Genomic DNA, 230,686 nt, shown 5'->3' on the forward strand with positions numbered 1-230,686 from the left:
GCCGTCTGGACTTGCGCTACTTCCAAGGTTAATCCCAACATTTATTTCTCTAAAAAGCACCGCACATAGTACGGTGCTTTTTTTATGATAGGATGAATTCCATATTTAATTGATATCACAACACTGCTATGAATCAGCTTGTGTTTTTACCGGGTGCATCAGGCAGCCAAGCTTTCTGGCAGCCCTTGTTGGCTCATTTAAAAACAGGTCAATCTACAAAAATATTGGCATATCCGGGCTTCGATGGGGTAGAACCAAATTCAACTATTCAAAATCTTCATGATCTGCAGGAACTCATCACAGAGCAGATTGAGGATGATTCGATTCTGGTTGCCCAGTCCATGGGGGGAGTTCTTGCAGTTGGGCTTGCCCTCGAACATCCAGAGAAAGTCAAAGGACTGGTTTTATTGGCAACTTCTGGTGGTGTGGATCTATCACAGTTCAGTTGTGCTGACTGGCGGATAGATTATCGCGAGCAGTTTAAAGATGTCCCTGATTGGTTTTTACAAGATCAAACCGTATTTGGCCTGAAACAGTTAAGCAGTCTTGAGATTCCTATTCTATTGATCTGGGGTGACCAAGACTCTTTAAGTACCGTTCAGGTGGGGAAATGCTTAAAGCAAAATTTTAAACATGCAAATTTGCATATAATTCAAGGTGGGGATCATTTCTTTGCGGCGACTCATCCAGTACAGACCGCAGAACTGATTGAAGCCTGGCTGGAGTCAATTGAATGGAGCAAGTAATAAACCTTTCTGCAAAAGACTTGCTCGAAATCTGGCTCAAAGAACGTGAGATCCAGAACCAGTCTAAACATACCTTACAGGCCTATGAACGTGATGTGGCTGATTTTCTGGAATTCTGCGCAGTACAACAACTTGCACTCAATGATGTGGAAGCCACAGATTTACGTCAATTTCTGGCTGAAAAAGTCGAGCAGCACGGATTAAGTTCGAGTAGCTTGCAACGGATGCTCTCTTCGATTCGCCAGTTCATGAAATGGGCAGAGCAGGCGCAGTATCTGGCATTTAATCCGACTGATGATTTTCAGTTGAAACGTCAATCACGTCCTTTGCCGGGTATGGTCGATATCGAAACTGTGAACCAGATTCTGGACCAGCCGGCTCCAGAAACCGAAGCGCAGCAACAAATGTGGTTGAGAGACAAGGCAATTCTGGAATTACTCTATTCCAGTGGTTTGCGACTGGCAGAAATTCAGAGCTTAAGAATCAAGGATGTTGATTTTAATCGTCAGCTCCTGCGGATTACCGGTAAAGGCAATAAAACCCGGGTGGTGCCTTTTGGTTCAAAAGCAAAAGACAGTCTGATGGAATGGCTAAAAATTTATCCGCGCTGGAATGGTGATTTTGTACCTGACGCGAATGTATTTATCACCCAAAAAGGCAATCCGCTCGGTGCACGGCAAATTGAAAACCGGGTCAAGTTTCAGGCGCAGCGTGCAGGGGTTAATGTTGACCTGCATCCGCATTTATTGCGGCATTGTTTTGCCAGTCATATGCTGTCAAATAGCGGTGACCTTCGAGCCGTTCAGGAAATGTTGGGGCATAGTAATTTGAGTACTACACAAATTTATACTCATATTGATTTTGATCGTTTGGCACAGATTTATGATCAGGCGCATCCGCGGGCACAGCATAAAGAATAGGTAAAATATAAAATTTTCATCCGCTTGTCGGATGATGAGGATTCATGGCACAAAACTTTCATGTATCATGCTCAAAATATGACCTGAACAGACTGTTGGAAAGATATTTCACTATTGTCTTATTTTTCAAATGGCTGTTTTCGGATATAAGTATAAATAGTAATCAATTTTTAAAAGAAAATCAGCGATCTCGATACTGGAATTTTTATGGACACAGCAATTATCCCGGATATACAACAAAAGTATGCGCAGTTAAGCCCAGCCCAAAAAGATATGTTTGCGGGTTATGGTTTACGCCAGATTAAACATTTTGTTGAGATTAGCTTGCCCACTATCGAAGCCGTTCTTCCTGAAGGAGCAATTGTGCAGGGGATTAATGCGGAAGGGAAAATGCAGGCTTATAATCCTGAGACAGGTCAGTATTATCTATGGATTTCTGATCTGCAATGGCAGACTACGCAGCGTGCCAGTAAAGCTGTTGACCTAAAAGAAGATGCGCTCGAAATCTGGAATATTTTCGATCTGAAATCTTATGAACTGATTGAACTGAGTCATGTGCATCGTGACTTTTTACAAGTTTAATGTATATGGAGGATGACTAAGGTCATCCTTTTTTATTGCTAAAATATTTTACAAGTCATCCAGCGGTAACTGAAAACTTTGCTTGATGATCTGGCTGGGTAAATCTGTTTTGACACTGGTAATACCATTTTTCTTGGTCAAATGTGTGGACTGGAATTTACGGTAACTTTCCAGATCAGGCACCACAACTTTTAACATCGCATCACATTCACCCAGAATGATATAACACTCCATCACTTGCGGTAGTTCCTTCATCGCTTCAATAAAGGTATCAATCGTCTCTGCATCCTGACCCACCAGCCAGATCCGTGAAAAGAGAATCAACTGAAAACCAATTTTCTGTGAATCAACGATGGTGGTGTAATTCTGGATTACGCCCGCATCTTCAAGCAATTTTACCCGACGCAGACAGGAAGAAGGGGATAGTCCAATTTCCCGCGCCAGATCGTTATTCTGAATACGGCCATTGGCTTGCAAGTGATGAATGATATTTTTATCAATTCGATCAAGTTTTACTCGCACAGACTTGGAAGATATTTTCATAAATTAGAATATAATTTGAAAAATAATACTTATTATAAAATAAATTGAAAGCCTATTTTGTAAAAATTCGCAGATACTAATTCCACTTTCCGAAGATTTAAAGGAAAAGGAAATGTCTGTATTTGCACTTTTTGCACTAACCGTGCTTCCCCTGATTTTTACACCTGGACCAGATATGCTGTTTATCTTGTCTCAAGTGATGGGTAAAAATGCAAAAGCAGGCATGATGGCAACCATCGGGATCTGTTCAGGCTATCTGGTACATTCCATTTTGGTAGCATTAGGAATCGCAGCCATTATCGTGTCTTTTCCGGTATTGTTTGAAGCAATTCGCTGGTTGGGTATTGCTTATTTGCTCTATCTGGCTTGTAGCCTGTTGAAATCAGTATTTAGCAAAAACTCAATGAAAATTGAGAAAAAGACCACTGCTAATCCGGTGAAAAAGGGCTTCTTTACGGCCTTACTTAATCCCAAAGGCATGCTGATCTATTTTGCAATCTTGCCGCAGTTTATCGATAAAAGTGGAAATACGGTGAGCCAAGGCCTGATTCTGTCTTTTATTTTTATCGGCATGATTTTCATAGTCTACTGCGCTCTCAGCATCTTGTTCAGCAGAATCACCCGCAACACACAAATTGATGAGCGTAAACAAAAATGGGTGGATGGCACCTCAGGTGGTTTACTTGCCCTTGCCGCAAGCTGGTTAATTATTAATTAAGCAATGGCGTATTTTAAAAAAGCATACTGTTCCCGGTATGCTTTTTTTATATTTATAGATTGATGACAACCCGATTTTTAGACCTGCCCAACAAAATAAAGCGGAGTAAATTGAGCAGATATGCAGAATAAATCCTGATTAATTTTGCTTTATGTCCAAACTGACCAAAGCGGTCATTTTTAAATATAAGTCATTTTCCACAAATCCAAGGACGGATTTGTGCATTTAATAAGCAAAAATCAAAAGTTCTGATGTGTTTCATCAAATAAAAACATAATAAAAATCAAAGGTTAAATTTTATTAAATATTGATAAAATTCATTGTAATAAATCGATACGGATTAATTGTGAACGCATCGTTCAAGGAAAATTACGCATTTTTACAGCTCTTTGCTGAATTGTGACTTGACCGAAATGCCGTGCACATTGCAAGATAGGGCACCTAAAAAAATTTAAGTGAAGAGTTATTATAACTTTTCTCAACATTTACATTTGCTAAAACAGCCGAGGATTACATGAAGGCTCTTGTTGCTGTAAAACGTGTGGTTGATGCCAACGTTAAGGTTCGCGTTAAGCCGGACAACAGTGGTGTTGACTTAACAAACGTTAAAATGTCAATTAACCCATTCTGTGAAATCGCGGTGGAAGAAGCGGTTCGTTTAAAAGAAAAAGGAACTGTTTCAGAAATCGTTGTTGTTTCTATTGGTCCTAAAGAAGCTCAAGAACAAATCCGTTCTGCAATGGCGCTTGGTGCTGACCGCGGTATTCTGGTTGAAGCTGATGACAGCCAACTGGGTGCGCTAGAAGTTGCTAAAATTCTAAAAGGCGTTGTTGAAGCTGAACAACCACAATTGATCCTTCTTGGTAAACAAGCAATTGATGACGACTCTAACCAGGTTGGTCAGATGCTTGGTGCACTTTTAGGTGCAGGTCAAGGTACATTCGCTTCAGAAGTTAAAGTTGAAGGCGACAAAGTACAAGTGACTCGTGAAATCGACGGTGGTCTACAAACTGTTGAATTATCACTTCCAGCGATCGTAACTACTGACTTACGTTTGAACGAGCCACGTTATGCAGCTCTTCCAAACATCATGAAAGCGCGTAAAAAACCGCTTGATACTAAGTCACCTGCAGATTTCGGTGTAACTACTACAACTAAACTGAAAACAGTAAAAGTTGAATCTCCTGCAGAGCGTAAAGCTGGCGTACAAGTGAAGTCTGTAGACGAGCTTGTAGAAAAATTGAAAAACGAAGCGAAAGTGATCTAATACAGAAGGATAAAAATCATGAGTATTTTAGTAATCGCTGAGCACGACAACAAAGCACTTAATGCTGCTACTTTAAACGTTGTTGCTGCGGCGCAAAAAATCGGTGGTGATATCACTGTATTGGTTGCTGGTTCTGGCGCTCAAGCAGTTGCTGATCAGGCAGCTAAAGTTGCGGGCGTAAGCAAAGTTTTACTTGCTGACGACGCTGCTTATGCAAATCAACTGGCTGAAAATGTAGCGAAACTGGTTGCAGAATTAGGTAAAGGCTATAGCCATATCCTTGCTGCTTCTACTACAACTGGCAAAAACATTTTGCCACGCGCTGCTGCACTTCTTGATGTCAGCATGATCACAGACATCATCGCTGTTGATTCTGCAAATACATTCAAGCGTCCGATCTATGCAGGTAACGCGATTGCAACTGTTGAATCTTCTGAATCAGTAATCGTTGCAACTGTTCGTGGTACTGCATTTGATGCGGTTGCTGCTGAAGGTGGTTCTGCTGCGGTTGAAGCTGCTGCTTCTACTGGTGATGCTGGTATTTCTAAGTTCATTAATGAAGAAATCGTTAAATCTGAACGTCCTGAATTGACGGCTGCTCGTATCGTCGTTTCTGGTGGTCGTGGTGTTGGTTCTGGTGAGAACTACCACAAAATCCTTGATCCACTAGCTGACAAACTTGGCGCTGCTCAGGGTGCTTCACGTGCTGCAGTTGATGCTGGTTTCGTTCCTAACGATATGCAGGTTGGTCAAACTGGTAAGATCGTTGCACCTGACCTGTACATCGCTGTAGGTATCTCTGGTGCGATTCAGCACTTGGCAGGTATGAAAGAGTCTAAAGTGATCGTTGCGATCAACAAAGATGAAGAAGCTCCAATTAATGCAGTAGCAGACTACTGGTTAGTAGGTGACCTGAACACTGTAATTCCTGAATTGGTTTCTAAAATCTAATTCCTGAATCAGGTTCGAAAAACGCCTCTTGTCTTTGTACTAAGAGGCGTTTTTTATTGTCTATTTTTTTCTAAAATATAATTTATTTTCATAGGTATATGAAATAAATTAAAATGATAAAAAATTAAATAAGATAATAAATGTCAGCCTTACAGCTACCTGAAAAAAATATGATTTTTAATGATCCTTTATTTCAGCGTATTTTTATTCTGATTATTGGTTTGATCATCTTTCTCCTAAGTTTAGGAGGCTTGGTCTATTGCATCCAGTCAAGTCTATCTTTTGGTTTAGTCGCTTTCTTTTTAATATGTGGCTGTTTTGCTTATGTCGGGATGCTATTTATGTTGGCAGCATTCGCTGATACTGAAATACTTAATCGAAGGACCGGTTGGCTATTTGAGGGACCTTCAGCTGATCCCATTGGGCTGGTGATATATATCTTATTTATAATTACTGTTGGATTAGTCATTGGCGTCATTGCGCTGATTTTAACGTTTTTGATTAGATTGGTGCTGCGGTATCAGAAGTATTAAAGCAGTTGGGGTTAAAAATTTACCTATGAAAACCTAAGTTTTTTAGGATCATACATAGATATGCCCTAGGACTGATTCATCAACAAAGATAAATAAGCATCCATTCACTGAATCGCTGATGACGGGTCGAGTTATTGAATAAGTATTTTTAATGCTGCTCAGAAAAAATACAAAATCAGTTTTCTGGCTGGAAAATACTTTGCAGTCAGATCATGACTATTTCATTTGGGTGAAAAGTGATAAAATTCGACTTTGCTTTTCCTCCTGCTTTGAATCATGTTCTTTTCCAAAACTAGCCGTCTCCTGTCAATGAGCTTTCTGCTTATTGCTCTCTATCTGAGTATCTGTATTCATACTGCCTGGAATGCACCACTTGAAGTGACGCGGTACTTATTTAGTGAATCAGGCGCTTTTGAGGTGCTTAGTCCGTGGTTATGGTATTTGCTTGCACTTTTGTGTCTGCTCAATATTGAAATCAAGCTAAATACCCGAATTTTTATGGCAGTAGCCGCAATTCTGCTGGGAATGCGGGAAATGGATTTTCATAAGCGTGTGTTTGAAGTCAGTTTCATTAAAACCAATTTCTATCGCAGTGCTGAAATTCCCATGATGGATAAAGTGCTTGGATTTATCTTGTTGTCAGGCATCGCTTTTGTTTTCATTGTACTGTTGAAAAAGTTAATCACTACTGTACGTACGGCTAAAAACACCTGGAACACAGCATACTTTTTTGTCTTTTTGACGATTGCCTGTGGTGGGATTAGTAAAGTACTAGACCGTACGACATCAACACTTAGTGAAGAGTTTAGTATAAAACTGCTGCCCCAAACACAAGTCATGATTATGACTATTGAAGAAGGGGTAGAGATGCTGCTGCCGATCTTGCTGATTGTGGCAGTATTGAATTACCGAAAAGTATCTAATTAAGATCACTTTTAGCCAATTCTAAGCCCAAAAAAGATGCTCAAATTTTTGCAGCATCTTTTTTTTACGCCTGTTGATTTTATAATTTTTTCGTCGTTAAAAATAACAGGAAAATGATCACTAAAATGAAGATAATTAACAAGGTTAAGCTCAATATTTCGACACAAAAATACAAGTGTTTATGCTATAATTTAGGGCTGTATTTTAGTTTTTAACTCTGTCGTTTGAGTTAATTATTTTGCAAGTTTTACGACATATAAATGCAAGCCAAATTTGGCTTGTAGAATAAGGAGTATGCATGAGCGTATCGGAAATTAGACCGATTGCCATTGAGGATGAACTCAAGCACTCGTATTTAGACTATGCAATGAGCGTGATTGTGTCACGTGCCTTGCCAGATGTACGAGATGGTCTAAAACCTGTTCATCGTCGTGTGCTTTTCGCAATGCACGAATTGGGCAATGACTACAACAAAGCTTACAAGAAGTCTGCCCGTGTTGTAGGTGATGTCATCGGTAAATATCACCCACATGGTGATTCTGCTGTTTATGAAACCATTGTCCGTATGGCTCAGGACTTTAGTCTGCGTTACCAACTGGTTGATGGTCAAGGGAACTTTGGTTCAATCGACGGCGATAGCGCTGCGGCAATGCGTTATACCGAAGTTCGTATGCGTAAGCTGACCCATGAGTTATTGGCTGATCTGGAAAAAGATACAGTTGACTGGGAAGATAACTACGACGGTTCTGAGCGTATTCCGCAAGTTATGCCAACCCGTATTCCAAACCTGTTGGTGAATGGTGCGGCCGGTATCGCAGTTGGTATGGCGACCAATATGGCGCCACACAACATGACTGAAGTGGTGAATGCATGTCTGGCTTATGCAGATAATCCTAATATCAGCATCGAAGGTCTGATGGAATACATTTCCGGTCCAGATTTCCCGACAGGTGGCATTATTTACGGTAAATCAGGTATCGTGGATGCCTATCGTACCGGTAAAGGCCGTTTGCATATTCGTGGTAAATATCACTTTGAAGAAGATGCTAAATCTGGCCGTACTACGATTGTCTTCACTGAAATTCCTTATCAGGTCAACAAAGCGAAAACGATTGAACGTATTGCCGAGCTGGTCAAAGAGAAAAAACTTGAAGGCATTTCTGAACTTCGTGATGAATCTGACAAGGAAGGGATGCGTATTGCGATTGACCTAAAGCGTGGTGAAAATGCTGAAGTCATCGTCAATAACCTGTTCCAGAATACGCAGTTAGAAAACTCTTTCAGCATTAATATGGTTTGCCTGGACAATGGCCAGCCGAAATTGATGAACTTGAAAGACATCATCGCTGCGTTTATTCGTCACCGTCAAGAAGTCGTGACACGTCGTACCATGTATGAACTGCGCAAAGCACGTGAACGTGGTCATATTTTAGAAGGTTTAACCGTTGCTCTGGCAAATATTGATGCCATCATCGAAACCATCAAAACTTCTGCCAACCCGGCTGAAGCGCGTGAGCGTTTGCAAGCAGGTGAGTGGGCAGCAGGCGGTGTGGCAGCCTTGCTCGAAAAAGCGGGTGCTGTTTCTGTACGTCCGGACGAAATTGAAGGCGAAGATCCAGAGCGTCCATTTGGTATTGATGGTGATGTGTATCGCTTATCTCCGACTCAAGTCAACGCGATCATGGAACTGCGTTTGCACCGTTTGACCGGTCTTGAGCAGGATAAACTTCAAGCTGAATATTCTGAAATCTTAGGTCAAATTGCTGAATACACAGCCATCTTAAATGACTTCAACTTATTGATGAACGTGATTAAAGAAGAGCTAGCACTAATTCTTCAGCAATATGGCGATGCGCGTAAAACAGATATCGTTGAATCACGTATCGACTTCTCTCGTGAAGATTTGATTCCTGAAGAACAGATGGTTCTGACCGTTTCAAAAACTGGTTATGCGAAAACTCAACCATTATCTGATTATGCTGCTCAGCGTCGTGGTGGTCGTGGTAAGTCTGCAACCAGCATGAAAGAAGATGATTACATCCAGCATATGGTGGTGACATCGAATCATGCCACTGTGCTTTGCTTTACCAATGTCGGTAAGGTTTACCGTCTGAAAGTTTACGAAGTGCCACAAGCTTCGCGTGGTGCCAAAGGTCGTCCAATGGTGAACTTGTTGCCGCTAGATGACAATGAAACCATTACTGCAATCTTGCCAGTGATTGACGCACCGAAGAAATTCAAAGAACGTCTGGCTGATTTCAAAGTATTTGTAAAAACCAATGCTGCACAGCTACAAACCAATGAAGTGATCAATAGTCACTTTGCGGCACTAGAAGCTGCGCTTGCTGAATCTGAAGATGGCGCAGATGATATTTCTGATGCACTGCGTGTTCAATTGAAAGAATTGGGCTTAGCGCTTTCAACCACTGATCTTGATGATGACATCATCAATGACTTTGCTCAGCAGGCTGAAGCTGTTCGTAAAAACTTCTATGTGTTTATGGCGACTGAGTACGGTACGATTAAACGTGTTGAACTGGAACAATTCTCGAACGTTCGTTCAAATGGTTTACGTGCGATTGAACTGAATGGCGATGACACCTTAATTGGTGTTGCGATTACTGATGGTGAACAGCAAATCATGTTGTTCTCGAACGAAGGTAAAGCAATTCGTTTCGCAGAGACTGACGTACGTTCAATGGGTCGTTCAGCTAAAGGTGTACGCGGTATGCGCGTGACCATCGGTGCTTCTCAGGTTGAAGATGCAGAAGATGCAGATATTGAATCTGATGATGAAGATGCAACTGAAGCTAACTTCATTAGCCGTATCGTATCTCTAGTGGTTGTACCTGAAACCGGTGAAGTGCTGTGTGCTTCTGCAAATGGTTATGGTAAACGTACCCCGGTAGATGACTTCCCAACTAAGAAACGTGGCGGTAAGGGCGTAATTGCGATTAAGACCTCAGAACGTAACGGTGAGCTGGTCGGTGCAGTTGCGATTGACGCATCTAAAGAACTGATGCTAATTTCTGATGGCGGCACTCTGGTTCGTACCCGTGCTTCTGAAGTGGCACAGACTGGCCGTAATGCACAAGGTGTTCGTCTGATCCGTCTGGCTGAAGATGAAAAACTGGTCGGTGTGGAAGCGATTGAAGCAGTTGAAGATGAGTTGGAAATATTGGAAGATATTGAAAATACTGAATCTGCAGCTGATGATGTGACTGATGCACAAGCAGCTGAAAAAGATGATGACAATACAGTAGAGGAATAAGTTCTGCTACTGATGAAAAAGGGCGCTTCGGCGTCCTTTTTTACACATCGGCTAAAGAGAGATAAATAATGAAAACCAGATTGATACTTTTGACAGCAGCTATTGCACTTAGTGGCTGTAATAATGCAATGGATAACATGCCCGATCCAAGTCCTGAACAGGAAAAGGTAGCACAGGTGGCTTATGAAGATTTACGTGATGGAAAATATGACGAGTTTTTAGCTCAGCTTGAGCCGAAGTTGCAGGCAGAATTTCAAAATAATGAAAAAATCATGAAGCGTTTTTCACGTTCAATTCCGCAAGGTGAATATAAGTCCAAGACTATCATGAGAAAGAACTTCGAAGAAAATAATGGCAAACCGAGTGAATACAAGGTGAGTTATGAAATTGCCTATCCAAAAAATCTGGTTCAGTATGATGTGAGTTTTGACCAGCCGAATGGCAGTACTAAAATCCGCAACTTTAATATTCAGGTATTTGGCGAATAATTTTCGATGTGAGTAGACTGAGTAAATCCAGAGTTAAGAACGTGGGCGTAGCCGATAATACCCTAAGCTTATACAAATGGTGCCGATCACCAATAGATAAGCAAGCTTTCCTAGCACCATATAAGTAGGCACGCCCATCTGATTGAGTTGAATAAACATCTGCACGATTTGGGTCGAAGGTAAGGCTTGCCCAATGAGTTGGACCCAGACTGGCATAGCAGCATGGGGCCAGGCGACTCCTGACAGCATGAATAGCGGAATCGAGGTAAAAACAATGATATGGCCGGCTCGTTCTGGCATGTCCAGAAAACTGGCGAACAGCACTGTGATACCGATCATGCAGAATACAAAGACAGGTACAGCAAGCAGCATGCCCCAAAAATTTCCGCCACGGGGATAATCAAAATACCAGAAAGTAAAACCAAACAGATAGTAACAGCCCAGACAGCCAATGGTCAGAATCGCCAAACTGATGCCACTTAAGGTGGTCAGATTAATCACCTGTCTACTTTCCCGATACAACGCAATCAACATACTCAGGCCTAGAAAAATAGTCTGATGAATAATCAATGGCGCAACAGCCGGAAACACATAGCTGCCATAGCCAGAGAGTGTATTAAATAATGGAATCTGGTGAATGGATAGTGCAGGAGAGAAGTGTGAAATCTCGCTAAAGCGTTCCGCATATTCGCTTAAGGTATTTTCTACTGAAGAGACCAAGCCTAAACCAATCTGCTTGGTAATTAAAAAGTTAGCAGCACTTAAGTACAGTCCAATCCCGCCATTTTCACCATGCCGGATAGATTGAGAAAGATTATCTGGTAATAATAAAATCCCGTCAGCTTTTTGAGTTTCCACCCAATATTTGGCTTCAGCAAAATTTCCAGTCACCGCCTTGATTTGTACATTGGGGCTTTGGCTGACATGACTGATAATGGTATTGGTTAAAGCACTTTGCTCTTCGTCGACAATAATAATCGGCAAGGCTTCTGCCTGTTCTGCCTTATATGCGGTCGGATAAAAAAAACTGTAAAACAGAACCGATAAAATCAGCGTGGTAAAAATACTGGTATTGCTAATAATGTCTTTAAAAGTTTGGCAATAAGCGTTCCAGAGTGATTTCATGCTGACACTCCTTTGGCTGTTTTTTTGAGAAAGACATAGGCCAACACAGCATAAAGTACGACATAAATGATAAGTACGAACATCGGTTGCAATGAAAGATAGAACGGACTACCAATCACCCATTGTTCAGTCTGTAACTTGGCATAGGGTGTATAGGGAATAATATTGGCCCAGAACTGGGTAAATAGTGGAGCATTATTAAGGGGCAAAGTCACCCCAGCAAAACTGAGCGATGAACCACCATAGACTGCTAGTAGACCAAAAGATTTAGTCAGGTCCTGAGTGGCCAGAACCACCGCACTGCTAATAAAGGCATAAGCACTATAGAACAGTATTTGAGCCAGAAGAATTAGCCATAATGACCCGGCAATAAACCAGCCACGAATTTCGACCAGCCAAAACATCCAAGCCCAGGTCCAGCAACAAAAGATTGCTACATAAACCAGATTTTTAGACAGCAGTGCCGACCACAAGTTTTTTTGGGCAATCCAATGACTAACAGTATGTCGTTTAATTTCCTGACCCACAGCAAAAGCTACACAGCAACATAACAGCAAGTGCAAAATTGCCGGCACCATGTAAGGTTCCAGATAAAATTCATAATTCAGCTGCGGATTATACAGTGGGGAAATTTTAATATTCGGTGTAGGTGCTTCCAGATAGGGGAGCGTGTTACCTAGATACTGCTTACCAGTAAATTCAGCCAGAGCCTGTAAGGTACTGAGTAGCATGGCTGAAGAAATGGTATTACCGATACTAAAATAACTCTGATTAAAAGCAATACTAATTTCAGCATCCTGAGCTTTGACCAGTCGTTGCTCGGCTCCGGCAGGAATATGAATATAGCCCCAGATTTTATTTTCGTTTAATAGCTTTTCGATTTCGACCGTTTGATCAGAAATGGTATGCACTTGTAGGGTATGATTCAAAGATAAATGATCATAAATCTTGCTGCTCAGGCTACTTTGATCCTGATCAATAATGGCGACTGGTAGATGATCCGGTTTGCCTTTGGCAAACATGCTGCCAAGTAAAATCAGAATACAGGCAGGGGCGAGTAGGACCAGAGCCAGATCCCATTTCTCTCTACATAAATAGCGTATTTCACGCTGAATACCCGCCCAGAATCCAGAAGCCATTTATTTCGGCTCTTTCAATTTAAACAGCACGCTCATGCCGACTTTTAACTCAGGCATTTCAGTGACTGGCACAAGATGAACTTTAAAACTGCGGACATCATAACCACCGGTTTGGCGCGTAGTTTTAATGGTGGCAAATTCACCTTCAGCACTAATATTTTTCACTTTAAAAGTGGCTGATTGATTCAGTGCCGGAATAAAACCTTCAAGCTGTTGCTGTTTACCTAAAGCGGCATATTGGTCTTCACGAATATTCAGGCTGATCCAGCGTTCTGCCGAGATCAGGCTGACCACTGGCACTGCGGTTGCCACCAGTTCAGTGGCATTGCCATAGGTTTTGGAGACGGTACCATCAATCGGTGCCAGTAATTCAGTTTCAGCTTCTAATGCGTTGGCTTCAGCGACTGCTGCACGGGCTATATCGACCTGAGCATCTGCTGAACTTTTCTGTTCTGGTGTACTGCCGCGTTTAGCCCGAACATATTGCTGATAAGCGGCTTCTGTCATTTGCGACGCAGATTGTGAAGCTGCAAACAGTTCATCTCGGCGCTGGCGGGAAATGACGCCTTCCTTAAATAGATTGGCTCCACGTTGATAGGAAGTTTTAGCGAGTTGCTCCTGTGCTTTTAGTGACTGCCAATTGGCATACAGAGAAGCGATATTTTCTTCCTGAGAACCACGTTCTGCGGTGGACTGAAGTGCTAATGCAGACTGTAAAGTGGCTAAAGCCTGCTGCTTTTTCGCCTCAATTTCAGGACTATGCAATTTTACCAGCGCCTGGCCTTTCTTGACGTTATCGCCTTCCTGTACATAAATCTTTTCAATCCGGCTTGGAACTTTAGTGGCCATTTGAACGGTTTCTGCCTCAACCCGGCCTTGTAGCTCGATTTCTTTGGGTTGATAGGTTTTCCATAGGCCAAACCCAATCAAAGCAAGAATCACTGGAATTAAAGCTAAAAGCAGATATTTTTTGCGCGATTTTTTTTCTGTGCTTTCAGGATTATCTGGCTCTGATTCACTGTAATTGATTTCTGAAGCCGGTTCATCAACAGGATGTTCTGGCTTTTGCTCATCTGTCATGTCTGGCTCCATTAACGAATATAGTGGGTATTGGCATGTTGCATGTAATTTGGAAATTCAACAATTGAGCCATGGCTCTGTAATAAGGTCGCAAGAGACATCACATATTTAAAAGCATTTAATGCCATTTCTGCTTTTAAACTGCTGAGCATGTTTTGGGCATCGATGACCTGGGTCGCTGTCCCGAAATCTTCCTTAAAGGATAATTCCTGAATACGCAGATTTTCCTGAGCTGCTTTCAGGTTCTGCTGAAGTAGAGCATCACTTTGCTGGGCGCTGACTGCTTCACTAAATGATTTATAAATCAGGTTTTCAATCTCCTGCTGGGTACGCGCCGTCATGAGTTCAGCGGCATAGCGTTTTAGTTCAGCAGCCTGAATATTCTTGTTTTTATCAATACCTGAGAACAGGTTATAGCGTGCTGCAACCCCTACAATCCAGTTTTGATGTTGATCTAGACTATATTCACCAAACGCAAAAACATTTGGCTTTTTAGCGGCCTGCTGGGCTTTGACATTGGCTTTGGCCAGCTCGGTATCCATCTGCATTTTTTTGATCAGGGGAGAGTTCTGGCTAAAACTGCTGAGCAGAATATTCACATTTTGTGGTTCAGCACGATTCACAAACAAAGGTGTGCTTAGCTCGGTGATATTGCTATCCAGCAACAGGTTATTCAGCTGAAATAGGGCAGCATTTAGATTGGCTTGGGCATTTTGTTGTGCGCGTTCAGCATTATTGCGTGCCACTTCAAACTGCATGCGTTGACCTTTACTGATAAAACCCTGCTGTTCCAGCTTCAAAGCATTACGATAATGTTGCTGCATGGCATTTGAATTAAAAAGTGCCGCATCCAGTAACTGTTTTTGTAGTTGAACATTAAAATAGGACTGAATCAGCTCAAAACGCTGCGTGTCCTGTTGCTGCTGATTACTAAGTTCGCTACGTCCTGACTGAATATTGGCAATTTCTTTGGCGCTACGGGTGAGGCCTCCGGTATATAGTGGCATCATCACGGAAACAGTGGGACGAATCACCTGATCTTCAAGGACGACATTAGACGTATCCGGAATCAGGCCAACTCCGCTATGAATAGTATTATTAAGTCCTTCACGCAGTGGATCGGTAATACCTGCGGGTAAATCCACACCATTACTGGCCTCCCACTCATTAAGCCGGCCATTCACGCCTTGGGAGAGTGAATTTTCCAGATTATTTTTAAACTGCTTTAATGGAATATCGACTTCACTGTGAAAGGCATAGGCACGAACATTCAGGTCAACACGAGGCAGACCAATGCCTTTCACAGCTTCGGCCTCAAGTTTAGAAGCTTGCTCCAGACTTTGAAAAGCCTGGCTACTATAGGAACGTTGCAACAATTGTTGTTCTGCATCCTGAAAGCTGATGGTTTGTGCATAAGCAAAACTGCCATACATCATGGATGCAAGCACAGTCAGACCCCAGCAGACACATTGTTTATTTTTCTTCATATTCATAAAGTGGTAATGTAAAAGTCACATTAATTCAGTCTAAGCTGCATTATAAATCAATTGCTTGCAGTGCAGGGGTGGGTTAAGTTGTAGTATTGTTGTAATTTGAAACAATTCACTTCTCAAGTTTCAAGCTGATAGTTCTATGTCACTCTAAAACTTGAGCCGAGTTTAAATTCATTTTTCAATTATTTTATATTAGCGGCCGATTCAACATCTTCTAAGCATTGGATGAGATTGAATATTTTTAGCTGTACAATTTCTCATAAATGAAATCACCGAGTTAGAACAAAAAAATCAAAGATATTCAAATTATCCCTCGAATCTAGATTGGTTTTTTGACTCTATCTTCATTCTTGGATAGAAATAATTTTGTGCAAGCGGCGTCCAGATATGGTTAAATGCCATCATTTTATTGTGTTTCACTCTGAAAGGAAAAATCATGCGCGCGTACAACTTCTGTGCTGGTCCTGCTGCATTACCTACTGCCGTACTTGAAAAGGCTCAAGCTGAAATGCTTGACTGGCAGGGCAAAGGTCTTTCGATCATGGAAATGAGCCACCGTAGTGCAGACTATGTTGCAGTTGCGGAAAAGGCAGAAGCAGACCTTCGCAAACTCATGAATATTCCTGAGAACTATAAAGTACTGTTCTTGCAGGGTGGTGCATCTTTGCAATTCTCGGCAATTCCATTGAACTTGCTGGGTAAAAACAACAAAGCTGACTATATCCGTACCGGTATCTGGTCTGAAAAAGCATTGAAAGAAGCTAAACGCTATGGCGATATCAATGTGGTTGAAGCAGGCATTAAAACTGAAGATGGTAAATTAGCGATTGCTGATCAAAGCACCTGGAATCTTTCTGATGATGCCGCTTATGTGCATTATGCAGATAACGAAACTATTGGCGGTCTGCAATTTGCCCATGTGCCAGAAACTGATAAGCCACTCGTATGTGATTTCTCTTCAAGCATTCTGTCTGCACCGATTGATGTTTCTAAATTCGGTCTGATCTATGCCGGTGCGCAAAAGAATATTGGCCCTGCAGGTTTAACACTGGTTATTATCCGTGAAGATCTGCTTGATCAGGCTAAACCTGAAATTCCAAGCATCCTGAAATATGCAGATCAAGCGAAAAATGGTTCGATGGTCAACACACCATCAACTTATGCATGGTATCTATCTGGTCTGGTATTTGAATGGTTACTGGAACAGGGCGGTGTAGACGCGATTCATAAAGTGAACCTGCAAAAAGCTGAATTGCTTTATGGCTATATCGATTCTAGCGACTTCTATGCAAATCCGATTGCCAAAGAAAACCGTTCAATCATGAATGTTCCATTTACCTTGGCAAATCCTGAACTTGAAAAACAGTTCCTGAAAGAAGCAAAAGAAAACCATTTGCTTAACCTTGCCGGCCACCGTTCAGTAGGCGGTATGCGTGCCAGCATTTACAATGCCGTACCGTTAGAAGGTGTACAGGCATTGGTAAACTTCATGGATGACTTTGCTAAACGCAATGCTTAATTCCTGAGGATTAAAAAACCCGGCAATTGGCCGGGTTTTTTATCATTTAATTCGGGTTAAAAAACAAAGCTATGTAAGATATAGCCGCAAATGAGCATACCTAATACGAAAAATAGGCATGACATCATATCAAGCTGATAACGCGAGCCAAGATGATGCTCAACCTGCTGTAAATTTTCTTCTTGAACGATTTTCATAGATATTTATTATCCGATCTATTTATCGTAAATGATTATTTGTTGATCGTATTTTTACCATAAAAAATTGATTAAATAAAGTCCATTCTTAACTAAACTTCATAAAGTCTTAATTTTATTTAAATAACTGGCTTCAATATATTGAGAAATAACAGACTATTATATTAAGTCATTATTTTTACGATGTTTTTAAAATGATTATTCAGTTTAAGATAACATTGAAAATGAATTCATTTGAATTTAAATCTGTGGATAAATCTATTTTTAATGAATTCAAAATCCATTAATTCTGATTTTAATTGTGGATAAAAAATAATCAGAATTGAGAGAATATCGCAGTAAAATAAATAAAAAACAGGAGACTCATATAAAAATATGAGTCTCCGATCTGGATATTCAGCTTAAGCTGCTTTTCGATAGATATTGGCCTGAATCCACAGATTGCCCCGAATATATTGACCAATCTGGAAATCTTTATGCTTGTCATTGCGGGTGGCTACACGGATCAAGGTAGCCGGCTGGCCTTCATCATGAATCAGGGTGACATCATAGAGCATGTAGTCCTGATCCATGAATTGCATTGAAGTTTTACCGACAATATTGCCCTGGAACCAGGCTTCATCTTCCTGACCCATGGTCTCACCATAGAGATAAGCGACCATTTTGGAGAAATCGACCGTTACCGGTTCTTTGTCTTCTTCAGATTTCGGCTCCCAGGCATCGATCTGTTCCTGTAAATTATCCGGTGCAACACCATTATTTTCCGCAAGAATTGCATTCAGGGCACGGTGATGTTTGATAGAGGCAGGATCATCCACGACTAAATGTTCATGGTCAGTCACCACTTCCAGTTCATAAGCCCAGGCATTTAAGTTGACGATATAAGACTGGTCTTTTTCATAATGCGACCGATTGACGCTGTACAGCGTATCAAAGGCATAGATGATATTGTTGGCACCCAGATTGAGACGCAACACAGCTTGGGTGTCGGATTTACAAGAAATAATCCGGTCAATCGTGGCTTTCACCTGGTAGGGACTGTCAAAACCCGGAAATGCGGTTTTCACAGCCTGTGGCTTGTTATTTTCTACGGCAATCACTTGGCTTAATTGTACCGCAGCTTTGCTCGGTCCCTGAATCAGCCAGGTGGTTTCATCCATATCGCATTCTTGTGTACACAAGCCCATCGGCATTACAGGTGCATCAAGGGCTTTGCCTAACCATTGGGGAACATCTGTGCCTGGGTTTTCAGTAAGCAAGGTCCAATGTTCGACATGACTACCGAAATTCTGATCATCAATAGTGATGATCTCTGGGCTATTCTGTTTTTTCATATGCACAATTGATCTTGGATGACTTATGTATAGTTAATCGAGGGTCATTGCGATTTTTCAAGTCACTCGAATGAATTTAAAAATTAAAATGCAAATCATGTGAAGTCAAATTTTTTTAGATTGTGGATAGCTGACTCATTTAATACGGCTGAGCTGAGTATTTAAATATCAGGATATTCAGAGAAAGAGCGGTTTTAGGCATCAACCTGTATCCTCTGATTTGCTACACTAGTCCAAATTTCTCCCTTATGGAAAGCTGTGTGTTGCCATTCAAACTTTGGGTCGATGCAGATGCATTACCTCGTATTCTGAAAGATGTGATTATTCGTGCCTCCGATCGTTACCAGCTTGAAGTCACTTTTGTGGCCAATCAGCCGGTAGGAATTACACCGTCGATTCGCATCAATTCTATTCAGGTCATGAGCGGAGCAGATGCGGCGGATCAGGAAATTGTCGACCGTATGAAAGAGCATGACATTGTGGTGACGCAGGATATTCCTTTGGCTGCTCAAGTCATCGAGAAGGGCGGTATCGCGATTCACCCGCGTGGTGAAATCTATACAGTGGCGAACGTCAAAGCACGTCTGCATTTACGTGATTTTATGGATACCTTGCGTGGTGCTGGTGTACAAACTGGTGGCCCACCGCCGATTTCTGAACGCGATAAACGTGAGTTTTCCAGCTCTCTAGATCAAACCATTCAAAAACAGAAACGCAAAACTGCGATTAAATAAAAACGAGATCAAGTATGCCCCCAAAAAGTAACCTGATGTTGACCTATGCCTTGCTGGTTTTCATCTGGTCCACCACACCACTGGCGATTGTGTGGAGTGTGGAAGATTTGCATCCGATGTGGGCATTGGCGATACGCTTCTTTTTGGCCTTGCCTCTGGCCTTAGGAATGTTGTGGTTATTTAAAACCAGATTACCGCTTGATCGTGTTTCTCTGCATAGTTACTTGGCGGGTGCTTGCAGTTTTATCGGCTCGCAAATTTTTACTTACTGGTCTACGGATTATTTAAGCTCTGGTATTATTGCCTTAATGTTCGGCTTGGCACCCTTAATTTCAGGCCTGATTGGGCGTTTTGTTTTTCAGATGCAGCTTTCCCTGAATCAATGGCTGGGGATGGGAATTGCTTTAACCGGACTTTCGGTGGTCTGTCTAGGCGATGCAGATCAGCATATACAGCCAATTGGAATTGTGATCGCTCTGGTTGGGGTATTAGTTTATTGCGTATCCATGTTCTGGGTGAAGAAAATTAATGCACCAATTGATCCTATGGCACAGGCGGCCGGTTCGATTGGCTTGTCAGTCGTTTTTTCTCTGGGTATGTTGCCATTTATCTGGCAATACGCACCCACTGCTATGCCACATGCCAAGTCCTTATTTGGTCTGGTATATGCGGTAATTATGGCTTCGCTGATTGCGATGTTCTGTTATTTCAAGCTGGTACAGAAAATTAAACCGACGACTTTGTCTTTAACCACAGTCCTGACACCAATGCTGGCCTTGCTGGTAGGTGTATTATTGAATAATGAAAAATTGCCACTCATTGCTTTGGTGGGTGTAGTAATTTTATTGTTCGGCTTAGTGGTTTATTTTGCTAAAGAAATTAAGGCGAGCTATAAAGCCCGCCTTTAATAAAAAGATAGATGCCAGTCTTAAGCAAAGCTGGCTTTCACACATTCGCCCAGTTTGACGCGATCCTGAGGGTGCAGGGTAATGAAATAAGCACCCGTACGATATTTCCCGTTTTCTTCTGCACGACTGTAGGCCACCTGAGCGGTTGCCGCGATGTGGAAGAAGTTTTCCGGGTGACTTAAAGTCACATGCAGATAGGTGCCTTCGCTAATCGGCTGATCACTAAAGAAGCTAAAACCGGTCTCTGAAAAGTTCACATGTTCCGGTACAGGTAACATGCTTTGTACAATTGCGTCATACAAAGAACCGGTAATAAGGTTTAATTTTTGGTTGAATAAGGATAAGATTCGAGCAATTTGTTGATCTTTTTCAGATAATTGTTCTAATTCGTAGTTAACAGCATGATCAAATTGATCTAGCTCTGCAAGTAGTAGAAAATAGCGGGGCAATACGAAATTAGCATCGTAAGGATCATTCAAGGCAACATCATCGGAAATAATCTGATAATTGATTCGTAAAGCAGCATCGATTCGAGACATGACTCGTCTTTCAGTGAATCCGTTTGGATGCTGTACATTTTCCATAATTTATTACCTCGGACTAGATGGTTATGTTCAAACCAATCTCGCTGTATATAGGGTTGAAATATACTCGCGCACGGCGTAGTAACCACTTCATTTCTTTTATCGCATTGGTCTCAATGATCGGTCTCACGCTCGGTGTAGCAGTCCTCATTACAGTTTTGTCTGTGATGAATGGTTTTGACCGAGAGTTGAAAAATCGTGTCTTGGGGATGGTTCCTCAAGCCACTGTTTCTTCGACGCAAATTCTAACAAATTGGCCTGAACTTGCAAAGCAGATTGAACGGCATGAACACGTTCAAGGTGTGGCTCCGTTTACCCAGTTACAGGGGATGCTGACGGCTCAAGGGCAAGTTGCCGGAATTATGGTCAGCGGGATTGAACCAAAGTATGAGAAGAAAGTTTCGATCATCCAGAACCATATGGTCGAGGGTAGTATTGATAACCTGAAAAAAGGTGAATTTGGGATTGTTTTAGGCAAGCAAATGGCAGATGCCATGGGCGTAGGCTTGAACGACAATATTACCTTGGTTCTGCCCGAAGCGACGCCTTCACCAGCAGGGGTCGTACCTCGTTTTAAACGCTTTAAAGTGGTCGGGATCTTCAGTATTGGTGCAGAAGTTGATTCGATGATGGGTTATATTGCTCTGAATGATGCTTCAACCTTGTTACGTCTGCCAGATGGTGCGCAGGGCGTGCGTATGAAGCTGGATGACATTTTTGCTGCCCCTCAGGTTTCTCAAGAAATTGTGCGTGATTTACCGGGCAACTTCTATGCCTCTGACTGGACTTATACTCATGGTAATCTGTTCAGCGCAATCCAGATGGAAAAAGCAATGGTCAGCTTATTGCTATTCCTGATTGTTCTGGTCGCAGCATTTAATATCGTATCTTCGCTGGTGATGGTGGTCACAGATAAAAAATCCGACATCGCAATTTTACGTACTTTGGGTGCTTCACCTGCCACGATTACCCGAATTTTTATAGTTCAAGGTACTGTGATTGGCGTAATCGGTACCTGTGCGGGTGCCATTCTCGGGATTATTGCAGCCACTAGTATTAGTAGTTTTATTGGCTGGTTAAACAATTCACTTGGCCTGAATATGTTTGATGCTTACTTCATCAACTATTTACCTTCTTATCTGCGCTGGCAGGATGTGGTCGTGATTGTAGGTCTGTCACTTGCTTTAAGTTTCCTGGCCACTATTTATCCAGCATTCCGTGCTGCTAAAATTCAACCGGCGGAGGCATTGCGTTATGAGTAATCTGGTTCTGGATGCCCAAAATATCGAGAAATCTTTTACAGATGGAAAATCTACGGTTGATGTGATCAAAGGGATTTCATTGCAGGTAAAGGCCGGGGAATTTGTTTCTATTGTCGGTTCAAGTGGTTCCGGTAAAAGTACCTTATTACATATTCTGGGAGGATTGGATCGTCCTTCTGCCGGACAAGTGATGGTCAATGGCCGCCGTTTTGACAATTTATCTGAAGCAGAACGTGGCTATGTCCGTAATGAAAATTTGGGCTTTGTATATCAATTCCACCATTTATTGCCAGAGTTTACTGCACTAGAAAATGTCGCGATGCCTTTAATGCTGCGTAAAAACGTCAAGTTTAAAGAGGCTAAACAGCAGGCAGAATACTTACTGGAGCGTGTTGGATTAACCCATCGTTTAACCCATCAACCGGGCGAACTCTCTGGTGGTGAGCGTCAGCGTGTAGCACTGGCTCGTGCCGTGGTGACCAAGCCGAAGTTAATGATGGCAGATGAGCCAACAGGTAACTTGGACCGTAAAACAGCCGATAAAATCTTTGAGTTGCTGACTGAATTACGTAGTGAGTTCAATATGGCCATGTTAATTGTGACCCATGATGAGCAATTGGCACATTCGGCAGACCGGATTCTACATATGCGTGATGGTCTATGGATGAATGACTAATTGTAGGAATAATCCTCTTTAATTGAAGCTCACCTCGGTGGGCTTTATTATTGCCTGCACATAATAATAAAAAAGAAAATCTTCATGTTGCAATGGCTGTGTTTGGGCTGGATTTTAGGCCTTGCCTGTATGGGAAAATCTTTTCTGAATATTGAGTTGAATTCAATCATAGTGATATTTCTTGCTGTGCTCTGTTATTTCTGTTGTTCTAAGCTCAATGCGATTCTAAAAAATTCCTTATATAAAGGATCGCTAGTAGGCATCTGCATTCTAATCGGGATATTTCTGGGACATGGTTATGCCAATCAACAGCTTAGCCAACGGCTATTGAATGTCGAGCATGAAGTACAGCAAAAAGACATTATTGTTTATATTAAACGCTTGAATAAACTCGGTGATCAATCTATCCAGCAGCCTCTGGAAGTATTAAATTTCGATGGACGCACCGTAACCTGGATGGGTTTTCTATCTGTAAAACCTCCGAATACTTCACAACTATCAGTGAATCATGAAAATTTAAATACGCTTGAACTGGGGCATTATTATCGGTTGCAAGGGCAGGTACGTCCTAATCACAGTTATGCAACACCCGGTGCTTTTGATGTGGAAAAGTGGGCACTGCAACAGAATGTGATGGCAGGTTTCCGGATCAAACAGATAGAGCAACTTGATTCAGCTAATGTTTCTACACTGGGGCATAGTCAGTATATTCGAGAGCAAAGAGCTTTAACTCAGCAATTTTTACTTTGGGTAGAACAGAAACGGCTGGAATTAAGAGAGTTCATAGCAAGGCAACCTGTACAAAATAAAGGTTTGCTTCTGGCTTTGCTCACTGGAGATGAAAGCTTTTTAAATCCCGCAACTGAGCAGCAATTTCGACGTATGGGCATGAGTCACTTATTGGCGATTTCTGGCCCACATGTGCTGATCTTTGCCCTGATGGTCTGTGCCATGCTTCGGCTACTCGTCGCACGAAGTATGCCTCAGCTTTATCTAAGATGGCCACGCCAGTATTTTCTGGCCTTGCCTTTTCTGTTTTGTGTGGTGCTGTACTGTGCCTTTGTGGGTTTTGAAATCCCGGCAATCCGCACTCTGCTGATCTGTATGATTGGTGTCATCCTCATGCTGCTTCGACAAAATCTACAGGCTTTAAAACTTCTGATTCTGAGCGCCGCCTTACTGTTATTCATTGATCCTTTTAGTATCTTGTCCGCGGCTTTCTGGCTGTCCTATGGGGCCTGTTTTGTATTGCTCAGAATTTATCAGACCATTCAACAGCGACCATCCGATCAAAATCAGACAGCAATACAAAAACTGTATTTTGCGGCTAAAGTGCTGGTGGAATCACAGTGGAAAATCTTTCTCGCTTTATTTCCTTTAATGATGCTGTTTTTTAAACAGATTGCCTGGATCACGCCGTTCAGTAATCTGGTTGCAATTCCTTGGATTGGTTTGCTGATTGTACCGATCGATATTTTGGCAGCAATTCTATTTTTTATCGCTGAACCGGTCTCAAGCATGTTATTTCAGCTTAATGATCTGTTGCTGAATATCCTGTTAGGATTCTTAAATTTGCTAGATCACTGGTTTAAACCACAGTTAATCCCAGTTGCAATGAATCTCTGGATGATTGAGCTATCTATCCTATCTTTGCTGATTTTATTCTTACCACGAGGCGTATTACCAAAATCCTGGATAGCTGTCGCGGCGGTACCAATTTGTATTCCTCAATTCTATCATCCGCCATTTCAGCTTTCGGTGCTGGACGTCGGGCAAGGGCAGGCGATATTCTTTCGTTATGGAACTCATAACATGATGATCGATATGGGCGGTTATTATGATGAGGAAAAATTTAGTATTGGAAAGCAGCTGATCCTGCCATTTCTGTCGGTACAAGGTGTGTCTCAACTAGAGCAGGTGATCTTAACGCATCTGGATCAGGACCATAGCGGTGCTTATCACAGCATTAAAGACCAGCTCAAGATTAAGAATATCTATGCCAATGAAGTGACCGAAACTGTAGCTTCTTCAAACTTTCAATTATGTTATCAGGGACAGCAGTGGCAATGGCAGAATGATCTGCAGATTAAGGTCATTGCACCAAAATTAGAACAATTAAATACCGCTAATTTCAATAAAAATGACCTGTCTTGCGTGGTGTATTTGCAGCTCAAAGATGTCTGGCCTTATCAGAATTTTCTGCTGATGGGTGATGCAGGTTGGCAGACTGAATATCAGTTACTCAAAGACTACCCTGATTTAAAAGTGGATGTTTTGGTATTAGGCCATCATGGCAGTCAGCATAGTTCAGCTTATCAATTTTTGCAGCATTATCGTCCTAAACTGGCGATTGCGTCTGCGGGAAAATTTAATCGTTATGGGCATCCAAGTCAGTTGACTCAACAGCGGCTCAAAGAATTGAAAATTCCTTTATTGACTACAGCAGAGCATGGCAGCCTGCATTTTCATCAGCAAGGAACTCAAATCATTCTAGAAACTGAAAGAAGTCGCTGGAAATGGTTACAAAAACAAAATCTAAATGACTGATTCTAGAGATGGTTCGATAGGAGCCGGATTAGAAGTTCTTAACTGGTTCACTTTGGACAAAGCTTGGTCATGATCAAGCTTATAAATATTTCCCAGATCTTCGTGAGCTCTAAAGCGTTTATAGCTCCAGTGATAATGTTCAGGATGACGCTGAATCAGGTTCTCAATCGTGTTGATGATGATGCCTGTACCCTGATTGGCATCTCCCTGATAAATTTCTTCATCTATGGCTTCGATATGAATATCAAAGCCAGCACCCTCATTACGCAGGGCATAAAGAAACAGCGCACGGGCTTTGGTTTTCTGGATCAGCTTGGCACTCAGGTTGCTGGTGGCCAAAGGAACGCCAAAGTAAGGAATATATTCACCGCCAACGTTAGGTGTATGATCCGGCAGAATGACAGTCGTGCCACCTTGCTTCAAGGCCTTGAAAATCTGTCTTACGCCAGACTCATCTGTCGGCACCAGATTGGCCTGTTCGCGGCTACGAGCTGCACGGACAAATTGATCCGCTGCCTGATTTTTTACAGGTTTATACATAATGGTCATTGAAGTGAATTGTGCAACATAGGCATTCATAATTTCCCAAGTGCCAAAGTGCGGCACAATCAATACCAGACCTTTATTTTGTGCCAAGGCATCATGCAGTAAATCTTCGCCTATAACTTTATGCACTCTCTCAATATTTTTCTGATTACTCGAACCCCAAATACTGAAAAATTCGAAATACGACATCAGTTCATTGCGAATCGCGGCACGGGTAATCCGTTCTCTTTTCTGTGTCGACAGTTCAGACAAACTGATCTCAAGGTTCAGGCGAATTACATCAGAAGTTTTAGAAACTTTAAAAATATTAACGATTAAAGCAAGAATACGCGCAATCCATCGGGAAACTGAAAGCGGTTGGCGGCTAATATATTTGAGTAAACCGTAAGCTGAATTCTTTGAGCTGCGTTCAGTCATTGAGTTGTAATATTGATAAAATAAAAAAGAATAGCACTTATTATAGGCGAAAACGGTTTCTTTAGACAGAATTACCCTTTTCGGTGTATATAATGGGTTCAATATAAATTAATTTATTGGATTATTTATGTCCGATTGGCCACCAAAACCTGAAAATCAAATACAAAATACGCAACAACCAGTTCAACCGACTGGCCCAGAATGGAAACTGCTGGAGAAAGCAGTTTTAGCTTCAGTAGAAGAGCAACGACGGGCACGTCGCTGGGGGATCTTCTTCAAATTTCTAACCTTTGCTTATCTGCTGGTTGTCATTCTTGCGCTAGGTAAAGGCTGTAGCATGAGTGCTTCTGATCCAAGTGCAGGCGCAGGTGCACACATTGCTGTGGTTGATATTATTGGCACGATTGCCGCAGACAAGCAAAGCGTAAACAGTAGCAATACCATCAAATCACTCAAAAAAGCCTTTGAAAACAAGCAAAGTAAGGCTGTCGTTTTAAATATTAATTCACCGGGTGGTTCACCAGTCCAGTCAGATGAAATCTGGCAGGAAATACAGTATCTGAAAAAACAGCATCCTGAGAAAAAACTCTATGCCGTGATTGGTGATACAGGGGCTTCTGGTGCTTACTATATTGCATCCGCTGCAGATGAAATCATTGTCAATCCATCGAGTCTGGTCGGTTCAATCGGTGTGATCATGCCGAATTATGGTGTGAATAACCTGCTACAAAAACTTGGTGTTGAAGACCGCACCATGACTTCAGGTGAAAATAAAGCCTTGCTGTCAATGACACAGCCAGTTGATCCTGCACAAAAAGCGCATGTACAGGGTGTGCTGGATAATGTGCATGGTCACTTTATTAATGCTGTAAAGCAGGGGCGTGGAGCTAAATTAAAATCGAATGATCCTGCTATTTTCTCAGGTCTGTTCTGGACCGGTGAACAAGCGGTGAAATTGGGTATTGCAGACCGTATTGGTAGTTTAAATACTTTGAAGCGCGAACTAAAAACTGAAAAAGCACTTAACTACACCATTGAATATAGCCCATTTGAGTCAGTACTGGGTCGTATGGGCTCATCGATTGGTGAAGGAATTGCAACTTCAGTGGCACAAAAACTTCAGTCAGAAAATAAAACGACCTTACAATGAAACCATTGATTCATTTTGCGCACGCCAATGGCGTGCCATCTAAAGTCTATCAAAAGCTGTTTGAAGGACTGCAAGATGATTACGATATTATCTATGTGCCGTTATTAGGGCCTGATAAGCGTTATCCGATTGATAATCACTGGAAAAGTCTGACTCAGCAGGTGATTGATAGTATCGTGCGCCAGTCTCATGGACGTCCGGTGATTGGTTTGGGGCATTCATTAGGTTCAGTCCTGAGTTTTCAGGCCTCCTTACAGCGTCCGGAACTTTTTTCGCAAATGATTATGCTTGATCCACCAATGATCATGGGCAAAGAAGCCTTGGCGTTGCATATTGCAAAAACTTTGCGCTTAAAAGCACTGGACCAGATGTCACCTGCAGGTTTGTCGAAACGCCGTCGTGATCATTGGGAGTCTCGGGAACAGGCAGCTGAACTGCTGCGACCGAAAGGCTTTTATCAGGATTTTGATGCAGATTGCTTCCAGGCTTATATTGACTATGCCTTAAAGGATGATCCGGTTCGAGGTGGAGTTGAACTCACCATTCCTAAAATGGATGAAGTGAATATCTTTAGAACCAATCCATCACTATGGTGGTTACCTCAGGCTAAACCAAAAGTACCAGTACATCTGGTGGTTGCCAAGAAAGGTCCATTTTTGGCGCGCAGATTTCCGCAGCAAGTGCAAAAGAAATTTGGCATTCCATTTACAGTGGTAGATGGTGGGCATATGTTCCCATTGGAGCAGCCTGAGCAAGTCGCGAGTCTGGTCAAACAACTGATTCAGCAACAGTCTGCTTAAAGTTCATCCCATCTAAAGAAGTAAAAAAACGCATCCTCGGATGCGTTTTTTTATATTTGGACTTTTAGAATTTGCAGAATTGAACAGGTTCTTGCATTTTTGCATTATGGTACAACACACCTTGTTCAGTATGCTGAATTGTCCCATTACAGATCCATTCTACCACTTGTGGGTAAATCAGATGTTCCAGTACATGTACCCGCTGAGCTAAAGTGTGAGTCGTATCTTGATGCGATACTTTTAACACACCCTGTGCTAAGGCTTGGCCGGCATCCAGTTCTGGAGTGACATAATGCACTGTGCAACCATGCAGAACATCACCGGTATTCAGGACGCGCTGATGGGTATGCATGCCTTTGTAATGTGGCAAAAGAGAAGGGTGAATATTCAGCATTTTCCCTTCCCAGGCTTTCACAAATTTTTCACTTAAAATTCGCATAAAGCCCGCAAGTACCACTAGATCAACATCCCAGTCCAGAAGCTGCTGATGCATGACATCATCAAAAGCTTCCCGGCTTGGATATTGTTTATGTTCAATGACTGCAGTTGGAATTCCTGCTTTATGAGCGCGCTCTAAAGCAAATGCTTCAGGCTTGTTGGAAAGCACCCCGACAATTTTCCCTGACAGATTGGCATCAATCAGGGCTTGCAGGTTCGATCCACTGCCTGAAACAAGTACAGCAATTTTAATCATGCGAAATTACGCGAAGATCACACGAATTTTTTCGTCTGCCCCTTCAACAGATTCAGCATTATCTGCAATGTGACCCATGGTCCATGCTTTTTCGCCCAAACCGTTGAGTAACTCTACAGTTTTGTCTGCTTCTGCTGCATCAACAACAAGAACCATACCTACGCCACAGTTAAAGGTACGATACATTTCAAACTGTTCTACACCACCTTCGCGTTGAAGAAGTTTGAACAGCTCAGGCCATTCCCAAGAAGATTCATTTACGACTGCTTGAGCACCGTTTGGTAATACGCGAGGCAGGTTGCCTGGTAAACCGCCACCAGTGATATGTGCCATCGCATGTACATCAACCTGTTTTAGCAGTTCAAGAATCGATTTCACATAAATGCGTGTTGGTTCCATTGCAACATCTGCAAGTGGACGACCATCAACGATTTGATTCAGGTCAACATTTTTAACTTCAAGAATTTTACGAAGCAACGAATAACCGTTTGAATGTGCACCAGAAGATGCAACACCAATAAGTACATCACCCGCTTTTACTTTAGAGCCATCAATAATTTTGCTTTGCTCAACTACACCGACACAGAAGCCTGCAAGATCGTAATCTTCACCTTCGTACATGCCTGGCATTTCAGCAGTTTCACCACCAACCAGTGCACAGCCAGCAAGTTCACAGCCAGCACCGATTCCTGTTACGACATTTGCAGCTACGTCCACATTTAGGTGACCAGTCGCATAATAGTCCAGGAAGAAGAGTGGTTCAGCACCACAAACGAGAAGGTCGTTCACACACATTGCAACCAGATCTTGACCAATGGTGTCATGACGGTTCAAATTCAGTGCCAGACGTAATTTTGTACCAACACCATCTGTGCCTGATACGAGAACAGGTTCTTCATAACCTTTAGGGATTTTACAAAGGGCGCCGAAACCGCCTAATCCGCCCATTACTTCAGGACGTTTAGTACGCTTAGCGACGGACTTGATTCGGTCGACTAACGCGTCTCCCGCTTCAATATCGACACCTGCATCTTTGTAGCTTAAACCAGTGTTTGGGGTAGAAGTTGAGTTGCTCATAATGAAGTCTCCGCATTCGCGCGGGGGATTATAACCTGAATATGCAAAACTCTTATGGTATTTATGCCCTAAAATGCTATCTTTATTAAAATATTTTACTTTTTATAACGATTAATAGAGAGAAGGCGAAACTTTATGGTAGATCGCACATTGCGTCGCGTGTTTATCCTAGCTGGGATAGCTTTGTTGTTGTGGCTTCTATATTTACTAAAACCCGTTGTAATTCCATTTGTTGCAGCGTTTTTAATGGCTTATCTGTTCAGCCCGCTGGTAGATAAACTGCACGATATCGGTCTGCCGCGTTGGCTCTCTATTAGTATCGTTTTTACTGGAATCGGGATCGTTATGATCCTGGCAATCTGGTATCTGGTGCCGTTGATCTGGCAGCAGCTGATTTATGCGCGTGACAATATACCTGCGGTCATTGGCTGGATTAATTCAACCTTTTTACCGTGGCTGTCGAATACCTTCAATGTCGTTGAAATGGAAATTGATACCACACAGATTTCTGATGTGGTCATGGACTATGTGCAAACCAATTATAGTGCTGACAGTATTCAGGCCTTCCTGCTACGCCTTGCACAATCTGGAATTAACTTCTTGCAGATTGGCGGTACGATTGTCCTGATTCCAATTATTGCATTCTATTTCCTGCTGGATTGGGATCGTATGCTGGAAAGCTTACGTCGCCTAATTCCACGTCCTTATGAACAAAGTACATTAAGAATCGTCGGTGAATGTCACAGTGTACTTGGGGCCTTTGTGAAAGGACAATTTCTGGTGATGATTCTGCTGGGAATCGTTTATGCGATTGGTTTGCAATTGATTGGTCTTGAAGTTGGTCTGATTATTGGCATGGTGGCAGGTCTGGCCAGTATTATTCCTTATCTGGGATTTGCGGTCGGGATCATTGCAGCGGTCATTGCGACCTTCCTGCAATTCGGGATTGACTGGTGGCAACTGGTTCTGGTGGGTGTCGTGTTTATGGTCGGTCAGGCGGTAGAAGGCTATGTATTACAGCCATTCCTGCTCGGCGATAAAATAGGTTTATCTCCAGTTGCTGTGGTTTTTGCGGTATTGGCGGGCGCACAACTGGCTGGCTTCCTGGGAATGCTGATTGCTCTCCCAGTTGCAGCGGTAATTGTGGTTCTGCTCAGACATGCACGTGAATATTATGAATGCACATCATTTTATGGAAATCAGGCAGTCGTCATGAATGATCCGGTTACAGGTTCCATAAGCGTAGAAACTTCAGACTTAGATGTTGATATTGAAATGAAAAAGTCAGAAGCAAAACCACTGCAAGAGGGAGAGAAATCAAGTAAGATGGATGTACCTCTTCATAAAGACTCATAAGGCCATCAGAATCATATGCGTCAATTGCAGCTAGATATAGAACCTCAACTCGATGCTCGAATTAGTGATTTTTCGGGTCCGGGATGGGGGCATGTAATTGATGCAGTCCGACAGCTGCATGCAGGCCTAATCAGCCGCTTTTATGTGTATGGCGGAGCTGGAACAGGTAAAAGTCACTTACTCTCTGCCATCTGTGATTCTTATCTGGAAATCGGCAAAACCGCTATACAGGTGTCTTTGCTGGAACTTCTGGATGCACCCACTGAAGCGATTACTTCGCTGGACCGGTTTGACTTGATCGCATTGGATGACATTGAAGCCATTAGTGGGGTTCCGCATTGGCAACGCGCCGTTTTTCACTTGATTAATTATAATGATGAGGGCGGTGGTCAGCTGGTATTTTCCTCCCGTTTTGCGCCCATTGAATTAAAGCTTGAATTACCTGATTTGCAGTCCCGACTCACGCAGGCAGTCAGTGTCCGTGTCCCAAATGGCAGTCTTTATGCGGACCGATTTGCCTTAGTATCCTCGGTATTGGACCGACGCGGTATTCATCTTGATCCACAGATTTTTGATTATTTGCTGAATCACGGACCACATCAAACTTCCGTGCTTCTACAAACATTAGAACAGATTATTCAATTACTTAAAGGCGAAAAGCTGAAGGTCAGCAATGCTAACCTGCGGCAGATTTATGCATTAATTGATGAATATCGTTAAATTATAAAACATCTTGAGTAATTACTCAGTCTATGCGAAAGTAAGGCAAAATAATTCGCTGTTGCAAGGAAGATGCAACTTTAGAAGAAAAAGAAAGAAATAAAAAATTAAGGAGAAGGGTATGCTCAAGAAGAGCATAGGCATGGCTTTGCTATGTATGGCGGGGCAGGCATATAGTGCAGAAATTATTGTAACTACCACAGAAGATATTGAAAAAGATGACAAGGAATGTTCACTTCGAGAAGCTGTTGAATATGTGAATCGTGGCCTGGCTAAAGAAGGTTATATGGGCTGTGGTGGCGAAAATGCTATTGGCACCATTATCTTAAAAGAAAAAACGACCTATGTTCTGAATAAACATATCCCGATCAAGAAATCAGTGACGATTAAATCTATCGCAGAAGTAGATGGTGAATTTAGTAGTACCGATAAGGTAATGGGGTTATATAACGCTCATATTCAAATGAAAGGGACAGATAATCTCTTCCGTATTAGCAATGATGAAGAGCTGATTCAAGTCAATTTAAAAGAACTCGACCTTGAAGGTTGCGGTAAAAGCAGCTGTGCCGAACAAGGTGGCCTAATTCATAATAAAGGTAAATTGATAATTGATTACAGCCGCTTATACAAGGGGGCTGCGAGTCAAGGTGGCGCCATTTATAATGTGGGGAAATTTGGCCAGAATCTGATTGCTTTTGCCGAAATAAAAACCAGCCTGATTGAAAATAATCAGGCGCAACAGGGTGGCATACTCTATAGCCAGCTTCCATACTTTCTGGTTTATCAAAGCGTTTTAAAGAATAACCAGACGCTTAATAATAATGCTACCAATATTTATACAGCAGGCCAAGTCGATAATCCTGCCGATATTCAATCCATTAATGCTGAAGTCCTAAGCAGTACCCTGTTAAAAAATAAGGGAGCACTGATCAATGTGATTGATGGGGTGGGAATCAACAACCTGACTATAGTGGATAATACAGGTACAGCACTACGTATTAATGCTCCGAATGGTAAAGCCTATGTGGCGAACAGTATTATTTTAAGAAATGGTACGCAGGATTGTCAGATTGAAACTACGGATAAAAGTACGATTCACAATAACCTGGTAACAGCATCTTGTGGTACAGGTGATGCTGCGTATCCAAACCAGATCTGGACAGGTACTCGCTTGTTTGCAGAGGCTTCAGATCAAAGTGAAGGTGTCTGTCTAAATTTAAAACAAAATAGCGATGCTATTCTATGTCCTTATAGCGTTCCTAAAGATCAGTTTTTGGGCTATCTACGTCCTCGGATCCTGTTGAATTATAATCAGGTCAGTGATTCACCGATTGTAAATAGAGGGACTAGCTACAATAGCAGCAATCCTTCAGTCAGCTGTGAGGCGGCAGACCAACGCGGTGTAGACCGTTTACTGGATAACTTATTTTGTGATCGTGGCGCGATTGAAATTACAGTTCCAACATCTACCAGTCTGGTTGGACAGGATCTTCTAAAAGGAGAGACTGCAAAGTTTTCAATTGAATCTGTTTTAGGAGATAGTGATTTAATTCCTAAAGAACAATGCAATAACATTATTGGAGAGAATCCAAAGGGTGAGCCTTGGCAAGATGGCTGCTTACAGGTTATCCAAACTAAAACTGTTTCCAAGGGCAAAACAGTCATTGATATTGATGGGAATGTGGTTTATACCCCGGATTCACAATGGCATGGTGCTGACATTTTTGAAATTCAGGTAGTTACTTCATCTACACGATTTAATAAGTCTAAACCTTATCTGGTTTTAAGTACCCAGATTGTACAGGAACCTAAAAATGAAATGAAAGACAAGTCTGTGAAGACCTCGGGTGGGGCATGGGGGATCGCTGGCTTAATGGGCTTGATAGGGTTGATCGGCCTACGTCGCAGATTAAAAGATTAAGGAAAAATCATGAAAAATTATAAAAAAGGACTGCTTGCAGCCATGATTTTATCTGCCATGAGTTTAATGGCAGCCGAAGATAAAACCATATATGTCACTACATTTGCTGACGAGGATGGGGAAAATACCAGTGCCTGTTCCTTGCGTGAAGCCATTAAGACAGCCAAGCTGGATAAATCCTATGGAGGGTGTAATGTTGGCCGTACATTGCGTAATGACGGTTCCGCTCCAGATGTCATCCAGCTTGAAGCTGGGGAATATAAACTCAATAGTGAAATTATTGTTGAATCCCATGTCAATATTTTGGGAAAATCACCCTTCAATTATACTCAAAGAAGTCCTATTACCTTTTTATATCCAACACGTGAGGCTTTAACCACCACCCTTTCAGGCCAAGGGAAAACCCGCTTATTTAATACGGTCGCTAGCCAAGCCAGCATGGTGGTAAATGGTGTCATCCTGAAAGATGGTTATGCTGCAAAAACCAGTCTGGATAAAGGTAATGGTGGAACATTTTATGTCGCTGGCCCTCTAAGCCTCGTGAATAGTGAAATTGTAAATTCACGAGCGGCTGCAGAAGGCGGAGCAATTTATGCAGTGGCGATGAATAATGAAAAAATTATCAAGATTCAGGATTCCTTAATTCATCAGAATAAAGCAGCTACATATGGCAGTGTCTTGGCCATGGATTGTGTGGGGAATCTGGGCAGTACAGAGACAAAGCTAGAAATTAGCGCAAGCAGTATTGTCAAAAATGGTTCTACTGATACGGCCAGTATTCTGGACTTTTGTGGTTATGCCAAAGCGGATATTAGTAACTCTACAATTGCAAAAAATACGACCAGTGCCACAGGTCATATTTTCCGAATGGCCAATGAAATTAGCCGTCCATTAAGTTCTTTCTTCACTTTTAGTGCCATTAATAACACGATTGTCGAGAATACTGCTCGCTCTACCATCTTTTATGACAATACTGGTAATTCGAGTCTGGCTTATAACGTGTTGGCCTTTAACCAGGGCCTATCTTGTGAATATGCCTTAAATGGTGGAAATCCAAGTAAAGAACAGGATGTAGACTTATTTACTGCTTATAATGCGATTCATACAAGTGGTTCCTCACGCTGTGTATTACCTGAACTGGCAGAAAACAGTGTTTCAACGAATATTGATGTATCCAGTAATCAGATCACAGATCTGTTAACTCCTTATATCGAACCTTCTGTAAATAACCGTTATTTAGGCATGTATTATCCAATTGATCGACAATCAAATACGGATCTGGTCAATATCGGTACAGAAAGTTGTGAAGAAATTGATCAGCGTGGAATTGAGCGGTTAACTAAGGCAACATTGTTATTTAATCCGGACGCAAAAAATTCCTGTGAAATTGGGTCGGTCGAAATCCGGAACTTAACTGCAGCAGATATTTCTGGTCTAAAAAATAGTTCTTTAACAGAGTTGCTGGATTATTATCAGGAAAATATTGGTGATATTAATTCTATTCTGGCCGATAAGAATACAAAACCTGAGGAAATACAGGGCTTAAAGGAAGAGCTAAAAGAATATGAGGATCTTTTAAAATATACCAAGCAATACCAGAAATATCGTGCCATATACGTTAATCCATTTAGTTTGGTCATGCCTCAAGAAACTTTAAATAATACTCAAGTACAAGCTAAAGCATTAAATTCACAAAATTATGAAATTACAGTGCAATCTTTAGGTGTAGGGTCTTTATCTGGATCAGGCAGTTCATTAATTGTTCAAGGTGCGCCTAATGATCCAAATTTAAAATGTGAATGGAAGCCTGATTTAAACCGTATCATGATGTATCGTACTGATGGCAAAGTAACAAGTCTCTCGGATACGGAGTATTGTCGTTATACAATTAAAGACAAGCAGACTAGTGCCAGCAGTACAGGTATTTTGCAGGGCGCATTTGTAAATATTAAGCCGATTGTAAAAAATGACGAATATAGAATTAGCGCAGAAAACAATCTGACTGTGACTGTGAATCCATTAGAGAATGACAGTGATGATGGCGATGGTCCACGGATGAATGGCAAGGCCGCTTTCTATCGTGATAAAGATGGTCGTGAGATTCCAATTCGTATTGTCAAGCTTCCTGCCGGAGTAAACCTTTCTGCAGAGCGAGAAGGACCATGCCCAGGGAATTTTGCCGGTGAAACCTGTTATGGTGGAAAATTGACCTTTAGTGTGAAAAACACTTTTAGTCAGTCAGATTATGATATGCAGTATCATGTTTTTGATGCAGATGAGTTGATGTCAGATACAGCAAGAATTAACTTAAAAAATACGGCTAAAAATACCAATACATCATCAAGTGGTGGTGGTTCATTTGGAATTTGGGGATTGTTCGGATTATTAGGTCTGGCAGGATATCGCCGAGTTAGAAAGTAATTGCAGCATGAAAAAAAAGCCTCCAGATGGAGGCTTTTTATTTAACTAAAATTAATGAGTTTTAGGTTGAGTGAGTTGCTGGTATTTCTGGATATATTCTTCACGGATCGCCAGTCGTTCTTCTGGCGTTGCTTTTTGCATTCGTGCACCTAACTCCTTACGTTCCTGGCTGCTCATCATTTGCCAGGTTTCACGCATACGCTGCTTTTCAGCTTCAGGAAGCTGAGTGAACCAGTCCATGCGTTGCTGTAAATTAATACGCTGTTGTTCAGGCATCTCTTTTAAAGACTGATAACGTTTGATTAATGCCAGTTGCTCGGAATCAGAAAGTGTATCCCAGGTTTCGTTGACCTGCGTATTGGCATCTTTGGAAAAAATCCAAAAACGTTCAAATCCCGCAAAGCTAGTTTGCAGGAAGCTGAATGCGCAAAATGCAATTGCTAATCTTTTAGCTGCCATGTGGAACTTTGTCCTCACCTAAAACCATTAACATTTCCAGATCTTCAAGCATCTGTGGGGAGAGTTTGGGGGTGGATACTGCCTGAGTCTGAGGTTCGTTATGGCTGACAATATTCGGTAGCACTACCACACCAGCAATCGCAGCAGCCAAAGCAAAGCCAGACATTTTTAGAAATGCAAAGCGTGAATGTTGTGCGTCCTGAATGTGCTCCAGCACATGATTCATCACCACCGGTTTATCTTTGTGGTGCTGTGCCAGTCCATCAAGTTTGGAAGTTACTTGCTTTAAGAAATCATCTTGCTTCATTCGGATGATCCTCCCAGATATGGATTTAAGTGTGCTAGAGAGGCACGTAGACCTTGAATAGCACGGTGATAATGGGTTTTCACACTGCCTTCTGTACAGTTCATAATTTGCGCTGTAGTTTGAGTATCAAAGCCTTCCCAGGCTCTGAGCATAAATGCTTGCTGCTGACGCACAGGTAATTTGGCAATCGCCTCCTGAATTTCTTCAGCAGTCACTGCCTGATCCAGAAATTCTAAAGGTGAGGGCGTAGATTCATCTACAAGATTGTCAAATTCAACTTCGTCGTCATCGAGGCTGACTTTTTTGAAAAAGGAAAATGGCTGGTTGCGACGTGCTTCTTTACGACGCCAATCCTGTAATTTGTTATTCAGAATCGTATAGAACAGGGGATACCACTCTTCAGTGCTTTTCTCTGCATAAGATTTATGTAGAGAAATAAAAGCTTCCTGAACCAGATCCATTGCGATCCCATGTTGTCCTTGAGTCGCACTTTCCATCATCACCAAAGCACGCCCAGTCACATCCTGCATGAAATTTTTCAGGCGAGACTCAGCCGTACTCTTTAGAATACTCGCATCTTGTGACTGCAACGGTTTCGGTGCTAAATCCATAGAGATGGAAAATCCTGTCATTGGATACCCACCATTATTCCCAAGTTCATGTGCATATAACGTTGGGAATAACGATTTGGTTGACAATAAAACTTATTATTTTTGTAGTGTAATCTATTTTATAAATACACTGACTGGAATTAAAACAATGTAACCTAAATACCGTATTAGATACGTTGACGCACCATCTCAAAGAAACAGATAGAGCCTGCAATTGCAACATTCAGGGATTCCTGTCCACCTGGCTGTGGAATAGTCACCGCTTCGGCATGTTGCAGTGCATAGTCAGATACGCCTTGACCTTCATTGCCCAGAATCCAGACGCAAGCTTTACGCAAGTCCTTGCTATACAGGCTGCTAGAACGATGTGAGCTGGTAACATATACCGGAATCTTGAATTGCGGTAAAAGGTCTTCTAGTGCAATATTTTCAAAAGTTTGCAAAGAAAAATGCGCGCCCATACCTGCACGTAATACGCGTGGTGACCAAAGAGACGCTGAACCCTTGGTACAAATGACTTGATCAATACCGGCAGCTGCTGCTGAACGTAGCAAGGTGCCGACATTGCCGGGATCCTGCACATTTTCAAGGATCAGGGTATCAGCCGTAAAATCAAGTGCCTGGCTTGAGCTTGGAATATCGACAATCGCCATACAGGCAATCGAAGTGCCTAAGGTACTCAGGTCCTTATAAAGCGATTCACCAATGACAAAGACCGCACCGGTATATTTGTTTAAAATAATGTCAAAATCAGGATGCGCTAAAGCATGTTCAGTCGTGAAGATCGAATTGATTTTCTTGTTTTCATGTAACCATGCAAGACACAGGTGCGTGCCTTCAAGCACAGTTTGTCCTTGTTTTTTTCGATAAGAATTCTGTTCAATTAAACCGCGTAAGTGTTTAATTTTAGGATTGTCTTTGGATTCAAGGAAGATGGTTGGCATAAGAAGAAAGTCCACGGCAGTCAATCAAGGATCAACTGCCGTTTAAAAATTAGTGGTGGTAGCTGGTCACAAGCTCAACTTCATTTTTTGAACCAATGATGACAGGAACACGTTGATGCAGATTTGTAGGTTCGATTTCAAGAATGCGGACACGACCAGTCGTTGATGCACCGCCAGCCTGTTCCATCAGCATACTCATTGGATTGGCTTCATACATTAAACGTAAACGACCTGCTTTAGTTGGGTCTTTCAAGTCGTACGGGTACATGAAGATCCCGCTACGGCACAGAATACGGTGAATATCGCCAACCATACAAGCGACCCAGCGCATATTGAAATCTTTGGCGCGAGGACCTGTTTTACCTGCTAGCAACTCATCGATATAGCGCTGTACAGGCGCTTCCCAGTGACGCTGATTCGATGCATTGATTGCATATTCTTTAGTATCAGCAGCCACCTGAATCGCTTCAGAAGTCAGCAGGAATTCTTGAGTTTCAGGATCGAAAGTAAAGAAAACAACACCAGCACCCACAGTAAGTGCCATCATGGTTGATGGGCCATACAGCACATAACCAGCAGCAACCTGATTGACACCAGCCTGCATAAAGTCTTCTGCCTGAGTTACACTATTTTTTGCAGGAAGAATCGAAAAGATGGTACCCACACACATGTTGATATCAATATTGCTTGAACCATCAAGTGGATCGAACAATACTAGATATTGACCATTTTCCTGGGCTGAAGTGAATTCATCCAGTTCTTCAGACGCTAAACCGCCTACATGTGGATGTACTTTTAATGCATCAATCAGATAATCATTAGAAATCACGTCCAGTTTCTTTTGCTCTTCGCCTTGAACATTTTCATGCTGAGCACTACCTAATACACCCGCTAGAGCACCTTTTTGCAGGAGTTGGTCAATACGCTTGCAGGTATTTCCAATTGTTTCAATCACTTGTGCAAGTTCAGGTGTGAGGTTCCCGCTTTGTTGTTGTAGGAATTGGGATAAGGTGCGGTATGACATAAGGGAAAAACTCCAAGACTTATAATCGGGGGAAAAAGATCAAAACGATATACGGCTATATTTTAGATGAGAACGTTCGAAAAGGACAATTAAACTGAATTATTTGTTGTGATTTTGCCCTTGCAACTCCTGTGGAAAGTGCTATGTTGAATCAAAGGAAAAAATGATCATAGGAGCACAGAGATGACAACATTAAAGTTTGATGCGACTCCAACGCCGAGCGAAGCGATTAATCTCGATGAAATTTCTGAAGACAAGATGAAAGAAGCGTGGAAAGATTACGAAGTAAAACCTGAATACAAAAAATTCAATAAACACGACATGATTGAATCCATGCAAACTGCAGAAGAAGGTGAAGGCAAAGAATAATCTTATTCTTTGATCTTTCAAATATCTTCCTAATAAAAAAGCACTCAATTGAGTGCTTTTTTATGAATGATGCATTATTTAAATGATCACTTATTTTAGTAGTGGTGGAACAGCTTCGTAGTTGATTTCTACACGGCGGTTTTCTTTCCACGCACTTTCATCATGGCCAGGATTAACTGGCATTTCTTTACCATAGCTCACTGCTTCAAGTTGGCCTGCATTTACACCAGAAGTGATCAGGAAACTTTCTACTGCTTTGGCACGACGTTCACCAAGTGCCATGTTGTATTCACGTGTACCGCGTTCATCTGTATGACCTGTTAAGGCTACACGAGAATTGGCATTTGCCATCAGGAACTGGGCATGTGCTTGTAGAGTACGGATATCGTCATTGCTCAGTTCACTGCTGTCATAGTCAAAGTGAACCACGCGTTTAGCTAAATAAGCCTTATTTTCTGCAGTTACACCTTTAGCAGATGCACCGGCCATATTTTGGGCGCTTAGAGCTGCATCTTCACTTAGACCTTCAGTGCTTACAGTAGTGGTGCCACTGGTGTCCAAGTTGCCAGTTTGGACTTCAGCTGCTGGTTTACGGCTGGCACAACCAGTCATTACGACTGCAGCTGCAAGTAAAGGAAGTGCAAATAATTTTACTTTGTTCATTCTTCATCTCCATGAAGGTTGATTATGGGGTAAAGCATTTATAAATATTGAACTATTATTTTGGTGCCCAAGCAGGTTCACGGACTTCACCTGTTTCACTTGGCAGATTCATGCGGAACCGGCCATCAAGAGACATGATGGATAACAATCCACGGTTACCTTCGCGAGTGGCATAGACCACCATCTGACCATTTGGCGAGAAGCTAGGTGATTCATCCAGGCTGGTTGGCGTCAGGATATTGGTCACACCTGAGCTAATATCCTGTACAGCCACTTTATAGTTACTGCCACTTGGACGATGAACCAATGCAAGTTTCTTACCATCTGCACTTAAGGTCGCGCGGGCATTAAATGCGCCACGGAAAGTCAGACGTTTGGTACTTTCATTATTGAAATCATAGCGGTAAATCTGCGGAGAACCACCACGATCTGAAGTAAAGATAAATGATTTTCCATCCGGCGCATAACGTGCTTCTGTATCAATTGCGCTATCGTTGGTCATGCGTTTTAATTGGCGTGTTTCCAGATTCATCTGATAGATTTCCGGATTACCATGCATAGACGCCGTAAATAGCATGCTCTTACCATCTGGAGAGACGCTTGGCGCACCGTTTAAACCACGGAAGCTGGCCAGCTTTTCACGCTGACCAGTCGCCAGATCCTGTACATAAATGGCCGGACGTTTGGTTTCAAAAGATACATATGCAATTTTTTTTGCATCTGGTGTCCAGGCAGGTGACAGGATTGGATCACGCGAAGTCAAAATGGTCTTTGGCTGTTCACCATCCGTATCGGCAATCTGTAAGGTATAACGCTGATCAGGCGTTGCCGGGTTACGTAACACATAAGCAATACGGCCGGTGAAATCTCCCGGAATACCGGTTAATGCCTGATAGATCGCATCACTGATCATATGGGCTGCCTGACGGGTACGTGATGCAGGAACAGTCAGCAACTCATTCAATAAGTATTGACGTTTTTCGACATCATACAATTGATACTGAATGCTATAAGACCCATCCGGATTGGTCTTGGATGAACCGGTTACCACATAGGGTACGCCTGCAGCTGCCCATGCTTCAGCATTTGGCGAATTTAGTTGTGCTGTAGCAGGTAAATTCTTCGAGGCACTGGCGAATTTTCCAGAACGATTCAGGTCATTTTCCACCACCGGATAAATACTCTGATCCTGGCTAAAAGGCACAATGGCAATTTTAGGAGCAGCTTCAGGAGCTTTGGTAATTTCCAGATGCAGTTGGGCCTGAGACTGGGTCGCAGTGACCGCACCCAAAGTGGTCATGATTGCAAGGCAGAGTAGGTGTTTGCGTGTCTTTTCCATCATTCGTTATTTACTCAAATCAACGGAGTTATTTATAAGTGATTGGGCTACATCATCGCATGGATTTATGCGAAATAGACCACGAATTTATCATCAAACTGTTATATCACTATGGGGAGTGATTATTATTTAATCTGTTTCAATTGAAGTTTAACTCAAAAAAACAGCCATAACACTTTTTCTTTATTATGGCTGTTTTTCATTAATGAGCTGTAAAGGTTGAAGTAAAACTTCGTGCTTCACGGCGTGCATCCCGATCTGAAGGCATTGGATAAGGTGCAGCAGCACGTACTGCCGCTTCTACACTGGCTTTCATATCTGGATCACTGGCACTCACCACCACAGAAACTACAGAACCACTATCGCTCAAAGTGACCCGAGCAGTCGCTTTCTGGCCTGAAGAGCCCACAGGGGTATCCCATGCACGTCTGATTTTATTTTCGAAATCACGTTTTGCAGTAGAGGCAATTCGCTTAGATTCCGCTTTTTTCTGTGCAGCTTCTTCAGCAGCCTGTTTGGCTGCAGAGGCTTTGGCATCAGCTTCTGCCTTGGCTTTCGCATCTGCATCCGCTTTGGCCTTCGCAGCCGCATCAGCTTTACGTTTAGCTTCGGCCTCTGCTTTAGCTTTCGCCGCAGCGTCAGCTTTATGCTTGGCATCAGCATCCGCTTTGGCCTTCGCAGCGGCATCAGCTTTACGTTTAACTTCGGCCTCTGCTTTAGCTTTCGCCGCAGCGTCAGCTTTGTGCTTGGCATCTGCTTCCGCTTTAGCCTTCGCAGCCGCGTCAGCTTTACGTTTAGCTTCAGCCTCTGCTTTGGCTTTTGCCGCAGCGTCAGCTTTATGTTTAGCATCCGCCTCTGCTTTAGCTTTTGCTGCCGCATCGGCTTTACGTTTAGCTTCGGCATCTGCCTTGGCTTTTGCAGCAGCATCCGCTTTTGCCTTGGCTTGAGCCTCTGCTTTTTGCTTGGCGGCTAAATCAGCCTTTTTCTGCGCTTCAAGTTTGGCTTTTTGCGCAGCATCGGCTTTACGCTGTGCTTCTACTTCAGCCTTACGCGCTGCTTCAGCTTCGGCTTTAGATTTTTGTGCAGCCTCTGCTTTGGCTTTGGCAGCAGCCTGTTTTGCCTGGTCAGCAGCTTCAGCACGTTTTGCTGCTTCGGCTGCTTGCTGGGCGGCTTTGGCTTGAGCAAGCTCTGCTGCTTTTGCTTCTTGCTGAGCTTTTTGAATATCGATCTGTGGGGGTGCCGGTGCAGCTGCTGTTGGCACTATAGGTGCAGGCTCTACACTGGGTTCAGCAGTTTGGGTAATTTCTTCTGCAATATTTTCATGTGCAGTTTCTTCAAATTCGGTTTCTTCACGAGTCACCGGCTTGAGGTCTTCAGGTTTAATTAAGACCGTTTTAATCTGTTTTGGCGGTTCAGGTGGCTTACTCATCCCCAGAAAAAGCAGGCCCACCAAAGCAACTGCATGGATTCCTAGCGTAAACCCAATCGCAATTGCTTTCTTCTGAAACGGTGGTTTCTGATAATTTTTCATACTTTATTCTAATGGCTTGGTCAGTAAACCCACTTGGGACAAACCCGCATCCTGCAGGCTTGACATTAAGGCCATCACATCGCCATAAGGGCGGGTGGTATGACCATTGATCACGACATTGAGGACCTTGTTTTCACTTTCCGCAGTGCTTTGCGCTTCTATCAAAGTCTGCGTCAAAGCCTCTAGGGTGACAGGACCTGTGGTCTGATTTTTATATTCCAGAAAATAAGTACCATCTTCTTTTAAAGTGACGATCGTAGGCGCATCTTTGGATTCGATCGGTAAGCCATTGGCCTGCGGCAAATCGACCTTGATGCCACTGGTAATCATTGGGGCAGTCACCATGAAAATGACCAGAAGTACCAGCATCACATCGATGTAGGGCACCACATTCATGTCACTTTTCAGTGGTTTTTTAATGCGCTCGAAGCGTCCTGAACGTTGAATGGCCATTAGTCATTGTCCTGCGTAGCGCCCACAGATTGACGTTGCAGCAGCGCCACCATTTCTTCAGCGAATAGGGCACGGTCAGAGTACAGTGCTTCACCTTTAGATGTGAAATGGTTAAAGGCTAAAACCGCAGGAATTGCAGCAAATAAACCAATCGCCGTTGCAATCAGGGCCTCTGCAATACCAGGTGCGACAGTGGCCAAAGTGACCTGATCCACATCTGCCAGACCAATAAAGGCATTCATGATGCCCCAGACGGTACCAAACAGACCGACATAAGGAGCGACTGAACCAATACTGGCCAGCGCACCCAAGCCTTGTTCCAGATGTCCCTGATCACGACTTAAACCTACCCGCAGAATACGTTCGGTTCCTTCAATTGACTGGGCAGTTGGAGCATGGCGTTTTTTAAGTTTAAGGAACTCGCCCAGACCCTGATAGAAGATATCTTCCAGACCAGTACGTTTGGAATTGAGCTGGGCATTGTTATAAAGCGTCTTGAGTTCGGCACCTGACCAGAAAATTTTCTGGAAATGATCGTCGTCAGCCTGAGCCTTTTTATAGCTCATGGTTAACTTAGCAATCAGGTACCAGCTGTACAACGAGGCTAACAGGAGAGAAAGCATCACCAGTTGTACGACAGGGCTTGCTTGTAAAATAAGATCTGAGACTTGAAGAGATGATTCTAACTGAGTTGCCATAGCTGTTACGTGTGCCAAATAATTTTTTTAGTCTTGTTCCAATTCTTTTTGAATTAGTTCGCGGATTTCATCCGGGAGTCGACGTGGTCGCATCTCTGCACTGATACATGCCAACTCAACCTCACCTGATGCAAGCATGATTTCACCACGATAAATATTTTGTTGCAATACAAATGATGAAGCTTTACATGAAATGACACGTGCAGTCACGGTAATCAGGTCATCCATGAGGATTGGACGCATATATTTGACATTAATTTTGTGCACAACAAAGTTATAGTCGGACTGATGCCAGTAGTGACTCACTCCGGAAGCACGTAACCATTCAGTACGGGTACGTTCCATATAGCGAATATGGTTAGCGTGGTAGACAATGCCACCCGCATCAGTATCTTCAATATAGACGCGGATATTGAATTCAAAGTGATTCGCCATAGTTTTGTTCCATGCAGATTTTACGAAATTATTGCTTGTTTTTAGAGGCTGGAGCAGGCTTAGAATTTGCCTTATTCATTCCAAAAGTCAAGCAATTTAGCGCGTCAAAGTTTAGCACTGTGAGCTTTGAGACCAATGGCACAAGATGTCAAATCTGGATGGAGTAGGGGCTAAGCCAGTACGGAACGGCCAATTGCTTATTAATACGGCGAAGTAAAAGCATGAATGAGACCAGTCACTCATGCTGGAGGAACTAAGAATCAGCTTTTGTTATTTTGCTTCCAGCTCATTTGTACCTGATTGGCTACTTTCGGATAATCCAGTATAAAACGGACATGACTTTCTACGCCGGTTTTTAAAGTCGCATCATCGACTATAAAATTCGGGTTATGGTTTGGTGCTGCTTTGGCTGGGTCCTGATCGGCTGGCGTTGCACCGACGAAGACAAACAATGATGGCATCAGCTTGCCATAATACGCGAAGTCTTCACTGGCACTAGCATTGTTATCAAGTAGATGCAGTTTATTTTCACCATTCACTTTAACCAGAGTCGGACGCATCAACTCGGTCAAGGTTTTATCATTGGTGGTAACAGGCGCATAGGGTGCAATTTCTACTTTGACTTTGACATCATTGGCTGCGGCATTGTGTTCCAGCATTTTCGGCAAGTCTTTTAAAATGCCTTGACGCACATCTTCACTATTAGAACGAATCGTACCGACCATATTCACCTGATTAGGAATCACGTTTCCAGTGGTACCCCCCTGAATACTCCCAATACTGACTACGCCCATACCTTTGGTCAGATCTGCTTTACGGCTTACCAGACTTTGTAAATTATTAATCATCTGTGCAGAAGCATAGATGGGATCGCGACCTGCCCAAGGCATTGAACCGTGTACCTGATGGCCATCTACCTGTATACGTAAATGATCCGCGCTATTGAGAATCGCACCATCTTTATAGAAAATATTGCCACTTGGCATGCCAGCCATCACATGCATCCCGAAAATGACTTCAGGCTGAGGATTCTTGAGTGCACCATCGGCAAGCATTTTACGTGAGCCGATCTGATCGCCTTGGCTAAAGTTATCAATATCTGCACCGCCTTCTTCAGCAGGCTGGAATACAAACACCACGGTTCCGGCAATCTTATCTTTATTAGCAGCGAGCACTTTGGCGGCACCTAGTAGCATTGCAGTATGCGCATCATGACCGCAGGCATGCATCACATAAGTTGCCTTACCTTGATAAATGCCTTTCTGCTTGCTGGCAAAAGGTACGGTTGCCGTTTCCTGAATCGGCAAGGCATCCATATCTGCACGTAATGCCATGACTGGGCCAGGTTTTGCACCCTTTAGAACGCCGATCACGCCTGTTTTGGCATAACCTTTACGTACTTCAATACCATAGGACTTTAATTCTTTTTGTACTAATTCCGAGGTTTTGAATTCCATATTGCCCAGTTCAGGATACTGGTGAATATGCTGGCGCAGTTTGATGGTATGCGCTTCGGCTGCTTTAACTGAATCATCTACCCAATCTGCTAAAGCCAGCTGACTACAGAATAGAAGAGGGAGACAAAGTGAAAGCGTCTTATGCATGTTCATATCAGGGAGAACCTTAAAAATCTGAATAGAGTTAAAGTGATGCCTGAGCATTACATAATGCACTACATTTGACCAAAACCCTCTGAGTATGGGTTTCATACCTTTTTGGTATATTCATTTTTAGTACTTGCTGATAAAGGGAATTTTATAGAGGAAAACATTGTAAAATTATGTAATTATAAGATTTGATAGTTTATTTTATTTAAAAAATTCAAACGAATAAGGAATTGCTGAAGAGAATTTATATCTAATTTAAAAAAACTCTCATTATGTAAGTTTCAACTATTTCTCTAAGTTAAATACTATTTTGGCATTAAAGTTGCTTTGATTATTTCATAATTATTATTGATAGAATTTTAAAAGAAATAGCCTAAGTATTTGTTTGAAGGGCAATAATTATATAGCTAAATAAACTACTTAATAATAAAGATTTAAGTTTGTGCTTTTGGAGCTAATTGATTGCAGTAGTCAATTAGCTCTTTTTCTTTATGATAAAAAATGGCTAAGCCAAAAGAATTTTATCTTTACTTTGGCTCAGGCGGCGTCATGCCAAATTGTAAATAAGCCATATTGGTCGCAATACGACCGCGCGCAGTACGCATCACATAACCTTGCTGAATCAGATAAGGCTCAATCACATCTTCCAGAGTACCTGAATCTTCTGCCATTGCTGCTGCCAAAGCTTCTACACCCGCCGGGCCACCATCAAAGCGTTCTAGCAACATCGACAGGTAACGACGGTCAAGCGTATCCAGGCCATCTTTATCCACGTTCAACATATCTAATGCGCGTTGAGCCATTTCCTGAGTGACTTCACCCGTGCCTTTGACTTGAGCATAGTCACGTACACGACGTAATAAACGGTTGGCAATACGCGGTGTACCACGTGCACGACGTGCAATTTCTTTCGCACCATCTTCGGTCATTGGAACATCCATCAGACTGGCAGAACGTTTCACAATATGAGTCAGATCATCAACCGAATAGAATTCCAGACGCTGCACAATCCCGAAACGGTCGCGTAGTGGAGAGGTGAGTAGACCAGCACGTGTCGTTGCAGCGACCAAAGTAAATGGTGGTAAGTCCAATTTAATCGAACGGGCAGCAGGACCTTCACCAATCATGATATCCAGCTGGTAGTCTTCCATTGCTGGATAAAGGATTTCTTCAATCACGGGTGACAGACGGTGAATCTCGTCAATAAACAGAACATCACCTTCTTCAAGATTGGTCAGCATTGCCGCCAGATCGCCCGCACGTTCTAATACTGGACCGGAAGTCGATTTCAGGTTACCCCCCATTTCACGGGCAATAATATTCGCTAACGTCGTTTTACCTAGACCTGGAGGTCCAAAGATCAAAGTATGATCGAGAGCTTCAGCACGACCACGTGCGGCGCCAATAAAGATTTCCATTTGCTCACGCACCACGGGCTGACCGATATAGTCATCGAGGGAAGTCGGGCGGATGGCACGATCAAAATGATCTTCGGGTTTTTCAGAACCACTGATGAGACGGTCTTGCATATCTTTTGAGTCAATCTCTATGGTTTATTTGAGGTGAATAAAGTCATAGCCTCAAAATGCATTAAAAATTCAGATGCCATTGTGAAGGCATTACCTTACTTTTGACAGGGCAAAAGTAACAAAACCCTTTGCAGAAATAATGGCACATCCTATGCCATATTTCTGGGGCAGCATCCATGCTGCCTCCTGCTATTTGTTTTTCGATGAGGTTTATATAGGTCTTAACGGTTCATCGACTTTAATGCAGCACGGATAATGTCGCTGGCTTCAGTAAACTCACCTTTGGCTGCATTCACCAGTTTTTGTGCCTCAGCCGGTTTATAACCTAAGGACTGTAGTGCAGCTTCAGCTTCAGCTACAGCTGAATTACCCATAAACTGAATTTGTGGAGCTGTCGAATTGCTTGGAGCAGTGCCCGCAGACATGGCTTTAAAGCGGTCGCGCAGTTCAATCATCAAACGTTCAGCCGTTTTCTTGCCGACACCGGGGACTTTAACCAAGGTATTTACATCTTCATTTTCAACAGTATGGATCAGCATCTCCACACTTAAAGTTGAAAGAATGCCGAGTGCCATTTTCGGGCCAACGCCGTTCACTTTTAATAAAGTGCGGAAAATGGTTTTTTCCTGAGCATTTAAAAAACCATACAGTAATTGTGCATCTTCACGTACAGCCAGATGCGTCCACAAGGTAATTTTCTGGCCTTTTTGCAACTGGCAAAAAGTGGTGAGTGGTGTATCAATTTCATAACCCACACCATTCACATTTAATAATACAGTCGGTGCTTCCAGCGCCAGCACTTCACCAATCAGACATCCAATCATCTTTTATCATTACTCAATTCAGTTTTGCAGCATAGTAGTCAGCATTTTCAGGAAAGGCAAAATCTCCTTCTGCAAAACAGGTGATTTTGCTGCAATAAGCATCTAATCCAGCAAGATGTTTTATAACAATCCGGCTTTATTGCCTTGCAATTCCTGTGACAGGTTATAAGCCTGATGGTCCGAGAATTTCGAGATAATATCCAGCACCTGCATGATATTGTCATAATGGCTGTCTTTAAAATTCGCTCCTGAACGTTGCAGAATCGACATTAAACGTTGTTCCTTAAAGCTCAGGTTTTTATGCGGTGTAGTCAGGGGAATAAAGGCATCCAGAATATTTTGCAGACTTTGATGGGCAATGATCTCTAGACCTGCTTTCTGCGGATGTTCAAATATCTTGTCACGTGCCAGTTCTTTGGCACGATTAATACCACTTTCAATATCTGAGGAACAATACTGTAGTAAGGTGCCTTGTAACTGGCCAGACAGAATCTGGTCATGATGGCGTGCAAAAGCAGTCGTCACTTCATTCACTAGACGTTTCATCACACGGCCACGCAGGGCAGCAATTTTCTGTTGCCAGGTCGTGTCAGGCATACCAATCTCGGAAGGCGTGCCATAATCTCCGAGCAGATTTAAAAATACCGGTTCCACTTCAGCATAGCTGAGCATGTTCAAGCTGATGCCATCTTCTAGGTCAATCAGGGCATAGCAGATATCATCCGCTGCTTCGAGTAAATAGGTCAGTGGGTGACGACAATATTGATACTCACCGAGCTGGATCAGTCCAAGCTCTTCCGCGATCTGCTTTAAAATCTCTTTTTCTGCCTGATAGCAGCCAAACTTGGCGCGGCTACTGGCAGGCAAATCTACCTGCGATGCCATAGTTTTTGACAGCCACGGATATTTTAAATAAGCACCCAAAGTGGCATAGGTCAGGCGCATGCCACCATCATTTGGATGATAGTCAATCTTGGTTAGAAGCCGCAGGCCTTGGGCATTGCCTTCAAACTGGCGGACATCTGCTTCCTGTTCAGGGCTTAAATCTTTTAAGAAGTCAGTATGTGATACATCATCAAACCATTCCCGGATCGCATATTCACCGGCATGGCCAAAAGGCGGGTTACCAATATCATGGGCCAGACAAGCGGCTTGAATAATTGCACCCACATCAGCGGGAGACACCCAAGGTGGAAGCTGATCTTTAATTTTCTCTGCGGCCAACATCCCTAGCGAGCGGCCAATACAGGAGACTTCCAGTGAATGCGTCAGGCGCGTATGAATACCATCGTGCTGGGTTAAAGGATGCACCTGGGTTTTACGGTTGAGCTGCCGGAAGCTCTGGGAAAAAATAATACGGTCATAATCTTTGTGGAACGGGCTACGGGCCAGTTCTGTACTCTGCTTTTTACTACCAATCCGAACTGTCGAAAGCAGTTCCAACCAACGCATTTGAGTCATTTATCATTATTCAGTTCTCTACTTTCTGCATCATGCCAAAAAAGAGCGTAAAGCACTAGGGCAGTGCGACATGAATTGTCATGCTGCATATTGTTATTTCAGTCAGCTGGAAAAGACTGAAAATTAAAAATCAAAATCATTAAATGAACGATAAAAAAGCAGGCTCAATGGCCTGCTTTTTGTTTAAAGCGAAGAATCAGATTAGCTCTTCGCCATTTTTCTTGGCCTGTTGTGTGTCTTTATAGACATTCAGGCAAATCGTGAACAAGACCAGGCTTGCCACCAATGGCCAAAAAAGTACATATAGGGTCAATAATTGACTTGTCATCTGAAATCTCCTTATTTACTTTTCTCAGATAGCTGGTGAAATTCAATCACCATCTTGTTGATTTGCTTAAAATCAAATTTTTCTTTGCTGTAGAGTAGCGTCAACACAGTACATACCAACGCACTACTGCCATAAGCTGTCAGTGAGCTTAACAAGGTGCCGTATTCACGCAGGAAGCCGATGGTCCATGGCATGAAACCAATACTGGCCAATATGCCAACGACCAGACCCACTTTTTTACCGAAGAAACCAAAGGTCATCAGACCCAGCACCACACCAATACCCAAGGTCGCAACGAGTTCAAAGCCAAGTGCGATCAATCCCTGAATCGGAAGCCATTCAAAACGTACTATCAGAAAGCTGAAAAATGCGAGGCCCACTGACCAGTTAAAGGCCCGGGCATTCACCTTGTCCCAATACAGGCTGACAATCACCGGGAACACAATAGAGCCCCAAAGTGCACCCACAAAAATCAGCATCGATAAAATGTCAAACTTCAAGGTGGCAATCACAATTCCCAGCATGGTGGCAACGATCATGGTCATACGGCCAATAAATAGCATTTTCTTTGGATCAGGACGGTTTTTCGCAATCTGTTTGCCATAAATGTCTGTCATGACAATCGCAGACAGGGCAGACAGATCCGAGTCAGCGGTAGAAGACAGGGCTCCAATCACCATGATGAATAACAGCGCGACCATAAATGGAGAAAGATAAGTCGCTGCCATTTGCGGAATCAGGTTATTCAGGTTGTCATCAATAGGTTGAATACCTGCAAATAGTGCCAATAACCCCAGCATGCCTAGACCAATGACAATTGCAGCATAACCAATGGTTGCAGTGATAAAACTTGGTTTGATCAGGTCTTCACGGACTGCAAACAGGCGCTGGGCAATGGTCTGATTACCAATCGCGTAGGCCAATACGGCAACAAAAAACGGTGCACCTTGTTCCAGAAAGGCTGTTTTAGAGAAAAAATCCAGCTGTTCTGGTTGCAGGTTATGAATCCCGCTTTGAAACAGGGAGGATCCGCCTAAGGTAAAGAACAAGGTTGGAATAATGATCACAGCCGCGACAATCATTGCCACCAGCTGACCGAAATCGGTAAAGACCGAGGAACGGAACCCCGACCAAAGGGTATAGGACAGCACACCGATGCCGGTAATCAGCACGCCATGGATAAAGCTTAAAGGAGATAAAATCTCAACCAGTGCCCCAGCGGCGGTAAAGTTCACCATCAGGCTGATTACGCTACCCACAATATTGGAACCCGCCAGAATCATCTGGCTTTGATTGCCATGCCGGGCATGCATGATTTCTGCCAGAGTATGTGCATTAGGCGCCAGTTCACGAAAGCGCTTGCCAAAGGGATAGATAAATAAAATCATCAGCGCACCCCATAAACCATAGTGGAGGGCACCGGAAACGCCGTATGTATATCCGGATGAAGCTGCTGCATAAAATGATGCGGCCCAAATCCAGGTGGCGGTCATACTGGCCGCAGACATTCCAAATCCGATGGAGCCATTCGAGACCATGTAGCCATCAACATTTTCATTTTTCTGTTTAATACGTAACGATAGTAAAAAAGTGATGCCATAGAAAAGCACCATCAATAGTACAGTTGCTGTACTAGTGAATTGAAACATACATACTCCTTAAGCGGGTCACCTTTTGTTTTTGAAAATTAAATCATTGGTGACAGATTAAGGCTCTAAAATAGACAGAGCAGTGAAGCTATAGAACATCAAAAATTAGTGTCCGAATATAGAATTTATATTCATCTCTACAGCAGAAAGGAAAAACCATTGCCAGGCCCAGAATTTAGACAATTTCTCAGCAATTCGGCTAGAGCTTAACATAAAATCATCAAATTTACTGATGAAGTGTCTATTTGGTAAGATTCTTAGCTGATATAGACGTGTGGGCCTGTTATTCTATTAGTTGAATAAAAAAGAAAATTTTCTATATTTTTCAGCAATTACAAATATTTATTTTAAACTTTTCGAGTTAAATAAAACCTGAGAATACGGCTTAAATAAAAAAGGTAACAAAATTTTATTATTAATCATTTCTTCATTATTTTTTTATATAAACCTCATAATTCCTGGTAAATTTCCTCATAAATATAAGTGGTATTTTGCTATTTATATTGTGTTTTTTACACATAATAGAGCTCATGAATAAATGATGGAATTTCAAAATATTGGATATGGTGGGGATTTTGTCGATATATTTTTTGGTCTTTTAGATGAGTAAATTTCGCTTAATTATGATCTGAGAAGATAAAAATCAAATATAAAAAAATAAAAGGCCCAAATAAGAAACTTTATTTTTATTCTTTTAGAAGGTGAGAATAGATGTCCAGTTTTTCCCCCGCAGATGATGTCAGATTAAAATACCACTCAGTATTAATTATTCTTTCATAGAGGGGAGTAATTTGCCTCTGTTACTGTAATGGCGGAGATCAGCGGAGAACTGTTCCTTGTAGTACAGAAAACGGCAGAAGACCTTTAACCAGTTTTCTAATCTTAGAAGTCAAAGTTAAGAGTCAATCAAAAGAATCAAAAACAGTCTGCAAAAAATACGACTTCATTAAATCTTGTAATCAAGTATTTCATTTTGGCCTAAATAGGAGTTTTGGCAGGTCATGACAATAAAACCTGAATTTGATTTTGTCCCGATTGTTGTTGAAAAATAATACAATTTTTATGCAGAAAATTATTCTGAAGCGGTTTTGATTTTTCTTGAAAAAAATGTGTTAACCTGTGCGACTACATTCAATTTTCCTAACTGAAAATGAACGGAATATTTTAAAAGTCCAGGATATTTCAGGCGTAGTTTTCTGATTTGGCATCTAGCCGATTTCCTTATTTCACAGTAGAATATGCGCTCTCTCAAGTCACATTGTGGCATGGTCGCTCGATCATCCCGTGGAGCCAAAATCAGCATGTTTATCGTTGCCGGTGCACCTGCACATTCTTCTTTTAAGAAAGCTCAACTACTCACACGTTTATCGTCAATTAGTTCTGTTCAATCACTAGAAAGTCAATTTGTTTATCTTTTTGACCAAGCGCTCAACGAGCAACAACAGCAATCCGCTTTACAGCTTCTCAACGATGGTCAATCATTTGAACTGCACCAGGCTGCAAGTGATGAAATCCAGATTCTGGTGACACCGCGTGTCGGCACGATTTCACCGTGGTCATCAAAGGCAACTGATATTTTTGCCAACTGTAATACACCGGTTCATCGTTTAGAACGCGGTGTTTTGTTTACTTTGAAGGGCGAAAAAGAACTTTCTAAAGAAGCATTACAGATCTTGCATGACCGCATGACTGAAAGTGTTTTCAATGCGATTGAAGATGCTGCAGTGTTGTTTACTGAAACTGCACCAAAACCTTTGAACTCGATTGATATCCTGGGTCAAGGTAAAGAGGCACTGGTAAAAGCCAATAATGAATTCGGTTTTGCGCTGTCTGAACAGGAAATTGATTACCTGACAGAAGCATTTACCAAACTGGGTCGTAACCCGAACGACATCGAACTGATGATGTTTGCTCAGGCAAACTCAGAGCACTGCCGTCATAAAATCTTCGGTTCTGAATGGACGATTGATGGTGAAGTTCAACCATTGTCATTGTTCCAGATGATCAAAAATACCTATAAAGAATCACCAACAGACGTATTGTCGGCTTATAAAGACAACGCATCGGTGATTGTTGGTTTTGATACGCAACGTTTCTATCCAACTCAAGAAGATAACGGTCAACACGTTTATAAATACAAAAGCCAGGCCGCTCACATCTTGATGAAAGTGGAAACTCACAACCACCCAACAGCGATTGCACCATTTGCCGGTGCTGCGACAGGTTCAGGCGGTGAGATTCGTGACGAAGGCGCGACTGGTCGTGGTGGTAAACCGAAAGCTGGTTTAACGGGTTTCACCGTATCTAACCTGAATATTCCTGGCTTCGAACAGCCTTGGGAAGAAAACTATGGCAAACCTTCACGTATGGCATCTCCACTTCAAATCATGATTGAAGGTCCATTAGGCGGCGCAGCGTTTAACAACGAATTTGGTCGTCCAGCGCTGACGGGTTATTTCCGTACCTTCGAACAAAACGTCAATGGCGAAGTGAAAGGCTTCCATAAGCCAATCATGATCGCGGGTGGTTACGGTAACATTCGTCCGGACCACGTTGAAAAAGATGCGATTCAACCAGGTGACTTACTGATCGTGCTTGGTGGTCCAGCCATGCTGATCGGTCTTGGTGGCGGTGCAGCATCTTCTGTAGACAGCGGTAAACTGGGTGAAAACCTGGATTTCGCTTCTGTACAACGTGAAAACCCGGAAATGGAACGTCGTTGTCAGGAAGTGATTGATACTTGCTGGCGCATGGAAGATGAGAACCCGATCGTTTCTGTACATGACGTCGGTGCGGGTGGTATCTCGAATGCGATGCCTGAGCTGGTAAATGACCATGAACTGGGTGCGGTGCTGGATCTTCGTAAGATTCCATCACTTGAGCCAGGCATGTCGCCAATGGAAATCTGGTCAAATGAAGCGCAAGAGCGTTATGTGCTTGCGATCCGTCCAGAATCTCTACCGTTATTCGAATCGATCTGTGCGCGTGAACGTTGTCCGTTTGCAGTACTCGGTGAAGCGACTGAAGCGCGTCACTTAACCGTTGAAGATCCATTGTTCGGCAACAAGCCAGTGGATATGCCAATGCAAGTGATGCTTGGTGGTACACCACGTATGAGCCGTTCATATGAAACTGCTCCGCGTAAAGGCGATGACTTTGATGCGTCTAAAGTGACTGATCTGAAAGATGCGATTTATCGCGTGATCAAGAACCCGACTGTGGCTTCTAAATCATTCCTGATCACCATTGGTGACCGTTCGATCACCGGTATGGTGGCACGTGATCAAATGGTCGGCCCATGGCAGGTTCCTGTAGCAGATGCTGCGGTAACGACTACCAGCCTTGTCGGTTACACGGGCGAAGCAATGGCAATGGGGGAACGTCCACCAGTTGCATTGTTAAACCCAGCGGCTTCTGCACGTTTATCAGTTGCTGAATCGATCTCGAACATCATGTCTGCGAAGATTGATCAGATCAGCGACATCAAACTGTCTGCAAACTGGATGGCGGCGGCTGGTCAACCGGGCGAAGACCAAGCCTTGTTTGAAGGCGTAAAAGCCATTGGTATGGAAATGTGTCCAGCACTGGGCATTGCAATTCCAGTTGGTAAAGACTCATTGTCAATGCGTACCACCTGGAATGACGAAGGCGAAGACAAGTCCGTAACTTCTCCGATGTCAGGCGTGATCACTGCATTTGCACCTGTAACTGATGTTCGTAAGACATTAACCCCTGAGCTGAAAAATATTGAATCTGTACTGGTTCGTATTGATCTGTCTAAAGGCCAGTTCCGTCTCGGTGGTTCAATCCTGGCTCAGGTATACAAAGCCATCGGTTCTGTAACTCCAGATGTCGATAGCTTCGAAGATTTCAAAGCATTCTTTGCACTGATTCAAGACTGGAACAACCGTGGTCTGATCAAGGCTTACCATGACATCGGTGATGGTGGTTTACTGGCAACTGTTGCAGAAATGATGTTTGCTGCACGTCTAGGTGTGGCGCTAGAAGATCAATCAGTTGAAGCATTATTTGCTGAAGAAATCGGTGCAGTTCTGCAAATCGCGAAAGCAGATTGGGATGCATTACAAGCAGAAATCGCTACTTCTACTCTGAAAGATGCGATCTCTGTAGTGGGTACAGTGAACAACTCTGACCAGTTATCTGTAAATGGTCTGGTACTGGAACGTGCTGACCTGCAAGTAGCTTGGACTGAAGTTTCTCATCAAATCCAGCGTCTGCGTGACAACGTAGAAACTGCAGATCAAGAATTTGCGTTGGTTACTGATAAATCACACAAAGGTTTGATTGCTCAACCGACATTTGATCTGAACGAGCAAATCGAAGCGCCGTACATCAATTCACGTCGTCCAAATATGGCGATTTTGCGTGAACAGGGTGTGAATGGTCATGTAGAAATGGCAGCAGCATTCGATAAAGTCGGCTTCAATACAGTTGACGTACACATGAGTGACTTGCTTGCTGGCCGTATCAGCCTGGATGACTTCGAAGGTCTGGTCACATGTGGTGGCTTCTCTTACGGTGACGTATTGGGTGCAGGTGGTGGCTGGGCGAAATCAGTATTGTTCAATCAGCAACTTCGTGACCAGTTCGAGAAATTCTTTAACCGTCAGGAGACCTTCTCTCTAGGGATCTGTAATGGTTGTCAGATGCTGTCACAATTAGCTCCACTGATTCCAGGTGCAGATGCTTGGCCTCGTTTCCATCGTAACAAATCAGAAGTATTTGAAGCACGTAGCGTCAATGTTCGTGTAGAGAAATCTCACTCTGTATTATTAGAAGGCATGGAAGGTTCAATTCTTCCAATCGCTGTGGCACATGGTGAAGGTCGCGTAGTAGCATCGGCTGAAAACATTGCTGCATTGAATGCCAATAATCAGGTGATTATGCGTTATGTGGATAGCCAGGGTAATGCGACTGAGCAATATCCATTGAACCCGAATGGTTCGCCTGAAGGGATTTCTGGTGTAACTTCGAAAGATGGTCGTGCGACTATCTTGATGCCACACCCTGAGCGTAACTTCCGTGCGATCCAGCACTCTTGGAAACCAGAAGACTGGGATCAGGACGGTGCATGGTTACGCATGTTCCGTAATGCTCGCAAATTTATTGGTTAATCTGATTTAGTTTCAAAAAAGGGTCGCAGCAGCGGCCCTTTTTTATAATTTGAACTTATGGGAAATTAGTAAAACTAGAAAAATCATTTACTTTTGTTTAGACTAGCTTCATCAATTGCCACCAGTGGGTGGCTTTTTGCTTTTTAAGCAGTTTGAAACATTTATTTAATTTTCTCCCGCTGAACTGGTTTAGATTTTGCTTTTATATCTGCATAGAAGTGATATTGTGTAAATAATGCACAATATTTATGCACTTTAAAGGAAAGATGGTATAGATCAGTTCAGTATCAACACTCAAGAATGAGGTGGTGACATGGCTAAGACGCTCAGAATAATGGATAGAACAGAATTACGTCAGAAAGGTTGGTGGTTATTTGGTTTTGTTGTTGGCCTACAGGTACTGTTCTTGGTAGGCAGTTATTTGCTACAGAGTTCTTGATCAACAGATTTAAAAAAGCCACCGAAAGGTGGCTTTTTTATTGCTAAACAGTGGGTTGAATCTGCTTTAACGTTACCTTCAGCGTATTTTAATAAACAAAAGCATTATTAATACTATCCTGATAACACCAAGTGATATAACCAACCGGCCTAACCAGAATTACACAGATTCATGAATTTCAGACTTGCCATTCTAGGGTTTATAACATCATGAGAAGCAATCTGAATCACCTCCAGATATGGCAAGTTCAGCGATTCTGCTGCCTGTTTCCAACTTTAATCTGAGCTCAATGTCGAATACTGCGTCATGCAAGACACTATGTGTATACCTGAAACAGGTATAAATGTAGGAGGGGAAAAGTCTGGCCATGCATAGAAAGTAGATATATGAGTATTCGTATAAGCTATTGATCTATTAATATTTTCAATACGTTGGCCTAAATCGTATGATAAGCACCTGTTTTTTGAAGTGAGCAATCTATGGAACTTCGACATTTACGCTATTTTATTACCGTGGCGCAGGAGCAGAGTTTCACTAGGGCTGCTGAAAAGCTGTTTACGGCTCAACCTTCTTTAAGTCAGCAGATTAAAGATCTGGAGCAGGAAGTTGGCGTTAACCTGTTTGAGCGTTCTTCACGAAAAATACAGTTAACCGATGAAGGTAAGGCCTTTTTAATCTATGCAGAAAAAGCTCTAGAAAATGCCAAATTGGCCGTTGCGTCAGCACGACAGGTGGCCCAGCAGAAAAATAACCAGATTCATATTGGTTTTCTGAATGTTGCCGAACTAAAAGTCATGCCACATATTTTGGCCAAGTTGAAAAAGACCATGCCAGATCTGAAAATTCATCTGCATAGCCTGTTCTGTCTGGAACAGCTTCAACGTCTAAAAAATGCTGAACTAGATCTAAGTATTACCCGTTTTCAGCTGGATCATCCAGATTTTGAAAACATCCATTTGTTGACAGAACAAATTCACGTGGTTGCAGCCAAGCATTTGTACCCAACCGATCGAATACTGAAATTACAGGAACTGAAAAATCATACAATTATTATGTGTGATCAGAATGCATCACCCATATTTTATGAAAGACTCAATGCCTTGATGTCCTTTGATCAGCTAAAGCACGATCAAGTGCTGTGGGCGACCAATGTGCTACAGCATATTAACCTGATCAATATGGGTATGGGTTTTAGTTTTGCTCCCGATTATTTATTACGTTTCCTGAATGATGAAGTGAAAGTGATCCAGACAGATCGACCTTTACCTCAAGTCGAACTATATGCAACATTTAACAAGAACTCTCAAAATCCAGCATTGAATATTATTACCGAAGCTCTTAACAATACGGTAAATGCTTGAAAAACTTGTAGGGATATATGCTTAAACTGATTTATTACGTACCAGATGAAAACCTAGAGGAAACCAAGAAAGCCGTCTTTGCAGCAGGTGCGGGTGGTATTGGGGAGTATACCGATTGTGCCTGGCAAATTCTGGGAACTGGACAATTTAAGCCACAGCAAGGCGCAGATCCTCATATTGGGGAAATTGGCCAGCTAGAAAAAGTGGAAGAATGGCGGGTCGAAATTCTTGTGCCTGATGAAAAGGCGGTTGAAGTGGCTAAGGCTCTAAAAGAAAGTCATCCTTATGAAGAACCGGCATTTGAATTTATCCAGCTTTTAGATATAAAAGTTTAAATTTTAGAAGTGATATAAACCGACGGTGCATTGGTGTTAATGTGCCGTCTATCTATATATAAAAACACCCAATCTGCTTTTATTATTATAAAATTCGTCAGAACAACTCAAATAAAAGAATAAAACAAGGAATATAACAATGCAGTTGCCAAAACCGCTGAGCAGCATGTTCAAAAATACGCTGAATAAATCTATTCAATACGGCGCAGAAATCCTACATAACCGTATTCCATATTCCCATGATAATCCTTATCTGGATGGTATTTTTGCACCGCAGCGGCAGGAGCATTTTTCAACTCAATTGAAGGTAGAAGGGCAAATCCCGAAAGAATTAGATGGCGCCTTGATGCGAATTGGCCCGAACCCCATTACAGTGAAAAATCCAAAAATTTATCACTGGTTTACCGGTGATGGGATGATTCATGCGTTACGGCTTAAAGAAGGTGAAGCACACTGGTACAAAAGCCAATATGTAGGTGCGGATAGTGTACAGAAGAAATTACATCGCTCAGTGATTCCGGGGAAAAGTCGTGGTGTAGCTGATCCAGTAAATACCAATATCATCAATTTTGCTGGGAAAATCTGGGCATTGGTCGAAGCGGGTGCTTATCCAATCGAAGTGAATAGTGAACTGGAATCTAAGCGCCATCATCTGTTTGAGAATGATGATCTAGACTTGCCATTTACTGCACATCCACATATTGATCCGGATACCGGCGATATTCATGCGGTTTGTTATGATGGGCTAACCCATAATAAAGTCTTTTATCTGCATATCGATGTACAGGGCAAACTGAAAAATCATGTTGAAATTCCAGTCAAACATGGTCCGATGGTACATGACTGTGCGATTACCGAATCTCAGGTCTTAATTTTGGACTTAAATGTAAATTTCTCGGTGCAGAGTGCCTTAAAAGGTTCGCTGCTGCCATATCAATGGAACCCGAAACATCAGGCACGTATTGGTCTGTTATCTTTTGGTGGAAGTGCTCAGGATATACGCTGGTACAACATCGATCCCTGTTTTATTTTTCATACCATGAATGCTTATGATCTGGATACAGGGAATGTGGTCATGGATGCAGTGGTACATTCCAAAGCAATGGTGCATTCGATTCAGGGCCCAATTGAAGATCAGGATCTTCGATTAGAACGATTTGTCTTCGAAAAAGGAACAGGGAAAGTGAAGCGGACAATCTTATCGGATGTTAAACAGGAATTCCCACGCATTAATGAAGCTTATACCGGACGGCCTTATCGTTATGCTTATAGCATTTCCTTTGGCGAATTTGATGATCCTTACCATGTCAGCAGTAATAGCCTGTTGGGGCATGATTTAGAAACTACGACCATAGAAAGTTATTCATTTGGAGAAAATTGGGTCACAGGTGAGGCTATATTTGTCGAAAAAGAGGGTGCACAAGCTGAAAATGATGGTTGGCTCATGTCTTATGTGCATGCTTTAGATTGTGGCCCTTCGAAAGTTGTGATTTTGGATGCACAGCATATTAAGGATGGGCCAATTGCCACAATTTATTTGCCTGTACGAGTACCGGTTGGTTTTCATTGTAATTGGATTGATTATCGGGAGTTAAAAGTAATATAAAATTATATTTAGGAAAAATTTTAGTTTATTTAAGTCCGTTTGAAATCAAACGGACTTGACTAGATGCTTAAATAAATCTTCAATTCCACTTTTCTTGATATTTCTCAACCCAATACAGTTTGGTTTCTATACTGTAATTACCATCAGGATGAAGGGAAATGATGTAGTGGATATTTTTACCTCAACTTCGATTGCCTTTTCCTTCGGGAACTTGATATTTGTATTTTTCCACTTCTTTAGGGGGAGTAAGTACAATTTTTTTCCATGCTGTAATTGGGATTTTTGATATTCTTTCCTGTTGTGCTGCCATTATAGCCAATCTTTTTTTTGCTGCTGCTTCTCCTTGAGCGTAACGTAATTCTTCAGGAATACCATATCCTTTTTTATTTGCTCTTCATAAGTCAACCAAGGCACATATTCAATAATAATTTGTTGAGGAACATACCCTTCAGGAGATATCTTACAGCTACTATAAGTTGTAATATATTTTTGCTTTTTTATTAAATCTGGAGTCATTGTTAAATTTCTACACTCGGGCCAATTGTTTTTATATATAAATTTTCCTGTCTCATAATGTATAGCGTAACTAATACTATTTTTCATCATTGATGAGCATCCTGTAGCTAACATTATTATATTTATAAGTATGCTCGTTTTAATAAGTTTGACCATTATAAACGCCTGTCTTAGGTGTAAAGGTTAATGCTATTCCGTAGTTAGTTTTAATTTGGTTGAGATAATTGATGATTGAAAAAATTTTTGTTTTAAGTAATTCTTTATAAGAATAAAATCATTATGAAATACTTGCATGAGGAAACTATAAAATTATTATTTAGATTTTTCTAATATACTTAATTAAGCGACATCCATGTCATCAAATATTAATTAAATTAATATTATTAAATCCTTTAAATACTACTTTTAAACTTAAACCTTCTGAATAAACAACTCACGATCAAAACGATACTGCGGGAAGAACACACCATCTTTGGCACGTTCACCAGCACCAATCACCATCACTGGATATTGCTGATCATTCAGATCTAGAAGTTCACGAACCATTGGTTCATCAAAGCCTTCCATCATACAGCTATCAAAACCATAAGCACGTAAAGCCAGTACTAGGTTTTCACAGGCTAATGCTGTGGTTTTACTTGCCCATAGCTTGGCATCGGCAGGACTAAATGCAGAAACAGGCATTTGCTTGTCTAAGGTACGAGCTACTTTGAAAGCAACTTTCTTAAAGTTACCAAAGGCATTCAAATAACCAGTCTTGTAGTTGTAGGGAATGTACTTATAGTACTTTTTAATGGCTGGTGGAGCCTCAGGAAATGGAAACTCGCTGATATTCAGTTTAGCCATTTCATCTACACGGTCAGTACGTGCTACACAGATAATCAGTTCCGAAGCTGTTTTAGCAGCAAGCTGGCTCATACATGCTTTAACCAGACGTTTTTTCTTGGAGGGGTTCTGCACCACATAAAAAGTCCACGGCTGCAGGTTTGAGGAGTTCGGCGCCAGCAAGGCTAAATCCAGACAGGCATCCAGTACTTCAGTAGGAATTGGCTTCTTGGTAAATTTACGCACTGAACGGCGGCTTTCGATGACCTTGCGGAAATTATCTACATCAATATCCTGAGGAGCAGGTTCGTAGTAACGTTTCTTTTCAGGATTTGAACTATCGGTTGTTTGAGAAGTCGTTTGGGAGTTTTCATTAGTCATAAGCTAGATTCTTTCAAAAAAATAAAAGATTGAGGCAGTCTAAACTGCCTCAATTAAAAGATAAGTTTCAGAATTAGTTGAATTGTGTGAAATCAGGTTTCCGTTTTTGCATAAACGCCTGAACGGCTTCCGTCATTTCAGGTGAACCGACACGCTTCATAAATATCTCAGCTTCATCATCAATACAGTCAATAATTTCAGCCAGATCATGCTTCATCAGTGCTTTGGTTTGTTTAATAGAAGCCAGCGGTAAAGCGGCAAGAGTTTTTGCCTGTTTTTCAGCAGCAGCATAGACATCTTCTTCAATGCTATTTACCAGACCTGCACCCAATGCTTTTTCACTATTAAATCGCTGTGCAGTAAGCAGTAACTCAGCCGCTTTATGATAGCCAGCTTGTTGTACGAGCAGCTTGCTTGAAGCGCCTTCAGGCGACAGGCCAAGGCTAACAAATGGAATCTGGAACAGGGCAGTATTGTCACTATAAACCAGATCAGCATGCAGCAGAATCGTTACCCCGATCCCAATCGCAACGCCACGAACGGCAGCAATTAAAGGCTTGGAAAATTTTGCAGCGGACTTCAACAGCACAAAAGGAGGAGTATCGCCAGCCTTAGCTTGCAGAGGCGTCTGAATAAACTTCATGAAGTCCTGCATGTCATTGCCGGCACTAAAGTCTGCGTCTTGACCACGTAGAATCACGACACGCACACTACTATCCTGATCTGCTTCATCCAGTGCCTGTGCGATCCATAGATATAGTTCGCCGTAAAGCGCATTTTTTGCCTCAGGGCGGTGAATGGCTAAGGTCAGTACGCCATTGTCTAAATTCGCATTTAAATGCTGATGCGGTTGTTGAATACAGCTCAGTGTCATCGTACTATCCTTGCTTTATTAATATGAATTTATTGGCGCTTATTATGTCGCAAAAAATTCCCTGCGGCATAACTGATGCGTTCATAAAAGTAAGATGTGCTATGAAGTATAAATTTGATTACCTGGTGTTTATTGGTCGTTTTCAACCTTTCCATCTGGCCCATATGCAAACGATTAAAATTGCCTTGCAGCAGAGCCAACAGGTGATTCTGGCATTAGGCTCGGCACAGCAAGAACGCAATATTAAAAATCCATTTCTGGCCACTGAACGTGAAGAAATGATCCTGTCGAACTTTTCTGAAGCAGATCAGAAGCGTATTAAATTTGTCCATGTCATTGATGTCTATAATGATGAAAAATGGCAAAAACTGGTGAAATCGCTGGTGTCTGAAGTAGTTGAACCAGAAGCAAAAGTTGGTCTGATTGGACACTTTAAAGATGAATCTTCTTATTATTTAAGTTTGTTCCCGGAGTGGGAAATGGTGGAACTCGATAGCTTGGTCGGTGCAATTTCAGCGACTCCTTTACGTGAAGCGTATTATCGCGGTGAAGTAGTGGAATCAGCTTTTCCTTTAGGCACTAGTGAGTTTTTACATAAATTTAAAAATAATGAGATTTTTCAACAATTGGTCAACAAGTTTGAACTAAATGATAAAACAAATCTGGGCTAAAACCGTTTTAAGGTAGTGAGTTCATTTGATTGTTAAGGATGAACACAATGAATCTATTCCTGAAAAATATAGCCTATGCGGGTGCTCTATCTGCTATGTGTATATCGGCTGCGTATGCTAAAAGCTGGACATTGACGCCTCAAAGTAGTGTCGGCTTTAGCATTAACTCCTTGGGTTTGAATGTGGTAAAGGGAAATTTTCAAGAGTTCAAGGCAACCATGCAGTTTGATCCTGATCAGCCACAACAGTCATCGACTGAGTTCACTATGCAGGTGGATAGCCTGGAAGTTTCTAAACCTAGCCTTAAAAATATGATTATGGGTGAGGACCTGTTTCATGCATCGCGCTATAAAACGGTCAATTTCAAAAGTACCCAGTTTAAGCCAAATGGTACGAATCGCTATCAGGTCATGGGTCAACTCACTCTAAGAGGGGTTACTCGACCAGTGGTATTCGATACCACGCTGACACCGAACAAGGGTAATCCTAATCTACTCGATGTGAAATCCACCACGGTAATTAATCGCTCAGATTTTGGGATGAAGAAGGCCACTGCAGGCGTAGGTGAAAAGGTTAATATTCATTTAATGGGGCAGTGGAAAACCCAATAATGTGATATTCAATTTCTGTGAATTCGGCAGGACATATAGAACTGTTTATTGAATTGGACTATTCATGCACTGTTCTGCTTGCTCCAGAATGACTTTGGTTAACTGTTTTAGAGCGGGAGACTGCTGTTTCCAGTGATGCCAATATAAAGGTACATCACAACTGCATTCAGGCAGTATTTCGATCAGTGTCCCATTTTGAATCCGGTCCGCAATTTGATAGTCTGGCACTAAACCGTATCCTAATCCAGAAAAAATAGCATCAGCAAAGGCGGTTGAGGAGGGGATATAGTGAAAAGGAAAACATTGCTGGTTTAAGCCAAATTGAGTTAACAGTAGATGGCTATGTAAATGATCCTGATCATTGTAAATCACAGCGGGTGCCTTACGCAGTGATTCCCGGTGAATGCCTTGTTTAAACCAGGAATGCACAAAGGCAGGTGTTGCGACCATTCTATAATGCATCTGTCCAATAAAATGAGCCTTACAGCCCGGCATGGCTTCAATTTCACTGCTAATACATGCATTGACTTGGCCCTGCTCCAGAAGCTTATGAGTTTCACTTTGAACAGCAACCTGAAGATTCAACATGATTTTTTCTACAAGCAGGGTAGTGTTCAGACAGGGAAATAACCAGGTTGCGAGTGAATCTGCATTTACCGCAATATGAATCGAGCTAAATTCTGCTTTATTTTGACCATTTAATTGCTGGATCAATTGCTGCTGCAACAGGCGTTGATGCTGCAAATAATTCAGTAAGGTTTGCCCGGCATTGGTCACTTTACAAGGACGCTCACGTAGCACCAGAACTTGCCCCAAATCTCTTTCCAGATTTTGCACTCTTAAAGTGACTGCTGAAGCCGTTATATTTAATACTTTTGCGGCAGCATCAAAACTTTGGGTTTCTGCAACAGCCAGAAAAGCATCACAGTTTTTAGAATTAAGTGGCATAGCTTACCTAAATAAAATTTAGTCTGAATGATATTTTCTTAATTATATTTAATTGAAAAGAATAACATAGATAATGATCTCCATCTTTATAATTCCATGATATTCCAATGTTAAATGCATATATACAAGGTCTGGCAGTAGGCTTTAGCCTGATTATTGCCATTGGTGCACAAAATGCTTTTGTATTGAAACAGGGCTTGAAACAGCAGTATGTCTTTGCGATCTGTATGTGTTGTGCCTTATCTGATGCGATTTTAATTTTTGCCGGTGTTTTGGGATTTTCACAATTAATGCTGGTTAATCCACACTGGATCAACATGGCAAAATATCTGGGTGCGACTTTTCTGGTGATCTATGGGGCTCAGCATTTTTATCAGGCCTGGAAAAATGAGCAGCGTCTGGACACTGATCAAAAAGATGTGCCTTCTTTATATAAGGTTTTGCTGATTTGTTTGATGCTGACCTGGCTCAATCCGCATGTTTATCTGGATGCACTGGTCTTGATTGGTTCCATCTCCACCCAATATTCCAATGCACAGATACAATTTGCCTTAGGAGCGATTAGTGCGTCCTTTGTATTCTTTTTTGGACTGGGCTATGCAGCACGTTATTTGCAACCTATTTTTCAGCGACCACAAGCCTGGAAAATACTGGATGTACTCATTGGCTGTGTAATGTGGTCAATTGCAGTTTCTTTAGTGAACTAAATTATTCTTTGCAGCAACTCTAAAGAAAAAGGCATGATATTTCTGATCATGCCTTTTTTGATTTTATGAAAGACCTTAAGCAGCCTGTAAAGCTTTCAAATCTTCTAAAACCTGTTCAGCATGGCCAGCAGCTTTTACCTTGCGGTATTCTTTGACCAGCTTGCCATTATGGAAAATGAAGGTAGAGCGCTCAATGCCCATTACTTTCTTGCCATACATATTCTTTTCTTTAATGACATCAAAATGTTTACATAACACTTCTTCTTTATCACTGATCAGATTGATGGTCAGATTCTGTTTTTCAGTGAAGTTCTGATGCGCTTTAACCGAATCACGTGATACGCCCAGAATAGTCGTATTGAGCGCATCAAACTGATCTTTTAAACAAGAAAAACCGACTGCCTGAGTAGTACAGCCAGGTGTCGAATCTTTAGGATAAAAATAGATAATTAACCATTCTGCATTTAATTGGGCTAGATTAATTTCACCTGTAGTGGTAGGAAAAGTGTGCTCAAGTAAGCTGATCTCAGACATGATCTCTCCAATTTTTCTAAATTTTTTCAAAAAAATAAGCCACATTATAGTGGCTTATCCTAGAAAAACATCCGTCAGGATTATTTCTTTTGAGCGGCTTTATTGGCTTCTGCAGCAAGTGAATTTAATTTACCTGCGAGCTGTGGGCCTACACAAGACTGCACGTTCTGGCTTTGTTTTTTAACAAAGTCTAAAGTAGCAGGGTTTTTCTTCTGGTTAATGGTGCTTTGAATCTGCCATTTTTGGGCTTGAGTCAATTTACCTTCCGCATCTACTTCACATGTACAAAGCTTGTTCACATCAGACTGAGTCAGTTTTTTGTACTTCACTGCCTGTTTGTATGGAATAGCACAGGCTTTAATTAAACCGTCACGTACATTTGAACTGCTTCCAGCATTTTTCATGGCAGTTGTGTATTCTTTTTTCATCGCCTCAAATTCTGCTTTTGCCTTAGCTTGATCATTATTTGCAAAAGATGCAGTTGAAAATAGGGCAGACAAAGAGAGTAGGCTAGTCGCAAGTAATTTGGCTTTAATATTCATAATATGGATTTATAACCTTGATCGATTTTAAAGGTAATAACGTGTCGGGTCTTCAACACCTGCATCAGCAAAACCTTGCTTGCGTAAACGACAACTGTCACATGTTCCACACGCACGTCCTTGGTCATCTGCTTGGTAGCAAGATACCGTTTGACTGTAGTCTACGCCATGTTCTAGGCCTAAGCGAATGATATTTGCTTTGGATAAATGTAACAAAGGTGTTTCAAATTTCAGGGCCTGACCTTCGATACCAACCTTGGTTGCAAGGCGTGCCATGTTGGCAAAAGCTTCGATAAATTCCGGGCGGCAGTCTGGATAACCTGAATAATCCACCGCATTAATACCGATCACAATTGCCTCGGCACCGAACACCTCTGCAGCGGCCAAAGCATAAGATAAGAAGATGGTATTTCGTGCAGGCACATAGGTTACCGGGATACCTTCCTGCAATTGATCCGGTACCTCAATGCTATGATCAGTAAGGGCTGAGCCGCCCAGGTTACCTAAATCAATATTGATGACACGATGTTCTACACCCGAGCGTTGAGCCAGCGCACGAGCTGCATCAAGTTCTGTAGTGGAACGTTGGCCATACATAAAACTCAGTGCGATACATTCATAGCGTGCCTGCGCCCAAGCCAGACAGGTTGTTGAATCTAATCCGCCAGATAACAATACAATGGCACGAGGGCGCATAACAAATACTCCAATATAGTAAATTTACAAAAATTAACGACCAGTTTCATCATTCCATAACAACTTGTGCAGCTGCAGCTGGAAACGAACAGGGAGATGGTCTTCTAAAATCCATTGAGCCAGATCACGTGCCAATTGTGGCAAGCGCGCAGCTCCTTTTTCAACTGCAAATGCAGGGGAGAACCAGACCGTACTGACTTTTTCATTCAACTGGTACTGTTCTACCTGCTGTTTTGACCATTCATAATCTTCACGATTACAGATCACAAACTTAATCTGGTCATGCTGAGTTAAATGATCCAGATTTGTAAGCAAATTTCGTGCAACTTCACCTGAAGTTGGTGTTTTTAAATCCAGAACTTTGGATACCCGTGCATCCACTTTAGAAACATCTAACGCACCGCTGGTTTCTAAAGAGACTTCACAGCCTAAATCTGCAAGTCGTTGCATCAGAGGTAGGGCGTTCGGTTGAGCCAATGGTTCACCACCGGTCACACAGACATAAGGCGTTTCAAAATCAAGCGTGGTCTGGATGATGTCATCTAAAGATTTGCGTTCGCCTCCTTCAAAAGAATACGTAGTATCACAATAGGTACAGCGCAGCGGACATCCGGTTAAGCGGATAAATACGGTCGGTAAACCTGCAGTATTGGCTTCACCTTGTAATGAATAGAAGATCTCCGTAATGCGTAAGCCCGCAGACGGATCAGAAACTGGAATTGCGGAAGATCGAAGCGTATTCATAACAACATTAACCACTGAAAAATAAATAACAATGTATAAAAATAAAAATCCCTACGATCATTGCTGACCGTAGAGACGAGGAGCGGTTGAAGCTCCGGGGAACACAAATGTGTCCTCTAGGTTAAGACATCTTAGTCTTCGCGAAGCAGATCGTTCAGGCTAGTTTTAGCACGAGTTTTCGCATCTACTTTTTTCACGATTACAGCTGCATATAAGCTGTATTTACCGCATTTAGATGGCAGGCTGCCTGATACCACAACAGAACCAGCAGGTACGCGGCCATAATGGATTTCGCCAGTTTCACGGTCATAAATCTTGGTAGATTGACCAATGAATACGCCCATTGAAATGACAGAACCTTCTTCAACGATTACGCCTTCAACGATTTCAGAACGTGCACCGATGAAACAGTTGTCTTCAATAATAGTTGGGTTAGCTTGAAGCGGTTCAAGAACACCACCGATCCCTACACCACCAGACAAGTGAACATTTTTACCAATTTGAGCACATGAACCTACAGTTGCCCAAGTATCGACCATTGTACCTTCATCTACATAAGCACCGATGTTCACATAAGAAGGCATCAGTACCACGTTTTTCGCCTGGAAAGAACCTTTACGCGCTACCGCCGGAGGAACAACACGTACGCCAGCAGCTTTAAACTGCTCGTCAGTCCAGTCAGAGAATTTAGTATCTACTTTGTCGTAGAAGCGAAGATCACAAGCTTCCATTGGTTTGTTATCGTTTAATTTAAATGATAACAATACCGCTTTCTTAATCCATTGATGAACAACCCATTCACCTTCGATTTTTTCAGCAACACGTAAAGTACCATTGTCCAGGCCAGCAATTACTTCCTCAACTGCTTGACGGATTTCAGCAGGACAGTCTGCTGCTGTGAAATTCGCACGGTCTTCAAACGCTTGTTCAATGATTGTTGAAAGCTGAGACATGATCTTCCTTCCAGAAAAAAATTTCCGATATTTTACACTATATTGCTCTAAAAAGATGGAAAACTAGGAAGGGTGCTGAATTAAATTCGCAAGTAAAGTGATTAGTATCCTTTTCGTATTTTAGATATGTACAAACATTGTTTAAAAAAGGCTTATCATTCAACAAGAAAAATTAATATGTATCAAAAAATAACAAAAGCTCAGCAAAACACGAATAAAAAATATTCATTGGCTCCTTTATATTGAGCTCATCACAAATAACTAATGATGAAAAAAAAGTTCTTTTGAGGAGAGAAATAATGAAAGCTTTATATCAACTTTTAGCAGTATCCGTTCTAGCTGCCACAGCTGGATCTGTCATGGCTGCTGATGAAACAATCGTAACAGATGAAGGCGTAGCTGAATTCTCTTTCTTTAAACCTGCAGCTGTTCGTGCTGAAGTCGGTACTACCGGTTACGGTGGCGCGATCTCTTGGAATGCTAACCCTTATGTAGGTGTTACTCTAGGTTATAATGGTGGTGATATTTCATGGTCAGATGATTTATCAATCAACGGTTCTAAATATGACCTGGATATGGATAATAACCTGACTTACTTGAACGCTGAGATTCGTCCTTGGGCGAACTGGTTCTATATGGCTGCCGGTGTAGCATATATTGATAATGACTATGATATCGATCGTCGAGTAGATCCAGAGCGTGGTTTTACAGTAAATGGCCGAGATTTTACAGCTGGTGCAGATGGGGTGCGACTGAATGGTCAATTATCCTACAAAAATAATATTGCACCGTATGTAGGTATTGGTTTCTCTCCAGCAATCACTAACCGTTGGGGTGTATTTGGCGAGCTAGGTGCATACTATAATGGTAACCCACGCGTTAATTTAGTAAGTGAAGGAACTGTAGAAGCGCGTCAAGCTGAATTTGAACAAGCTGTAAGAGATGAAGAACGTGAAATTCGTGAAGATAATAAATACGAATGGCTTCCAGTAGCAAAACTGGGTGTAAGCTTCCGCTTCTAAATCATAGCTACTAAACCTAATAAAAAAACGAGCTTCGGCTCGTTTTTTTATTTATTAAAAGCTATTGAAAATGATAGCCCAACTTCATACCGACCACCCAAACATCGTTATCATCTACTGCGGATAAGCCTACGAACTGGGGTATAGCAGCGTTTGTATCTGTTTTAGGCTTCTGGAATTTTAAATAATACAGTCCTGTAGCAATATCCCAGTGTTTTTGAAAATTCTGAAACCAGTGTTTTTGAAAATTCTGAAACCAGTGTTTTTGAAAATTCTGAAAATAGCCCAAACTGACTCCCCAATAGCCGTCACTCGGATTCAAGGTAGAAGCTGGATTTCCCGTACCTGAGTCCCATAAGATTTCAAAAGAATTAATCATAGAAGAAGGCCATTGATGGGTGATTCCAAATTTAGCCGACCATTGATCCTCCTGATAATCGATCATCTTGATATCTTTTACTTCAGGAAATTCCAAGGCGGCATAATCAATCACTGCACTGAATTTTGGTGGTTGAATGACAAAATCTTGCCAATTTACCCAGCGTAAACTCGCGTAAAAAATATTCTGAGAGGGAAGTCCGGTCTGAATATCTAAATTAATAGACTGCGGTGTTTGTACTTTCGTAAAGTTTGACGTAGGTATACCGACTGCAATTGATTCTGTGGTTTCCAGTTGATGGTTTATGGCTGAACGATAAGTCAGCGAACTTCTAAAGAAATACTCAGGAATTTGATAGCTCATTCCAGCGAGCCAACCCCAAGCAGCATTTTGTTCAAGCTGAACGTGATAACCATTAAAGACTGAAAAAGATTCACCTACCAAACTTAAATTACCTTCTAAGGCCTGATAACTTAGTCCTGCATAGAGATTCCAGTTTGGATCAGGCTGATATCCAAGAATGGAAGTCAGATTATGACTATCAAACTCAATATCGGCTGCTTCAATATCTGTAGGTTCACCTGCAAAAACTGGACTATGTTGATATGCAACATCGACATAGAAGGGCTGATCGTAAATAAACCCCAGGAGATCTAAGGATGAAGCTGTAGTTTTAATGCAGCATTAATAACCAGCTGATTATTCGCAAGCTGACCCGTAGAAAAATCCTGAATACCTAATTGCTCTAATATTTCGGTAGGCTGTACTTGACCGCTGACATTGGGGTTTGTCCAGGCAAATGACACTTCGGCATAATGTTCCTTTTCAAAAAAGGACTGGATAGTTTGATTAGATTGCTCAAAAGCTGCTGCAAAACTTGTCCCAGAAAAAATCAGTCCACATCCCAAGAGGGAAAATCTGTAGCTCATCATTAATATAATTTATTGAATTATACTGTAATTATGCTTGATTTTTAATGAAATAATCTACTGTTAAAATTAAAAAAAGAGGCAATACGCCTCTTCAATTTAGAAAGCATAATCCATATTATTCATCTGGATAAGCCACTTTTTTAAGTGCCTTGATGTCCGCATCTGGTGAGCATAAAGAAATAAACTCATAACCATAACCACGTAATAAGTGACCTTTACGTACGGCGATCCAGGTAGTATTTACTCCGAAAATATCGGTTTTAATCTGTTTCAGACGATAGTCACGTTCTGGATCATAAGCCAGATCATTGACAATGCCGACACCCATGTTGAGCTCGACATAAGTTTTAATCACATCGGCATCCAGAGCTGACATTACAATATCAACATCTACACCGGCTTCTTCAAAGGCTGAGTCGATTTTAGAACGACCTGTAAAACCACCGTGATAAGTAATAATCGGATAGCCAGCGAGGTCTTCAATACGTACCTGTTCTTTGCTATTCAACGGGTGATTTTGCGGCGTAATAATACTGTGCTGCCAGTTATAATAAGGCACACTCGCCAGATTTTCTTCAGTCGTTAAGGCTTCAGTCGCAATCCCGATATCTGCTTCACCCTGAAGAAGCATTTCGGTAATTTCCATTGGACTGGCTTGTTGCAAAATCAGATGAACTTTCGGAAATTCTTTTTTGAACTGATTCACGATTGGCGGTAATACATAACGTGCTTGGGTATGCGTCGTTGCAATCGTTAATGTACCTTCATCGACCTTGTTAAAGTCATCTGCAAGACGTTTGATATTGTCTGCATCAACCAGCATACGCTCTACAATGCCAAGAAGTGCCTGGCCTGGTTCAGTTAATCCTAATAAGCGTTTACCTTTACGGATAAATAGCTGTACACCAAGCTCATCTTCCAAGTCTTTAATATGCTTACTGACACCTGACTGCGAAGTGTAAAGCGCGGCTGAGGCTTCAGTTAAGTTAAAATTCTGTCTAACAGTTTCTCGAATAATTCTTAGTTGTTGGAAATTCATAATTCTTTACCCTATAAGAGGATGGGCATTTAAAAGCCCCATCTTCCAGTCTTACGCGACCTGGTTTTCAAATAAATGCAGATTTAATGCACTCAACCAAACAGTTTGATCCGGACGGAATTGATGAGCACGGGCTTCTTCTGGTGTCAGTGAAATTTCAATCAGATTGCCTTGGCGGTCATTCAGTTCCGCAACGACTTTTCCTGCAATCCAGAGTTCACGAATAAATGTGGCCTGAATCGCATTCTCTTGTGGTTGTGCATGAATACGCAGTTCATCCGGGCGAGCAAACACAATGACATTACCCTGAGCTGCCTGTTTAGCGGCATCGAACTGGATACGGTCTTCACCTAGCTGAAGTATGCCGCCATTGTTCTGACCTTCGAAACGGTTGGCTTGTCCCAGGAAGTCAAACACAAATGGTGTTTTCGGTGTTTCATACACTTCACGTGGTGAACCGATCTGTTCTACATTACCTTTGTTCATCACCACGATCTGATCGGCAACTTCTAAGGCTTCTTCCTGATCGTGAGTTACGAAAATTGAAGTAATGTGCAGTTCATCATGCAGGGTACGTAACCAGCGGCGCAGTTCTTTACGGACTTTGGCATCTAGTGCACCGAACGGTTCATCCAGTAACAGTACACGTGGCTCAACGGCTAGTGCACGAGCTAAAGCAATACGCTGACGCTGACCACCAGAAAGCTGAGCCGGGTAACGGTCTGCTAGGAAACCTAACTGAACCAGATCAAGCAAACGGGTCACACGTTTTTTAATTTCTGCTTCCGATGGACGAGTAGAGCGTGGACGGACACGCAGACCAAAGGCCACGTTATCAAATACAGTCATGTGACGGAACAGGGCATAGTGCTGGAATACAAAACCCACTTCACGTTCACGTACGTGGACATTGGTTGCATCCTGGCCTTCCAGAATCACCTGACCACCGTCAGCAGATTCCAGACCAGCAATGATACGAAGCAGAGTCGTTTTACCGCAGCCTGAAGGACCGAGCAGGGCAACCAGCTGACCATCCGGGAAATCCAGAGAAATGTTTTTTAGTGCATGGAATGCACCAAAGTGTTTTTCAATATTTTTAACTTGAATACTCATGTGGGCATTCCTTAAGAAACTGTTGAATCATCATTACGTTTGTCTTGTTTTTCCTGGCGCAGTTCAACCCAGGTTTTCAGAACCAGAGTCACAATTGCGAGGAGAGCCAGGAGCGATGACACGGCAAACGCAGCACTAAAGGTATATTCGTTATATAGAATTTCGACGTGTAGCGGCAAAGTGTTGGTTTCACCACGAATATGGCCAGAAACCACTGATACTGCACCGAACTCACCCATGGCGCGGGCATTACACAGGATTACGCCGTAAATCAGACCCCATTTGATATTTGGCAGGGTCACTTTCCAGAAGGTTTGCCAGCCAGATGCACCGAGCACAATCGCAGCTTCTTCTTCTTCAGTACCTTGCGCTTCCATTAAAGGGATCAGCTCACGTGCTACAAAAGGCACGGTAATAAATACAGTTGCTAAAACAATCGCAGGAACGGCGTAAAGGATCTTGATGTCATTATCCATCAACCAGCCACCCATCCAGCCTTGAGTACCGAAAATCAGTACCAGCATCAAACCTGCAATAACAGGTGATACCGAGAAAGGCATATCGATAATGGTGGTCAAAATTGATTTACCCGGGAAGTTAAACTTCGCCACTGACCAGGCTGCAGCTACGCCGAATACTACATTCATCGGTACCGCGATCACAGCCGTTAGCAAGGTCAGTTTGACCGCAGATAAAGTATCTGGATGAACAAGGGCTTGCGTATATACGCCAACGCCTTGTTTAAACGCTTCAACAAAGACCAGAGCTAAAGGCAGAATCAGGCAGCTTAAAAAAAAGATCAGTGCAATCGCAATCAGGGTATAACGTACCCAGGTCGGCTCACGAGTCGCATCGCGGGATTGTAATTTTTCAGCCAGCGCATTGCTGTTGGTATTTAAACTCATCGTGCAGTTCTCCCGGTACGACGGCTCGCCCAAGCTTGCAATAAGTTAATCAGGAAGAGCATTACAAAGGAAATGAGCAGCATCACTACAGCAATTGTGGTCGCACCGGCATAGTCATATTCTTCCAGACGGGAAATGATCATTAAGGGTGCAATTTCAGTTTCAAAGGGCTGATTACCGGCAATGAAAATGACCGAGCCATATTCACCGACACCACGTGCAAAGGCCAATGCAAAACCTGTGATCAGTGCTGGCAGCAGAATTGGGAAAATGACTTTGGTGACGATCTGGAAACGGTTTGCACCAAGTGCAGATGCCGCTTCTTCCAGTTCGGTTTCTAAATCAGAGAGAACCGGCTGTACCGTACGGACCACAAAAGGAATACCGATAAAGATCAAAGCCAAGGTAATACCGATCGGGGTATAAGCTACCTTGATGCCGATTGGATCTAAATACTGACCAATCCAGCCAGTCGGTGCATATAAAGAAGTCAGAGCAATACCGGCAACTGCGGTTGGCAGGGCAAAAGGCAGATCGACCAGTGCATCGACAATACGTTTGCCCGGAAAGCTATAACGCACCAGACACCATGCCAGTAACAGGCCAAAAACTACATTAATCAAAGCAGCAATAATGGCTGAACTAAAGCTTAGCTGTAATGATTTCAAGATACGTTCAGAGCTCAGAATTTCCCATAAGCCTTCCCAGCCAATGCCGAGTGATTTAATAAAAACGGCAGATAGCGGGATCAGAACGATTAATGACAAATACGCTAGGGTAAAGCCTAGAGAAAGACCAAATCCTGGCAGCACTCGGGATCGCTGCGACATGATTACTCCTCAAAAGAGAGAATGCTGGTTAAAGTTAACCAGCGAAAATTAGAAAATAGAATCGGCACAAGCATAATTTGCAGGGACTAAAATGCAAATTTAAAATAATACTTGCTCTCATCAACTTTGCTGATATGGTGCATAGCCTTTTCTGAAATTAAATATTGTTCAATTTCAGGGAAAGGACCAAAACCGGAAGCAACATTGACATGACCTACAGCTCCCAGATTAATCGGTTTGATTTTCCAGGCTTTCGCCAGAACCTGAGCATCTTCAAAACTTAGCCATGGATCATTTTCACTGATCAACAAAGTCGTTGGAGCCTGAATCTTGAGCTGCTGAAAATAGGCGCTGTAATCTGTCTGGCTATCACGGGCAAAACCATTTTCCCCAAAACGTGCCGGATTGGCAGGTGCAACCAGAACCAGATTTTTGACTTTAGTATTCAGTTCAGGATGCTGGGCCAGTGCTGCCACGCTGGTCAAACAGCCAAAGCTATGTGCCACAATTTGTACATCATCTGGAATGGCTTGCAGAGTTTTAACAAATTCTGCGACCCATACATCCAGTACCGGATGATTCCAGTCTTTTTGCTGCACACGGGAGCAACGCATGAGCCGGTGTTGCAGGCAGGTTTGCCAGTGATTGTATTCACTGCCACCTACACCGGGAACAATAAGCGTATGAGTCATGTCGATGCTCCTGTATGAAATCAGCTTAAATTATTTTTTTGCGCTGTTAGCTTTAACGATCTGGTCAAAAACACCACCATTTTCAAAGTGGGCTTTCTGTACTTTATCCCAGCCACCAAACTCCTGATCAATAGTTACCAGTTTTAATGGCTTAAAGACTTGGTTGTATTTCGCCAGCACTTTTTCATTACGTGGGCGATAGAAGTTACGTGCTGAGATTTCCTGACCCAGTGGTGAATACAAGAAGTTCAGATAACCTTGAGCCAGGTATTTGTTGCCTTTTTTATTAGCATTCTTTTCAACAATCGCCACGGGTGGCTCAGCCAGAATTGATAGGGAAGGAGTCACAATTTCAAACTTGCCCGGTTGTTCACGAAGGGCTAAATGTGCTTCATTTTCCCAAGCCAGTAGTACGTCACCGATGCCACGTTCAGCAAAAGTGGTGGTTGAACCACGCGCACCTGAATCAAGTACTTTGGTTTGTTTATAGATTTTACGAACAAATTCTTGTGCAGTTTTGTCGTTACCACCCGGTAAGTGTTTGGCATATGCCCAAGCTGCTAAATAGTTCCAGCGTGCACCGCCTGAAGTTTTAGGATTTGGTGTGATAATCGCTACACCTGGTTTTACCAGATCACCCCAATCCTTGATACCCTTTGGATTGCCTTTACGTACCAGGAATACGATGGTAGAAGTATATGGTGTCGAGTTTTGTGGTAATTTTTTCTGCCAGTCTGAAGGTAACAGTTTGGCTTTTTCGACCAGTACATCAATGTCAGCGGCTAATGCCAAAGTTACGACATCGGCATCCAAACCATCAATCACGGCACGTGCCTGTTTACCTGAACCACCATGTGACTGTTTGAAGTTGATGCTTTGGCCAGTACGGCTTTTCCAGTATTTACCAAATTCTTTGTTGACGTCTTCATAGAGTTCACGCGTCGGATCATAAGAGACATTCAGAAAGTCGCGTGCTGCAGCAGAAAATGAAGTTGCTGAAATAACAGCCGCCAGAACCCCTAGTTTTAGTTTTGTTGAAATGCTCATGTGAACCTCAAACTCTTACACGTTTTGTAACATGAGTGCAGAATAAACCTATTCTTTATGCATAAAAAATAATTAAAAATGAATTTTATATGAAAATATAAGATAAGTGGTTTGGTAAGTCTCTGATATGACAATGGCCTTATTCAATAAGGCCATTGTTTGAATTCTTTCTTATCAAGATTTTGAACTATTGGCTTTTACAATCTGGTCAAAGATACCGCCATTGGCAAAGTGTTTTTTCTGTACCTTGTCCCAGCCACCAAACTCTTTATCAATGGTCACCAGCTTCAGCGATTTAAAGACATTACTGTATTGTTTTAATACTGCCGCATTACGTGGGCGATAGAAATTCTTTGCAGCAACCGTTTGACCCGCAGGTGAGTACAGGTAGTTCAAATAAGCTTTAGCCAGATTTTCATTACCGTCCTTTTTAGCATTCTTTTCAACGATTGCTACTGGTGGTTCAGCCAGAATCGACAAAGAAGGGGTAATGATTTCGAACTTGCCTGGCTGTTCACGAATGGCTAAATGTGCTTCATTTTCCCAAGCCAGCAATACATCACCGATCCCACGTTCAGCAAAAGTGGTGGTTGAACCACGTGCACCTGAGTCGAGTACTTTAGTTTGCTTGTAGATCTGGCGAACAAATTCTTGAGCTTTAGTATCATTACCGCTTGGTTGGTGTTTCGCCCAAGTCCACGCTGCCAAATAGTTCCAGCGCGCGCCACCAGAAGTTTTTGGGTTTGGTGTAATGATTTCTACGCCCGGTTTCACCAAATCGCCCCAGTCTTTAATGCCTTTAGGATTACCTTTTTTCACCAGGAAAACGATGGTTGAGGTATAAGGTGTCTAGTTTTGTGGGAATTTTTTCTGCCAGTCTTTTGGTAGCAGGCCGCGTGCTGCAATCTCATCGATATCTGCAGCTAGAGCCAAAGTCACGACGTCCGCATTCAGACCATCAATGACAGCACGTGCCTGTTTGCCTGAACCGCCATGTGACTGTTTAAAGTTCACATCTTGGCCAGTAGATTTTTTCCAGTAAGCACTGAATTCTTTATTAAAGTTATCGTACAATTCGCGAGTTGGGTCATAAGACACGTTCAGGAAGTCTTTTGCAGATACGCTAAAAGCGGTTGCCGAAATCAGTGCTGCCAATACCCCAATTTTTAATTTACGGATGTTCATATTTGCCTCAAATGTTTCTTTGTTTTGTTGGATGGGGCAAGAATAGCTGGAGATTTTTTGCATAAAAAATAATTAAAAACGAATTTTATGTGAGTAAAACAGATATATAGGCAGAGCTTATATTTCATCGCTCTATCCGTCACCAGAGAGGCCTTAAAAGCATGCTGTATTTAAAAAATGCTCAACCCGTCAAAGATATAGATGTGCTGGATCGTGCCTTTCATTATGGAGATGGCTGCTTTACTACCGCGCGCATCCGTCGAAACCGGATCGAGTTAGCAGACCGTCATCTAGCCCGTTTAAGAATGAGCCAGCAAAAATTAAGTTTGCAGGCTAATCTGGACCTGATTGAAAAAAGTTTGCAAGCGTTACTGAAATCAGAAGCTGAATTGAACGGAACCTTAAAGATTGTACTGAGTCGTGGTATAGGACAGCGTGGTTATAGCCTGCCAGACCATCCGGCAGATCTTTGGGTGTTCTATTATCCGAAAACTGTACAGGACTTCAGTTATGAGCATATTCAGGCGGGTGTATTGCAACAGGCCATTGGCCTCAGTATGCCGAATCTGGTGGGGCTGAAAACCTTAAACCGTCTGGAACAGGTTTTGCTTAAACAGGAAGCGGATCAGCATGGCTGGCCGGAAGCACTGGTAACTGATGTGCAGGGTACAATTGTTGAAGGGGTGAGCAGTAATTGCTTCATTCGTATAAACAATACATGGATTACACCAGAACTTCGTTATAATGGCGTCTTCGGTGTAATGCGTGCAGAAATTTTGCAACGTATGCAGGATCAGGGCATTATCTGTCAGCAGCGTGATGTGGAAATGGATGAAATTCCTCATATCGACAGCCTGTTTTTCTGCAATGCGCTCAGTCCGATGAAAATTGCCACTCAATTTGAGCAGCGTGCTTTAAATGTAGATGCTTGTATTGAACTTTTTAACCGTCTTCGATTGAATCAGATGCCTTATTAATATGTCAGCTTCCAAGTCTAAAACCAAAAAGAAAAATAATGCCAAACGCCCTGGTTTCATGAAAGGGATAGTTCTATTTCTAATCGGGATACTCCTGGTTCTAGGGTTGATCCTGAAAGCTAGCCTATGGAAAGATTATCCTGTAGAAGGTCAAAAACAGTTACTGGCAATTAGTAACGGTGAAACCTATTCTGGATTTATTGATCGGCTCGCCAAAGAAAATCATGTCAGCTTTCCGATTATTTTAAAACTGTATCAGCGCATCATGATTCATGACACCATGAAGGCGGGTGTCTATGAAATTCCTCAAGGTATGAGCATCCGTGCAGTACTGGACATGATTTCCAATGCAGAAAATGCTCAGATGAACCGGATCTTGGTCATCGAAGGCACGACTTTTAAACAGCTGATTGATGCCTTAAAGAAAGATGATCTGGTGACTAAAGAAGTGGTGAATTTGCCAACCGATCAATTGCTCAAAGAACTCAATATTCCATTTAATCATCCTGAAGGTCTGTTCGCTCCAGATACCTATTTCTTTGCCAAAGGCGAAACGGATCGCAAGATTCTGACTGATCTTTATCAGCGCCAGATGAAGTCTCTGGATCAGGCTTGGGAAAAACGTGCTTCAGATCTGCCATATCAGAATAAATATGAAGCGCTGATCATGGCATCGATCATTGAAAAAGAAACCAGTCTGGATAGCGAGTTACAACAGGTATCTGGTGTATTTGTGCGCCGTTTGAAAATCGGCATGCGCCTACAGACAGATCCAACCGTAATTTATGGTATGGGTGAGAATTACAAAGGGAATATCACCCGTCAGGATCTACGCAATCCAACACCTTATAACACCTATACCATGGCTGGCTTGCCACCGACACCGATTGCCTTGCCAAGCAAGAAAGCCATTGAAGCAGCGATGCATCCGGACAATTCACAAAATATTTATTTTGTTGCAACGGGTAATGGTGGGCATAAATTCAGCAGTAGTCTGCAAGACCACAATAGAGCAGTACAAGAGTATCTCTCTGTTTTACGTTCAAAAAATAAGGAATGAGCATGTTTATCAGCTTTGAAGGCACTGAGGGTGTAGGGAAAACCACACTCATTCGTCGTATCTATGATGATTTTATTGCTCAAGGTAAAGAGGTCGTGTTGACCCGCGAGCCGGGTGGCACACCAATGGCAGAACAGATTCGTTCGCTGTTATTGGCCGTAAACCACGAAGAAGCGATGTGCCATGATACAGAGTTATTGTTGATGTATGCGGCACGTGCCCAGCATCTGGCACAAGTGATTTTACCCGCTTTAAATGCTGGAAAAATTGTCTTATGTGATCGCTTTAGTGATGCCAGTTTTGCCTATCAATGTGCAGGACGTGGACTCAGTGAAGACAAGCTGAATCTGTTAAATCAAAATTTTGTGGAACGTATGCCGGATATTACGTTCTGGCTGGATGCACCGATTGAACTGGGTATGAATCGCGCTCGTGCCCGAGGTGCTCTGGATCGGTTTGAGCAAGAGAAAGTTACTTTCTTTGAGAAAGTTCGCGCCGGGTATGCCACGCTATGCCAGCGTCATCCAGAGCGGATTAAACGTCTGGATGCGACTCAAACACCGGATCAGGTGTTTGAACAGGCGCTGTCTTATTTAAAATAATTTTATTCTAAAGACATTTTTGGCATACTTTTCTCTAGTTATTTCAAGGAAGAATCTTCTATATTGGAATAAATCAGGAAGATAAAACATGATGAAAAGTACAAGAGAAGAAATCATCCAGTTTTTACAGCAGGAATTTCCGCAGAGCCTGGAAAAGTGCCAGATCGAGGCTGTAGTGCCTCAGGGCGCAACCGTGCTGTATCGCGTGAGTGAGCAGGAATTACGTCCCGGCGGCACAGTGTCTGGACCCACCATGATGACCTTGGCTGATCTCGCTTTATATATCGCGATCCTTGGTGAGATTGGACTGGTTGGTCTGGCAGTGACCACGAACTTGAATATTAATTTTCTGCGTAAACCTTCAGGCGGAGTCGATCTGCGAGGGGAAAGTAAATTGATGAAAGTGGGGAAGGCACTCATTGTGGGAGAAGTCTGGATTTATTCGATTGATCAGGAAGAGCCGGTTGCCCATGTGACAGCGACCTATTCGGTTCCACCACGTAAAGAACACGTGCATTCCTTAAAATGCTGATTAACTCATACAAATCATATGCTTTATTTAAATCCTGATTATTCTAAAAACTTAAAAAATCAGGGCCAAAGAAAAGGCAGATAACATTTAAAAATATTATCTGCCTTATTTATATCTTTAAGCATTCACCAAAGGAGTTTCTACTTCAAAACTTGGTGGAATCAGTACAGTTTTGCGTAGCTCAGGCAGTAATTCTGGATAATCCAGGGTGAAATGCAGGCCACGGGATTCCTTACGTTGCATGGCACAACGCACGATCATCTCTGAAACGAGTACCAGATTACGCAGCTCGATCAGGTTTTTGCTCACCTGATAATCCTGATAGTACTCGGTAATTTCTTTCTTCAACATCTCAATCCGGTGCAGGGCACGTTCCAGGCGTTTAGTGGTACGCACAATACCGACATAGTTCCACATGGTCTGACGCAGCTCGTCCCAGTTTTGCAAAATAACTACATCTTCATCAGGATTAGTGACCTGAGAATCATCCCATTCTGGTACCTCAGGGAGTGCTTGATCTGCCTTGAAATTTTCCTGAATATGTTTGGCAGCACTCATGCCATATACAAAACATTCTAAAAGTGAGTTACTGGCCATGCGGTTAGCACCGTGCAAGCCAGTATAAGAAGTTTCACCAATGGCATAGAGTCCGGCAATATCGGTTTGGCTATTTTCATCTACGACCACACCACCACAGGTATAATGCGCAGCAGGAACCACAGGAATCATTTCCTTAGTGATGTCGATGCCAAGCTCTAGCAGACGTGCATAAAGGGTCGGGAAATGTTCCTTGATGAAGCTTTCATCTTTATGGGTAATGTCCAGCCAGACATGACGAATGCCCAGACGTTTAATCTCATAGTCAATTGCACGCGCCACAATATCACGTGGTGCCAGTTCTGCTCGTTCATCAAAGCGCAGCATAAAGCGCTCGCCATCAGGAAGGCGTAAATACGCACCTTCACCACGCATAGCTTCTGTGATCAGGAATGAACGGGCTTGCGGATGATATAAACAGGTCGGATGGAACTGGTTGAATTCCATATTCGCAACCCGGCAACCGGCACGATAAGCCATCGCAATTCCATCACCGGTCGCGATATCTGGATTGGAAGTATAAAGATAGGCTTTCATCGCACCGCCACAAGCCAGGGCAGTAAAAGGGGCTAGAAAGGTATGGACTTGTGCACTTGCTTCATTGAGTGCATATAAACCTAAAGCGCGATTTTCACTATCTAGGCCCAGTTTTTGTGAGCAGATCAGGTCAATCGCAATGTAATTTTCAAAGATGGTAATATTTTCTTTTTCCTGAGCGCGCTGTACCAACGTGGTAGAAATGGCACGCCCAGTCGCATCAGCTGCGTGAATGATTCGGCGCTGTGAATGGCCGCCTTCACGGGTCAAATGTAATTGTTCCTGCTCATCCAGGGTGAATTGGACGCCGTGTTTCAGCAGAAAATCCACCGAAGGCTTACCACCTTCCACCGTCTGCTTCACCGCATCCATTTCACACAGATGTACACCTGCAATCATGGTGTCATCAATATGCTGTTCAATCGAGTCTGTCTCATCCAGTACTGCTGCAACGCCGCCTTGTGCATAATAGGTACTGGCATCGGTCAGGGTAGATTTGGCAAGAACTGCAATATTAAAATGTTCAGGCAAAGAAAGTGCTAGACTTAGGCCGGCACCACCACTGCCCACAATGATCACGTCAAAATGATGGGTAAGGGGAAAATTAGACATGTCCATCAGCTAATTGAAAAAAGTCCGGTAATCAGAGCGCTTTTTTGTAAAAAAGGCAAGCGTTTAAGTGCTCATTTATTGATGAAAAAAATTAATAAAAGCTTTAACTTAATGCTTTACAAAAATTAAAGGTTGCCAACATTCAAGCTTTCGAACATATTGTTACTTAAAATATATGAAGTTTGTGATAAAACCTATTTACATAAATTTATCAACAATTTGGGTGAATAATTTATATGAAAATTCTGGATTTTAAAAAAGGATTATTTGCAGCGACTGTTACTATGAGTGCTGCTCAGTTACAGGCAGTAACACCCGTCGATTTTTCTAACCTGGTTGATCAGGTCAGTCCGGCAGTTGTCAGTGTGAGTGTTGTCAAGAAAATGAGCGAAGAAGAGCTCTTGCAACAACAGGTTCCTGAAATTTTACGCCGTTTCTTTGGTAATCAGGTGATTATTCCGCAGCCACGTGTACCGCAGGAAAAAACCGGATATGGGAGTGCCTTCTTTATTAGTAAGGATGGCTATCTGCTGACCAACCACCACGTAGTTGAAGATGCGTCTAAAGTGACAATTACCTTGAATGATCGTCGGGAAATTGATGCGACAGTCGTGGGAAGCGACGAGCGTACCGACGTCGCTTTGTTGAAAGTCAATGGTTCAGGTTTCCCGGAACTGCGTACTGGTGATGTTGATAAATTACGTGTAGGTGAACCCGTATTAGCAATCGGTTCACCTTTTGGTTTTGACTACTCCGCTTCTGCCGGGATTGTCAGTGCCAAGATGCGTAATATGATGGGCGAAACCGCAGTCCCATTTATTCAGACTGATGTGGCCCTGAATCCAGGTAACTCGGGTGGACCGCTATTTAACCAGCGCGGTGAAGTGGTTGGGGTGAACTCACGAATCTTCAGTGGTACTGGCGGTTATATGGGCCTGTCATTTTCGATTCCCATTGATGTCGCTATGGAAGTGGCTGACCAGCTGAAACGTGATGGTAAAGTGACCCGTTCTTATCTGGGTGTAAGCCTGCAAGATATCGACCGTACTTTGGCTGAATCTTATAAATTATCTAAGCCAGAAGGTTCTTTAATTACCCAGGTGGCACCAAACTCGCCAGCGGCTAAAGCGGGTCTACAAGCCGGTGACGTGATTTTAAAATACAATGGTACTGATATTTCACGCACTAGTCAGTTGCTGAACTATTTGAACCGTTCTGCACCTAAACAGCAGATCCAGTTAGAAGTATTACGTGATGATAAACGTCGTAGTATCAATGCAACACTCACGACTGCACCAGATGAAACGCCAGCCAAAGCAGGTAACCAGGCTCAGCCAAATAAAGGTCCGGTATTAGGCGTTACTATTCGTGAATTAAGCCCGGCTGAAAAAGAGCGTTTAGAGATTAAGGGTGGTGTAGTGATTCAGGACGTCCGTAGAGACGGAATCGCAGCTCAGGCACGGATTATGCCCAATGATGTCGTGACTCAAATCAATGGTAAAGCAATCTTGAACAGTAACCAGTTTGTGAAAGCTGTGGCAGATCTAAAAAAAGGCAGTGTTGCCCGTGTCGGTCTGATTCGTCAGGGTCAACGTGCCATTGTCGGGATGCGCATTTCATAAAATAAATGAATCTTCAATAAAAGACCGCTTGTATAGGCGGTTTTTTATTCTTCGCAATTTACCCGAGGCATAATTTCTGTAGAATCTGTACATAGAAAAAATTGCGATAAAGGATTAGAGAAAAGTGACCGGTATTTTTGACCAAGTTTTGAAGGTACAACCTGAACATATTGATCGTCTAGGACATGTGAATAACGTAGTTTATGTGCAGTGGATGCAGGATGTGGCCTCAGCGCATATCGAGCAATTAGGACTCGGTTTAAATGAGTATCTGCAACTTAAACATGCCATGGTTGCAGTTGAACATCATGTCCAGTATCGCAAGGCGGCATTTGAAGGGGATGAGCTGATTCTACGAACTTGGTTAAGTGATCTAAATGCCTTGTATTCATTCAGACAGTATGCATTTTATCGTCCGCAGGATCAGAATGTCCTATTTACCGGTAGCACGCAGTGGGCCTGTATCGAAATTGCGTCGGGTCGACCGAAGCGTATGTCGCCAAGTTTTACCCAAGCTTATCAGCCTCTCTCAGACAGTATTAACCCTTATGATTTTTCTACTTTATATTTGAGTGAAGAAGCAAAGGTGATAAGAGAAGAATCAATCTAATAAGGTGATGATATCGAGATTGAATAGAGGGGAGCTACCAAATAGGAAGCAGCCCATTTAACAAGCTGTTTTCTTGGATAAAAGCTGAGGAAAAGAAAAATAAGAAAAAACTGGTCATGTGCTTAAGACAGCTAAGAGAGAAGAAAGATAATTCTTTTTCTGTATCTCCATTCTGCTATAATCCTCGGCAATTTCTATTCGGCTTTTGTTATGCAATGACTTTTTAAATTGCATGGCGCGTTTTTTTCTCAAGGTAGCCCATGGCGCAAGCTAAAAAATCTGTTGATATTAAAAACATTCGTAACTTCTCGATTATTGCGCATATTGACCACGGTAAATCGACTCTGGCGGATCGGTTCATTCAAACTTGTGGTGGTTTGCAGGATCGTGAAATGCAGGCACAGGTACTCGATTCCATGGAGCTTGAACGCGAACGTGGGATTACTATTAAAGCCACTTCTGTGACCTTGAACTATAAGCATCCTAATGGTCAGGAATATCAGTTGAACTTCATTGATACGCCGGGACACGTGGATTTCTCTTATGAAGTGTCGCGCTCTCTTGCTGCGTGTGAAGGTGCACTGTTGGTGGTAGATGCTGCCCAGGGGGTAGAAGCCCAGTCTGTAGCAAACTGCTATACTGCGATTGAACAGGGGCTTGAAGTTCTTCCTGTACTGAACAAGATTGATTTACCGCAGGCCGAGCCTGAACGTGTAATTCAGGAAATTGAAGATATTATTGGTATCGAAGCGACTGAAGCACCGACCTGTTCAGCAAAAACCGGTCTAGGTATTGAAAGTGTATTAGAAACCTTGGTAGATACGATTCCGGCTCCTACAGGTGATCGTGATGCACCGCTACAAGCACTGATTGTGGACTCGTGGTTCGATAATTACCTGGGCGTAGTATCTCTGGTTCGTGTGAAACAGGGTCGTGTTCGCAAGGGCGACAAGATGCTGGTGAAATCGACTGGTCAGACACATATCATCACTTCAGTCGGTATTTTTAATCCGAAGCATACTGAAACCGATATCCTTGAAGCGGGTGAAGTTGGTTTCGTGATTGCCGGTATTAAAGACATTTTTGGTGCACCAGTGGGTGATACCATTACACTGGCAACTACTCCAGAAGTTCCAACATTACCTGGTTTCAAAAAAGTAAAACCACAGGTATATGCAGGCTTGTTTCCAATTGATTCCAGTGATTTTGAACCTTTCCGTGAAGCATTGCATAAACTGCAAATTAATGACTCTGCGCTGTTCTTTGAACCAGAAAGTTCTGATGCTCTAGGCTTCGGTTTCCGCTGTGGCTTCTTAGGTATGCTGCACATGGAGATCGTACAAGAGCGTTTAGAACGTGAATACGATCTGGATCTGATTTCTTCAGCACCAACAGTAATTTATGAAGCAGTGATGAAGAATGGCAATACCATTTACATCGACAGCCCGTCAAAAATGCCAGATGGTTCAACTGTTGAAGACCTGCGTGAACCAATTGCAGAATGTCATATCCTCGTGCCACAGGAATACCTGGGTAATGTCATGACCCTATGTATTGAGCGCCGTGGCGTACAAAAAGACATGAAGTTCATGGCGAATCAGGTATCTGTTACTTTTGAAATTCCAATGGCCGAAGTGGTGATGGATTTCTTTGATAAATTGAAATCTTGTTCACGCGGTTTTGCGTCACTAGATTACAACTTTGTGCGTTTTGAAAGTTCATCACTGGTGAAAGTGGATGTCCTGATCAATGGTGAAAAAGTCGATGCTTTAGCAATGATCTGCCACCGTCAGGATGCACGTCATCGTGGGATCGCACTGGTTGAAAAAATGAAAGATCTAATTCCTCGTCAGATGTTTGATGTGGCAATTCAGGCGGCCATTGGTGCGCAAATTATTGCCCGTTCTACCGTAAAAGCAATGCGTAAAAACGTATTGGCAAAATGTTATGGTGGTGACGTATCACGTAAGAAGAAACTTCTTGCAAAACAGAAAGAAGGTAAGAAACGTATGAAACAGGTGGGTAGTGTTGAAATTCCACAAGAAGCGTTCTTAGCTGTACTGAAAGTCGAACGCTAATACTATAAGGATAATAAGCCCATGGATTTTGATTTTAATTTGATTCTTGTTCCTGCGACCTTATTTTTCGTCGCGGTCTGGTTGCTGGATAAGTTTGTTCTGAAACAACGACAGACCAAAGGCAAGGGCAATGAAAACTTCATTATTACCTGGGCTTATGATTTCTGGCCGGTTTTGGCCGTCGTTTTAGTATTGCGTTCTTTCCTGTACGAACCTTTCAATATTCCATCAGACTCCATGGTTCCAACACTGGAAACCGGTGATTTTATCCTGGTCAATAAATTTGACTATGGTGTGAAATTACCAATTGTAAATACAAAAATTCTGGATACAGGTAGCCCGGAACGTGGTGATGTCGTGGTCTTCCGCTATCCGCCACAACCAACGATTAGCTATATCAAACGTGTAATTGGTTTGCCAGGTGATCATATTGTTTATGATCATGGCCAGTTAACCATTAATGGTGAGAAAGTAGCAAAAGTTCCAGTAGAATTCAGCCGTGAAAAAGATCGCCTGGATACGCCAAATTCGATTTATCATAAAGAAACCATTGGCGAACATACTTTCACTATGCGTGAACTGGAAGGAGTAAATGTAGCTCGTCAGGCTCCATTCCTTAACTATATAGAAAATGGTAAGTTTTCAACTGAAAATGGTTTATATTGGGAAGTGAAAGTTCCAGAAGGTCATTACTTTGCGATGGGGGATAATCGCGATCAAAGTGCTGACAGTCGTTTCTGGGGCTTTGTTCCGGAAGAAAACTTAACAGGTCGCGCATTCTATATCTGGATGCATAAAGAACCTGGCTTTAAACTGCCATCGTTTAGTCGAAACGGAATAATCGATTAATTATTTCAGTCAGGAAAATAAAAAATGAAACATCAACAAGGTGCTTCGTATATTGGAATTTTATTTGCAATCGTGGGGTTTGCTTTTCTTGCCAAAGTGGCGATTGCAGTTTGGGGGCCATACTTTGATGATCGTATGGTGGACAATCAGATTGAGGAACTTTTAAAGAGTTCTCCGGCAAATATTGCACCAGAAAAATTTCGTCAGCAGATGGGTCAGCGTTTAGAAATGAACAATATTCGCGATCTGAAGTTTGATGAAATTGCCAAGGTAACCAACACTGATGGTTTACAGGTGCACAAGAATTATGAAATTCGCAAGAATTTTATAATGAATATCGATTTAGTGATGAAGTTTGAGAAAGATTTTGATCAAAGCACAGTCAAAACTAAATGATGAGCGTCTTGCCAAACGGATCGGCTATCAGTTTAAACAAGCTGATCTGTTAAAACTGGCATTGACCCATCGTTCAGTCAGTCATAAACACAACTATGAACGCCTAGAATTTCTAGGCGATTCTCTTTTAGGGATGATCATAGCCAATTATCTCTTTACTGCTTACCCGCAGGAAAACGAGGGCCGTCTGACGCGTATGCGTGCGACTCTTGTCCGACAGGAAGCGTTAGGGAAAATTGCCAATGATCTAAAATTGAGTCAGAACCTGATTCTCAGTACGGGTGAGCTGAAATCGGGTGGTCATCATCGTGAGTCTATACTTGCGGATACGGTCGAAGCCATTATTGGTGCGATCTATGTGGATTGCGGTGATCTCACTGTACTACAGGCGATTGTGCTAAAATGGTACGAACCGTATTTAGACAATATAGAACCAACTGACCAGCTGAAAGACCCTAAATCACGCCTACAGGAATATTTACAAGCACGTAAAAAACCTCTCCCAGTTTACGAGGTTGTAGATATTCAGGGTGATGCCCCGAACCAGCATTTCAAAGTGGAATGCCAGGTAGAAGGCTTACCGGTCATGGCCGGTGAAGGTTCAAGCCGACGATTCGCTGAACAGGCGGTTGCGGCAGATATTTTAAAACATTTGGAGCATAAGTCTTAATGACTACTCATTCCGATCACATTGATGCTGATCACGAGTCGCAAAGCGACAGCAATGACTTGATTAGTCAATTTTTCAGTGCACAGGGTACTGAAATTCCTTCTGATTATCGCAGCGGTTTCGTGGCGATTGTCGGACGCCCAAACGTGGGTAAATCAACCTTGATGAACCACTTACTGGGCCAGAAACTTTCGATTACTTCACGTAAGCCACAAACCACACGTCATAAAATCGTAGGGATTGATTCACGTGAAAAATCTCAGGCAGTATTTGTTGATACACCGGGGATGCATAAGAAAGAAGTGCGTGCCATCAATAAAATGATGAATCGAGCTGCGCACTCTGCATTGCGTGACGTGAACCTGGTGCTGTTTGTAGTTGATGCACAAAAATGGACCCAGAACGATGAGCTTGTTCTGGAGAAATTAAAAAATGCGGATATGCCAGTCATTCTGGTGATCAACAAGCTGGACACGTTCGAGAACAAGAATGAGGCCTTACCGCTGATTCGTGAACGTGCCAAACTGATGAACTTTGCTGAAATCGTACCGGTGTCTGCACTTCGTGGTGCCAACCTCGAACACTTACGCGATACGATTGCCAAGTACCTGCCATTCCAGCCACCGCTATATTCACTGGATCAGCTTACCGATCGTTCAGAGCGTTTCCTGGCCTCTGAAATTATCCGTGAAAAGATCATGCGTCAGTTAGGTGAAGAACTACCATACGATTTAACTGTTCAGATCGAATCTTTCAAAACTGAAGAGCCGACCCTGAACGAAAAAACAGGTCGTATGAAGCCGGCATGTACTTATATTGATGCGACTATTTTCGTTGATCGTGCTGGCCAGAAAGCCATTGTGATTGGTGAAAAAGGCTCCAAGCTGAAAAAAATCGGTATGGATGCTCGTGTCGACATGGAAAAAATGTTCGAGCAGAAAATCATGCTAACGCTTTGGGTGAAAGTCAAAGGCGGCTGGTCTGATGATGAGCGGGCACTGAAAAGTCTAGGTTATAGCGACATTTAAATTGGACGGGAACGGATCATGATGAAATTTCTGGCAGTCATTGCATGTGTTTTATTTTTGCAGGGCTGTATTCATAAAGTAGTGACCGTTCCTGCCAAAGTTGCCTATAAAACCACAAAGTACGCGGTCAAAGGGACCGCGGCTGTTGTGGGTGCCGCCATTCCTGATGGGGATGATGAAGAAGAAGAGAAAAAATCAAAAAAGAATAAAGACTAAAGAAGCAGCCTATGCGTAATGAAGTGCTGCATGGATACCTGATTCATCATCGTAAATATCGCGATCGCAGTCATATTGTGCATTTATTTACCCAGGAATATGGCCGTATCGATGGGATATTAAGACAAAATCCACCACCCCAATATCAACCCATCAGCTTGCTAGCCTCAGGCAAATCTGAACTGAAAAACTTCACCAAATTAGAAATTGTTAATCAGCCGATCTTTTTTTTCGGCGATGCCTTTTTTTCTGGCTTTTATCTGAATGAAATCCTGTTGCGTTTATGTCCGCTTGAAGTGCAAATGCCGCTGACCTTTGCCAAATATGGCGAAACATTGAATGCCTTGCAAAAACTCTCCGATCAAGAAAATCCCAATACTTATTTAAAACAGGTTTTACGCCAGTTTGAACATATCTTATTAGAAGAACTTGGCTATGAACTGGATTTTTCGGTCGATGCCAATCAGGCACAGATCAATCCCTTGCAACATTACTATTTTCAGTTGAATGAAGGTTTTATGCCTTCGGCTAAAGCCTTGCGCTCAACCATGTCAGGTCAGCAGATTTTAACAATGCAGCACTATGAAAATGGTAGGGATTTTAATCCAGAACAGTTACAATTACTGACGAAGCTATATCGACAGGTGATCACTGCTTTACTCGGTGACCGACCACTGAAAAGTCGACAATTGTGGATCCAAAATTCTCAATCTCAATCGTAGTTAGGAAAATATTATGGCTGCATTACTTGGTGTCAATATTGACCATGTCGCAACTTTAAGACAAGCACGTGGTACGACGTACCCAGACCCAGTCAATGCTGCATTGATCTGTGAGCAGGCCGGTGCAGAGGGAATTACCCTGCATTTGCGTGAAGACCGCCGACATATTCAGGATGAAGATGTACGTCGTATGCGTCCGGTATTAACTACCCATATGAATCTGGAAATGGCCGTAACTGATGAAATGGTTGCGATTGCTAAAGAAATCCAGCCACAGCATGTCTGCTTTGTGCCAGAAAAGCGTCAGGAAGTGACAACTGAAGGTGGTCTGGATGTCGTTGGTCATTTTGAAGATGTGAAAAAAGCCACTCAGGAATTATCTGCGATTGGCTGTGACGTGTCGCTATTTATTGATGCAGATATTGCCCAGATTGATGCGGCAGTGGCGTGTGGTGCACCTACAATTGAGCTTCATACAGGTGCTTATGCCGATGCAGCAACGCCTGAAGCACAGCAGGTTGAACTAGAGCGTATTATCAAAGGGGCAGAGTATGCAGCATCTAAAGGTTTGGTGGTCAATGCAGGTCATGGTCTGAACCTGGATAATGTCACTCCAATTGCTGCGATCCCTCAAATTCATGAATTAAATATTGGTCACTCGATTATTGCTGATGCAGTTTTTGTTGGACTGGCGCAAGCGGTTCAACAAATGAAAGCTGTAATTAAAGCTGCGCGTTAAGATTGCGAAACATATGTCAAATATTGATTATGATGAACTGATGAAGCCTGTCATTGGCTTCTTAGGTTGTGAAACACCAAAAGCATGGCTCGATGAGGCATTACAGAATCTGGAGATCCTGATGCAGGATCATGCCAACTGTGAGAAGAAAGCAGCCAGTACAGCAATGAACCTGATGTTCCGCTATAGCTTCTTCGTAGATTTACAGGTGAAACTGGCGCAACTGGTACGTGAAGAAATGCTGCACTATGAGCAAGTGCTGGAATTCATGAATAAGCGTGGCCAGCAATGGGTTGGACTCAGTGCAGGGCGTTATGCGGGTGGTTTGCGTAAGGAAATCCGGACCTATGAGCCAGAGGCGCTGATTGATGTGCTGGTGATTGGTGCTTTTGTAGAAGCACGTTCTTGTGAGCGTTTCTATGCGCTTGCACCGCTGGTAGATGAAGAACTAGGGCGTTACTACCGTTATCTACTAAAATCTGAATCTCGCCATTATGAGGACTATTTAGCCTTGGCAATGGATGTAGCAAAAGAAGCGAAGCTGAAAAATCCGCAAGAAGATATTCAGAGTCGTATTGAACATATCCGTGAAGTGGAAAAGAACCTGATTCTCAGTCCAGATGAAATATTTCGTTTCCATAGTGGTGTGCCTGCAAAAGCAGCTTAAGAAGCTACTTAATTAAGACATCAAAAAAGATCCTCCAAATTGGGGGATTTTTTTATAAATATAAAGAATCTGTAGCTAACTTATTTATTAAAAGAATTTAAAATAGCCTAAGCAATATAGAATTTAATCTGATGTTTATTACAGTAAGAGTGGAGAAATTAGTATCATGCAAGATAGTAAACGGTGCTATCAACTAAAAATAAGTATGTATAAACACATTTGATTAAATGAAAATATAAGCCAATCTAACTAGGTAAATAAAAGGGCAAGGTGAGAATATATAAGAGAAAAAAGAATTGAATCATTTTATAAATGAAATTTCAGGCAATAAAAAAGCCCGCTTTAATGCTGCGGGCTTTCTTGAATTTGGCTCTCCCACCTGGGCTCGAACCAGGGACCTGCGGATTAACAGTCCGTCGCTCTACCGACTGAGCTATGGGAGAATCTGAATGCGATTATAGAGAGATTTTACCAAGGGTCAAGCAAAAACTGTCATATTTATTACAAATTGCACTTATCTGATTTTAATTTAAACGATTGCATTAAATTCTTAAAAAATGCTTGTCAGAACAAATTTCACTTGTTAGATTGAAAACATAAAGTCGTTTGACCAAATGGTCAAACAGTGTGGATTTAAACCTACTTGCCAGCACAAAAATGGCTAAACCGGAGAAAGCGAATGAATACGCTCACTATCCCTCAAATCTTCTCTCAGCTGCCTTTTTATCAAGATCATTATCTCGATATTATTCAAGATTCAGCTCAATACTTTACCCCTGTGGCTGGTGCAGAAATCCGTTTATGGCCCTTAGCGATCAAACAATTGTATCTGGGTGACTTGCTGCAATTATGGTTTGCAGAAAAGTGGCTGGTCGAACAAGAACGCCAATTTAGTTTTGAAATATTCCTAAATACGCCTAAAGCTCAGAAAAAAGATCTTTATATTTATGCGCTTGCTGGCAATCTTCTGACCGGATCGAACCAGTCTAAAGTGTGGCAAGCTTCTGCTAAAGAAACTCAGGTACTGAGTGTAGCGAATGTTTCCAAGCATTATTTCGAATATCGGGCTTTGACCCAACCAAAACTGGTAAAAGTACCGCAAGGGAAATGGGGCGTACTTTAAGCCTTAAACACCTTAATGATCAGAATTGCGAAAAATCATGCAGGTTGCTGTGGCATGGGCATAAATACGACCTTCATCATCCAGAATTTGCCCTTCAGAAATACCTAGATTTTTACTGAGATTAATTGCTTTTCCGATTGCATTTAGTTCTTGGTTGTGAGGAATTGGGCGGCACATTTTTACATTCAGATCAATGGTGCCATAACCGACACCGGCTTTAAGTAAAGTATGAATTGCGCAGCCTGTTACCGTATCTAAAACAGTTGCGGCAAAACCGCCATGTATACCTCCCATAGGATTCAGATGGCGTTCATCTGCTTTTACAACAAAGGTCACGTGTCCCGGTTCGACTTCGCTTGCAGACATGGGAATGGTGGTTGCCATAGAAGGCATAGACAGATTGCCCTTAAGCATCTCTTGCATAATCTGCAAACCTGAAAGATTCTTGAGATCCATAGCTTGTCCTTATTATTTTAAATACTGGATTTGAATGACAAGTTTAGGCAGATGGTGCTTCGATCAGCAATAAAAAATTGTATGAGGAAATGTACAAAGCCTTTTACTTATGATGAATCCGGTAAAATGATTAAAAATAATAATACCGAGGAAGAATAATCATGAAAGCGAGATGTTTATGCGGAGCGACTCGATTTGAAGTTCAGCTCAGAAATCATGAAGTTGCTGCCTGTCATTGTTCCATGTGCCGCCGCCAGACAAGTGGACCATTAATGTCGATTGATATAGAAAATATTCACTTTATTGATCAGCAGCATTTATCTGTTGCAAGTACTTCTGAATGGGCAGAGCGTGGTTTTTGCAATGCCTGTGGTACTTTTATTTTCTGGCGGACCAAAGATCATTCCTTTGCCAATATTAATGTATTTACTTTAGAGCAACTACCAGAGGATCTGGATTTCAATTTAGAAATTTATGTAGATCATCAGCCAGCGTTTTACTCATTTAACAATCAAACCAAAAAAATGACAGAAGCTGAGGTCATTGCCATGTTTCAGCAACCGGATTCCTGAAATAAATATAATCAGATAAAGGAAAAGTAAGTCCCGTAATTTGATCTGATAAAAATACTTTTTTTAAAACTAAAAGCGCCATATAAATACTTATATATCATTAAATAAAAATACTGATCAGCAGGTTCGTATTTCAGATAGCATCCTGCTTTTCATGTAATGATCATTCTTTCTTTTGATTAAATTGTTAAAAATTGGAACGAAAAACTCATAATTTCTGAACTCAATAAATTATTATTTTCTATAAGCAAACGAAAGATAGAGACTGAACTTTTTATAAAAATTAATAAATATAAAAATTTATGGCACAAGGATTGTATGTGATTTCCACTGTATATCTCAGTTTTAAATAATTCAGTTTAAAAATAAAACCCGAGAAAAGAATTAAGAATAGAGTGATTTTGCAATGAAACAGTTTTTGTATCTTTGGGTGCCTATTTTTTTGAGTAATAGCATCATAATGTTGGCCGGAATATTTGACATGATTTTCCTGTCTCATTACTCACCGCAACATGTGGCTGCTATGGCTGTGTGTTTATCTATTTATTCTTTATTATTTGTTTCGGGGACGGGGATCTTGCAGGGTATGATGCAGGAACTTGCTGAAGCATATGGGCGACGTGCTTTTGATGATATTCAAAAAATTCTGAAACAGAACATCCTTATTGTCGGTGTCCTGTCTGTATTTGCAGGATGGCTATTAACTCATGCAGATCCTTTGCTACATCTGTTAAAAGCAGATAGTGCATTACAGGCTTTGATTCAACCTTGTTTATGGTTACTGGCTTGGACACTTCCAGCACATTTGTTAGTACGTATTTTATATATTTTAACGCAAGCCTGTGGTCAGGCGAAACGTGTGTTCTATGCCAATATTTTCTATTTAATACTTAAAGTGAGTTTAGCTTATTGCCTGATTTTTGGGATTCAGGGTTATGTACCCGCCTATGGGGTTAAGGGAGCTTTCATTGCTCATCTGACTGTTCAATGGACACTATTAGTGGTGTATTACCTGATATTTCTGGAAAAGCAGTTACGTGTGCACTGGTCCGGGCAATTTTTCTATTTTAAGACTTTGCTAAAAATTTTAAGAATCGGCTTACCTTCAGCAATTGTCGTATTTATTGATGTCTTTACAATTAGTGCGATTGCATTATTGGTCTTGCCTTTGGGGGAGATAATGGTGAATGCGCATCAAGTAGCGATGGGTTTGGCTGGCCTGCTGTTTATGGTGCCATTTTCGATGAGCTCTGCTTTTAGCATTCTGGTCTCTACCAGGATTGGTGCAAATCAAGTGCAATCTGCCTGGGATTTAACTTTTAAAGCGTTACGTGTGGTGGTCGCAAGCGCAATTGTTTTGGCGATCTTGATCGTAATTTTTCAAAAACCGATTGTGGCGCTATTTAGTGATAATATGGATGTGCTTACGGTGAGCTTGGCATTGATGTTCTTATTGTGCTGGATGCATATTTTTGACGCGATTCTGGTGATTAGCGTCAATATGCTGCGCTGCTGGAAAGTGGTGGTCTTGCCCATGTTTATTTTTAGTGGAGTACTGCTATTAGGTGGATTGGGCGGAGGCTGGTATTTGGCTTATCATCCAGTGTCGCTCTTCAATCTCAATCTGGATGTTTCAGGAATAAGTGGTTTCTGGTGGATGCTGGCTATTTCCTATACCTTTGCCGCATTGATGTGTTTGCTTTGTTTGGGACTTAAATACCGTAAGCATCTACAAACTGCATAAAAAAAACCCGCGATCATCGCGGGTTTTTTTATCTAATCAATTAGATTATTTCGCAGCTTTTTCAGCTTCGATCGAAGCAATCGCCTCATCAACGCCTTCGATAGAATCAGCAGCTTTTTTGATACGTGCAAGTGCATCAACTAATACTTCGTCAGCAGTTGCGTAAGAGATACGCATGAAACCGCCTAGACCGAATGCATCACCAGGAACGACTGCAACACCAGTTTCTTCTAGTAACCAAGCAGAGAATTCTGTGCAAGAGTTCAGACCTTTCGCACGGATCAATGGTTTGATGTTCGCATATGCATAGAATGCACCGTCAGCAGGTAGGCAAGAAATACCTTTAATGTCATTCAAGCCATTCACAACTAGGTCATGACGACGTTTAAACGCTTCAACCATTGGTACAAGAACGTCTTGAGGACCATTCAATGCAGCTTCTGCAGCAACTTGTGAAATAGAAGTTGGGTTAGAAGTTGATTGAGACTGGATTTTTTTCATCGCACCGATCAGTTTAGCAGGACCTGCCGCATAGCCGATACGCCAGCCTGTCATTGCATAGGCTTTAGACACACCGTTTAATACGATAGTGCGGTCGTAAAGGTCTGGGGCAACAGTTGCGATATTGTAGAATTCATCTTCCCAACGGATTGGTTCGTACATGTCATCAGATGCGATGAATACTTCTGGGTATTTACGTAGTACTGCAGCTAAAGCTTCTAATTCAGCTTTAGTATAGATCATGCCAGTCGGGTTAGAAGGGCTGTTGAGTACCACTAAACGAGTTTTGTCAGTGATCGCAGCTTCTAATTGCTCAGGAGTAATTTTGAAACGTTGTTCTTCACCACATTTCACGATTACTGGTGTACCTTCAGCAATGATCACCATGTCTGGATAGCTCACCCAGAATGGAGCAGGGATGATCACTTCATCACCTTTGTTTAACAAAGCAAGTGCCAAGTTAAAGAAAGACTGTTTACCACCACAAGAAACCAGGATTTGGTTCGCTTGATAATCAAGGTTATTGTCACGTTTTAATTTAGCAATAATTGCTTTTTTAAGACCTGGCGTACCATCAACAGCGGTGTATTTGGTGAAACCGTTGTTAATTGCTGCAATTGCTGCATCTTTGATGTGTTGAGGGGTATCAAAATCTGGCTCACCTGCGCCCAAACCAATAACGTTGTGACCAGCAGCTTTCAGTTCAGCAGCTTTGTTTGTCACAGCAAGCGTAGGGGACGGTTTGATGGCATTCACACGATCAGAGAGACGTACGTCCACGGCAGTATTCCTTCTTATAGGGATTAAAAAATAAAAAGCACATTATCTTAGCCTAAAATGGTGCACATTGGGCAAAAGAATTTGGAAAAATATACGAAAAAAATGCTGAATCAGTGCAACCTTATCTTGAACATCGATAGGTAGTTTAGATAGACAGGAACTAAGAATATGCTTTGAGGATGAGAATAATAGGGGAAATATAAACTAAAAATGGCCACTTTAAAGTGACCATTTATATGAGAAAGTGTTGTTGTTATGCACTAAAACGTGACAAATCTTCTTCAGGACGAGCAGTCAGCACTTCAATGCCATTTTTTGTTACTAAAAGAGTGTGCTCATATTGAGCCGATAATTTATGGTCTTTAGTGACCACAGTCCATTTATCACCCAACAGTTTGGTTTGCCAAACACCCGCATTCACCATAGGTTCAATCGTAAAAGTCATACCTTCTTCAAGAACCATCCCGGTATCTGGCTGACCATAATGCAGCACCTGTGGTTCATCATGGAAAGTTGTACCGATTCCGTGGCCACAGTATTCACGAACAACGCTAAAACGTTCAGATTCAACATATTTTTGAATCGCATGACCAATATCACCAATCGTTGCACCGGGTTTAACTACAGCCATACCACGATACATGGCTTCTTGAGCGACTTTGCACAGACGGTTGGCCAGAATTGAAGTTTCACCACCCACGATGTACATCATATTGGTGTCGCCATGGAAACCATCTTTGATGACAGTGACATCAATATTTAAAATATCGCCTTTTTTCAGGATCTTGTTTTCAGATGGGATCCCGTGACAGACCACATGGTTTACAGATGTACAGATTGTATGCTGGAAAGCAGGGCGGCCAGGCGCTGCACCATAACCTAAACATGCAGGAATAGCATTCTGCACATTTACAATATAGTCATGACAAATCGTATCCAATTCCAGTGTCGTTACGCCGGGTTTGATATGCGGTTTGATCATATCCAACACTTCTGCAGCCAGTCGTCCAGCGATACGCATCTTTTCGATATCTTCTGCGGATTTGATTAAACGACGGGGAGCTTGATAAGTAGTGTTCATGATCTCTAAAAACTTTTGGAAATTTGTATGTGACTATGGTATAAATAGCCGCCCATTTTATCAAATGCTTTTTCGTGAATATATTTGCGAGGCTGATGGAATGGTGTATTAAAAATCCGCACATATATCGTCACATTACTCTGGGTGCCCGCAAGGGTGGAGAATGCGGATATATGGAGGCCTAACCCAAACTTTAAGGTAAAGAAAATGGCAGATTACAACGTAAGCATGCGCGACCTTCTACAAGCTGGCGCGCACTTTGGTCACCAAACTCGTTTCTGGAACCCAAAAATGCGTCAATACATCTTTGGCGCGCGTAACAAAATTCACATCATCAACCTTGAGCACACTGTTCCTGCGTTAAATGATGCTTTGAACTTCGCTAACCAATTGGCTAGCAAAAAGAACAAAGTTTTGTTCGTTGGTACTAAACGTGCTGCTTCTGCAATCATCCGTGAACAAGCTCAACGCGCTGGTCAACCATACGTAGATCACCGTTGGTTAGGTGGTATGTTGACGAACTGGAAAACTCTTCGCCAATCTATCAACCGTTTAAAAGACCTTCAAACTCAATCTCAAGACGGTACTTTCGCTAAGCTGACTAAACGTGAAGCTTTAGAACGTAGCCGCGAGATGGAAAAACTTGAACGTGCTTTAGGCGGCGTTAAAAACATGGGTGGTTTACCTGACGCATTATTCGTAATCGACGTTGATCACGAAGCGATTGCAATTAAAGAAGCTAAAAACCTTGGTATTCCTGTAATCGGTATCGTTGATACTAACTCTAACCCAGACAACGTAGACTACGTTATTCCGGGTAACGACGATGCGATCCGTGCAGTAACACTTTATGCTTCTGCTATGGCTGATGCGATTCTTGCTGGTAAAGAATATGCTCAATCACAAGCAAATGCACAAGCTAAAGCAGAAGAAGCTCCTGCTTCTGAGGCTTAATGCGTTAGACGCTAGCTTGTCATTTTTGCGACACGTGATGGTGGCAAAGTAAGCGTTATGTATGCAGGCGGCCCATGAGAATCCTCTGGGCCGTTTCTGTTCTAAAAAGAATTCATTTTCTACCGAATTTAGGAGATAAACATGACTGCAGTTACAGCAAGCATGGTTAAAGAACTGCGTGATCGTACTGGTCTAGCAATGATGGAATGTAAAAAAGCTTTGACAGAAGCTGGTGGTGACATCGAATTAGCGATCGACAACCTTCGTAAATCTGGTCAAGCAAAAGCAGCTAAAAAAGCTGGTAACATTGCTGCTGACGGTGCGATCACAATTGCTCAAGAAGGCAACAAAGCAATCCTTCTAGAAGTAAACTGCCAAACTGACTTCGTTGCTAAAGACGAAAACTTTGCTGGTTTCTCTGCGAAAGTTGCTGCTGCTGCACTTGCTGCAAACGAAACTGACGCTGCTAAAATCGCTGAACTTAAACTTGAAGATGGCGCTACTGTAGAAGAAGCTCGTATTGCGCTAGTTCAAAAAATCGGTGAAAACATCCAAGTACGTCGTGCGAAAATTGTTGAAGGTGAAAACCTTGCTGTTTACAAACACGGTCTTCGTATCGGTGTTGTTGTATCTTACTCAGGTGATGCTGAAACTGGTAAAGGCTTGGCAATGCACATTGCTGCATTCAATCCGGTTGCTGTAAACGCTGAACAAGTTCCTGCTGACCTTATCGCGAAAGAAAAAGAAATCGCTGAAGCTAAAGCACTTGAATCTGGCAAACCAGCAAACATCGTTGAGAAAATGGTTGTAGGTTCTGTTGAGAAATACCTGAACGAAGTTGTTCTTGAGCGTCAACAATACGTAATCGACAACGACAAGAAAGTTGCTGAAGTTCTTAAAGCGACTGGTACTACTGTTGCTAACTTCGTTCGTTTCGAAGTGGGTGAAGGTATCGAGAAGAAAGCTGAGCTTTCTTTCGCTGAAGAAGTTGCTGCTGCTCAGGCTGCTGCAAAATAATTCGGTAACGAATTAGAAAAAAGCCCCGAATGGGGCTTTTTTTATGACTAAATAAAGAATGATCAAGGAGAAATTATGGCAAATAAAACCAATATGGGGATCGGGGCTGTCATTGCACTTTTGGTGGCTGCTTATTTAGGTCTGGATTTATCAGAATCTAAACAACAGACCAATACTTTTGTACCTTCAGCAGAAGTTGCGATTCAAGAGCAGCCTAATGTTCAAAAAAGTACGCATAAGGTTTCTGATGATACCCAGCGTATAGAGCAAGCTTACCAGCAAAGACAAAGTGATCTTCAGGTTCAGGCGAGCGGTAAGGTGGTAGCGTTATTAAAAGATGATAATGAAGGTTCCCGTCATCAGAAATTTATTCTGGAATTATCTACTGGTCAAACTGTATTGGTTGCGCACAATATTGATCTGGCGCCACGCATCCAGAATATTCAAAAAGGTGATCAGGTTGAGTTTTTTGGTGAATATGAATATAGCGACAAAGGTGGGGTGATTCATTGGACCCATCATGATCCATCCAATAAGCACATCAGCGGTTGGTTAAAACACCAAGGAAAAACCTATCAATAAGGGAATTTTCCTTGGTTTTATAAATGTAATGATATTACATACGCTTTAAGCGCACTGTATTGCCTCAGATTGACGAGATTTCCATTTAGGTAGGACTTTGCCTAAATAGGCATCCATGCACCATAACGGGCCAATGAGAAGGAATTGAAGGTCTTTAAAGAAAGAAGGCTTTTTACCTTCGACTTTGTGTCCATAAAATTGCCCAATCCAGGCAAAAACAAACAAGGCTATAAAGAAACCGACACCTACAGGTAAAACCCAGATGAACCAGGCCATCATCAGGGTTAGCGCTGCCATTGCTACAGCCAGTACGATATCTAAACGTGCATAAAACACAAAAGCCAGAACCAAGAGCAGGGCAGTCAGTAAAGCGCTAAAGTGCGCCATGATTCCAATAATGGAAAAATAGATGGTAGGCACGCAGACCCAATGGATCAGTTTGTTGGTTTTGTTTTGATGACTTTCACTATATTCATCTAACCATTCGGATATTGTTTTCATTCTATCGCTCCCATCCATGAACGTACTGTTAGTTTTCAAAATATAAAACAGTTTGGAGGTATGGTCAAAATGAAATCGATAGTGGGTTGATAAGGGTTAGAGAAGGCTTATACCTGAATGGAATAACATCGACAGTATTAAGGATAAAAGCAGTTCGAATTCCTGCTCTACATCACCAAATAAAAAAGCCACATGACTGTGGCTTTTGAGTTAAATGTAGAGCGGTCAAATCTTATGAGTTTGGACCATCTACACGCTCAATATTGACATGTGCAGTACCAGCATTGGTAATACCAAGCTGTTTAGCAGCACCGTAAGATAAATCTAGAACACGATTGCCATGGAATGGACCACGGTCATTCACCTTCACAACCACGCTCTTACCATTGTTTTTGTTGGTCACGCGGATAAAGCAGTTTAATGGCAGGCTACGGTGTGCAGCAGTCATTGCATTCATATCGAATGTTTCACCACTGGCAGTTTTACGGCCATGGAACTGACGACCATACCAAGATGCTGTACCTGTCTGACTGAATTTACGAACTGTGTTTGAAGCAACATTGTTCAGTTTCTCAATCACTGAAGGCTCTTCTGCAGGAATTGCAATTTTTGCTGCAATGGTTTGACGACGAACTTTATCGCCAGAACGCTCAGTGATTGAAAGGCTGTTCAAATTTGTGAAATTTGAATTGAAGCTTTGAGCTTCTTTGTTTAATACACGCGCTGCAAGACGCGAATTGTCATGATCATTATTGAATGATGATGACTGAACCATATCTGCTTGCGATTGCGTTAGGGTAACGGTCACGGCGATGGCCATAAAATACTTCAGAAAAGAAGAATGCATTGAATCAACTCCTAACAGCATGTTTCATTAGATTGGGCCTAAGTAGCTGATAACCCTATAAACATGCCTGATATTTAACTTATGCAACTACATTTAACGAATTGGATAATATTCATGCTGGCAACTGGCTGTCTAGTGTTTAATTAAAATAGTTAAAAAAAGTACGCAAAATAAACAATGAGTGATTAAAAAATAATCAATATTGTAACAAGGCGTAAAAAATGCCTAAAATTTAGGCATTTTGTTTAATAAAAATCTTGACTTTAATAGTATGTAGTAATTTTTACTGTTATCGGCTCGTAATTTCTGTACCTAAAAGCCACAATGCAGTGGCATACATACGACTACGATTGTACGTGGTAATCACTTGAAAATTCGGATAAGTAATATAGTAAATCGGTCCATAATTTTCTTGTAATTGAATGACATTGACCATATCAAGATCATCAATACGAACAATCGGATTCATCGGACTGATCCCTTGGGTTTTGATTACTCCATAAGGCGTTGGCTGTGTGAGATCCTTGGCGATGACAGAATCAGGATTCGAACCGCTATAACGGGCAGGAAAGGCAATTGGCTGATCTCGTTGCCAGCCATTTTGAGCCAGATAGTTTGCAATTGAACCAATCGCATCTACCGCAGAATTACGTAGATCGATATGGCCATTACCATCATAGTCGACCCCATACTTTGGAATATTACTTGGCATAAACTGCGGATAGCCGACAGCACCTGCATAAGAACCGACGATTGAGGATGCTGACACACCATCCTTATATGACCATGCGATCAATGCCGCCAGTTCATCCTGGAAGTATTGCGCACGACGTTCATAACCAAAGCCAAGAGTTGCCAGTGCATCACGGGTCACAAATGAACCCTTGTTGCTGCCAAAACCGGTCTCAACCCCCAAAATACCCAAAATGATCGATTGTGGTACACCAAACTGCTGCTCGGCGCGATTTAATGTTGCAGCATATTGCTGCTTGAAACGTACACCGCGTTGAATCGTGCCTTCAGACAAAAAATTGGTCTTATAGGCATACCATGGCTTACTTTCACCTGGGCGATTCATGATATTGATAATATTTGGAAGATTTTTTGCTCCCGTCATTGCACTGTCTACTTGCTGAGCACTTAGACCATAGGTCTGCATAGTGTTCTGTTTGAAACTGGCATAAGAGGGATGATATTGAAAATCGTTGGCCAGGCTTAAACTACTGAGTCCGAATGCACTGACAAGGATCGAAAGTTGCTTCAATTTTTTATAAAAATTCGATTTCAACATCTTGGTATGATTTCCAATTTTTTGGTAGGTTTGTGGCTATGTCATTTGAATCGTGCCATGAAAAAGATCAATTCACTTTTCTCAATTTTCTGGCATTAGAGGCAATATTAAAGATAACATTCTGATGAATAGGAGTCATATAAACTCCCTTAAAAACAGGAAAAGGTTGGTTGTTTTTTCAGCATTTTGTATTTTAGTTCACAATAACTGTAACAAGCTATTTCTTAAGCCACAAAAAAGCCTGACCGAAGTCAGGCTTAATCTGCATTTTTTGAATAAATATGCGGCTTTATTCAGTAAAGAATAAAGTGTCGTGATATTCTGCCATCGCCTGCAACTCATCCTTATTTAAATTCAGGATGATTTTATCTGCTGCAATATTAATCGCTTTGATTACAGCTGAAGCACCAATATCAGCAGCCTTGCGTTTAATCATGCCTAAATCTAAGGTTTTATTAAAGTCGACCATAAAATGACGTACAGTTGCTTCACCAAACTGTTTGTACAGATTGCTGAGACTCTGCTTATCGACACTTTGGCCAGCTTTTAATGCTGCATAATGGTGTTTTAGGTTGGTGACCAGATTGGCATCCAGAGACTCACCAATACGGAAGTTTCCTTCCGGATCTTTAAACAGGCTGCGTTCAGAAAAAGCAATCGACTCTTTGACGACTTCATTTGGCGCTTTACCCAGCAACTGTTTCAGTAACACTGCCACAGTGGACTTGATATAGCCCGCCAGTTTTTCTGCCGTATCGCGTTTTTCGCTCGCAGGAAAACGGCGTACCAGTTCCGTGAGAATTGCATCAATAATTTCATCATTAATCATTAATGCGGTTTTATCACGCAGTGGATAAAGCGGTTCACTCGAGTTTTTATTTTTCTGTGCAGTCTGAATTGTATTTAATAGTTCTGCAGAAGGAATAAAACCAAAAAAAGGCATTCTTAAACCTCAATGTTTTTTATTGTCGCGCTAAACGAATAGGGCGAGGCATCCATGTGGAATCCGATACACGACAAGGGTTGATATCCAATCCACCACGGCGTGTATAGGTCGCATATACCATCAGCTTTTCCGGTTTCAGATTTTGCCAGATATCGGCAAACATCTGTTCCACACATTGTTCGTGAAAACCGTTGTGCTGACGATACGAAATAATATAAGCCAAAATACTCTTATAACAAGGTTTTTTGCCCTGATAGCGTATAAATACTGTACCCCAGTCCGGTTGTCCAGTGACTGGGCAGTTACTTCTTAATAAATGTGAATAGAGTTGCACTTCGATATTTTCATCGCTTTGCTGATCTAAAGACAATAAAGAAGCGTCCGGATGATTTTCCAGGCGTTCCGGAGTCAGGTCATCAATACAGATACCCTCAGGCTTAGAAATTTCAAGTTCATCAACATGGAAAAGATCCAGTGTGATTTCAGCACCAGCAGCTTTTGAGAGGTCTTTTTCAACAGTTGTAATAAAAGCCTCTTTCGAATCAAACTTGGCAAAGTTCAGGCTATTGAAATACAGCTTTAAAGATTTTGATTCAATGAGATTTGGGGAAAATGCTGGCAGGGTAATCCGACCAATCGCCACTTGAGGCACGCCGATAGCATTTAACCAAGAAATTTCAAAAACATGCCACCAGTCTTTGCCTTGCTGAATAGCTTCAACATGGGCATATTTTTCACGGGCAGGCGCACGGGAAATCGGGAACAAAATATCGGGCTGATATTCTGTTGGGTAGTTGGTGTCTTTACCAAGGAGAGAATGTTCTACACTCATTATTCACGCATTCCTGAACCACGAGACAATAAATAGTAAGCAATACCGTAAAGCACGGCACACCAGAAAGTAATCACGACCAATGAAATGGAAACATTGACATCGCTATGACCTAAAATGCCGAAACGGAACGCATTGACCATATATACGATCGGGTTAACTAAAGAGAGATTTTGCCAGAACGGACTTAAGGCTGAAATCGCATAAAACACACCGCCTAAATAGGTCAGTGGTGTGAGTACAAAAGTCGGGATGATCGAGATATCATCAAAAGATTTGGCATAGACAGCATTAATAAAACCGCCTAGAGAGAATAATAGCGAGGTAATGAGTACTGTATATATAGTCACAAACCAGTTGGTAATATAAAGGTCTGCAAAAAACAGGCTCATGGCACTGACAATAATCGCAACCAACAGACCACGAATTACACCACCCAATACATATCCCCATAAAATGGCATGTAAAGGTACTGGACTCATGATTAGCTCTTCAATGCTTTTCTGAAATTTTGAGCTAAAGAAACTGGAGGAGACGTTGGCATAACTATTGGTAATCACCGCCATCATGATCAGACCGGGGACAATAAACTCCATATAGCTATACCCGCCCATTTCCCCAATACGTGAACCGACCAGATTACCGAAGATCACGAAATATAGACTCATGGTAATGGCAGGTGGCAGTAAAGTTTGCGGCCAGATCCGCATAAAGCGGCGAACTTCTTTATGAACGATGGTATATAAGGCGACGCCGAGCTGATTTATATTCATTGTGCAGCTCCATCCAGATTTTTCTCGACCATTTTCACAAATAGTTCTTCTAAGCGGTTTGACTTGTTACGCATACTGCGTACCTGAATGTTCTGTGATTCCAGTAACTGGAACAAATCATTCATGGAATGGGCTTTATCCAGTGTCACTTCTAAGGTCATTGGATCTACTAAATTAAATTTCACACCAATAATTTCAATATTTAATGGCTCAATAGGTGCAGCCAGATCGAAGATAAAGGATTCTTCATTGAGCTGATTCAGGAAATTCTTCATGGTGGTATCTTCTTTGATCACACCACGATCGATAATCGCAATTTGACGACACAACATCTCTGCTTCTTCCAGATAATGAGTCGTTAAAATAATAGAAGTACCATTACCGTTCATTTCATTAAGAAAATCCCACATGGAACGACGCAATTCGATATCCACACCGGCTGTTGGTTCATCCAGAATCAATAATTTTGGTTCATGCATCATCGCACGAGCGATCATCAGGCGACGTTTCATACCCCCTGAAAGCATGCGAGCTTGAGTAGAACGTTTTTCCCAAAGACCCAGTTTATTTAAATATTCTTCAGCACGCGCTTGGGCAATTTTTTTAGGAATACCGTAATAACCGGCTTGAGTGACTAGAATATCAAAGGTTTTTTCAAACTGGGCGAAGTTAAATTCTTGGGGTACCACGCCTAAACATTGTTTGGCTTCAGAAGGGTGAGTATCCAGATTGTGACCAAAAATTTCAACGGTTCCAGAGGTTTTTCTTGTTAATGAACTGATAATACCAATAGTAGTGGACTTGCCCGCGCCATTAGGTCCTAGTAGGGCATAGAATTCACCTTCAGGTACAGTTAAGTTAATTCCTTTAAGTGCCTGAAAACCATTTCCATAGGTCTTCGACAAATCCCTTAATGTCAGCGCATCAGTCATAGAGATCTCAAATGGTGAAAAGTTGAGATATTGTGAGTGATCTTGCAGAATAAACCAAGTCATTCACATGGAATTCTCTGTTGCTGTTTTGGCACACTGTATAAAGGATAGGCATAAAAATAACGAAGTTATAGATAGTTGCTTTACCTTATGCATTTTTTTGTTATGATGTGCGCATTCCAAAAAGCTGCGGCCATAGCTCAACTGGATAGAGTACAGGTCTCCGAAGCCTGTGGCGTGGGTTCGAGTCCCGCTGGCCGCACCATCATTTTATAAATTTTTCTTACTTTGAACAAAAAGCAACCCAACTCCAGATTTATAAAATAAATTATGGATTCTCTTCTTCTTCATCCTGATGTTTTTGACGTATTTGATCTCTTTTCACCTGAGGGTCTTGATTCACGCCTAACTGACCGCGTTGAATCTCTCGATCCTGTTTCTCTTGTGGATCTAATTCTTCTTCTGGAAACTCTTCATTCAGTTCTTCATCTGGTTTAGCCATCGGGAATTACCTCTTGGGAATATATATGTATGTATAAGTCGCCCTAGTCCTTTAATTCTATAAAAGTGGATGAATTACATTGTTGTATTTATAGTCTGTTTAATCTCATAAATTGTTGTTTCTATAAATAGATGTGAAATAGATGTGCTGAGTAGTTTTTCTTCTAAAAAATTAGTATCTTATGCTCACAATAAAAATGAGACATAGATATGAAAAAATTATTATTCATTGGGTTGATGATTGGAGCTTCTTCATTAGCTGGAGCGAATACACCTTTAGCTATTCAACATGGTAATCCTGCTCCAATAGATAAAGCAGTTATTACGACTACACCTTATCATGCTCAAGAAAACCTAATAAGTCAGTACTCTTTAGCTTTTGGCTACGCCGGTTCAAAAATAGGGTCAGACAGTTTTTTTTGGTACTGAATCATTCGATGGGCTGTTTATTAATGGTGAATATCAATCCCATCCGACAGCCAGCTTATGGGCCGAATACAAATTTCAAAGTTCAGATATTGATTACAATCAAGTTGCAATTGGGATAAAAAATAAATTTCTGGAAAATGATCAGCTTTATTCAGCAGTTTCTATAGGCTTGGGAATGAGCTGGGTAGATGAAAGTGAAACGGATGCAGATCTTGGTCGAATCGATCTTGAATTGGATTATTTTACAATTCCTGTTGCACTGGAAGTCGGTTATAAAGTTGCTCCTGAAGCAGATTTATTTGGATCTTTTGGTTATCAATGGATGTTTAACCGTGATGCCAAGATTTGTATGAATGGCGCATGTGTCTCTGGCAAGAGTGATGATCTGGACTTAAATGGGGTTACTTATCAATTTGGTTTTCGCTATTACTTTTAGTGGCTAATCAATCGCCTTAATAGCGAATTCGTTTACTTAAGACTTGAAATTGCATCTAGATAAAATTATTCATTTTTCATATAAATAAAGAATATTTTTATTAAAATTCAAATAGATAGGGTATAGAGATAGAAAAGAATAGAGTTGTTTGTAGTACTCTATTGATCCAGCCAAAATATTCTAATCTGCTTTTGAAAAAGCACAATTTAAATATTGTATAAGTCTTCTTTTAGAAGTGTAAAAGCGTATTGTAGGTAAAAAAAATCCTGCTATATTGAACTCATGGTAGGTCATAAAACGAAACGACGCTACCAATAAGTTGGACGGATCAATGACAGTTAGTTGAGCTGGAACTTACGTTCAGGCAATAAATCTAGCACTAGCCATCCAACACAGAGCCCGCAGCGATGCGGGCTTTTTAATGCAAAATTTTAAGCGAGATTTATTAATAATTTTGACTCATTTATTTGTATAGCACATTCTTCATTAGCGACTATATAGTCAATAAAAGGTGCTCGCTAAAAAATCTTACATATTCGTTTGAAAGCCTTTCAAATAACTATGTTATAAGAATTCAGACAAGCAAATTTAATAATGCCAATAAAGGGAGGTATGACGATGACAGAAGATTTAATTGAAGTGCGAGTCAAAAACCAGTATGGCAAAATCCTGAATGTAAAAGCATTACTACGTGCTGGTGCTCAGCATAGTGATCCGTCCCAGCGTTTGGAACAGCAAGTTGAATATATTGTAGTGGATGATGAAATTATCAGGCCAACGATTGAACTGTTATTTGCCAGTGAGCAGACTGACTGTATCTATCGTGTTTTGGATCCTAAATAAAGATCCGGGATTCATTAAGCTGCTTTGCGACCCTTAAAAAAGATATAGCTCATCAAATGATGAGCTTGATTTTGATATATTAATTCACTTTTTTATCAAATTGTTTGATGCAGAATAAAAACTGATGAATTTAATTCGAAGAGATTGGATAAATTCTTATCATTTCTCAGTTTCTTAATTTTTTATGTTATATAGCATCAAGCTATCTACATAGATGATCTAAATGAACTTCTTCAAAAATACGCTCTGAGAAAAGTATTATTTCAGAAAACTTTTAATGTGACATTTACATCATAACGGTCAAACTCGTCCAGAATTTGATGAAGTGTTTGCTGTCCCAGTTCATCTGCCGGCCTGATATGAACTTCCTGATTGGTCGCGCTGTCAAAACATTCAATTGTTTGAATTAGCCAATGATGTTCAATTGAACTCTTTTGAATTAATACCCGTCGTGGCTGTAATGCGTCACTGATCTGGCGTGGCAGTACATAAGTAATCGCAAGTTGTATAGTGTCCAATTCTTCAGCTGGACTTAAAAAGGTGATCACCCAATTACCCACTTTACTGAGTTGCATGGGATTATCAAAGGCATCGAATTCAAGATAATATTGCATGGGAAGTAAGAGTATTAATTTATATTATTTTCTATATGCACCTGTTTAGAGGTGTGTTCTATCACGCTAAAGTATTAGAACAGTTAGGTGTGAGAAAGGATTAAATATTAAACTTTTAAAAATCAATAAATTGATATTGATTTGTATCTATTTTTATTCTGAATATCGATTAGTTAAGAGCTTTAAAGACTAAGGTATTCTTCTATAAAAGACTTTATTTCCTTGCTGAATAAAACAAAACATGATTAGTTAAAAATCCCTCTCCATATTTAAAGAGGGACGAAAAAATTTAATTTACAGTGTAAGGATCGCCGTATTTTCCAATGCTTTGCGTAGATAGGGATCTAAATCATCCTGACGAAGGAGCCACTGAACATAGTCAGCAGGAAGATCAACAATCGCAGTGCCACGGTGCTTACCAAAATTGATGGTTCGTGGAATACGCGCATCTTCAGATGCCTCATAGAGTTCTTCAATACTGCTGATTTTCAGGTGATGCACAATATGCATCAGAATATTTGCTGTCAAAATGATATCCATATCGGCGCGATGGGCTTTACGGATCATTTCCCGAGCGCGTTCACTGCCTTTGGTAATCATATAGATTAATGCAGAGATATTATGTGCTTCTGCCTCTGGCCAAACCCGGCGGGCGAGGGCAAGGGTACAAATTGCTTTAATATTCGATGAATCGACGCCACATTTTTCTAGGGCACGAATATCATAATCAATATTATGGCCAATGATATAAGTGGTTTCTTGCGGAAGTTCAAAGCTGCTGTAGTGCGGTTGTCCTTCCAAATCGGACGGCAGAATATGGTGTACAGCCATTGCTGCAAAGGAAATTGGTTCGTCGCATGAATAAAGCTGATCAAACAAGCGGCTTTTATCCAGACTGATTTTATGATCTATGATCTCTACAGGCGCATAGGCAATTTCAATGGGTTGACCATTCAAGGTATGGGTTTCAGTATCGAGAATGATAGCCTGCATGACGAAAATATGCCTGAAAAAAGTGGATATCAAAATCTAACATTATTGTTTCGATCCTGACAATTGAAATGCCGGATTTCATCTTTAATTGCAGACTTTTTGACTGATCCAGAACATTTGTAATCTAGACTCATAAATAATAGTTTTTAAAGTTTATGTAAATATTTCCAAAACTTAAATTTATCGTATCGGAATGGTCATAAATTAAATCACTATTTATTAGAAAAATAACAAAATAATCTCTTGTATTTAATGAAATAACTTGGGAAATTAATGTCTAGTTTTATCAACGGATAAAGATAAAACTATAAAAATTATGAGAGATAATAATTAAGACAAGGATAAGATCGATGAAACGTCATGTATTGACTGGTTCTCTACTCGCGCTAAGCGTAGCTTTAACTGCCTGTAATGATAGCGATGATGATCGTTATTATGAATCCAAACCTGCTATCCCCGTAAATAATATCGACAATCCTGTAGTGGCAACACCTGTAGCCTATAACAAAACAGATTTGTCTGCTGTTGCTGATGAAAGTGTGGTCATGACCTATAAGATGTTAGGTACTAATAATAAGGAAACCCAAGCGACGGCACTGCTTTTCACTCCAAAAGGAACGCCTCCTGCAAAAGGTTGGCCGATAGTGGCATGGGCACATGGTACAACGGGTGTGGCCGATCAGTGTGCGCCAAGTCGCAATGAAATAAATCCTTATATCAAAAATATGATTGCCGGATTTCTTCAAGCTGGATATGTGGTCGTTGCACCTGATTATGAAGGTTTAGGAGAGCCGGGTGGAAAAGAACTTCATCCTTTCCTTAATCTTAAGAGTGAAGCTTATTCGATTACCGATGCTGTAGTCGCAGCAAAAGACTATTTAGGTTCGGATGCTTCTAATCAATGGATGGCTGTCGGTCATTCTCAAGGTGGTCAAGCGGCTTTAGGCGCTGCCCAATATGCAGCACGTGCTTCTCAAATGACGTATAAAGGTACGGTAGCTTTAGCCCCTGCTTCTAATTTCAGTCTGATTCTGGCCGGTGGAGAAGCTCAAGCTGGACAAGAAACAGATCTGAATAAAAAAATTCAAACTCTAGCATCTTTAGATACTTTTACCGCGCTGATCGTCGCGGGATTGCGTAATCCGAATCCAAATCTGCAATATAGTCAGGTTTTTAAAACACCAACAGACGAGATTGCCAAGAATGCTGAAACAGATTGTTATGATGTATTAGGCAACAAATTCGGTACGGCAATGGGAGCTTATGCCCAAACCAATGGAAATCTAGAAGGATATCCGCGTACTCAAGCTAATTTTATGACTATTTCAGTAGTGAAGAATTTCCTGGAAAAAGACTCTCAGCCTTTACAGGTTAAAGTGTCTACACCTGTGATTATTTATCAAGGAGAGGCGGATCCTACTGTTCCAAAGGCTGCAACAGATGTTTTAGTGAGCTTAGCGAATCAGAAACAAACCTCGGTACGCTATATTACGGACGGTTCATGGGACCATGGCAGCGTCTATGCACTGAATATTGCTAATATTATTTCAGATGTAAAATCTCTAATGCCAATTCAATAACTTATTTTTATCTCTATAGCTCATGTTTTTTTAAGCATGAGCTATTTTTATTGCAAACTGAATAAAGTTCATGGTCGAAATTGGCAAAGTTCATGTTACAATACGCGCCAATCTTAGCACGGCTTAAAAGCCCTAATTTAATAGGACCTCGCTAATGTTTGCCAATATCTCTATTGCTGAATTTGATCCAGAAATCGCTCAAGCAATCTCTAACGAAGATGCACGCCAAGAAGCGCACATCGAGTTGATCGCTTCTGAAAACTATTGCTCACCAGCAGTAATGGAAGCTCAAGGATCAAAACTCACTAACAAATATGCAGAAGGCTACCCAGGCAAACGCTACTATGGCGGTTGTGAATATGTAGATGTCATTGAACAATTGGCAATTGACCGTGCTAAAGAATTATTTGGTGCTGATTATGCTAACGTTCAGCCACATGCTGGTTCTCAAGCAAACTCTGCAGTTTACCTAGCACTTCTTAACCCAGGCGACACAGTATTGGGTATGAGCTTGGCTCACGGTGGTCACTTGACTCACGGTGCGAAAGTAAGCTTCTCTGGTAAAACTTACAATGCAATTCAATACGGTCTAAACCCAGAAACTGGTGAGATCGATTATGAAGAAGTTGAACGTTTAGCTGTAGAACACAAACCACGTATGATCGTAGCTGGTTTCTCTGCATACAGCCAAATCGTAGATTGGCAACGTTTCCGTGACATCGCGGACAAAGTTGGCGCTTACTTATTCGTAGATATGGCTCACGTCGCTGGTCTGGTTGCTGCTGGTGTTTACCCAAGCCCAGTGCAAATTGCTGACGTAACAACAACGACTACCCACAAAACTCTTCGTGGTCCTCGTTCAGGTCTGATCCTTGCGAAAGCAAACGAAGAAATCGAGAAAAAACTTCAATCAGCTGTATTCCCAGGTAACCAAGGTGGTCCTCTGGTTCACGCGGTTGCTGCTAAAGCAATCTGCTTCAAAGAAGCAATGGCACCTGAATACAAAGCATACCAGCAACAAGTGGTTAAAAATGCTCAAGCTATGGCCGAAGTTCTAATCGAACGCGGTTACGATGTTGTATCTGGCGGCACTAAAAACCACCTGTTCTTGTTGTCTCTGATCAAACAAGATATCACTGGTAAAGATGCTGACGCTTGGTTAGGTGCTGCTCACATCACTGTGAACAAAAACTCTGTACCAAACGATCCACGTTCTCCATTCGTGACTTCAGGTATCCGTATCGGTACACCTGCTGTAACGACTCGTGGTTTCGGTGAATCAGAAGTTCGTGAACTTGCTGGTTGGATCGCTGACATCCTTGATGCTAAAGGCGATGAAGCTGTGATCGCTGCTGTTAAAGAAAAAGTTGCTGCTGTTTGCGCTAAATTCCCTGTTTACGCTAAATAAGCCTAACTTGAGAAAAGCCCCCTCAAGGGGGCTTTTTTATTGGGTGATATTTTTTCTGACTCATCTTCTGCTGCTCACTTTTATGATCAGTTAAAAGAGAAGATAAGATCAAAGCCTAATCAATCCTGTATATAAAATACTTATCCTTTTATAAAAAAGTTGAGAAATACAGATCCTATAAATCTGATTTCGAAAAGAGTATTGAGTTTTTCTAAAACTGGTTACATTCTTTAAAAAACAGCTACAGCTTCTGAGTTAAGCCACAATTTTTTAGCAGCTAAAAAAGATTTTTTTACATTTGAACTTAATTTAATTCGATTAATCACTTAGAACCTAGATTCATTTGCTTTTTAAAGACTATTCAATCATTCATTAATCAAGGTAGTAAGAATGGCTAAACCAAAAATTATTTTATCTGAACAGGATGTGGAGCGTCTCGAAACCATGCTTGAAAATCAGGACAAGCTCAGTGAGACCATGCTTCAGCTGGAAGATGAACTGGCTCGTGCTGAAGTGGTCAAGCCAGAGGACATGCCAAGCAATGTGGTGACCATGCATGCGCGTGCATTGCTGACCATTGCACCATCAACGGAGCCTGTAGAAATTACCCTGGTCTACCCACATGAGTTTAAAGGTGAAAAAGGGCAGGTGAATGTCGTAGCACCGATTGGAACTGCAATCTTGGGCCTGGCAGAAGGACAGACCATTGAATGGCCACAACCTGATGGTCAGTTGATGAAAGTCACGATTGAAAAGGTGCTGTATCAGCCGGAACGAGAAGGTGACTATCTATAATTTTTTAGTTAATTCGCCGATATAAAAAGGCCCCTATAATCGGGGCTTTTTAATGTCTATGTTTTAATGCTTGGTGAGTTTATCCAGATAACCCATAATAAATGCAGAAATCACAAAAGTCAGATGCATGATGATGTACCACATGATTTTGTCATTCTCGACGTTACGAGCATCCATAAAAATACGCAGTAAATGAATCGAAGAAATAGCTACGATGGAAGCCGCAACTTTGAGTTTAAGCGAATTGGCATCCATAGTGCCGAGCCAGTTCAGGCGGGTTTTATTTTCATCGATTTTGAGTTGTGAAACGAAATTTTCATAACCTGAAAACATTACCATCACAATAAGTCCACCAACCATGGTCATATCAACCAGGGAGAGAATCACCAGGATCAGGTCAGCTTCAGTATATTCAAAGATATGCGGCAGGACATGAATCACTTCCTGAAAGAATTTTAAGGCCAGCAATAATAAAGCGAATGATAAACCAAAATAGACAGGAGCTAAGATCCAGCGTGCGGCATACATCGTATTATGAAAAAAACGTTCCATTTTATTCTCAGGTTACCTACTTTATTGTTGATCTTGATCATAAATAATTCATGCTTAAAATTCGAGAATTATTTATGTTTTATAATGTCTTATGAGTATTCTTAAGTTTAAAAAAAGCTTAATTAAGATCATAAAATAACTTGGCATTTATTGTGCTTATTCTTATTTAGTTGGTTATTAGCCTATTTGAGGCCGATGGAAAAGATTCTAGAGAGCAACAGCAGGCTAGAGGCAAAATGATTCATACAAGAAATGACTGTATGCCAAACTTAATTCCAACAATATCTTCAACTTATATAAAGAAAATTCTATGGCTTGAAGCATTCCTTTGCAAAATGCTACATGTTATGTTGAATGAAAAGACGTACTATAAAAATCGAATTCACTGAGTTTAAAGGGCCATGTCACAGATAGATGTTTTGATTCCAATCCAAGACATTGCAGTAGAGCAGAGCGAGATTCTAAGTATCAAGCGCAACGAACTTGTGCCTTTACTCCACGATCAATACAAGCTGAATCATTATGCTGACCCACTTATTCAGGCACAGTCCGTACTATTAAATGGGGTAGATCCGCATCTGACCCAACAACTGAGCCAGACGATTGAGCAGCTGATTCAGATGTTAGCTCAATCAAAAAAATATCTGAAAAAACGTAAATTTAATGCCTTACAGAAATGGCTGGGTATTGATCTGGACTATGGCTCAAGTCAGGTTGAATACTATAAAAAACTGGACTATTTACTGGATCAGGCAGATCACCTTAGCCGTAAGTTACAAATTGAAATCCAGAAATCCCAATCGCGATTCCAGCAGCTGATCGGTTTACGTGAGCAAATGGCCAAGCATATTGTGGCAGCAGAAGAATTTTTATCTGAATATCCGCAGTTTGTCAGGAATCAGCATCCACTGGATAATTTTTCTGAGCGGCTGTTAAAAAAGGTGCATACCTTAAGAACCTTACAAAGCAGTAATGATATCGCCATTACCCAGATGCAACTGTCCCAGCAACTGTCTTATAGCCTGCTGGATCGATTTAAGGAAGCGCAACAGGTGCTGATTCCGGCCTGGCAATATCATGTCAAACAAAGCCAGACGAAACACTCGACAAGTGATCTGGAAAAACTTGATAATAGCCGAGACAATCTGATTAAAACGTTAAAAAAGTCACTCGAGAAACCCTCGAATACATAACAATATAAGGTGAAACATGACCAAATCTGATGTAGTAAATTTACCTGTCGAAAGCTCAACTGAACTGACTGAACAGAAGTTCCAGCAAATGGATCTGAAAGAGCTGGGCTTGCAGCCTGCCGATTTTCAGGAGGTCTTGGCAGCACGTAAAGAACTGCAAAATATGAGTCATAATAGTGTGGCCGAATATGGCAAAAATATAGCCACCAAAACTTCAAGCTATACCGATGAATTGCTGAATCTGGTGCAGAACAAAGATTTGGATGCAACCGGTCAAAAGCTGAATCAGGTGGTGCAAGTGGCACAGCAACTGAATACCAGCAGTATCCTGAACAAGAAAAAGAGTTCAGGATTTCTTGGCAATATCATCAGCAAATTTAAGGGCGTGAAAGATAACTTTGACTCGCATTTCAATACCACCAAAGAACAGATTGATGTGCTGGTCAAGGAAATTGAAACTTCGCAATCCGGATTAAAAGCCCGCGTTGATACGCTGGATAAAATGTTCGATGGGGTGCAGGAAGAATACAAGCAGCTGGGTATTCATATTGCAGCTGGACGTTTACGTGAACAGGAATTGCAGCAGGAAATTGCTGCGCTCACAGCTTTGCCACAAGATCAGAGCACCACGCAAAAAATCTATGACCTCAATCATCTAGCCAATAATCTGGAAAAACGCATCAGTGATTTACAGGTACTGCAGCAATCTGCGATGCAGACTTTGCCAATGATCCGCATTATCCAGTCCAATAACCTGATGCTGGTCGATAAGTTCTATGCCATTAAAAATATTACGTTACCGGCATGGAAAAACCAGATCAGTCTGGCCATTTCACTGAATGAACAGAAGAACAGCGTACAGCTGGCCAATACCATTGATGATGCGACCAATGAGCTATTACGCCGTAATGCAGATTTATTGCATCAGAACTCAGTCGATACGGCAAAAGCCAACCAGCGTTCTGTTATTGATATTGAAACGCTTGAACATGTGCAAAATACCCTCATTAAAACTGTTAATGATGTGATTCAGATCCAGAAAGAAGGTGTACAGAAACGTACTGAAGCAACGGTACGTTTAAGAGCCTTGCAAGATAATCTGAATCATTTGGTGATTGAATCAAGTACCAGTGGATCTAAACCCAACTAAATCCAGTAGGGCCAAGATCTAAAAAAAGGAGTAGAGATTGCCGCCCTTAGATGAATATGCTGTAAATCCTCAGGAAATCAAGCAAGGGGTCGTCGCACTCAAAAAGCGTCAACGTAATTTGATGCTTTTGGGGCTGACCACCTCTACGGTCTGTATCGCATCTGTGATAGGCCTGTTCTTTCAGCAGGAACTGGTTTATGGCTTTTTTGGCCTGAGTACTCAGCTTCAGCAGCTGCATTTGCCAGTTAGTGTCGATGCTAATCTGGCCAGTATTGGGGATAGTCCGGATTATTTCTTTGCTCTGTTAAGCTGGTTTGGCTGGCTGATCCTGAAAATCTTTGCCTCTTTTATTGGTGCATTTTTTCTTGTTGGGCTGCTGAAGAAGTTTCGCTTCTTCTATGTTCGCTTTCAGTCTTTCATATTGAAGTTTGTAGGCTGGCTGATTTCCTTTATCGTGATCTGGTCAGGACTGACTTATTGGCAATATGACTTGAGAAATGACCGAGAAGATGCTTATCAGCAGGTGGTCTATTACGATAGTAATATCAATGATAGTGAAGTGGCACGTTATCTGGTTGATTCCGATATCCCTTCACCGGTGAAATCTTATTTACTCGCCCAAACTGCACTCTTGCATAAACCCGTCGATTTATCTGCAGCCCGACCTTATGTCGCACAAGTAGTTGAAGCAGAGCGGCAGGATAACAAGTTTGAACAATACGGATTTAAACCGGAACAGATCTGGACCATGCAGCAACAGGTCTATGGCAAAAGTCTAACGCCTGTGGCACAAAGTGTAGATCGTCAAGCTCAGCAAGCAGAACAAGTCAGCAAGATTACCAATGTCATCATTATTGGCATTGCCATCTTATTTGCCTTGCTTAGCTTAATCATATATGCACTGGCCAATTCAATTAAGGGGCGTTCGCTACGTATTGAACAGCGAATCTTCTAAACTTAAAAATGCTCCGTTAAAAGGAGCATTTTTATTTTCCAATCTATATTCGGTTTCTTTGGGATAAAAGGCATAAATTCTAGCGATAATAAAAAATAAAATGAGGAGATGGTTTAGATCTATAAAAACGATCATTAAGATAAAAACAAACTGTTTTACCTATTTTTTTTATTCACTTAATATAGCTTCATCGAATAAATATTTACTCCCTTGGAGACGTTAGCAATGTTAGATCAAAATACTTCAGCTCAATTAAAAACACTACTTGAACGTTTGGAAGGCCCGATTGAATTAGTGGCAACTCTGGATGGCTCTGACAAATCAGCCAAAATCAAAGAACTGGTTGAGGAAATCGCTCAGCTTTCTGATTTAGTCACTGCCCGTTTTGATGGTACCAACAAACGTGCACCAAGCTTTGGTGTTGCAAAAGCCGGTGAACAGCCTCGTGTGTTCTTTGCAGGCTTGCCGATGGGCCATGAGTTTACTTCCTTGATTTTGGCATTGCTACAAACTTCAGGCTATGCACCCAAAGTTTCTGCTGAAGTTCTGGAATCGATTAAAGGCTTGGGCATTAAATCTGACTTTGATGTATTCGTATCACTGAGCTGTCATAACTGTCCGGATGTGGTGCAGGCATTGAACCTGATTGCCATTTATAACCCGGGTACAACAGCAACCATGATTGATGGTGCTTTCTTCCAGGAAGAAGTAGAAGAACGTAAAATCATGGCCGTACCGATGGTCTTCCAGGACAATGAACATATCGGTCAGGGTCGTATGACGCTGGAAGAAATCATTGCCAAACTGGATACCAATGCCGCAGCCAAAGCTGCTGAAAAACTGAATGCCAAAGATGCATTTGATGTGTTGGTGATTGGTGGTGGACCTGCAGGGAATACTGCAGCGATCTATGCAGCACGTAAAGGCATCAAAACTGGGATCGTGGCTGAACGTATGGGCGGTCAGGTGATGGATACCATGGACATTGAAAACTATACGTCAGTGCAAAAAACCCAAGGTCCGAAATTTGCCGCTGAAATGGAAGCCCATGTTCGTGAATACGGTGTCGACATCATGAACTTGCAACGTGTTTCTGACATCAAAGGTGCAGATAGTACAGCCAATGGTCTGGTAGAAGTGACTTTAGAGAATGGTGCGAAACTTGAATCTAAAACAGTCATTCTGTCTACCGGTGCACGCTGGAGAGAGATGAATGTTCCAGGTGAAGCAGAATACAAAACTCGTGGGGTAGCGTACTGCCCACACTGTGATGGGCCATTGTTCAAAGGCAAACGTGTTGCGGTGATTGGTGGTGGTAACTCGGGTGTAGAAGCTGCGATTGACCTTGCGGGGATTGTTGAGCATGTAACGCTGGTTGAATTTGATACCAAACTGCGTGCGGATCAGGTATTGCAGGACAAACTGAACAGCTTGCCAAACACCACTGTAATCAAAAATGCGCTTTCTACCGAAGTCATCGGTGACGGTTCACAAGTTACAGCGTTGAAATACAAAGACCGTGCAACTGATGAAGAGCACACTGTTGAGTTAGCAGGGATCTTTGTTCAGATCGGTTTGTTGCCAAACACGGATTTCCTGAAAGGAACTGATGTTGAGCTAACCAACCGTGGTGAGATCGTGATTAACGAACGTAATGAAACCAATGTGAAAGGTGTGTTTGCTGCAGGTGACTGTACTACTGTGCCTTACAAACAGATCATCATCGCGACTGGTGAAGGTGCCAAAGCATCATTATCTGCCTTTGATTACATCATCCGTTCTGGTCAGTAAAAAAAGAGCACCTGGAATCCCCACATTCCAGGTGCTTCATCTCAAACACCTATTATTATTTTCGCTTTATAGGAACTCAGGACGCTAACACCCGAGTTCCTTTTTTTAGTTATTATTAGATCAGCCAAAAGCGTCCCCAATCGCTTTTAGCTGTTCCTTTCCTCTGGACAGTTTTTGTTTTCAACCCTTATTTTTATCTTTCCCCAAGGTTGTTCTTAGATGAAGTCATAAGACTTCATGCATCATTCAAGCTTTGAACAGATTCAAACCTTTAAATTTCTCCATTAACTGTTCTTTCGTTTCCCGATGTTCGGGATGCGGCACAATGCATTCAATCGGACAGACGGCAATACAGGTTTGATGATCATAGAAACCCACACACTCGGTACAACGAGTGACATCAATTTCATAGACCTTATCGCCCTCATAAATTGCTTCATTTGGGCATTCCGGTAAGCACATATCACAGTTGATACATTTATCGGTAATCAAGAGCGCCATTTTTTAACTCGCCTGATAAGCCAATGAAGAGGCTGAAATGTCTACAGTCGATGATGGCAGATTACGGATCAGCAGGGCATACTGCATATCGACATCTGCAGGCACTGGAATTTCAACGACATGACCTGAACCTTTGGCATCTTCAATCAGATTGCCTTTACGGTCTTTGATCTCAGTTAAGGTAAAAGTGATGTTGCCTTTAGTGGTCATCAACTCTAGTGAATCACCGACGACAAAACGGTTTTTCACATCAATCTTGATATAGTCGCCATTACGCTCTAACACTTCCCCGCAGAACTGCTGATGATCGAAACTCGATGAACCATTTTCATAGTTTTGATATTCACTATGTACATGACGGCGTAGGAACCCTTCGGTATAGCCACGGTTTGCCAAGCCTTCCAGTTGAGTCATCAATGAAGGGTCGAATGGTTTACCAGCAAGCGCATCATCAATGGCTTTACGGTAAATCTGCGCAGTACGCGCACAGTAGAAATAAGATTTGGTTCGACCTTCAATTTTTAGTGAATGTACGCCAATTTTAGTCAGACGTTCTACATGCTGCACTGCACGCAGGTCTTTGGAATTCATAAAATAGGTGCCGTGCTCGTCTTCTTCAGCAGCGAACATATTCTCGTCATTACGTTGCAATAACACGGGTTCATCAAACTGATGTTGTACTTGCATACGTGACTCATCAGCATCTTTTGAACAACAGCCAGAATTAATATTTTTAACCGGGATCACATCACCAGTCACATCTTCCTTGGCATCCAGTACTTTGTATTCCCAGCGGCAGGCATTAGTGCAGGCACCCTGATTGGCATCTCGCTTGTTCATATAACCAGACAGCATGCAACGGCCAGAATAGGCCATGCACAGTGCGCCATGAACGAAGACTTCAATCTCCATATCTGGGACTTGCTGTTTGATTTCTTCAATTTCTTCGATGGATAACTCACGTGACAGGATTACGCGAGTGAGGCCCATGTTTTTCCAGAATTTCACCGTTGCCCAGTTCACTGCGTTGGCTTGAACTGAAAGATGAATATCCATATCCGGGAAGTGCTCACGCACCATCATGATCAAGCCAGGATCAGACATAATCAGTGCATCTGGCTGCATCGCCACAACTGGTTCAAGATCGCGAATAAAATGTTTCAGTTTGGAGTTATGCGGCTGAATATTCACAACCACATAGAATTTTTTTCCAAGCGCATGAGCTTCCTTGATACCAATCGCCAGATTGTCATGGTCAAATTCATTATTACGAACACGCAAGCTATAACGCGGCTGGCCGGCATAGACTGCATCTGCACCATAAGCAAAGGCATAACGCATGTTTTTTAGGGAGCCAGCAGGTGAGAGAAGTTCGGTAACGTGAGAAATGCTCATGATAAAATCGAAAGACATATAAAAAGTACGTCTTTATTCTAGTCATCTAAAATCAGGATTCAACCTAGTAAATAACTCGGAATTGGCATAATTCAACTCAATTTCAAGTTAAAAGATAAACAGTAAGCGATTTAAAATATCCATAAATATTTCAGCTATTTTCAATAGATTCCAGTGTTTTCAAAATCTGGCAATGATCAATCGTGGTTGGGGTATTACAGCTTTCGCGAAGCGCCATTAACTGCTGTTTAAATAACTGTAATTCTTTAATTTTATTTGAAATATCTATAAGGTGCTGATCAATCATCTGGTTAACTTCACAGCAATCCTGTTCTGGATTCTGCTCCAGCTGAATCAGGTATTCAATTTCTTTTAAAGACATGCCTAAAGCACGGCAGCGTTTGATAAAAATCAAGCGTTTTAAGGCATCTTCGCCATAATAACGATACTGGTTACTTGCTCGAAAATTCGGCTGAATCAAACCTCTTTTCTCATAAAATCGAATGGTATCAGTACTTAAATCAGTTTTCTTGGCTATATCAGAAATCAAATAATGTGACATAAATACCTCAGGCTTGACCTTGGAGTGACTCCATAGTTTCTAATGACTGTATCGCATTCAGGATAAAAAATCATCGGAGAATAATATGGCCTGTAGTTGTAGTCATGAACCCGCGCCGCCCAAACCTAATAGCAAATTTAGAACAGCTTTATGGATTGCATTGTTGATTAACCTGACCTTATTTGGTGTAGAGCTGATCGGCGGTGCCTATGCACATTCATCGGCCTTATGGGCAGATGCGCTAGATTTCTTTGGAGATGCTGTGAATTATGGTATTTCTCTGGCGGTGATTGGTGCAAGTCTGTATTGGCGTGCAACAGTTGCTCTGATTAAAGGATTGACCATGGCAGTATTTGGTCTGGTCGTCATTGGTAAAGTGATTTATGCCTTTATGCAAGGTATTCCACCTGAAGCCATTACGATGGGGATCATCGGGATATTGGCCTTAATCGCAAACGTTGTCACAGCCATAATCTTATATACTTTCCGGGATGGGGATTCCAATATGAAATCGGTCTGGTTATGTAGCCGTAATGATGCCATTGGCAATGTGGCTGTCATTCTGGCAGCAGTGGGAGTGTTTGGCACTGGCAGTCTATGGCCAGATATGATTGTGGCGGTGATTATGGCAGGTCTTGGATTAACTGCAGGTTATCAGATAGTGAAGCAAGCTTTGACAGAACGAGCATTAGGGCATGAGACTACTTAATTCTCGTATTCGCTATAAAGCAAAGCTGCCGAAAGGCGGCTTTATAACTGGGGGAGAAATTATTAGGATAAAAAGTTGCATAAGGCAAAATTATTTTTTCAAAATATACTTGAAATTTAAGAATATAACCCCTAAATATAATCTAGATATTTTTATGCTCTTTCGAGCACCCAATCGCACCTAGAGTCACAGGACGCATCATTGTGTTCCGAGTACTTGGCAATGGCGACCGACAAGGTTTCATCGTTGAGTAAGACGAATAGGAAGCGATATGCTGCTTCTGTCATGGCGAAAACTTGGAAGCATGTAGGCTGTTTGAAAATTTGGAGCGTAAATATGATCGATAAAGTCACAATCTATTTGGCTGATATCTGTTTGTCAGTTTATTTGGGGTTGACCGTGTTCATTGGTTGGGATGTTGGAAATATTTTAATACAAATATTGTTAATTTCCACGTGCTTATACACAATAACACAACACAAGGGACAGTTATTTTCTGATATAATAATATGGGGAATGTGTCTAAAAATGGGCTCGATTTTGAAATTTGAAAATATAAATCAGAATGATATTTCGAGCACCCAATCGCACCTAGAGTCACAGGACGCATCATTGTGTTCCGAGTACTTGGCAATGGCGACCGACAAGGTACAATCGTTGAGTAAGACGAATAGGAAGCGATATGCTGCAACTCTGAAACTATGTGACCATGACCTTGCAAGAGCATAGTGAAACGGGAATGGAATTTTATCAATATTGTCAGCAAGAGTTTGATGCTGAGCTAAGTAAATTCAAAACAAAATTAGGTAAGAAAAAATCAGCTTTAAAATATCATTCAAAATATATAACAGTAGATGAATTTTTTGAAGATAGAGAAAAATATAAAGTAGAAATAATAAATTCTATTCAATTAAACAAATTTAAATTTGATCCTCTCACTCCAATTTTTCTTCCAAAAGATAAAGACAGTTACCGTATGGTATGTGTGCCTTCAGTAAAGGATAGATTGATTCAGAATTTATTTATGTCTTATTTAAAAGAGGTTCATTCAAATCAATATAAGAGATTTGCTACCAATGATTTTTCTTTAAAAGGTAATGGTGGTGTAAAGGCTGCACATGACAAATTAATAAATTTAAGAAAGAAATATAAATACGCATTAAAAACAGATATTTCCTCATTCTTTGATGAGTTAAATAGGCAAACTATTTTACATTTATTTAAAACAAAAATAGCAATTCCAAATCTCGATAATTTTTTCAAAGAGATGATCAATGCTGATCCAAATTATAAATTTCTTCAAGCAACATCAGAAGATCAATTCAAAAAATTTTCTGAAATTTTAAAAGTTAAAAAAGGTAAAGGAATTAGACAGGGCATGCCAATAGCTTCTTTGCTGGCTTCATTTTATTTACAAGATTTTGAAGCAATATTAGCAAAAGAAAATATAAATTATATTCGATATGCAGATGATCTTGTGGTATTTGCTAATAAAAGAGAGGAAATTAAAAAATACTTTGATCTTATAAGGGCCGAATTATTAAAAATACAATTACATATACCTGATATTGGAGTAGGTAAATCAGAAATTTATACTCAATCTCAAACTTTGATATTCTTAGGACTTGAGCTTAAGAAAATTAATAATGAATATAGATTATTTATTCCTCATAAAGCATTTACTGAGTTAAATAAAAAAGTTATAGAACTACAAGGTTATAAAAAGAATATAAAAGCTAATTTAAACTTTTATAAGACCTGCCAAAAAATGGATCAGATTTGTAATGGTTATCTAGTTTGTTATGAGTTTACTGCTAATTTAGATGACTTTAAAAAATTTGTAGAAGAAAGAAAAACATTTGTTTATAAGAGATTACTTGCTCCTTTAGGAATTGATTACACTAAACTTTCCTCTGAAAAGAAAAAATATTTTTTTAATGAATAAAAAACCGAAGCCTAAGCTTCGGTTTTTTCTTTATCCATTAAAAAATTATTTTTGGTCGGGTAAAGCAAAGGCAATGATATAGTCACCAACATCTTTAGAGTGGCTTGCACCACCTGCAGAGATGACAACATACTGTTTGCCAGTTTTTGGAGATTTATAAATCAGCGGTGCAGCAACAGCAGCAACAGGAAGCTCTGCTTTCCACACTTCTTTACCAGTTTTTGAATCCAACGCACGTAGGTAATAATCCTGAGTACCTGCGAAGAACACCAGACCAGAAGCAGTTGAAGTAGGACCACCGAGTGTTGGCATACCTAAAGGAATTGGCATATGGGTTTTAACACCTAATGGCCCCAATTCTTTGGCCGTACCCATTGGTACTTCCCAAACGACTTTTTTAGATTTCAAGTCGATGGCAGTCATGGTACCAAATGGAGGTTTGTTACAAGGCACACCCAGTTTAGACTGCATGATGTCAATTTTCACACCCGCATAAGGACCAGCCAATTGTGGACGTACTGTACCCATGAATCCTGGTACTTCGTCAGTTGAGATATGGTATTTACCCATATCTTCTTTACGAACCAATGACATACGAAGTGGCATACGCATATCGTTGACATACATCATACCAGTCGATTCATCAATGGAGATACCGCCCCAGTTGAAGCCACCGAGCAGGCTAGGCCATTCGATATATGGTTTTTCACCAGGTGCAGTATATAAACCGTTGTAGACAGAGTCTTTAAAGTCTATACGACAAGCCAGTTGGTCAAAGGTTGAGATGCCCCACATATCCTGTTCAGTCAATGTCGCATTACCAATTTGTGGCATGCCAACAGAGAATGGTTGGGTAGGAGAAAGTTTTTCACCTTCAGCACCATTGGTGTCGACTGGACGTTCTTCAACTTTAGTGACTGGTTTACCAGTACGGCGGTCAAGAACGAAGATTTGACCCATTTTGGTAGTTTGAATCAACGCAGGCACTTTTTTGCCATGATCATCAGTCATGTCGTAAAGCACAGGTTGTGACGGCAAGTCATAATCCCAGACATCATGGTGAACAGTTTGATAAGACCAAACAGTTTTACCAGTCAAAGCATTTACCGCAACAATGGCAGAGCCAAATTTTTCTTTGGCTCCGTTACGGTCGCCGCCCCAGTAGTCAGGAGGACCATTACCTGTAGGCAAGTAAACCAGATTCAGGTCTTTGTCATAAGTCGGGATGGTCCACATGTTTGGTGTTTCTAAAGTAAAGCCTTTGCCATCTTTAGGTTCACCAACCAGTTCAGGATTACCGACATCCCAAGCCCAAGCCAATTGACCAGTACGAACGTCATAAGCACGGACAACACCAGAAGGTTCACCATGCACAATATCACGTACCCAACCGCCTAATACAGCGACATGACCCGCAATCAGTGGGGTCGAGGTTGGGTGATAACGTTTACTTTGTTCAGTTGGGCCCATGTCATGCAAGACATCGACTTGACCATTCACACCAAACTCAGGACATAAAGCACCTGTTTTGGCGTTCAAAGCAATTAAACGGCCATCAACAGTAGAAGTCAGGATACGTTGTGGACAAGCTTTAATACCCGGTGCTTGTAAGTCTGCTGCAGTTAAAGATTTGTCTTTAGTTGCATCATAGTAACCAACACCACGGCAAGTGATATGCTCTGCAGTTTTTGCATGTGGATCATATTTCCAAAGTGCTTTACCACTGTCACCATCAATTGCTGAAATGATGTTAGTCGGTGTACATGAATATAAAGTACTACCAATTTGAATTGGTGTATTTTCATCGACACCGGCAGAAGTATCACGACCAGTGTGATAAGTCCAAGCCACTTTCAGATCTTTGACATTTTCAGGGGTAATGTCAGTGTACGGCGCAAAGCGGGTACCGTTACCATTACGACCGAAATATTCCCAGTTGTCCGGGTTTTCTGCATTCGGTTTAGCCAGAGCAGGGTCTTGTACGATATCAACAGGATTGAGGATTTTGCCGTGCGGGAAGAAAGCAGCAATCAGGGCTGCGACACAGGCAAAGAAACCGGCAAAGCCAACAAGATTGGCAGCTTTGATTTTTGCAGCATTGAGTGCTGGCAGGCTTTTGCTTGCCCACATGCTGAGGACAAACAGAATAGTTGGAACCACCAGACGTGGAATATATTGCCAGAAGCTCAAACCTTGAACTTCAGCAATTGCCCAAAGGATGGTTGCAATAAAAGTAATAATAGAAAGCCAGAAACCAAGGGCTTTTTTCATCGCATAGAAAATGGCGATTGCAACATAGGCAATCCCTGCAATGAGATAATAACTTGTACCACCGAGGCTGAGTAATTTAGCGCCTTGAATGATCAAGTACAGCGCAACAAGTAAAGTCAGTACGACTACAAAATATCGATAGACTTTAGACCCTGTACGCTCGATAGAGGAGGGTTGTTCAGTGCTCATACCTTGCCTATAAAAAACGGCTTGGTTGCATAAACGGTGAAACAGGAGAATGGGATCAAAACAGATCGAATTTAAAGTTTACAGAGTTTATGTAACTAAGTCTTTAGCGAGGATAAATCCTCAGGAGAAATCAATTACAGTTACATATTCTAACATTTAAGAAGGAATTTTTGACTAAAAAATATAATGTGAGTATTGATATTTATCATTTATTTTATTGTTTTAAACAATTGTGTTTTTCTAAGTGTCCTAATTATAAGAAATTTTAAGTCAAGAATAGCTTGGGTTAATTCTTTTAAATTAAGACTTATGGAATATAAAAAACGCATGCTTAAAGCATGCGTTTTAGGATTGCAAAAGAATTTTTGCAGATTATTTTTCAACGAATGCACGTTCAATCACGTAATCGCCCAGAACGCCCATACGTGGAGATTCTTTCAGACCATGTTGATCCAGAAGCGCAGCAACGTCGTCCAGGAATGCAGGAGAACCACAAAGCATTGCACGGTCAGTTTCAGGGTTGAAACGTGGCAGACCGATTTTCTCGAATAATTGACCAGATTCAATCGCAGTGGTTACACGACCTTGAGTATGGAACTCTTCACGAGTAACAGTTGGGTAATACACTAATTTTTCTTTAGCGCCCAATTCACCGAAGAATTCATGGTTTGGAATTTCGTTCAAAATCAAATCTTGATAAGCCAGTTCTGAAATGAAACGTGTACCGTGAACGACGATGATTTTTTCGAAACGTTCATAAGTTTCTGGATCACGAATCACAGAAAGGAATGGTGCAAGGCCAGTACCCGAAGAAAGCAGGTACAGGTTTTTACCTGGGTTTAAATCATCAAGAACCAGCGTACCTGTAGGTTTTTTAGAAACCAGGATTTCGTCGCCAACTTTAACTTTTTGTAGAATAGAAGTAAGAGGACCATCTGGCACTTTAATAGAGAAAAACTCTAGCTCTTCTTCATAGTTTGCACTTGCGATTGAATACGCACGCATTAAAGGCTTGCCATTGACCTCAAGGCCGATCATCACAAACTGACCGTTTTTAAAACGTAATGCAGTGTCACGAGTCGTTTTAAAAGAGAATAAAGTGTCATTCCAATGGTGGACGTGAGTAATCTTTTCGACGTTAAAAGCAGCCATTAAAGGTCTCAATAAGTTATCAAATTAGAACAGGTTGCTATTCTAATCTAAATTCATTCTCTATAAACTGAATATATTTAATTGAGCTTATCAAAAAAAGTGATTATGACCGAACTCACTCTGCCGATTATTGGCTATATGCATTCTCCCTATAAAGAAAAGTTTGGCATCCCGCGTCAGCCTAATTTGGTACAGGTTGAAAGCTATATTGAAATGACCGGTCCATATAATGATTTACTCGCATTTGAAGGCATCGAAGAGTTTAGTCATCTCTGGTTAGTCTGGCAGTTTCATGATAATAAAAATCAGCAGAGCCAGCAATTTCGTCCGCAGGTTCGTCCACCCCGTTTAGGTGGTAACAAGAAAATAGGTGTATTTGCTACACGTAGTATGTACCGTCCTGCACCCATTGGTTTATCAGTCGTGAAATTAAATCGTGTCGAAAAAGTCGGTAAAAATGTCCGGGTTTATGTCACAGGAAGTGACCTGTTAGATGGAACGCCGATTATAGACATTAAACCCTATATTCAATATTCGGATGCAGTACCTGAAGCGCAAAGTGGCTACGCGCAAGATGAACCATCACGTAAGTCCGTGATGTGGAGTAAGGACGCTGAACAGCAAAAAAAATTATTATTAGAAAAAGGAACAATATCTGCTCAATTGCTAGAAGAACTTGAAGCCGTTTTATCTCTCGATCCTAGACCGGCATATCAGGATGATGAGAACCGGGTTTATGGAATGAAGTTTGCGGACTTGGATGTGAAATTTAAAGTTACTTTAGCTGATATTGTAGTCGATCAGTTAATTTTTTGAATTTTTAAAATGAAATACTGATTTAAAAATAGGAACCTCAACTAAATTGGAGTTCCTATTTAATATTAATATACAGCACTCGAAGTACTTTATATCAAGTTGTTACGAGTATTTTTTAATTTGCTTTCTTAATTCTTCAGATGCAGTATTATTAAATAAAGTGCATGCATTTTCTTGTAAAGTTGCATACTCCTGTAGAGCTGGTTTGTCCTGAGCAGATGCTGAATTAACCAGTGCTTTAGATGCGGCTAAAATATTTTTGATATTGTATTCTTCTCCAGCTGGATGATAATCAACTTCATAATATTTGCTCTTATATTCAGCTAGTCCCCATTGCTGATCTTCTCTAAGATCTAGATATGCTATAGCATCCTTAAAAGTTTGTTTGGCATATTTACTATCTTTTGAAATATCAGCCCATTCAAGTTTTAAATAATCTTGTACATAATCTTCAAGTGAATATTTATATAACTCAATATATTTTTGTGAGTTATTAATAGTTTGGAGTTGAATACAAGTAGATCCGGTAGGGAAGGTTGAATTAGAAAGTACTCGATAAAAATCTTCCCCTTTTTCTCCCATAGGGTAGGTATCGAGTAAATTATATTTTAAATTGACATAATGGTCTGGACTGAGGACTTGAGCAATATTTTTACCACTAATATCAAAGACCTTGAATGTAAGTGTACTGCTTAATCCTGTGGAATTAATTGGAGAATATGGAACTTGCTTCCAAGTGGTTGCATTAGCCGTAATAGTCCCTTGCAATTTGCCATAGGTCGCATGTGTAGAACCGTGATCATATAATCCATTTTCAGTTAGATAGAAAGTTTCACTTTCATCCCAGCCTGTTGTCTCATCAACTTTAATATAGACATTTCCTTGATCAAAGGTTAGCTGTTCAATTTCATAATTTAGGTCTGAATCGGAATATTCATCAATATAGAATGATGACCATTGTTGGAAGGCAGGTTTTGTAAGGGTAGTATTTCCAGTTCCAGTTCCAGTTCCAGTTCCAGTTCCAGGGTTTGAATCAGAAGAAGAGGATCCCCCACCACAAGCACTTAGCATGAATGCACTAAAAATTGCGAGTGATAAATTCTTAAATTTCATAAAAATCCCTATAAAAAATCGTAGTAATAAAATTGTTTTTTAAAATAAAGCAGACTAATTATAGCGAATAAATATCAAAATTAAATTTACAAAATATATAAAAATTAAATATTTAAATATACTTAACAATCAAAATACCATCCACCACAAAATACCAATCAACACCGCCATATGCAAAATCTGTACTGGCGCAAAGTACAGGGAAAATTTGAAACCACCTGTTACAGCAGCATTGACTGACTTGGCTACAGCATGTGCGCCCAGCCCTAAAAGCAGGGCATAGATCAGCCGGGTATTGGATGGATCTCCTTGAATGACCACACTGGCCATTGCGGCATGAATTTCAAATAAGGACGCAAATAAAGTACCCGCCAGAAGACCAGCATTGCCCAGTAATATTTCCAATCCATAAACGCCAGCCTGAATCAGGGTTAATGCGGCAGCGATAATCACAGCTTCCTTGAGACTAAACATTTTACTGTCAGAAGATTCCGGAGACTCCTGATTTTTGGCTGGTTCGGCTTTATGTAATAATATAAATGCACATGCAGCCAGAATAACCATAGCGACCAACGACGGTAGAAGAAGAATTTTTAGCCAGTCCCAGGAAACGCCTCCTACTACAATAAACAATAGAACTAATGTCGAAATGCATGACATCAGGGCAGCGCCAGCATTGGATTTTGCATCCATTTCACCTTTGCGCACCTGTATCCCCAGTTGAGCAATAGTTGCGGTACTGGAAACAAAACCTGAAGCAATTGAAGACAGCATCAAAGCATTTTTAGTTGAAAAGAAACGTTTAGCGATATGTGCCAAAGCTTGAACTACCAGTATTAGAGTTACTAATTTTAAAATCAGATAAGGGTTCAGCACTTCACCCCATAAAGGCTGGTCAGGGGTTAGCGGTAAACCAATCAGAATCAAGGCTAATAATAGTAATCCATCCCTAAATTCAGCCTCAGTAATCCACTGTCCGGCAATATTATGCATAGAGTGTTTGGCCATTAAAATAATTGTGATCAAGACTGCTAGCCCTGCAGCCAGAGGAATATTCCATAAACAAATCGCCCCTATGAAATAGGTCATGATAAAGGCCAATTCAGTGGTAATTCCCGGATCTTCTATCTGGTTTCGGATAGAAAAAATGACGATGCCGCCAATAATGAGTGCACCGGCCAGACCCATTGCCATTCCGAATAAAAAGCACAATGCGCCTAATAAAGCACAGATCGCAAAAGAGCGTAATCCGGCAAAACTGGTCTGTTCTTCACGCTGTTTGTGCCGTTCACGTTCCAGCCCGATTAGTAAACCACATCCTAAGGCAGCAGTCAGGAGGGTAAGCAATTCATGAAAGGAACTACTTTCACTTAAGGGAACCACGCTTAAATCCATATCTGACCTCAGCGATTGAATAAGATATCCTGATTGAAATATAGGCGAAAAATTGACACATCGACAAGCAGAAAAAGGTTATGAACTCAAAACCATATGATGTGCTTAATATTCATGAAAGATAAACCCGCTTTCTAGTTTTGAAGTCGCGATGGAATGCGAAAAATAGGAAAAACTTGTTATAGTGGAGGCAGTTTTGGGGACCATCAATCATGAAATTTGATTTTGAAATTGATACAGGCTGGTGTTTGGATCAGCTTTTAAAAGACGGAAAAATAACTGAACGTGACCGGATGCGAGTTCAGACCACACATCGTCAGCGTGAACAAATAAAATGGCATCCTTTACAATGGATCGCGCACTTTAATCTGGTTGATCAGTCCCATCCTCAAAGTACTTTGACACTCAACCGTTTATGTCAGTGGCTGGCAGAAAAAACTGGTTTAATGTTCTATATCATCGATCCGCTCAAAGCTGATGTGCAGGCCTTGACCAATGTGATGTCACAGGAATATGCACTGCGTAACCGTATTCTGGCAGTAGAAATTCAACCAGATAAAGTTCTGATCGCCACAGATCAGCCTTATAAAACTGAATGGGTCTCAAACCTCGAACAGAATATTGCACCGAAAAAAATTGAACGGGTATTGCTCAATCCGGAACAGCTCCAGCGTTATATTGTTGAGTATTATCAGGTCAGTCGTGCAGTCAGTGGCTCGCAAAAATCATCTGCTTATGACCGGGAAAATAAAGGTGTAGAAGCCTTGCTGCAACTGGGTGATTCCCAGAATCCGGATGCCAATGACCAGCATATCGTGAAACTGGTGGACTGGGTGCTGCAATTTGCCTTTGAACAGGGCGCCAGTGATATCCATATGGAACCGCGCAAAGACACCGGCAAAATCCGTTTCCGGATTGATGGGGTATTGCACACCATCTATAACATGCCAGCCAATACCCTGACTGCGGTCATTTCCCGAATCAAAATCCTAGGCCGGATGAATGTGGCAGAAAAACGTAAACCACAGGATGGCCGTTTAAAAACCCGGACTCCGAAAGGGCAGGAAACTGAACTGCGTTTATCGACCTTACCTACCGCATTTGGTGAAAAGCTGGTAATGCGTATCTTTGACCCAGAAGTTCTAGTCAGAAGTTTTCAGCAGCTCGGTTTTGAAGGACATTTACTCAATGACTGGAATAATCTGACTAGCCATAGTCACGGTATTATTCTGGTCACCGGACCGACCGGTTCTGGTAAAACCACCACACTGTATTCCACTTTAAAGCAGCTTGCGACTGAGCAGGTGAACGTCTGTACGATTGAAGATCCGATCGAGATGCTGGAACCGAGCTTCAACCAGATGCAGGTCAATAACGGAATTGAGCTGGGCTTTGCAGATGGTGTGCGTGCACTGATGCGTCAGGATCCGGACATTATTATGGTCGGCGAGATTCGTGACCAAGATACGGCCAATATGGCGATTCAGGCAGCATTAACCGGTCACTTGGTACTTTCTACCCTGCATACTAATGATGCGCCGTCGAGTCTGACCCGCTTGCATGATCTGGGCGTACAACCATTTTTAACAGCAGCCACCATCTTGGGGGTTTTGGCTCAGCGTCTGGTGCGTAAGCTATGTCCGCATTGCAAGCAAGAGAGTTTCTTGGATGAGCAGGAATGGCAGCATCTGGCAGTGGACTATCCTTTACCACGTCCGGAATTTGTCTTTAAAGCAGTTGGCTGTGAAGAATGTCGTCATACCGGTTATAAAGGCCGAATCGGGATTTATGAGTTTATGCCGCTTAGCCTGACCACCAAGCAATTAATCGGAGCGGATGCTAACCTGAATCAGTTACGTCAGCAGGCAAAAAAAGAAGGGGTAGAACCTTTACGGATTGCCGGTGCTCGCAAGATTCTGGAAGGGGTCACCACGCTTGAAGAAGTCTTGAGAGTTGTGCCATTAAATTAATTCTGAAGATGAAGCAATCTTAAGATTCAATTCATCTTCGGCTGTTTTAATAGCATCATCGAAACAGGGCAAGACTTTAAAAAGAGGTAACTGCAATGAAAATGATGATGAATACTGTTTTAGCAGCTGCATTAATGGGTTCAATTGGGACTGTCGCAGTTGCGAGTAGTGAAACTGCGGTGAATCAGGCTGCATTTGCTAAAACTACTACAGTTAAGCAAGCGTTGACCATGAAAGATGACAGCAAGGTTCAGCTGAAAGGTTATGTGGTAAAAGCTGTCGGTGATGAAAAATACCAGTTCCGCGATAATACCGGCACCATTACTGTCGAAATTGATGATGAACTTTGGCAGGGTAAACCTGTATCAGCTAAAACACCTGTGGTAATCATTGGTGAAGTAGACATTGACTATAAACCTGCGAAACGTGTTGAAATTGATGTCGACCAAGTTCATTTCTAATTTCAGCATGATTTCCTGAACTGAATCTGAATACAGCAACAAAAAACCACATGCAAGTTACCAAAAAGCATGTGGTTTTTTTGAGTCTGGAACTTTTTCAAGGCAAGATAGAAAGATAAAACAAGCGGAGCATAACATGCGTATTCTTTTGGCAGAGGATGATGAATCTCAGGCGGAAAGTATTCAAACCTGGCTGGAAATGGACGGTTATGTGGTTGATCGGGTCGATCGTGGAGATCATGCCATTTTGGCGATTGAACAGCATCAATATGACTGTATTTTGCTGGATCGTGGCCTGCCGAATGCAACCGGAGATGATATTCTTAAAAGCTTGCGCAATAAACAGAAAGATACCCCTGTTATCTTTATCACCGCCAAGGACAGTATTCATGATCGGGTCGCAGGACTCGATCTGGGAGCCAATGATTATCTGGTAAAACCCTTTAGTCTGGAAGAACTTTCCGCTCGCGTGCGTGCCCAGCTCAGACAAAAACAGCAAATGCCAAATCATGTCCTGCAGTGGCAGGATCTTAGTCTGGACACCCAGGCCAAGACAGTAATGAAGGCGGGGCAGAGTATTAATCTGACTGCAAAAGAATTCCAGATTTTATATAAGCTGATGCAAAAACCAGAACATATCATTACCCGGGAGCAGCTGGAGGAATCCCTCTATGCCTGGGGAGACGAAATCGAAAGCAATGCGATTGAAGTCTTTATTTATCAGCTACGTAAAAAAATTGGCAGTCAGATGATCAAAACTATTCGTGGCTTGGGCTACCGGATGCATAAACCCGAGGCCTCCATATGAAGGCACCCATTTCCCTGCAAAGTCGGCTGATTCAACATGCCATGTTCAGTTCCATACTGGCAGGATTTCTGGCGTGGCTACTGTTATTGGGAATTTCCAGCTATCAGGCGATTGATCTGCATGATGACCTAATGGAGGAAATTTCAGAGTTACTTCTGGGAGATGTGAACCAAGCCAAAAATACGCAGGTCGATGAAATCAGTGAGCAGTTTGATATTCAATATGCCTTGTTACTGAATCAGCAGGTACTGACCACTTCAATTGATGATGAACTGATTAATGAGATACCAGTTGCACAGAAAAATGGGTTTCACTTTGATTATGAAAATGGCCATTTTATTCGCATCCTGATTGCTGAAGATCAAGACTTGAAAGTGAAAGTGGTACAACCGCTTTCGGTACGCTTTGATGAGCTTTGGCAAACAACTTTAGGTTTCGGTGGGATTTTATTTATCCTATGGATATTACAGTGGTTAATTTTACGTTTTGCCATTAAGCGGCAATTAAGACCTTTAAATAAAATTTCCCGAGAAATTGGTTCTAAATCTGCACTGGACCTTAGTCCGGTCCAAAGTTCTGATCCTGAGATTACCGAACTGCAACCGATTGTCCGTCAGCTGAATGCTATGTTGAGCCGTTTAGAAAAATCATTGGCTGCCGAGCAACGTTTTACTGCCGATGCTTCACATGAGTTGCGTTCCCCATTGTCTGCCATTCAAATGCGTTTACAGGTGCTGAAACGTAAATATCAGGAAGATGCCCAACTTAGGCAAGCATTGCAGTTAATTCAAAATGACGTCAACCGCGGTACGCAGATTCTGGAAAACTTACTGCTATTGGCTCGGCTCGATCCAGAACATGCAGAGCAGCTGCCCAAACAACAGGTTAATCTTAAATTTCTGATTCAGGATGTTTTACAAGCTTTACAACCTTTTGCTCAGGAAAAACAGATTTATTGGAACCTAAAGCTTGAAGATGCAGTGATTGAAGCAAATGCAGAGCTGATTTTTAGCTGTATCCGCAATCTGGTTGATAATGCCATTCGTTATACGCCTATACAGGGACAGGTCGAAATCAGGACGATAGTTGAAAGCCAGAATCTACAAGTCGTGATTGAAAATTCGGGGGAGGGAATTCAGGAAGAAGTTGTTCAACGTTTAGGTGAACGTTTTTACCGGGCCTTGGGCACGCGCACACAAGGTTCAGGTTTGGGATTGTCGATTTGTCAAAAGATTATGCAGTTACATACGGCCAAGATTGATTATGCGCCGTCAGGTTTGGGTGGACTTAAAGTTTCATTAATTTTTCAATCTGAACAACAAAGACATTAGGTATAGCAATTAAAAAAGCAGTATGCGCTGATTCATACTGCCTGTTCCCACGTTTATTATTTTTGGAGTATTTAAATTACTTGGTCAGAATGAGCCGGTTATTACGAGTCAAACGTAGACGGTATTCTTCACCCGCATGCATAATCCGGATTTCTCGTCCAAGCGCAAATAAATTATTCGAATGCAACATCGGTAGCGCATGCTGAGTATCATTATTACGGGTAAATAGGCTAAATGGTGCGTTCATTCCGTCGACTCCGTGGTGTGTTTTGGATTGATTTAAATGATAATCATTATCGAATAGATCTGTCAACGAATAATTGCTTCATTTATAAAAAACTCTAATTTGCTTACAATCTGTAAAACTTCAATGGTTCAGAACATTATGTCCAAAGCCACGATTCATGTCGCAATCGCTATTTTATTTCATCAAAATCAGGTGCTGGTCGGCTGGCGTGAAGCCAAACAGCATCAGGGCAATAAATATGAGTTTCCAGGCGGAAAAGTAGAACAGGGCGAATTGCCTATAGAGGCATGTCGACGTGAAGTGATTGAAGAAGTCGGAATTGATATTGAGCAATGGCAGGCTTTTGATTTTATTTCGCATGAATATGAAGATGTCATCGTCAATCTACATATTTTCCATGCTTCGGTTCAGCCAGAACAATTAGCTGGAATCAAGCAGCAATGGCGCTGGTATAGCCGGGATGAACTCAGTGAACTAAATTTTCCTAAAGCCAATCAGGCCATGATTCAAAAGCTGCAATGGCCGCGCAAGATCAAAATTTCTGACGACTTAAGTCACCTGAATAATCTGGAAACAGACCAGATGCTGTATTGGCGAGTAATGGCCAGCCCTGAACACATCAGCCAGTTACAGCAGATTCCAGTCGATCAGTTATCCAGATTGATCATCAATCAGGAACTTTGGTCACAACTGAATGAATTGCAGCAGCAAACCATTCGCACGATTCACCTGAAACAGTCTCAATTGATGCAACTGCAAAAAGGGGAGCTGACTGGTGGCTATCGTTATCTTGCAGCCTGTCATGATCTGGAAGCATTAAAACATGCAGAAAACATAGGCTGTGAAGCAGCTTTACTCAGCCCGGTACTGGCAACAGAGACACATCCTGATACTGCAGCTTTGGGCTGGGAAAAATTTAAACAGATGGCTGAACAGGTACAGATTCCTGTATTTGCTTTAGGCGGTTTGAAAGCTGAAGATCTAGACCATGCTCAAAACCAGTATGCTTATGGGATTGCAGGGATCCGTTATGTTTAAGTTAGAAACTTATTATAAATAACAGGGCTCACGCCAGGGCCTTAAAATTTCTTTAAGGCCTGCTGAGCTTGCTGAATGGCTTTGGTGTTTTTTTGCAGTTGAGCTGCTTTCAGGCGCACCTGCCAGAGCTGCTTTTTCATTGCATTGGTCTGTGCATAGCTCAAACCACGTAGGGCAAATGCATCAGCACGGGCCGGCTGGTTTTTACGGTTTGCGATCAAGCCAAGATACAGATAAGTTTCTGAAGCTTGAGGCGCCAAACGCTGAGCCTGTACGGCAGAAGTTTCAGCTTGATTATATTGCTGCTTGCTATAGGCTTGCTGAGTTTGCTGCATCAATTTTTTAAATGCAGGCAAGTTACGTCCATCATCAAATTTTTGTGCCTGGGGCTTTTGCTCAGGGATCACAATCTTCTGACGTTTAATCTCCGGTCGATCATAGGGCGTAATCACTACACCATCAGGTGTAGAGGATTTCGGTTTTTGTTGAACCGGAGGTTTGGACGGAGCCGCAGGTTGTTCTGGCTCCGATATGCTTTGGCAGCCCACCAGACCGAGGATGAGCAGACCAGGAATCAATTTTCTTAACATAAACATAGACTCAATTATTGGCTATAACTTCCACTCGCGATAATACGGGTTTGTTTAGCAACTTCGCGTTCTATTTCTGTTTCACTTTCTTGTATATAACGACTGAGATCATCTTCTTCCTCATCTTCTGGTGAAGGTTCTGAATCAATCGTATAAGGCTCAGTGACGTAATGTGAGATGCCACAAGCAGTCGCCTGATTTGGCAGGGCATGACGTGAAATCGGAATATACATGGCACCATCACAGCCTTGGGCAGTCAGTTTACCTGTAGAACGGTCCAGCCAGTGCCATTCGATTTCATTAGGCTGAGCCAGATTCACCGGCTTCTGACGGAGCTGTTTCATGACATTGGTCCAAACTGGAAGTGCACCTGAAGAACCGGTTAATCCAGTGACTTTGTTGTCATCCAGACCTAACCAGACCACTGTCATATAGTTGCCAGAATAACCTGCAAACCATGAATCACGGGTATCGTTTGTCGTACCCGATTTACCCGCCAGATTCAGGTTGCGTGGCAAACTGTTATAAGCAGAACGACCAGTACCACTCGACATGACCTGTTGTAAACCATAATTCAGAGCATAGGCTGATGCTGGATCAATCGTCGGCTGAACACTTAAGCTGTAACGTTCAAGCGAGCGGCCATTCGCATCAACTACAGAACGAATCGATTTCACCGGATATTTAAAGCCACCTGTTGCGAAGTTACCGTAAATATTCATCACTTCCATCGGTGACATATCTACTGCACCTAAATAAATAGATGGATAAGATGGAATGTCAGAAGTCACACCAAATTTTTGCAGATGGTTGATAAAGGTCGACAGGCCAAATTCCTGTGCCAAACGCACCGCAGACAGGTTATAGGATTGTGACAGGGCAAGAGACATCGGTACTACACCATGTGCGCTACCACTATAATTTTTCGGTGTCCATGGTTTGCCATCACTTTGAATGGTGATCTGGCTGTCTTCAATTGGACTGGCCCAGTGGTAACGATTCGATTCTAGCGCTGTCAGATAAATCACCGGTTTGAGTAATGAACCCACCTGACGCTTGGCATCTAAAGCCCGGTTAAAACCGGTAAAGTCCTGAGTAGAACCTACCGCTGCAACCAGTTCGCCATTTTCAGGGTGTGCGACCAGAACAGCACCTTGCAAATCTTTTAGACGACCTGGATTGCCTTTACTTAAACGGGCTACGCTTTCCTTAAAGCTGTCCTGAATTCGGGTTTGTGCCAATGGATCTAAGGTGGTGAAAATACGCAGACCCTGATTGGTTAAATCAGTTTCCTGATATTCGGTACGCAACTGACGGCGAACGATGTCCAGAAAATCCGGGAAGCGGGCAGGGCCTAAAGTTGGCTTGGAAATCACGTTCAGCGGACGGGCAGTTTCTGTTTCATACTGATCTTGAGTCAGATTACCCATTACCAGCATATTATTCAGAACCACATCACGACGTTTTTTCGCAAGTTCAGGATTGCGCCATGGGTTATACAGGCTTGGACCTTGGACCAGACCGACTAAAAAGGCCTGTTGGGAAATATTCAGTTCACGTAGTGGCAAGCCAAAATAAAATTGTGAAGCAAGACCATAACCATTTACAGAATAGTTGCCATTTTGGCCCAGATTCACTTCATTTAAATAAGCTTCCAGAATCTCATCTTTGCCATAATGTAATTCAATCAGCATCGCCATAAAGGCTTCATTCACCTTACGTTTTAAGGTGCGTTCTGGTGTTAAATAAAAATTCTTGACCAACTGCTGGGTGAGGGTTGAACCACCTTGACGCTTACCACCAGTAATATTGCTCACTACCGCACGTGCGATCCCGCGTGGAGATACGCCATGGTGATTGTAGAAATTGCGGTCTTCGGTAGCAATTAACGCGTCAATTAACGGTTTAGGCACTTTATTGAGCTTAATCAGCACACGGTCTTCATTATGTTGCGGGTAAATACCGCCAATCAATAAAGGTTCCAGACGGGCAATCCCGCTAGAAGAGGGTTTAGTCGCACTTACTTCAGCAATCTGATCGCCATCAAAGCTAACTTTCAATACCTGTTCAGGTTCAACGCGATCGCCAAAATCAAAGCCACGGGTATGCACATACATGGTATTGCCAGTGCTGACAAAGCTGCCCGATTTGGTATAGCTGTCTGAACCTTTATAACCCAGTAATTTTAATTCTTGTTGGAAATCCTGCTGGCTGACAGGGGCATTTACATACACTTCCATCGGGCGTGCGAAAACCTTGGCCGGAATATCCCAGCGTTGACCTTCAAATTTTTCACGCACAATATTATCTAATTTAATCAAATAAATACTAAATGCTACAAATGCAGAAATGACTAGAATGGAGAAGATTAAGGCAATGAACCCCATACCTCGTTCAGATTTCATAAATGACGATAAGACCCTGTGAAATTGTGCTAATCATGCGAAGCTTTTCATTATTTTGCAATATTTAATCAATTATTGAGATTAAAATTAAAATCAAACTTCACATTTTCTCCTTAATTTCAATCTATTTCAATTCAATCCTGCACAGCTTTGTCATGTTATAAATTGTCATCCTATTCCAGCTTAATGTTATGATAAGCAGGATTCGAAGCGGAGCGACGACACTGGTGCAAATTTCCCACAAGACATTTCGAAATATCGGGTTGATTGGACGCCCGGATAAATCTTCAGTGGTTGAAACCTTATGCCTGATCCACGATCATCTGCTCAATTTAGGTCTACATCCTGTTTTTGATGCAGATACAGCTGAACTGGTTCCTTATCAGAATACCCAAACAGTTAGCCGTGCCTTGTTGGGCGAAGTGGTTGATCTGGTGATTGTGGTAGGTGGGGATGGTTCACTGTTACATGCAGCGCGGGCATTGGTAAAATACAATACGCCAGTGATCGGGGTGAACCGTGGTCGTTTGGGCTTCCTGACCGATATCAAGCCAACTGAAGTCATCTTTAAACTGGATCAGGTATTAAAAGGTGATTTTCAGGCAGAACGCCGTTTCCTGCTGGAAATGGAAGTTCGCTCCAAAGGTGAAATCATCTATGATGCGATTGCCCTGAATGATGTGGTCTTGCACTCGGGCAAATCGGTACACATGATTGATTTCGAGCTGAATATTGATGGACAATATGTCTATCGCCAGCATAGTGATGGTTTGATTGTGTCTACACCGACCGGATCAACGGCCTATGCACTGTCCGGTGGTGGACCGATTGTGCATCCAAGTATGGATGCAATTGTGCTGGTGCCGATGCATCCGCATACCTTGTCTTCACGTCCGATTGTGGTCGGAGGGCATAGTGAAATTAAACTGATGATTCGTGAAAATCGCGTACTGCCGATGGTGAGTGCGGATGGACAACACAGTGTGTCTTTGAATGTTGGCGATAGCGTCCATATTCGTAAGCATCCCTTTAAACTGAATCTTCTGCATCCGCCAGGTTATGACTTCTATAATGCATGTCGAACCAAACTGGGCTGGAATCAGGACTTCGACTATCTTAAGCAGGATTAAATATGAATATTGAACAAATGCTTGCCGTACTCAATCCTGAGATTGTAGAACGCTTAAGAACAGCCATTGAAATTGGCAAATGGCCGAATGGTGTAGCGCTGACTCAGGAGCAGCGTCAGACCTGTATGCAGGCTGTCTATGCCTGGGAAATGAAAAACCTGCCAGAAACCGAACGTAGCGGTTATATCGATCGTGGCACTAAAGAAGAAGGCGAACAATGTGATGATGATCATCATAAAAATGAGCCGGAATTCAAGCCAATCCGTTTCGTTTAATCGAAACCGAAAAAAAGACCACAGATGTGGTCTTTTTTAATGTCTGTTTTCTGGTCTGATCAAACCGAAAGACGGGTATCCCAAAGCTCTCTGGCTTTTTGCATCGCTACTTCATAGCTGTCACATTCACCCATGGTATACAGTGCAATGCCCATAGTTTCGACAACTGCAATTTCCCCATATTCATGTGAGCGTTGACCTTCCCATACTTGCTTAAACACAGCCAGATCCAGCTCTTCTTCAATCGGACTACGGTTGTCAGTCAGTTTTGGTAATTCGTGCTCATAAAGTTCGCCATTCTTAATTCCACAGATTAAAGTTTTGGCATCCGGGTTACGTTCAAATTCGCCACCTTCACCTTTAATGACTGCACTATTTTGATAACCTAACTTGTAAGCGGACTGCTGATGTGAACTACGATAAGCAGGGTGGAAAATAGCCTGTAAAGTCGCTTTGGCATTAAATGGATTAATCAGGCGTGCCAGCGTATGAATCGGAGAGCGTAAGCCCATGACATTACGTAGCCCGATCAACTCAGCCAGAATTGGAGAGATCACCTCCAATGGCAGGTAAGCAAAATGTTTGTCTTTAAGCTGCTGTTCCACCTCAACATCATTTTGGCAGATCGGATAGCCTAAGTAGTTAAGTACCTGTTCTGTATAGACCCGATTCAAGGTATGACCTGAAGCACCATGCATCACGATATTATAGCCATGCTTAGCAAGGGTAAGCGCAGCCAGAATGAACCAAGGATAATGTTTGCGTTTACCTGCATAAGAAGACCAGTCTAGATCAACATCAAGCGCCTTAAAATTCAGTTGGTCACGGGTCGCCTGCACAAAGCCTGCGAGTTCATCAACAGATTCTTCCTTGACACGTAATAGCATCAGAAAAGCGCCCAGTTGTACGTCCAGTACTTCATTTTTCAGGATCATGCTAAAAGCCTGATAGGCTTCTTCATAGCTTAAAGAACGTGCACCATTTTTTCCCTTGCCAATAATACGAATAAACTGGGCAAAAGGATGTTCGGCATCTTTATAAATATTTCGCTTTGTGGTCATGGGCATAGATCAATCATGTTCATCAAGTATTGGCATATTTTACGCTGATATTGGTATTTCACCTTCTTATTTTGCAGAATTATTATAGTTTTATAAGACTATAGTCTAAGAGGTATTGTTTAGTATTTAGGCAAATTTAACATTTCGGGTTAAACAAAAGTCTAAAAAGCGGTTAAAATTTCACGCAATTCTTGTGTTTGCTTTATCTCCTGATCAATGCACTGACTTTTCTTAAAGATCGGTGTTCCTGTGATTGTTAAATGTACATACACATTCTAATTTCAGTATCAGATTAATTTTTTGATACATAGGCACTTTTTTGTTTCAGACAATGAAGTATTGGACGCTTGTTTTTTAAAAATAAGTGAAAACTGAATATTGCTTCTGGTTAGAAGTATATCGTGAAGTAAGGTTATGGCTAAAAAACCAATTTATAAGTCGCTTTATTTTCAAGTGATTGTAGCCATTATTGCGGGTATCCTCGTCGGACATTTCTCGCCAAGTGGTACACAAATCATTAATGGTGCAGAACAATATGTTCCAGGTCTGGGCGAACAACTGAAGCCGCTGGGTGATGCATTTATCCGTTTAATTAAAATGATCATCGCACCTGTGATTTTCTGTACCGTGGTTAGCGGGATCGCAGGCATGGAGAGTATGAAATCAGTTGGTAAAACTGGTGGTGTCGCTCTACTTTACTTCGAAATCGTGTCAACGATGGCGCTGATCATTGGTCTTCTGGTAATTAATATTGCCAAGCCAGGCGTTGGGATGAATGTTGATCCGGCATCGCTGGACACGGCCGGGATTTCTAAATATGTAGAGTCGGGTGCTTCTCAGTCTACCGTTGATTTCTTTATGAATATCATTCCAAATACGGTAGTCGGAGCATTTGCCGAAGGCGAAATCCTGCAAGTCCTTTTATTTGCGATCCTGTTCGGTTTTGCATTACACAAACTGGGTGCACAAGGTAAGCCAGTCCTCAAACTGGTAGATCAGATTTCACATGTGTTCTTTAACATCGTGAACATGATTATGAAACTTGCACCTATTGGTGCATTTGGTGCGATGGCTTTCACGATCGGTAAATATGGGATCGGTTCTCTGGCACAATTGGCTCAGTTGATCATCTGCTTCTATATCACCTGTTTGCTGTTCATCTTTATTGTGCTAGGTTCAATTGCTCGCTTTACCGGCTTTAGCATTGTCAAGATGATTCGCCTGATTCGTGAAGAGTTACTGATTGTACTCGGTACTTCATCGTCTGAATCTGTATTGCCACGCATGTTGAAAAAACTCGAGCTTGCAGGTGCTGAAAAGTCAGTGGTAGGTCTGGTCATTCCAACCGGTTATTCATTTAACCTGGATGGTACTTCGATTTATCTGACAATGGCGGCAATCTTTATTGCACAGGCAACCAATACGCAACTTGATTTGTCCCACCAGATTACTTTACTTCTTGTATTGCTTATTTCTTCTAAAGGTGCAGCAGGTGTAACTGGCTCAGGCTTTATCGTGATGGCAGCAACTTTGGCGGCTGTAGGTAATATTCCGGTTGCAGGTCTGGCCTTGATTCTCGGTATTGACCGCTTCATGTCTGAAGCCCGTGCCTTGACCAATCTGGTCGGGAACTCTTTGGCGACTCTGGTTGTAGCAAAATGGGTCGGTCAGTTAGACATGGACAAGCTGAACTATGCATTAGCAAATCCGGCTGAAATTGATGAAAAAATGGCGCAAGAAGGCAACAACGCTCATTAAGTTTGAGTTCGTCTTATAGGTCATAAAAAGGAAGCTTCGGCTCACTGCTGTCCCATAGTTTGCTTTAAATAAAAAAACCTGAGTCCTAACAGTTAAAATATGAGTGCAAACAAACACTTTAACGACCAGGATTCAGGTTTTGTCACATCAGAATACCGTATTTCATGAGCTAATTAAACCTGTTGTGCGACAGGATTTTGAACAACTTGCTAAAGTACACCATGTTGGACAGAAATTTAGAGCAGCTTCCCGGTGGGATCAGTTTATTGCCATATTGATGTCTCAATTCTCTTGTAGGCAAAGTCTGAGAGATATTCAATCCAATTTGGAGTGCCAACAGGAAAAGCTAAGTCATCTCGGAGCAAAGTCTATTCCCCGAAGCACGCTGGCACGAATCAATGAGCAGCAGCCTGCTGCCTTGTATCAACAGCTATTTTACAAGTTGCTTAAATACTATGAACACTCAAAAGTCGCTCATAAATTTCGCTTTAAGAATCCCTTGTATTCCTTGGATGCCAGTCATATTGACCTGTCGCTTTCCTTATGTGAATGGGCCAAAGTTCACGACTCAAAAGCCAGCATGAAACTCAGTATAGGATTGAATCACAGCAATGATATTCCTGAGTTTGTTGCAGTTGAAAATGGCAAAGAAAATGACATGGTACAAGGCCGCAAATTCCAGTTTCCTGCTGGCAGCATTGTAGTTTTTGATAAAGGCTATGTCGATTACCAATGGTATGCAAATCTGACTGCTCAAAACATTGGATTTGTCACACGTTTTAGGCCTAAATCTGTGTATCAGGTGATCCAGCAACATCCAGTGCTTGAATCCAAAGGTATTCTAAAAGATGAAACCATTCAGCTGAATAGCGCACATGCCCTAAAAAGAAAAGCCCCAGTGTTAAGAAGAATTGAATATAGAGATCAGCAAAGTGGCAAGCACTTTAGCTTTCTCAGCAATAACTTTCATTTAGCCGCCTCCACCATTGCGGCGATTTATAAAGATCGTTGGAAAGTTGAGCTGTTCTTTAAGGCGATTAAGCAGAATCTCAAATTAAAAGCGTTTCTAGGCCGCAGCAGGAACGCAATTCAGACACAAATCTGGATTGCGATGATCGCCTATTTATTGGTGAGTTTCGCTCAACATTTAGGAAAAACAGGTTGGACAGTTCAACGTTTACTCAGAATAATTCAAGTGAATTTGTTTGAAAGAAGAACTTTAAAAGCTTTATTTTCACCCGATAAAATACCCATAAAACAAGAGGAAGCTCATTTGAGCTTCCTCTTGTGAAAAATTGTGGGACAGCAATGAGCTTCGGCTTCCTTTTTTATTTTTATCTGACTGTGAAGTTAGCGAAAAAATAAGTCAGGTACATGACAGCCTTTCTAAAAATAGTTAGCCTGTGCACAGGAAATAAAACGATAAACACGATAAGGATAAAAGAATGCTGGCTTACGATGCTGACCTGGAACTTTTCCGCGACAATTTCAAACGCTTTATGAATGAATATGTAGCGCCTTACTATGAAGAGTGGGAGCATGAAGGCATGATGCCGCGTTCAGTCTGGAATGCGATGGGTGAAAATGGCTTCTTGTGTGTCGATGTCCCGGAAGAATATGGTGGCTACGGTGTTCCGACTCACTATTCCCTGATGTTAATCGAAGAGTCGGCAAGAGCAGGCTATAGCGCAATTTCAACTGGTTTGTCTTGTCATTCGGATATCGCAGCGCCGTATATCCTGCATATTGGTACTGAAGAACAGAAAAAATACTGGTTACCGAAAATGGTATCTGGTGAGGTAGTGGGTGCGATTGGCATGACTGAGCCGGGTGCAGGTTCTGATTTGCAAGCCATGCGCACCAATGCCATCTTGCAGGATGATCATTATCTGTTGAATGGTTCTAAAACTTTTATCTCCAATGGTCAGCATGCTGACTTAGTCGTATTAGCCGTGAAAACCGATCCGCAAGCACGCGCCAAAGGTGTGTCTTTGATGTTGGTGGATACGCATCTGGAAGGCTTTAAAAAAGGCAAGAACTTGGACAAAATTGGTCTGCATTCACAGGATACTTCAGAGCTGTTCTTCGATAATGTCAAAGTACCGAAAGATCAATTGCTGGGTCAGCCAGGTCAGGGCTTCGTCTATCTGATGCAGGAATTGCCACGTGAACGTACCGCTATTGCGGCAACCGCACTGGGGGCGATTCGTGGCTCGATTGATGTAACGACTCAATATGTCAAAGAGCGTCAGGCCTTTGGTCAGGCGATTGGCCAGTTTCAGAATACCCGTTTTGTACTGGCACAAGCCAAGATTGACGAGCTGGCAACAGCAGCTTTCTATAACCAGAATGTTGAGTTGTATATGCAAGGCAAGCTGGATGTTGAAACTGCAGCAGCGCTAAAGAGTTTCTCTACTGATATGCAGATGAAAGTTGCTGATAATCTGCTTCAGCTCTTTGGTGGTTATGGCTATATGACTGAATATCCGATTTCGCGTTTCTTTGTTGATGCCCGCATTCAACGGATCTATGGCGGTACCAATGAAATCATGAAAGAAATTGTTGCACGTGGTCTGCTTGGACGTTAAAAATCAACAGATAAAAAAGAGTCCTAAATGGACTCTTTTTTTATGGAAAGAATATTCTTGAAATCTAGATGTTTTATTATTTTAAGATTTTAGTACATCCAGACATTCATGAATAAAAATTGGCAAATCATTGGGTACTCGAGATGAAATCAGCTGATTATTGTCATTGACCAGTTCGACATCATAATAAGTCGCACCCGCATGTTGTACCCGAGGAGCATGTGCACGGATACTGGTAATGATGCGGTTTTTTAAAACATCAGCTTCACTGAGTAATAAAGATGCATCACAAAAACTGAAGATGGTCTTTTTGGCCTCATTAAAAGCCTGGATAAAATGTAAGACTCGCGTATCGTTGGCGAGGGAAACTGGTGATTCACCGCCCGGAATGAGTAAGGCATCAAAATCATCAATACTGATATGATCAATTCCCCGATCAATGGTTACACTCGACTGGCCATGTAGTCCATGTACGACTTTTCCGGCATGCAGTTCAATATTACAGACACTGTGCTCTGCAGCGAGTAAGGCCGCAACAGGCTCAGTATATTCAAGATCTTCAAAATTATTCGTTACAAGTACCGCTATTCTTTTTGGCATTATAGGCACCCCCAATATAGTTTTAAATTAGACTAGCGATTTAAGGTTTAAAAAACGTCTCTGCTTTGTAATCAAATAGTGATTCAGTGTAAAAAATCCAATTAAATCAAAGGAAAATGACTAAAAAAACAGTTTTCTATGTGCATTTTATTGTGAACTGTCACTCAGATTTTAATTGGTCAAACTAGAGGTATCGAGATGGCTTTATTTTTATTTTCTTATGCTTAAAATCGTTATGTAGATTAAGAAATAGTGATATTTCATCTTGATAAAAATCAGTTAAGATGAGCGGGCAAAGTTTACAATTTGATAATGTAAAACATGCGAAAATGCTGAAAGAAATGTTACCAGATATGACTAAAGCGATGAACGGTTAAAATCAACTCCCTGTTTTTAAGAATTAATCTACTAAAGTTATATTGTGTAACATTTACGGCACACTATTGTTATACTGCACAGATAAGGTTTATGAAGGGCGACATCACGATGATCAACGACGATCAAAACACAACGGCTTCTTTAGATTTGGCTAAAATTCGTGAAGATATCGATTCAGTTGATCAACAAATCCAGCAATTGATTAACCGTCGTGCACGTTTGGCTGAGGCTGTAGCAAAAGCGAAATTCGCATCTGAAGAAAATCCGCTGTTTTACCGTCCGGAACGTGAAGCACAGGTTTTGCGCAATGTTATGGAGCGCAATGAAGGACCATTGTCAGATACGACGATGGCACGTCTGTTCCGCGAGATCATGTCAGCTTGTTTGGCGCTCGAAGCACCGCAAAGTATTGCATTCTTGGGACCTGTTGGTACCTACACACACTCAGCAGTATTGAAACATTTTGGTCATGATGCTGTGGTGCGTCCATTACCCACCATTGATGAAGTATTCCGTGAAGTAGAAGCGGGCAGTGCGCATTATGGTCTGGTGCCTGTTGAAAACTCCTCTGAAGGTGTAGTGAACCACACTTTAGACTGTTTCAAGACTTCGCATCTGAATGTGATTGGCGAAGTAGAATTACCCATCCATCACCAGTTCCTGATCTCTGAAAATACCCGTAAAGACAGTATTAAGCAGATCTACGCACACCAGCAGACTCTGGCTCAATGCCGTAAATGGCTGGATGCTCATTATCCAGGTGTAGAACGTGTGGCACTCAGTTCAAATGCTGAAGCGGCACGCCGTATTCAGAATGAATGGCATTCTGCTGCGATCGCTTCTGAAATTGCTGCGAATATTTATAATCTTGAGATTATGCACAGCAATATTGAAGACAACCCAGAGAACACGACACGCTTCCTGGTGATTGGCCGTGAAAAAGTGCCACAAAGCGGTAATGATAAAACTTCATTACTGGTGTCTGCACATGACCGTGCCGGTGCATTGCTGGAAATTCTGGCTCCATTTGCCAAGCACAACATTAGTCTAACCAGTATTGAAACTCGACCTGCACTTCCTGAAAAATGGGCTTATGTATTCTTTATCGATCTTGAAGGTCATATTGAGCAGGAAAATGTTAAAGCTGCGATTGAAGAAATTCGTCCGCTTGTGAAAGAAGTCCGCGTGCTTGGTTCATATCCTGCAGCTGTTTTATAAAAGCAGCCTTTCGTGGTTAGTGCGAGGGTGCTAGCCACTGTTTCATCTGTAAATCGGAAGTATAAAATGTCGTTTGTCCCAGCCAATGAAGGCATCTCTAAATTAAAGCCATATCAACCAGGTAAACCGATCAGTGAACTTGAGCGTGAGTTGGGCATCACTGATATCGTGAAACTGGCTTCAAATGAAAACCCGCTAGGCTGTTCAGATAAAGTCAAAGAAGCAGTGGCTGCGGAACTGGCGGAAATTGGCCGTTATCCTGATGGCGGTGGCTTTATCCTGAAAGATCAGATCAAGACACAATTCGGTTTTGATCATAACCAGATTACTTTGGGTAATGGTTCAAACGACTTACTTGAAATATTTGCCCGTGCATTTGTTTCTGAAAAAGATTCAGTGATTTATAGCCAGCACGCATTTGCGGTATATGCATTGGTCACTCAAGCGATTAATGCAGAAGCAATTGAAGTCCCAGCAAAAGGTTTCTCGCATGACCTTGAAGCGATGGCAGCTGCAGTAAAAGACAACACCAAGCTGATCTTTATTGCAAACCCGAACAACCCGACAGGGACGTGGTTCGAAGAAGCCGAATTTGAAGCGTTCATGCAGAAAGTGCCTGCAAACGTGATTGTGGTACTGGATGAAGCTTATGTGGAATATTTCCCAGAGAACTTCAATAGCCTGAAATTCCTGAAACAGTATCCAAATCTGATTGTCAGCCGTACGCTGTCTAAGTGCTATGGTCTGGCAGCGCTTCGTGTAGGTTTTGCCCTGGCATCTGTTGAAGTGACTGACTTCTTAAACCGTATCCGTCAGCCATTCAACGTGAACCATTTAGCGATGGTTGCGGCGGTCGCTGCACTGAAAGATGAAGCATTCATCGAGAAATCTCGTCAAGTAAATAAAGCAGGTATGGCACAGCTTGAAGTTGGCTTCAAAGCTTTAGGCCTGAACTATGTACCTTCACGCACAAACTTCATCTTGGTTGATGTACAGGCTGATCCAGCTGAAACATTTAACAAGTTGTTGAAAGAAGGCGTGATCGTACGTCCAGTGGGTATTCCAAACCACCTGCGTGTATCGATTGGTACTGAAGCTGAAAATGCCAAATTCCTTGCTGCATTAGGTAAAGTACTTGGCTTAGAGGCGAAAGCTTAAGTTATGTCGCAGCCACTGTTTGAAAAAGTTGCCTTTATCGGACTTGGACTGATTGGTTCAAGTCTGGCGCGTGTCATTCAGGCCGAGCATTTAGCCAATGACATCGTGGCATCGACCCGCTCACAAAAAACCTTGGAAGATGCCAAGGCACTTGGTCTGATTTCCAACGGCTATGCAAATCCTGTAGAAGCCGTTAAGGGGGCAGACCTAGTGGTGCTGGCACTACCTGTGCGTGCAACGCAAAAGGTATTGGAAACCATCAAGCCTTATCTGTCGGAAAATGTCATCCTGACTGATGTTGGCAGTACCAAAGGCAATGTGGTGGATGCAGCCAAAGCCATATTTGGTGAAAATCTGCCAGCCGGTTTTGTGCCGGGGCATCCAATTGCGGGTGCTGAACATACCGGCGTGCATGCAGGTAAGGTGGATCTGTTCGCTAATCACAAGGTGATTTTGACGCCGTTACCAAGCAGCGGACAATGGGCGGTCGATAAACTGATTCAACTGTGGCAGGCGGCCAAAGCGGAAGTGATTTGTATGGATGTGGAAAAGCACGATGAAGTGCTGGCCCATACCAGCCATCTTCCGCATCTGATGGCCTTCAACCTGGTCGAACAACTGGCCAAACGCGAAGACAATCTGGATATTTTTCGTTATGCTGCCGGTGGCTTCCGCGACTTCTCGCGTATTGCCGCCAGCGATCCACAAATGTGGCATGACATCTTTTTTGCCAATAAAAAGGCGATTCTCAATGCCGTGGACGGCTTTGAAGCTCAACTCGCGATTATCCGCAAGCTGATTGAAGATGAAGATTCACAAGCCTTAATGGGCTTGTTGGTGCATGCGCAGGCGGCGCGTCAGCACTTCAATCATATGCTCGCCAAGAAACCTCTCATGGAGAAAAATAAAGTGACACAACAATTTACCATTCAACCAGGTGCCAAGACGTTCCAGGGTAAATTTACCGTGCCAGGTGACAAATCTGTGTCACATCGTTCCATCATGTTTGGTGCTATCGCTGAAGGTACAACGCATGTGACCGGGTTCCTTGAGGGTGAAGATGCGCTTGCAACTTTACAGGCGTTCCGTGATATGGGTGTAAGCATTGAAGGTCCTAAAAATGGTGAAGTGACCATTCATGGCGTGGGTATGCAAGGCTTGAAAGCACCGAAGTCTGCGCTTTACATGGGCAACTCGGGTACTTCCATGCGTCTGCTGTCTGGCATGCTGTCAGCACAGAAATTTGATTCTGTAATGACTGGTGATGCTTCACTATCTAAACGTCCGATGGAGCGTATTGCTAAACCATTACGTTTAATGGGTGCACAGATTCAAACTACGGGTGAACGTGGTACACCACCAGTATCGATTACCGGTAATCAAAACCTGAAAGGTATTCAATACGACTTGCCAATGGCATCTGCTCAGGTGAAATCAGGCATTCTACTGGCGGGTCTTTGGGCAGAAGGTGAAACTTCAGTGACTGAACCTGAACCAACCCGTGACCATACTGAACGTATGTTGCGTGCTTTTGGTTATGACGTAAAAACTGAAGCTAACCGTATTTCCCTGCAAGGTGGTGGAAAACTGGTAGGTACTAACATTCAGGTGCCTTCTGATATTTCATCTGCAGCCTTCTTTATGGTCGGTGCGGCGATCACTGAAAATTCAGATGTGACTTTGGAAGCTGTGGGGATTAACCCGACTCGTACTGGTGTCATCGAAATCCTGAAACAGATGGGCGCTGACATTACAGTTGAAAATGAACGTATTGCGGGCGGTGAACCGATTGCGGATATCCGGATCCGTGGTACACGTACGTTAAAAGGCATTCATATGCCGGAAGACCAAGTGCCACTAGCAATTGATGAATTCCCAGCATTGTTTATAGCGGCAGCTTGTGCTGAAGGTCAAACCATCCTGACAGGTGCTGCTGAACTGCGTGTCAAAGAATCGGATCGTATTCAAGTGATGGCAGATGGTCTGAAAACCATGGGCATTGACTGTACGCCAACTGATGATGGCATCATTATCGAAGGTAAGGGTAAGGCAGGTGACTGGTCACCAATCTTCACAGGTGGTGAAATTGAATCGCATCATGACCATCGTATCGCAATGAGCTTCTCGATTGCAGGTCTGCGTAACTCAAGTGAAATCAAGATTGTTGGGACTGAAACCGTCGCAACCAGCTTCCCAACCTTCACTGAATTGAGTGCTCAAGCGGGTCTGGCGATTGAAGTGACAGAATAATTCTAAAATTTACATGAAACAGCCAAGCTTTTGCTTGGCTGTTTTGTTTATATTGGCTTATGCTAAAACCATACAACAAAAAAGCCATTTGGATGTAGCAATGCGAAAATTAAAATTTATGGCCAACCCTCAGAGCCAGGAACAATTACAGGGCAGTCAGCAGACTCAGGAATATGTGGCGCATCTGCTGACGGAAGAGCTCGGTAAATATGGCTTTAAAACCTTGGCGCAAAGTGGCGCACAAGTGGCCATAAGTGTCGATGAACACGAGTTACCATTATCAGTGAGCTGTGAGACACGAGACCAGGAAGGGCACCTGATTTGTGAAATCGCCTCTTACCCGGATGAAGAACAGGACTGGCTGGATCGGATTACAGAACAAAGTTTATTAAATCAGTTGGCACAAGCCGTTGAAGCATCATTGAAAGAACAAGAAAGTTTTAGTGAGTTCGAGTGGAAAAACTAATTCAACCGATTCAAAGACTTTCGCCCATACTGCAAAGCGAACGTCTTGTTTTAGATTATTTTAAGCCATCCGATGCTGCGGAAGCCTATGCCTTGATTACCCCGAGTCTGACCCGTTTTATGGCATGGGATGCACCGGAATCTGAACAGGTATTTGCAATAGTCTGGCAAAACTGGCTAAACAATATGGCTGATCATAAAGAATATATCTTTGTGATTCGTCATATTGAAAGACATGAATTTATCGGACTATGTGGTTTGCATCGACTGCATGATGAAATACCTGAAGTAGGTATCTGGATTCGTGAAACGGCGCATGGTCATCATTATGGACATGAAGCAGTACGTTGTGTTGTAGACTATGCTTTCAATACATTAGGGATTAAGGTTTTGAGCTATCCGGTAGCAGAAGAAAACTGGTCTAGCCGAAAAATTGCAGAACGTCTGGGTGGGAAAATTTGCAGTCACATAGATAAACCTAAATATCGGGCTGTAATTTATGAAATTCATGCTAAAGATTTTATGATTGAATAAAAAACCTCATCATTTGATGAGGTTTTTTTTTGATCAGCTTAATGCGAGGAAACGGCTCATCGCAATCCGAAGCTGCTTTAAATAACCGGTAAAGAAATGGTTTGCACCGGGCAAGATCGTGACCAGATGACGTTGAGGCTTGGCCCATTCAATCATGTCAGATAAAAGCGTGACATCATCCGCTTCACCATGGATAAATAAAATATCACCTTTGATCTGTGGGGTAACATAGTGACGTAGGCCAGCTACGGTCGCAGTCGGTAAACCACACAAAATCACTTTTGAAGGTTGCAGTTCAACTGGCAGGGCGGCGTAACACTTGGCCATGACATGTGCACCAAAACTGAAACCGCCTGCAAAGAAAGGCAGGCCAATATGCTGGTGACGCGCATATTTAATGACTTCAAGTATATCATCCGTTTCACCAAAGCCTTCATCATGCAGACCGGCACTTTGACCAGAACCACGGAAACTTGGACGATAGACAACACAACCACGCTCTAAAAACATTTGTGCCAGTAACACCGGAACCTTATGTTGTGGTGTGCCACCTTGTAATGGATGGGGATGACAAACAATCGCGAATCCTTTCACTTCACCCTGAGGATAATCCACAAAAACCTCAAGTTGGCCAGCAGGGCCTTGGAGGAAGATTGGTTCGGACATAGAAAACCGATAAATTGCAGGAGAATTTTCTATTTTAACGATTATGATAAATAAAAACATGAATTGGAATTAAAATAAGTCTACTGATATAGTTTGATTAATCATTTTTTAACCAGGTTGCTATGCTTGCTTTAATTTCTCCAGCCAAGACTCTAGATTACGAAACACCTTTACCTACCGATCAATTTACTCAGGCAAGATTGCTGGAACATTCCCAGGAATTGATAGAGGTTGCCCGCAAGTTATCAGTAACTGAAATTGCCAGCTTAATGAGCGTCAGTGAAAAAATTGCCAATCTGAATGCGGAACGCTTTAGAGACTGGCAGCCAGATTTTGATTTTTCCAATGCTCGTCAGGCAATCTTTGCCTTTAAAGGGGATGTTTATACCGGTCTGGATGCTTATCAGTTAAAGCAGGATCAGATTCATTACGCACAGAACCATCTGCGTATGTTATCCGGCCTATATGGCTTATTGCGTCCGCTGGATCTGATGATGCCTTACCGTCTGGAAATGGGAACCAAATTGACTAACCCACGTGGTGCTCATCTTTATGAGTTCTGGGGACATACTATTACTGATCTGATCAATCATGACCTGGCAGCAGCAGAGTCTGAAATTCTGGTCAATATTGCTTCTGATGAATATTACAAGGCAGTGAAAGAAAGCAAAATTCAGGCTGAAATCATCAAGCCGGTATTTTTAGATCAGAAAAATGGCAAATATAAAGTCATCAGCTTCTATGCCAAGAAAGCTCGTGGATTAATGGCGCGCTTTATCATTGAAAACAAGATCAAACGAACTGAAGACTTAAAAGCCTTTAATACCGATGGGTATTATTTTGATGCTGAAAGTTCATTAAAAGGTGAGTTGGTATTTAAACGTGATGAGCAGCTAGCTGCTTAAGGTAAAAGATTTACCCAAGGCTGAATGAAGAAATTTTCTTAAAAGTCTTGGGTGAATTTAAGTTTAGCAATATTGAATTGAATAAAAATTAAAAAAAAGGGAAGGAACTTCCAAAATATCATTTATTTAGAAGAATTTTTAACAGGAAATGGATAAATTTTTTAGAAGAAAAGCTAAATAAAATAATGAAAGCTATAGGGAGCTTTAAAAGATATTTTTCACTCGATAAATTTATATAGTAAAGACAAATTTCTAAAAAAATAAAAAAATAGAATCAATCAATTAATTTCTTTTAATATTCAAAAAATGACTAAAAAATAAAAAAATATGGCTCAAAAAATTATGATTAATTGAATAAGAAGTATAAAAAAATGAAGAATATAAAAACTCTAAATAATTGAAAAAACTGCATTTTATCGGGTTATTTGTAGACTATGTCACAATTTTATTGTTAATTTGTTAGCATAACTTTAATGCTGTTACATAACTCAACTACAAAAATGAAAATTTATACAATTCCTATTTTTGTGCTGATGGTGGGTTTACTCGGTTATTGTGTTCACCAACAGGCCGAAACAAGAAAACATGAAGAGCTTCATCAGATTCTGAAAGAAGTACAACATTCAACTAAATTGCTGAATGCAAATCGGCCCCGACCTTAATAGATTTGCATAAGCTTTTTGATTAGGGGGTCAGGTAAAAAGATAAAAATAAAATCATAATAAATAAAAGAAAATTTAATAATAATAAAACTGACTTATATTAATTTTTAATAAAATATAAATTCTAAGAAGCATTCAGAAATCAATGTGTTATAATTTGCAAAAGATAAAGTTAGATCAAATTTACTTAAATTAAGTATTTGATTCTAATGATGAAAAAAGCTGCATAGGGGTTATGCAGCTTTTTTGTTTAAATTGTTTTTTGAGTTTTTCTAGCGCAGTTTTCTTACTGTTCGCTATTGAAACATTTTGACCCGCTAAATGGCGAAGCTGGCATATTCGTTGCTAACAGATCCTTAAAATTCATGAAGTTTTCTATAAAATTTCATGAATCCAGCGGCATGCTTAAAGCATAAAGTTTACTCAATAGGGGCTAGGTCATGACGACTCCTAATCCATCTTCAGAAAATATGCTGGAACGTCTGTTCAAACTGAGTGAAAATAAAACCAGTTTCCGTACAGAAGTTCTGGCAGGTGTAACCACGTTCCTGACAATGTGTTACATCATTATTGTTAATCCGATGATTTTATCCGAAACCGGGATGGATCATGGGGCTGTCTTTGTAGCCACCTGTCTTGCAGCCGCAATTGGCTGTCTGGTGATGGGGCTAATTGCCAATTATCCAATCGCACTTGCACCGGGTATGGGTCTGAATGCCTTCTTTACCTATTCAGTCTGTCTGGGAATGGGTGTGCCTTGGCAAACTGCCTTAGGTGCAGTATTTGTATCAGGTCTGGTCTTCATTGCCATCAGTATGTTCAAAATACGTGAGGCGATTGTCAATGCCATTCCAATGTCACTCAAACTGGCGATTGGCGGTGGTATTGGCCTGTTCCTGGCCCTGGTTGCACTTAAAAATGCTGGCATTATTGTGGATAATCAAGCGACCTTGGTAGGTCTGGGTGATTTGAAACAGCCAACAGTTATGCTTGCGCTACTTGGCTTCCTGTTGGTGGTAGTAATGCATCACTTCAAAGTCCGTGGTGCGATCATTATCAGTATTCTGGTAATCACTGCAATTTCTACTGCTTTAGGTTATAACCAGTTCCAGGGTGTAGTGGGTCAAATTCCTTCACTAGCACCAACCTTCCTGCAAATGGACTTTCAAGGTCTGTTTACAGCTAGCCTGATCGGTGTGATCTTCGTATTCTTCCTGGTCGATCTGTTTGACTCTACGGGTACGTTAGTAGGTGTTTCACATCGTGCAGGTCTGTTAAAAGATGGTAAATTGCCGCGTCTGAAAAAAGCATTATTTGCCGATTCTTCTGCGATTGTTGCAGGTGCTGCTTTGGGTACTTCTTCAACTACACCTTATATTGAATCATCAGCGGGTGTTGCAGCAGGTGGTCGTACCGGTCTGACTGCAGTTGTGGTGGGCTTGCTGTTCATTGCCTGTTTATTCCTGGCTCCATTGGCTCAATCTGTACCAGGCTTTGCAACTGCTCCAGCATTGCTATTTGTCGGTGTATTGATGATTCAGGGTATTGTCCATATTGAATGGGATGATATTACTGAAGCGGTTCCAGCATTCCTGACCATTGTATTCATGCCATTTACGTACTCAATTGCAGATGGTATCGCAATGGGTTTTATCAGCTATGCGCTGATTAAACTGCTGACAGGTAAAGCGAAAACTGTGCCATACATGGTGTGGATCATCGCAGTACTGTGGGCATTGAAGTTCTGGATGTTTGGCGGCTAATTTTTGTCGAATATCAAAAGGGTGTAAACTTAGTTTGCACCCTTTTTTATTTTTCTCAGGTTTAATCAGGAGTAGCGATGAACCGTCTTGAATTGATTCAGGCCTTGCCAAAGGCTGAGCTGCATGTGCATATCGAAGGTACCTTTGAACCTGAGTTAATGTTTGCGATTGCACAGCGTAATGAAATTAGCATTCCTTATAAATCGGTTGAGGAATTAAAGCAGGCTTATAATTTCCATAATCTGCAATCTTTCCTGGATATCTACTACGCGGGTGCCAATGTTCTGATTCATGAACAGGACTTTTATGATCTGGCTTGGGCGTATTTTGAAAAATGCGCAGATGATAATGTCGTGCATACTGAAATGTTCTTTGATCCGCAAACGCATACTGAGCGTGGCATTGCCTTTGAAACCGTGATTAATGGCTTGCAGAAAGCCTGTGATGATGCGAAAGCTAAATTAGGCATTACTTCACATCTGATCATGTGTTTCCTGCGTCATCTTAGTGAAGAAGCAGCATTTGAAACATTAGAACAAGCGCTGCCTTATAAAGATCAAATCATTGGAGTAGGGCTGGATTCAAGTGAAGTCGGGCATCCACCGTCTAAGTTTGAACGTATTTTCGCCAAAGCACGTGAAGCCGGTTTTCTGGTGGTTGCACATGCGGGTGAAGAAGGTCCGGCAGAATATGTCTGGGAAGCTTTGGATTTATTAAAAGTCAACCGTATTGATCATGGCGTACGTTCTGAGGAAGATCCAGAATTGATGCAGCGTTTGATTGCAGAGAAGATGCCACTTACTGTTTGTCCTTTATCAAACCTGAAACTGTGTGTTGTGGATGATATGCAGCAGCATAATATCCGTCGCCTGTTGCAGCAGGGTGTGCATGTGACAGTGAATTCGGATGATCCATCCTATTTCGGTGGTTATATGAATGACAATTTCATTGCCATTGCTGAAGCTTTGGATCTAAGCAATGAAGAACTTAAACAGCTGGCAATCAATTCTTTTGAGGCTTCATTTATTTCTAATGCTGAAAAACAGAAATGGATCAGCCTGATTCAGGCACTTGTTTAAAATATCATTCCAGTAAATTTGTTAGCCCAAAGAGGGTAGAGTTCGCTCTGCCTTTTTATTTAATCTGATATATGAACCGAAGATGAAATTAAAATTCCTGTGGCCTGTTCTGGCTGTTAGCTTAATCAATCCTGCTTGTGCAGATACCTCAATGACTCAGAAAGCCCTGAAACCTGTGATTGAATATCAGTGTGGCCAAGAGCTGAAAGATTCCAAAGTCTGGAAAATGGGGACTTATTTCATGGCTGAAGCCAATAAACAGCATTTACAGCAAAAAGTATGTGGCTGTGTGGGTGAACATGCCTTGGAAGGTGTGCCGGCCAAAACTCTGTTAAAAGCAACTGTTGATGAAGAAACCAAAAAGGAGCTAACCCGCAAAGCAATTGCCAATAGCTTAAAAGGCTGTATGGGTGAGTTTATCAATTAAGGATTTTTGGGTGCTGGCTTATCCAGACTTTACCTTTAGATTAGTAGTGAGTCTTCTTTCCTGTGATGGCTATGAGTCTGGCTGCGTGCAGATTAGACATCATGACTCATTTTTAGATTTCTTATTGCGATAAAATTCGGCACAATAGCCGCATATTTTAAAAGCTGAAAAAAGGATAAAATCCGTGAAAAAATTATTGGCTGTTGTTGCTCCATTAGCACTTGTTCTTTCTGCCTGCGTAGCACCACAAGGTACGGGTACAACCACTCAAGCAAGTACAGGTCAGCAGCTCGGTTCTGCAGCCATTAAAATTGCCATCAATGCAAAATGTGTCACTGAACTGAATAATATTCCGGCTTGGCAAACTGCAACACGTTTAATGACAGAAACACAAAAACAGAATATCCAGTCTGAAATCTGTGGTTGTGTGAGTGAAAAAGCACCACAGAATGTGACTGCGGTGGATTTGGCAACTGCAGCAATTGATCCGACAGCACGTGCGACTATTGTAGGCAATGTTGTTGCAAATACTATTAACGCTTGTGTGGCTGAAGCTGTAAACTAAGTCAAAATCAAATTTGAATAGGCTGACTGGTTCAGCCTATTTTTTATGGGAAATAAAATGAACATTGCTGGTGTAGATGAAGCAGGGCGTGGGCCATTAGTAGGATCGGTGGTCGCTGCGGCTGTGATATTGGATCCGAATAACCCGATTGAGGGCTTAAATGATTCCAAGAAGCTAAGCGAGAAGAAGCGCGAAAAACTTTTTATTGAGATTCAGGAAAAAGCACTGGCTTGGGCCATTGCTGAAGCTTCTGCGGCAGAAATCGACGAGCATAATATTTTGCAGGCCTCTTTGCTGGCAATGCGCCGCGCTGTAGAAGCATTAAGCATTCAGCCGGAACATGTGCTGGTCGATGGCAACAAGATTCCTCAGGGCCTTGCGATGAGCTGTGATGCAGTCGTAGGCGGGGATGCCTTACATCCTGAGATTTCGGCAGCCAGTATTCTGGCAAAAGTGACCCGTGATCGCCAGATGGTAGAGATGGATCAGAAGTATCCACAATTTGGCTTTGCCAAGCATAAGGGGTATCCGACCAAAGCACATTTTGAAGCGATTGCCTTACACGGGGTGATTGATGAGCACCGTCGCAGTTTTGGACCGGTGAAAAAAGTGCTGGCAGCGTTGCTTGATCAGCAGCAGGCGGGATAAAGTCTGATTATTTTGCTATGCAGTTGAAAATTAGACAAATTAAAAGCGGCTTAAAAGCCGCTTTTATAGCCATACAAAATTAACGGTTAAAGTTATTTTGTGTCTGGTTGTCATCTTCATAAGAAGAAGGCTGATAATCCTGGTCAATATGCTGAAGATGTTCATGCATTGCACGTTCATGCTGGATACGCTGGTAAATCTCTTCACGGTGTACAGAGACTTCTTTCGGAGCATTTACCCCAATACGAACCTGGTTGCCTTTTACGCCAAGTACAGTCACGCTGACTTGGTCTCCGATCATTAAAGTTTCCCCGACGCGTCGAGTCAAAATCAGCATGTTTCTCTCCTTGCAAAATGCAAAACCTGCAATCTATTGAATGTAATAAAAAACACAACCTAAAATTATATAATTAATGTCTGAATAGAAAGTCCTGTCCATGAAATGAAGAGGTTAACTATCCAGACTGTTGAAAATCCTTAGGCTTAATATAACAGAGCCACTATAAAAAAAACTATAGTGGCCCTGCATTTTTGTAGAGATTTAATGAAATACTGTCAGACAATGACGGTATTTTGTAGTTCTCTTAAGCGCGTGTGCTAGATTCACCATATTCACGGTCTAAACCGAACGCAGTGTGAAGTGAGCGAACTGCAAGCTCAAGATAATTCTCTTCGATAATTACTGAAATCTTGATTTCAGAAGTAGAGATCATCAGGATATTGATGCCTTCATCAGCAAGGGCAGTGAACATTTTGCTCGCTACACCAGCGTGAGAACGCATACCTACACCTACGATCGACACTTTTACGATGTCATCACGAGTTGCAACTTCACGTGCGCCAATCGCTTGAGCGGTTTCTTCAAGGATTTTTTTAGCTTTAGCGAGTTCACCGCGGTTTACAGTAAACGTGAAATCAGTTGTACCATCTTCTTCAACGTTCTGGATAATCATATCCACTTCGATATTGGCATTACCAATTGGTTTAAGAATTTTAGATGCAATACCTGGCTCATCTGGAACACCCAGAATAGTCAGTTTAGCTTCGTCGCGGTTGAACGCGATACCAGAGATAATTGGCTGTTCCATGTTGTCTTCCAGTTCAGTAGTAATAAGAGTTCCGACGTTGTTTTTAAAGTCTTCGTCAAATGCGCCATCATTGTCATTATCGAAGCTTGAGAGTACGCGTAGAGGTACTTGGTACTTACCAGCAAATTCTACTGAACGAATTTGCAGGACTTTAGAACCTAAAGATGCCATTTCCAGCATTTCTTCGAAAGAGATACGGTCTACTTTTTTCGCTTTTGGTGCAACACGAGGGTCAGTCGTATATACGCCATCTACGTCTGTGTAAATCTGGCATTCATCGGCTTTCAGGGCGGCAGCAAGTGCAACACCTGAAGTATCAGAACCACCACGGCCAAGCGTTGTTGTATTGCCATCAGCATCAAAGCCTTGGAAACCAGCAACCACAATTACACGACCTGCATCCAGATTTTCAGTTAATACATCAGTATCAATTGATTCAATACGGGCTTTGGTAAATGCGCTGTCGGTTTTAATACCAACCTGGCGACCAGTCAAAGATTTAGCTTCAACACCGATCGAATTCAACGCCATTGCGAGCATGGAAATCGTTACCTGTTCACCCGTAGAAACCATTTGGTCAAGTTCACGTGGGTCAGGGGTTTCGGTAATGGCCTTCGCGAGAGCAAGCAGACGATTGGTTTCGCCACTCATTGCTGATACAACAACCACTACCTTGTGGCCGTGGTCATGCCAGCGCTTCACACGACGAGCAACATTGAGAATGCGCTCGGGAGTACCCATTGAGGTACCGCCATATTTTTGAACGATTAATGCCATAGTTGTTCCATATAAACCATGACCCTGATTTTCCGATCAGGGTCAGTTACACAAAATGAAGTTTTTATTTTGCTTCAAGCCAAGCTGCTAAATCAGCCATCACTGGAGCAAACTTCTCGTTAAGTGGCGCGCCACCTTGTGCCAAGTCAGGTTTACCACCACCTTTACCACCTAGCTCAGTTGCCAAGTGTTTGATGATGTCACCCGCTTTAATAGAAGCAGTAAAGTCTTTCGCTACAGATGCAATCAAGCTCACCTTGTCACCCTCTACACCTGCAAGAACAATGACTGCATTTTCTAATTTTGATTTCACACCGTCGTGTAGGTTACGTAATGCTTTCGCATCCATACCCTGAACAGTAGTGATCAGTGTTTTACGACCAGCAAGCTCTTGAACCTGACTTAAAAGTTCACCGGCTTGTAGGCTTGCCAATTTTTGATTCAATTGTTCAATCTGTTTTTGCAATTGATGCGCAGTGTCCACCACAGCTTCAACTTTTTCGACTGTTTGATGGTTCTGTGCTTTTAACAAACCATTGATATATTGAACATCACGGTCGACTTTCTGTACGGCTTCAACAGCTTTAGTACCGGTTACTGCTTCAATACGACGTACACCCGCTGCGACACCACCTTCAGACGTGATTTTGAACAGACCGATGTCACCCGTACGTTTTACGTGAATACCGCCACACAGTTCGATTGAGAAGTTTTTCTCGTCAATTACTGAACCCATAGATAATACGCGAACTTCTTCACCGTATTTCTCACCGAACAGCATCATCGCACCTTTGGCTTTCGCAGATTCGATGTCGAGCAGTTCAGTGGTTACAGCTGTGTTGGCAATCACTTCGGCATTGACAAGACGTTCAATTTCTTGCAGCTGTTCAAAAGTTACAGGTTGGTCGTTTGCAAAGTCGAAACGTAGAACGTCAGACGCAACCAATGAACCTTTTTGCTGTACGTGTGAACCCAGGATTTGACGTAGGGCAGCGTGTAACAAGTGAGTTGCAGAGTGGTTACGTGCAGTTGCAGCACGAATCTCGGCTTTAACCGTTGCTTCAACGTTTTGAGTAACTTTCAGGTTACCCATAGTCACGATACCTTGGTGTACGAACGCACCACCAGATTTTTTGGTATCTTGAACTTCGAAAATACCCGTATCGTTTTTGAAGATACCTGTATCACCGATTTGACCACCGCTTTCTGCATAGAAAGGAGTTTGGTTCAATACGATCAGTGCTTCGTCGCCTTCAACCACTTCGTCAACTTGCTCGCCATCTTTATAGATCGCGATGATTTGACCTTGACCTGCAGTTGCGTCATAACCTTCAAACTGAGTTTCGCCTTCAACTTTAACAACGCTGTTATAGTCGATTGCGAATTTACCTGCATCACGTGCGCGTTGACGTTGTGCAGCCATCTCTTTCTCAAAGCCAGCTTCGTCAATCGTTAAATCACGTTCACGTGCGATGTCGGCAGTTAAGTCAGTTGGGAAGCCGTAAGTGTCATAAAGTTTGAATACCACTTCGCCTGGAATCACAGAACCTTTCAGGTTCGCCAATTCACCTTCAAGCAATTTCAGGCCTTGCTCAAGTGTTTTAGCAAACTGTTCTTCTTCTTTCAGCAATGCAGCTTCGATACGTGCTTTGTTTGCTTCAAGTTCAGGATAAGCTGCGCCCATCACATCAATTAAAGGCTGAAGCATTTTGTGGAAGAATGAACCAGTTGCACCCAGTTTGTTACCATGACGAACTGCACGACGGATAATACGACGCAGTACATAACCACGACCTTCATTCGATGGGTTTACACCATCCGCAATCAGGAAGCAGCATGAACGTGCATGGTCAGCAACCACTTTAAGTGAAGCAGGGTATTCAACCGGTTTGTTTTCAGCTTGTGCTTTCGCTTCAATATCTGAAGTATCTAAACCAATAATTTCAGCAGCAGCTTTTAACAGGTTTTGGAACAGGTCGATTTCATAGTTCGAGTTAACATGCTGAAGAACAGCTGAAATACGCTCAAGGCCCATACCTGTATCAACAGAAGGTGCTGGAAGAGGGTGTAATACACTATCAGCAGTACGGTTGAACTGCATGAATACGTTGTTCCAGATTTCAATGAAACGGTCGCCATCTTCTTCAGGCGTGCCAGGCAGGCCACCCCAGATGTGTTCACCGTGATCATAGAAGATTTCAGAACATGGGCCACAAGGACCGGTATCGCCCATTGCCCAGAAATTGTCTGATGCGTATTTTTCGCCTTTGTTATCACCAATGCGGATAATACGGCTGGCATCTAGACCAACTTCTTTATTCCAGATATCAAACGCTTCGTCATCAGTGTGATACACAGTTACGTACAATTTGTCTTTAGGTAGCGCCAGCCATTTGTCGCTGGTCAGGAATTCCCAGGCAAATTTAATGGCATCACGTTTGAAGTAATCACCAAACGAGAAGTTACCCAGCATTTCAAAGAATGTGTGGTGACGAGCTGTGTAGCCAACGTTATCTAAGTCGTTGTGTTTACCACCTGCACGTACACATTTTTGTGAAGATGTTGCGCGAACATAGTCACGTTTTTCCAGACCCAGGAAGCAGTCTTTAAACTGGTTCATACCAGCATTGGTAAACAATAATGTTGGGTCGTTGGCAGGAACCAGAGAACTCGACGCGACACGTGTATGCCCTTGCGATTCAAAGTAGCTTAAAAAAGCTTCGCGAATTTCAGCTGATGTCATAAAACGAGTACTCACAACCAAGTCACTCCATAATTTCCGATTTGGCTAAAAACATCACAGTCTGACAAGAAGGTTGGTTCTTTGCTGCAATGCGGGGCTTAAATATTTAAAAACGCCAAATTATAACGGAAAATGCCTGTTCAACCAATGATTTTCATATTTATAGATCATAAAACTATAAGGAATGAATATTGGAAAAATCAGAAAAATGCCCTGCAAAATCAAAAGCTATTGTCATTACAGCAATTTATTTCAAATCTCGGTAACAGAAACTTCGCATTGCCTTTATTAAAGCATGAATTTTTCGATGAAATATTGGACATTCTGTGTAATTTTTAGTGGATTTAGCTGAATAGTTATCAGTCAGCTGGATAATTCCATTAATATAGGCGCACAAAGTTTTATGCCGCAGTAGGGAATGTCGATGCAACGTATCGCAATTAATGGTTTTGGACGAATCGGACGCAATGTGTTGCGTGCATGGTTTGAAAATCCGAAAGATTTTAATTTTGACATCGTTGCCATTAATGACGTTGCCGACGTTGAAACCTTATTGCATCTATTTAAATATGATTCTACTCATGGCCGTTTCCCGGGGCAGGTCGATCTGACTTATGAAGATGAGTATGCCTACCTGCATGTCACTTACCGCGATGCTTATCAGAAAGTTCAGGTGTTAAGACAGGCGAATCCGGTGGAAATGCCATGGCGGGAATTGAATATTGATGTGGTATTGGAATGTACCGGCCTGTTCCGTTCGCGTGAGGCTGCGACTCAGCATATTACTGCCGGGGCAAAACGGGTGATTATCGGTGCTGCACCATTTGATACGGTGGATGCCGCAATTGTCTATGGCGTCAACCATCGAGATGTCAAAGAAAGTGACCAGATTATTTCCAGTGTTTCCTGTACTACGCAGGCATTGGTACCGCTAGTCAAAATCATTGATGATGCCTTTGGGATTGAGACTGCACTGATGACTGAAATTCACGCGGTGACAGCGGATCAGTCTGTACTGGATCATGCCCATCGTGATTTAAGACGTGCCCGTGCTTCCGGGCAAAATATTATTCCAACCACATCTTCAGCTTTGGGTGCGCTCAAACGCGTAATGCCGAAGATGGAGAACCGGATTGATGGTTATTCGATTCGCGTGCCAACCATTAATGTAGCGGCCATTGATCTGACTTTTATTTCTCAGTCACCCATTACTGATCATCAGTTAAATGAAGTATTAATTAATGCTGCACGTCAGGATTTCGCTGAAATTATGTCTGTGACAGATGAGCCTCTAGTCTCTAGTGATTTTAATCATTCGCCTTATTCATTGATTGTGGATCTGACCCAAACCCTGGTAGTGGGGCATCAAGCCAAAGTATTTGCTTGGTATGATAATGAATGGGGTTATGCCAACCGGTTACTGGATCTCTGTGAATCCTTTTATACAGATTAAGCTATTTTAAAAGCATCCCAAAGGGGGTGCTTTTTTATGCGAGATTAAAAAATTAGAGGAAAATGAATAAGAACTTGGACGTAATTGATCGAAAAGCTCCGGATTTATGCCGAATATTTCTGTGAGCTGGATATTTTTTCGTTAAGATAAAGATAATTAAATGGAATAAGAGCAAGCACATGATGTTGATCTGGGGATTTATTATATTACTGACCTTGGCTGTGATTTTTTTGATCTGGCTGCAATTTAATAATAATGAGAATTCACAAAGTGTGGAAGGCGTGCCAGTTGAGGAAAAAGTGGCGCATCTGGAAGAAAATTTAAAAAAGACCTTGGAGATTATGCAGGATCTGGCGAAAAAAATGCATGTGCAGCAGGAAGTACTGGATCAGACTACGGCTAAACTGCAAAAAGTTGAGCTGCAAAATGCAGAACTGGTAAATCTGCTCGCTAAAGTAGTAGAACCAAAGTCATAAGACCCTTTCATGCTGGCTTAGCCTTATATAAAGGATTTAAACCAGTAACGTCCTTAAAATAGCTGCCGAAGCCATGCTAATTAAAATGGTCGGCAGCATGCCAAATCGTGATGCAGCGAATAGTGTCGACATTATAGCGATCAGATCAGCCGGATCATCTCGTAAAAAATATGGGGTGATCATTGAAATCAGTACACAGCCTGGAATCACTTCCAGAATTTTACGCTGACGTTTGCTCAAAGTTTTATTTTTGAGTAGTACATATCCGAGCAGGCGGGTAGCATAAGTGGTTAGGGCAACCAGTATGATCGCGATTAAGGTATTCATCTGGATCATGCTTCATCCTCCTGAATTAGCCAGAAGGCAGCGGCAATTCCTGTAAGTGCACCAATTAGCACATACCAGTTGCCTGGTAGATAGCTATAAGCCAGTGCAGCACAAATAAAACTGATTAGCCAAGGTCTGGCTTCAGTAAAGCCTTTCCACATACCTTTCAGTAAGACCAGCATAATGGCGGGGAAAGCCATATCAAAACCAAAACGGTTAATGTCTCCTAGCACGGGTCCAAGCAGGGCACCGAGTGTCGTAAAGCCGACCCAAGCCAGATAAAGAACAATACATAGCCCGGCATAATAAGGCAGACTAAAAGCATATCGATAACCAAACTGTGCCAGTCGACGCTGTGCATCTGTCAGGCTTAAGGCCCAGCTTTCATCGACCATAAAAAATAATGCCAGAAAGATTTTTCGATTTGGAAGATGTCTTAAATAAGGCACCAGACTGGCACCGAGCAGAATATAGCGGCTGTTAATGAGAAAAGTAATAAAGATTAAGGTAAGCAGATGCGGTGGATCAGTCCAGGCTTCTAAAACTGCAAACTCGGAACCGCCAGCAAAGTTCAGCCCGGTCAATAAAGGCACTTCAAGCAGGCTAAAATCTTTTTGTGCTGCTGTTGCACCCAAAACCAGCGCCAGAGGAATTACACCCAATAATAAAGGTATGCAATCTTTCACACCACGCTGAAACTCACTCAGAGGATTAGCATCAAAAGACGTTATACGTGGCTGAAAGGGAGGCATGAGATGATCAGGTTTTATTCTAGTAGGAGAAGGAAAGTTTATAAGAAATACTGGAGTCTTTGCAGCCCCTTCTAATTCTATTAAAACGGTGCTGTTTTCTTGGTCATTTAAGTTCCCATATTGGGTTTTGGTATAGGATTATTTTTAAGCATCTGATACTGATATTTTATAAATTTTTACCCTTGGATAGATTAGGAGTGAATCAAGAATAAGTTTTTCGTCATTGTTTTGGTTTGGTTTGGAAAATATATTAGAAAATCAATTTGATATGTTGGTTATTAAATTTTATTCAGCCTATCTTCTCTTAATAAGAGGGAGATGATTTGGTTTATCTATCTAAGTCCTTTGTTCAGTCAGAGAAAATTATCAAAATTGCGATGCACAGCCTAAACGATCGTGCTAGACTAGGAGAAATCGGGTGTGCTCCCGATTTTTTTATGCGGTTTATTCCGCGCTGACAAGAATTTAGGTTTACAACATGCCCATTTCAGAGACATGGTTATTACCTGATGGTGTAGCTGATGTATTACCAGAACAAGCGCAAGTCATCGAAAGCCTGCGCCGTCAATCACTGGATTTCCTCGCATCTCGAGGTTATCAGCTGGTGTACACGCCATTTATTGAATACATTGAATCTCTATCTTCTCTCTCAGAATCGAATCAGGATTTAGACTTAGCCACTTTTAAAGTGATCGACCAGCTGTCTGGCCGTTTGCTTGGTGTGCGTGCCGATATGACACCACAAGTGGCTCGTATCGATGCGCATGTACATCCAGTGGAAGGTGTGGCTCGTTATTGTTATGCGGGTACGGTTTTACATACGAAACCTCAAGGATTTAATACCACACGTGCACCATTGCAATTAGGTGCAGAATTATTTGGTTCAGACAGCATTGATGCTGACGTGGAAATGGTTGACCTGATGATCAGCCTGATTCAGGAAGCAGGTCTGGCCGACGGCATCCACCTTGACTTAGGTCATGTGGGGCTGTTCCGTAGCCTGATTGCACAAGCCGGTTTAAGTAAAGCAACCGAACGCCAATTGTCTGATCTTTATCAACGTAAAGCATTGCCAGAACTGGCTGAATTTACTGCAAATCTTAAGTTTGGTTCAGACTTTTATACGCTTGGCCGCTTTGCAAGTGACCTGGATGCTTTAAAAACGAATTTAAGTGCTGAAGTATTAGAAAATCCAGCCTTCAAACAGGCATTTGATGCACTGCAAACCACCAAAAATGAAGTTCAGGCACGCTGGCCGAATCTGCATATTGGGATTGATGTCGTCGAGTTACGTTCATACCATTATCACACCGGCCTGATGTATGCCGTTTATGCACCGAACCGTGCTGCTGCACTGGCACAAGGTGGCCGTTATGATGGCATTGGTGAGCATTTTGGTCGTGCACGTCCGGCAACCGGTTTCTCCTGTGACTTATATGCTTTAAGTGCAGGCAAGTTTGCTACAGCTAAAGTTGTGGTAGCACCTAAGGGTACAGATGCTGCGTTATTAAATGCGATTCAGGCAACCCGTGCACAAGGCTTAAGTGTAATTCAGTTATTAGGTAATGATGATTTAAACTCAGTACCGTATGCAACTCACCAGCTGGTGAATGTGGACGGTGAGTGGACCATCAAAACGATTTAATCGCTTTAATTGTTTTACTCAGTGTTCATGTCGCTGAGTGGGACTTTCAACTTTAACAGCATGATGTAATGAGGCTATTATGGGCAAGAATGTTGTGGTACTTGGTACCCAATGGGGCGACGAAGGTAAGGGTAAGATCGTCGACCTGCTCACAGATCAAGCGGCTGCAGTAGTTCGTTATCAAGGCGGACATAACGCAGGTCATACTCTCGTGGTTGGTGGTAAGAAAACTGTATTACACCTCATTCCATCAGGTATTTTACGTGAAAACGTATTGTGCTTAATTGGTAATGGTGTGGTTCTTTCACCTGAAGCGCTCATCAAAGAGATGGATATTCTTGAAAAAGAAGGCGTGCCAGTACGTGAACGTCTACGCATTTCTCCAAACTGTCCATTGATTCTTCCGCACCACATCGCACTTGACCAAGCTCGTGAGAAAAAACGTGGTAATGCGAAAATCGGTACAACTGGTCGTGGGATCGGGCCTGCTTATGAAGATAAAGTGGCGCGTCGTGCAATCCGTGTTGCTGACCTGGTACGTGGTGGCGAACATCTGAAAGCTCAGCTTGAAGAATTGCTTGAATACCACAACTTCCAATTGACTCAATTCTTCGGTGTTGAAGCAGTTAAAGTTGAAGACGTACTTGCGCTTTGCGACGAATGGCGCAAAGTGATCGAGCCTATGGTTATGGACGTGACTGGTGAACTTCACGCTTACCGTAAAGCTGGCAAGAAAATCATGTTCGAAGGTGCGCAAGGTTCATTGCTTGACGTTGACCACGGTACATATCCGTACGTAACATCTTCAAACACGACTGCTGGTGGCGTAAGTTCAGGTTCAGGTCTTGGTCCATTACACCTTGACTATGTTCTTGGTATTACTAAAGCATACACCACTCGTGTAGGTTCAGGCCCATTCCCAACTGAGTTGGTGTATGACGCTGCAACAGATACAGGTGATGCAATTGGTAAACACCTGGGTACTGTAGGTTCAGAATTTGGTGCGTCTACTGGTCGTCAACGTCGTTGTGGCTGGTTCGATGCTGAAATCCTGCGTCGTTCAGTAGAAGTGAACTCACTGTCTGGTATTTGCTTGACTAAACTTGACGTTCTTGACGGTTTAGAAGAAGTGAAAATCTGTGTAGGTTACGAAGCTGCTGATTCTGGCTGTGTTGGTTCTTCTGATGCGCTTGCATTTGAAACTTTAAAACCAATCTACGAAACTATGCCAGGCTGGAAAGAATCTACTTTCGGTGCGAAATCACTAGATCAATTGCCACAAGCGGCAATTAACTATGTGAAACGTCTTGAACAATTGATTGAATGTCCAATCGACATCATTTCAACTGGTCCAGACCGTGAAGAAACCATTATTCTTCGCCATCCGTTTGATGCTTAATCCTTTAAGCTGAAAATGATAAAAACCCTGTGATTTCACAGGGTTTTTTATTTGGAAAAGCTTATAAAAATGATTGAAAACCTGTTTGGATTCTTTATGATGTTTTGACCTTATATATTTGAGAAGGTCATGAAATATAAAAATTTATTGGCGGGGATGGTCATTGCGACCACATTAACGGGGTGTACTACGGTTGCAGATTTGATGGGAGCTGATTCAGCTACATTAAATCTGAGTGCAGCACAAAGCTATAATCAGATGCTGACAGAGGCCAAGCAGAAACAGATTCTGGATACGACTTCTGCCACCTATAAAAAAGTAAACCGGGTTTTCCTGAAAATGAAGCCTTATGCAGATCAACTTAACCAGACTGGTCAGAAGTTTGACTGGCAAGTGGCTGTGATTAAATCCAACGAGATTAATGCCTATGTCGCACCAGGTGGCAAGGTGGTGTTCTATACGGGCATTGTCGACACACTAAAACTTACAGACGATGAAGTTGCTGCCATCATGGGGCATGAAATGGTGCATGCGCTTGAGGAACATTCTAAGAATAAGGTAGGAGCGCAAGCACTTACTGATCTGGCAGTAAGTATCGGTAGCAAGTATGTCGGGCAGTCCGCGGGTGGTTATGGTGGGCTACTGCTGGATATGGGTGCTCAATTTGGTGTGGGTTTGCCATTCTCACGTAATCTGGAAAGCCGTGCCGATAAAGGCGGTCTCATGCTGATGGCACGTGCGGGCTATAACCCGAATGCAGCGATTACTTTGTGGCAAAAAATGAATGCACAAGACAGCCGTGGCAATAGCGTCCTGAATAAATTTACTTCTACGCATCCAACGAATGATGACCGAATTGCAGCCTTGCAACAGCTGATGCCTGAAGCGATGACGGTATACAAGACTAAGAAATAATTTCGAAACTCAGGACTAAAGTCTTAACGGCAAGTGCTGTGCAGTGGCATGGCGCTTGTTAGAATAAAACAAAATAAAATATGAGTATGCAGGATGCATAAAAATATCTCGGGAACGATGTTCTATTCCTTGTTATTCGCGATGGGTGGCGCACCGACCATTGCGATGCTGATCATCCGTGCCCAAACTCAGGATCCTGACATTATTTATGGGGCATTCATTGGCTTGAGCGTGATCATTGCCTGTGTATTGGTACCGGTCATTTTGCTGCAGAATGCTTTTCTATTTTTTAAGCGTAAAAGTGAAATTCTAGAAGAAAAAATTAAACCTTTGTGTCATTTATATTTAGGTTTAAATATTGTCTGTCTGATTTATTGGCTTGCGATACAGTATTGGGGTTAAAATTACATAAAATATAACAAGATGAAGTAATTGTACATTTAGTTGCTCCAGCCTTTAACTTATAATTTTTTACAATGTAAATTAACCTTTTGCTTATGGTGGAGTCACTATAATGAAAAATAAATTCTTGTTAGGTATGGGCGCAGCCGCAGCCATTACTTTGTCTGGTTGTACAACTATTGCCGATATTGCAGGTGCAGATACTGCGACTTTAAATGCTTCAGCCAGCCAAAGCTACAATGCCATGGTGGCAGACGCTAAAGCGAAAGGTCAGCTGGATACCAGTTCAGCGACATACAGTCGTATTAATGCTGTTTTTAACCGTTTAAAACCTTATGCCAACCAGCTGAACCAGACAGGCACTGCATTCCAATGGCAGTTAGCCGTACTGAAATCTGATCAGGTCAACGCTTTTGTGGCACCTGGTGGTAAAGTGGTTTTCTATACCGGTATCGTGAACAAGCTGAATCTGACCGATGCTGAAATTGCAGCCATTATGGGTCATGAAATGGTCCATGCCCTGGAAGAGCACGCGAAACAGAAACTTGGTGCACAAGCCCTGACTGATCTGGCATTGGGCATAGGTTTAAATGCAGCGGGCGTAGGACAGGGTGGTGCTGCAGTGGCACAATTGGGTAGCCAGATTGGTATCGGCTTACCTTACTCACGCAATCTGGAAAGTCGTGCGGACCAAGGTGGTTTAACCCTTATGGCGCGCGCTGGCTATAATCCAAATGCAGCGATTACCCTTTGGGAAAAAATGAACAAGCTTGAAGGCGGCAGCACTGGCGTGACTTTCCTGTCTACTCACCCATCGAACAGTCAACGTATCGCAGCAATGCGTCAAAATCTGCCAACAGCAATGCAGATCTATAACAAACGTTAATGATTGCGTAATTTGAGTAGTTCGCGATTTTAATGATGAAAAGCAGGGCAGTAGTCCTGCTTTTTTTATATTTAAAATCTTAAGGCAATAAAAAAGGCAAAGTTTTCACTTTGCCTTTTTGTGCTAAAGACTGGGAAGTCTTAGTGGTGGTGACCACCTGCACCGTGTACGTGACCGTGATCAAGTTCTTCTTGAGAAGGTTCACGGATAGACACGATTTCAACTTCGAAAGTTAAATCTTGACCAGCAAGCGGGAAGTTAGCATCAACAACTACGTTGTCACCTTCAACTGCTTTAACAGTTACGATTTGAACGCCGTCATCAGTTTGTGCTTGGAACTGCATGCCTGCCTGGATGTTGTCTACGCCTTGGAACATTTGTTTAGGCACTTCTTGCACTAGCTCTGGGTTATATTCGCCATAGCCTTCAGCAGCAGGAACATTTACAGTGAATTTTTCACCTACAGTTTTGCCTTCTAAAGCTTTTTCTAAACCAGGGATGATGTTACCTGCACCGTGCAAATAGGCAAGTGGTTCACCTTGAGATTTGTCGAGAGTTTCACCCTCTGCGTTAGTCAATGTGTAGTGGAAAGAAACCACGAGGTTATTTGCAATAGCAGTCATATTAATTGATCCATTCAATTTTTTAAGGGTACATCATAAAGTGAAATTGTATTTTTGTAGACTAAAAATAGCAAAAAAATGCAATTTGACATGTTTAATGACGATTTTTTCATATATGAGGACAATATTTACAATTTCAATGCAATTTCAGCTTGGGTGCAATTTTTCGTGTAACAAAGTCTTTGGCAGTTAACAGGCCAGCATGGGTATAGCCATGAATGGTGGCCTGATGAATCCGGTACAGGGATACATACATGGATTTCGCAACAAAGCCTTGAACATTGACCTGACCCAATAATTCACCGACAGCACTGTTTTGACTTAAAGACACTAATGAGCCTTTGTCAGAAAACTTGAACATCGGTAAATAGCTTTCACCATTAATGCGTGCTTTTAAGGCTCTGACCAGAAAAGCGGCCTGCTGGCTGGCGACCTGTGCACGGGGGCCTAAAACCGGTTGATCTGCTTCAGGCTGACAGTGAGCACAATCACCAAAAACGAAAATATCCGGGTCTGACAGAGTTTGCAGAGTTGCATAAACTTTTAGGCGATTAATGTTATCTTTTTCCAGCTCCTTAAGTTTGGCCAGAACTTCAGGTGCTTTAATTCCAGCAGCCCAGACTTTAATTTCTGCTTCGAGGCTTGAACCATCAGCAAAGTAAATCTGGTCTTCATCGACTTTAGCGACCCGGTGACTGGTTAATACCTCAATACCTAGACGATCGAGTTGCTCCATGGTGTGTTCAGCCATTTTCTCAGATAGTGCAGGTAAGATCCGATCAGCAGCTTCAATCAAAGTGATTTTGACTTTATTTGGATCAATCTTGTTCAGACCATATTTAAAAAAGTTTTGTTTGGCGATCACCAGCTCGGCAGCCAGTTCTACACCAGTTGCACCGGCTCCAATAATGGCAATTTTAAGCTCACGGGAAGAGGTTTGATTTTGAGCATTGAGATAAAGATGTAGCAGATCCTGCTGGAAGACATCGGCCTGCTGGCGGCTGTCGAGAAAATGACAGTATTGGGCAACACCTTCCGTATTAAAATCATTGGAAGTAGAACCTAATGCCAGCACTAGCGTGTCATAGCTGATGTGTTTCTTCTGTTTAGGCTGGGCTTTTTTAGAAAAGTAATCTGTTTCCAGAATAATTTCTTTAGCCTCACGGTCTAGGTCAACAAATGTTCCCAGCACAAAGTGATAATGATGAGCCGCAGCATGACTAAAATAATTGGTTTCTTCTGCATGCGGATTAAGCGTACCTGCAGCAATTTCATGCAATAAGGGTTTCCAGATATGCGTCAGTTTCTGATCTACTAGGGTAATATGCGCTTTGCCACTTTTGCCTAAGGTTTCGCCCAGTTGAGTAGCCAGCTCCATCCCACCTGCGCCACCACCTACAATTACGATTCGATGTGCTGTCATATATTATTAACCTATTTATTTTTCTAATAAAAATAAGAGAAATTTAGACCAAATATACTATGGCATGGGCAGCAGGCCGTCTTGATTAGAATTGTTATACAAATTACAAAACGTAGCAATTATGTCAGGGGGAGGTAAAATTGACGAGAGAAAAGGGAGAAATTTAAGGGGGGAGTTAGAAGGCAAATGAGAGGCCTTCTAACTGTATTCAGTGTTTATTTCTGGATTGGATAGAGTTTGGCACTTGGTGCACTTTCTGCAAAGATGCCAAAGAAGCTGGATAACCAGCTCAGAAATTTCTGGAAGAAACTGGCTTCTTCAAGTTCCACCATATCTTCAATCTGGATGGTACGAATAAGCTGATTATTCTGATAGACATGAATCGTCGCTAATGGCATCACTTTGGCCATAGGTGCAATTAACTCAGAAGCAGTCATTTCTACATTGATATGAGTTTGGGTTTCATGGAGCGGTTCAATGCTTTGCATTACACCATCACCTGTATTCAACATTACCCGTTGATGGTTTTGATCGAACTGGTTCAGATCAATGGCATAATTCTGATCATATAAAGATGTCGTAATAATCTGCGGCTGCTTGGTCTCTACCTTAAACATTTTCAAAGTCGATTTGATCACCGGTAATTCAGCGAGTAGCTGTTTGTCTTTAATGGCGACTTCATTACGGGTATAGGTATACGCCAGATTCATCAACTTATGCGACACTTCAGCGCGTTTGGCAGCACTTTTGGTACCTAAAACAACCACGATCAAACGACGGTGGGGCAGTTCCATATCATAAGTTGGACGATTGGCGGTGAGCGCCAGGTTATAGCCGGCTGCACGAGTAAAGCCAGTTTTTAAACCATCGACGCTTGAGTCCACTTGCAACACACGGTTAGTGGCACGGTGGAAATGGTTGTTATAGGTAAAACTTGGCTGTTTGGAATAATATAGATAGTCCGGAGTTTGATTGACTACAGCTGCCGACAAACGCGCCAGATCCGCTGCAGTAGAATAGTGCTCAGGCATGGTAATACCGGCCGGATTCTGGAAATGGGTATGAACCATACCTAAAGCTTTTGCTTCCCGATTCATTCGCTTGACAAAGCTTGGAATATCACCTGAAATTTTTTCTGCCAATGTCACAGCAGCATCATTCGCCGACATGATAATCAGGCCAGCTAGAAGCTGATCAATCGAAATCTGCTCACCTTCTTTCAGATACATTTGTGACTCATCCCACATCACTGTTTTCACAATCGGTGTTGCAGTTAATACTTCACTTTTATCTAATTTACCCGCCTGAATTTCCTTTAGTGCAATATAAGCCACCATCATTTTGGTGAGGGAAGCTGGTGCACGTTGAACGTCGGCATTGTGTTCGGCAATGACTTGGCCTGACTGTGAGTCAAGAATGGTCCAGGCTTCTGCTTCAACGCTTTCAGGCACAATATTTAGAAGGGCAGCATATGAAATTGCAGGCACAAACAGGCTGAGAACTGCAAGCAGTGAGATGATGTATTTCAAAGGTGTTCCTTAATAACCAACCGGTCGATGAACGATTTAATTTTCACGCATGCTATGCCTTTTTTTTAAGGATAGCTAGTCAGAAATGTAGACAAATGCGACAGCTAAGCAATACTGGCCTAAAAAATGCTAAGCTAAGCTATAACTCATTTATTTGTATTTTATATCGCCCATTATGTTGCATTATCAAATCGAATTTGACGATTATCGTCAGCATCTTATTCACGTAACTCTTCGCTTTTTAGCAGACCCAACACAAGTCCTTTCTTTACCGACCTGGATTCCGGGCAGTTACCTGATTCGCGAGTTCTCAAAGCATATTGAAGCAGTCAAGGCTTATGATGAGGATGGACGCCAGCTACAAATCCAGAAGTTTGAAAAGAATAAATGGCGTTTATTCAATACGGATCATGAACTGATTACGGTGGAATACGATGTCTACGCGTATGACCTGTCTGTTCGTGGTGCATATGTGGATCAAAACCGTCTCTATGTGAACCCGGCTTGTGCATGTTTGGGGTTGGAAGGTCAGGAACATAAAGAAATTGAAGTTGAAGTATTCCTGCCGGATGAGCTGAAACATTTCCAGCTTGCGACGGGTATGCAGGCCAAAAGTCTGGTCAAAGGTCGTTATACCTTAAAAGCTAAAAACTATGCTGAACTGATTGATGCGCCGTTTGAACTGGCAGAGCAGACCCGATTCAGTTTTGAAGCCAATGGCATTCCGCATGAGTTTGTGGTGTCAGGCAAACATGCGATGAATGAACAGCGTATGAAGCAGGACATTGAGAAAATCTGTGCGACAGAAATTTCCATGTTCGGTTCTGCGCCGTTTAATGATTATACCTTTATGACCATGGCAACCGGTAACAGCTATGGCGGTCTGGAGCATCCGAACTCAACCAGTCTGATTACACCGCGTGATGACTTTCCTAAAGCAGATGAGCCTGAAGAACCATCGAAAGATTATCAGCGTTTCCTTGGCCTATGTAGTCATGAGTATTTCCATTCATGGTTAGTGAAATTCATTCGTCCTGAAAACTTCGTGAATTATGACTTGAACAAAGAAGGCTATACTTCTTTGCTTTGGATCTTTGAAGGGTTTACGTCGTATTATGATGACCTGATTCTGCTACGTAGTGGTGTGATTAATCAGGAATCTTATATTGCATTGCTCAAAGCGCAGATTGATCGCTATTTGCAAAATCCGGGACGTTTTATTCAATCGGTATCTGAGTCTAGCTTTGATGCCTGGGTAAAATTCTATCGTCAAGATGAAAACTCAAACAATGCCGGTACCAGTTACTATAATAAAGGCTGTTTAGTTGCACTTTGTCTGGATCTAGGTCTACGTCTGCGTGGCTCAAGTCTGGACGCTTTGATGCGTAAACTATATGAAAATACGCAAAATGGCATTCAGGTCAATGAACGCACTATTTTCGAATTGTGTCAGGAATTGACTGGTGATAACTGGTTAGAACAGATTAATCACCTGATCAATACTACTGATGAATTGCCATTAGATCAGTTATTACCTGAATTTGGCGTGAGCTATACGCTGAAAAATGACAAGTCATTACCATTTGGTTTGAAACTTGTAGATAAGCCTGAAGGTCTCTTTATTCAGTCTGCTCGTCGTGATGGGGCAGGATCGAAAGCAGGCCTGTCAGCGAATGATGTCATTGTGGCGATTGATGGTCTGAAAGCGACAACAAAACTTGCTGAGAAATATGCTAAACAGGAAGGTACTTATACTGTCCACGCATTCCGTCGTGATGAGCTGATGACTTTTGACGTTCAAAATGGTGGTTCTGAACTGACTGAAGTTGAGTTGAAAGTTGAAGATCAAGCCAAAGCCGAGAAGTGGTTAAAAGCTTAATCAGAATGTTGCTATTAAAAAAAACCGCTGTTAAGACAGCGGTTTTTTATTGGGTTTTCTAGATGATTTATTTAATGATCAGTCGTGAAGTTCCACGGAATTCAGCCACGATTTGCTCTTTCTGATTCAGGATCTGAATATCGTAAATCCCACTGCGACCGCTACTGGCTTTATGTTCAGCTATGGCGGTAAGGGTATCACCGAGCAGTGCCGGTTTCAGATAATGAATACCACAATGTTGGCCGACTGCTGGATGTTCGCTGGTATTGCAGGCAATGGCAAATGCAGCATCAGCCAATGCAAATATCACAGCGCCGTTACAGGTCTGATGTCCCTGTAAATGTTGTTCAGTCACTTTAAGTTCAATCTTCGCATGATTGTGGTTATAGGAAATTAGATGCGCACCGAGATACTGAATTAATCGGTCCTGATTAAACATCTGGTTCACTTGCTGATCCATTGCAAAACTCCTTTTTTGGATACACTTTATTTTAAAAATATTAATTATATGAATCATAAATAGCATTCAAGGAGATAAATAACAAGCGAAAGCCAGATGAATGATAAAATACAGCTGTTTTAAGCATCAAAATAAAGCGCCATGAAAATGACGCTTTTAGAGATTAAGAATTAGTTACCACGATAGGTTGAATAACCATAAGAGCTCAGTAATAACGGAATATGATAGTGCTCTAGAGTACCGTCAATCGTAAATACCACAGGCACTTCAGGGAAGAAGGTGCGTTGATTATTGGCCTTAAACCAGTCACCGGTTTTAAAAGTCACTTTATAGATGCCTTTCTGTAAAGCTGTATCTTTAGGATAAAACTCTTTGATACGGCCATTGGCATCTGTTTTTAACTCATTCAGTTTTACCCACTTGTCACCTTGCTGAGCTTCCAAAATCACTGCGACATTGGCGGAAGGCAGACCAGTTTCCTGATTCAGCACATGCACACTTAAAGGATTCTGTGCAAAAGAAAAGCTTGCTGTCGTTGCTAGAAGAGTACCAAAAATAATTTTTTTCATTTGTCTGTTCCTACTCTAGAGATGGATAAAATTAAAGTTGTTTTAAAGTATGTTGAATGCCTTGTACGGCACACTGATGATCCTGTTCAGAGCCACCAGAGCCTGCAACGCCAACAGCGCCAATGAGCTGGTTTTTATAAACCACAGGCACCCCGCCGCCGAGCAATAACAATTCATCCAAGGTATTTAAATTCTGTGCATCTGGGTTCTTTTGTGCATGACGCATAAAATCCAATGTACTTGTCTTAGTCGAGTATGCAGTAAAGGCTTTACGCTGTGATGCAGTTAAATTGTGAATTCCGACAGATTCATGCCGTTGGCTGGCCAGAACATTGCCGCCTTGATCCAGTACTGTGACTGCAGCGGGTTTGCTGGCTTTCTGACAAGCCTGCATGACGTTCTCAGCAAGTTGGTTTGCTGTGTTCAAGTCCATAATATAGGAAGTTTTTAATTCAGCATGGCTTAAGCTTACCATCGCCAAGCTCGCTAGATATAACAATATTTTTCTCTGATTCAATCTGCTTCTCATGATACTGTTCAGTCATATAGAAATTGAGAAGATCATAATCAAAGAATGGAAGCCCATGGATGACAATTAGATTACCAATTTGTAATCTTTGCGCTGTATGAAATTGATTAAACTCAGCCCATGCATATTTTAATTGTAGAAGATGAAACCAAAATTGCCGGCTTCTTGGCCACAGGCTTAAATGAATCCGGCTACCAAACTACACAGGTGGGTAATGGCCTGCATGCCTTATCGGTGCTGGAACAGCAACCGATTGATCTGGTATTGCTGGATGTGATGCTGCCCGACCTGGACGGCTGGCAAGTCCTCAAAACCTTGCGTACTTTCTCTAAAGTTCCCGTACTCATGCTGACTGCCAAAGATCATGTGCTTGACCGGGTCAAAGGATTGGAACTAGGTGCAGATGACTATTTAACCAAGCCTTTCTCTTATATCGAACTTTTGGCCCGAATCAAAAGTTTGCTGCGCCGTGTACCTCGAACTGAACATGAGGTGTATCGGGTGGCCAATTTAGAGCTGAATCGTTTAACCTGGGAAGTATTTCGAGACCAGCAAAAAATAGAGCTTACCCAAAAAGAGTTTGCGCTTTTACAGTTGCTGATGGAACACCAGTCTGAAGTTTTAACCCGTACCCAAATTGCTTCACTGGTCTGGAATATTAATTTTAATACTGACACCAATGTCGTTGATGTTGCTGTACGCCGATTACGTTCTAAAATTGATGACCATTTCAGTCCAAAACTTATTCATACGGTACGTGGTATGGGCTATAAACTGGATGCGCAAGCATGAAAATGCATTTGGGTACACGACTCGGCATCGCCTTTGGCCTCATTTCCTGTATCGTTTTTTTAAGCATCGGCGGGTTGTCCTATCATAATATGCAGCAGATGGTGCTACAACAGCAGGATGAAGCTTTGGCCTTGCGGATTTCCAGAATAGAAATATTTCTGGCTGATCAGCAAAGCTTTCAGGTACTGATCGAACATCCGGAGCTTTATGAGAATATGCTTGGACAGGAAGATAATTTACTGATCCTTAAAAACGCGCAGAATACATTAATTGATATTAATCCTTTAAATATTACTATTCCTCTATTGGATTATCATACCAAGCTGAATTATCAAAATAATAAGCTTGAACAACCCACGACCCGTTTAGCATTTAAGCAAGTGAAGTTTAATGGACAGACTTATCAACTGATTGCCGGTAAGCAACTCATAGCAGGGCAACAGGTTTTAAAGCATTACTTGATAAAATTAGTGATATACACTCTGCTTGGTATTATTTTATCCACCTTGTTAGCCTGGCTGATGGGACACTATCTATTGCGATCCATGCGTCAGTTAATTTACGCGACTCAGCAGATCAGTGTGCAACAGTTGGATCAGCGTATCAAGTTGCCAGCCCGGACTATTGAGGTGCAGCAATTAACAGAGGCCGTGAATGCCATGCTGAACCGAATCCAGCAAGGCTATGAACAGCTGGCCCGATTTTCTGAAGATATTTCTCATGAATTACGAACGCCCCTAAATAACTTGATGGGGCAAACCCAGATTGCCTTGTCGAAGTCACGCAGTCGCGATGAATTAGAAAATCTGCTGTATTCTCATTTGGAAGAATATGAACGTCTGACCCAGATGATTGAAAACATGCTGTTTATTGCTCGGGTGGAACATGGTCAATATCAGATAGAAAAACAGACACTAGAATTGAGCCAGATCATAGGGGATTTGCTGGCATATTTTGAGTTCTTGGCAGAAGAAAAAAATATATCTATTTATACGGATATTCCGGCTCAACTGAATATATCTGCGCATCCGGAACATCTGCAACGTGCGCTTGCCAATATACTCAGCAACGCAGTGCAGTATGGAAAGGAAAATGGTGAGATCAGAATCACGGCGATGACTACAGAAAATAGCTGCCGGATTGATGTACTGACAGCAGGTGTACATATTGGCGAACAGCATTTAGTCCATCTGTTTGAACGATTTTATCAAGTTGATAGCAGCCGGCATCAAAAAGCCCAAACGGGTGGTTTGGGCTTGGCGATTGTGCAGTCGATTATGCAGTTGCATCAGGGGGAAGTTCAGGTGAATAACCATCCTCAAGGTGTGGTTTTTAGTTTGATCTTCCCGATCTAAGCAGTGGCTTAACGTGTACGACGGCCACGACTCTTGGTATTTGGACGGGTGGTACCATTGGTCTTGCGACGTGGTTTCTCACCTTCTTCCATTTGCCAGATACGCGGTGTACCGGTTTTTTTCTTGGTGCCGTCTTTCGTTACTTTCTTGTTAATCGGTTTACCACCGGTGCCACCCGGTTTTTTCACATAAGAGCGCGAGCGGTAAGGTTCTTGAGCAGGCACATCTTTAAAGTCTGGATAAAGTAGGGGTTCAATTTCTTTAGTTTCACCGGGCTGTAAGCCTAATTGAACCAGATCAATCGAACCGATTTTAGTGCGGATCAAGCGTAAGGTAGGAAAGCCGACTGCTGCAGTCATACGACGTACCTGACGGTTACGGCCTTCACAGATTGAAATTTCGACCCATGAAGTTGGAACAGAAGCACGGAAACGTACAGGAGGATTGCGTTCCCATAACCATTCCGGTTCAGTGACTTTAATTGCTTTGGCTGGCAGCGTAATACCGTCATTCAGTTCAACACCCTTACGAAGCTGTTCTAGAGCTTCGTCGGTTATATCGCCATCGACCTGAACCAGATAAGTTTTGAATTTTTTGCTGGCTGGATTGGTAATATATTGGTTTAAACCACCATGATCGGTCAGGAACATCAAACCTTCAGAATCCATGTCCAGACGACCGGCAATACGCAGATCCGGATCGTCTACGAAATCAGCCATAGTCTGATGTTTTTCATCTGGACGAAATTGGGAGAGGACGTCATAAGGCTTGTTAAGAATGACAATTTTCACTTTAACCTACTAAAATATATAAAATAATTCTGGTGTGGCAGTCATGTTGCCCATTGTGATACTCCTTTACTTATAAGTAGGAGATAAGGGAAAACATAAAAGAGTCCACTAAGTGGAAGCTATCATAGCAGATTCTGATTTATCTTCCTTGAATTTATGTTTTGCATCAAATTTGATTGCGACCATGCCGCTTTAAAATGATGTACTTTTTATATTCAAATATGATCTTCCGTTTAAGAGTGTTAATCATCAATGATCCTTATTTTCTACTGCACTCGTCGAGCCGGTTAAGGGAAAATAAGGTAATTCAAGGCAAAGCAAAAAATTGATAATGATTTTTATAGACCTGAAATAGTTTTGACGAATTTACATACCATACAAAAAGCTTTCCAAACTGGCTTAGACCACTACAAAGCAAGCTGATATTTTAATTTCACAGTTTCTAATATTTTTAATTTTGAGGTGAACAATGAAATTGTTGACTTTAATTAGTATGGGTATTGCAGCGAGTTATTGTTATAAAACCGTCAAACATAACAAGCAAAATCTTTCAAATCTAAGTTTTGATGAAGTAATAAATCAACACATTTTACGAGATTTTATAGCCTGAGCATTATTCATATTTACCGTTAGCTTAAGCTAATTATAAATAGAGAATCTCAACATATCCTGTTGGGATTTTTTATTTTTATCATTTAAATATTTTTAGATAAGATGAGTAAGAAAATTTATATCAAAATGAAAGTTACATGATTAATCTATTAAATAGTCAATTAATACAACTCTATAAAGCAATGTAAACGAAAAATTCAAATCTTCTGCTAAATTAAAAATAAACCAAATGTGTGGAGGTTTGTATGAGAAATATACCAGAAGGAACCCAGGTTATTCATCATATATCAGCTCAGGACTGTGCATTCTATAAGGAAGAAAATGGAATTCTGAAAGTCTGGAATAGTGGCACTTGGGTGAATGCAATTGTACCAAATCTGGAAAAGATGATGGAGCTTGATTTCGAGTTAGAAGTACTCAAATCTATGTAGTAATTCAAAACTTAAAGATTCTTTTATAAGAATCTTTAAGTTTATAAATTGATATTTTTAAAAATAATAAAAAATGATCTTTATAGAGAAAAATAATTTCATTGAGAGTAAATTAGCAGTTATTGATTATTTAAAAATATAGTTCTGATGTCTAGTATTAATTTGATAGAAAATAAGGAAAATAAATTATGAAGTAGTAAAATTAAAACCTATGAAATAACTTAAAAAGATATTAAGTTCAAAAGCTTAAATTTTAGAATGGCAATATATTACATAGAAAAATTTTTTATAAACAAAGATTATTTTATGGTTTTAAAGAAATAATCTATTAATTTTTTCAAATGAAATTCTATAAATTTATGAAAATTAAATAGATATTGGTTGACAATAAATGTTTAATTTATAGTCTTGATCTCTTATGTTTTGTTTTACTTTAGTTTAATTATTCAAGATTATGTAATATTTTGTTATTTAGTTTTATGCTTAGATGGTGTATAAATAATATACAGCTCTCCATGAGGGTAAAACACATGACTAAAGCAGAATTAGCTGTCTCCGCATTGGTCGTATTCCTTATTACCTTGATGGTTTATGGAGTAGGACAATCATTAAGTTATTAAAATAACTTTTCCTAATGGTTCCCCGTATGTAAATAAAGCCCTTCGTGGGCTTTATTTTGTTTTTAGTCTGAGTCTGAATCACTCTTCTGATTTTCAGAATATTCTAGTGCAGCTTTTTGTGCTTCTGCGGCGGCTTTAGCTTCCAAAGGAATAGCATCTGCTGCAATAGTAGAAGTACCATAAAAACCCATCATGATGAGTATTAGAACTTTCGAAAACTGTTTCATATAAAATCCTCTAATTTTCTAAAACTTGATTTCAGTGTAGGGTATAAAACTCTGTGGGCATGTATGAGCGGTATCTGCTTATGTAAGATATTCGGGCTTAGCGTGAAAACCCTTTCACCTTATGTAAGAACAATTATCTTATGAATTATTTTGTAGAATTAATTAAAGAAATGTTTTAGAAATTGAAAATATTAAATTTTCTTAAATTTATAACTAGAATGATATAAATTTAATAAACTTAAAATTTAATTCCTTTAAAGAAAATATAATCATTTATTGAATAAAATAATATGGATTAAAAAATAATTAAAATAAGAACAATAGAAAATATTATAGAGCTAAGAATATTTGAACCTTAGCAGATTCTATGGAAGTAGCACCACAATCGGAAATTAATAAATTGTTAAACCTGAAGATAGTGACAAGATGACTTTGAATACAGATTTAATATTCAATTTACCTTATCATGCAGTTATTCCTTTATAGCGAAAACTGTGGTCTACATTTTTGTAGCCTCTCATGCTAAATATACTATTACTGTGTTGGTCTGAGTCTGAACTGGAAACTTTGTGAACGTTGATAAATCAATGCTGAATTTGGCTCATCACATTGGACCCGCATTTATTGTTAGATTTTTTGAAAGGTTTCATTCAGAAAACCAGATCTATACTCAGAGTTAAAACAGGTATCAACATGCAACGCTATGTAAGCGATGTAAATACCTTGAATAAAGATCTAATCAGAATTGAATCACTTAATAAAGATGCTTTTACATTGACGTATTTAGATACAGCTCAGTGATTGGCTTATTTTATATAAAGGTTAGAGTGATTAATGCAACTTCCAGTGATAGAGACAGTTCTTCAAAGGAGTTTATGCTATGGCTAAATCAAGAGCAAAACACAAGCAAGTCCAGCAAAAGGATAAAAAGGACAGTGCTCAAAATGAAGAGCAACAACAGCAACAGCAGCAACCCTCTAAACCATCCCGTGCGAAAAAGCGTAAATAAAATTTAGACTTGATTTAACAAAACCCTCAGCTGAGGGTTTTGTTATTTTTAAGACTGTTTCTGAAAAATAATCTGGAAAAAACATCACCAAAAATAACAGGATTTTGACTTTAAATTTCTGTGTATTCCTTAAGATAAAACGAACCCCTCATTAAACGGCTATGTGAGCTATTGTGAAAATTCCCAGAATCCTGCTTTTAATATTTTCCTTAAATATATTACTCACTGCCTGTCAGCCACCGCCCTCAGGTGAGCCAGCGGGCTGGAAAAGTCCGTACCTCTATTGGCAATTAAAAAAAGCTGAGCTGATTAGACCAGTAGAAATTCCTGTACAAGGAGTAACAGCTCGCCAGATTCAGGATACCTGGGGTGGAGCAAGGAGTGAAGGTCGCAAACATGAGGGGACTGATATTTTTGCTAAACGGGGAACACCGGTAGTCAGTGCGACCCAAGGGATCGTCCGCAAGATTGGAACCAATAATTTGGGCGGTAAAGTTATCTGGATTACTGGCCCGAATTTAAGCCAACATTATTATGCTCATCTAGATGATTATGCTGAACATATTCAGGAAGGAGACTGGGTAGAAGCAGGTGAAATCATTGCCTATGTCGGCAATACCGGTAATGCAAAAAATACACCACCACATTTGCATTATGGGATTTATCTCAGTGGGGAAGGTGCAACCAATCCTTATCCTTATTTAAAGGTAGAAGAATTGGAATAAGCGCAAGTGAATGTAAAAAAAATGTAAAAGATCGCCATCTAAAGAGTGAAAAGCATAAAATAGCGTATCTCCCGCTTTTCGTGTTTTTATGAGTTTTGCTTATCGACCAGATATCGATGGCCTGAGAGCTATTGCAGTATCATTGGTCATTTTCAATCATCTCGGCTGGTCATTATTTTCTGGCGGCTATATTGGTGTTGATATTTTCTTTGTCATTTCCGGTTATCTCATCACGACCATTCTGACGCGCGATATTGAGTTGCAGCAATTTTCAATTGCCCGGTTTTATAAGAAACGGGTGATCCGTCTGGCACCTGCATATTTTACTGTACTGGCAATTGTCAGTCTAATTACCTGGCAGGTGATGTTGCCGGGTGAACTGATAGAATATTTCAAAAGTGTCATGTATGCGACTGTGCTTATTGCCAATCTGTATATGCGGAATGAGGTAGGAGATTATTTCAGTCCGAATGTAGAAAATGTGCCTTTATTACATTTATGGTCATTGGGCGTAGAAGAGCAGTTTTATATTTTCTGGCCACTCTTACTATGGTTATTCTTGAGTAAAACCTCGCGTAAATATCTTTGGTTTGTCATTAGTGTATTCATTGTCACTTTAGTTATATACGCCCAACAACAACTGACTCATAATCCGGCCAAAGCTTATTATAGTATGCCGGTACGGGCGTTTGAGTTGTTGATTGGCGCATTGATTAGCTGCTTGCCAAAACCAAATGTGCCAAAAAAACTATTACAGGGATTGGTCTGGGCGGGAGTGGGTGTTCTATTTGCAACTGCAATTTATTTTGATCAGCAAACCCCATTTCCGGGACTGATGGCATTGATCCCATGTCTTGCAACGGCACTCATTATTTATCTGGGGCAATCCATATCTTCAAGTAATTTATTGCTGAGTAATCGTCTTAGTACATGGATTGGCAAAATTTCATATCCTCTGTATCTATGGCACTGGCCAATCATCGTATTCTTTGGCATTTATATGCTGCCCTTGAATCTGGAAAATCAGATTATTATTGTTTTTCTGTCACTTATATGTGCATTTCTGACTTATAAACTGGCTGAAACACCACTGAAACGCTTTGTGATGGCTGCAAATTATAAAGTGATTATTCTTGGGTTTCTGTTGCCTGCAGCCAGTTTTATTGCGATCGCCCAAACCATCAAAACACATGAAGGTTTCCCGGAGCGTTTTCCAAAATCGGTCCATGACAAACAGGAAGCATTACATACGTATGCACATGTGATTCGTAGTAACTGCATGGATACTGCGGATCCAAATGTTTTGCCCAGTGCTCAAGATTGTATCTTAGGACAATCTAAAGAAGATATTGATTTCCTGTTGATTGGCGATTCCCATGCCAATGCCTATACAGCAATGCTGGATGAATGGGCAAAGGACGCCAATTTACGCGGTTATGACGTTACACAAAGTTCTACCTTTTATCTGCCAGGTGTGCAGCGATTTGAATTAAAGCTGAATCAATGGAAAGAATTGACCAAATTCCAAAAACGTAATGATGCTATTACTGCGCATCTGGCAGAAACCCGTTATCCAATGATTATACTGGCAGGCTCTTATGCACCGTATTTTAGTGACGAGTTAAAAATTAAAGATGGGATCCATGATTCAGATGAAGAGATATTTAAAGCAGGCTTGATGAAGGCCTTAGAAATTGCCCATCAATCTAGTGATCAGGTGGTTCTAATTAATGATGTACCACGCCTTGATTGGGAGAATATTCCTTCTGATTGTAATATTCGTAATGAGATTCTTCATCGGAACGCTTCATGTACAGTTTCCCGAAGAAGTTATGAAGCACATTTAAAGCAATTCAATCAGATTTTGGCAGAAGCAAAACTGAAATATCCGCAATTGAAAATTATTGATCCAACCAAAGTCATCTGTGATCAGCAGGCATGTAAAACGATGCTGAATGATGTACCTTTGTATCGTTTTAAGGATGATAATCATCTTAATGATCAGGGTTCACGGCAATTGGGTGTTGAATATCTAAAACAGTTTGGTAACCCGCTTAAAGATTTGAAGAAAGATTAAATGGAATAAAACCACGTTTAATGATGTGGTTTTATCAATTGGGATTTGGGTCATTGTCTGACTTTAATTTTTATTTAATTCTTCTCTTCTTGAACAGAAACCGGTTGCGGTTGCTCATCTGTCTTATATTTGGAAGAACGTGTATTCCAGACCAATTGCAAAGTTCCGGCTAATAAAACTAAAGCTGCCAGCATAAACTGTTGATGGTAGTTTAATCCAAGATATTGCAGGGCACTAAAACTCAATCCTCCAATCAGCTGAACAGAGGCAAAACATAGAGTCGCAATGCTCCAAAGCTTTTTATAGGCCAGTCCATACAGTTGTAAAATGGTATAAGAGGTAAGGAAAACCACAGCGGGATTCAACATTCCAGTAAAAAAAGAAGAACTAAAAGTCAGGAATGGATTAGCATTTAGAGTCGCGATAAAAATTGCCAGAATATATACACTATAAAGAATTTTCAAGGTAGTAAAATTGCCAAATTTTCTTGCCAGAATATAGGCAGAGAAAGCTCCTAAGGCACTGCCTAAGCCATATAGAATCCAGTTAAAGTTAATCCAAAATAAGCTTAATCCTAGTTCATGGCTGAGATAGTCAATCCAGAACAGGGAATGCGGAATATAGGCAAATGCACTACAAGCATAAACCACCAGTAAACTATAAAAAACTGTATTTAAAGGGACTTGAGAAGGGTGAGAAACAGATTGTTTAGCTAGATAGGGTTTAAATTGTTGTATCAGTAGGCTTAAGCAGATACAAATCATAAGGGCAAACCCACATAAGATCAGCCAGGCCGTACGTATGGAAATCTGGTCAAGATAAGGCAGAAACAGGGTAGCCAGTAAAACCCCTAATCCAATCCCGCTAAAACCAATAAAATTGATTTTAAAACGGTCTTTTAAATTACAGCACTGAGCCACGACACTTGGTGACAAAATCATGAGTAGGCCACCACTAATACCGGAAATTACTCGCCAGCTGATATACCAGATTTCAGAAAATCCTGAAAAGGCACAACAGAATAAGCTAACCATTCCAGCTATTGCAGCAAGCTGGATAAAGGTACTCATGCTTCGATCTTGGGGCAAGCGCATCGCTGAAAAAGCACCAATTAAATAACCCAGCAGATTGGCACTACCCAAAAGACTGGCAAAACTCGCGCTCCAGACAAAGGCTTCACGTGTACCAGGTAACAGGGCAGTATAGGAAAAACGCAGAATGCCGATGCCTAAGCACATGCTCAGGCAGAGAAAAAGACTAAGCTTGACCGTATTTGAGGACATCCATGTACTCTCGGAGTTTTATATTTGTTCAAAAAATAGCATGAATCATCAAGCTAAAGGAGAAAAGGCTGAATAGATTTTATTGAGAAAAGAAACTCTGGATTAACAGCATGCCTCTTTTTAAATATCTATAAAGCTTGTCGCGGAAATTTTTTAAACAACGCAGATTCAAATCTCAAGTGCGACACATTTGTAGTTAGTTGAAAAAGTTAGGTGTATTCGTAGAATCATTGGACTTTTTCAACTCGCAATTGGAAAGCACACAATGAAGAAATACACCCAACTTTCTCAAGATGAAAGATACGAAATTTATGCTACTTTGAAAAGTAAAAGTTCAATCGCTAGCCTTGCTCGGGAGTTAGGGCGTTCACGATCAACCATCTACCGTGAATTAAAAAGAAATACTGGGCAACGTGGATATAGAGCTCAACAGGCAGCGAAATTTGCAAGTCAAAGACGGTACCGTCCTTCATCACCCATGACAGCATTTGCCTTCGCTTATATTGATTACTTGATTGGCTTGGACTGGTCACCAGAACAAATTTTAGGCGCTTTAACACAACGCGGTTGGCTGGATGTACCTTCACATGAGTGGATTTACCAGTACATTTATGAAGATAAATCAAAAGGCGGTAAACTCCACCTACATTTAAGGCATCAGAAGAAATATCGAAAACGAGGTTACAAAAACACGGATCGTAGGGGGCAAATCATTGATAAAACAAGTATTCATTGCCGAGACCAGGTCATTGATCAACGACAACGTTTAGGAGATTTCGAAGGTGACACTGTAATTGGTAAACATCATAAAGGTGCTTTATTAACTCTCGTTGATCGAAAGAGCCTGTACGTACATATTGTTCATTTAGGGCCAACGAGAGCATCCTCTCAAACGATTACTTGTGCATTAGATCGTTTACGGATGAGCCATGCTTATAGTGTTACTTTTGATAATGGTAAGGAATTTGCCGAACACAAAAGAATCACTGATGCCGGCATAGATACGTATTTTGCTGATCCTTACAAGTCTATTCAACGAGCAAGGAATGAAAATACGAATGGTTTAATCCGGCAATATCTGCCAAAATCATCATCGTTTGATGACGTGTCAAACGAACAAATAGAGCAGATAGAATTTGCACTCAACCATCGTCCTAGAAAAACACTAGGTTGGTATACGCCTAGTGAAGTTATGGCTGGTTTTTATACTGTTGCACTTGCCGCTTGAATCCGCCCAATAAAAAACCGCATTCATGAATGCGGTTTTTTGAGTTAACTTTTATAAATTAACGCATTTTTGCCAGGAAACGGCCTAAACGGGTAATCGCTTCACGCAGTTCATTTTCTGCTGGCAGGAACACCACACGGAAATGATCCGGTGTTGGCCAGTTGAAACCAGTACCTTGAACCAATAGAACTTTCTCGGCACGTAACAGATCAAGCATCAGTTTCTCGTCATCCTCAACCGGATAGATTTCAGGATCAAGACGAGGGAAGCAGTACATTGCACCTTCAGGTTTTACACAAGATACACCTGGAATCTCGTTTAGCATTTCCCAGGCAATATTGCGTTGTTCATATAGACGGCCACCTGGGCGGATCAAGTCATTAATAGATTGATAGCCACCGAGTGCAGTCTGAATTGCATATTGTGCTTGATGATTCGCGCAAAGACGCATTGAAGCTAGCATATCCAGGCCTTCAATATAGTCCATTGCACGTGATTTATCACCAGTAATCGCCATCCAGCCTGAACGGTAGCCGGCAATACGATAGGCCTTAGATAAACCATTGAACGATACACATAATTGCTTGCCTGCAAGCGAAGCTACTGATACATGTTCAATGCCATCGTAGACAATCTTGTCATAGATTTCGTCTGCAAACAGGATCAGGTCATATTTCTTCGCCAGATCTACAATTTGCTGTAATACATGACGCGGATAAACCGAACCGGTCGGATTATTCGGGTTGATAATCACGATCCCGCGGGTATTTGGCGTGATTTTGCTTTCCATATCCGCAATATCTGGATACCAGTGATCTTCTTCATCACATTTATAGTGAATCGCAGTACCGCCAGACAGGTTCACTGCTGCAGTCCATAATGGATAATCCGGCATTGGAATCAGCATTTCATCGCCGTCATCCAGCAGGCCTTGCATCGCCATCACGATCAGCTCAGATACGCCATTGCCGACATACACGTCATTCACGTGCATATCCAGAATGCCTTTTTGCTGGTAATACTGGCAGATCGCTTTACGTGCCGGGAAAATCCCTTTGGAATCCGTATAACCAATCGCATTTGGCAGGTTCAGTGCAACATCATTAATGATTTCTTGCGGGGCTTCAAAGCCGAATGGGGCGGGATTTCCGATATTCAGTTTGATAATTTTATGTCCGGCTTCTTCCATCTCGTTGGCCGCTCGTAACACTGGTCCGCGAATGTCGTAGCAAACATGCTCAAGCTTAGACGATTTCTTGATCTCGCGAGGGGGGGTGTTACCAATACCGGACATAATTCCATCCAATTAATTTTTAAGTTAAACCTATAGATTACGCAAATATCACAATCTATGCTGAAATTTCGCTAGAAATTTTTTCATCTCTAGCGTAAATATGGAAGTACTGAAGCATGACATTGAATGTCAAAGATTTAAAGGAGTTAGTGATGGGAAAACTCAATAAAACAGACCGGGAATGGCAAAGAGAGTTATCACCAGAAGAGTTTCGCATTACGCGTGAAAAAGGAACTGAACCGGCATTCACAGGCAAGTACTGGAATACAAAACAGGAAGGGACTTATGTCTGCCGTTGCTGTGGTACACCACTGTTTTCTTCAACCACCAAATATGACAGCGGTTGCGGCTGGCCAAGCTTCTATCGTCCTGTGAGCAGCTCAGTTGTAGAGGAATTACCTGATACTTCACATGGTATGGTGAGAACAGAAATTGTTTGTCATCATTGTGATGCACATTTGGGACACGTTTTCCCGGATGGTCCGGAACCGACTGGCTTACGTTATTGTGTAAACTCGGCCTCTTTAGAATTACAAACACAAGAAAAAACTGACGAGGAAACTTATCCATGACCAGCATTTATCAGTTTGAAGCTGAATTGTTAGATGGGAAAAACAAACGACTTGCAGATTATGAAGGGAAAGTACTTTTAATCGTAAATACCGCGAGCAAATGTGGTTTCACTCCACAATTTGCAGGTCTGGAAAAGCTTTACCAGAAATATAAAGAGCAGGGACTGGAAATTTTAGGTTTTCCATGCAACCAGTTTGGCGGACAGGATCCGGGTTCAAATGAACAGATCGGTGAATTTTGTCAGAAAAATTATGGGGTTTCTTTCCCGATGTTTTCCAAGGTAGATGTTAAAGGTCCAGAAGCGCATGCGATCTTCCGTTACTTGACCAATAATTCCAAAGGAATTCTAGGAAATGGTATTAAGTGGAATTTCACCAAATTCCTGATTGGTCGTGATGGCAAGGTATTAAACCGTTTTGCACCTACCACCAAACCTGAAGATCTCGAAACAGAAATTGAAAAGGTTTTATAAGTTTATTTGAAATGTCTAATTTCTAATAAATAGAAAATAAGTTAAATAGAAGAATAATTTGTAGCCAAAATCCATAAAAAAAACCCACTTCCGGAAAGTGGGTTTTTTATTTATGTTTAGATCTTAAAAGATTAAAGAATCGCTTTTAAACGCTGAATTACCTGCTCACATTGTGCTAGATCAGCGACTAATGCCAGACGCACATGATTTTCACCCGGGTTACCTTGCGTAGTTTCACGAGACAGGTAACGGCCTGGTAGCACTTTGATATGCGCTTTTTCCATTAGCATCTTGGCAAAAGTTTCATCATTGTCCACTTTAAGCCAATAGTAGAATCCGGCATCCGGTTTTTTCAGCGGAAGCAAGTGACCCAATTCTTTCTGGAACAAATCAAACTTGGCACGATACTGTACCCGGTTTTCTTCTACATGCGCTTCATCATTCCAGGCTGCAATTGATGCTAATTGGTGTTGCACCGGCATCGCTGCACCATGATAAGTACGGTATTGCAGATAAGGTTTGAGTAAAGTGGCATCGCCTGCAACAAAACCTGAACGCATACCTGGCAGGTTAGAACGTTTAGACAGGGAGTGGAAAACGACACAGTTTTTATAGTCATCTCGGCCAATCTCGGCACACATTTCCAGTAAACCTGTCGGTGCTTCATCAAACCAGAGTTCTGAATAACATTCATCAGAAGCAATGACAAAATCATATTTGTCTGACAGTGCAATCAGCTTTTTAAACTGCTCTTTAGAAAGAACGGCACCTGTTGGGTTGCCCGGTGTACACACAAATAACAGGGCAGTTTTTTCCCAGACTTCAGCCGGAACTGTATCAAAGTCGCCTAAGTAATCATTTTCTTCAGTACAGTTGATGAAATGAGGTTTTGCACCTGCAAGCAGGGTAGCACCTTCATAAATCTGATAGAAAGGGTTTGGCATCACCACATAAGGCGCATCTTCACGATTGATCAAAGCTTGGACAAAAGAAAAGATCGCTTCACGGGTACCAGAGACCGGTAATACATTGCTGTCTGCACTGATGCTATTGAGTTTAAAACGGCGAGTCAGCCAGTTGGCAATGCTTTCACGTAATTCAGGTAAACCTTTGCTGTTCGGATAAGTTGATAGATGCTGAAAATTATCAATAATCGCCTGTTTCACAAACTCGGGTGCTGGATGCTTCGGTTCACCAATTGAAAGGGGAATCAAAGGCATATTCGCAGGCTGGATATCCGCGAAAAGTTTATTCAACTTTTCAAACGGATATGGATGCAATAAAGACAAGCTAGAGTTCATGAATGTGTTACCGAGCAGTGTGTTAGTGTTGAGCATTGACCTGATGTGAGGCCTCATCCAGAGCAGCTTTTAATGCCGCTGCAAAATTGTCAGACTCTGTTTGGGTCATTGGGCTGCCATCTTTTTTGGTGACAAAGAAAATATCTTCAGCACGTTCGCCAAGTGTGGCAATTTTAGCAGAGTGAATATCCAGACCCTGCATCATAAATAAACCGCCAATTTTCGCAAGTAAACCAGGATGGTCAAGTGTCGCAATTTCAACCATATTCTGGTTTAAAGCTTCATTAAGGGTGATATCGACGGTATTTTCAATATCAAAATGACGTAACTGACGCGGGATGCGGCGCTGCATCAGACCTGGATATTCATCAGAATGACTTAAAGCATCCTGTAAGGCTTCAATCACAGTCGCTTCACGTTCCGGATCGGTCAGGAGCGTGCCAAAACGGTCGAGAACCACATAGGTATCCAGACTGAAAGCTTTGGTTGCGGTAATAATCCGGGCATCCTGAACGTCCAGATTCATGCGATCCAAGACAGCGACCGTGGTAGCGAACAGATTTGGCTTGTCTTGAGTATAGATGAAGATCTGTACGGCATCCTGTGCATACTTACGATGCGCACGCATTAGTACCAGCGGTGCAGGATTATCCCCATGTTCCAGAATGGCACGGGTATGCCAGGCGATTTCATCGGCAGATTCTTTCAGGAAGTAGTCATCGCCCAGTTCCTGCCAGACTTTTTCGACATCATAAAGTGAGAAATGTTCTACCAGACGCTCACTGGCTTCAAATTTGGTATCTTCAATCAGCATCTGGTAATCAACCGGACGGCCCAAGCCAGAACGGATGACATCACGCGCATGAGTATAAAGCTGACGCATCAAAGATGAACGCCAGGTATTCCAGAGTTTTGGATTGGTCGCATTAATATCTGCCACTGTCAGCGTGTACAGATAATCCAGATGCTCCATATCGCCCATTTTTTCAGCAAATTCTTTGACCACATCCGGATCGGAAATGTCTTTTTTCTGTGAAGTCACTGACATGGACAAATGGTTTTCAATCAGCCAGGCAACCAGATTACATTCACGTTCGGTAAAGCCATGGATACGGCAGAACTGAATTGCATCGGCTGCACCGAGTTCACTATGATCGCCGCCACGACCTTTAGCAATGTCATGGAAAATAGCCGCTAGATAAACAATGTCACGCCGTGCTAAGCGCTGGAACACGGAGCTGACCACTGGGAACTCTTTGGCAAATTCAGGTTCCTTGAAGCGGTTCAGATTGCGGATCAAGAGTAGGGTATGCGCATCCACGGTATAGATGTGGAACAGGTCATATTGCATCAGGCCGGTAATTTGTCCGAAAGCCGGAATATATTTGCCCAGGACACCATAACGTTTCATCGCTACCAAGGTTTCATAGAGGCGATGTGGTGAACGAATGATGGCCATAAACAGGGCTTGATGTACCGGATTATCACGGAAATCCTGATCAATACGTTTAGCTGCTAGCGTGAGCAGACGTAAAGTGCGTGCACGAATCCCTTCAATTTCAGGACGATTGGCCAGCAAATAGAAGATTTCCAGAATGGCACTTGGTTTTTCCGAGAAAATCTTGTGATGTTGAACTGCTAACTTGCCATCGACCAGTTTGAAATTTTCATTGATTTCCTCAATCTGGCGTTCATATTGGGGTAAACGTGGGGTAATCACGGACTCATTAAAATAAGCCAGCAGCATTTCATTCAGGGTCGAAACCTGCTGCGCGCTACGGTAATAGCGCTTCATGAACTGTTCGATTGGATAGTTCGGTGACTGACCTTCTTCACGGGTATAGCCAAACATCGCCGCAATATCGCGTTGATAATCGAACAGCAGGCGGTTTTCATCGCGCTTGGTCAGGCGGTGTAAATGATGACGAATTTCCCAAAGGAAGCTTTCAGCTTCTTCGAGTACGGCAAGTTCAAACTCTGAGATAAAGCCCAGATGCACCAAGTCATAAATACGGTTGACACGGAAATGACGTTTGGCAATCCAGCCAATCTGGTTAATATCACGGATACCGCCCGGTGCATTTTTAATATCCGGTTCCAGATTGCTTTCAGTATTATTGTGCTGAGCATAGCGTTTGTGCTGCTCATCCATTTTCGCATCAAAAAAGGTTTTATCAGTCCAAGTTTGTGACACGATCCGGCGTGGCCATTTGGTCAAATTTTCATTGCCAATAATCAGACGTGCTTCGATTAAGGAAGTCGCTACCGTAAGGTCGCTGCTGGCCTGATTGACACATTCATTGATGGTACGAACACTGATGCCCGGTTGGAAATTACCGACATCCCAAAGAGAGGAAATAAAGCTGGAGATCAGCTTTTCCTGCTCTGGAGTGAAATCATCTTCAGAGAGGATCATGATATCGACATCTGAATATGGCAGCATTTCGCGGCGGCCATAACCGCCGACTGCGAAAAGCGCCAAATCAGTCTGATCCAGTCCAGCATGATTCCACAAGAATTGCAGAGCCTCATCAATCAGGTTAGAGCGTGCCTGAATGATGTCACGGATGGATTGTCCATTTTCAAAACATTCCTGAAGCTGATTTTCTACATCGCTACGCCATTGATTGATCGCTTTGATGTCATTGTGACTTTTAATGTAATTCAGCAGCGGGGAGGTATTGATCATGAACAGTGGTCCGTTGTATTTACTTAATTTTGATTCACATTAACTTGGTCTGCAACCTGTTGAGCCAGCTCGCGAGCCTGTTCAATGTTTTCTGCACGCGCAGTCGCGACACCCATACGGCGGCGTTTAAAGCCTTCAGGTTTACCAAATAGACGTAAATCGGTATCGGCATGGGCTAAAGCAAGATTCAGGCCAGAAAATGAAAGATTGCGATCATCGACACCTGCGTAAATCACGGCACTAGCAGCCACACTATGGCGAGCTGTATTGACTGGTAAGCCTAAAATAGCACGGGCATGCAGTTCAAATTCACTCTGGAACTGGGAAGCCAAAGTGACCAGACCAGTGTCATGCGGGCGAGGTGAAACCTCACTAAACCATACTTTGTCGCCTTTGACAAAGAGTTCTACACCAAAAATACCGCAACCGCCGAGTGCTGTGGTGACTTTATTGGCGATACGTTTTGATTCTTCCAGAGCAGCGGGACTCATTGGCTGAGGCTGCCAGCTTTCTACATAGTCGCCTGAGTCCTGACGGTGTCCGATTGGATCACAGTAAGAGGTTTCGATTTCGCCAGTTTTAGGATTCTTAGCCCGTACAGTAAGCAGGGTAATTTCAAAATCAAAATCAATCTGTGATTCGACAATCACTTTGCCCTGATTAACTCGACCACCTGTTTGCGCATATTCCCAGGCAGCATCGACTTCTTCAAAACTTTTCACGCGAGATTGGCCTTTGCCTGAAGAAGACATCACCGGCTTCACAAAGTTTGGATAACCAATGTCATCACAGGCTGCGCGAAAAGATTCCAGAGAATCGGCAAAGCGATAAGCAGACGTCGGTAAGCCTAGTTCTTCAGCTGCCAGACGACGAATGCCTTCACGGTTCATGGTCAGGTTAACTGCTTTGGCAGACGGAATCACGGTGGCAATATTCTGTTCTTCGATTTCAACCAATACTTCTGTTGCAATGGCTTCAATTTCAGGAACAATGAGATGCGGCTGAATTTTTTGAATGAGCTGTTTGAGTTCCGCTGCATCTGCCATATTTAAGACATAAGAAAAATGTGCCACCTGCATGGCCGGAGCATCTGCATAACGATCTGCAGCATGAACTTCTACACCTAAACGTTGCAAGGAAATCACCACTTCCTTACCTAGTTCTCCTGAACCTAGCAATAGAACTTTAAAAGCTGAAGATTGAAGAGGAGTACCAATAGTCACGTTCATGTGTATTATCCATGCTTGATTTTATGGACTTTTAGCATAACAGAACTCAATGCCGAGATAAGCCGAGTTTCATACAAAATTGTGATATTGGCCAGCAGTTTTATTTATAAAAGTTTATAGAGAATCGCATCTGAAATCAGGCAGTTTGCTTTACTGTATTTTTCACAGGGTTTAAATGATAAATCCGGTTTTGCGGATTGAGTTTTTCCATATGCAGAATTTGCTTGTCATTGAGCTGAAGTTGATGGAGAAGTTTCAGACTTTGTATTCTCTTAAAGGCGTAAAAGGGAATGAAAAAAGGACAGATAAAACCAAATATCCAGAGCAGTAAACCAAATCCTGAAAATTGCAGTGCATCGAGGAATACAGTGAAAAAATGGAATTGATGATTTAACATTGCGACAAGTGCAAAGAATAAAAACAGTAAAATTGTACTAAAGCAAAATACATAAATAAGATTTGGAATGCCTTTATGTAGCAGGCTCCATCGGCTAAAAATGATTTGTTTGGGATGCAGATGGATTACCTGTTGAGTCTGATTATATAGGGCAATGATTTTATTTTTGCCATGCTTCTGAATATAAATGACACGGACATGATCTGCGGGTTCAGCAACCACTTCTACAAAATGACCAGTAAAATTCTGTGCATTAATAAAGCATTCAAAATAGCAGCCGGGTAATTCATACTGGTTAAAAATAGCCAACATTTCATCACGTCGATGATGAATAAATATTTTCCCTTCAATCATTTGCTTTGGCTCGAACATGCCAATACTTTCCTTATTTTTCTTCTTATATAAAAAAGACTTATGTATTTAATTTAGCATAAGTCTTGAATGAGATTTCTAATTTTCTAAAAGGCTTAAAAAGGCACGGGGATATAGGTATAAATCAGGCCATAGGTTAAGGCTGCAGTTAAGGTCGCCATGACGATTTTCTTGAACTTAAAATATAGTCCAGCCAGCACAATAAAACCGATCAGCATGGCAAAGCTTTTGTCTGGCGTTTCCAATAAGGGCGGTAAGGTCGCCACAACCAGCATGGAACTGATGGCAGCAATTCCAATCGAACCCAAGGCAATTTTAAGCCATAGTGCACCACGTTTTTGCGAACCCTGCTGAAATTTTTGAATCACATAGAAAGGGCCAAAACGTGAGGCAAAATTGGCAATTCCGACAATAATCCCGACCAAAATAATTTCAAGATTCATGATTGATCTCCTGCATATTCAGGATCTGGTTTTTTCAGCACATAGTGCTTGAACAGGCCGGCCAAAATGCCGGAACTAATGCCGATAAAGATCGCAGCGGAGAGATCGATAAAATAACAGGCAACTGCTGAGACAATAATCGTGATGGTTACCACAAAGGTATGTTTCTTTTCAAAGGCTGCTAACAAGAAACTCAAGAACAGGGCAGGTAGCAGAAAATCTAGAGCCGCCTGCAAGAATTGTGGCAGATGACTGACCTGATCAGCAAATAAGCCGCCTAGAAATGAACCTGTCGCCCAAGACAGCCAGCTAAACAGACTCAGACCGAGCATCCATGATTCTGACCATTCTTGGCGCCGTTGTGACAGCTTGATCATACCTGAAGCAAAGACTTCATCAGTAAGACCCCAAGCCCAGACTGCGGTTTTCTTCAGGTTTAAACGATCTTGAATCAGGTTTTGTAAAGCTGGGCCGTATAAAAGATGACGAATGTCTAAAGCAATCACGGTCAGTGCAGTCATCCAGATCGAAGTACCGCTACCAAGTAGTGCTACAACTAAAAACTGACTGGCACCGGCATACATGGAGCAGGACAGAAATAAGGCTTCCCAGGCAGTAAAGCCGAATTGGGTGGCGGAAACGCCAAAGGCAAAGGAGACCGGAAGGTAAGTAAATATAATGGCCTGGCTATCTTTGGCACCTTGCCAGAAACCGGCAGGTTGCATCGCTACTGGATTGTGGTCAGACACAAAACACCTTGAGGGAGAGAGTTAAAACAGGGATTAAATCAAGATTGTGTATTGTACGCGAATTTACTAGCATAGTGCCGAAATGTTTAACTGGCGATTCTGATATGTTGATGTTCAAGACACGTGCAATGCTGGTCGGTGTTTTAATCGGCAGCACCTTATTTCTTCAAGCTTGTGGAAATGACAGTCAAGCGCCAAAAGCCGAAATTAAAGCGGCACCTAAACTCTCTAATGATGCGACCACTTATGCCAATGCTGCATGGCAATTCATGAATGAAGTCGATCCGCTGGTTTATAACAAGGAAATGGAACAGATCGATGCTCAGGTACGTCAACCGGCCCGTAAATTGAGTACTGACTGGCGCATTAATGTGAAAATGACTGACTCAGTGACGGAAGGAAAATATGCCTTATGTCGCAAGGCTTTAACCAGTCTGGAAATCTGGGCACGTAGCACTGTTGAAAATAGCAGTAGCGTGGCACAGAAACAGGCCGACTATGAACGTGATAAACAGCAATGTCAGGGAGCGATTGCTCATCCTGAACTGGGAAATACTGATCCAAAGCAGAAAGGTAATGCAGTAGCTGAACAGTCTTAATCGGGTTTTATAATCTTCAGGCGGGACTTCGGTTCCGCTTTTTTGTTATAAAAAAACGATTCTATTTATATGAATAAACAATAATTAAAATTAAGAAAGATTGCCCTGAATCATTAAAAAAGTTCTATAATTGACTCATAATCAAGCGATTTAGAGATAAAAGTTAATTTTTGGAGTCATTTTAAATGTTTAATAAATTGTTTTTAGCGATAAGTCTGAGTGCAGTTTTAGTAAGTGCAGTACAAGCGTCTCATGCGTGTGAAGTGGCACCATGTACCAATGGCTTCGATAGCGTCAATGTCTGTGAATTGCGTTCTTAAATTTTAAATCCATCTCCCTATAGAAAAAATTAAACAGCAAAAAATAAAAGAAGCCTCAGAATAAGGCTTCCCATACATTAGACGATCATGTCTTAAAGCAACATGAACAGACGTTCTAGATACAACACTGCTCCGCCCAAAAGAATACTGAGACCGCAGAACAAACGTAAAGAGTGCCAAGACATGATGTTTCGTCCTACTGTATTGATTTATGTTGAAAGTGCTTCCAGATAACGGCGATTCACTTCCTTCCAGTTCACTACATTAAAGAAAGCGGCAATATATTCAGGACGACGGTTCTGGTATTTCAAGTAGTAGGCATGTTCCCAGACATCCAGACCTAGAATCGGGGTATTGCCATGCATGAGGGGTGAGTCCTGATTGGCGCTGCTTTCTATGATAATGGTTTGATCAGGTGCCACGCTGAGCCAAGCCCAGCCACTGCCAAAACGGGTCAGGGCTGCCTTGGTAAAAGCTTCTTTAAAGGCTTCAAAGCCGCCAAGCTCCTTGTCGATCGCCTGTGCAATTTCACCTTCAGGATTGCCACCACCATCTGGACTCATTACTGTCCAGAACAGGGAATGGTTGGCATGACCGCCGCCATTATTAATCACATTATTTTTCAAATCTTCAGGTACCTGATTGGCTTTGCTCACCAGTTCTTCCACAGAAAGATCTTCCCATTCTGTGCCTTCAATACCTGCATTGATGTTGTTGATATAAGTTTGATGATGTTTGGTGTGGTGGATTTCCATGGTTTTAGCATCAATATGTGGTTCCAATGCATCATAAGCATAAGGGAGTTCGGGAAGGGTATAGCTCATTTTTAATTGTCCTTAAGCGTGATTGAGTGAGTGGAATTTTCGACTAAATTTTAAAATACGCTTGAGTTGCATTAAATACAATGAGAATTATTATCATTTATGTTATGGGATGAGGTTTTTATAAATAGGATGTAAATATGCGTATGAAAATGGCAAGAAGCCAAATTTGGTAACAAAAAAGCCCCGAATGATCGGGGCTATTTTTTGGTTTCAAACTTATACGTTGAAACGGAAGTGCAGAACGTCACCGTCCTGAACAATATAAGTTTTACCTTCTAGACGCCATTTACCAGCTTCTTTAGCGCCAGCTTCGCCGTTGTACTGTACGAAGTCATCATAAGCAATACATTCTGCGCGGATAAAGCCTTTTTCGAAGTCAGTATGAATGACACCCGCTGCTTGAGGGGCAGTAGCACCGACTTTAACCGTCCAGGCACGAACTTCCTGAACACCGGCAGTGAAGTAAGTTTGCAAGCCTAGCAGTGAATAGCCTGCGCGGATTACCACGTTCAGACCCGGCTCTTCCATATCCATTGCTTCCAGGAATTCGGCACGGTCTTCATCTTCAAGCAATGAAATTTCAGCTTCGATCTGGTTGCAAAGTGGAACCACGATTGCATTTTCAGCAGCTGCCAGTTCACGTACCGCATCGAGGTGCGGGTTGTTTTCAAAACCGTCTTCTGCCACATTAGCGATGTACATAGTTGGTTTAAGTGTTAATAGACCAAAGCCACGAACCAGTTTACGTTCGTCATCATCTAGATTTGCTGCACGGGCAGGTTTGCCTTCATCTAAAAGAGGTAGGATTTTTTCTAGAACGGCTTTAGTGGCTACAGCTTCTTTATCGCCACCTTTTGCAGACTTCGCCAGACGAGTCACTGCTTTAGTCACAGTTTCAAGGTCAGCCAGTGCAAGTTCAGTGTTAATGGTTGCGATGTCATCAAGCGGATCAATTTTTCCGTTGACGTGAATCACGTTTTCATCTTCGAAACAACGGACAACATGAGCAATAGCATCCGTTTCACGGATATTCGCCAGGAACTGGTTACCCAGACCTTCGCCTTTAGATGCACCAGCCACCAGACCCGCGATATCCACGAATTCCATGGTAGTTGGTACCACACGTTGTGGTTTTACGATTTCAGCAAGTTTGTCCAGGCGTGGATCAGGCACAGGCACGATACCGGTGTTTGGTTCAATCGTACAGAATGGGAAGTTTTCCGCAGCAATTGCAGCTTTAGTTAATGCATTGAAAAGCGTAGATTTACCAACGTTAGGCAGGCCTACAATACCACAATTAAAACCCATGAAATAACTCACAAAGCGTTATATAAAAATTGCCAGTGATTTTACATGAAAGCCATGACAAAGTCAGGTCATGGCTGGGTGCTTTATTGAAAACTTATGAAATAGATGTTTTTAAATTTTACGTTTGTCGAGCTGATTCGATAGGGTGTCACCTGTGGCCTGAACCAGCATCACCAGTATCACCAGCACCACAATCACCGCCAGCATGATCTGCATGTCAAAACGCTGATAGCCATAACGGTAGGCGATATCACCCAGACCACCAGCACCAATAGCACCGGCAATCGCCGAGGAGTTAATCATGGTCACCAAAGTGACAGTAAAACCGGCCACAATACCCGGTAAAGCTTCAGGTAATAACACATGCCAGATAATCTGCTTACGGTTACAGCCAATCGCTTGTGCAGCTTCAATCAGACCCTGATCGACTTCACGTAAACTCACTTCAGCAATACGCGCAAAGAAAGGAGTCGCAGCTAACGTTAAAGGTACAACTGCTGCCCAGACACCATAACTGGTACCGACAATCCAGCGGGTAATTGGAATTAAAGCCACCATCAAAATCAGGAAAGGCACCGAACGGGTAATATTCACAACCCAACCCAAAGCCTGGTTAATTGGCTTGGATGGATAAATGCCATGTTCAGAGGTGCTGACCAAAATAACGGCCATCGGTAAACCAATCAGAAAGGCAACGATCGCTGATACACCAACCATGATGAGGGTATCGGTGGTTCCCGTTAGTAATAAATCAATGAGTTGGTCGTGCATAGCCAATCGCCTCAATCTGTGCAATGTGTTGTTTTAGTTTTTGCTGAAGTAAGTTCGTGTCCAGATTCAGATCAGCAACCGCGACAATGAGGCTGCCGACCAGATGGTTCTGGATACTGTCGATATGACTTTGATAGAGATGCACCGGATGCTCGAACTGTTCGAAAATCACTTTCAAATCTGGGGAATATTGAACACTAGAGGCATAGCGCAGTTTGATAATGCTATGCGTGGTATCTGTTGTCACTTCAGGACTGATCGAAAATGGCAGTTCCAGCTGTTCCAGATTCAGCAGTTCCTGGGTAATCTGTTGCTGTGGATTAGAAAAGACAGACCAAACTTCACCGGATTCAACAATTTCACCCTTTTCAATTACGACGACCTGATCGCAAATTTCACGAATGACTTGCATTTCATGGGTAATCAGTACAATAGTGATGCCAAGTTTCTGGTTAATTTCTTTGAGCAAAGACAGCACCACTGAAGTACTTTCCGGATCCAGTGCAGAAGTGGCTTCATCACAGAGTAGAATCTCCGGGTGATGCACCAGCGCACGGGCAATGCCAACACGCTGCTTTTGTCCGCCGGATAGCTGGGAAGGATAGTTCTGTGCCTTATCGCTTAAGCCAACCAGTTGCAGTACTTCATTCACGCGTGTATCAATGTCTGATTTTTTATAATTCGCGACTTTTAAAGGCAATGCCACATTTTCCCAGACAGTTTTGGCAGACATCAGGTTGAAGTGCTGGAAGATCATGCCAATGCGCTGACGTAACTGGATCAGTTCAGCATGGGTGAGTCCTGCCAGATCCTGCTGGTGGATATGGATATGACCCTCACTGATCTGTTCCAGACCATTTAGAGTGCGTAGCAGTGAAGATTTACCAGCGCCACTTTTACCGATAATCCCGAAAATTTTACCTTCAGGAATATCTAGGTTGATGTTCTTTAAGGCATGTACCGATTTGCCTTGTACTTCATAATATTTGTTCAGATTGCGGATTTTAATATGCGGGACGGAAAACGCCACCTGAGAACCAAAACTCACCATAGTATTCTCCTTATTTCCAGCCCGGGAACCAGAGCTTCGCACCAAAGTCAGCATCTAATGCTTCCTTCACGCGAGGTGAGTTCTGATAGATTTCAACAAATTTTTTCAGCTTGTCATTTTTGTCCTGATAGTCCTCACGTACGGCAAACAGGATTGCATAACGGTTGTCTTTGTTAGAGTCAAATAACAATGCTTGTTCTGGATCAGCTGTTTTAGCCAGACGTAGGTAATGCGGGTAACCGAATGCCAGATCAACATCATCAATGGCACGAGCGGTTTGTGGACCTTCAACTTCAACAAACTGAAGATTTTTCGGATTCACTGCAATATCTTTCAGGCTTGACAGGTGGTTGTTTGGATCTTTCAATGTCACTAGATTCGCCTGTTGTAATAACAGTAGCGCACGTCCCTGATTGACTGGATCGTTTGGTACCACAACTTTCGCGCCGTCTTTAAGTTCATCCAGACTGTTAATTTTCTTGGAATACAAACCAACATGTGTCGCTGCACCTTTGGCAAAGGCTTTGATCTTGAAATCAGTTTCTTTTTTAGCATTGTCCAAAAATGGCTGATGCTGGAAGAAGTTGGCATCAATATCGCCATGATTTAGGGTAATGTTTGGAGTATTCCAGTCAGAAAACTCAACCAGTTTGACATTTACGCCTTGCTGTTTGGCTTCTTCGGCTGCGACCTGCAAAGGTTTAGCAAAAGATGGGCTGATCCCAATCACCAGTTCATCCGAACCGGATTTCTTTTGCTGGTTCCACATCACCAGCCCAATGATGATGGCAGCAATAATTACCCCAATAATGGTGAATTTTGTTTTAGCGGTTTGTGCCATGTTGCACCTCAAAATGAATTTATGCTGATTGTTTTTGCTTTAAGTTTGTGTTCGCTGTTGAGGCGGATTTTTGACATCGGAATTGCTGTACTGGATGCGCACTAGGTAAGCGGTCTCCTTGCTGAAACAGTTTGTGTCTGAAACTGCCTTGTTCATATTCAGTTTTATAGCGTCCGCGCTGATGTAATTCAGGAATCACAAATTGGATAAAATCCTGATGTGATTCAGGTGCCACCGTACGGGTCAGGTTGAAGCCATCAATACCGGTATCATCAATCAGCTGAATCAGTTTTTCTGCCACGGTGGCGCCACTGCCAACGATCAGTGGATAACGTCCACCCAGCACATGTTGAGCCTTTAGGTCATTGGGTGTGATCTGCTGCTCTTTAAATTTGTCATTAACCGTCGCAATACTGTTGGTCTTCTTGTACGGGATCGGCTCATCATCGGCAAATTTGGCCAAGTCAATGCCAACCGAACTGGAGTAATGTGCAAGACCAGCTTCAGGGCTGGCGTAAGCACGGTATTCATCCAGTTTTTGCTGTGCCAGTTCATCTGTTTCTGCGGTTACCACGGTAATGCCGACAAAAATCTTGATCGCTTCAGGATCACGACCTTGTTCAGTTGCCTGACAGCGGATCTGATCGACCTGTTTTTTGAGCTTGTCCGGATGGTCACCGCCAATAAACATCCCTTCTGCATGCTGGGTAGCGAAAGCCATACCACGTGGTGAAGCCCCGGCCTGGAACAATACAGGGGTACGCTGAACAGAAGGGGAAACCTGGAATACACCCTGACTGCGATAAAACTGGCCTTGGTGATTGATCTGATGGACCTTGGCTGGTTCAGTAAAAATTCGATTTTGCTTATCTTTTAAAACCGCATCATCTTCCCAGGAGCCTTCCCAGAACTTGTAGCACAGTTGTAAAAATTCCTCGGCCTGTTCATAGCGCAGATCATGGTCTTTCAGGCCATTTTCACCAATCAGACGTTGTGCACTGTCCAGATAACCGGTGACAATATTCCAGCCGATACGGCCATTGGTCAGGTGATCCAGACTGGCAAAACGACGGGCGAACTGATAAGGCGACTCATAGCTGAGATTGACTGTTATACCAAAACCGAGATTTTCAGTTACTGCTGCCATAGCAGATACCAGCGTACTTGGGTCATGGCTTGGTAACTGAATCGATTCTCTTAGCGTCAGATCAATACCATTCTGATAGACGTCATAGACCCCAGTAATGTCGGCAATAAACAGACCATCAAATAGGCCTTTTTCTAAAGTTTTCGCCAGATCAGTCCAGTAGCTGAGCTCATTAAAGCGATGCGATTCATCACGAGGATGAGTCCACAAGCCGTGATTGATATGCCCCACGCAATTCATATCAAAGGCATTCAGCAAGATTTTTTTTGCTTTTGGATTAGTCGTTGTAATTGTCATTACAATGTCCCCCGGCGTGGAGGCAGAACACCATTCAGTAAATAATTGGCAATAAAATAATATTTCCAGCGTGAAGCATCATGCAGGGTATGCACGCGGGCATTACGCCAGAAACGATCCAAGCCATCTTCACGCTGGCTACCACGGCTACCGGCCAGTTCAATCAGTTTGGATGATGCTTTTAAGGCGGTTTCACTACTGTGTGCACGCGCTTTAGCCACATCCAGAGAAGCTCTGGCCACGCTGGTTTCAGTCGGATTGGCTTTGGCAGTATCGACAGAGCGGGCGGCCTGTTTCAGTAACACTTCAGAAGCACGCACATCAGCCACGACGCGACCGAGTTCAAATTTAGTCAGCGGATCATCGGTGGCTTTATCCACACCCGAATCAATCCACGGACGCGCCTGACGTACACGGTTTAAGGTTTCTTCGAATGCAGCACGGGCAATGCCGGTTTCAATAGAGGCATGCAGTAATTGTGCGAAAGGGCCCGAAATGGTTGGGTGCGAATAGGCCGTATCAAAACGTACCACATCTTCCTCAAGCACATGCACGTTGTCGAATTTCACCGTGCCGCTGCCAGTGGTACGCTGGCCAAAACCGCTCCAGTCATCAATCAGGGTCAGACCTTCACTGTCACGTGGGACAAAGGCCAGGAATTGCTGTTCGCTTTCATGCACGACCAGTGTCGGAATGCGGTGCGCAAACAGGCTGCCGGTGCAATAGAATTTTTCGCCGTTAATGACATAACCTTGCTCTGCTTTGCGGATGGCAGTTTGACGTTGAGCGGCAGTCTTGGTTTTAAACTCAGCCAAGGCATTACCAAAACGGGCACCTTTTAGGACTTCGGCATAGAGTTTCTGTTTTTGTTCCTCTGTGCCGTTATTGCGCAGGATTTCCAGACCATAGAAATGGTTTTGTGGAATCTGACCGATTGAACCATCCACACCGCTCATTAGGGCAATGACTTGTGCCACGGTATAGTTAGACACTTCTGCACCACCATATTCTTTTGGTACAGTAATCGCCCAAAGTCCGGACTGGCTATAAGCCTCGATCTCTTCGAAAGGAAGAATACGTTCGGCATCACGCTGTACAGCACCAGCCTTGAACTGCTTTGCCAGATTATGGGCAATTTCCAGTGCTTCTTCATCAGATTTGATGATGTGCGCATGCGCCAGCTGTTCGGATTGAAATGGAACAATATTTTGAAATGAAGTCATGGCAAATATCCTTAAATCCAGGCGTGGCGGGCAGGGAGTTTATGATTCAGGTAATAATCCCCAAGTGCATGCAGTTTCCAGCGGATCGGGTCATGCAGGGTATGCACACGTGCATTACGCCAATGCTGATCAAGATTGTGCTGACTTAAGCTGGAACGGCTGCCGCCCAGTTCCAATAATTTTTCCGAGATATGCAAAGCTGCATCATTGGCATAGATTTTGGCTTCAGCCACTAGAATTGAGGCTTTAGCGGCCTGCTTATCAGTCACAGATTCCAGCTGATCCAGTTCATCCAGATAATCAGCGGCTTCATCCAGCAGTAAAATCGCGGCATCGAGCAGCACAGAAGATTTGCCAACTTCCTGCAAGGTATAATGCTCAAAGCTAGCTTTTTCGACTTGAGCATCGACAATTGGACGTGCTTTTTGCACGGCAGTCAGCGTATCGGTAAAAGCAGCTTCGGCAATGCCGACATCAATCGCGACCTGCATCAATTGGGAATAGGCACCGCGGTAGCTTGGTTGATTTCCTAACAGACGCTCATCAAAAATGAGTAGTGGTTCGACCTCCACATGCTGAAGTTTGACCGTGCCACTTGAAGTCGTGCGTTGGCCAAAGCCATTCCAGTTATCGATCACTTCCACCCCTTCAGCATTGCGGTCGACAATAGTTAGTATTACATGGCCTTCTGGATGAATCGCTTTAATCGCTAACCAGTGCGCGAAGCTGCTACCAGTTGAATAGAATTTCTCGCCATCCACAAAATAGCGGCCATTTTCAAATGTTAAAGTGGTGGCAAGCGTCTTGGTATCTTTGGTATTGCGCTCTGGACCGCCATTCGCCAGACGCTTACCCTTTAAAATTTCGTTATAAATAAATTGTTTTTGTTCTTCTGTGCCCATGATCTCGATCATGTTGAGTAATGCAATCTGGTTCTGCGGAATTTGCCCGACACTAGAGTCAGCTTTATTAATAATCCGGAATACATGAGCTAGGGTTTTATTGGCAACAAATGCACCGCCGTACTGTTTCGGAATGCGCATGCCACCAAGGCCTTTCTGGCTGAACAGGTCAATCTCAGCAAAAGGTAATAGACGTTGCTGATCCCGCTGATTACGGCCTTCCAGGGCAAAGTCTGCAACCTGATAAGCAGCATTAATCGCGTCGAGATCATTTTCGATGATATGAACTTTTTCAGAAGTTAAACGAGACATAATGACATCCTAAATCGATGCCGAAACGTTACAGCTAAAGCTTTATGTAATTAAGCAATTGCTTTTGCAAAGCTTATGAAAAAAGCTATTTAGGACAAAAACTGCTAGGTTTTGATAAATTTTTAATATAGTAACTAATTAAAATTAAATAGGTTTTGAATAATTTCTTAATTTTAATAGATGTTTTTAAAGCAGTGCATATCTGCTTTATAGATAATCAAGACAAAAAAATGTATAAAAATACTCATCGTCGTGTTGAATAAGCAACATCTTTATTTTGAATAAAAAGTTCATTGTATTTCCAGTCTGGGGTGACTAAAGTATCCGACTAAATTAGATGGTTTTAATGCGATCTGACCTAAAAACAAGCATGGAGAATTTATGCGCATCTTATACCAGTTTCCACTTTCTCATTTTTGTGAAAAGGCGCGCTGGATGCTGGATTACAAAGAGCTGGAATATGTTGCGCACAATCTGATGCCGGGTGCTCATCGTGCCTTTGCTCGCCTGAAAACGGGACAAAACCGTTTACCGATTCTGCGCGATCGGGAACAGTGGATTGCGGACTCGACCAAAATTGCCCTGTATCTGGATGAGCAATATCCTGAACACCGTCTGCTACCTGCAGAAGTAAGCTTGCGTCAGCAGGCACTAGATATTGATGAAATCACCCAAGATTTAGGCCGCCATGTGCGTCGCTGGATGCTGGCTCAGGCTTTATCGCATGATCATGAATCGATGGACATCCTAATTGGGGAAAAAGGCTATCTGCGCCAGTTTGAAAAATTCTCCAAGCCATTGTTAAAAACCCTTTTGACCAAGGGTTATGCCTTAACTGAAGAAACACTAGAACAGTCCAAACAATTTATCAAGGATTCGGTTGAGCAGCTTAATCAGATTCGTGTGGAAAAAGAAGGACCTTATCTCGTCGGTTCACGTTTCTCTCTGGCCGATATTGCCGTCTGTTCCATTTTGGCACCTTTACTGGCCATTCCGGGAACGCCGTGGGAGCGAGAAAGCTTTGAATCAATGTCGGATGAATACCGTGAATATCAAAGTCATCTGGCTGAGTTGCCATTAGGGCAATATATTCAAAAGATGTATCGTAATGAGCGCAATGCCCGTGTTGATTGGCGTGGTGTATAAAATAAAGATGAAATATAAAAAACGCGCATAAAGCGCGTTTTTTTATGAGATTAGAATTAACCCCAAGGGTTGGTCTGATCAATATCACTTGGTTTACTGAAGCCACTGAGCAGTGAGTTAAAGTCAAACTTCGGCAGCGAGCTACCACTTGAGATATTAGTAATGGTTTCTTTAATGGTTGGGATGATTTCAGTAATGCTGATATTCGTAGCCGTATCAGTATTACTAATGCCGGAAATCAATTCGCTCAGATCAGGCAGTTGTAGGGATGAGTGATTACCGACTAAATTGCCAAGACTATCCGTGAATGCATCCAAACCTAAACCGTCTAAGCTTGGCACGCCAGAGCCGAGTGACCCGAGCAGGTCGCCAATTTCAGGAAACTGAACACCATCCAGAAGATCCGAGAATTGACCTTCACTATCAATCAGCGCAATTACAGGTTTGAGTGCGGTAATCACATTATTGAGGTCGCTGGATAAGGTGAGCAGTGATGGGTTATTCATAAAATCCAGCACCACTTGTACGCTATTCAAGACATCGTAAAGAGAATTCACGATTTCTGCCTGATCAGCGTCAAGAACGTCACTATTCGCTAATAGATTCAACAGTGGATTGATGCCTTTTAGTACATCCGCGATGGTGTCTGGCACATTACCTGAACCTGCAGAACTGATTGTAGATACCAATGTAGTCACACTACCAACCACTGTTGGTAAAACTTGGGTAAGTTGATCCATATCAATGGATGAGTTACCTGTATCAATCGATGCAAGCAGTGGCATCAGGCTTTGCGTTACAGTTTGCGCAATGGTGCCCGTATCGATATTGCCTGAATTGCTGATTAGACCACTGAGCAAATTGGTAATAGCACCGATATCAAGGTCACTGCTTGCATTGCTCATTAGGTTACTGGCTAACAGATTGACTGAACTGGTATCTAAACTACCTGTTGAGCCACCGATCAATCCGCTGATTAAGTCAACAATTGCACCGATGTCGAGATCACTAGCGGCATTGCCACTGATGAGACCACCGACTAGGTTGGCAATTTGACCAATATCTACATCGCCAAGTCCGCCAGAACCACCAATTAGGCCGCCAAGCAGTTCAGTAATTTGTGCGATATCAATATCGCCACCTTGAATCAAGCCACCGACGAGGCCTGCAATAGCTCCTATATCAATGCTGCCTAATCCACCTGAACCACCGATCAGACCGCTCAATAGTTGGGTAATTTGAGTAATATCAATATCACCACCTTGGATGAGACCACTGACGATACCGACGATGGCACCAATGTCTATTCCACCAAGACCACCAGTACCTCCAATCAGGCCACTCAGCAGTTGAGTGATTTGGGTAAGATCAAGGTCGCCACCTTGCAATAAGTTGCCAGCCAGTTCAGCAATTTTACCGAGGTCTACATTGCCAGCACTGCCACCCATCAATCCGCTGACCAATTTGATAACTGCATTTAAATCCAGGGTTGATGTATTACCACCCATTAAGCTGCCAAGCAGATTGCTGATTGAACCTATGTCGAAACTGCCACCATTGGCTTTCGTTAACTGGCTAATTAAACTGTTGATATCAAGTTTAGAAGCATTTGAGCCTGTAAATTGGCTAATTAAATCAGTGAGGGAACTGGAAGTTAAACTTTTGCCAGAAAGCAGGCTGTTTAAGAGAGAATCCAGGGAAGGGGTAGAGGGGGTAGAACCTGTAATAGAACCAATAATGCCAGAAAGACTGCCACCCAATAAACCGCCAAGTAAACTCGTATTTTGTGTCTCTGTCGTGAGCACTGGACTGAGTTTAGTTTTAATTGAACTAAGAATACTAAAAGCCATAACCGTTCCTTGCGAATTTTTATCTTGTTATGTTTGTTGTGTGTTTTAGATAAACCGCTCAATTCTTATTCAATTTCTATACAAGTGTAAATCTAAGTTGGATTAATCATGCTTTGAAAATAGGATTATCAGGGTAATGGTTTTTATTCATAAATAGTTTAGTGATAAATAAGAATGATTTATTTAAAAGAGACGGTTATCGAAAATTTTTTTATACGACGAATGACTATAAACATGGCTTAAAACTGGCTATTAAGATATGTCTGGCATTTTTTTTCAAATAACTGGTAATTTACGAAAAAAAAAACAATACTAAGAGTTAAATGATGATGTATTTAAATAAAATGGCAAGAGATTAGAGATGGAATTAGATCGTTTTGATAAGCACATTCTTGAAATTTTGACCCATGAAGATGTCAATCTGAATGAACTCTCTGAGAGAGTAAATTTATCTGTGAGTTCGGTACACCGCAGGATCAAGCATTTGATCGATCATAATATTATCAGTGGCTTGAAGCGCGAGATTAATTATCAAAAATTGGGCTTTAGCCTGCATGTGCTGTTGCAGGTTTCCTTAAGCAAGCATGATAGCGATACTTTTGCCAAATTTTTAGAAGAATTAGAAAATATTCCGGAAGTCATTAATGCTTTTCTGGTGACAGGGCAGTCTGCGGATTTTATTGTCGAAGTTGTGGCACGTGATATGGAAAATTATAGTCAGATTCTATTAAGTAGAATCGGCAAGATCGAGCATGTCGTAGCGCTGCATTCCAGCTTCGTGATTAAGGAATATAATGTCTTTAACTGTAGTGGTCTTTTAAATAAGGTTTAAAATTCTAGGCTTTTTAGGACATATAAAAAACGCACCCGAAGGTGCGTTTTGATCTCATAGAAAATTAGGCATCGAGTTGCGCCAAAACTTCATCAGAGAATTCAACGTTGGTATAAACGTTTTGAACATCATCCAGATCTTCAAGCATATCAATCATTTTCATGATTTTTTTCGCTTGGTCGATATCTGTGATTTCAGCTTTGGTAGATGGGCTCATCACCACTTCAGCGTTATCAGATTTTAAACCCGCAGCAGCTAAAGCATCTTGTACTGTACCGAAGCTTTCTGGCGTAGTGATCACCAGGATTTCATCTTCATCCACTTCAATGTCTTCAGCACCCGCTTCAAGTGCTACTTCCATGATTTGATCTTCTAAAGACACATCTTCAAAAGTAATCTCGCCACGTTTAGTGAACAGGAAGGATACTGAACCGTTGGTACCGAGGTTACCATCAGTTTTAGTGAAGCAGTGACGTACATCAGGAACCGTACGGTTCAGGTTATCTGTCATGGTTTCAACAATAACCGCAACGCCGCCTACGCCATAACCTTCATAGGTTACTTCTTTCAGATCGTCGTTATCTTCACCACCGGCACCACGCTGAATCGCACGATTGATCACATCACGTGTCATGTTTACAGATAATGCTTTTTCTACAACAGCACGTAGACGAGGATTACTACCCGCATCAGCGCCACCGAGTTTGGCAGCAGTTGTTAATTCACGAATATATTTGGTAAACAACTTACCACGACTGGCATCTTGTTTTGCTTTACGATGCTTAATATTGGCCCACTTGGAATGACCCGCCATGCGAAATATGCTCCTTGTAGATTGGCTGTATGCCTATCGAATTGCGCCGATTCTACCATAAGCTCTTTTTTTGAAAAAAGAGTCTGAATTTGAGATTTAATGATAATGCCAAAAAAATAGGCAATAAAATAGAAAGGCAAAGCAATAAATGTAAATAAAAACTTAAGAAAATGTTTGCTGAGAAAATACCTAGATAAGAAAAGGGCAGGAGAAATATTATTCTCAAGCCCTTTTATGGAGGGTTTATTCCGGGATAATAATATCCAGACCAACATTCTCTTTATAGAGTTGCTTGATTAAAGCCAGATCATGTGCAAGATCAGTAGGATAAATTTTGCCAAAAATCCCGCCTTGCTTGGTTTTGGAGTTGGCATACATCAGGACAATTGGCACATTGGCAGCTTTGGCAATATGCCAGAAACCGGTACGGATCGGTTTACGCGCTTCACCATTTTTGGCACGGGTGGCTTCAGGTGCGATCACCAGATTGAATTTTTCATTATTCTGAAAATGTTCAACCATTACGCTAACAATATCCTTATTCGCTTTACGGTCGACCGCGATACCACCCATGGCTTCCAGAATTGGTTTCATTGGGCCTTTGAACAGTTCTTTCTTGATCAGGGTATGAATTTTGATGTCATACATCTTAAAGAGCGCCAAAGATAGAACTGCATCCATCATGGATGTATGTTCAAATCCGACAATGACCTGTTTATCTTCGAGTACATCGGGTTCAACATGATATTGCCAACCGGCAAGTTTAAATGCAGATTCGCCAATAAATTTGTTTAGCATAAATAGAAAGAAATAAGAGCTAACGGTATGAACTGCATAATTTCTTCCTGTTCTTATTCACAGTCAATAGACTTTATTTCAAATTCATTAATAATATGAAAAATCCAAGATCAAAAAAGTATATTAAATAGTTTTTTAAGACCTGAAAGATATAAATAAATACTTAATAATCCTTGAGATATATCATCTTATATAAAATAAGTCTTAAAATGATGAAAAAATGACTATCCAGCACAAATTTTAGTTATTAGACTTTTGTCGAAGAAAAGAAGAAATTGTGTCTTTTCTATTTTCTGGTCATTTTCTCTCTGAGATTGAAACCTATGACGTATATTACAGCTTTCATGTTCTCAATGCTTCTGTTAGCACTGGTTATTGTATGGTCTTTAATCGAAATCTATATGCATTTACGTAAAGATGAGAAATTGGAATCGGAATTTTAGTCTTTATAGATTTTTAAAGAATATTTTCTAGGATTATATTTCTATACTTAATAGTTGGTATTTTTATTGATTATGGTTATATTGAGACGTAAAAGCGATTAATTTATTGGTTTGATATTCGAATAATTAGCGTGCTCTCTTTATTTTAGATAGAAAATATAGATGTCATATTAGGCTTTTGCTACTTAACTTAGACTGAAGTCTTAAATCCTAAGCAGGGCAGTTATTAAGGATAAAAAATGATTGCTGGCTAAGTGTGCAAGCAGAAAGAAAAGTACTTGTTTTTTGATCTAATCTTGGCTAGTATTCAATGCGCCTGAACTAGTTGAAATATAACAAATTCAGTCTATATAGGGCCTATAGCTCAGTTGGTTAGAGCAGCGGACTCATAATCCGTTGGTCGACAGTTCAAGTCTGTCTGGGCCCACCAAATTTCATTCTCATACTATTCTTATGTGAAATATAAAACCCTAATTCTAAAAGAATTAGGGTTTTTTTATTGCCTAAAAAATACACATATGTACGCATATGTTCACATACGTTCGCGTATAAAAATGGACCCTGTGTATCCTATTGTGTGTATCCCGAGTTCACCCTATAACGAGGATACATATTTTCAATTGAGAGTTTTAGACCATGACTAGAAAACGACATTTAAGTGATCTGAAATGCGATGCATTGAAAGCAAAAGAGAAGGAATATCGGGTTGGTGATGTTCCGGGTCTTTATCTGAGGATTCAAACTTCAGGTAAAAAATCCTGGCAAATGCGTAAAAAGAATAGTCAGGGAAAATGGGCATGGATCGGTTTAGGGACTTATCCAGAAGTTTCTCTTAAAGAGGCTCGTGAAAAAGTGAGAGATATAGAAAAGGGTATAGTGGTACCGCTTACCCGTAAAGAAAAAGCGTTGAAATTGCAAGAAGAGAATAAAGAGCTGTTTGAACAGTTGATGTGGGAATGGTTGGATACCAAAAAAAATTCGTGGACAGCACAAACATTTAAAAAGGAGGTTCAATCTATCGAGAGGCATCTCTTACCTGTATTTGGCAAAAGAAAATTTGCAGAGATCAAGACTCAAGAATGGCAAAAATTTTTTCAGGGTAAACAAAGAAAAGAGAAGATTTTTAACCGAGTCGAGAAACTACTTTCCTATGTTCGGAATGCCTATGATTACGCCATTCATCATGAGCGGATGCAACGCAACCCTGTAGCAACCCTGAAAAAATACCTGGATAAGAATATAGGAAATAATATGAAGCACATTGATATTCGTGAATTGCCTGAAATGCTTCAAAAGATCAGAAATTATCGAACCCGACAAATCGCTATTGGTTTGGAATTATTAATTCTCATGTTTCCAAGACCAGGTGAATTAAGAATCGCGACATGGGATCAGTTTGATTTCGATCTCAAAATTTGGAAAAGGCCAGGTTCCATGATGAAAATGAGAAAAGATCACGATATTCCCTTATCTCCACAAGTTATTAAGTTGCTGGAGGAGTTAAAGGCAATTCCTGGGCGAGAAAGTAAATATTTATTTCCTTCCAGAGACAGTGCAATGAAGCCGATCAGTAATCTGACTTTTAATGCTGCTTTGAACAGAATGGGCTACAAAGACAAGCAAAATCCACATGGCTTTCGCCATATTGCAGCCACCCAATTGAACGATATTTTAAGTGATAAACAGCAGGTGATAGAAGCCTGCCTAGCACACCTTAAGGCGGGGATGCCTGGTACTTATAATAAAGGTCAGCATTTTCGGGAGCGTATTAAAGTCATGGAATGGTGGGGTAACTATATAGACTCTATTGTTACAAAATGCATCTAATTTTACAAAGAAAATATAAAAAAACTCCTACAGGGTGTTGCAAATATTTTCTAGTGAGGTAGTGTTTAGTTATTAATCACCACCTCATTAAAATGTATGAGTAACCCCAAAGATAATGTCAATAATTTTTTAATTCGGAAGTATTTCTTATTATGTACACAGGAAAAAGTGTCTGATTTAATCACACAAGAGTGTATACATAAAAATAGTTTTGATGCCATTGAAAAATTCTTGCCTTGGAGAATTAAATTATTGGATCTTTGTAAAATAATGGGTATTACTAGAGCACAATTAAAAAAAATTGCTGATAGTGATCCAACTTTTCCTCATCCACAAAAGGATTTTACCCAGCGTCGTGCAGGAGTGTATTACGATACAAAGCAAATAGAAACATGGTTGCAAAACAATTGGGAAATTAATGCAGATTAATTTCAATTATTTAAATAAAAACCTCCAGAGGAGAACAGAAACTATGCCAAGTGGTCATCACGATCATAATAATGGTAAAGTATTTGAAAGCCTTCTTTTAAAGCTTCATCAGGTGTGCGAGCTTTTAAATATTTCTAGAACAAGCTTATATAAGCTTATGAAAATAGATCCTACATTTCCTCGACCCAAAAAAATTGTAAGTTCTCTGCAAGGTGGGAATTTGTTTATAGCTGAGGAGCTTTGGGCCTGGTATAGAAATAAATTCCTGGGAGAGTAGGTTTATTAAGCCCCTGTAACCAGGGGCTTTTTTTAATAAATAGAATATGAATCAGGAAGTCGTTCTCGATATAGAACTCTTATTTCATCAAAGCTAATGTCAGGATTCTGGTCTATCAGTTCTTCAATCCATAAATAGATGGCCCGATAATTACTACAGTTATTATCTTCATTAAAGAACAGTCCTAGCGTATATCCATCGAGAATTTGAAACTCATGAATTAGTTTACGCAATATATTATTGATCTTTTCTCTATTAAGCATCTGCGTATCTCTTATTATCATCGATGATTCTTTTTAATATAAATTTTAGGGCTTGTCTAATTCCAAGATGTAACTGAAGTTTATAGGTTATCTAGTATTTATTCTAAATAAAAACCTTTTGATTAAATACACATAAGAGAATAAGACTGTACTTAAGAAAACTGAGTGATTTATTGGTATTTTTTGATTTTAAGTATACACGGAAAGAATTTTGAAAGTTTCCAGGTATTAGGTTGGCCTGATTAATTTTTTGAATGCATTTAATTGATGATAAATCTATGTTTTTTATCCTATAGGGTATTTCAGTGGTCCAGTAATGGATGGGAAAAAGTGGAAAGATTGCCTCAAAAAAGATATTAATTTGATCTAGTTCTTTAATGTGAAATATTAATCCTGATTCAGAGATATTCACCTTTTGAATAAATATTTTTAATCCTTGAATGAGATTTTTATTATCTCTGGAATAATCACCCAGCTGTTTAAAAAAATACGGAATCAGTTTCTTTTCTTCAAAAGTTTCTACGCAGGGCAATATGCGTCTATCTTTGTCAGGATTGATGATGAACCTTGACCTGCCTTTCTGATTTTTCAGCATCTGTAATTTGTTGATATTGTCTTTACATGCCTGAATGAAAGCCCGTGGGAGGTTCAATTTTTTAGCGATGTAATCAATATCATCAAATCGTTCACAGTGTCTAATGATCTGGATTGCCATATGAGCGGAGATACCTGATGTAGCCGTGCCCGGATAATATTTTTCGTTACCGCACTCATTTTTTCGGGTAACGGATGGTTTGGCTCTTTTAGAACTTTTTCTATGTGTAGCGCTATTTATCAGGTGCTCAGCAGTCAAATTTAGCCTAAGCATCGGACTTAAACTGCTTGGATGAATGTCTTTCGAAGTGGGTTTGATTGAGAGACCAGGATAAATGGTTTTAATGGTGCGGTAGGGAATAGATGGATCATATTGACTGAGCCTGTAACCCGCCATGATAAAGCATAAGTGCAGATAGCTTTTAAAGGTTTCTGTTGGCGTGATATGCCCGAGTAAATGGGCAAGAATATACCAGAGATCCTGTGCTGCTTTACCACGAATCAGGTCACTGCGTATCCGCGCATAATCTTGCTGAGTATAATCGCTAAAGACCTTGACCAGTTCATAGGGCATATTGAGGATCAGTGCTAGATGATTGGCGGCAGAATGTCTGAGGGTATGAAATGAATATTGACACCCCGGTAATACCGTATTGATCAGATTCGAGAAAATCTGAGAGACAAAATGTGTGGATAAGCGTTCACTGCTATTCCACAGGGTAAATACATAGTCATCTTTACTGAAGCTGATGCGTCTGGATAAACAGTAGTCCTTAAACGTTTCATGTTCATTGGGACATAACAGCGTACTGACCGGGATATTACGTTCAGCGCTGTCCGTTTTTAATGTATGTTCCTGCTGACTAGAGCGGTAAGGCCTGATCCAAATCGAGGTGCAAGCTGGACCTTCAATATCTTTAACTCTCAGGCCTAAAATTTCATTAATCCGCATCCCCGTACGAAAGGCGAGGGTAAAGATAATTTTGAGCATCTCGGCATCATGCTGATTAAAGCTGTCACACTTTACGTAAGCAGGGATAAGATCAAGTACAGCGCAAAATACTTTGGCTGAGATAATTTGTGTCTTGGGATGAGAGGATGCCTGAAGATCGCGGTACAAAGGAAAATCTTCTGATTTAAACAGAATTTTTTGGAAATGATGAAATCGTCGTAGCAGATCGAGTTTTTGATGCGAGGACTTGGTGTTTTCTCCCATAACCCTGCTGTAGATGTCCTCAAGGTGGGTATTGAAATCAGGATCTTCCATATAGGGAAGCGCATGTAACAACCAGGCTTCTGCAAACTTGGCATAGTAGCTATAGATCGAGGATCGCCTTAATTTCTGCTGGTAACCTAAATATTTGAGCCAAGCTTCTGTGTCGAGATTGAAGAGCTGGCTTAAGTGCTGTACTTGCGCTGTACTGGGTTGAAACATACTGATCAGCCATAGGCAGATTCGGATTGAGGCTTCAGACAGGACAGCGTGTTCTTGGGTCACATAGTCGATGAGTTCAGTCAAACCGTCTTGATTGTGTCGAATGGTCTTGAGCAAATACCTATGCAGTTTTTTGATACTGACCAGTGATTGTTTATTCATCACAGCGGTTGAGCATTTTACTGAAGGCCTATTCGTGATGTGACCCTCATTTAACTCTGCTGAAAACAGAGGTGGATCCAGATAGTTTTTGAATGATGTCAGGCTTAAGCCGCAGGTTTCATTTTTGTCTTCCAGGCAGCGGCTTAAAGCGGTATCCAGTGTGACATGATCCAGTTGCACCCAATGAGAACTTGCCGAAGCCAGAAGTTTAGTAATCTCAGAATATTGACCGGTAAACTCCATTTTCCTGAAGATGATACTGAGATAGTCAAAGGCATTCATGCGTACAGTCGGGGAGTGTTCAAGGTATCGGACCAGCCAGAGTTGAGTGATGCGGTCTAAAACCAGTGTGCGTGATTTTCTCAGTGGTGCTTCAGGATGGTAGATGTCCCCATAACCCGGGGATAAGGGTTCAAGAAAGACCAGATGCAGATCTATAGCCTTAAGGTGCTGGATCATCAGTCCTTGCTGTAACTGTTCAAGAAATGCATCCAGAGTATTGCGGGTACAGATCCCGGCAAAGAGAATGCCCGAGATCAGAATGTTGCCAATGATTTCTGCATCAGAGAATTGCGATGCCGTGTTCCAGTAACGCCACAGCCTTTGATGGACCATATGAACGTACTTGGAGCGCTCAAGCCACTCCCGGTTGAATTCCATGGGCTCACGTTCAATGCTCAGAAATTGCCGGGAGGGTAGATCAAGTTCGATTTCATAGCGATGGTTGAATAGCATGATCTGCCTGCGGTAGCAGTGATACAGCATTTTTTTATAACGAACCGAGGAGGCTTCTCGTTCAATGGCCTCTTCGAGCTTTTCTAATAGTCCCAAGTGCTGATGATGCTGATAGGCCTCGAAGAACTCATCCAAAGGCAGATGCGTCTGGATAAAGTTTTGGGCCTGCTGCATCTCCTTTTGTATGACTTGTTTCCGTTCTGTATGACGGCGCTCACTGGCGAACTTAGAGATCTTTGGCATCAGTCATCCATCCCGTCAATTGGAAAGAGAGCGGTGCTTTGCGCGATGCTAATCACAGCAACTATTTTTGCTTGAGATAACGCCAAGGGAAGAAGCCCAGAGAGTATTCTTTTATTCATAGAGGTTTCTTATTATTTTTATGTCCTGTCTCTATGATAAAACTGAAATTTAACTTATGAACGCATGATCAAAAACTTGGGAATAAAGGGGCAGGTTTTTGTTGAAAAGATGGTATGTCTAAAGATATAAAAAAGAGTTTTATAAACTGCTATTTTAAATAATGTATTGAAAATTAAGGGTTTTTGGTTCTAAAAATCTTCTTGATTTTAAGCCTAATTGTATTTTTTCAAAGTCAGGTCAATGAAGTTCATGCGCGTGTGGCAGTTCTGAATAGATTTACGGAATTAGGTAGACCTCACACCCAAGTTGTCACTTAAATTTGAATGGATTGGGGAAAACTCAGCTTTTGAATGTTTATGCAACAAAGCCGGTACTAAGCGGTACTTTTGGGCTAGTTAAGTTCCAATTTTCGTACTTATCGTACTACCTATATGCATAGACAGGAAATTTATGGGGGTTTTTTATCTTAAACTTGGAATTAATCTTATTAAATTGTGAGATGAAAGAGTTTGTCTGGGTATTAGGACGCTTTTTGTATATGTATTTTTGATAGTTTTTGCCTAAAAAAGAACTGATTAATGTGATAAGTTTCCAGCAAATTTATATCTTTATAACCTACAAAAACTGCTATGTTAAAAGCTCTTAAAATTGCAACTTTCCAACAAAAAGTTTGCCTTGTTTTATTCCTTATTTTGTCATTAGGTTACTTCGGTTTAGAAATCTATTTTAACTCGATGATCATTAGCCAGATGTCCACTACAACCTCGGCTACAAAGATCGAAACGGTGGAACGATATGGTAAAGCCTTTACCGGAATAGGGATCTGCCTACTGTTCATGAAAGCAGTTCTGCCAGGATTCCAGAAAATCCATCAATTCATTCTCTGGCTTATTCCAGTGGCCTTAATTTCAATTGGTATCTCATTCTTTGTGCAGAACCAGGTCATTAATTACATTGTGAATAGCGCTTCTAATGAACAGAAGGGCAAGGCTTTGCTGATTACAGGCGCTCATAACACCATTGTTCCGTATTACAACGACCGTTGGGCCACAAAAAGGGAGCATCTTTATTGGTTTAATTTCAAAATTTGGCTTAAACAAAAAATGAACCCTCGTGATGGGATATACATCAATAGGGAATTAACACCGGAATATGCCGAAGCCAAATCAAAAGCTGAACGTCAGCAATATTATTCTCAGGCTCAATCATGCCAACAGCATCCAAATATCTTTAATGTCGAGAGCACCTTAGATCGGGCCTTTTTCCCATATATTGAGATGACTAAGACTTATAGTGAAGATAAATACAAGCAAGCGATTACATCATTCGCTACATGCTTAATGAACGATGATGCTTATTACAATCGCCAAATGATGTCGAGCAATGTTCTAACTCAATTACAAAACGCTTGGGGTCGCTATATCGGCAAGAGCGAGGAATATAACCGTTACATGGATCAGGTTTTCTTTACTAAAAAGAAAGAAAAAATCCATCAAGAATGGGTTAAGCAAAGCAAAGAAACTTTTGGACCAAATTCTAATGTTCCACCGAACATGACTGAACGCCAGTTCTTTAATCACCCTGATGTAAAGGCTTATATCTTCAAAGAAACGAACCAGACTCGTATCTATGATCCTAAGCAAAAGGATTTTAAAGAACAGATTATTGCCTCAATGCCAGATTCACTGTTTAGAACCTATAATAAGTATCGTCCATATATTTCTGAACTGAATGCACAAAATGAGAAGCCTAAAATGCCTCGTGCTGGTGAAGAAATGGATGCTAAAGATGCCTATAAATCAATCGTGATGCCTATGGTGGGCCTGTGCTTCTCAATCTTCTTCCTGATCACGAACTTTTTGTCTTTGATCTCACTTTTTGTATTTGAGAACAATCCTAAGTTTGCAAAAATCTTCATGGCTGTTTCATTGAGTGCGGTACTGATTCTGCCAAGCGTGAAGGGTGGTGCAGTTAAAGAAGTTGCGGCTGAGTCAAAAAGTGTGACTGCTAAATTTATAGTACGAACTGTCTACTACTACCAGAGCATCATCATGAAGATCTATAAGTAATTGTGATTTTGTATAGTTGCTTAGACCGCCTGTATACAGAACAGGTAAGCGCAATGCGGTTTGATGTAGCCAAAGGCTCTCAGCACCTGAGCCATGACAGTATCCATCCCTGCTCGCATATCCAGAGGTTGGGTAGAAAGCCAGATTTCATCAATGCGGATCATGTTGCAAGTGCCTTGAGTAATTCTGCTAAAGCAGATATTTCTGATACTTGCCATTTCAAGCCAATTTCTGCTTTTGAGTGGGGTAAAGTAATTTGAACCGTTAACATCTCAGTAGGAATAGGATCTAATGGTGCAGAGCAAGATAAAGCAATAAATGCAGGTTTATTCGGTAGTGGTGAGCGATCATTCCCTTGCTTACCATCAATTAAGCGAATCCATTTGGATACAAGATTTGTATTCAATTGAAACGTCCGGTGCTTTACAAGCCTGAACGATCTGCTGTTTAAATTCAGCACTGTATGTTCTTCGTTTTTTCGCAAGAGATGCGATGGATGTCTGATTATTTATAGTCATAAATTTAAGTCCCCACTTGTTTTTAAGTGGGGACTAAATTAAGGCTTATAGGATGAATTCATAAGGTGTGTTCAGCGGACGCTTACAATGAGACTACATAAATTCGTGAAACATTGCTCACTTAATGACTGTGGAACATGAAAAATCCATGAAGAAGCCCAATCGGTATTGTTTGGGCTTCTTTATGTGTATTAAGTTTTTGATTTTTATACAATATAATGAATAATTTCTTATAACGTGTATTATGTTAATTTTAGGAAATTTAAAGACTCTGTTGATTTACACGCTTAGATAATTCTTCAGCACTTTCTACCCGTTCAGAGTAGCGGTCAGTGAGGTATGAGGACTGTCCTCTCGTTAAGAGCGTAAACTTGTATAACTCTTCCATCACATCCACGATCCTAGTGTAGTAAGAAGAGAGCTTCATACGACCATCCTCTTCAAACTCTAGGAATGCTTTAGGTACTGATGATTGATTCGGAATCGTGATCATCCGCATCCAGCGCCCTAAAATACGTAATTGATTGACCACATTAAATGATTGAGAACCTCCACACACTTGCATTACAGCTAAGGTTTTACCTTGAGTTGCACGTATTGCACCTGCGGCAAGTGGAATCCAGTCGATTTGAGCTTTCAAGATGGAACTCATTGAGCCGTGACGTTCAGGAGAGCACCACACCATACCTTCTGACCATGTTAAGAGTTCATGTAGTTCTTTAACCTTTGGATGTTCCATATCGCCATCTTCAGGGAGAGGTAGACCTTTAGGATGGAAAATTTTAACTTCGGCACCGAAATACTCTAGGATTCGGCCAGCTTCTTGAACAGCTAAACGGCTATATGATCTATCACGGTTTGAACCATACAGAAGCAGTATTCTTGGTGGATGATCCAGCTCTTTGGCTTGAACCTTTTCTAAAGTAGGCTTGTCTAAAAGACTTAAATCAATATTCGGTAAATTCATCAGATTTATACCTCTTTAAAAACTTTTGTTCTCAGCCATAAAGACACTGATACCAGCATAATGAGCACCGGTACTTCAACTAATGGACCTATCACCGTAGTAAATGCAACAGGCGAAGCCAGTCCAAAAGTGGCAATAGCGACAGCAAGCGCCAATTCAAAATTGTTGCCTGCAGCAGTAAAGGAAATAGCGGTAGTTTTAGGGTAGTCATTGCCCATCCATTTGCTCATAAAGAAGCTAATGAAGAACATTACAATGAAGTAGAAGGTTAAAGGGATTGCGATTCTCAGCACGTCTAGAGGTAAATGAACGACTTCACCACCTTTTAGACTAAACATGGCTACAATCGTAAATAAGAGCGCAATCAGGCTAAGTGGACTGATCTTGGGAATAAACTTGGTTTGATACCATAGCAACCCTTTTTGCTTCACTAAAATCATTCGGGTTAAGAAACCAAGTAGAAATGGTATGCCGAGATAAACGAGGACAGCATGAGTAATTGTCCAAAAGCTCACATCAATGACCTGTGCTTCCACACCAAAATAAGGCGGTAAGAAGGTCAGGAAAAGCCAAGCATAGGTACTAAAAAACAAAATTTGGAAAATACTGTTAAAAGCCACCAATGCCGCTACGTACTGATTATCGCCACAAGCTAATCCATTCCATACCAACACCATAGCGATGCATCGAGCTAATCCAATCAAGATTAAGCCTGTCATATATTCAGGATAGGAATGTAAGAAAACTATTGCCAGGATAAACATCAGACATGGGGCTATCAGCCAGTTCTGAATAAGGGATAAAGTCAGAGTGCATTTATCCTCGAACACTTTTGGCAAAGTTGCATAATCGACTTTAGCGAGTGGTGGATACATCATCAGAATGAGCCCTATTGCGATAGGAATATTCACTGAATCCACGCTTAATTTATCCAGTGCAACAGAGGCTTGAGGAAAGAACACGCCAATGCCTACCCCTAATGCCATGGCAATAAAAATCCATAGGGTCAGGTTTCGGTCTAGAAAAGAAAGTCTTGAGTTAGACATGGCTTACTCGATATTAGAAATCTTGCTGATTTCATTGATTAGTTCAGAACGAGAAAGGCTATTTACATCAAGTGCAAATAAAGCGTCTAAGCGTCTATTAATGTGATCAACAGTCCTTAAGAATGCTTGAAGTTTTTCTTCTTCAGGAAGGTCTAAATGTGATGGGTCGGCTAATCCCCAATGAGCTTTAATTGCATCATTCAAATATAGGGGACATGACTCTTGAGCAGCCGAATCACATACTGTAATCACAACATCAGGTTGGTATCGTTCACAGTCATCCATTGTTTTGCTGGATAAGCCTTCTGTAGATAGTCCTAAGTTTTCCAAAGTCTTAATTGTTAAGGGATGAACTTTGCCTGTCGGCTT

221 protein-coding genes, 3 tRNA genes and 4 pseudogenes (2 of these 228 cut by a window edge) are annotated in these 230,686 nt (G+C 41.7%); 116 read left to right on the forward strand and 112 right to left on the reverse strand.

The window, feature by feature from the left end:
* From dapF to AC4MCC_RS04535, 4 genes are all read left to right on the forward strand, one after another.
* Nucleotides 1–32 carry the 3' end of a diaminopimelate epimerase gene (gene dapF / locus AC4MCC_RS04520; RefSeq protein WP_004784684.1) on the forward strand. It extends 814 nt beyond the left edge of the window, so only the last 32 of its 846 coding nucleotides appear in the window; the start codon falls outside the window, past its left edge; the stop codon is at nt 30–32.
* Nucleotides 33–128: 96 nt separating this feature from the next.
* The gene (locus AC4MCC_RS04525; RefSeq protein WP_419374716.1) at nt 129–746 is read left to right on the forward strand and encodes an alpha/beta fold hydrolase; all 618 of its coding nucleotides are present in this window, start codon (nt 129–131) and stop codon (nt 744–746) included.
* A 29-nt stretch (nt 747–775) separates the two neighbouring features.
* Complete coding sequence (gene xerA / locus AC4MCC_RS04530; protein WP_419374722.1) at nt 776–1,666, forward strand: site-specific tyrosine recombinase/integron integrase; 891 nt, start codon at nt 776–778, stop codon at nt 1,664–1,666.
* A gap of 207 nt (nt 1,667–1,873) precedes the next feature.
* A complete protein-coding gene (locus AC4MCC_RS04535; RefSeq protein ID WP_180012776.1) occupies nt 1,874–2,248 on the forward strand; it encodes a hypothetical protein in 375 nt (124 codons plus the stop codon).
* Nucleotides 2,249–2,296: 48 nt separating this feature from the next.
* Here AC4MCC_RS04535 and AC4MCC_RS04540 read toward each other — a convergent pair whose 3' ends face one another.
* Nucleotides 2,297–2,791: an Lrp/AsnC family transcriptional regulator gene (locus AC4MCC_RS04540; RefSeq protein WP_005236726.1), complete on the reverse strand. Its 495-nt coding sequence runs from the start codon at nt 2,789–2,791 to the stop codon at nt 2,297–2,299.
* 112 nt (nt 2,792–2,903) lie between these two features.
* On the opposite strand from AC4MCC_RS04540, the gene AC4MCC_RS04545 reads away from it, so the two are divergent.
* The 7 genes from AC4MCC_RS04545 to AC4MCC_RS04575 all read left to right on the forward strand — a co-directional run bounded on the left by AC4MCC_RS04545 (nt 2,904) and on the right by AC4MCC_RS04575 (nt 10,943).
* Nucleotides 2,904–3,509: a LysE family translocator gene (locus AC4MCC_RS04545; protein ID WP_419365410.1), complete on the forward strand. Its 606-nt coding sequence runs from the start codon at nt 2,904–2,906 to the stop codon at nt 3,507–3,509.
* Nucleotides 3,510–4,023: 514 nt separating this feature from the next.
* The gene (locus AC4MCC_RS04550; protein WP_159124425.1) at nt 4,024–4,776 is read left to right on the forward strand and encodes an electron transfer flavoprotein subunit beta/FixA family protein; all 753 of its coding nucleotides are present in this window, start codon (nt 4,024–4,026) and stop codon (nt 4,774–4,776) included.
* A gap of 18 nt (nt 4,777–4,794) precedes the next feature.
* Entirely contained in the window at nt 4,795–5,727 is a 933-nt protein-coding gene (locus AC4MCC_RS04555) for an electron transfer flavoprotein subunit alpha/FixB family protein (RefSeq protein WP_125278450.1), read from the forward strand.
* A gap of 140 nt (nt 5,728–5,867) precedes the next feature.
* Nucleotides 5,868–6,260 (forward strand): hypothetical protein, encoded by a 393-nt coding sequence (locus AC4MCC_RS04560; protein WP_419365408.1) that lies wholly within the window; start codon nt 5,868–5,870, stop codon nt 6,258–6,260.
* A gap of 309 nt (nt 6,261–6,569) precedes the next feature.
* On the forward strand, nt 6,570–7,187 hold the full coding sequence (locus AC4MCC_RS04565) for a hypothetical protein (RefSeq protein ID WP_180010664.1): 618 nt from the start codon (nt 6,570–6,572) through the stop codon (nt 7,185–7,187).
* Between the two features lie 295 nt (nt 7,188–7,482).
* Nucleotides 7,483–10,455, forward strand: coding sequence for a DNA gyrase subunit A (gyrA, locus tag AC4MCC_RS04570; protein WP_419374715.1), 2,973 nt, complete (start codon nt 7,483–7,485; stop codon nt 10,453–10,455).
* A gap of 68 nt (nt 10,456–10,523) precedes the next feature.
* Nucleotides 10,524–10,943 (forward strand): outer membrane protein assembly factor BamD, encoded by a 420-nt coding sequence (locus tag AC4MCC_RS04575; RefSeq protein ID WP_180179074.1) that lies wholly within the window; start codon nt 10,524–10,526, stop codon nt 10,941–10,943.
* A gap of 33 nt (nt 10,944–10,976) precedes the next feature.
* On the opposite strand, the gene AC4MCC_RS04580 is transcribed toward AC4MCC_RS04575, so the two are convergent.
* From AC4MCC_RS04580 to AC4MCC_RS04595, 4 genes are read right to left on the reverse strand one after another with little or no spacing between them, the layout of a single operon-like run.
* The gene (locus tag AC4MCC_RS04580; protein WP_419374714.1) at nt 10,977–12,068 is read right to left on the reverse strand and encodes an ABC transporter permease; all 1,092 of its coding nucleotides are present in this window, start codon (nt 12,066–12,068) and stop codon (nt 10,977–10,979) included.
* Nucleotides 12,065–13,207, reverse strand: coding sequence for an ABC transporter permease (locus tag AC4MCC_RS04585; RefSeq protein WP_168382332.1), 1,143 nt, complete (start codon nt 13,205–13,207; stop codon nt 12,065–12,067). Before AC4MCC_RS04585 ends, AC4MCC_RS04580 begins: the two co-directional genes overlap by 4 nt.
* Nucleotides 13,208–14,287 carry an HlyD family secretion protein gene (locus tag AC4MCC_RS04590; RefSeq protein ID WP_419374713.1) on the reverse strand — a complete coding sequence of 360 codons (1,080 nt, stop codon included), beginning with the start codon at nt 14,285–14,287 and terminating at the stop codon, nt 13,208–13,210.
* Between the two features lie 11 nt (nt 14,288–14,298).
* Nucleotides 14,299–15,780 (reverse strand): TolC family protein, encoded by a 1,482-nt coding sequence (locus tag AC4MCC_RS04595; protein ID WP_419374712.1) that lies wholly within the window; start codon nt 15,778–15,780, stop codon nt 14,299–14,301.
* Between the two features lie 436 nt (nt 15,781–16,216).
* Between AC4MCC_RS04595 and serC the strand changes: the two genes are divergently transcribed.
* Nucleotides 16,217–17,299 carry a 3-phosphoserine/phosphohydroxythreonine transaminase gene (serC, locus tag AC4MCC_RS04600; RefSeq protein WP_180179070.1) on the forward strand — a complete coding sequence of 361 codons (1,083 nt, stop codon included), beginning with the start codon at nt 16,217–16,219 and terminating at the stop codon, nt 17,297–17,299.
* A gap of 598 nt (nt 17,300–17,897) precedes the next feature.
* Here the strand turns inward: serC and AC4MCC_RS04605 are convergent.
* Nucleotides 17,898–18,830 (reverse strand): hypothetical protein, encoded by a 933-nt coding sequence (locus tag AC4MCC_RS04605; RefSeq protein ID WP_159124053.1) that lies wholly within the window; start codon nt 18,828–18,830, stop codon nt 17,898–17,900.
* 248 nt (nt 18,831–19,078) lie between these two features.
* On the opposite strand from AC4MCC_RS04605, the gene AC4MCC_RS04610 reads away from it, so the two are divergent.
* Both AC4MCC_RS04610 and AC4MCC_RS04615 read left to right on the forward strand, forming a co-directional pair.
* Nucleotides 19,079–19,564 (forward strand): YaiI/YqxD family protein, encoded by a 486-nt coding sequence (locus AC4MCC_RS04610; RefSeq protein WP_159124052.1) that lies wholly within the window; start codon nt 19,079–19,081, stop codon nt 19,562–19,564.
* Nucleotides 19,565–19,578: 14 nt separating this feature from the next.
* Nucleotides 19,579–20,472: a DMT family transporter gene (locus AC4MCC_RS04615; protein ID WP_180179069.1), complete on the forward strand. Its 894-nt coding sequence runs from the start codon at nt 19,579–19,581 to the stop codon at nt 20,470–20,472.
* 20 nt (nt 20,473–20,492) lie between these two features.
* On the opposite strand, the gene AC4MCC_RS04620 is transcribed toward AC4MCC_RS04615, so the two are convergent.
* A complete protein-coding gene (locus AC4MCC_RS04620) occupies nt 20,493–21,056 on the reverse strand; it encodes a PilZ domain-containing protein (protein WP_180004111.1) in 564 nt (187 codons plus the stop codon).
* Between the two features lie 26 nt (nt 21,057–21,082).
* On the opposite strand from AC4MCC_RS04620, the gene AC4MCC_RS04625 reads away from it, so the two are divergent.
* The 3 genes from AC4MCC_RS04625 to AC4MCC_RS04635 all read left to right on the forward strand — a co-directional run bounded on the left by AC4MCC_RS04625 (nt 21,083) and on the right by AC4MCC_RS04635 (nt 25,541).
* Nucleotides 21,083–22,318 (forward strand): lipoprotein-releasing ABC transporter permease subunit, encoded by a 1,236-nt coding sequence (locus AC4MCC_RS04625; protein ID WP_491885726.1) that lies wholly within the window; start codon nt 21,083–21,085, stop codon nt 22,316–22,318.
* On the forward strand, nt 22,311–22,994 hold the full coding sequence (gene lolD / locus AC4MCC_RS04630; RefSeq protein WP_159124049.1) for a lipoprotein-releasing ABC transporter ATP-binding protein LolD: 684 nt from the start codon (nt 22,311–22,313) through the stop codon (nt 22,992–22,994). The genes AC4MCC_RS04625 and lolD overlap by 8 nt, the downstream gene beginning before the upstream one ends.
* A gap of 84 nt (nt 22,995–23,078) precedes the next feature.
* On the forward strand, nt 23,079–25,541 hold the full coding sequence (locus AC4MCC_RS04635; protein WP_491885727.1) for a DNA internalization-related competence protein ComEC/Rec2: 2,463 nt from the start codon (nt 23,079–23,081) through the stop codon (nt 25,539–25,541).
* Here AC4MCC_RS04635 and AC4MCC_RS04640 read toward each other — a convergent pair.
* Nucleotides 25,530–26,504, reverse strand: coding sequence for a lysophospholipid acyltransferase family protein (locus AC4MCC_RS04640; protein WP_491885728.1), 975 nt, complete (start codon nt 26,502–26,504; stop codon nt 25,530–25,532). The genes AC4MCC_RS04635 and AC4MCC_RS04640 overlap by 12 nt on opposite strands.
* Before the next feature lie 127 nt (nt 26,505–26,631).
* Between AC4MCC_RS04640 and sppA the strand changes: the two genes are divergently transcribed.
* Nucleotides 26,632–27,654, forward strand: a complete 1,023-nt coding sequence (gene sppA, locus AC4MCC_RS04645) for a signal peptide peptidase SppA (RefSeq protein WP_491885729.1) — start codon at nt 26,632–26,634, stop codon at nt 27,652–27,654.
* Complete coding sequence (locus AC4MCC_RS04650; RefSeq protein ID WP_419365398.1) at nt 27,651–28,454, forward strand: alpha/beta fold hydrolase; 804 nt, start codon at nt 27,651–27,653, stop codon at nt 28,452–28,454. The genes sppA and AC4MCC_RS04650 overlap by 4 nt, the downstream gene beginning before the upstream one ends.
* Before the next feature lie 64 nt (nt 28,455–28,518).
* Here AC4MCC_RS04650 and purN read toward each other — a convergent pair whose 3' ends face one another.
* Nucleotides 28,519–29,148, reverse strand: a complete 630-nt coding sequence (purN, locus tag AC4MCC_RS04655; protein ID WP_180012794.1) for a phosphoribosylglycinamide formyltransferase — start codon at nt 29,146–29,148, stop codon at nt 28,519–28,521.
* Nucleotides 29,149–29,154: 6 nt separating this feature from the next.
* Entirely contained in the window at nt 29,155–30,225 is a 1,071-nt protein-coding gene (purM, locus tag AC4MCC_RS04660; protein WP_159124044.1) for a phosphoribosylformylglycinamidine cyclo-ligase, read from the reverse strand.
* Between the two features lie 135 nt (nt 30,226–30,360).
* On the opposite strand from purM, the gene cxpE reads away from it, so the two are divergent.
* The 4 genes from cxpE (at nt 30,361) to AC4MCC_RS04680 (ending at nt 36,643) form a co-directional block, all read left to right on the forward strand.
* Nucleotides 30,361–31,581 carry a chloramphenicol efflux transporter CxpE gene (gene cxpE / locus AC4MCC_RS04665; protein ID WP_491885730.1) on the forward strand — a complete coding sequence of 407 codons (1,221 nt, stop codon included), beginning with the start codon at nt 30,361–30,363 and terminating at the stop codon, nt 31,579–31,581.
* Between the two features lie 15 nt (nt 31,582–31,596).
* A complete protein-coding gene (gene hda / locus AC4MCC_RS04670) occupies nt 31,597–32,301 on the forward strand; it encodes a DnaA regulatory inactivator Hda (protein ID WP_159124042.1) in 705 nt (234 codons plus the stop codon).
* A 121-nt stretch (nt 32,302–32,422) separates the two neighbouring features.
* Nucleotides 32,423–34,222 (forward strand): rhombotarget A, encoded by a 1,800-nt coding sequence (gene rbtA / locus AC4MCC_RS04675; protein ID WP_491885731.1) that lies wholly within the window; start codon nt 32,423–32,425, stop codon nt 34,220–34,222.
* Between the two features lie 9 nt (nt 34,223–34,231).
* Nucleotides 34,232–36,643: a CSLREA domain-containing protein gene (locus tag AC4MCC_RS04680; RefSeq protein WP_491885732.1), complete on the forward strand. Its 2,412-nt coding sequence runs from the start codon at nt 34,232–34,234 to the stop codon at nt 36,641–36,643.
* Nucleotides 36,644–36,694: 51 nt separating this feature from the next.
* Here AC4MCC_RS04680 and AC4MCC_RS04685 read toward each other — a convergent pair whose 3' ends face one another.
* From AC4MCC_RS04685 to AC4MCC_RS04705, 5 genes are all read right to left on the reverse strand, one after another.
* Entirely contained in the window at nt 36,695–37,102 is a 408-nt protein-coding gene (locus tag AC4MCC_RS04685; protein ID WP_159124038.1) for a DUF3106 domain-containing protein, read from the reverse strand.
* Nucleotides 37,092–37,409: a hypothetical protein gene (locus AC4MCC_RS04690; RefSeq protein ID WP_004784617.1), complete on the reverse strand. Its 318-nt coding sequence runs from the start codon at nt 37,407–37,409 to the stop codon at nt 37,092–37,094. The genes AC4MCC_RS04685 and AC4MCC_RS04690 overlap by 11 nt, the downstream gene beginning before the upstream one ends.
* Nucleotides 37,406–38,020, reverse strand: a complete 615-nt coding sequence (locus tag AC4MCC_RS04695; RefSeq protein WP_004784615.1) for an RNA polymerase sigma factor — start codon at nt 38,018–38,020, stop codon at nt 37,406–37,408. The genes AC4MCC_RS04690 and AC4MCC_RS04695 overlap by 4 nt, the downstream gene beginning before the upstream one ends.
* Before the next feature lie 167 nt (nt 38,021–38,187).
* Nucleotides 38,188–38,964: a TrmH family RNA methyltransferase gene (locus tag AC4MCC_RS04700; protein WP_491885733.1), complete on the reverse strand. Its 777-nt coding sequence runs from the start codon at nt 38,962–38,964 to the stop codon at nt 38,188–38,190.
* A gap of 49 nt (nt 38,965–39,013) precedes the next feature.
* Nucleotides 39,014–39,988: a class 1 fructose-bisphosphatase gene (locus AC4MCC_RS04705; RefSeq protein WP_159124035.1), complete on the reverse strand. Its 975-nt coding sequence runs from the start codon at nt 39,986–39,988 to the stop codon at nt 39,014–39,016.
* Between the two features lie 183 nt (nt 39,989–40,171).
* Between AC4MCC_RS04705 and AC4MCC_RS04710 the strand changes: the two genes are divergently transcribed.
* A complete protein-coding gene (locus AC4MCC_RS04710; protein WP_491885734.1) occupies nt 40,172–40,357 on the forward strand; it encodes an NF038105 family protein in 186 nt (61 codons plus the stop codon).
* A gap of 90 nt (nt 40,358–40,447) precedes the next feature.
* Here AC4MCC_RS04710 and pal read toward each other — a convergent pair whose 3' ends face one another.
* From pal to AC4MCC_RS04770, 12 genes are all read right to left on the reverse strand, one after another.
* On the reverse strand, nt 40,448–41,020 hold the full coding sequence (pal, locus tag AC4MCC_RS04715; protein ID WP_004784608.1) for a peptidoglycan-associated lipoprotein Pal: 573 nt from the start codon (nt 41,018–41,020) through the stop codon (nt 40,448–40,450).
* Between the two features lie 55 nt (nt 41,021–41,075).
* Entirely contained in the window at nt 41,076–42,359 is a 1,284-nt protein-coding gene (gene tolB / locus AC4MCC_RS04720) for a Tol-Pal system beta propeller repeat protein TolB (RefSeq protein WP_419365429.1), read from the reverse strand.
* Nucleotides 42,360–42,561: 202 nt separating this feature from the next.
* Entirely contained in the window at nt 42,562–43,890 is a 1,329-nt protein-coding gene (gene tolA, locus AC4MCC_RS04725) for a cell envelope integrity protein TolA (RefSeq protein ID WP_491885735.1), read from the reverse strand.
* Nucleotides 43,891–43,893: 3 nt separating this feature from the next.
* A complete protein-coding gene (gene tolR / locus AC4MCC_RS04730; protein WP_159124030.1) occupies nt 43,894–44,343 on the reverse strand; it encodes a protein TolR in 450 nt (149 codons plus the stop codon).
* Nucleotides 44,343–45,041, reverse strand: coding sequence for a protein TolQ (gene tolQ, locus AC4MCC_RS04735; RefSeq protein ID WP_180033454.1), 699 nt, complete (start codon nt 45,039–45,041; stop codon nt 44,343–44,345). Before tolQ ends, tolR begins: the two co-directional genes overlap by 1 nt.
* 27 nt (nt 45,042–45,068) lie before the next feature.
* Entirely contained in the window at nt 45,069–45,476 is a 408-nt protein-coding gene (gene ybgC / locus AC4MCC_RS04740) for a tol-pal system-associated acyl-CoA thioesterase (RefSeq protein WP_034702794.1), read from the reverse strand.
* Nucleotides 45,477–45,736: 260 nt separating this feature from the next.
* The gene (locus AC4MCC_RS04745) at nt 45,737–47,086 is read right to left on the reverse strand and encodes an amidohydrolase (protein ID WP_491885736.1); all 1,350 of its coding nucleotides are present in this window, start codon (nt 47,084–47,086) and stop codon (nt 45,737–45,739) included.
* Nucleotides 47,087–47,610: 524 nt separating this feature from the next.
* Nucleotides 47,611–48,612, reverse strand: coding sequence for a Holliday junction branch migration DNA helicase RuvB (ruvB, locus tag AC4MCC_RS04750; protein WP_419365389.1), 1,002 nt, complete (start codon nt 48,610–48,612; stop codon nt 47,611–47,613).
* Between the two features lie 221 nt (nt 48,613–48,833).
* A complete protein-coding gene (ruvA, locus tag AC4MCC_RS04755) occupies nt 48,834–49,436 on the reverse strand; it encodes a Holliday junction branch migration protein RuvA (protein ID WP_180010680.1) in 603 nt (200 codons plus the stop codon).
* Between the two features lie 120 nt (nt 49,437–49,556).
* On the reverse strand, nt 49,557–50,897 hold the full coding sequence (locus tag AC4MCC_RS04760) for a deoxyguanosinetriphosphate triphosphohydrolase (protein WP_323713419.1): 1,341 nt from the start codon (nt 50,895–50,897) through the stop codon (nt 49,557–49,559).
* Nucleotides 50,898–51,093: 196 nt separating this feature from the next.
* Nucleotides 51,094–51,225, reverse strand: a complete 132-nt coding sequence (locus AC4MCC_RS04765) for a putative transporter small subunit (protein WP_004645659.1) — start codon at nt 51,223–51,225, stop codon at nt 51,094–51,096.
* A gap of 11 nt (nt 51,226–51,236) precedes the next feature.
* Complete coding sequence (locus AC4MCC_RS04770) at nt 51,237–52,874, reverse strand: sodium:solute symporter family transporter (protein WP_491885737.1); 1,638 nt, start codon at nt 52,872–52,874, stop codon at nt 51,237–51,239.
* Nucleotides 52,875–54,175: 1,301 nt separating this feature from the next.
* Between AC4MCC_RS04770 and purL the strand changes: the two genes are divergently transcribed.
* The 5 genes from purL to AC4MCC_RS04795 all read left to right on the forward strand — a co-directional run bounded on the left by purL (nt 54,176) and on the right by AC4MCC_RS04795 (nt 61,750).
* Nucleotides 54,176–58,009, forward strand: coding sequence for a phosphoribosylformylglycinamidine synthase (purL, locus tag AC4MCC_RS04775; protein WP_491885738.1), 3,834 nt, complete (start codon nt 54,176–54,178; stop codon nt 58,007–58,009).
* A 313-nt stretch (nt 58,010–58,322) separates the two neighbouring features.
* Nucleotides 58,323–58,448, forward strand: coding sequence for a KGW motif small protein (locus AC4MCC_RS04780; RefSeq protein WP_257220869.1), 126 nt, complete (start codon nt 58,323–58,325; stop codon nt 58,446–58,448).
* 479 nt (nt 58,449–58,927) lie between these two features.
* Entirely contained in the window at nt 58,928–59,809 is an 882-nt protein-coding gene (locus AC4MCC_RS04785; protein ID WP_491885739.1) for a LysR substrate-binding domain-containing protein, read from the forward strand.
* A gap of 17 nt (nt 59,810–59,826) precedes the next feature.
* On the forward strand, nt 59,827–60,144 hold the full coding sequence (locus tag AC4MCC_RS04790; protein ID WP_180104432.1) for a YqfO family protein: 318 nt from the start codon (nt 59,827–59,829) through the stop codon (nt 60,142–60,144).
* A 139-nt stretch (nt 60,145–60,283) separates the two neighbouring features.
* Nucleotides 60,284–61,750 (forward strand): carotenoid oxygenase family protein, encoded by a 1,467-nt coding sequence (locus tag AC4MCC_RS04795; RefSeq protein WP_491885740.1) that lies wholly within the window; start codon nt 60,284–60,286, stop codon nt 61,748–61,750.
* 181 nt (nt 61,751–61,931) lie between these two features.
* Here AC4MCC_RS04795 and AC4MCC_RS04800 read toward each other — a convergent pair whose 3' ends face one another.
* The 4 genes from AC4MCC_RS04800 to AC4MCC_RS04815 all read right to left on the reverse strand — a co-directional run bounded on the left by AC4MCC_RS04800 (nt 61,932) and on the right by AC4MCC_RS04815 (nt 64,346).
* Nucleotides 61,932–62,060: a hypothetical protein gene (locus AC4MCC_RS04800; RefSeq protein WP_419365383.1), complete on the reverse strand. Its 129-nt coding sequence runs from the start codon at nt 62,058–62,060 to the stop codon at nt 61,932–61,934.
* Nucleotides 62,060–62,422 (reverse strand): hypothetical protein, encoded by a 363-nt coding sequence (locus tag AC4MCC_RS04805; RefSeq protein WP_419365382.1) that lies wholly within the window; start codon nt 62,420–62,422, stop codon nt 62,060–62,062. The genes AC4MCC_RS04800 and AC4MCC_RS04805 overlap by 1 nt, the downstream gene beginning before the upstream one ends.
* A gap of 255 nt (nt 62,423–62,677) precedes the next feature.
* Nucleotides 62,678–63,472 carry a nitroreductase family protein gene (locus AC4MCC_RS04810; RefSeq protein WP_419365381.1) on the reverse strand — a complete coding sequence of 265 codons (795 nt, stop codon included), beginning with the start codon at nt 63,470–63,472 and terminating at the stop codon, nt 62,678–62,680.
* Nucleotides 63,473–63,545: 73 nt separating this feature from the next.
* The gene (locus AC4MCC_RS04815; RefSeq protein WP_419365380.1) at nt 63,546–64,346 is read right to left on the reverse strand and encodes an enoyl-CoA hydratase; all 801 of its coding nucleotides are present in this window, start codon (nt 64,344–64,346) and stop codon (nt 63,546–63,548) included.
* 101 nt (nt 64,347–64,447) lie between these two features.
* Between AC4MCC_RS04815 and AC4MCC_RS04820 the strand changes: the two genes are divergently transcribed.
* Nucleotides 64,448–65,017 carry a nicotinate-nicotinamide nucleotide adenylyltransferase gene (locus AC4MCC_RS04820; RefSeq protein WP_180139317.1) on the forward strand — a complete coding sequence of 190 codons (570 nt, stop codon included), beginning with the start codon at nt 64,448–64,450 and terminating at the stop codon, nt 65,015–65,017.
* 47 nt (nt 65,018–65,064) lie between these two features.
* On the forward strand, nt 65,065–65,628 hold the full coding sequence (locus AC4MCC_RS04825; protein ID WP_180139320.1) for a YceI family protein: 564 nt from the start codon (nt 65,065–65,067) through the stop codon (nt 65,626–65,628).
* 45 nt (nt 65,629–65,673) lie between these two features.
* On the opposite strand, the gene AC4MCC_RS04830 is transcribed toward AC4MCC_RS04825, so the two are convergent.
* Nucleotides 65,674–66,576 carry a LysR family transcriptional regulator ArgP gene (locus tag AC4MCC_RS04830; protein WP_491885741.1) on the reverse strand — a complete coding sequence of 301 codons (903 nt, stop codon included), beginning with the start codon at nt 66,574–66,576 and terminating at the stop codon, nt 65,674–65,676.
* 107 nt (nt 66,577–66,683) lie between these two features.
* Between AC4MCC_RS04830 and AC4MCC_RS04835 the strand changes: the two genes are divergently transcribed.
* Nucleotides 66,684–67,283: a LysE/ArgO family amino acid transporter gene (locus AC4MCC_RS04835; protein WP_491885742.1), complete on the forward strand. Its 600-nt coding sequence runs from the start codon at nt 66,684–66,686 to the stop codon at nt 67,281–67,283.
* A 75-nt stretch (nt 67,284–67,358) separates the two neighbouring features.
* On the opposite strand, the gene AC4MCC_RS04840 is transcribed toward AC4MCC_RS04835, so the two are convergent.
* From AC4MCC_RS04840 to dapD, 5 genes are all read right to left on the reverse strand, one after another.
* Nucleotides 67,359–67,817 carry a peroxiredoxin gene (locus AC4MCC_RS04840; RefSeq protein WP_341120448.1) on the reverse strand — a complete coding sequence of 153 codons (459 nt, stop codon included), beginning with the start codon at nt 67,815–67,817 and terminating at the stop codon, nt 67,359–67,361.
* 80 nt (nt 67,818–67,897) lie between these two features.
* A complete protein-coding gene (locus AC4MCC_RS04845; RefSeq protein ID WP_034171206.1) occupies nt 67,898–68,359 on the reverse strand; it encodes a hypothetical protein in 462 nt (153 codons plus the stop codon).
* 27 nt (nt 68,360–68,386) lie between these two features.
* On the reverse strand, nt 68,387–69,055 hold the full coding sequence (queC, locus tag AC4MCC_RS04850; protein WP_180139328.1) for a 7-cyano-7-deazaguanine synthase QueC: 669 nt from the start codon (nt 69,053–69,055) through the stop codon (nt 68,387–68,389).
* A gap of 33 nt (nt 69,056–69,088) precedes the next feature.
* The gene (gene queE, locus AC4MCC_RS04855; protein ID WP_419365377.1) at nt 69,089–69,799 is read right to left on the reverse strand and encodes a 7-carboxy-7-deazaguanine synthase QueE; all 711 of its coding nucleotides are present in this window, start codon (nt 69,797–69,799) and stop codon (nt 69,089–69,091) included.
* Between the two features lie 131 nt (nt 69,800–69,930).
* The gene (gene dapD, locus AC4MCC_RS04860; RefSeq protein ID WP_004784553.1) at nt 69,931–70,752 is read right to left on the reverse strand and encodes a 2,3,4,5-tetrahydropyridine-2,6-dicarboxylate N-succinyltransferase; all 822 of its coding nucleotides are present in this window, start codon (nt 70,750–70,752) and stop codon (nt 69,931–69,933) included.
* A gap of 299 nt (nt 70,753–71,051) precedes the next feature.
* Here dapD and carO point away from each other — a divergent pair, with 299 nt between their 5' ends.
* Nucleotides 71,052–71,774, forward strand: coding sequence for an ornithine uptake porin CarO (carO, locus tag AC4MCC_RS04865; protein ID WP_491885743.1), 723 nt, complete (start codon nt 71,052–71,054; stop codon nt 71,772–71,774).
* A 61-nt stretch (nt 71,775–71,835) separates the two neighbouring features.
* Here the strand turns inward: carO and AC4MCC_RS04870 are convergent.
* The 8 genes and pseudogenes from AC4MCC_RS04870 to AC4MCC_RS04905 form a co-directional block, all read right to left on the reverse strand.
* Nucleotides 71,836–73,089: pseudogene (locus AC4MCC_RS04870) on the reverse strand (outer membrane protein transport protein).
* Between the two features lie 111 nt (nt 73,090–73,200).
* Nucleotides 73,201–74,124 carry a CysB family HTH-type transcriptional regulator gene (locus AC4MCC_RS04875; protein WP_004784546.1) on the reverse strand — a complete coding sequence of 308 codons (924 nt, stop codon included), beginning with the start codon at nt 74,122–74,124 and terminating at the stop codon, nt 73,201–73,203.
* Nucleotides 74,125–74,175: 51 nt separating this feature from the next.
* On the reverse strand, nt 74,176–75,237 hold the full coding sequence (locus tag AC4MCC_RS04880; protein WP_004784543.1) for a sulfate/molybdate ABC transporter ATP-binding protein: 1,062 nt from the start codon (nt 75,235–75,237) through the stop codon (nt 74,176–74,178).
* An 11-nt stretch (nt 75,238–75,248) separates the two neighbouring features.
* Nucleotides 75,249–76,142 (reverse strand): sulfate ABC transporter permease subunit CysW, encoded by an 894-nt coding sequence (gene cysW / locus AC4MCC_RS04885; RefSeq protein ID WP_491885744.1) that lies wholly within the window; start codon nt 76,140–76,142, stop codon nt 75,249–75,251.
* The gene (gene cysT, locus AC4MCC_RS04890) at nt 76,139–76,972 is read right to left on the reverse strand and encodes a sulfate ABC transporter permease subunit CysT (protein WP_004784537.1); all 834 of its coding nucleotides are present in this window, start codon (nt 76,970–76,972) and stop codon (nt 76,139–76,141) included. The genes cysW and cysT overlap by 4 nt, the downstream gene beginning before the upstream one ends.
* A gap of 86 nt (nt 76,973–77,058) precedes the next feature.
* Nucleotides 77,059–77,664 (reverse strand): RBBP9/YdeN family alpha/beta hydrolase, encoded by a 606-nt coding sequence (locus tag AC4MCC_RS04895; protein WP_340835989.1) that lies wholly within the window; start codon nt 77,662–77,664, stop codon nt 77,059–77,061.
* Nucleotides 77,665–77,694: 30 nt separating this feature from the next.
* A complete protein-coding gene (locus AC4MCC_RS04900; protein WP_491885745.1) occupies nt 77,695–78,711 on the reverse strand; it encodes a sulfate ABC transporter substrate-binding protein in 1,017 nt (338 codons plus the stop codon).
* Between the two features lie 174 nt (nt 78,712–78,885).
* A pseudogene (locus AC4MCC_RS04905) lies at nt 78,886–79,896 on the reverse strand (sulfate ABC transporter substrate-binding protein).
* Between the two features lie 161 nt (nt 79,897–80,057).
* On the opposite strand from AC4MCC_RS04905, the gene pabC reads away from it, so the two are divergent.
* From pabC to AC4MCC_RS04925, 4 genes are all read left to right on the forward strand, one after another.
* Nucleotides 80,058–80,873 carry an aminodeoxychorismate lyase gene (gene pabC / locus AC4MCC_RS04910; RefSeq protein ID WP_419365371.1) on the forward strand — a complete coding sequence of 272 codons (816 nt, stop codon included), beginning with the start codon at nt 80,058–80,060 and terminating at the stop codon, nt 80,871–80,873.
* A gap of 1 nt (nt 80,874) precedes the next feature.
* Entirely contained in the window at nt 80,875–81,933 is a 1,059-nt protein-coding gene (gene mltG, locus AC4MCC_RS04915; protein ID WP_180139341.1) for an endolytic transglycosylase MltG, read from the forward strand.
* A gap of 2 nt (nt 81,934–81,935) precedes the next feature.
* The gene (gene tmk, locus AC4MCC_RS04920) at nt 81,936–82,535 is read left to right on the forward strand and encodes a dTMP kinase (protein ID WP_419365369.1); all 600 of its coding nucleotides are present in this window, start codon (nt 81,936–81,938) and stop codon (nt 82,533–82,535) included.
* A gap of 91 nt (nt 82,536–82,626) precedes the next feature.
* Nucleotides 82,627–83,067, forward strand: coding sequence for a PaaI family thioesterase (locus tag AC4MCC_RS04925; protein ID WP_171505604.1), 441 nt, complete (start codon nt 82,627–82,629; stop codon nt 83,065–83,067).
* A 117-nt stretch (nt 83,068–83,184) separates the two neighbouring features.
* Here AC4MCC_RS04925 and nadB read toward each other — a convergent pair whose 3' ends face one another.
* Nucleotides 83,185–84,813 (reverse strand): L-aspartate oxidase, encoded by a 1,629-nt coding sequence (gene nadB, locus AC4MCC_RS04930; RefSeq protein WP_491876664.1) that lies wholly within the window; start codon nt 84,811–84,813, stop codon nt 83,185–83,187.
* Between the two features lie 236 nt (nt 84,814–85,049).
* Here nadB and AC4MCC_RS04935 point away from each other — a divergent pair, with 236 nt between their 5' ends.
* The 11 genes from AC4MCC_RS04935 to AC4MCC_RS04985 all read left to right on the forward strand — a co-directional run bounded on the left by AC4MCC_RS04935 (nt 85,050) and on the right by AC4MCC_RS04985 (nt 94,410).
* Nucleotides 85,050–86,435 carry a Do family serine endopeptidase gene (locus tag AC4MCC_RS04935; RefSeq protein WP_491885746.1) on the forward strand — a complete coding sequence of 462 codons (1,386 nt, stop codon included), beginning with the start codon at nt 85,050–85,052 and terminating at the stop codon, nt 86,433–86,435.
* 124 nt (nt 86,436–86,559) lie between these two features.
* On the forward strand, nt 86,560–87,045 hold the full coding sequence (locus AC4MCC_RS04940; RefSeq protein ID WP_159124068.1) for an acyl-CoA thioesterase: 486 nt from the start codon (nt 86,560–86,562) through the stop codon (nt 87,043–87,045).
* 260 nt (nt 87,046–87,305) lie between these two features.
* The gene (gene lepA / locus AC4MCC_RS04945; protein WP_419365365.1) at nt 87,306–89,123 is read left to right on the forward strand and encodes a translation elongation factor 4; all 1,818 of its coding nucleotides are present in this window, start codon (nt 87,306–87,308) and stop codon (nt 89,121–89,123) included.
* A 21-nt stretch (nt 89,124–89,144) separates the two neighbouring features.
* Nucleotides 89,145–89,972 (forward strand): signal peptidase I, encoded by an 828-nt coding sequence (gene lepB / locus AC4MCC_RS04950; RefSeq protein ID WP_159124070.1) that lies wholly within the window; start codon nt 89,145–89,147, stop codon nt 89,970–89,972.
* 24 nt (nt 89,973–89,996) lie between these two features.
* Nucleotides 89,997–90,368 carry a DUF4845 domain-containing protein gene (locus AC4MCC_RS04955; protein WP_034171224.1) on the forward strand — a complete coding sequence of 124 codons (372 nt, stop codon included), beginning with the start codon at nt 89,997–89,999 and terminating at the stop codon, nt 90,366–90,368.
* Complete coding sequence (gene rnc / locus AC4MCC_RS04960) at nt 90,340–91,038, forward strand: ribonuclease III (protein WP_004784515.1); 699 nt, start codon at nt 90,340–90,342, stop codon at nt 91,036–91,038. Before AC4MCC_RS04955 ends, rnc begins: the two co-directional genes overlap by 29 nt.
* On the forward strand, nt 91,038–92,066 hold the full coding sequence (gene era, locus AC4MCC_RS04965) for a GTPase Era (protein ID WP_004784513.1): 1,029 nt from the start codon (nt 91,038–91,040) through the stop codon (nt 92,064–92,066). The genes rnc and era overlap by 1 nt, the downstream gene beginning before the upstream one ends.
* An 18-nt stretch (nt 92,067–92,084) precedes the next feature.
* Nucleotides 92,085–92,282, forward strand: coding sequence for an NF038104 family lipoprotein (locus AC4MCC_RS04970; protein ID WP_180139347.1), 198 nt, complete (start codon nt 92,085–92,087; stop codon nt 92,280–92,282).
* An 11-nt stretch (nt 92,283–92,293) separates the two neighbouring features.
* Nucleotides 92,294–93,004 (forward strand): DNA repair protein RecO, encoded by a 711-nt coding sequence (gene recO / locus AC4MCC_RS04975; protein ID WP_208462209.1) that lies wholly within the window; start codon nt 92,294–92,296, stop codon nt 93,002–93,004.
* Nucleotides 93,005–93,017: 13 nt separating this feature from the next.
* Nucleotides 93,018–93,743, forward strand: coding sequence for a pyridoxine 5'-phosphate synthase (gene pdxJ, locus AC4MCC_RS04980; protein ID WP_491880177.1), 726 nt, complete (start codon nt 93,018–93,020; stop codon nt 93,741–93,743).
* A 13-nt stretch (nt 93,744–93,756) separates the two neighbouring features.
* Nucleotides 93,757–94,410: a MiaE family protein gene (locus tag AC4MCC_RS04985; RefSeq protein WP_491885747.1), complete on the forward strand. Its 654-nt coding sequence runs from the start codon at nt 93,757–93,759 to the stop codon at nt 94,408–94,410.
* A gap of 367 nt (nt 94,411–94,777) precedes the next feature.
* Here AC4MCC_RS04985 and AC4MCC_RS04990 read toward each other — a convergent pair.
* Nucleotides 94,778–94,853, reverse strand: a tRNA-Asn gene (locus AC4MCC_RS04990).
* Nucleotides 94,854–95,089: 236 nt separating this feature from the next.
* On the opposite strand from AC4MCC_RS04990, the gene AC4MCC_RS04995 reads away from it, so the two are divergent.
* Nucleotides 95,090–95,533: a hypothetical protein gene (locus tag AC4MCC_RS04995; RefSeq protein ID WP_419365360.1), complete on the forward strand. Its 444-nt coding sequence runs from the start codon at nt 95,090–95,092 to the stop codon at nt 95,531–95,533.
* A 12-nt stretch (nt 95,534–95,545) separates the two neighbouring features.
* Here the strand turns inward: AC4MCC_RS04995 and AC4MCC_RS05000 are convergent, their stop codons facing one another.
* The gene (locus AC4MCC_RS05000; protein ID WP_491885748.1) at nt 95,546–95,989 is read right to left on the reverse strand and encodes a PaaI family thioesterase; all 444 of its coding nucleotides are present in this window, start codon (nt 95,987–95,989) and stop codon (nt 95,546–95,548) included.
* 161 nt (nt 95,990–96,150) lie between these two features.
* On the opposite strand from AC4MCC_RS05000, the gene AC4MCC_RS05005 reads away from it, so the two are divergent.
* Nucleotides 96,151–96,561 (forward strand): GFA family protein, encoded by a 411-nt coding sequence (locus tag AC4MCC_RS05005; RefSeq protein WP_419365358.1) that lies wholly within the window; start codon nt 96,151–96,153, stop codon nt 96,559–96,561.
* Between the two features lie 481 nt (nt 96,562–97,042).
* Complete coding sequence (locus tag AC4MCC_RS05010) at nt 97,043–98,305, forward strand: MATE family efflux transporter (protein WP_491885749.1); 1,263 nt, start codon at nt 97,043–97,045, stop codon at nt 98,303–98,305.
* A 45-nt stretch (nt 98,306–98,350) separates the two neighbouring features.
* Here the strand turns inward: AC4MCC_RS05010 and AC4MCC_RS05015 are convergent, their stop codons facing one another.
* A complete protein-coding gene (locus AC4MCC_RS05015; protein WP_005236666.1) occupies nt 98,351–99,586 on the reverse strand; it encodes a pyridoxal phosphate-dependent aminotransferase in 1,236 nt (411 codons plus the stop codon).
* A gap of 253 nt (nt 99,587–99,839) precedes the next feature.
* Nucleotides 99,840–100,667, reverse strand: a complete 828-nt coding sequence (gene map / locus AC4MCC_RS05020) for a type I methionyl aminopeptidase (RefSeq protein WP_004784494.1) — start codon at nt 100,665–100,667, stop codon at nt 99,840–99,842.
* Nucleotides 100,668–100,874: 207 nt separating this feature from the next.
* Here map and rpsB point away from each other — a divergent pair, with 207 nt between their 5' ends.
* From rpsB to AC4MCC_RS05035, 3 genes are all read left to right on the forward strand, one after another.
* Nucleotides 100,875–101,621 (forward strand): 30S ribosomal protein S2, encoded by a 747-nt coding sequence (gene rpsB, locus AC4MCC_RS05025; RefSeq protein WP_004784492.1) that lies wholly within the window; start codon nt 100,875–100,877, stop codon nt 101,619–101,621.
* A gap of 141 nt (nt 101,622–101,762) precedes the next feature.
* Nucleotides 101,763–102,638 carry a translation elongation factor Ts gene (gene tsf / locus AC4MCC_RS05030; protein WP_004784491.1) on the forward strand — a complete coding sequence of 292 codons (876 nt, stop codon included), beginning with the start codon at nt 101,763–101,765 and terminating at the stop codon, nt 102,636–102,638.
* A 75-nt stretch (nt 102,639–102,713) separates the two neighbouring features.
* Nucleotides 102,714–103,220 carry a DUF3465 domain-containing protein gene (locus AC4MCC_RS05035; RefSeq protein WP_491876670.1) on the forward strand — a complete coding sequence of 169 codons (507 nt, stop codon included), beginning with the start codon at nt 102,714–102,716 and terminating at the stop codon, nt 103,218–103,220.
* A 45-nt stretch (nt 103,221–103,265) separates the two neighbouring features.
* Here the strand turns inward: AC4MCC_RS05035 and AC4MCC_RS05040 are convergent, their stop codons facing one another.
* From AC4MCC_RS05040 to AC4MCC_RS05070, 7 genes are all read right to left on the reverse strand, one after another.
* On the reverse strand, nt 103,266–103,721 hold the full coding sequence (locus tag AC4MCC_RS05040) for an Mpo1 family 2-hydroxy fatty acid dioxygenase (protein ID WP_419365353.1): 456 nt from the start codon (nt 103,719–103,721) through the stop codon (nt 103,266–103,268).
* Between the two features lie 232 nt (nt 103,722–103,953).
* Nucleotides 103,954–104,568: a septal ring lytic transglycosylase RlpA family protein gene (locus tag AC4MCC_RS05045; RefSeq protein WP_491880173.1), complete on the reverse strand. Its 615-nt coding sequence runs from the start codon at nt 104,566–104,568 to the stop codon at nt 103,954–103,956.
* Between the two features lie 289 nt (nt 104,569–104,857).
* Nucleotides 104,858–105,859 carry a lytic murein transglycosylase B gene (gene mltB / locus AC4MCC_RS05050; protein ID WP_159124080.1) on the reverse strand — a complete coding sequence of 334 codons (1,002 nt, stop codon included), beginning with the start codon at nt 105,857–105,859 and terminating at the stop codon, nt 104,858–104,860.
* A gap of 289 nt (nt 105,860–106,148) precedes the next feature.
* A complete protein-coding gene (locus tag AC4MCC_RS05055; RefSeq protein ID WP_491876673.1) occupies nt 106,149–106,802 on the reverse strand; it encodes a hypothetical protein in 654 nt (217 codons plus the stop codon).
* Between the two features lie 19 nt (nt 106,803–106,821).
* Entirely contained in the window at nt 106,822–107,637 is an 816-nt protein-coding gene (queF, locus tag AC4MCC_RS05060) for an NADPH-dependent 7-cyano-7-deazaguanine reductase QueF (protein ID WP_491880171.1), read from the reverse strand.
* The gene (locus AC4MCC_RS05065) at nt 107,637–108,410 is read right to left on the reverse strand and encodes an ABC transporter permease (protein ID WP_180179032.1); all 774 of its coding nucleotides are present in this window, start codon (nt 108,408–108,410) and stop codon (nt 107,637–107,639) included. The genes queF and AC4MCC_RS05065 overlap by 1 nt, the downstream gene beginning before the upstream one ends.
* Nucleotides 108,407–109,342, reverse strand: coding sequence for an ABC transporter ATP-binding protein (locus AC4MCC_RS05070; RefSeq protein WP_323713398.1), 936 nt, complete (start codon nt 109,340–109,342; stop codon nt 108,407–108,409). The genes AC4MCC_RS05065 and AC4MCC_RS05070 overlap by 4 nt, the downstream gene beginning before the upstream one ends.
* Nucleotides 109,343–109,531: 189 nt before the next feature.
* Here AC4MCC_RS05070 and AC4MCC_RS05075 point away from each other — a divergent pair.
* Nucleotides 109,532–109,607: transfer RNA gene (locus AC4MCC_RS05075), tRNA-Arg, on the forward strand.
* Between the two features lie 63 nt (nt 109,608–109,670).
* Here AC4MCC_RS05075 and AC4MCC_RS05080 read toward each other — a convergent pair.
* Nucleotides 109,671–109,844 (reverse strand): hypothetical protein, encoded by a 174-nt coding sequence (locus AC4MCC_RS05080; RefSeq protein WP_179993406.1) that lies wholly within the window; start codon nt 109,842–109,844, stop codon nt 109,671–109,673.
* Between the two features lie 209 nt (nt 109,845–110,053).
* Here AC4MCC_RS05080 and AC4MCC_RS05085 point away from each other — a divergent pair, with 209 nt between their 5' ends.
* The 3 genes from AC4MCC_RS05085 (at nt 110,054) to AC4MCC_RS05095 (ending at nt 111,551) form a co-directional block, all read left to right on the forward strand.
* Nucleotides 110,054–110,272, forward strand: a complete 219-nt coding sequence (locus AC4MCC_RS05085) for a hypothetical protein (protein ID WP_491885750.1) — start codon at nt 110,054–110,056, stop codon at nt 110,270–110,272.
* 115 nt (nt 110,273–110,387) lie between these two features.
* Nucleotides 110,388–110,708: a hypothetical protein gene (locus tag AC4MCC_RS05090; protein ID WP_491885847.1), complete on the forward strand. Its 321-nt coding sequence runs from the start codon at nt 110,388–110,390 to the stop codon at nt 110,706–110,708.
* A gap of 618 nt (nt 110,709–111,326) precedes the next feature.
* Nucleotides 111,327–111,551 carry a hypothetical protein gene (locus AC4MCC_RS05095; RefSeq protein WP_419365342.1) on the forward strand — a complete coding sequence of 75 codons (225 nt, stop codon included), beginning with the start codon at nt 111,327–111,329 and terminating at the stop codon, nt 111,549–111,551.
* A 263-nt stretch (nt 111,552–111,814) separates the two neighbouring features.
* Here the strand turns inward: AC4MCC_RS05095 and AC4MCC_RS05100 are convergent, their stop codons facing one another.
* Together AC4MCC_RS05100 and AC4MCC_RS05105 are read right to left on the reverse strand one after the other, a co-directional pair.
* Nucleotides 111,815–112,165 carry a hypothetical protein gene (locus AC4MCC_RS05100; RefSeq protein ID WP_166135969.1) on the reverse strand — a complete coding sequence of 117 codons (351 nt, stop codon included), beginning with the start codon at nt 112,163–112,165 and terminating at the stop codon, nt 111,815–111,817.
* Nucleotides 112,166–112,459: 294 nt separating this feature from the next.
* A complete protein-coding gene (locus AC4MCC_RS05105) occupies nt 112,460–113,158 on the reverse strand; it encodes a putative quorum-sensing-regulated virulence factor (protein ID WP_491885751.1) in 699 nt (232 codons plus the stop codon).
* Nucleotides 113,159–113,508: 350 nt separating this feature from the next.
* Here AC4MCC_RS05105 and AC4MCC_RS05110 point away from each other — a divergent pair, with 350 nt between their 5' ends.
* From AC4MCC_RS05110 to rnk, 3 genes are all read left to right on the forward strand, one after another.
* A complete protein-coding gene (locus AC4MCC_RS05110) occupies nt 113,509–114,738 on the forward strand; it encodes an alpha/beta hydrolase (RefSeq protein ID WP_419374670.1) in 1,230 nt (409 codons plus the stop codon).
* Nucleotides 114,739–114,892: 154 nt separating this feature from the next.
* Nucleotides 114,893–116,146 (forward strand): serine hydroxymethyltransferase, encoded by a 1,254-nt coding sequence (gene glyA, locus AC4MCC_RS05115; protein ID WP_004784306.1) that lies wholly within the window; start codon nt 114,893–114,895, stop codon nt 116,144–116,146.
* A 390-nt stretch (nt 116,147–116,536) separates the two neighbouring features.
* Nucleotides 116,537–116,941, forward strand: coding sequence for a nucleoside diphosphate kinase regulator (gene rnk, locus AC4MCC_RS05120; protein ID WP_034171243.1), 405 nt, complete (start codon nt 116,537–116,539; stop codon nt 116,939–116,941).
* Nucleotides 116,942–117,004: 63 nt separating this feature from the next.
* Here the strand turns inward: rnk and AC4MCC_RS05125 are convergent, their stop codons facing one another.
* Entirely contained in the window at nt 117,005–117,493 is a 489-nt protein-coding gene (locus AC4MCC_RS05125; RefSeq protein WP_005236522.1) for a TIGR00645 family protein, read from the reverse strand.
* Nucleotides 117,494–117,894: 401 nt separating this feature from the next.
* Between AC4MCC_RS05125 and AC4MCC_RS05130 the strand changes: the two genes are divergently transcribed.
* The 4 genes from AC4MCC_RS05130 to ahpF all read left to right on the forward strand — a co-directional run bounded on the left by AC4MCC_RS05130 (nt 117,895) and on the right by ahpF (nt 122,582).
* Complete coding sequence (locus AC4MCC_RS05130) at nt 117,895–118,686, forward strand: tellurium resistance protein (RefSeq protein ID WP_491885752.1); 792 nt, start codon at nt 117,895–117,897, stop codon at nt 118,684–118,686.
* Between the two features lie 16 nt (nt 118,687–118,702).
* Nucleotides 118,703–119,836 carry a toxic anion resistance protein gene (locus AC4MCC_RS05135; RefSeq protein ID WP_005236518.1) on the forward strand — a complete coding sequence of 378 codons (1,134 nt, stop codon included), beginning with the start codon at nt 118,703–118,705 and terminating at the stop codon, nt 119,834–119,836.
* Between the two features lie 37 nt (nt 119,837–119,873).
* Entirely contained in the window at nt 119,874–120,791 is a 918-nt protein-coding gene (locus AC4MCC_RS05140) for a hypothetical protein (RefSeq protein ID WP_491876679.1), read from the forward strand.
* Between the two features lie 225 nt (nt 120,792–121,016).
* Nucleotides 121,017–122,582, forward strand: coding sequence for an alkyl hydroperoxide reductase subunit F (gene ahpF / locus AC4MCC_RS05145; RefSeq protein ID WP_180105300.1), 1,566 nt, complete (start codon nt 121,017–121,019; stop codon nt 122,580–122,582).
* Between the two features lie 246 nt (nt 122,583–122,828).
* Here the strand turns inward: ahpF and AC4MCC_RS05150 are convergent, their stop codons facing one another.
* From AC4MCC_RS05150 to AC4MCC_RS05160, 3 genes are all read right to left on the reverse strand, one after another.
* Entirely contained in the window at nt 122,829–123,083 is a 255-nt protein-coding gene (locus AC4MCC_RS05150; protein WP_419374667.1) for a YfhL family 4Fe-4S dicluster ferredoxin, read from the reverse strand.
* A gap of 3 nt (nt 123,084–123,086) precedes the next feature.
* Complete coding sequence (trhP, locus tag AC4MCC_RS05155; protein WP_491876681.1) at nt 123,087–124,496, reverse strand: prephenate-dependent tRNA uridine(34) hydroxylase TrhP; 1,410 nt, start codon at nt 124,494–124,496, stop codon at nt 123,087–123,089.
* Between the two features lie 133 nt (nt 124,497–124,629).
* Nucleotides 124,630–125,040 (reverse strand): Cd(II)/Pb(II)-responsive transcriptional regulator, encoded by a 411-nt coding sequence (locus AC4MCC_RS05160; protein ID WP_312332070.1) that lies wholly within the window; start codon nt 125,038–125,040, stop codon nt 124,630–124,632.
* An 85-nt stretch (nt 125,041–125,125) separates the two neighbouring features.
* Between AC4MCC_RS05160 and AC4MCC_RS05165 the strand changes: the two genes are divergently transcribed.
* Together AC4MCC_RS05165 and AC4MCC_RS05170 are read left to right on the forward strand one after the other, a co-directional pair.
* Nucleotides 125,126–125,749, forward strand: a complete 624-nt coding sequence (locus AC4MCC_RS05165; protein WP_491885753.1) for a cation efflux transmembrane domain-containing protein — start codon at nt 125,126–125,128, stop codon at nt 125,747–125,749.
* Between the two features lie 709 nt (nt 125,750–126,458).
* Nucleotides 126,459–127,694, forward strand: coding sequence for a reverse transcriptase domain-containing protein (locus tag AC4MCC_RS05170; RefSeq protein ID WP_127799999.1), 1,236 nt, complete (start codon nt 126,459–126,461; stop codon nt 127,692–127,694).
* Between the two features lie 45 nt (nt 127,695–127,739).
* Here AC4MCC_RS05170 and AC4MCC_RS05175 read toward each other — a convergent pair whose 3' ends face one another.
* The gene (locus AC4MCC_RS05175; RefSeq protein ID WP_180105118.1) at nt 127,740–130,154 is read right to left on the reverse strand and encodes a membrane-bound PQQ-dependent dehydrogenase, glucose/quinate/shikimate family; all 2,415 of its coding nucleotides are present in this window, start codon (nt 130,152–130,154) and stop codon (nt 127,740–127,742) included.
* A 372-nt stretch (nt 130,155–130,526) separates the two neighbouring features.
* Nucleotides 130,527–131,306, reverse strand: coding sequence for a ferredoxin--NADP reductase (locus tag AC4MCC_RS05180; RefSeq protein ID WP_005236496.1), 780 nt, complete (start codon nt 131,304–131,306; stop codon nt 130,527–130,529).
* A 105-nt stretch (nt 131,307–131,411) separates the two neighbouring features.
* Between AC4MCC_RS05180 and tsaA the strand changes: the two genes are divergently transcribed.
* Nucleotides 131,412–132,122, forward strand: coding sequence for a tRNA (N6-threonylcarbamoyladenosine(37)-N6)-methyltransferase TrmO (gene tsaA / locus AC4MCC_RS05185; RefSeq protein WP_491885754.1), 711 nt, complete (start codon nt 131,412–131,414; stop codon nt 132,120–132,122).
* Between the two features lie 102 nt (nt 132,123–132,224).
* On the opposite strand, the gene AC4MCC_RS05190 is transcribed toward tsaA, so the two are convergent.
* Both AC4MCC_RS05190 and AC4MCC_RS05195 read right to left on the reverse strand, forming a co-directional pair.
* A complete protein-coding gene (locus AC4MCC_RS05190; RefSeq protein ID WP_491885755.1) occupies nt 132,225–133,235 on the reverse strand; it encodes a hypothetical protein in 1,011 nt (336 codons plus the stop codon).
* Nucleotides 133,236–133,364: 129 nt separating this feature from the next.
* Complete coding sequence (locus AC4MCC_RS05195; protein ID WP_491885756.1) at nt 133,365–134,630, reverse strand: MgtC/SapB family protein; 1,266 nt, start codon at nt 134,628–134,630, stop codon at nt 133,365–133,367.
* Nucleotides 134,631–134,842: 212 nt separating this feature from the next.
* Here AC4MCC_RS05195 and tfpB point away from each other — a divergent pair, with 212 nt between their 5' ends.
* The 4 genes from tfpB (at nt 134,843) to AC4MCC_RS05215 (ending at nt 139,200) form a co-directional block, all read left to right on the forward strand.
* Nucleotides 134,843–136,600 (forward strand): type IV pilus assembly ATPase TfpB, encoded by a 1,758-nt coding sequence (gene tfpB, locus AC4MCC_RS05200; protein ID WP_180025489.1) that lies wholly within the window; start codon nt 134,843–134,845, stop codon nt 136,598–136,600.
* Nucleotides 136,601–136,695: 95 nt separating this feature from the next.
* Nucleotides 136,696–137,061, forward strand: a complete 366-nt coding sequence (locus AC4MCC_RS05205) for a NirD/YgiW/YdeI family stress tolerance protein (protein ID WP_419374660.1) — start codon at nt 136,696–136,698, stop codon at nt 137,059–137,061.
* Nucleotides 137,062–137,197: 136 nt separating this feature from the next.
* A complete protein-coding gene (locus AC4MCC_RS05210; RefSeq protein WP_491885757.1) occupies nt 137,198–137,869 on the forward strand; it encodes a response regulator transcription factor in 672 nt (223 codons plus the stop codon).
* A complete protein-coding gene (locus AC4MCC_RS05215) occupies nt 137,866–139,200 on the forward strand; it encodes a sensor histidine kinase (protein WP_491885758.1) in 1,335 nt (444 codons plus the stop codon). The genes AC4MCC_RS05210 and AC4MCC_RS05215 overlap by 4 nt, the downstream gene beginning before the upstream one ends.
* A 76-nt stretch (nt 139,201–139,276) precedes the next feature.
* On the opposite strand, the gene hemP is transcribed toward AC4MCC_RS05215, so the two are convergent.
* Nucleotides 139,277–139,447, reverse strand: a complete 171-nt coding sequence (hemP, locus tag AC4MCC_RS05220; protein ID WP_004784247.1) for a hemin uptake protein HemP — start codon at nt 139,445–139,447, stop codon at nt 139,277–139,279.
* Between the two features lie 138 nt (nt 139,448–139,585).
* Between hemP and AC4MCC_RS05225 the strand changes: the two genes are divergently transcribed.
* Nucleotides 139,586–140,485 (forward strand): NUDIX domain-containing protein, encoded by a 900-nt coding sequence (locus AC4MCC_RS05225; RefSeq protein ID WP_491885759.1) that lies wholly within the window; start codon nt 139,586–139,588, stop codon nt 140,483–140,485.
* Between the two features lie 41 nt (nt 140,486–140,526).
* Here the strand turns inward: AC4MCC_RS05225 and AC4MCC_RS05230 are convergent, their stop codons facing one another.
* Together AC4MCC_RS05230 and mrcB are read right to left on the reverse strand one after the other, a co-directional pair.
* On the reverse strand, nt 140,527–141,075 hold the full coding sequence (locus AC4MCC_RS05230) for a tetratricopeptide repeat protein (RefSeq protein ID WP_419374656.1): 549 nt from the start codon (nt 141,073–141,075) through the stop codon (nt 140,527–140,529).
* 14 nt (nt 141,076–141,089) lie between these two features.
* The gene (gene mrcB, locus AC4MCC_RS05235) at nt 141,090–143,480 is read right to left on the reverse strand and encodes a penicillin-binding protein 1B (protein ID WP_491885760.1); all 2,391 of its coding nucleotides are present in this window, start codon (nt 143,478–143,480) and stop codon (nt 141,090–141,092) included.
* Nucleotides 143,481–143,671: 191 nt separating this feature from the next.
* Here mrcB and AC4MCC_RS05240 point away from each other — a divergent pair, with 191 nt between their 5' ends.
* Both AC4MCC_RS05240 and AC4MCC_RS05245 read left to right on the forward strand, forming a co-directional pair.
* Nucleotides 143,672–144,610, forward strand: a complete 939-nt coding sequence (locus AC4MCC_RS05240; RefSeq protein ID WP_125279078.1) for an NAD(+) kinase — start codon at nt 143,672–143,674, stop codon at nt 144,608–144,610.
* Nucleotides 144,611–144,612: 2 nt separating this feature from the next.
* Complete coding sequence (locus tag AC4MCC_RS05245) at nt 144,613–144,885, forward strand: YeaC family protein (RefSeq protein ID WP_004784238.1); 273 nt, start codon at nt 144,613–144,615, stop codon at nt 144,883–144,885.
* 59 nt (nt 144,886–144,944) lie between these two features.
* On the opposite strand, the gene AC4MCC_RS05250 is transcribed toward AC4MCC_RS05245, so the two are convergent.
* Nucleotides 144,945–145,946, reverse strand: coding sequence for a glycosyl transferase family protein (locus AC4MCC_RS05250; protein ID WP_419374654.1), 1,002 nt, complete (start codon nt 145,944–145,946; stop codon nt 144,945–144,947).
* Nucleotides 145,947–146,360: 414 nt separating this feature from the next.
* Between AC4MCC_RS05250 and AC4MCC_RS05255 the strand changes: the two genes are divergently transcribed.
* The 3 genes from AC4MCC_RS05255 to AC4MCC_RS05265 all read left to right on the forward strand — a co-directional run bounded on the left by AC4MCC_RS05255 (nt 146,361) and on the right by AC4MCC_RS05265 (nt 150,292).
* Entirely contained in the window at nt 146,361–147,704 is a 1,344-nt protein-coding gene (locus AC4MCC_RS05255; protein ID WP_005236469.1) for a dicarboxylate/amino acid:cation symporter, read from the forward strand.
* A 139-nt stretch (nt 147,705–147,843) separates the two neighbouring features.
* Nucleotides 147,844–148,995, forward strand: a complete 1,152-nt coding sequence (locus tag AC4MCC_RS05260) for an IS4-like element ISAbe18 family transposase (protein WP_058951619.1) — start codon at nt 147,844–147,846, stop codon at nt 148,993–148,995.
* Between the two features lie 154 nt (nt 148,996–149,149).
* A complete protein-coding gene (locus tag AC4MCC_RS05265; RefSeq protein ID WP_491885761.1) occupies nt 149,150–150,292 on the forward strand; it encodes an acyl-CoA dehydrogenase family protein in 1,143 nt (380 codons plus the stop codon).
* A gap of 81 nt (nt 150,293–150,373) precedes the next feature.
* On the opposite strand, the gene AC4MCC_RS05270 is transcribed toward AC4MCC_RS05265, so the two are convergent.
* Complete coding sequence (locus AC4MCC_RS05270) at nt 150,374–150,892, reverse strand: DJ-1/PfpI family protein (protein WP_180179014.1); 519 nt, start codon at nt 150,890–150,892, stop codon at nt 150,374–150,376.
* 486 nt (nt 150,893–151,378) lie between these two features.
* Here AC4MCC_RS05270 and pheA point away from each other — a divergent pair, with 486 nt between their 5' ends.
* The 5 genes from pheA (at nt 151,379) to AC4MCC_RS05295 (ending at nt 156,895) form a co-directional block, all read left to right on the forward strand.
* Nucleotides 151,379–152,488, forward strand: a complete 1,110-nt coding sequence (pheA, locus tag AC4MCC_RS05275) for a prephenate dehydratase (RefSeq protein ID WP_034170724.1) — start codon at nt 151,379–151,381, stop codon at nt 152,486–152,488.
* 66 nt (nt 152,489–152,554) lie between these two features.
* Nucleotides 152,555–153,646 (forward strand): histidinol-phosphate transaminase, encoded by a 1,092-nt coding sequence (hisC, locus tag AC4MCC_RS05280; protein ID WP_419365504.1) that lies wholly within the window; start codon nt 152,555–152,557, stop codon nt 153,644–153,646.
* A 3-nt stretch (nt 153,647–153,649) separates the two neighbouring features.
* Nucleotides 153,650–155,896 (forward strand): bifunctional prephenate dehydrogenase/3-phosphoshikimate 1-carboxyvinyltransferase, encoded by a 2,247-nt coding sequence (locus AC4MCC_RS05285; RefSeq protein WP_491880157.1) that lies wholly within the window; start codon nt 153,650–153,652, stop codon nt 155,894–155,896.
* 100 nt (nt 155,897–155,996) lie between these two features.
* Entirely contained in the window at nt 155,997–156,362 is a 366-nt protein-coding gene (locus AC4MCC_RS05290; protein ID WP_419374651.1) for a hypothetical protein, read from the forward strand.
* Nucleotides 156,350–156,895, forward strand: coding sequence for a GNAT family N-acetyltransferase (locus tag AC4MCC_RS05295; protein ID WP_491885762.1), 546 nt, complete (start codon nt 156,350–156,352; stop codon nt 156,893–156,895). Before AC4MCC_RS05290 ends, AC4MCC_RS05295 begins: the two co-directional genes overlap by 13 nt.
* A 33-nt stretch (nt 156,896–156,928) precedes the next feature.
* On the opposite strand, the gene AC4MCC_RS05300 is transcribed toward AC4MCC_RS05295, so the two are convergent.
* Nucleotides 156,929–157,561, reverse strand: coding sequence for an alpha/beta hydrolase (locus AC4MCC_RS05300; protein WP_284880151.1), 633 nt, complete (start codon nt 157,559–157,561; stop codon nt 156,929–156,931).
* Nucleotides 157,562–157,683: 122 nt separating this feature from the next.
* On the opposite strand from AC4MCC_RS05300, the gene yaaA reads away from it, so the two are divergent.
* The 6 genes from yaaA to rnhB all read left to right on the forward strand — a co-directional run bounded on the left by yaaA (nt 157,684) and on the right by rnhB (nt 163,610).
* The gene (gene yaaA, locus AC4MCC_RS05305; protein ID WP_491885763.1) at nt 157,684–158,466 is read left to right on the forward strand and encodes a peroxide stress protein YaaA; all 783 of its coding nucleotides are present in this window, start codon (nt 157,684–157,686) and stop codon (nt 158,464–158,466) included.
* A 1,102-nt stretch (nt 158,467–159,568) separates the two neighbouring features.
* Entirely contained in the window at nt 159,569–160,891 is a 1,323-nt protein-coding gene (locus AC4MCC_RS05310) for an NCS2 family permease (RefSeq protein ID WP_004815389.1), read from the forward strand.
* 77 nt (nt 160,892–160,968) lie between these two features.
* The gene (locus tag AC4MCC_RS05315; protein ID WP_491885764.1) at nt 160,969–161,970 is read left to right on the forward strand and encodes an adenosine deaminase; all 1,002 of its coding nucleotides are present in this window, start codon (nt 160,969–160,971) and stop codon (nt 161,968–161,970) included.
* 82 nt (nt 161,971–162,052) lie between these two features.
* Entirely contained in the window at nt 162,053–162,397 is a 345-nt protein-coding gene (locus AC4MCC_RS05320; protein WP_180011669.1) for a hypothetical protein, read from the forward strand.
* 184 nt (nt 162,398–162,581) lie between these two features.
* Nucleotides 162,582–162,962: a hypothetical protein gene (locus tag AC4MCC_RS05325; protein ID WP_208462779.1), complete on the forward strand. Its 381-nt coding sequence runs from the start codon at nt 162,582–162,584 to the stop codon at nt 162,960–162,962.
* A 57-nt stretch (nt 162,963–163,019) separates the two neighbouring features.
* Complete coding sequence (gene rnhB, locus AC4MCC_RS05330; protein ID WP_004784204.1) at nt 163,020–163,610, forward strand: ribonuclease HII; 591 nt, start codon at nt 163,020–163,022, stop codon at nt 163,608–163,610.
* A gap of 79 nt (nt 163,611–163,689) precedes the next feature.
* Here rnhB and csrA read toward each other — a convergent pair whose 3' ends face one another.
* The 3 genes from csrA to alaS all read right to left on the reverse strand — a co-directional run bounded on the left by csrA (nt 163,690) and on the right by alaS (nt 168,233).
* Entirely contained in the window at nt 163,690–163,947 is a 258-nt protein-coding gene (csrA, locus tag AC4MCC_RS05335) for a carbon storage regulator CsrA (protein WP_004784202.1), read from the reverse strand.
* Nucleotides 163,948–164,194: 247 nt separating this feature from the next.
* The gene (locus AC4MCC_RS05340) at nt 164,195–165,475 is read right to left on the reverse strand and encodes an aspartate kinase (protein ID WP_491885765.1); all 1,281 of its coding nucleotides are present in this window, start codon (nt 165,473–165,475) and stop codon (nt 164,195–164,197) included.
* A 64-nt stretch (nt 165,476–165,539) separates the two neighbouring features.
* A complete protein-coding gene (gene alaS / locus AC4MCC_RS05345; protein ID WP_491880152.1) occupies nt 165,540–168,233 on the reverse strand; it encodes an alanine--tRNA ligase in 2,694 nt (897 codons plus the stop codon).
* 409 nt (nt 168,234–168,642) lie between these two features.
* On the opposite strand from alaS, the gene AC4MCC_RS05350 reads away from it, so the two are divergent.
* Together AC4MCC_RS05350 and AC4MCC_RS05355 are read left to right on the forward strand one after the other, a co-directional pair.
* The gene (locus AC4MCC_RS05350; protein WP_312158220.1) at nt 168,643–169,671 is read left to right on the forward strand and encodes a type I glyceraldehyde-3-phosphate dehydrogenase; all 1,029 of its coding nucleotides are present in this window, start codon (nt 168,643–168,645) and stop codon (nt 169,669–169,671) included.
* 179 nt (nt 169,672–169,850) lie between these two features.
* On the forward strand, nt 169,851–170,147 hold the full coding sequence (locus tag AC4MCC_RS05355) for a hypothetical protein (protein ID WP_491885766.1): 297 nt from the start codon (nt 169,851–169,853) through the stop codon (nt 170,145–170,147).
* A 36-nt stretch (nt 170,148–170,183) separates the two neighbouring features.
* On the opposite strand, the gene AC4MCC_RS05360 is transcribed toward AC4MCC_RS05355, so the two are convergent.
* Nucleotides 170,184–170,483: an AzlD family protein gene (locus AC4MCC_RS05360; RefSeq protein ID WP_491885767.1), complete on the reverse strand. Its 300-nt coding sequence runs from the start codon at nt 170,481–170,483 to the stop codon at nt 170,184–170,186.
* Nucleotides 170,480–171,226: an AzlC family ABC transporter permease gene (locus tag AC4MCC_RS05365; protein WP_491885768.1), complete on the reverse strand. Its 747-nt coding sequence runs from the start codon at nt 171,224–171,226 to the stop codon at nt 170,480–170,482. Before AC4MCC_RS05365 ends, AC4MCC_RS05360 begins: the two co-directional genes overlap by 4 nt.
* 478 nt (nt 171,227–171,704) lie before the next feature.
* Here AC4MCC_RS05365 and AC4MCC_RS05370 point away from each other — a divergent pair, with 478 nt between their 5' ends.
* From AC4MCC_RS05370 to AC4MCC_RS05390, 5 genes are all read left to right on the forward strand, one after another.
* Nucleotides 171,705–172,871, forward strand: a complete 1,167-nt coding sequence (locus AC4MCC_RS05370) for an ATP phosphoribosyltransferase regulatory subunit (protein WP_180034206.1) — start codon at nt 171,705–171,707, stop codon at nt 172,869–172,871.
* A 79-nt stretch (nt 172,872–172,950) separates the two neighbouring features.
* Nucleotides 172,951–174,270 carry an adenylosuccinate synthase gene (locus AC4MCC_RS05375; protein WP_004784184.1) on the forward strand — a complete coding sequence of 440 codons (1,320 nt, stop codon included), beginning with the start codon at nt 172,951–172,953 and terminating at the stop codon, nt 174,268–174,270.
* Between the two features lie 129 nt (nt 174,271–174,399).
* Nucleotides 174,400–175,185 (forward strand): M48 family metallopeptidase, encoded by a 786-nt coding sequence (locus AC4MCC_RS05380; RefSeq protein ID WP_419374641.1) that lies wholly within the window; start codon nt 174,400–174,402, stop codon nt 175,183–175,185.
* A 93-nt stretch (nt 175,186–175,278) separates the two neighbouring features.
* Nucleotides 175,279–175,587 (forward strand): hypothetical protein, encoded by a 309-nt coding sequence (locus AC4MCC_RS05385; protein WP_004784177.1) that lies wholly within the window; start codon nt 175,279–175,281, stop codon nt 175,585–175,587.
* A gap of 112 nt (nt 175,588–175,699) precedes the next feature.
* Nucleotides 175,700–176,473, forward strand: coding sequence for a M48 family metallopeptidase (locus tag AC4MCC_RS05390; protein ID WP_419365514.1), 774 nt, complete (start codon nt 175,700–175,702; stop codon nt 176,471–176,473).
* Between the two features lie 140 nt (nt 176,474–176,613).
* On the opposite strand, the gene slyD is transcribed toward AC4MCC_RS05390, so the two are convergent.
* The 3 genes from slyD to AC4MCC_RS05405 all read right to left on the reverse strand — a co-directional run bounded on the left by slyD (nt 176,614) and on the right by AC4MCC_RS05405 (nt 180,048).
* A complete protein-coding gene (gene slyD / locus AC4MCC_RS05395) occupies nt 176,614–177,096 on the reverse strand; it encodes a peptidylprolyl isomerase (protein ID WP_004784172.1) in 483 nt (160 codons plus the stop codon).
* A gap of 136 nt (nt 177,097–177,232) precedes the next feature.
* Nucleotides 177,233–178,519, reverse strand: coding sequence for an NAD(P)/FAD-dependent oxidoreductase (locus AC4MCC_RS05400; protein WP_419365515.1), 1,287 nt, complete (start codon nt 178,517–178,519; stop codon nt 177,233–177,235).
* Between the two features lie 215 nt (nt 178,520–178,734).
* Nucleotides 178,735–180,048 (reverse strand): D-alanyl-D-alanine carboxypeptidase PBP6B, encoded by a 1,314-nt coding sequence (locus AC4MCC_RS05405; RefSeq protein ID WP_491885769.1) that lies wholly within the window; start codon nt 180,046–180,048, stop codon nt 178,735–178,737.
* 175 nt (nt 180,049–180,223) lie between these two features.
* Between AC4MCC_RS05405 and AC4MCC_RS05410 the strand changes: the two genes are divergently transcribed.
* Nucleotides 180,224–181,927, forward strand: coding sequence for a M61 family metallopeptidase (locus AC4MCC_RS05410; RefSeq protein ID WP_491885770.1), 1,704 nt, complete (start codon nt 180,224–180,226; stop codon nt 181,925–181,927).
* 67 nt (nt 181,928–181,994) lie between these two features.
* On the opposite strand, the gene paaI is transcribed toward AC4MCC_RS05410, so the two are convergent.
* From paaI to AC4MCC_RS05425, 3 genes are all read right to left on the reverse strand, one after another.
* Nucleotides 181,995–182,387, reverse strand: coding sequence for a hydroxyphenylacetyl-CoA thioesterase PaaI (gene paaI, locus AC4MCC_RS05415; RefSeq protein ID WP_491885771.1), 393 nt, complete (start codon nt 182,385–182,387; stop codon nt 181,995–181,997).
* 170 nt (nt 182,388–182,557) lie between these two features.
* A complete protein-coding gene (gene uraH / locus AC4MCC_RS05420) occupies nt 182,558–182,956 on the reverse strand; it encodes a hydroxyisourate hydrolase (RefSeq protein WP_491885772.1) in 399 nt (132 codons plus the stop codon).
* 31 nt (nt 182,957–182,987) lie between these two features.
* Entirely contained in the window at nt 182,988–183,431 is a 444-nt protein-coding gene (locus AC4MCC_RS05425) for a GlcG/HbpS family heme-binding protein (RefSeq protein ID WP_491885773.1), read from the reverse strand.
* A 174-nt stretch (nt 183,432–183,605) separates the two neighbouring features.
* On the opposite strand from AC4MCC_RS05425, the gene AC4MCC_RS05430 reads away from it, so the two are divergent.
* Both AC4MCC_RS05430 and AC4MCC_RS05435 read left to right on the forward strand, forming a co-directional pair.
* The gene (locus AC4MCC_RS05430; protein WP_491885774.1) at nt 183,606–184,277 is read left to right on the forward strand and encodes a heavy metal response regulator transcription factor; all 672 of its coding nucleotides are present in this window, start codon (nt 183,606–183,608) and stop codon (nt 184,275–184,277) included.
* Nucleotides 184,274–185,632, forward strand: coding sequence for a heavy metal sensor histidine kinase (locus AC4MCC_RS05435; RefSeq protein WP_491885775.1), 1,359 nt, complete (start codon nt 184,274–184,276; stop codon nt 185,630–185,632). Before AC4MCC_RS05430 ends, AC4MCC_RS05435 begins: the two co-directional genes overlap by 4 nt.
* Before the next feature lie 8 nt (nt 185,633–185,640).
* Here AC4MCC_RS05435 and AC4MCC_RS05440 read toward each other — a convergent pair whose 3' ends face one another.
* Nucleotides 185,641–186,423: an rRNA large subunit pseudouridine synthase E gene (locus tag AC4MCC_RS05440; RefSeq protein WP_419374634.1), complete on the reverse strand. Its 783-nt coding sequence runs from the start codon at nt 186,421–186,423 to the stop codon at nt 185,641–185,643.
* Between the two features lie 469 nt (nt 186,424–186,892).
* On the opposite strand from AC4MCC_RS05440, the gene AC4MCC_RS05445 reads away from it, so the two are divergent.
* Together AC4MCC_RS05445 and AC4MCC_RS05450 are read left to right on the forward strand one after the other, a co-directional pair.
* Complete coding sequence (locus AC4MCC_RS05445; RefSeq protein WP_373686382.1) at nt 186,893–187,033, forward strand: hypothetical protein; 141 nt, start codon at nt 186,893–186,895, stop codon at nt 187,031–187,033.
* 247 nt (nt 187,034–187,280) lie between these two features.
* Nucleotides 187,281–187,466 (forward strand): hypothetical protein, encoded by a 186-nt coding sequence (locus AC4MCC_RS05450; protein ID WP_004784145.1) that lies wholly within the window; start codon nt 187,281–187,283, stop codon nt 187,464–187,466.
* A 682-nt stretch (nt 187,467–188,148) separates the two neighbouring features.
* Here AC4MCC_RS05450 and AC4MCC_RS05455 read toward each other — a convergent pair.
* Nucleotides 188,149–188,313 (reverse strand): hypothetical protein, encoded by a 165-nt coding sequence (locus tag AC4MCC_RS05455; RefSeq protein WP_491876705.1) that lies wholly within the window; start codon nt 188,311–188,313, stop codon nt 188,149–188,151.
* A gap of 880 nt (nt 188,314–189,193) precedes the next feature.
* On the opposite strand from AC4MCC_RS05455, the gene AC4MCC_RS05460 reads away from it, so the two are divergent.
* The 3 genes from AC4MCC_RS05460 to AC4MCC_RS05470 all read left to right on the forward strand — a co-directional run bounded on the left by AC4MCC_RS05460 (nt 189,194) and on the right by AC4MCC_RS05470 (nt 192,124).
* Nucleotides 189,194–189,322 carry a hypothetical protein gene (locus tag AC4MCC_RS05460; protein WP_004784138.1) on the forward strand — a complete coding sequence of 43 codons (129 nt, stop codon included), beginning with the start codon at nt 189,194–189,196 and terminating at the stop codon, nt 189,320–189,322.
* A gap of 173 nt (nt 189,323–189,495) precedes the next feature.
* Complete coding sequence (locus tag AC4MCC_RS05465; RefSeq protein WP_419365523.1) at nt 189,496–190,047, forward strand: M23 family metallopeptidase; 552 nt, start codon at nt 189,496–189,498, stop codon at nt 190,045–190,047.
* An 88-nt stretch (nt 190,048–190,135) separates the two neighbouring features.
* Entirely contained in the window at nt 190,136–192,124 is a 1,989-nt protein-coding gene (locus AC4MCC_RS05470; RefSeq protein WP_419374632.1) for an acyltransferase family protein, read from the forward strand.
* Between the two features lie 74 nt (nt 192,125–192,198).
* Here AC4MCC_RS05470 and AC4MCC_RS05475 read toward each other — a convergent pair whose 3' ends face one another.
* Complete coding sequence (locus tag AC4MCC_RS05475; protein WP_491885776.1) at nt 192,199–193,407, reverse strand: YbfB/YjiJ family MFS transporter; 1,209 nt, start codon at nt 193,405–193,407, stop codon at nt 192,199–192,201.
* 265 nt (nt 193,408–193,672) lie between these two features.
* Between AC4MCC_RS05475 and AC4MCC_RS05480 the strand changes: the two genes are divergently transcribed.
* The gene (locus AC4MCC_RS05480) at nt 193,673–194,635 is read left to right on the forward strand and encodes an IS30 family transposase (protein WP_005095842.1); all 963 of its coding nucleotides are present in this window, start codon (nt 193,673–193,675) and stop codon (nt 194,633–194,635) included.
* A 58-nt stretch (nt 194,636–194,693) separates the two neighbouring features.
* Here the strand turns inward: AC4MCC_RS05480 and AC4MCC_RS05485 are convergent, their stop codons facing one another.
* Nucleotides 194,694–195,929, reverse strand: coding sequence for a pyridoxal phosphate-dependent aminotransferase (locus AC4MCC_RS05485; RefSeq protein WP_004784132.1), 1,236 nt, complete (start codon nt 195,927–195,929; stop codon nt 194,694–194,696).
* 152 nt (nt 195,930–196,081) lie between these two features.
* Here AC4MCC_RS05485 and msrB point away from each other — a divergent pair, with 152 nt between their 5' ends.
* Nucleotides 196,082–196,501: a peptide-methionine (R)-S-oxide reductase MsrB gene (gene msrB, locus AC4MCC_RS05490; RefSeq protein ID WP_004784131.1), complete on the forward strand. Its 420-nt coding sequence runs from the start codon at nt 196,082–196,084 to the stop codon at nt 196,499–196,501.
* Nucleotides 196,498–196,974, forward strand: a complete 477-nt coding sequence (locus AC4MCC_RS05495; protein ID WP_491876707.1) for a glutathione peroxidase — start codon at nt 196,498–196,500, stop codon at nt 196,972–196,974. Before msrB ends, AC4MCC_RS05495 begins: the two co-directional genes overlap by 4 nt.
* A 131-nt stretch (nt 196,975–197,105) precedes the next feature.
* On the opposite strand, the gene dapC is transcribed toward AC4MCC_RS05495, so the two are convergent.
* The 6 genes from dapC to AC4MCC_RS05525 form a co-directional block, all read right to left on the reverse strand.
* A complete protein-coding gene (gene dapC, locus AC4MCC_RS05500; RefSeq protein WP_419374629.1) occupies nt 197,106–198,275 on the reverse strand; it encodes a succinyldiaminopimelate transaminase in 1,170 nt (389 codons plus the stop codon).
* A gap of 22 nt (nt 198,276–198,297) precedes the next feature.
* Nucleotides 198,298–200,964: a [protein-PII] uridylyltransferase gene (gene glnD, locus AC4MCC_RS05505; RefSeq protein ID WP_491885777.1), complete on the reverse strand. Its 2,667-nt coding sequence runs from the start codon at nt 200,962–200,964 to the stop codon at nt 198,298–198,300.
* A gap of 23 nt (nt 200,965–200,987) precedes the next feature.
* A complete protein-coding gene (gene purT, locus AC4MCC_RS05510; RefSeq protein ID WP_419365561.1) occupies nt 200,988–202,202 on the reverse strand; it encodes a formate-dependent phosphoribosylglycinamide formyltransferase in 1,215 nt (404 codons plus the stop codon).
* Nucleotides 202,203–202,329: 127 nt separating this feature from the next.
* On the reverse strand, nt 202,330–202,962 hold the full coding sequence (locus AC4MCC_RS05515; protein WP_419365529.1) for a hypothetical protein: 633 nt from the start codon (nt 202,960–202,962) through the stop codon (nt 202,330–202,332).
* Nucleotides 202,963–203,057: 95 nt separating this feature from the next.
* Nucleotides 203,058–203,405, reverse strand: coding sequence for an L-valine transporter subunit YgaH (gene ygaH, locus AC4MCC_RS05520; protein ID WP_419365530.1), 348 nt, complete (start codon nt 203,403–203,405; stop codon nt 203,058–203,060).
* On the reverse strand, nt 203,402–204,130 hold the full coding sequence (locus tag AC4MCC_RS05525) for an AzlC family ABC transporter permease (RefSeq protein ID WP_179993099.1): 729 nt from the start codon (nt 204,128–204,130) through the stop codon (nt 203,402–203,404). Before AC4MCC_RS05525 ends, ygaH begins: the two co-directional genes overlap by 4 nt.
* Nucleotides 204,131–204,258: 128 nt before the next feature.
* Here AC4MCC_RS05525 and AC4MCC_RS05530 point away from each other — a divergent pair, with 128 nt between their 5' ends.
* Both AC4MCC_RS05530 and AC4MCC_RS05535 read left to right on the forward strand, forming a co-directional pair.
* Nucleotides 204,259–204,753 carry a hypothetical protein gene (locus AC4MCC_RS05530; protein WP_159123256.1) on the forward strand — a complete coding sequence of 165 codons (495 nt, stop codon included), beginning with the start codon at nt 204,259–204,261 and terminating at the stop codon, nt 204,751–204,753.
* Nucleotides 204,754–204,938: 185 nt separating this feature from the next.
* On the forward strand, nt 204,939–205,073 hold the full coding sequence (locus AC4MCC_RS05535; protein ID WP_340810753.1) for a hypothetical protein: 135 nt from the start codon (nt 204,939–204,941) through the stop codon (nt 205,071–205,073).
* A gap of 209 nt (nt 205,074–205,282) precedes the next feature.
* Here the strand turns inward: AC4MCC_RS05535 and AC4MCC_RS05540 are convergent, their stop codons facing one another.
* The 8 genes from AC4MCC_RS05540 to AC4MCC_RS05575 form a co-directional block, all read right to left on the reverse strand.
* Entirely contained in the window at nt 205,283–205,897 is a 615-nt protein-coding gene (locus tag AC4MCC_RS05540; RefSeq protein ID WP_312157597.1) for a superoxide dismutase, read from the reverse strand.
* A gap of 216 nt (nt 205,898–206,113) precedes the next feature.
* Nucleotides 206,114–207,205: a redox-regulated ATPase YchF gene (gene ychF, locus AC4MCC_RS05545; protein ID WP_005236355.1), complete on the reverse strand. Its 1,092-nt coding sequence runs from the start codon at nt 207,203–207,205 to the stop codon at nt 206,114–206,116.
* Nucleotides 207,206–207,316: 111 nt separating this feature from the next.
* A complete protein-coding gene (locus AC4MCC_RS05550; protein ID WP_419365532.1) occupies nt 207,317–207,976 on the reverse strand; it encodes a methionine ABC transporter permease in 660 nt (219 codons plus the stop codon).
* Complete coding sequence (locus AC4MCC_RS05555; RefSeq protein WP_419365533.1) at nt 207,957–209,027, reverse strand: methionine ABC transporter ATP-binding protein; 1,071 nt, start codon at nt 209,025–209,027, stop codon at nt 207,957–207,959. The genes AC4MCC_RS05550 and AC4MCC_RS05555 overlap by 20 nt, the downstream gene beginning before the upstream one ends.
* Nucleotides 209,028–209,037: 10 nt before the next feature.
* Nucleotides 209,038–209,868: a MetQ/NlpA family ABC transporter substrate-binding protein gene (locus tag AC4MCC_RS05560; protein ID WP_419365534.1), complete on the reverse strand. Its 831-nt coding sequence runs from the start codon at nt 209,866–209,868 to the stop codon at nt 209,038–209,040.
* 19 nt (nt 209,869–209,887) lie between these two features.
* Nucleotides 209,888–211,312 carry an LLM class flavin-dependent oxidoreductase gene (locus AC4MCC_RS05565; protein WP_491885778.1) on the reverse strand — a complete coding sequence of 475 codons (1,425 nt, stop codon included), beginning with the start codon at nt 211,310–211,312 and terminating at the stop codon, nt 209,888–209,890.
* Nucleotides 211,312–212,535, reverse strand: a complete 1,224-nt coding sequence (locus AC4MCC_RS05570; protein ID WP_491885779.1) for an SfnB family sulfur acquisition oxidoreductase — start codon at nt 212,533–212,535, stop codon at nt 211,312–211,314. The genes AC4MCC_RS05565 and AC4MCC_RS05570 overlap by 1 nt, the downstream gene beginning before the upstream one ends.
* Before the next feature lie 11 nt (nt 212,536–212,546).
* Nucleotides 212,547–213,749, reverse strand: coding sequence for an SfnB family sulfur acquisition oxidoreductase (locus AC4MCC_RS05575; RefSeq protein ID WP_491885780.1), 1,203 nt, complete (start codon nt 213,747–213,749; stop codon nt 212,547–212,549).
* Nucleotides 213,750–214,130: 381 nt separating this feature from the next.
* Between AC4MCC_RS05575 and AC4MCC_RS05580 the strand changes: the two genes are divergently transcribed.
* Complete coding sequence (locus tag AC4MCC_RS05580) at nt 214,131–214,895, forward strand: glutathione S-transferase family protein (RefSeq protein ID WP_491885781.1); 765 nt, start codon at nt 214,131–214,133, stop codon at nt 214,893–214,895.
* Between the two features lie 854 nt (nt 214,896–215,749).
* On the opposite strand, the pseudogene AC4MCC_RS05585 reads toward AC4MCC_RS05580, so the two are convergent.
* A pseudogene (locus AC4MCC_RS05585) lies at nt 215,750–216,745 on the reverse strand (hypothetical protein); the annotation flags it as partial.
* Between the two features lie 361 nt (nt 216,746–217,106).
* Between AC4MCC_RS05585 and AC4MCC_RS05590 the strand changes: the two are divergent.
* Nucleotides 217,107–217,577 carry an Lrp/AsnC family transcriptional regulator gene (locus tag AC4MCC_RS05590; protein WP_004784091.1) on the forward strand — a complete coding sequence of 157 codons (471 nt, stop codon included), beginning with the start codon at nt 217,107–217,109 and terminating at the stop codon, nt 217,575–217,577.
* Nucleotides 217,578–217,641: 64 nt separating this feature from the next.
* Here AC4MCC_RS05590 and AC4MCC_RS05595 read toward each other — a convergent pair whose 3' ends face one another.
* Together AC4MCC_RS05595 and AC4MCC_RS05600 are read right to left on the reverse strand one after the other, a co-directional pair.
* On the reverse strand, nt 217,642–218,391 hold the full coding sequence (locus AC4MCC_RS05595) for a YebC/PmpR family DNA-binding transcriptional regulator (protein ID WP_004784089.1): 750 nt from the start codon (nt 218,389–218,391) through the stop codon (nt 217,642–217,644).
* A gap of 243 nt (nt 218,392–218,634) precedes the next feature.
* Nucleotides 218,635–219,189 (reverse strand): 1-acyl-sn-glycerol-3-phosphate acyltransferase, encoded by a 555-nt coding sequence (locus AC4MCC_RS05600; protein ID WP_166136149.1) that lies wholly within the window; start codon nt 219,187–219,189, stop codon nt 218,635–218,637.
* Between the two features lie 796 nt (nt 219,190–219,985).
* On the opposite strand from AC4MCC_RS05600, the gene AC4MCC_RS05605 reads away from it, so the two are divergent.
* The 4 genes from AC4MCC_RS05605 (at nt 219,986) to AC4MCC_RS05620 (ending at nt 222,165) form a co-directional block, all read left to right on the forward strand.
* Nucleotides 219,986–220,062: transfer RNA gene (locus AC4MCC_RS05605), tRNA-Ile, on the forward strand.
* 206 nt (nt 220,063–220,268) lie between these two features.
* Nucleotides 220,269–221,459 (forward strand): tyrosine-type recombinase/integrase, encoded by a 1,191-nt coding sequence (locus AC4MCC_RS05610; protein ID WP_419374618.1) that lies wholly within the window; start codon nt 220,269–220,271, stop codon nt 221,457–221,459.
* Nucleotides 221,460–221,627: 168 nt separating this feature from the next.
* Nucleotides 221,628–221,888 (forward strand): hypothetical protein, encoded by a 261-nt coding sequence (locus AC4MCC_RS05615; RefSeq protein ID WP_166136154.1) that lies wholly within the window; start codon nt 221,628–221,630, stop codon nt 221,886–221,888.
* 43 nt (nt 221,889–221,931) lie between these two features.
* A complete protein-coding gene (locus AC4MCC_RS05620) occupies nt 221,932–222,165 on the forward strand; it encodes a helix-turn-helix transcriptional regulator (RefSeq protein ID WP_166136157.1) in 234 nt (77 codons plus the stop codon).
* 366 nt (nt 222,166–222,531) lie between these two features.
* Here AC4MCC_RS05620 and AC4MCC_RS05625 read toward each other — a convergent pair whose 3' ends face one another.
* Nucleotides 222,532–225,597: a tyrosine-type recombinase/integrase gene (locus tag AC4MCC_RS05625; RefSeq protein ID WP_491885782.1), complete on the reverse strand. Its 3,066-nt coding sequence runs from the start codon at nt 225,595–225,597 to the stop codon at nt 222,532–222,534.
* Between the two features lie 749 nt (nt 225,598–226,346).
* Between AC4MCC_RS05625 and AC4MCC_RS05630 the strand changes: the two genes are divergently transcribed.
* On the forward strand, nt 226,347–227,786 hold the full coding sequence (locus AC4MCC_RS05630) for a hypothetical protein (protein WP_491876716.1): 1,440 nt from the start codon (nt 226,347–226,349) through the stop codon (nt 227,784–227,786).
* Nucleotides 227,787–227,806: 20 nt separating this feature from the next.
* Here AC4MCC_RS05630 and AC4MCC_RS05635 read toward each other — a convergent pair whose 3' ends face one another.
* The 5 genes and pseudogenes from AC4MCC_RS05635 to AC4MCC_RS05655 form a co-directional block, all read right to left on the reverse strand.
* Nucleotides 227,807–227,950, reverse strand: a complete 144-nt coding sequence (locus tag AC4MCC_RS05635) for a transposase family protein (RefSeq protein ID WP_491876717.1) — start codon at nt 227,948–227,950, stop codon at nt 227,807–227,809.
* A pseudogene (locus AC4MCC_RS05640) lies at nt 227,947–228,304 on the reverse strand (transposase). The gene AC4MCC_RS05635 and the pseudogene AC4MCC_RS05640 overlap by 4 nt, the downstream one beginning before the upstream one ends.
* Nucleotides 228,305–228,566: 262 nt before the next feature.
* Nucleotides 228,567–229,271 carry an arsenical resistance protein ArsH gene (arsH, locus tag AC4MCC_RS05645; protein ID WP_491876718.1) on the reverse strand — a complete coding sequence of 235 codons (705 nt, stop codon included), beginning with the start codon at nt 229,269–229,271 and terminating at the stop codon, nt 228,567–228,569.
* 5 nt (nt 229,272–229,276) lie between these two features.
* Nucleotides 229,277–230,317 (reverse strand): ACR3 family arsenite efflux transporter, encoded by a 1,041-nt coding sequence (gene arsB / locus AC4MCC_RS05650; RefSeq protein WP_166136169.1) that lies wholly within the window; start codon nt 230,315–230,317, stop codon nt 229,277–229,279.
* Nucleotides 230,318–230,320: 3 nt separating this feature from the next.
* Nucleotides 230,321–230,686, reverse strand: the 3' portion of a protein-coding gene (locus tag AC4MCC_RS05655) for an arsenate reductase ArsC (protein WP_166136172.1). Its footprint extends 108 nt past the window's final position; only the last 366 of its 474 coding nucleotides appear in the window; the start codon falls outside the window, past its right edge; its stop codon occupies nt 230,321–230,323.

The organism is Acinetobacter sp. CAU_H_56, assembly GCF_058599425.1.

Excerpts from the sequence above, each read along its gene's own strand:
- AC4MCC_RS05560 (WP_419365534.1), bottom strand. The coding sequence starts at position 209,868 with ATGGCACAAACCGCTAAAACAAAATTCACCATTATTGGGGTAATTATT.
- dapD (WP_004784553.1), bottom strand. The coding sequence starts at position 70,752 with ATGTCTCAGCTTTCAACAATCATTGAACAAGCGTTTGAAGACCGTGCG.
- msrB (WP_004784131.1), top strand. The coding sequence starts at position 196,082 with ATGGGAAAACTCAATAAAACAGACCGGGAATGGCAAAGAGAGTTATCA.
- AC4MCC_RS05265 (WP_491885761.1), top strand. The coding sequence starts at position 149,150 with ATGCTGGCTTACGATGCTGACCTGGAACTTTTCCGCGACAATTTCAAA.
- AC4MCC_RS04685 (WP_159124038.1), bottom strand. The coding sequence starts at position 37,102 with ATGGCAGCTAAAAGATTAGCAATTGCATTTTGCGCATTCAGCTTCCTG.
- AC4MCC_RS04580 (WP_419374714.1), bottom strand. The coding sequence starts at position 12,068 with ATGAAATCACTCTGGAACGCTTATTGCCAAACTTTTAAAGACATTATT.
- AC4MCC_RS05525 (WP_179993099.1), bottom strand. The coding sequence starts at position 204,130 with ATGCAACCTGCCGGTTTCTGGCAAGGTGCCAAAGATAGCCAGGCCATT.
- AC4MCC_RS04895 (WP_340835989.1), bottom strand. The coding sequence starts at position 77,664 with ATGACTCATACGCTTATTGTTCCCGGTGTAGGTGGCAGTGAATACAAT.
- AC4MCC_RS05110 (WP_419374670.1), top strand. The coding sequence starts at position 113,509 with ATGAAACGTCATGTATTGACTGGTTCTCTACTCGCGCTAAGCGTAGCT.
- AC4MCC_RS04590 (WP_419374713.1), bottom strand. The coding sequence starts at position 14,287 with ATGACAGATGAGCAAAAGCCAGAACATCCTGTTGATGAACCGGCTTCA.
- AC4MCC_RS04780 (WP_257220869.1), top strand. The coding sequence starts at position 58,323 with ATGGCTAAGACGCTCAGAATAATGGATAGAACAGAATTACGTCAGAAA.
- AC4MCC_RS05625 (WP_491885782.1), bottom strand. The coding sequence starts at position 225,597 with ATGCCAAAGATCTCTAAGTTCGCCAGTGAGCGCCGTCATACAGAACGG.
- AC4MCC_RS04550 (WP_159124425.1), top strand. The coding sequence starts at position 4,024 with ATGAAGGCTCTTGTTGCTGTAAAACGTGTGGTTGATGCCAACGTTAAG.
- ahpF (WP_180105300.1), top strand. The coding sequence starts at position 121,017 with ATGTTAGATCAAAATACTTCAGCTCAATTAAAAACACTACTTGAACGT.
- AC4MCC_RS05215 (WP_491885758.1), top strand. The coding sequence starts at position 137,866 with ATGAAGGCACCCATTTCCCTGCAAAGTCGGCTGATTCAACATGCCATG.
- rnhB (WP_004784204.1), top strand. The coding sequence starts at position 163,020 with ATGAACATTGCTGGTGTAGATGAAGCAGGGCGTGGGCCATTAGTAGGA.
- AC4MCC_RS05195 (WP_491885756.1), bottom strand. The coding sequence starts at position 134,630 with ATGGATTTAAGCGTGGTTCCCTTAAGTGAAAGTAGTTCCTTTCATGAA.
- AC4MCC_RS05225 (WP_491885759.1), top strand. The coding sequence starts at position 139,586 with ATGTCCAAAGCCACGATTCATGTCGCAATCGCTATTTTATTTCATCAA.
- AC4MCC_RS05300 (WP_284880151.1), bottom strand. The coding sequence starts at position 157,561 with ATGTCCGAACCAATCTTCCTCCAAGGCCCTGCTGGCCAACTTGAGGTT.
- AC4MCC_RS05105 (WP_491885751.1), bottom strand. The coding sequence starts at position 113,158 with ATGCAGGCTATCATTCTCGATACTGAAACCCATACCTTGAATGGTCAA.
- AC4MCC_RS05485 (WP_004784132.1), bottom strand. The coding sequence starts at position 195,929 with ATGTCCGGTATTGGTAACACCCCCCCTCGCGAGATCAAGAAATCGTCT.
- AC4MCC_RS05170 (WP_127799999.1), top strand. The coding sequence starts at position 126,459 with ATGACCTTGCAAGAGCATAGTGAAACGGGAATGGAATTTTATCAATAT.
- AC4MCC_RS05600 (WP_166136149.1), bottom strand. The coding sequence starts at position 219,189 with ATGCTAAACAAATTTATTGGCGAATCTGCATTTAAACTTGCCGGTTGG.
- AC4MCC_RS04820 (WP_180139317.1), top strand. The coding sequence starts at position 64,448 with ATGAAGTATAAATTTGATTACCTGGTGTTTATTGGTCGTTTTCAACCT.
- tsf (WP_004784491.1), top strand. The coding sequence starts at position 101,763 with ATGACTGCAGTTACAGCAAGCATGGTTAAAGAACTGCGTGATCGTACT.
- AC4MCC_RS04970 (WP_180139347.1), top strand. The coding sequence starts at position 92,085 with ATGATGAAATTTCTGGCAGTCATTGCATGTGTTTTATTTTTGCAGGGC.
- glyA (WP_004784306.1), top strand. The coding sequence starts at position 114,893 with ATGTTTGCCAATATCTCTATTGCTGAATTTGATCCAGAAATCGCTCAA.
- AC4MCC_RS05475 (WP_491885776.1), bottom strand. The coding sequence starts at position 193,407 with ATGTCCTCAAATACGGTCAAGCTTAGTCTTTTTCTCTGCCTGAGCATG.
- AC4MCC_RS05315 (WP_491885764.1), top strand. The coding sequence starts at position 160,969 with ATGAACCGTCTTGAATTGATTCAGGCCTTGCCAAAGGCTGAGCTGCAT.
- pal (WP_004784608.1), bottom strand. The coding sequence starts at position 41,020 with ATGAACAAAGTAAAATTATTTGCACTTCCTTTACTTGCAGCTGCAGTC.
- queC (WP_180139328.1), bottom strand. The coding sequence starts at position 69,055 with ATGCGCCCTCGTGCCATTGTATTGTTATCTGGCGGATTAGATTCAACA.
- AC4MCC_RS05355 (WP_491885766.1), top strand. The coding sequence starts at position 169,851 with ATGATGTTGATCTGGGGATTTATTATATTACTGACCTTGGCTGTGATT.
- AC4MCC_RS05055 (WP_491876673.1), bottom strand. The coding sequence starts at position 106,802 with ATGCCTTTTTTTGGTTTTATTCCTTCTGCAGAACTATTAAATACAATT.
- AC4MCC_RS05530 (WP_159123256.1), top strand. The coding sequence starts at position 204,259 with ATGTTGATGTTCAAGACACGTGCAATGCTGGTCGGTGTTTTAATCGGC.
- AC4MCC_RS05065 (WP_180179032.1), bottom strand. The coding sequence starts at position 108,410 with ATGAATATAAATCAGCTCGGCGTCGCCTTATATACCATCGTTCATAAA.
- AC4MCC_RS04540 (WP_005236726.1), bottom strand. The coding sequence starts at position 2,791 with ATGAAAATATCTTCCAAGTCTGTGCGAGTAAAACTTGATCGAATTGAT.
- AC4MCC_RS05175 (WP_180105118.1), bottom strand. The coding sequence starts at position 130,154 with ATGAGCACTGAACAACCCTCCTCTATCGAGCGTACAGGGTCTAAAGTC.
- AC4MCC_RS05255 (WP_005236469.1), top strand. The coding sequence starts at position 146,361 with ATGGCTAAAAAACCAATTTATAAGTCGCTTTATTTTCAAGTGATTGTA.
- AC4MCC_RS04790 (WP_180104432.1), top strand. The coding sequence starts at position 59,827 with ATGCTTAAACTGATTTATTACGTACCAGATGAAAACCTAGAGGAAACC.
- tsaA (WP_491885754.1), top strand. The coding sequence starts at position 131,412 with ATGACCGAACTCACTCTGCCGATTATTGGCTATATGCATTCTCCCTAT.
- arsB (WP_166136169.1), bottom strand. The coding sequence starts at position 230,317 with ATGTCTAACTCAAGACTTTCTTTTCTAGACCGAAACCTGACCCTATGG.
- AC4MCC_RS04810 (WP_419365381.1), bottom strand. The coding sequence starts at position 63,472 with ATGACTAATGAAAACTCCCAAACGACTTCTCAAACAACCGATAGTTCA.
- mltG (WP_180139341.1), top strand. The coding sequence starts at position 80,875 with ATGTCAGCTTCCAAGTCTAAAACCAAAAAGAAAAATAATGCCAAACGC.
- AC4MCC_RS05620 (WP_166136157.1), top strand. The coding sequence starts at position 221,932 with ATGCCAAGTGGTCATCACGATCATAATAATGGTAAAGTATTTGAAAGC.
- trhP (WP_491876681.1), bottom strand. The coding sequence starts at position 124,496 with ATGTCTTTCGATTTTATCATGAGCATTTCTCACGTTACCGAACTTCTC.
- AC4MCC_RS05635 (WP_491876717.1), bottom strand. The coding sequence starts at position 227,950 with ATGATCCGCATTGATGAAATCTGGCTTTCTACCCAACCTCTGGATATG.
- carO (WP_491885743.1), top strand. The coding sequence starts at position 71,052 with ATGAAAGCTTTATATCAACTTTTAGCAGTATCCGTTCTAGCTGCCACA.
- AC4MCC_RS04830 (WP_491885741.1), bottom strand. The coding sequence starts at position 66,576 with ATGCCACTTAATTCTAAAAACTGTGATGCTTTTCTGGCTGTTGCAGAA.
- AC4MCC_RS05400 (WP_419365515.1), bottom strand. The coding sequence starts at position 178,519 with ATGACAGCACATCGAATCGTAATTGTAGGTGGTGGCGCAGGTGGGATG.
- AC4MCC_RS04525 (WP_419374716.1), top strand. The coding sequence starts at position 129 with ATGAATCAGCTTGTGTTTTTACCGGGTGCATCAGGCAGCCAAGCTTTC.
- tolA (WP_491885735.1), bottom strand. The coding sequence starts at position 43,890 with ATGAAAAATTATCAGAAACCACCGTTTCAGAAGAAAGCAATTGCGATT.
- AC4MCC_RS04695 (WP_004784615.1), bottom strand. The coding sequence starts at position 38,020 with ATGGATTTAGCACCGAAACCGTTGCAGTCACAAGATGCGAGTATTCTA.
- AC4MCC_RS05595 (WP_004784089.1), bottom strand. The coding sequence starts at position 218,391 with ATGGCGGGTCATTCCAAGTGGGCCAATATTAAGCATCGTAAAGCAAAA.
- AC4MCC_RS05565 (WP_491885778.1), bottom strand. The coding sequence starts at position 211,312 with ATGACAATTACAACGACTAATCCAAAAGCAAAAAAAATCTTGCTGAAT.
- AC4MCC_RS04555 (WP_125278450.1), top strand. The coding sequence starts at position 4,795 with ATGAGTATTTTAGTAATCGCTGAGCACGACAACAAAGCACTTAATGCT.
- AC4MCC_RS05040 (WP_419365353.1), bottom strand. The coding sequence starts at position 103,721 with ATGAAAACAATATCCGAATGGTTAGATGAATATAGTGAAAGTCATCAA.
- AC4MCC_RS05070 (WP_323713398.1), bottom strand. The coding sequence starts at position 109,342 with ATGACTGATGCGCTGACATTAAGGGATTTGTCGAAGACCTATGGAAAT.
- slyD (WP_004784172.1), bottom strand. The coding sequence starts at position 177,096 with ATGACTGCTATTGCAAATAACCTCGTGGTTTCTTTCCACTACACATTG.
- AC4MCC_RS05470 (WP_419374632.1), top strand. The coding sequence starts at position 190,136 with ATGAGTTTTGCTTATCGACCAGATATCGATGGCCTGAGAGCTATTGCA.
- lepA (WP_419365365.1), top strand. The coding sequence starts at position 87,306 with ATGGCGCAAGCTAAAAAATCTGTTGATATTAAAAACATTCGTAACTTC.
- AC4MCC_RS05270 (WP_180179014.1), bottom strand. The coding sequence starts at position 150,892 with ATGCCAAAAAGAATAGCGGTACTTGTAACGAATAATTTTGAAGATCTT.
- ruvB (WP_419365389.1), bottom strand. The coding sequence starts at position 48,612 with ATGCAAGACCGTCTCATCAGTGGTTCTGAAAAACCCGAAGATCATTTT.
- AC4MCC_RS05095 (WP_419365342.1), top strand. The coding sequence starts at position 111,327 with ATGACAGAAGATTTAATTGAAGTGCGAGTCAAAAACCAGTATGGCAAA.
- AC4MCC_RS05390 (WP_419365514.1), top strand. The coding sequence starts at position 175,700 with ATGAAAAATAAATTCTTGTTAGGTATGGGCGCAGCCGCAGCCATTACT.
- AC4MCC_RS05535 (WP_340810753.1), top strand. The coding sequence starts at position 204,939 with ATGTTTAATAAATTGTTTTTAGCGATAAGTCTGAGTGCAGTTTTAGTA.
- tolR (WP_159124030.1), bottom strand. The coding sequence starts at position 44,343 with ATGGCCATTCAACGTTCAGGACGCTTCGAGCGCATTAAAAAACCACTG.
- AC4MCC_RS04640 (WP_491885728.1), bottom strand. The coding sequence starts at position 26,504 with ATGACTGAACGCAGCTCAAAGAATTCAGCTTACGGTTTACTCAAATAT.
- nadB (WP_491876664.1), bottom strand. The coding sequence starts at position 84,813 with ATGTCTAATTTTCCCCTTACCCATCATTTTGACGTGATCATTGTGGGC.
- AC4MCC_RS04985 (WP_491885747.1), top strand. The coding sequence starts at position 93,757 with ATGTCAAATATTGATTATGATGAACTGATGAAGCCTGTCATTGGCTTC.
- serC (WP_180179070.1), top strand. The coding sequence starts at position 16,217 with ATGCGCGCGTACAACTTCTGTGCTGGTCCTGCTGCATTACCTACTGCC.
- yaaA (WP_491885763.1), top strand. The coding sequence starts at position 157,684 with ATGCTTGCTTTAATTTCTCCAGCCAAGACTCTAGATTACGAAACACCT.
- AC4MCC_RS04815 (WP_419365380.1), bottom strand. The coding sequence starts at position 64,346 with ATGACACTGAGCTGTATTCAACAACCGCATCAGCATTTAAATGCGAAT.
- AC4MCC_RS05190 (WP_491885755.1), bottom strand. The coding sequence starts at position 133,235 with ATGAAATTTAAGAATTTATCACTCGCAATTTTTAGTGCATTCATGCTA.
- AC4MCC_RS04795 (WP_491885740.1), top strand. The coding sequence starts at position 60,284 with ATGCAGTTGCCAAAACCGCTGAGCAGCATGTTCAAAAATACGCTGAAT.
- AC4MCC_RS05080 (WP_179993406.1), bottom strand. The coding sequence starts at position 109,844 with ATGGCTAAACCAGATGAAGAACTGAATGAAGAGTTTCCAGAAGAAGAA.
- lepB (WP_159124070.1), top strand. The coding sequence starts at position 89,145 with ATGGATTTTGATTTTAATTTGATTCTTGTTCCTGCGACCTTATTTTTC.
- AC4MCC_RS04825 (WP_180139320.1), top strand. The coding sequence starts at position 65,065 with ATGAATCTATTCCTGAAAAATATAGCCTATGCGGGTGCTCTATCTGCT.
- map (WP_004784494.1), bottom strand. The coding sequence starts at position 100,667 with ATGAACACTACTTATCAAGCTCCCCGTCGTTTAATCAAATCCGCAGAA.
- AC4MCC_RS05100 (WP_166135969.1), bottom strand. The coding sequence starts at position 112,165 with ATGCAATATTATCTTGAATTCGATGCCTTTGATAATCCCATGCAACTC.
- AC4MCC_RS04625 (WP_491885726.1), top strand. The coding sequence starts at position 21,083 with ATGTTCAAACCAATCTCGCTGTATATAGGGTTGAAATATACTCGCGCA.
- AC4MCC_RS05000 (WP_491885748.1), bottom strand. The coding sequence starts at position 95,989 with ATGGATCTCAAGAATCTTTCAGGTTTGCAGATTATGCAAGAGATGCTT.
- AC4MCC_RS05290 (WP_419374651.1), top strand. The coding sequence starts at position 155,997 with ATGCGAAAATTAAAATTTATGGCCAACCCTCAGAGCCAGGAACAATTA.
- rpsB (WP_004784492.1), top strand. The coding sequence starts at position 100,875 with ATGGCAGATTACAACGTAAGCATGCGCGACCTTCTACAAGCTGGCGCG.
- AC4MCC_RS05045 (WP_491880173.1), bottom strand. The coding sequence starts at position 104,568 with ATGCATTCTTCTTTTCTGAAGTATTTTATGGCCATCGCCGTGACCGTT.
- AC4MCC_RS05385 (WP_004784177.1), top strand. The coding sequence starts at position 175,279 with ATGCATAAAAATATCTCGGGAACGATGTTCTATTCCTTGTTATTCGCG.
- AC4MCC_RS05495 (WP_491876707.1), top strand. The coding sequence starts at position 196,498 with ATGACCAGCATTTATCAGTTTGAAGCTGAATTGTTAGATGGGAAAAAC.
- AC4MCC_RS05630 (WP_491876716.1), top strand. The coding sequence starts at position 226,347 with ATGTTAAAAGCTCTTAAAATTGCAACTTTCCAACAAAAAGTTTGCCTT.
- AC4MCC_RS05435 (WP_491885775.1), top strand. The coding sequence starts at position 184,274 with ATGAAAATGCATTTGGGTACACGACTCGGCATCGCCTTTGGCCTCATT.
- AC4MCC_RS05570 (WP_491885779.1), bottom strand. The coding sequence starts at position 212,535 with ATGACTTCATTTCAAAATATTGTTCCATTTCAATCCGAACAGCTGGCG.
- AC4MCC_RS05445 (WP_373686382.1), top strand. The coding sequence starts at position 186,893 with ATGAAATTGTTGACTTTAATTAGTATGGGTATTGCAGCGAGTTATTGT.
- dapC (WP_419374629.1), bottom strand. The coding sequence starts at position 198,275 with ATGAACTCTAGCTTGTCTTTATTGCATCCATATCCGTTTGAAAAGTTG.
- cxpE (WP_491885730.1), top strand. The coding sequence starts at position 30,361 with ATGGTAGATCGCACATTGCGTCGCGTGTTTATCCTAGCTGGGATAGCT.
- AC4MCC_RS04840 (WP_341120448.1), bottom strand. The coding sequence starts at position 67,817 with ATGTCTGAGATCAGCTTACTTGAGCACACTTTTCCTACCACTACAGGT.
- AC4MCC_RS04955 (WP_034171224.1), top strand. The coding sequence starts at position 89,997 with ATGAAACATCAACAAGGTGCTTCGTATATTGGAATTTTATTTGCAATC.
- AC4MCC_RS05365 (WP_491885768.1), bottom strand. The coding sequence starts at position 171,226 with ATGCCTCCCTTTCAGCCACGTATAACGTCTTTTGATGCTAATCCTCTG.
- AC4MCC_RS04585 (WP_168382332.1), bottom strand. The coding sequence starts at position 13,207 with ATGGCTTCTGGATTCTGGGCGGGTATTCAGCGTGAAATACGCTATTTA.
- AC4MCC_RS04690 (WP_004784617.1), bottom strand. The coding sequence starts at position 37,409 with ATGAAGCAAGATGATTTCTTAAAGCAAGTAACTTCCAAACTTGATGGA.
- AC4MCC_RS05455 (WP_491876705.1), bottom strand. The coding sequence starts at position 188,313 with ATGAAACAGTTTTCGAAAGTTCTAATACTCATCATGATGGGTTTTTAT.
- csrA (WP_004784202.1), bottom strand. The coding sequence starts at position 163,947 with ATGCTGATTTTGACTCGACGCGTCGGGGAAACTTTAATGATCGGAGAC.
- recO (WP_208462209.1), top strand. The coding sequence starts at position 92,294 with ATGCGTAATGAAGTGCTGCATGGATACCTGATTCATCATCGTAAATAT.
- AC4MCC_RS05285 (WP_491880157.1), top strand. The coding sequence starts at position 153,650 with ATGTCGCAGCCACTGTTTGAAAAAGTTGCCTTTATCGGACTTGGACTG.
- AC4MCC_RS04880 (WP_004784543.1), bottom strand. The coding sequence starts at position 75,237 with ATGAGTATTCAAGTTAAAAATATTGAAAAACACTTTGGTGCATTCCAT.
- AC4MCC_RS05320 (WP_180011669.1), top strand. The coding sequence starts at position 162,053 with ATGAAATTAAAATTCCTGTGGCCTGTTCTGGCTGTTAGCTTAATCAAT.
- ruvA (WP_180010680.1), bottom strand. The coding sequence starts at position 49,436 with ATGATTGGATGTCTGATTGGTGAAGTGCTGGCGCTGGAAGCACCGACT.
- hda (WP_159124042.1), top strand. The coding sequence starts at position 31,597 with ATGCGTCAATTGCAGCTAGATATAGAACCTCAACTCGATGCTCGAATT.
- AC4MCC_RS04995 (WP_419365360.1), top strand. The coding sequence starts at position 95,090 with ATGAATACGCTCACTATCCCTCAAATCTTCTCTCAGCTGCCTTTTTAT.
- AC4MCC_RS05375 (WP_004784184.1), top strand. The coding sequence starts at position 172,951 with ATGGGCAAGAATGTTGTGGTACTTGGTACCCAATGGGGCGACGAAGGT.
- purN (WP_180012794.1), bottom strand. The coding sequence starts at position 29,148 with ATGATTAAAATTGCTGTACTTGTTTCAGGCAGTGGATCGAACCTGCAA.
- AC4MCC_RS04700 (WP_491885733.1), bottom strand. The coding sequence starts at position 38,964 with ATGCCAACCATCTTCCTTGAATCCAAAGACAATCCTAAAATTAAACAC.
- AC4MCC_RS05370 (WP_180034206.1), top strand. The coding sequence starts at position 171,705 with ATGCCCATTTCAGAGACATGGTTATTACCTGATGGTGTAGCTGATGTA.
- AC4MCC_RS05450 (WP_004784145.1), top strand. The coding sequence starts at position 187,281 with ATGAGAAATATACCAGAAGGAACCCAGGTTATTCATCATATATCAGCT.
- AC4MCC_RS05460 (WP_004784138.1), top strand. The coding sequence starts at position 189,194 with ATGGCTAAATCAAGAGCAAAACACAAGCAAGTCCAGCAAAAGGATAAA.
- queF (WP_491880171.1), bottom strand. The coding sequence starts at position 107,637 with ATGAGTGTAGAACATTCTCTCCTTGGTAAAGACACCAACTACCCAACA.
- AC4MCC_RS05250 (WP_419374654.1), bottom strand. The coding sequence starts at position 145,946 with ATGACCACAAAGCGAAATATTTATAAAGATGCCGAACATCCTTTTGCC.
- AC4MCC_RS04760 (WP_323713419.1), bottom strand. The coding sequence starts at position 50,897 with ATGACTCAAATGCGTTGGTTGGAACTGCTTTCGACAGTTCGGATTGGT.
- AC4MCC_RS05010 (WP_491885749.1), top strand. The coding sequence starts at position 97,043 with ATGATTTTCCTGTCTCATTACTCACCGCAACATGTGGCTGCTATGGCT.
- AC4MCC_RS04800 (WP_419365383.1), bottom strand. The coding sequence starts at position 62,060 with ATGGCAGCACAACAGGAAAGAATATCAAAAATCCCAATTACAGCATGG.
- AC4MCC_RS04565 (WP_180010664.1), top strand. The coding sequence starts at position 6,570 with ATGAGCTTTCTGCTTATTGCTCTCTATCTGAGTATCTGTATTCATACT.
- purL (WP_491885738.1), top strand. The coding sequence starts at position 54,176 with ATGTTTATCGTTGCCGGTGCACCTGCACATTCTTCTTTTAAGAAAGCT.
- AC4MCC_RS05165 (WP_491885753.1), top strand. The coding sequence starts at position 125,126 with ATGGCCTGTAGTTGTAGTCATGAACCCGCGCCGCCCAAACCTAATAGC.
- tolB (WP_419365429.1), bottom strand. The coding sequence starts at position 42,359 with ATGGAAAAGACACGCAAACACCTACTCTGCCTTGCAATCATGACCACT.
- AC4MCC_RS05150 (WP_419374667.1), bottom strand. The coding sequence starts at position 123,083 with ATGGCGCTCTTGATTACCGATAAATGTATCAACTGTGATATGTGCTTA.
- ygaH (WP_419365530.1), bottom strand. The coding sequence starts at position 203,405 with ATGAATCTTGAAATTATTTTGGTCGGGATTATTGTCGGAATTGCCAAT.
- AC4MCC_RS05350 (WP_312158220.1), top strand. The coding sequence starts at position 168,643 with ATGCAACGTATCGCAATTAATGGTTTTGGACGAATCGGACGCAATGTG.
- AC4MCC_RS04805 (WP_419365382.1), bottom strand. The coding sequence starts at position 62,422 with ATGGTCAAACTTATTAAAACGAGCATACTTATAAATATAATAATGTTA.
- AC4MCC_RS04615 (WP_180179069.1), top strand. The coding sequence starts at position 19,579 with ATGCCCCCAAAAAGTAACCTGATGTTGACCTATGCCTTGCTGGTTTTC.
- purM (WP_159124044.1), bottom strand. The coding sequence starts at position 30,225 with ATGAGCAACTCAACTTCTACCCCAAACACTGGTTTAAGCTACAAAGAT.
- AC4MCC_RS04545 (WP_419365410.1), top strand. The coding sequence starts at position 2,904 with ATGTCTGTATTTGCACTTTTTGCACTAACCGTGCTTCCCCTGATTTTT.
- AC4MCC_RS04770 (WP_491885737.1), bottom strand. The coding sequence starts at position 52,874 with ATGTTTCAATTCACTAGTACAGCAACTGTACTATTGATGGTGCTTTTC.
- AC4MCC_RS05430 (WP_491885774.1), top strand. The coding sequence starts at position 183,606 with ATGCATATTTTAATTGTAGAAGATGAAACCAAAATTGCCGGCTTCTTG.
- AC4MCC_RS05130 (WP_491885752.1), top strand. The coding sequence starts at position 117,895 with ATGTCACAGATAGATGTTTTGATTCCAATCCAAGACATTGCAGTAGAG.
- AC4MCC_RS04900 (WP_491885745.1), bottom strand. The coding sequence starts at position 78,711 with ATGAGCATTTCAACAAAACTAAAACTAGGGGTTCTGGCGGCTGTTATT.
- AC4MCC_RS05180 (WP_005236496.1), bottom strand. The coding sequence starts at position 131,306 with ATGGCTGCTTTTAACGTCGAAAAGATTACTCACGTCCACCATTGGAAT.
- uraH (WP_491885772.1), bottom strand. The coding sequence starts at position 182,956 with ATGAAAAAAATTATTTTTGGTACTCTTCTAGCAACGACAGCAAGCTTT.
- rnk (WP_034171243.1), top strand. The coding sequence starts at position 116,537 with ATGGCTAAACCAAAAATTATTTTATCTGAACAGGATGTGGAGCGTCTC.
- AC4MCC_RS05135 (WP_005236518.1), top strand. The coding sequence starts at position 118,703 with ATGACCAAATCTGATGTAGTAAATTTACCTGTCGAAAGCTCAACTGAA.
- pheA (WP_034170724.1), top strand. The coding sequence starts at position 151,379 with ATGATCAACGACGATCAAAACACAACGGCTTCTTTAGATTTGGCTAAA.
- AC4MCC_RS05550 (WP_419365532.1), bottom strand. The coding sequence starts at position 207,976 with ATGCACGACCAACTCATTGATTTATTACTAACGGGAACCACCGATACC.
- AC4MCC_RS05575 (WP_491885780.1), bottom strand. The coding sequence starts at position 213,749 with ATGTCTCGTTTAACTTCTGAAAAAGTTCATATCATCGAAAATGATCTC.
- rbtA (WP_491885731.1), top strand. The coding sequence starts at position 32,423 with ATGCTCAAGAAGAGCATAGGCATGGCTTTGCTATGTATGGCGGGGCAG.
- AC4MCC_RS05245 (WP_004784238.1), top strand. The coding sequence starts at position 144,613 with ATGAATATTGAACAAATGCTTGCCGTACTCAATCCTGAGATTGTAGAA.
- AC4MCC_RS05555 (WP_419365533.1), bottom strand. The coding sequence starts at position 209,027 with ATGGTGAGTTTTGGTTCTCAGGTGGCGTTTTCCGTCCCGCATATTAAA.
- AC4MCC_RS04560 (WP_419365408.1), top strand. The coding sequence starts at position 5,868 with ATGTCAGCCTTACAGCTACCTGAAAAAAATATGATTTTTAATGATCCT.
- AC4MCC_RS04575 (WP_180179074.1), top strand. The coding sequence starts at position 10,524 with ATGAAAACCAGATTGATACTTTTGACAGCAGCTATTGCACTTAGTGGC.
- AC4MCC_RS05230 (WP_419374656.1), bottom strand. The coding sequence starts at position 141,075 with ATGTTAAGAAAATTGATTCCTGGTCTGCTCATCCTCGGTCTGGTGGGC.
- AC4MCC_RS05610 (WP_419374618.1), top strand. The coding sequence starts at position 220,269 with ATGACTAGAAAACGACATTTAAGTGATCTGAAATGCGATGCATTGAAA.
- tolQ (WP_180033454.1), bottom strand. The coding sequence starts at position 45,041 with ATGGCAACTCAGTTAGAATCATCTCTTCAAGTCTCAGATCTTATTTTA.
- AC4MCC_RS04925 (WP_171505604.1), top strand. The coding sequence starts at position 82,627 with ATGAAAAGTACAAGAGAAGAAATCATCCAGTTTTTACAGCAGGAATTT.
- AC4MCC_RS04680 (WP_491885732.1), top strand. The coding sequence starts at position 34,232 with ATGAAAAATTATAAAAAAGGACTGCTTGCAGCCATGATTTTATCTGCC.
- era (WP_004784513.1), top strand. The coding sequence starts at position 91,038 with ATGACTACTCATTCCGATCACATTGATGCTGATCACGAGTCGCAAAGC.
- glnD (WP_491885777.1), bottom strand. The coding sequence starts at position 200,964 with ATGATCAATACCTCCCCGCTGCTGAATTACATTAAAAGTCACAATGAC.
- AC4MCC_RS05205 (WP_419374660.1), top strand. The coding sequence starts at position 136,696 with ATGAAAATGATGATGAATACTGTTTTAGCAGCTGCATTAATGGGTTCA.
- cysW (WP_491885744.1), bottom strand. The coding sequence starts at position 76,142 with ATGAGTTTAAATACCAACAGCAATGCGCTGGCTGAAAAATTACAATCC.
- tfpB (WP_180025489.1), top strand. The coding sequence starts at position 134,843 with ATGAAATTTGATTTTGAAATTGATACAGGCTGGTGTTTGGATCAGCTT.
- AC4MCC_RS05310 (WP_004815389.1), top strand. The coding sequence starts at position 159,569 with ATGACGACTCCTAATCCATCTTCAGAAAATATGCTGGAACGTCTGTTC.
- mrcB (WP_491885760.1), bottom strand. The coding sequence starts at position 143,480 with ATGAAATCTGAACGAGGTATGGGGTTCATTGCCTTAATCTTCTCCATT.
- AC4MCC_RS04535 (WP_180012776.1), top strand. The coding sequence starts at position 1,874 with ATGGACACAGCAATTATCCCGGATATACAACAAAAGTATGCGCAGTTA.
- AC4MCC_RS04605 (WP_159124053.1), bottom strand. The coding sequence starts at position 18,830 with ATGAAAAAACAGAATAGCCCAGAGATCATCACTATTGATGATCAGAAT.
- AC4MCC_RS05085 (WP_491885750.1), top strand. The coding sequence starts at position 110,054 with ATGAAAAAATTATTATTCATTGGGTTGATGATTGGAGCTTCTTCATTA.
- AC4MCC_RS04765 (WP_004645659.1), bottom strand. The coding sequence starts at position 51,225 with ATGACAAGTCAATTATTGACCCTATATGTACTTTTTTGGCCATTGGTG.
- AC4MCC_RS05035 (WP_491876670.1), top strand. The coding sequence starts at position 102,714 with ATGGCAAATAAAACCAATATGGGGATCGGGGCTGTCATTGCACTTTTG.
- AC4MCC_RS05210 (WP_491885757.1), top strand. The coding sequence starts at position 137,198 with ATGCGTATTCTTTTGGCAGAGGATGATGAATCTCAGGCGGAAAGTATT.
- gyrA (WP_419374715.1), top strand. The coding sequence starts at position 7,483 with ATGAGCGTATCGGAAATTAGACCGATTGCCATTGAGGATGAACTCAAG.
- AC4MCC_RS05410 (WP_491885770.1), top strand. The coding sequence starts at position 180,224 with ATGTTGCATTATCAAATCGAATTTGACGATTATCGTCAGCATCTTATT.
- AC4MCC_RS04650 (WP_419365398.1), top strand. The coding sequence starts at position 27,651 with ATGAAACCATTGATTCATTTTGCGCACGCCAATGGCGTGCCATCTAAA.
- AC4MCC_RS05160 (WP_312332070.1), bottom strand. The coding sequence starts at position 125,040 with ATGTCACATTATTTGATTTCTGATATAGCCAAGAAAACTGATTTAAGT.
- queE (WP_419365377.1), bottom strand. The coding sequence starts at position 69,799 with ATGAATACGCTTCGATCTTCCGCAATTCCAGTTTCTGATCCGTCTGCG.
- AC4MCC_RS04705 (WP_159124035.1), bottom strand. The coding sequence starts at position 39,988 with ATGTCATACCGCACCTTATCCCAATTCCTACAACAACAAAGCGGGAAC.
- pabC (WP_419365371.1), top strand. The coding sequence starts at position 80,058 with ATGCTGTATTTAAAAAATGCTCAACCCGTCAAAGATATAGATGTGCTG.
- AC4MCC_RS04785 (WP_491885739.1), top strand. The coding sequence starts at position 58,928 with ATGGAACTTCGACATTTACGCTATTTTATTACCGTGGCGCAGGAGCAG.
- AC4MCC_RS04610 (WP_159124052.1), top strand. The coding sequence starts at position 19,079 with ATGGAAAGCTGTGTGTTGCCATTCAAACTTTGGGTCGATGCAGATGCA.
- ychF (WP_005236355.1), bottom strand. The coding sequence starts at position 207,205 with ATGGGTTTTAATTGTGGTATTGTAGGCCTGCCTAACGTTGGTAAATCT.
- hisC (WP_419365504.1), top strand. The coding sequence starts at position 152,555 with ATGTCGTTTGTCCCAGCCAATGAAGGCATCTCTAAATTAAAGCCATAT.
- AC4MCC_RS04620 (WP_180004111.1), bottom strand. The coding sequence starts at position 21,056 with ATGGAAAATGTACAGCATCCAAACGGATTCACTGAAAGACGAGTCATG.
- AC4MCC_RS04710 (WP_491885734.1), top strand. The coding sequence starts at position 40,172 with ATGACAACATTAAAGTTTGATGCGACTCCAACGCCGAGCGAAGCGATT.
- AC4MCC_RS05125 (WP_005236522.1), bottom strand. The coding sequence starts at position 117,493 with ATGGAACGTTTTTTTCATAATACGATGTATGCCGCACGCTGGATCTTA.
- AC4MCC_RS05005 (WP_419365358.1), top strand. The coding sequence starts at position 96,151 with ATGAAAGCGAGATGTTTATGCGGAGCGACTCGATTTGAAGTTCAGCTC.
- tmk (WP_419365369.1), top strand. The coding sequence starts at position 81,936 with ATGTTTATCAGCTTTGAAGGCACTGAGGGTGTAGGGAAAACCACACTC.
- pdxJ (WP_491880177.1), top strand. The coding sequence starts at position 93,018 with ATGGCTGCATTACTTGGTGTCAATATTGACCATGTCGCAACTTTAAGA.
- sppA (WP_491885729.1), top strand. The coding sequence starts at position 26,632 with ATGTCCGATTGGCCACCAAAACCTGAAAATCAAATACAAAATACGCAA.
- paaI (WP_491885771.1), bottom strand. The coding sequence starts at position 182,387 with ATGGATCAGCAAGTGAACCAGATGTTTAATCAGGACCGATTAATTCAG.
- lolD (WP_159124049.1), top strand. The coding sequence starts at position 22,311 with ATGAGTAATCTGGTTCTGGATGCCCAAAATATCGAGAAATCTTTTACA.
- AC4MCC_RS05340 (WP_491885765.1), bottom strand. The coding sequence starts at position 165,475 with ATGGCATTAATCGTTCAAAAATATGGCGGTACCTCAATGGGTACTCCC.
- AC4MCC_RS05240 (WP_125279078.1), top strand. The coding sequence starts at position 143,672 with ATGATAAGCAGGATTCGAAGCGGAGCGACGACACTGGTGCAAATTTCC.
- AC4MCC_RS05515 (WP_419365529.1), bottom strand. The coding sequence starts at position 202,962 with ATGTTCGAGCCAAAGCAAATGATTGAAGGGAAAATATTTATTCATCAT.
- AC4MCC_RS04845 (WP_034171206.1), bottom strand. The coding sequence starts at position 68,359 with ATGAATATTAAAGCCAAATTACTTGCGACTAGCCTACTCTCTTTGTCT.
- AC4MCC_RS05590 (WP_004784091.1), top strand. The coding sequence starts at position 217,107 with ATGGAATTAGATCGTTTTGATAAGCACATTCTTGAAATTTTGACCCAT.
- AC4MCC_RS05540 (WP_312157597.1), bottom strand. The coding sequence starts at position 205,897 with ATGAGCTATACCCTTCCCGAACTCCCTTATGCTTATGATGCATTGGAA.
- mltB (WP_159124080.1), bottom strand. The coding sequence starts at position 105,859 with ATGTTGAAATCGAATTTTTATAAAAAATTGAAGCAACTTTCGATCCTT.
- ybgC (WP_034702794.1), bottom strand. The coding sequence starts at position 45,476 with ATGGCGAATCACTTTGAATTCAATATCCGCGTCTATATTGAAGATACT.
- cysT (WP_004784537.1), bottom strand. The coding sequence starts at position 76,972 with ATGTCGCAGCGATCCCGAGTGCTGCCAGGATTTGGTCTTTCTCTAGGC.
- AC4MCC_RS04595 (WP_419374712.1), bottom strand. The coding sequence starts at position 15,780 with ATGAATATGAAGAAAAATAAACAATGTGTCTGCTGGGGTCTGACTGTG.
- AC4MCC_RS05380 (WP_419374641.1), top strand. The coding sequence starts at position 174,400 with ATGAAATATAAAAATTTATTGGCGGGGATGGTCATTGCGACCACATTA.
- AC4MCC_RS04875 (WP_004784546.1), bottom strand. The coding sequence starts at position 74,124 with ATGAATTTCCAACAACTAAGAATTATTCGAGAAACTGTTAGACAGAAT.
- AC4MCC_RS04635 (WP_491885727.1), top strand. The coding sequence starts at position 23,079 with ATGTTGCAATGGCTGTGTTTGGGCTGGATTTTAGGCCTTGCCTGTATG.
- AC4MCC_RS05480 (WP_005095842.1), top strand. The coding sequence starts at position 193,673 with ATGAAGAAATACACCCAACTTTCTCAAGATGAAAGATACGAAATTTAT.
- AC4MCC_RS05360 (WP_491885767.1), bottom strand. The coding sequence starts at position 170,483 with ATGATCCAGATGAATACCTTAATCGCGATCATACTGGTTGCCCTAACC.
- hemP (WP_004784247.1), bottom strand. The coding sequence starts at position 139,447 with ATGAACGCACCATTTAGCCTATTTACCCGTAATAATGATACTCAGCAT.
- AC4MCC_RS05425 (WP_491885773.1), bottom strand. The coding sequence starts at position 183,431 with ATGGTAAGCTTAAGCCATGCTGAATTAAAAACTTCCTATATTATGGAC.
- arsH (WP_491876718.1), bottom strand. The coding sequence starts at position 229,271 with ATGAATTTACCGAATATTGATTTAAGTCTTTTAGACAAGCCTACTTTA.
- AC4MCC_RS04745 (WP_491885736.1), bottom strand. The coding sequence starts at position 47,086 with ATGAACATGCATAAGACGCTTTCACTTTGTCTCCCTCTTCTATTCTGT.
- AC4MCC_RS04835 (WP_491885742.1), top strand. The coding sequence starts at position 66,684 with ATGTTAAATGCATATATACAAGGTCTGGCAGTAGGCTTTAGCCTGATT.
- AC4MCC_RS04935 (WP_491885746.1), top strand. The coding sequence starts at position 85,050 with ATGAAAATTCTGGATTTTAAAAAAGGATTATTTGCAGCGACTGTTACT.
- AC4MCC_RS05580 (WP_491885781.1), top strand. The coding sequence starts at position 214,131 with ATGCGCATCTTATACCAGTTTCCACTTTCTCATTTTTGTGAAAAGGCG.